172 protein-coding genes, 1 tRNA gene and 11 pseudogenes are annotated in these 230,686 nt (G+C 65.6%); 108 read left to right on the forward strand and 76 right to left on the reverse strand.

The genetic code is table 11. The features are described from left to right. Window positions 1-46: 46 nt before the first annotated feature. The gene (locus tag AC6IW9_RS04460; protein ID WP_497769460.1) at window positions 47-1,102 is read right to left on the reverse strand and encodes a 30S ribosomal protein S2; all 1,056 of its coding nucleotides are present in this window, start codon (window positions 1,100-1,102) and stop codon (window positions 47-49) included. Between the two features lie 295 nt (window positions 1,103-1,397). Here AC6IW9_RS04460 and AC6IW9_RS04465 point away from each other — a divergent pair, with 295 nt between their 5' ends. From AC6IW9_RS04465 to AC6IW9_RS04475, 3 genes are all read left to right on the forward strand, one after another. Continuing rightward, window positions 1,398-1,742, forward strand: coding sequence for a hypothetical protein (locus AC6IW9_RS04465; protein ID WP_497769462.1), 345 nt, complete (start codon window positions 1,398-1,400; stop codon window positions 1,740-1,742). Between the two features lie 108 nt (window positions 1,743-1,850). After that, a complete protein-coding gene (locus AC6IW9_RS04470) occupies window positions 1,851-3,140 on the forward strand; it encodes a glutamate-5-semialdehyde dehydrogenase (RefSeq protein WP_497769465.1) in 1,290 nt (429 codons plus the stop codon). A gap of 211 nt (window positions 3,141-3,351) precedes the next feature. Then, window positions 3,352-3,948 (forward strand): nicotinate-nucleotide adenylyltransferase, encoded by a 597-nt coding sequence (locus AC6IW9_RS04475; protein WP_497769467.1) that lies wholly within the window; start codon window positions 3,352-3,354, stop codon window positions 3,946-3,948. Here the strand turns inward: AC6IW9_RS04475 and AC6IW9_RS04480 are convergent, their stop codons facing one another. Continuing rightward, a complete protein-coding gene (locus tag AC6IW9_RS04480) occupies window positions 3,949-4,212 on the reverse strand; it encodes a hypothetical protein (RefSeq protein WP_497769469.1) in 264 nt (87 codons plus the stop codon). 336 nt (window positions 4,213-4,548) lie between these two features. Here AC6IW9_RS04480 and AC6IW9_RS04485 point away from each other — a divergent pair, with 336 nt between their 5' ends. The 8 genes from AC6IW9_RS04485 to fae (AC6IW9_RS04520) all read left to right on the forward strand — a co-directional run bounded on the left by AC6IW9_RS04485 (window position 4,549) and on the right by fae (AC6IW9_RS04520) (window position 11,441). Further along, window positions 4,549-5,163, forward strand: a complete 615-nt coding sequence (locus AC6IW9_RS04485) for a ribonuclease D (RefSeq protein WP_497769472.1) — start codon at window positions 4,549-4,551, stop codon at window positions 5,161-5,163. A gap of 61 nt (window positions 5,164-5,224) precedes the next feature. Continuing rightward, complete coding sequence (gene lptC / locus AC6IW9_RS04490) at window positions 5,225-5,923, forward strand: LPS export ABC transporter periplasmic protein LptC (RefSeq protein WP_497769475.1); 699 nt, start codon at window positions 5,225-5,227, stop codon at window positions 5,921-5,923. After that, window positions 5,920-6,465 (forward strand): LptA/OstA family protein, encoded by a 546-nt coding sequence (locus AC6IW9_RS04495; RefSeq protein WP_497769479.1) that lies wholly within the window; start codon window positions 5,920-5,922, stop codon window positions 6,463-6,465. Before lptC ends, AC6IW9_RS04495 begins: the two co-directional genes overlap by 4 nt. A gap of 743 nt (window positions 6,466-7,208) precedes the next feature. Beyond that, the gene (gene mch, locus AC6IW9_RS04500; protein WP_497769482.1) at window positions 7,209-8,186 is read left to right on the forward strand and encodes a methenyltetrahydromethanopterin cyclohydrolase; all 978 of its coding nucleotides are present in this window, start codon (window positions 7,209-7,211) and stop codon (window positions 8,184-8,186) included. Continuing rightward, window positions 8,140-9,108 carry a RimK family alpha-L-glutamate ligase gene (locus AC6IW9_RS04505; RefSeq protein ID WP_497769486.1) on the forward strand — a complete coding sequence of 323 codons (969 nt, stop codon included), beginning with the start codon at window positions 8,140-8,142 and terminating at the stop codon, window positions 9,106-9,108. Before mch ends, AC6IW9_RS04505 begins: the two co-directional genes overlap by 47 nt. Next, a complete protein-coding gene (locus AC6IW9_RS04510; RefSeq protein ID WP_497769489.1) occupies window positions 9,101-9,973 on the forward strand; it encodes a triphosphoribosyl-dephospho-CoA synthase in 873 nt (290 codons plus the stop codon). The genes AC6IW9_RS04505 and AC6IW9_RS04510 overlap by 8 nt, the downstream gene beginning before the upstream one ends. Window positions 9,974-10,111: 138 nt before the next feature. Next, on the forward strand, window positions 10,112-10,621 hold the full coding sequence (gene fae / locus AC6IW9_RS04515; protein WP_497769493.1) for a formaldehyde-activating enzyme: 510 nt from the start codon (window positions 10,112-10,114) through the stop codon (window positions 10,619-10,621). Between the two features lie 256 nt (window positions 10,622-10,877). Beyond that, window positions 10,878-11,441, forward strand: a complete 564-nt coding sequence (gene fae / locus AC6IW9_RS04520; RefSeq protein ID WP_497769496.1) for a formaldehyde-activating enzyme — start codon at window positions 10,878-10,880, stop codon at window positions 11,439-11,441. Window positions 11,442-11,506: 65 nt separating this feature from the next. Here the strand turns inward: fae (AC6IW9_RS04520) and AC6IW9_RS04525 are convergent, their stop codons facing one another. Continuing rightward, window positions 11,507-12,199: a HisA/HisF-related TIM barrel protein gene (locus tag AC6IW9_RS04525; RefSeq protein WP_497769498.1), complete on the reverse strand. Its 693-nt coding sequence runs from the start codon at window positions 12,197-12,199 to the stop codon at window positions 11,507-11,509. 301 nt (window positions 12,200-12,500) lie between these two features. Here AC6IW9_RS04525 and AC6IW9_RS04530 point away from each other — a divergent pair, with 301 nt between their 5' ends. Continuing rightward, window positions 12,501-13,364, forward strand: a complete 864-nt coding sequence (locus AC6IW9_RS04530; RefSeq protein ID WP_497769412.1) for a right-handed parallel beta-helix repeat-containing protein — start codon at window positions 12,501-12,503, stop codon at window positions 13,362-13,364. A 65-nt stretch (window positions 13,365-13,429) separates the two neighbouring features. Here AC6IW9_RS04530 and AC6IW9_RS04535 read toward each other — a convergent pair whose 3' ends face one another. Then, window positions 13,430-13,918 (reverse strand): CDP-archaeol synthase, encoded by a 489-nt coding sequence (locus AC6IW9_RS04535; RefSeq protein ID WP_497769501.1) that lies wholly within the window; start codon window positions 13,916-13,918, stop codon window positions 13,430-13,432. Between the two features lie 813 nt (window positions 13,919-14,731). On the opposite strand from AC6IW9_RS04535, the gene AC6IW9_RS04540 reads away from it, so the two are divergent. Next, complete coding sequence (locus AC6IW9_RS04540) at window positions 14,732-15,139, forward strand: Ros/MucR family transcriptional regulator (protein WP_497769503.1); 408 nt, start codon at window positions 14,732-14,734, stop codon at window positions 15,137-15,139. A 199-nt stretch (window positions 15,140-15,338) separates the two neighbouring features. Next, window positions 15,339-15,920 (forward strand): L,D-transpeptidase, encoded by a 582-nt coding sequence (locus AC6IW9_RS04545; RefSeq protein WP_497769506.1) that lies wholly within the window; start codon window positions 15,339-15,341, stop codon window positions 15,918-15,920. A gap of 24 nt (window positions 15,921-15,944) precedes the next feature. Here the strand turns inward: AC6IW9_RS04545 and AC6IW9_RS04550 are convergent, their stop codons facing one another. Then, entirely contained in the window at window positions 15,945-16,322 is a 378-nt protein-coding gene (locus AC6IW9_RS04550) for a gamma-butyrobetaine hydroxylase family protein (RefSeq protein WP_497772443.1), read from the reverse strand. Window positions 16,323-16,459: 137 nt separating this feature from the next. Between AC6IW9_RS04550 and moaA the strand changes: the two genes are divergently transcribed. After that, the gene (moaA, locus tag AC6IW9_RS04555) at window positions 16,460-17,500 is read left to right on the forward strand and encodes a GTP 3',8-cyclase MoaA (RefSeq protein WP_497769509.1); all 1,041 of its coding nucleotides are present in this window, start codon (window positions 16,460-16,462) and stop codon (window positions 17,498-17,500) included. Then, entirely contained in the window at window positions 17,497-18,258 is a 762-nt protein-coding gene (locus tag AC6IW9_RS04560) for an ABC transporter substrate-binding protein (protein ID WP_497769512.1), read from the forward strand. The genes moaA and AC6IW9_RS04560 overlap by 4 nt, the downstream gene beginning before the upstream one ends. Before the next feature lie 48 nt (window positions 18,259-18,306). Here the strand turns inward: AC6IW9_RS04560 and AC6IW9_RS04565 are convergent, their stop codons facing one another. The 4 genes from AC6IW9_RS04565 to AC6IW9_RS04580 form a co-directional block, all read right to left on the reverse strand. Then, complete coding sequence (locus AC6IW9_RS04565; RefSeq protein ID WP_497769514.1) at window positions 18,307-19,083, reverse strand: purine nucleoside phosphorylase YfiH/LACC1 family protein; 777 nt, start codon at window positions 19,081-19,083, stop codon at window positions 18,307-18,309. Then, window positions 19,083-20,162, reverse strand: a complete 1,080-nt coding sequence (locus AC6IW9_RS04570; RefSeq protein WP_497769518.1) for a class I SAM-dependent methyltransferase — start codon at window positions 20,160-20,162, stop codon at window positions 19,083-19,085. The genes AC6IW9_RS04565 and AC6IW9_RS04570 overlap by 1 nt, the downstream gene beginning before the upstream one ends. Then, on the reverse strand, window positions 20,159-20,974 hold the full coding sequence (gene lgt, locus AC6IW9_RS04575) for a prolipoprotein diacylglyceryl transferase (protein WP_497769521.1): 816 nt from the start codon (window positions 20,972-20,974) through the stop codon (window positions 20,159-20,161). Before lgt ends, AC6IW9_RS04570 begins: the two co-directional genes overlap by 4 nt. A gap of 69 nt (window positions 20,975-21,043) precedes the next feature. Continuing rightward, window positions 21,044-22,513 (reverse strand): amino acid permease, encoded by a 1,470-nt coding sequence (locus AC6IW9_RS04580; protein ID WP_497769523.1) that lies wholly within the window; start codon window positions 22,511-22,513, stop codon window positions 21,044-21,046. A 175-nt stretch (window positions 22,514-22,688) separates the two neighbouring features. Here AC6IW9_RS04580 and msrB point away from each other — a divergent pair, with 175 nt between their 5' ends. The 20 genes from msrB (at window position 22,689) to AC6IW9_RS04680 (ending at window position 43,640) form a co-directional block, all read left to right on the forward strand. Then, entirely contained in the window at window positions 22,689-23,090 is a 402-nt protein-coding gene (gene msrB, locus AC6IW9_RS04585; protein ID WP_497769527.1) for a peptide-methionine (R)-S-oxide reductase MsrB, read from the forward strand. A 638-nt stretch (window positions 23,091-23,728) separates the two neighbouring features. Further along, window positions 23,729-25,456, forward strand: coding sequence for a formate--tetrahydrofolate ligase (locus AC6IW9_RS04590; protein ID WP_497769529.1), 1,728 nt, complete (start codon window positions 23,729-23,731; stop codon window positions 25,454-25,456). 146 nt (window positions 25,457-25,602) lie between these two features. After that, window positions 25,603-26,796, forward strand: coding sequence for an aminotransferase class V-fold PLP-dependent enzyme (locus AC6IW9_RS04595; protein ID WP_497769532.1), 1,194 nt, complete (start codon window positions 25,603-25,605; stop codon window positions 26,794-26,796). Between the two features lie 102 nt (window positions 26,797-26,898). Next, window positions 26,899-27,840, forward strand: a complete 942-nt coding sequence (locus AC6IW9_RS04600; RefSeq protein ID WP_497769534.1) for a D-2-hydroxyacid dehydrogenase — start codon at window positions 26,899-26,901, stop codon at window positions 27,838-27,840. Between the two features lie 141 nt (window positions 27,841-27,981). Next, window positions 27,982-28,842, forward strand: a complete 861-nt coding sequence (locus tag AC6IW9_RS04605; RefSeq protein WP_497769536.1) for an NADP-dependent methylenetetrahydromethanopterin/methylenetetrahydrofolate dehydrogenase — start codon at window positions 27,982-27,984, stop codon at window positions 28,840-28,842. A gap of 18 nt (window positions 28,843-28,860) precedes the next feature. Beyond that, the gene (fchA, locus tag AC6IW9_RS04610) at window positions 28,861-29,490 is read left to right on the forward strand and encodes a methenyltetrahydrofolate cyclohydrolase (RefSeq protein WP_497769539.1); all 630 of its coding nucleotides are present in this window, start codon (window positions 28,861-28,863) and stop codon (window positions 29,488-29,490) included. Between the two features lie 48 nt (window positions 29,491-29,538). Beyond that, entirely contained in the window at window positions 29,539-30,708 is a 1,170-nt protein-coding gene (locus AC6IW9_RS04615; RefSeq protein ID WP_497769541.1) for a malate--CoA ligase subunit beta, read from the forward strand. Between the two features lie 22 nt (window positions 30,709-30,730). Continuing rightward, a complete protein-coding gene (sucD, locus tag AC6IW9_RS04620) occupies window positions 30,731-31,618 on the forward strand; it encodes a succinate--CoA ligase subunit alpha (RefSeq protein ID WP_497769544.1) in 888 nt (295 codons plus the stop codon). 67 nt (window positions 31,619-31,685) lie between these two features. Further along, the gene (locus AC6IW9_RS04625; protein WP_497769546.1) at window positions 31,686-34,436 is read left to right on the forward strand and encodes a phosphoenolpyruvate carboxylase; all 2,751 of its coding nucleotides are present in this window, start codon (window positions 31,686-31,688) and stop codon (window positions 34,434-34,436) included. Between the two features lie 28 nt (window positions 34,437-34,464). Continuing rightward, complete coding sequence (locus AC6IW9_RS04630; RefSeq protein ID WP_497769548.1) at window positions 34,465-35,439, forward strand: HpcH/HpaI aldolase/citrate lyase family protein; 975 nt, start codon at window positions 34,465-34,467, stop codon at window positions 35,437-35,439. Between the two features lie 82 nt (window positions 35,440-35,521). Next, window positions 35,522-35,965 carry an endonuclease domain-containing protein gene (locus AC6IW9_RS04635; RefSeq protein WP_497769551.1) on the forward strand — a complete coding sequence of 148 codons (444 nt, stop codon included), beginning with the start codon at window positions 35,522-35,524 and terminating at the stop codon, window positions 35,963-35,965. Between the two features lie 3 nt (window positions 35,966-35,968). Continuing rightward, window positions 35,969-37,246 (forward strand): glycerate kinase type-2 family protein, encoded by a 1,278-nt coding sequence (locus AC6IW9_RS04640; RefSeq protein ID WP_497769555.1) that lies wholly within the window; start codon window positions 35,969-35,971, stop codon window positions 37,244-37,246. Window positions 37,247-37,310: 64 nt separating this feature from the next. Then, the gene (locus AC6IW9_RS04645) at window positions 37,311-37,478 is read left to right on the forward strand and encodes a hypothetical protein (RefSeq protein ID WP_497769557.1); all 168 of its coding nucleotides are present in this window, start codon (window positions 37,311-37,313) and stop codon (window positions 37,476-37,478) included. Next, window positions 37,475-38,233: a metal ABC transporter ATP-binding protein gene (locus AC6IW9_RS04650; RefSeq protein WP_497769559.1), complete on the forward strand. Its 759-nt coding sequence runs from the start codon at window positions 37,475-37,477 to the stop codon at window positions 38,231-38,233. Before AC6IW9_RS04645 ends, AC6IW9_RS04650 begins: the two co-directional genes overlap by 4 nt. Next, window positions 38,223-39,092, forward strand: a complete 870-nt coding sequence (locus AC6IW9_RS04655) for a metal ABC transporter permease (protein WP_497769562.1) — start codon at window positions 38,223-38,225, stop codon at window positions 39,090-39,092. The genes AC6IW9_RS04650 and AC6IW9_RS04655 overlap by 11 nt, the downstream gene beginning before the upstream one ends. A 3-nt stretch (window positions 39,093-39,095) precedes the next feature. After that, window positions 39,096-40,016 (forward strand): metal ABC transporter substrate-binding protein, encoded by a 921-nt coding sequence (locus tag AC6IW9_RS04660; protein ID WP_497769565.1) that lies wholly within the window; start codon window positions 39,096-39,098, stop codon window positions 40,014-40,016. Between the two features lie 71 nt (window positions 40,017-40,087). Beyond that, window positions 40,088-40,642 carry a DUF3617 domain-containing protein gene (locus AC6IW9_RS04665; RefSeq protein WP_497769567.1) on the forward strand — a complete coding sequence of 185 codons (555 nt, stop codon included), beginning with the start codon at window positions 40,088-40,090 and terminating at the stop codon, window positions 40,640-40,642. Between the two features lie 12 nt (window positions 40,643-40,654). After that, entirely contained in the window at window positions 40,655-41,743 is a 1,089-nt protein-coding gene (locus AC6IW9_RS04670; protein ID WP_497769570.1) for a CobW family GTP-binding protein, read from the forward strand. Continuing rightward, complete coding sequence (locus AC6IW9_RS04675; protein WP_497769572.1) at window positions 41,740-42,939, forward strand: acetyltransferase domain-containing protein; 1,200 nt, start codon at window positions 41,740-41,742, stop codon at window positions 42,937-42,939. Before AC6IW9_RS04670 ends, AC6IW9_RS04675 begins: the two co-directional genes overlap by 4 nt. Window positions 42,940-42,947: 8 nt before the next feature. Then, window positions 42,948-43,640, forward strand: a complete 693-nt coding sequence (locus tag AC6IW9_RS04680) for a fumarylacetoacetate hydrolase family protein (RefSeq protein ID WP_497769575.1) — start codon at window positions 42,948-42,950, stop codon at window positions 43,638-43,640. Between the two features lie 163 nt (window positions 43,641-43,803). Here AC6IW9_RS04680 and ispG read toward each other — a convergent pair whose 3' ends face one another. The 5 genes from ispG to AC6IW9_RS04705 form a co-directional block, all read right to left on the reverse strand. After that, window positions 43,804-45,099, reverse strand: coding sequence for a flavodoxin-dependent (E)-4-hydroxy-3-methylbut-2-enyl-diphosphate synthase (gene ispG, locus AC6IW9_RS04685; protein ID WP_497769577.1), 1,296 nt, complete (start codon window positions 45,097-45,099; stop codon window positions 43,804-43,806). Window positions 45,100-45,321: 222 nt separating this feature from the next. Continuing rightward, a complete protein-coding gene (locus AC6IW9_RS04690; RefSeq protein ID WP_497769580.1) occupies window positions 45,322-46,944 on the reverse strand; it encodes an ABC-F family ATP-binding cassette domain-containing protein in 1,623 nt (540 codons plus the stop codon). A gap of 297 nt (window positions 46,945-47,241) precedes the next feature. Next, window positions 47,242-49,086 carry a cation:proton antiporter domain-containing protein gene (locus AC6IW9_RS04695; RefSeq protein WP_497769582.1) on the reverse strand — a complete coding sequence of 615 codons (1,845 nt, stop codon included), beginning with the start codon at window positions 49,084-49,086 and terminating at the stop codon, window positions 47,242-47,244. Between the two features lie 142 nt (window positions 49,087-49,228). After that, complete coding sequence (locus tag AC6IW9_RS04700; protein ID WP_497769584.1) at window positions 49,229-49,630, reverse strand: DUF3775 domain-containing protein; 402 nt, start codon at window positions 49,628-49,630, stop codon at window positions 49,229-49,231. A 55-nt stretch (window positions 49,631-49,685) separates the two neighbouring features. Continuing rightward, window positions 49,686-50,258: an isochorismatase family protein gene (locus AC6IW9_RS04705; protein WP_497769587.1), complete on the reverse strand. Its 573-nt coding sequence runs from the start codon at window positions 50,256-50,258 to the stop codon at window positions 49,686-49,688. A gap of 25 nt (window positions 50,259-50,283) precedes the next feature. Here AC6IW9_RS04705 and AC6IW9_RS04710 point away from each other — a divergent pair, with 25 nt between their 5' ends. Further along, on the forward strand, window positions 50,284-51,369 hold the full coding sequence (locus AC6IW9_RS04710; RefSeq protein ID WP_497769589.1) for a hypothetical protein: 1,086 nt from the start codon (window positions 50,284-50,286) through the stop codon (window positions 51,367-51,369). Here the strand turns inward: AC6IW9_RS04710 and AC6IW9_RS04715 are convergent. Genes AC6IW9_RS04715 through AC6IW9_RS04725 form a run of 3 tightly spaced genes read right to left on the reverse strand, consistent with a single transcriptional unit; the run spans window position 51,288 to window position 54,808 of the window. Beyond that, on the reverse strand, window positions 51,288-52,661 hold the full coding sequence (locus AC6IW9_RS04715; protein WP_497769594.1) for a nicotinate phosphoribosyltransferase: 1,374 nt from the start codon (window positions 52,659-52,661) through the stop codon (window positions 51,288-51,290). The genes AC6IW9_RS04710 and AC6IW9_RS04715 overlap by 82 nt on opposite strands. Further along, window positions 52,658-54,154 (reverse strand): ribose-phosphate diphosphokinase, encoded by a 1,497-nt coding sequence (locus AC6IW9_RS04720; RefSeq protein WP_497769597.1) that lies wholly within the window; start codon window positions 54,152-54,154, stop codon window positions 52,658-52,660. The genes AC6IW9_RS04715 and AC6IW9_RS04720 overlap by 4 nt, the downstream gene beginning before the upstream one ends. A 3-nt stretch (window positions 54,155-54,157) precedes the next feature. Beyond that, the gene (locus tag AC6IW9_RS04725) at window positions 54,158-54,808 is read right to left on the reverse strand and encodes a dienelactone hydrolase family protein (RefSeq protein ID WP_497769600.1); all 651 of its coding nucleotides are present in this window, start codon (window positions 54,806-54,808) and stop codon (window positions 54,158-54,160) included. Between the two features lie 136 nt (window positions 54,809-54,944). Between AC6IW9_RS04725 and AC6IW9_RS04730 the strand changes: the two genes are divergently transcribed. The 3 genes from AC6IW9_RS04730 to ald all read left to right on the forward strand — a co-directional run bounded on the left by AC6IW9_RS04730 (window position 54,945) and on the right by ald (window position 57,353). After that, complete coding sequence (locus AC6IW9_RS04730) at window positions 54,945-55,511, forward strand: cold shock domain-containing protein (protein ID WP_497769603.1); 567 nt, start codon at window positions 54,945-54,947, stop codon at window positions 55,509-55,511. A gap of 66 nt (window positions 55,512-55,577) precedes the next feature. After that, window positions 55,578-56,225 (forward strand): phosphoribosyltransferase, encoded by a 648-nt coding sequence (locus AC6IW9_RS04735; protein WP_497769605.1) that lies wholly within the window; start codon window positions 55,578-55,580, stop codon window positions 56,223-56,225. A gap of 12 nt (window positions 56,226-56,237) precedes the next feature. Further along, window positions 56,238-57,353 (forward strand): alanine dehydrogenase, encoded by a 1,116-nt coding sequence (gene ald, locus AC6IW9_RS04740; protein ID WP_497769609.1) that lies wholly within the window; start codon window positions 56,238-56,240, stop codon window positions 57,351-57,353. A gap of 283 nt (window positions 57,354-57,636) precedes the next feature. Here ald and AC6IW9_RS04745 read toward each other — a convergent pair whose 3' ends face one another. From AC6IW9_RS04745 to AC6IW9_RS04760, 4 genes are all read right to left on the reverse strand, one after another. Beyond that, on the reverse strand, window positions 57,637-59,034 hold the full coding sequence (locus AC6IW9_RS04745) for an NAD(P)(+) transhydrogenase (Re/Si-specific) subunit beta (RefSeq protein ID WP_497769612.1): 1,398 nt from the start codon (window positions 59,032-59,034) through the stop codon (window positions 57,637-57,639). Window positions 59,035-59,039: 5 nt separating this feature from the next. Then, complete coding sequence (locus AC6IW9_RS04750) at window positions 59,040-59,489, reverse strand: NAD(P) transhydrogenase subunit alpha part 2 (RefSeq protein WP_497769615.1); 450 nt, start codon at window positions 59,487-59,489, stop codon at window positions 59,040-59,042. A gap of 153 nt (window positions 59,490-59,642) precedes the next feature. Continuing rightward, complete coding sequence (locus tag AC6IW9_RS04755) at window positions 59,643-60,779, reverse strand: Re/Si-specific NAD(P)(+) transhydrogenase subunit alpha (protein WP_497769617.1); 1,137 nt, start codon at window positions 60,777-60,779, stop codon at window positions 59,643-59,645. Window positions 60,780-60,885: 106 nt separating this feature from the next. Next, window positions 60,886-61,029 carry an aa3-type cytochrome c oxidase subunit IV gene (locus tag AC6IW9_RS04760; RefSeq protein WP_497769619.1) on the reverse strand — a complete coding sequence of 48 codons (144 nt, stop codon included), beginning with the start codon at window positions 61,027-61,029 and terminating at the stop codon, window positions 60,886-60,888. Between the two features lie 264 nt (window positions 61,030-61,293). Here AC6IW9_RS04760 and AC6IW9_RS04765 point away from each other — a divergent pair, with 264 nt between their 5' ends. Next, entirely contained in the window at window positions 61,294-62,313 is a 1,020-nt protein-coding gene (locus tag AC6IW9_RS04765) for a patatin-like phospholipase family protein (protein WP_497769622.1), read from the forward strand. A gap of 3 nt (window positions 62,314-62,316) precedes the next feature. Here the strand turns inward: AC6IW9_RS04765 and gorA are convergent, their stop codons facing one another. From gorA to rpiA, 3 genes are all read right to left on the reverse strand, one after another. Next, window positions 62,317-63,687, reverse strand: a complete 1,371-nt coding sequence (gene gorA, locus AC6IW9_RS04770; protein WP_497769625.1) for a glutathione-disulfide reductase — start codon at window positions 63,685-63,687, stop codon at window positions 62,317-62,319. A gap of 61 nt (window positions 63,688-63,748) precedes the next feature. After that, the gene (locus AC6IW9_RS04775) at window positions 63,749-64,303 is read right to left on the reverse strand and encodes a DUF2059 domain-containing protein (protein WP_497769627.1); all 555 of its coding nucleotides are present in this window, start codon (window positions 64,301-64,303) and stop codon (window positions 63,749-63,751) included. A 48-nt stretch (window positions 64,304-64,351) separates the two neighbouring features. Then, window positions 64,352-65,062, reverse strand: coding sequence for a ribose-5-phosphate isomerase RpiA (gene rpiA / locus AC6IW9_RS04780; protein ID WP_497769630.1), 711 nt, complete (start codon window positions 65,060-65,062; stop codon window positions 64,352-64,354). A gap of 641 nt (window positions 65,063-65,703) precedes the next feature. Between rpiA and AC6IW9_RS04785 the strand changes: the two genes are divergently transcribed. The 6 genes from AC6IW9_RS04785 (at window position 65,704) to AC6IW9_RS04810 (ending at window position 71,637) form a co-directional block, all read left to right on the forward strand. Further along, window positions 65,704-66,753, forward strand: coding sequence for an NADP(H)-dependent aldo-keto reductase (locus AC6IW9_RS04785; RefSeq protein ID WP_497772444.1), 1,050 nt, complete (start codon window positions 65,704-65,706; stop codon window positions 66,751-66,753). A 12-nt stretch (window positions 66,754-66,765) separates the two neighbouring features. Beyond that, window positions 66,766-67,236: a GNAT family N-acetyltransferase gene (locus tag AC6IW9_RS04790; RefSeq protein WP_497769633.1), complete on the forward strand. Its 471-nt coding sequence runs from the start codon at window positions 66,766-66,768 to the stop codon at window positions 67,234-67,236. 161 nt (window positions 67,237-67,397) lie between these two features. Next, complete coding sequence (locus AC6IW9_RS04795; protein WP_497769636.1) at window positions 67,398-67,994, forward strand: LemA family protein; 597 nt, start codon at window positions 67,398-67,400, stop codon at window positions 67,992-67,994. A gap of 43 nt (window positions 67,995-68,037) precedes the next feature. Then, window positions 68,038-68,826: a TPM domain-containing protein gene (locus tag AC6IW9_RS04800; RefSeq protein WP_497769639.1), complete on the forward strand. Its 789-nt coding sequence runs from the start codon at window positions 68,038-68,040 to the stop codon at window positions 68,824-68,826. After that, window positions 68,826-69,431: a TPM domain-containing protein gene (locus AC6IW9_RS04805; protein ID WP_497769642.1), complete on the forward strand. Its 606-nt coding sequence runs from the start codon at window positions 68,826-68,828 to the stop codon at window positions 69,429-69,431. The genes AC6IW9_RS04800 and AC6IW9_RS04805 overlap by 1 nt, the downstream gene beginning before the upstream one ends. A gap of 616 nt (window positions 69,432-70,047) precedes the next feature. Continuing rightward, a complete protein-coding gene (locus AC6IW9_RS04810) occupies window positions 70,048-71,637 on the forward strand; it encodes a L,D-transpeptidase family protein (protein ID WP_497769645.1) in 1,590 nt (529 codons plus the stop codon). A gap of 104 nt (window positions 71,638-71,741) precedes the next feature. Here AC6IW9_RS04810 and AC6IW9_RS04815 read toward each other — a convergent pair whose 3' ends face one another. The 8 genes from AC6IW9_RS04815 to AC6IW9_RS04850 form a co-directional block, all read right to left on the reverse strand. After that, entirely contained in the window at window positions 71,742-72,281 is a 540-nt protein-coding gene (locus tag AC6IW9_RS04815; protein WP_497769647.1) for a hypothetical protein, read from the reverse strand. 328 nt (window positions 72,282-72,609) lie between these two features. Then, window positions 72,610-73,752, reverse strand: a complete 1,143-nt coding sequence (locus AC6IW9_RS04820; RefSeq protein ID WP_497769650.1) for a DNA cytosine methyltransferase — start codon at window positions 73,750-73,752, stop codon at window positions 72,610-72,612. Window positions 73,753-73,892: 140 nt separating this feature from the next. After that, window positions 73,893-74,306 carry a 50S ribosomal protein L17 gene (gene rplQ / locus AC6IW9_RS04825; protein WP_497769653.1) on the reverse strand — a complete coding sequence of 138 codons (414 nt, stop codon included), beginning with the start codon at window positions 74,304-74,306 and terminating at the stop codon, window positions 73,893-73,895. 174 nt (window positions 74,307-74,480) lie between these two features. Next, window positions 74,481-75,500 (reverse strand): DNA-directed RNA polymerase subunit alpha, encoded by a 1,020-nt coding sequence (locus tag AC6IW9_RS04830; RefSeq protein ID WP_497769656.1) that lies wholly within the window; start codon window positions 75,498-75,500, stop codon window positions 74,481-74,483. Between the two features lie 99 nt (window positions 75,501-75,599). Further along, window positions 75,600-75,989, reverse strand: a complete 390-nt coding sequence (gene rpsK, locus AC6IW9_RS04835; RefSeq protein WP_497769659.1) for a 30S ribosomal protein S11 — start codon at window positions 75,987-75,989, stop codon at window positions 75,600-75,602. A gap of 120 nt (window positions 75,990-76,109) precedes the next feature. Continuing rightward, window positions 76,110-76,478 carry a 30S ribosomal protein S13 gene (rpsM, locus tag AC6IW9_RS04840; protein ID WP_497769662.1) on the reverse strand — a complete coding sequence of 123 codons (369 nt, stop codon included), beginning with the start codon at window positions 76,476-76,478 and terminating at the stop codon, window positions 76,110-76,112. Between the two features lie 392 nt (window positions 76,479-76,870). Continuing rightward, window positions 76,871-79,054 (reverse strand): methylmalonyl-CoA mutase, encoded by a 2,184-nt coding sequence (gene scpA / locus AC6IW9_RS04845; RefSeq protein ID WP_497769665.1) that lies wholly within the window; start codon window positions 79,052-79,054, stop codon window positions 76,871-76,873. Window positions 79,055-79,202: 148 nt separating this feature from the next. After that, entirely contained in the window at window positions 79,203-79,676 is a 474-nt protein-coding gene (locus AC6IW9_RS04850) for a hypothetical protein (RefSeq protein WP_497769667.1), read from the reverse strand. A gap of 174 nt (window positions 79,677-79,850) precedes the next feature. Between AC6IW9_RS04850 and AC6IW9_RS04855 the strand changes: the two genes are divergently transcribed. Further along, window positions 79,851-80,438 carry a LysE family translocator gene (locus tag AC6IW9_RS04855; RefSeq protein WP_497769670.1) on the forward strand — a complete coding sequence of 196 codons (588 nt, stop codon included), beginning with the start codon at window positions 79,851-79,853 and terminating at the stop codon, window positions 80,436-80,438. A 13-nt stretch (window positions 80,439-80,451) separates the two neighbouring features. Here AC6IW9_RS04855 and AC6IW9_RS04860 read toward each other — a convergent pair whose 3' ends face one another. Beyond that, on the reverse strand, window positions 80,452-81,657 hold the full coding sequence (locus tag AC6IW9_RS04860; RefSeq protein ID WP_497769672.1) for a DUF2336 domain-containing protein: 1,206 nt from the start codon (window positions 81,655-81,657) through the stop codon (window positions 80,452-80,454). Window positions 81,658-81,769: 112 nt separating this feature from the next. Here AC6IW9_RS04860 and AC6IW9_RS04865 point away from each other — a divergent pair, with 112 nt between their 5' ends. The 3 genes from AC6IW9_RS04865 (at window position 81,770) to AC6IW9_RS04875 (ending at window position 86,249) form a co-directional block, all read left to right on the forward strand. After that, the gene (locus AC6IW9_RS04865) at window positions 81,770-82,480 is read left to right on the forward strand and encodes an aldolase/citrate lyase family protein (RefSeq protein WP_497769675.1); all 711 of its coding nucleotides are present in this window, start codon (window positions 81,770-81,772) and stop codon (window positions 82,478-82,480) included. A gap of 214 nt (window positions 82,481-82,694) precedes the next feature. Then, entirely contained in the window at window positions 82,695-85,157 is a 2,463-nt protein-coding gene (locus tag AC6IW9_RS04870; protein ID WP_497769677.1) for a YfhO family protein, read from the forward strand. A 135-nt stretch (window positions 85,158-85,292) separates the two neighbouring features. Beyond that, window positions 85,293-86,249, forward strand: coding sequence for an RgsD C-terminal domain-containing protein (locus tag AC6IW9_RS04875; protein ID WP_497769680.1), 957 nt, complete (start codon window positions 85,293-85,295; stop codon window positions 86,247-86,249). A 102-nt stretch (window positions 86,250-86,351) separates the two neighbouring features. Here AC6IW9_RS04875 and AC6IW9_RS04880 read toward each other — a convergent pair whose 3' ends face one another. Together AC6IW9_RS04880 and AC6IW9_RS04885 are read right to left on the reverse strand one after the other, a co-directional pair. Further along, complete coding sequence (locus AC6IW9_RS04880) at window positions 86,352-87,683, reverse strand: porin (protein WP_497769682.1); 1,332 nt, start codon at window positions 87,681-87,683, stop codon at window positions 86,352-86,354. A 256-nt stretch (window positions 87,684-87,939) separates the two neighbouring features. Beyond that, a complete protein-coding gene (locus tag AC6IW9_RS04885; RefSeq protein WP_497769685.1) occupies window positions 87,940-95,499 on the reverse strand; it encodes an apolipoprotein A-IV repeat region-like domain-containing protein in 7,560 nt (2,519 codons plus the stop codon). Between the two features lie 375 nt (window positions 95,500-95,874). On the opposite strand from AC6IW9_RS04885, the gene AC6IW9_RS04890 reads away from it, so the two are divergent. From AC6IW9_RS04890 to AC6IW9_RS04900, 3 genes are all read left to right on the forward strand, one after another. Then, entirely contained in the window at window positions 95,875-96,243 is a 369-nt protein-coding gene (locus AC6IW9_RS04890; RefSeq protein WP_497769688.1) for an Hpt domain-containing protein, read from the forward strand. 109 nt (window positions 96,244-96,352) lie between these two features. Then, window positions 96,353-96,427: transfer RNA gene (locus tag AC6IW9_RS04895), tRNA-Thr, on the forward strand. Between the two features lie 759 nt (window positions 96,428-97,186). Then, window positions 97,187-97,474, forward strand: coding sequence for a hypothetical protein (locus AC6IW9_RS04900; RefSeq protein WP_497769691.1), 288 nt, complete (start codon window positions 97,187-97,189; stop codon window positions 97,472-97,474). Between the two features lie 6 nt (window positions 97,475-97,480). Here the strand turns inward: AC6IW9_RS04900 and AC6IW9_RS04905 are convergent, their stop codons facing one another. From AC6IW9_RS04905 to AC6IW9_RS04925, 5 genes are all read right to left on the reverse strand, one after another. Then, complete coding sequence (locus AC6IW9_RS04905; protein ID WP_497769694.1) at window positions 97,481-98,458, reverse strand: bifunctional riboflavin kinase/FAD synthetase; 978 nt, start codon at window positions 98,456-98,458, stop codon at window positions 97,481-97,483. Between the two features lie 153 nt (window positions 98,459-98,611). After that, window positions 98,612-99,508 carry a transglutaminase family protein gene (locus AC6IW9_RS04910; RefSeq protein WP_497769696.1) on the reverse strand — a complete coding sequence of 299 codons (897 nt, stop codon included), beginning with the start codon at window positions 99,506-99,508 and terminating at the stop codon, window positions 98,612-98,614. Continuing rightward, window positions 99,505-102,021: a circularly permuted type 2 ATP-grasp protein gene (locus tag AC6IW9_RS04915; protein ID WP_497769699.1), complete on the reverse strand. Its 2,517-nt coding sequence runs from the start codon at window positions 102,019-102,021 to the stop codon at window positions 99,505-99,507. Before AC6IW9_RS04915 ends, AC6IW9_RS04910 begins: the two co-directional genes overlap by 4 nt. Next, the gene (locus AC6IW9_RS04920) at window positions 102,011-105,307 is read right to left on the reverse strand and encodes a transglutaminase family protein (protein WP_497769701.1); all 3,297 of its coding nucleotides are present in this window, start codon (window positions 105,305-105,307) and stop codon (window positions 102,011-102,013) included. Before AC6IW9_RS04920 ends, AC6IW9_RS04915 begins: the two co-directional genes overlap by 11 nt. 196 nt (window positions 105,308-105,503) lie before the next feature. Continuing rightward, the gene (locus tag AC6IW9_RS04925; RefSeq protein ID WP_497769703.1) at window positions 105,504-106,253 is read right to left on the reverse strand and encodes a glucose 1-dehydrogenase; all 750 of its coding nucleotides are present in this window, start codon (window positions 106,251-106,253) and stop codon (window positions 105,504-105,506) included. A gap of 81 nt (window positions 106,254-106,334) precedes the next feature. On the opposite strand from AC6IW9_RS04925, the gene AC6IW9_RS04930 reads away from it, so the two are divergent. Continuing rightward, window positions 106,335-106,718, forward strand: a complete 384-nt coding sequence (locus AC6IW9_RS04930; RefSeq protein WP_497769706.1) for an ArsR/SmtB family transcription factor — start codon at window positions 106,335-106,337, stop codon at window positions 106,716-106,718. Between the two features lie 32 nt (window positions 106,719-106,750). Here AC6IW9_RS04930 and AC6IW9_RS04935 read toward each other — a convergent pair whose 3' ends face one another. From AC6IW9_RS04935 to AC6IW9_RS04950, 4 genes are all read right to left on the reverse strand, one after another. Next, window positions 106,751-107,947 carry a diguanylate cyclase domain-containing protein gene (locus tag AC6IW9_RS04935; RefSeq protein WP_497769709.1) on the reverse strand — a complete coding sequence of 399 codons (1,197 nt, stop codon included), beginning with the start codon at window positions 107,945-107,947 and terminating at the stop codon, window positions 106,751-106,753. A 123-nt stretch (window positions 107,948-108,070) separates the two neighbouring features. Then, the gene (hmuQ, locus tag AC6IW9_RS04940; protein WP_497769711.1) at window positions 108,071-108,409 is read right to left on the reverse strand and encodes a heme-degrading protein HmuQ; all 339 of its coding nucleotides are present in this window, start codon (window positions 108,407-108,409) and stop codon (window positions 108,071-108,073) included. A gap of 45 nt (window positions 108,410-108,454) precedes the next feature. Then, window positions 108,455-109,255, reverse strand: a complete 801-nt coding sequence (locus AC6IW9_RS04945) for an energy transducer TonB (protein WP_497769714.1) — start codon at window positions 109,253-109,255, stop codon at window positions 108,455-108,457. Window positions 109,256-109,349: 94 nt separating this feature from the next. Beyond that, a complete protein-coding gene (locus AC6IW9_RS04950; RefSeq protein ID WP_497769716.1) occupies window positions 109,350-111,344 on the reverse strand; it encodes a TonB-dependent hemoglobin/transferrin/lactoferrin family receptor in 1,995 nt (664 codons plus the stop codon). Between the two features lie 371 nt (window positions 111,345-111,715). Here AC6IW9_RS04950 and hemP point away from each other — a divergent pair, with 371 nt between their 5' ends. Genes hemP through AC6IW9_RS04970 form a run of 4 tightly spaced genes read left to right on the forward strand, consistent with a single transcriptional unit; the run spans window position 111,716 to window position 114,753 of the window. Next, window positions 111,716-111,892, forward strand: a complete 177-nt coding sequence (hemP, locus tag AC6IW9_RS04955; RefSeq protein WP_497769718.1) for a hemin uptake protein HemP — start codon at window positions 111,716-111,718, stop codon at window positions 111,890-111,892. Between the two features lie 7 nt (window positions 111,893-111,899). Then, window positions 111,900-112,814 (forward strand): heme/hemin ABC transporter substrate-binding protein, encoded by a 915-nt coding sequence (locus AC6IW9_RS04960; RefSeq protein WP_497769720.1) that lies wholly within the window; start codon window positions 111,900-111,902, stop codon window positions 112,812-112,814. After that, window positions 112,811-113,908, forward strand: a complete 1,098-nt coding sequence (locus AC6IW9_RS04965) for a FecCD family ABC transporter permease (RefSeq protein ID WP_497769723.1) — start codon at window positions 112,811-112,813, stop codon at window positions 113,906-113,908. The genes AC6IW9_RS04960 and AC6IW9_RS04965 overlap by 4 nt, the downstream gene beginning before the upstream one ends. Continuing rightward, on the forward strand, window positions 113,905-114,753 hold the full coding sequence (locus AC6IW9_RS04970) for a heme ABC transporter ATP-binding protein (protein ID WP_497769726.1): 849 nt from the start codon (window positions 113,905-113,907) through the stop codon (window positions 114,751-114,753). Before AC6IW9_RS04965 ends, AC6IW9_RS04970 begins: the two co-directional genes overlap by 4 nt. 160 nt (window positions 114,754-114,913) lie before the next feature. Here AC6IW9_RS04970 and AC6IW9_RS04975 read toward each other — a convergent pair whose 3' ends face one another. The 6 genes from AC6IW9_RS04975 to AC6IW9_RS05000 all read right to left on the reverse strand — a co-directional run bounded on the left by AC6IW9_RS04975 (window position 114,914) and on the right by AC6IW9_RS05000 (window position 120,952). After that, a complete protein-coding gene (locus tag AC6IW9_RS04975; protein WP_497769729.1) occupies window positions 114,914-117,022 on the reverse strand; it encodes a heavy metal translocating P-type ATPase in 2,109 nt (702 codons plus the stop codon). Then, entirely contained in the window at window positions 117,019-117,417 is a 399-nt protein-coding gene (locus AC6IW9_RS04980) for a hypothetical protein (RefSeq protein ID WP_497769731.1), read from the reverse strand. The genes AC6IW9_RS04975 and AC6IW9_RS04980 overlap by 4 nt, the downstream gene beginning before the upstream one ends. Window positions 117,418-117,453: 36 nt before the next feature. Beyond that, window positions 117,454-117,741, reverse strand: coding sequence for a hypothetical protein (locus AC6IW9_RS04985; RefSeq protein WP_497769734.1), 288 nt, complete (start codon window positions 117,739-117,741; stop codon window positions 117,454-117,456). 87 nt (window positions 117,742-117,828) lie between these two features. Beyond that, window positions 117,829-118,098 carry a FeoC-like transcriptional regulator gene (locus AC6IW9_RS04990; RefSeq protein ID WP_497769737.1) on the reverse strand — a complete coding sequence of 90 codons (270 nt, stop codon included), beginning with the start codon at window positions 118,096-118,098 and terminating at the stop codon, window positions 117,829-117,831. 11 nt (window positions 118,099-118,109) lie between these two features. Beyond that, window positions 118,110-120,482, reverse strand: coding sequence for a Fe(2+) transporter permease subunit FeoB (gene feoB / locus AC6IW9_RS04995; RefSeq protein WP_497769740.1), 2,373 nt, complete (start codon window positions 120,480-120,482; stop codon window positions 118,110-118,112). Next, window positions 120,479-120,952, reverse strand: a complete 474-nt coding sequence (locus AC6IW9_RS05000) for a FeoA family protein (RefSeq protein WP_497769742.1) — start codon at window positions 120,950-120,952, stop codon at window positions 120,479-120,481. The genes feoB and AC6IW9_RS05000 overlap by 4 nt, the downstream gene beginning before the upstream one ends. Window positions 120,953-121,364: 412 nt before the next feature. Here AC6IW9_RS05000 and AC6IW9_RS05005 point away from each other — a divergent pair, with 412 nt between their 5' ends. The 4 genes and pseudogenes from AC6IW9_RS05005 to AC6IW9_RS05020 form a co-directional block, all read left to right on the forward strand. Further along, window positions 121,365-121,523: a hypothetical protein gene (locus tag AC6IW9_RS05005; RefSeq protein WP_497769744.1), complete on the forward strand. Its 159-nt coding sequence runs from the start codon at window positions 121,365-121,367 to the stop codon at window positions 121,521-121,523. Between the two features lie 41 nt (window positions 121,524-121,564). Next, complete coding sequence (locus tag AC6IW9_RS05010) at window positions 121,565-121,900, forward strand: hypothetical protein (protein WP_497769747.1); 336 nt, start codon at window positions 121,565-121,567, stop codon at window positions 121,898-121,900. After that, window positions 121,897-122,159 (forward strand): annotated as a pseudogene (locus AC6IW9_RS05015) (DUF7676 family protein); the annotation flags it as partial. The gene AC6IW9_RS05010 and the pseudogene AC6IW9_RS05015, both read left to right, overlap by 4 nt. Window positions 122,160-122,281: 122 nt before the next feature. Further along, a pseudogene (locus tag AC6IW9_RS05020) lies at window positions 122,282-122,458 on the forward strand (integrase); the annotation flags it as partial. Window positions 122,459-122,464: 6 nt separating this feature from the next. Here AC6IW9_RS05020 and AC6IW9_RS05025 read toward each other — a convergent pair. Both AC6IW9_RS05025 and AC6IW9_RS05030 read right to left on the reverse strand, forming a co-directional pair. Continuing rightward, on the reverse strand, window positions 122,465-122,863 hold the full coding sequence (locus AC6IW9_RS05025; RefSeq protein WP_497769750.1) for a type II toxin-antitoxin system VapC family toxin: 399 nt from the start codon (window positions 122,861-122,863) through the stop codon (window positions 122,465-122,467). Continuing rightward, window positions 122,860-123,096, reverse strand: a complete 237-nt coding sequence (locus AC6IW9_RS05030; RefSeq protein ID WP_497769753.1) for a type II toxin-antitoxin system VapB family antitoxin — start codon at window positions 123,094-123,096, stop codon at window positions 122,860-122,862. Before AC6IW9_RS05030 ends, AC6IW9_RS05025 begins: the two co-directional genes overlap by 4 nt. Before the next feature lie 599 nt (window positions 123,097-123,695). Between AC6IW9_RS05030 and AC6IW9_RS05035 the strand changes: the two genes are divergently transcribed. The 15 genes and pseudogenes from AC6IW9_RS05035 to istA form a co-directional block, all read left to right on the forward strand. Further along, window positions 123,696-125,105, forward strand: a complete 1,410-nt coding sequence (locus tag AC6IW9_RS05035) for a nitrogenase component 1 (protein ID WP_497769755.1) — start codon at window positions 123,696-123,698, stop codon at window positions 125,103-125,105. Between the two features lie 144 nt (window positions 125,106-125,249). After that, window positions 125,250-127,604, forward strand: coding sequence for a TonB-dependent receptor (locus tag AC6IW9_RS05040; RefSeq protein ID WP_497769758.1), 2,355 nt, complete (start codon window positions 125,250-125,252; stop codon window positions 127,602-127,604). Continuing rightward, the gene (locus tag AC6IW9_RS05045; protein WP_497769761.1) at window positions 127,598-128,779 is read left to right on the forward strand and encodes an ABC transporter substrate-binding protein; all 1,182 of its coding nucleotides are present in this window, start codon (window positions 127,598-127,600) and stop codon (window positions 128,777-128,779) included. The genes AC6IW9_RS05040 and AC6IW9_RS05045 overlap by 7 nt, the downstream gene beginning before the upstream one ends. Window positions 128,780-128,937: 158 nt before the next feature. Next, the gene (locus AC6IW9_RS05050; protein WP_497769764.1) at window positions 128,938-129,948 is read left to right on the forward strand and encodes an ABC transporter substrate-binding protein; all 1,011 of its coding nucleotides are present in this window, start codon (window positions 128,938-128,940) and stop codon (window positions 129,946-129,948) included. A gap of 235 nt (window positions 129,949-130,183) precedes the next feature. Then, on the forward strand, window positions 130,184-131,272 hold the full coding sequence (locus AC6IW9_RS05055; protein WP_497769767.1) for a FecCD family ABC transporter permease: 1,089 nt from the start codon (window positions 130,184-130,186) through the stop codon (window positions 131,270-131,272). Beyond that, window positions 131,265-132,344 (forward strand): FecCD family ABC transporter permease, encoded by a 1,080-nt coding sequence (locus AC6IW9_RS05060; RefSeq protein WP_497769770.1) that lies wholly within the window; start codon window positions 131,265-131,267, stop codon window positions 132,342-132,344. The genes AC6IW9_RS05055 and AC6IW9_RS05060 overlap by 8 nt, the downstream gene beginning before the upstream one ends. Window positions 132,345-132,419: 75 nt before the next feature. Next, complete coding sequence (locus tag AC6IW9_RS05065) at window positions 132,420-133,169, forward strand: outer membrane protein (protein WP_497769772.1); 750 nt, start codon at window positions 132,420-132,422, stop codon at window positions 133,167-133,169. 90 nt (window positions 133,170-133,259) lie between these two features. Next, on the forward strand, window positions 133,260-135,131 hold the full coding sequence (locus AC6IW9_RS05070) for an ABC transporter ATP-binding protein (protein WP_497769775.1): 1,872 nt from the start codon (window positions 133,260-133,262) through the stop codon (window positions 135,129-135,131). Between the two features lie 22 nt (window positions 135,132-135,153). Further along, on the forward strand, window positions 135,154-135,645 hold the full coding sequence (locus AC6IW9_RS05075) for a DUF3016 domain-containing protein (protein ID WP_497769778.1): 492 nt from the start codon (window positions 135,154-135,156) through the stop codon (window positions 135,643-135,645). A gap of 163 nt (window positions 135,646-135,808) precedes the next feature. After that, the gene (locus AC6IW9_RS05080; protein ID WP_497769781.1) at window positions 135,809-136,636 is read left to right on the forward strand and encodes an ABC transporter ATP-binding protein; all 828 of its coding nucleotides are present in this window, start codon (window positions 135,809-135,811) and stop codon (window positions 136,634-136,636) included. Beyond that, window positions 136,636-137,610 carry an energy transducer TonB gene (locus tag AC6IW9_RS05085; protein WP_497769784.1) on the forward strand — a complete coding sequence of 325 codons (975 nt, stop codon included), beginning with the start codon at window positions 136,636-136,638 and terminating at the stop codon, window positions 137,608-137,610. Before AC6IW9_RS05080 ends, AC6IW9_RS05085 begins: the two co-directional genes overlap by 1 nt. Before the next feature lie 739 nt (window positions 137,611-138,349). Continuing rightward, window positions 138,350-139,723: a PepSY-associated TM helix domain-containing protein gene (locus AC6IW9_RS05090; protein WP_497769786.1), complete on the forward strand. Its 1,374-nt coding sequence runs from the start codon at window positions 138,350-138,352 to the stop codon at window positions 139,721-139,723. Between the two features lie 715 nt (window positions 139,724-140,438). Further along, a pseudogene (locus tag AC6IW9_RS05095) lies at window positions 140,439-142,313 on the forward strand (RHS repeat protein); the annotation flags it as partial. A 257-nt stretch (window positions 142,314-142,570) separates the two neighbouring features. Next, window positions 142,571-142,720 (forward strand): annotated as a pseudogene (locus AC6IW9_RS05100) (ATP-binding protein); the annotation flags it as partial. Further along, a pseudogene (gene istA, locus AC6IW9_RS05105) lies at window positions 142,721-143,254 on the forward strand (IS21 family transposase); the annotation flags it as partial. It abuts the pseudogene before it with no gap. Window positions 143,255-143,403: 149 nt separating this feature from the next. Here istA and istB read toward each other — a convergent pair. Next, window positions 143,404-144,132 (reverse strand): annotated as a pseudogene (gene istB / locus AC6IW9_RS05110) (IS21-like element helper ATPase IstB). A gap of 161 nt (window positions 144,133-144,293) precedes the next feature. On the opposite strand from istB, the pseudogene AC6IW9_RS05115 reads away from it, so the two are divergent. Beyond that, a pseudogene (locus AC6IW9_RS05115) lies at window positions 144,294-144,521 on the forward strand (IS1 family transposase); the annotation flags it as partial. A 204-nt stretch (window positions 144,522-144,725) separates the two neighbouring features. On the opposite strand, the gene AC6IW9_RS05120 reads toward AC6IW9_RS05115, so the two are convergent. From AC6IW9_RS05120 to AC6IW9_RS05135, 4 genes are read right to left on the reverse strand one after another with little or no spacing between them, the layout of a single operon-like run. Continuing rightward, a complete protein-coding gene (locus AC6IW9_RS05120) occupies window positions 144,726-147,056 on the reverse strand; it encodes a penicillin acylase family protein (protein WP_497769789.1) in 2,331 nt (776 codons plus the stop codon). Window positions 147,057-147,079: 23 nt separating this feature from the next. After that, window positions 147,080-159,046 carry an amino acid adenylation domain-containing protein gene (locus AC6IW9_RS05125; RefSeq protein WP_497769792.1) on the reverse strand — a complete coding sequence of 3,989 codons (11,967 nt, stop codon included), beginning with the start codon at window positions 159,044-159,046 and terminating at the stop codon, window positions 147,080-147,082. Window positions 159,047-159,054: 8 nt separating this feature from the next. Continuing rightward, window positions 159,055-179,910 carry a non-ribosomal peptide synthase/polyketide synthase gene (locus AC6IW9_RS05130; protein WP_497769795.1) on the reverse strand — a complete coding sequence of 6,952 codons (20,856 nt, stop codon included), beginning with the start codon at window positions 179,908-179,910 and terminating at the stop codon, window positions 159,055-159,057. Window positions 179,911-179,946: 36 nt separating this feature from the next. Further along, the gene (locus AC6IW9_RS05135; RefSeq protein WP_497769798.1) at window positions 179,947-180,918 is read right to left on the reverse strand and encodes a TauD/TfdA family dioxygenase; all 972 of its coding nucleotides are present in this window, start codon (window positions 180,916-180,918) and stop codon (window positions 179,947-179,949) included. Between the two features lie 207 nt (window positions 180,919-181,125). Between AC6IW9_RS05135 and AC6IW9_RS05140 the strand changes: the two genes are divergently transcribed. Together AC6IW9_RS05140 and AC6IW9_RS05145 are read left to right on the forward strand one after the other, a co-directional pair. Continuing rightward, the gene (locus AC6IW9_RS05140; protein ID WP_497769800.1) at window positions 181,126-181,953 is read left to right on the forward strand and encodes a phytanoyl-CoA dioxygenase family protein; all 828 of its coding nucleotides are present in this window, start codon (window positions 181,126-181,128) and stop codon (window positions 181,951-181,953) included. A gap of 95 nt (window positions 181,954-182,048) precedes the next feature. Then, complete coding sequence (locus AC6IW9_RS05145) at window positions 182,049-182,276, forward strand: MbtH family protein (RefSeq protein ID WP_497769803.1); 228 nt, start codon at window positions 182,049-182,051, stop codon at window positions 182,274-182,276. A gap of 112 nt (window positions 182,277-182,388) precedes the next feature. On the opposite strand, the gene AC6IW9_RS05150 is transcribed toward AC6IW9_RS05145, so the two are convergent. After that, the gene (locus AC6IW9_RS05150) at window positions 182,389-183,003 is read right to left on the reverse strand and encodes an SET domain-containing protein-lysine N-methyltransferase (RefSeq protein ID WP_497769806.1); all 615 of its coding nucleotides are present in this window, start codon (window positions 183,001-183,003) and stop codon (window positions 182,389-182,391) included. Window positions 183,004-183,818: 815 nt separating this feature from the next. Here AC6IW9_RS05150 and AC6IW9_RS05155 point away from each other — a divergent pair. From AC6IW9_RS05155 to AC6IW9_RS05165, 3 genes are all read left to right on the forward strand, one after another. Beyond that, the gene (locus AC6IW9_RS05155; protein ID WP_497769809.1) at window positions 183,819-185,774 is read left to right on the forward strand and encodes a TonB-dependent receptor; all 1,956 of its coding nucleotides are present in this window, start codon (window positions 183,819-183,821) and stop codon (window positions 185,772-185,774) included. 203 nt (window positions 185,775-185,977) lie between these two features. Beyond that, a complete protein-coding gene (locus tag AC6IW9_RS05160) occupies window positions 185,978-186,907 on the forward strand; it encodes a hypothetical protein (RefSeq protein ID WP_497769812.1) in 930 nt (309 codons plus the stop codon). Between the two features lie 59 nt (window positions 186,908-186,966). Next, entirely contained in the window at window positions 186,967-188,046 is a 1,080-nt protein-coding gene (locus AC6IW9_RS05165; RefSeq protein ID WP_497769815.1) for an ABC transporter substrate-binding protein, read from the forward strand. A gap of 416 nt (window positions 188,047-188,462) precedes the next feature. On the opposite strand, the gene tnpC (AC6IW9_RS05170) is transcribed toward AC6IW9_RS05165, so the two are convergent. Genes tnpC (AC6IW9_RS05170) through AC6IW9_RS05180 form a run of 3 tightly spaced genes read right to left on the reverse strand, consistent with a single transcriptional unit; the run spans window position 188,463 to window position 190,673 of the window. After that, window positions 188,463-190,100 carry an IS66 family transposase gene (gene tnpC, locus AC6IW9_RS05170; protein ID WP_497763766.1) on the reverse strand — a complete coding sequence of 546 codons (1,638 nt, stop codon included), beginning with the start codon at window positions 190,098-190,100 and terminating at the stop codon, window positions 188,463-188,465. Between the two features lie 49 nt (window positions 190,101-190,149). Then, window positions 190,150-190,503, reverse strand: coding sequence for an IS66 family insertion sequence element accessory protein TnpB (tnpB, locus tag AC6IW9_RS05175; protein ID WP_497763765.1), 354 nt, complete (start codon window positions 190,501-190,503; stop codon window positions 190,150-190,152). Next, the gene (locus AC6IW9_RS05180; protein ID WP_497769819.1) at window positions 190,500-190,673 is read right to left on the reverse strand and encodes a hypothetical protein; all 174 of its coding nucleotides are present in this window, start codon (window positions 190,671-190,673) and stop codon (window positions 190,500-190,502) included. Before AC6IW9_RS05180 ends, tnpB (AC6IW9_RS05175) begins: the two co-directional genes overlap by 4 nt. Before the next feature lie 16 nt (window positions 190,674-190,689). On the opposite strand from AC6IW9_RS05180, the gene AC6IW9_RS05185 reads away from it, so the two are divergent. Then, the gene (locus tag AC6IW9_RS05185; protein ID WP_497769822.1) at window positions 190,690-190,965 is read left to right on the forward strand and encodes a hypothetical protein; all 276 of its coding nucleotides are present in this window, start codon (window positions 190,690-190,692) and stop codon (window positions 190,963-190,965) included. Between the two features lie 40 nt (window positions 190,966-191,005). Further along, window positions 191,006-191,542 (forward strand): hypothetical protein, encoded by a 537-nt coding sequence (locus tag AC6IW9_RS05190; RefSeq protein ID WP_497769824.1) that lies wholly within the window; start codon window positions 191,006-191,008, stop codon window positions 191,540-191,542. Between the two features lie 39 nt (window positions 191,543-191,581). On the opposite strand, the gene AC6IW9_RS05195 is transcribed toward AC6IW9_RS05190, so the two are convergent. Next, window positions 191,582-191,905, reverse strand: coding sequence for a helix-turn-helix domain-containing protein (locus AC6IW9_RS05195; protein ID WP_497769827.1), 324 nt, complete (start codon window positions 191,903-191,905; stop codon window positions 191,582-191,584). After that, window positions 191,889-192,269: a type II toxin-antitoxin system RelE/ParE family toxin gene (locus tag AC6IW9_RS05200; RefSeq protein ID WP_497769830.1), complete on the reverse strand. Its 381-nt coding sequence runs from the start codon at window positions 192,267-192,269 to the stop codon at window positions 191,889-191,891. The genes AC6IW9_RS05195 and AC6IW9_RS05200 overlap by 17 nt, the downstream gene beginning before the upstream one ends. 193 nt (window positions 192,270-192,462) lie before the next feature. Here AC6IW9_RS05200 and AC6IW9_RS05205 point away from each other — a divergent pair, with 193 nt between their 5' ends. From AC6IW9_RS05205 to tnpC (AC6IW9_RS05255), 11 genes and pseudogenes are all read left to right on the forward strand, one after another. Next, the gene (locus tag AC6IW9_RS05205; protein WP_497769833.1) at window positions 192,463-192,867 is read left to right on the forward strand and encodes a hypothetical protein; all 405 of its coding nucleotides are present in this window, start codon (window positions 192,463-192,465) and stop codon (window positions 192,865-192,867) included. Between the two features lie 140 nt (window positions 192,868-193,007). Beyond that, window positions 193,008-193,391, forward strand: coding sequence for a hypothetical protein (locus AC6IW9_RS05210; RefSeq protein WP_497769835.1), 384 nt, complete (start codon window positions 193,008-193,010; stop codon window positions 193,389-193,391). Window positions 193,392-193,743: 352 nt separating this feature from the next. Further along, entirely contained in the window at window positions 193,744-194,025 is a 282-nt protein-coding gene (locus AC6IW9_RS05215) for a hypothetical protein (protein ID WP_497769838.1), read from the forward strand. Window positions 194,026-194,448: 423 nt separating this feature from the next. Continuing rightward, window positions 194,449-194,724: a transposase gene (locus tag AC6IW9_RS05220; RefSeq protein ID WP_497769841.1), complete on the forward strand. Its 276-nt coding sequence runs from the start codon at window positions 194,449-194,451 to the stop codon at window positions 194,722-194,724. After that, window positions 194,708-195,316, forward strand: a complete 609-nt coding sequence (locus AC6IW9_RS05225) for a transposase (RefSeq protein ID WP_497772445.1) — start codon at window positions 194,708-194,710, stop codon at window positions 195,314-195,316. Before AC6IW9_RS05220 ends, AC6IW9_RS05225 begins: the two co-directional genes overlap by 17 nt. Continuing rightward, window positions 195,253-197,016 (forward strand): arginine--tRNA ligase, encoded by a 1,764-nt coding sequence (gene argS, locus AC6IW9_RS05230; protein WP_497769843.1) that lies wholly within the window; start codon window positions 195,253-195,255, stop codon window positions 197,014-197,016. Before AC6IW9_RS05225 ends, argS begins: the two co-directional genes overlap by 64 nt. A 3-nt stretch (window positions 197,017-197,019) precedes the next feature. Continuing rightward, the gene (locus tag AC6IW9_RS05235) at window positions 197,020-198,858 is read left to right on the forward strand and encodes a BUD32 family EKC/KEOPS complex subunit (RefSeq protein WP_497769846.1); all 1,839 of its coding nucleotides are present in this window, start codon (window positions 197,020-197,022) and stop codon (window positions 198,856-198,858) included. A gap of 38 nt (window positions 198,859-198,896) precedes the next feature. Beyond that, window positions 198,897-199,133, forward strand: a pseudogene (locus tag AC6IW9_RS05240) (transposase); the annotation flags it as partial. Window positions 199,134-199,233: 100 nt separating this feature from the next. Beyond that, entirely contained in the window at window positions 199,234-199,641 is a 408-nt protein-coding gene (tnpA, locus tag AC6IW9_RS05245; RefSeq protein ID WP_497763764.1) for an IS66-like element accessory protein TnpA, read from the forward strand. Then, complete coding sequence (gene tnpB, locus AC6IW9_RS05250) at window positions 199,638-199,991, forward strand: IS66 family insertion sequence element accessory protein TnpB (protein WP_497763765.1); 354 nt, start codon at window positions 199,638-199,640, stop codon at window positions 199,989-199,991. Before tnpA ends, tnpB (AC6IW9_RS05250) begins: the two co-directional genes overlap by 4 nt. Window positions 199,992-200,040: 49 nt before the next feature. Further along, entirely contained in the window at window positions 200,041-201,678 is a 1,638-nt protein-coding gene (tnpC, locus tag AC6IW9_RS05255) for an IS66 family transposase (protein WP_497763766.1), read from the forward strand. A 128-nt stretch (window positions 201,679-201,806) separates the two neighbouring features. Here tnpC (AC6IW9_RS05255) and AC6IW9_RS05260 read toward each other — a convergent pair. Next, window positions 201,807-204,470 (reverse strand): annotated as a pseudogene (locus AC6IW9_RS05260) (Tn3 family transposase); the annotation flags it as partial. A gap of 131 nt (window positions 204,471-204,601) precedes the next feature. On the opposite strand from AC6IW9_RS05260, the gene AC6IW9_RS05265 reads away from it, so the two are divergent. From AC6IW9_RS05265 to AC6IW9_RS05275, 3 genes are all read left to right on the forward strand, one after another. Then, complete coding sequence (locus tag AC6IW9_RS05265; protein WP_497769849.1) at window positions 204,602-205,162, forward strand: recombinase family protein; 561 nt, start codon at window positions 204,602-204,604, stop codon at window positions 205,160-205,162. Window positions 205,163-205,496: 334 nt separating this feature from the next. Next, the gene (locus AC6IW9_RS05270; RefSeq protein WP_497769851.1) at window positions 205,497-208,967 is read left to right on the forward strand and encodes a CHAT domain-containing protein; all 3,471 of its coding nucleotides are present in this window, start codon (window positions 205,497-205,499) and stop codon (window positions 208,965-208,967) included. A 42-nt stretch (window positions 208,968-209,009) separates the two neighbouring features. After that, window positions 209,010-209,642 (forward strand): S8 family serine peptidase, encoded by a 633-nt coding sequence (locus tag AC6IW9_RS05275; protein WP_497769853.1) that lies wholly within the window; start codon window positions 209,010-209,012, stop codon window positions 209,640-209,642. A 96-nt stretch (window positions 209,643-209,738) separates the two neighbouring features. Here AC6IW9_RS05275 and AC6IW9_RS05280 read toward each other — a convergent pair whose 3' ends face one another. The 5 genes and pseudogenes from AC6IW9_RS05280 to AC6IW9_RS05300 all read right to left on the reverse strand — a co-directional run bounded on the left by AC6IW9_RS05280 (window position 209,739) and on the right by AC6IW9_RS05300 (window position 216,967). Further along, complete coding sequence (locus tag AC6IW9_RS05280) at window positions 209,739-210,128, reverse strand: hypothetical protein (protein ID WP_497769855.1); 390 nt, start codon at window positions 210,126-210,128, stop codon at window positions 209,739-209,741. After that, a complete protein-coding gene (locus AC6IW9_RS05285) occupies window positions 210,128-214,618 on the reverse strand; it encodes an RHS repeat domain-containing protein (RefSeq protein ID WP_497769858.1) in 4,491 nt (1,496 codons plus the stop codon). Before AC6IW9_RS05285 ends, AC6IW9_RS05280 begins: the two co-directional genes overlap by 1 nt. A gap of 731 nt (window positions 214,619-215,349) precedes the next feature. Next, window positions 215,350-215,553: pseudogene (locus AC6IW9_RS05290) on the reverse strand (transposase); the annotation flags it as partial. Window positions 215,554-215,615: 62 nt separating this feature from the next. Continuing rightward, window positions 215,616-216,266, reverse strand: coding sequence for a group II intron maturase-specific domain-containing protein (locus tag AC6IW9_RS05295; RefSeq protein ID WP_497769861.1), 651 nt, complete (start codon window positions 216,264-216,266; stop codon window positions 215,616-215,618). A 17-nt stretch (window positions 216,267-216,283) separates the two neighbouring features. Beyond that, window positions 216,284-216,967: a response regulator transcription factor gene (locus tag AC6IW9_RS05300; RefSeq protein ID WP_497769863.1), complete on the reverse strand. Its 684-nt coding sequence runs from the start codon at window positions 216,965-216,967 to the stop codon at window positions 216,284-216,286. Between the two features lie 277 nt (window positions 216,968-217,244). Between AC6IW9_RS05300 and AC6IW9_RS05305 the strand changes: the two are divergent. The 4 genes and pseudogenes from AC6IW9_RS05305 to AC6IW9_RS05320 form a co-directional block, all read left to right on the forward strand. After that, window positions 217,245-217,526 (forward strand): annotated as a pseudogene (locus AC6IW9_RS05305) (DinB/UmuC family translesion DNA polymerase); the annotation flags it as partial. Between the two features lie 39 nt (window positions 217,527-217,565). Beyond that, window positions 217,566-218,000, forward strand: coding sequence for an RES family NAD+ phosphorylase (locus AC6IW9_RS05310; protein ID WP_497772446.1), 435 nt, complete (start codon window positions 217,566-217,568; stop codon window positions 217,998-218,000). A gap of 297 nt (window positions 218,001-218,297) precedes the next feature. Then, window positions 218,298-218,525 (forward strand): hypothetical protein, encoded by a 228-nt coding sequence (locus AC6IW9_RS05315; protein WP_497769866.1) that lies wholly within the window; start codon window positions 218,298-218,300, stop codon window positions 218,523-218,525. Further along, on the forward strand, window positions 218,525-218,758 hold the full coding sequence (locus tag AC6IW9_RS05320; protein ID WP_497769868.1) for a hypothetical protein: 234 nt from the start codon (window positions 218,525-218,527) through the stop codon (window positions 218,756-218,758). The genes AC6IW9_RS05315 and AC6IW9_RS05320 overlap by 1 nt, the downstream gene beginning before the upstream one ends. A 96-nt stretch (window positions 218,759-218,854) precedes the next feature. On the opposite strand, the gene AC6IW9_RS05325 is transcribed toward AC6IW9_RS05320, so the two are convergent. The 4 genes from AC6IW9_RS05325 to AC6IW9_RS05340 are packed head-to-tail and all read right to left on the reverse strand — an operon-like array spanning window position 218,855 to window position 224,538. Continuing rightward, window positions 218,855-221,308, reverse strand: coding sequence for a PIN domain-containing protein (locus AC6IW9_RS05325; RefSeq protein ID WP_497769871.1), 2,454 nt, complete (start codon window positions 221,306-221,308; stop codon window positions 218,855-218,857). After that, complete coding sequence (locus tag AC6IW9_RS05330; protein WP_497769874.1) at window positions 221,191-222,945, reverse strand: hypothetical protein; 1,755 nt, start codon at window positions 222,943-222,945, stop codon at window positions 221,191-221,193. The genes AC6IW9_RS05325 and AC6IW9_RS05330 overlap by 118 nt, the downstream gene beginning before the upstream one ends. Window positions 222,946-222,953: 8 nt before the next feature. Then, window positions 222,954-223,616, reverse strand: a complete 663-nt coding sequence (gene scpB / locus AC6IW9_RS05335) for an SMC-Scp complex subunit ScpB (protein ID WP_497769877.1) — start codon at window positions 223,614-223,616, stop codon at window positions 222,954-222,956. Window position 223,617: 1 nt separating this feature from the next. Beyond that, window positions 223,618-224,538 (reverse strand): DUF1403 family protein, encoded by a 921-nt coding sequence (locus AC6IW9_RS05340; protein WP_497769881.1) that lies wholly within the window; start codon window positions 224,536-224,538, stop codon window positions 223,618-223,620. Between the two features lie 141 nt (window positions 224,539-224,679). Between AC6IW9_RS05340 and AC6IW9_RS05345 the strand changes: the two genes are divergently transcribed. After that, window positions 224,680-225,780, forward strand: coding sequence for a tyrosine-type recombinase/integrase (locus AC6IW9_RS05345; RefSeq protein ID WP_497769884.1), 1,101 nt, complete (start codon window positions 224,680-224,682; stop codon window positions 225,778-225,780). Window positions 225,781-225,789: 9 nt separating this feature from the next. Here AC6IW9_RS05345 and AC6IW9_RS05350 read toward each other — a convergent pair whose 3' ends face one another. Both AC6IW9_RS05350 and AC6IW9_RS05355 read right to left on the reverse strand, forming a co-directional pair. Further along, on the reverse strand, window positions 225,790-226,209 hold the full coding sequence (locus AC6IW9_RS05350) for a type II toxin-antitoxin system MqsA family antitoxin (protein ID WP_497769886.1): 420 nt from the start codon (window positions 226,207-226,209) through the stop codon (window positions 225,790-225,792). 3 nt (window positions 226,210-226,212) lie between these two features. Beyond that, window positions 226,213-226,518 (reverse strand): type II toxin-antitoxin system MqsR family toxin, encoded by a 306-nt coding sequence (locus AC6IW9_RS05355; RefSeq protein ID WP_497769888.1) that lies wholly within the window; start codon window positions 226,516-226,518, stop codon window positions 226,213-226,215. 170 nt (window positions 226,519-226,688) lie between these two features. Between AC6IW9_RS05355 and AC6IW9_RS05360 the strand changes: the two genes are divergently transcribed. From AC6IW9_RS05360 to AC6IW9_RS05370, 3 genes are read left to right on the forward strand one after another with little or no spacing between them, the layout of a single operon-like run. Further along, complete coding sequence (locus AC6IW9_RS05360; RefSeq protein WP_497769889.1) at window positions 226,689-227,312, forward strand: type IV toxin-antitoxin system AbiEi family antitoxin domain-containing protein; 624 nt, start codon at window positions 226,689-226,691, stop codon at window positions 227,310-227,312. Then, window positions 227,309-228,241, forward strand: a complete 933-nt coding sequence (locus AC6IW9_RS05365) for a nucleotidyl transferase AbiEii/AbiGii toxin family protein (RefSeq protein ID WP_497769891.1) — start codon at window positions 227,309-227,311, stop codon at window positions 228,239-228,241. The genes AC6IW9_RS05360 and AC6IW9_RS05365 overlap by 4 nt, the downstream gene beginning before the upstream one ends. After that, window positions 228,232-229,146 carry a recombinase family protein gene (locus AC6IW9_RS05370; RefSeq protein ID WP_497769892.1) on the forward strand — a complete coding sequence of 305 codons (915 nt, stop codon included), beginning with the start codon at window positions 228,232-228,234 and terminating at the stop codon, window positions 229,144-229,146. Before AC6IW9_RS05365 ends, AC6IW9_RS05370 begins: the two co-directional genes overlap by 10 nt. A gap of 42 nt (window positions 229,147-229,188) precedes the next feature. Here the strand turns inward: AC6IW9_RS05370 and repC are convergent, their stop codons facing one another. Then, complete coding sequence (gene repC / locus AC6IW9_RS05375) at window positions 229,189-230,523, reverse strand: plasmid replication protein RepC (protein WP_497769894.1); 1,335 nt, start codon at window positions 230,521-230,523, stop codon at window positions 229,189-229,191. Window positions 230,524-230,686 lie beyond the last annotated feature (163 nt).

Consider the following 230,686-nt stretch of genomic DNA (forward strand, 5'->3'; position numbering starts at 1 on the left):
CGACGGCGCGCGGATCATTGGACCAGAATGTGACGTCCGCGCGAAATCAGGCCGTCGCCAGGGCGCGCGCCTGATCGATCCAGCCGTCGCGGGTGATGCGCCCGTTGAGCTTCAGATCATGGTCGAGCTTCTCGATGTCGCCCGGCTGCAGCGAGGCGATCTGCCAATAATGGAAGATGCCGCCGTCGTTGAGCTTCTTGACGAGCTGCGGGCCGACGCCATGCAGCTTGGCGAGATCGTCCGGGGCGCCGCGCGGCGCCGCGAGCAGCTCGAAGGGCTCGAGGACGATGTCGGTCTCGGCCGCCGCATCGGCCGCGACCTCCTCCGCCGAACGCAGATCCTCGTGGACGGTTCCGAGCGCCGGCTCGGCGAGCGGAGCCTCCATCGCGCCGAGATCGACGCCCGAAAGGCCCTGGCTGCGCGAGATGCCGTCGATCGCCGCGCGCGCGATGAGATCGCAATAGAGCGCGATGGCGCGACCGGCGTCGTCGTTGCCGGGGATCGGATAGGTGACGCCGTCCGGATCGCAGTTCGTGTCGAGAATGGCGACGACCGGAATCTTGAGGCGGCTCGCCTCCTTGATGGCGAGCTGCTCCTTGTTCGTGTCGATCACGAACAGCAGGTCGGGCGTGCCGCCCATGTCCTTGATGCCGCCGAGCGCCTTCTCCAGCTTGTCCTTTTCGCGCGTCAGCAGCAGGCGCTCTTTCTTGGTGATGCCGGAGGCGCCCGCCGAGAGCTGCTCGTCGAGCTTGCGCAGGCGCTGGATGGAGCCGGAGATGGTCTTCCAATTGGTGAGCGTGCCGCCCAGCCAGCGGGAGTTGATGTAATATTGCGCGCTGCGCCGGGCGGCGTCGGCGATCTGGTCCTGCGCCTGGCGCTTGGTGCCGACGAACAGCACGCGCCCGCCGCGCGCCACCGTGTCGGAGATGGTTTTCAGCGCCTGATGCAGGAGCGGCACCGTCTGGGCGAGATCGATGATATGAATGTTATTGCGCGCGCCGAAGATGAACGGCGCCATCTTCGGGTTCCAGCGATGCGACTGATGGCCGAAATGCGCGCCGGCCTCGAGCAGGCCGCGCATGGTGAAATCGGGAAGCGCCATTTTCGTTTCTCCGGTTGAGCCGCGGCGAAAGCGCGAATTTAAAGAGGCCGGGCGCGCCGGCCACCGGAACGGGTCCTTAGAGCAGGATCCGCTTTTGGACTTTCGCCTGTGGGATGGGCGGGCTTATAGGCGAGAACGCCGCGGCCGGCAAGTGGGGCCCACGGAAGGCGATGCGTCGGAGCGCCGCTTTCCGGAGGCCGCAAATTGGCCGATTTGTTCGGCGCAGATCGCTGCCGTTCGGCCTCTTCACGGTCCGTATTCCTGTTCACCAGATCTCATAGGGGAGTCTCTCGTCATGACACGCAGCCTCGTCACCGCTTCGCTCGGCCTGTTCCTCGCCTTCGCCCTCGCCCCCGGGCTGTCGCACGCAAAAAGCCGCGCCGCGACTCCCGCTCCGCAGTCGCAGGAGGCCGTCGATCCTGCGGCGGGCCAGGACGACGCCGCCGCCGCGGAGCAGGAGGCGGCCGCCCAGCAGCAGGCGGCGGAATCCTCGCAGGGGAAGCCCGGCAAGCAGGCCCGCCGTTCGAAGAAGGGCGGCTCCAGATCGAAGTCCCGCGGGGATGGCTCGGACGCCGCGGCGGCCGCGGCCGCCGCCGGTCAGGCCGGAGAGGCGGCGAAGGCGCTCGATAACGACGACTGAGCGCCGCCGCGAAAATCCGAAGGCTCCGGCGCGAGGGGCGCCCCCCTTTCGCGCCGGGCCGCTCTCGTGCTAGCGCACCGACTTTCGACGAAGATCGAGACGAAGGTCATGGCGCAAGCGAAGACGATCGATGCGGCGACGGACGCCGGCGCGCTGATGGCGGGCCTCGGGCGCGCCGCCCGGCGGGCGGCGCGGGCCGTCGCTCTCGCATCGAGCGAGGCCAAGGACGCGGCGCTGCGCGCGGCGGCGGCCGAGCTTCGGCGCCGGGCGCCGGAAATTCTCGCCGCCAACGCCCTCGACGTCGCCGACGCGCGGGCGCGAGGAACGGCCGCCTCCTTCCTCGACCGGCTGACGCTCGATCCCTCACGCGTCGAGGCGATCGCGCGCGGGCTCGAGGAGATCGCCGGGCTTCCCGATCCGGTCGGCCGCGTGCTCGCCTCTTTCGAGCGGCCCAACGGCCTCGTCATCGAACGTGTCGCGACGCCGCTCGGCGTCATCGGCGTCATTTACGAGAGCCGGCCGAACGTCACCGCCGACGCCGGCGCGCTGTGCCTCAAAGCCGGCAACGCCGCGATCCTGCGCGGCGGCTCGGACAGCCTGCGCTCGTCGCGCGCCATTCACGCCTGCCTCGTCGCCGGCCTCGCCGCCGCTGGCCTGCCGGAGGCGGCGATCTCGCTGGTCCCGGTCGCCGATCGCGCCGCCGTCGGCGCCATGCTGGCCGGGCTCGACGGCAATATCGACGTGATCGTGCCGCGCGGCGGCAAGGGCCTCGTCGCCCGCGTGCAGCACGAGGCGCGCGTGCCGGTCTTCGCCCATCTCGAAGGGATCGTGCATGTCTATGTGCACGCCGACGCCGATCTCGACATGGCGAAGCGCATTCTTCTCGACGCCAAGATGCGCCGCACCGGCATTTGCGGCGCGGCCGAGACCCTGCTCGTCGACCGCGCCTGCGCCGCGACGCATCTCGCGCCGCTGGTGAAGTCGCTGCTCGACGCCGGCTGCGAGGTGCGCGGCGACGACGCGACGCAGGCGACGGACATGCGCGTCGCGCCGGCGAGCGACGCCGATTGGCGCGCCGAATATCTCGACGCCATCATCGCCGCACGGGTCGTCGACGGGCTCGACGAAGCGATCGCGCATATCGAGACCTATGGATCGCATCACACCGACTGCATCGTCACGCGCAACGAGGACGCCGCGCGGCGTTTCATGGCCGAAGTCGATTCGGCGATCGTGCTGCACAACGCCTCGACGCAATTCGCCGACGGCGGCGAATTCGGCTTCGGCGCCGAGATCGGCATCGCGACCGGCCGGATGCATGCGCGCGGGCCGGTGGGCGTGGAGCAGCTGACCTCGTTCAAATACCGCGTGCGCGGCGCCGGGCAGGTGCGGGGGTGATGGTGCGGAATCTCGGCGCGCCTCTCCTTCTCCCGCTCGCGGGAGAAGGCAGCCCGGCGAAGCCGGGTCGGATGAGGGTCGCTGCGGTTCGTGGCGCGTCGGAAAGCGTTCGAGATCACTGTCGCGGCGCCCGCCCTCATCCGGCCCCGCTGCGCGGCGCCGCCTTCTCCCGCGAGTGGGAGAAGGGGCGCGAACCGTCGAAGACCGCGCCATGATCCGCCTCCCGCCCCATGCGCTGGGCATGCGCATCGGCCTCTTCGGCGGCTCCTTCGATCCGCCGCACGAGGGGCATTTCCACGTCTCGCGCGTCGCGCTGCGGCGGCTGCGGCTCGATCGCCTGTGGTGGCTCGCGACGCCCGGCAATCCGCTGAAGGAGACCGCCGGGCTGCAGCCGCTGAAGGAACGCATCGCCGCGGCGCAGAAGATCGCCTGCGATCCGCGCATCGTCGTCACCGGCGTCGAGGCCGAGATCGGCGCGCGCTACACGGCCGACACGCTGCGCTATCTCCGCCGACATTGCCCGGGCGTGCGCTTCGTCTGGATCATGGGCGCGGATAATCTCCTGCAATTCCACCGCTGGCGCGATTGGGAGGAGATCGTCCGCACGACGCCGATTGCCGTCATCGATCGGCCGGGCGCGACCCTCGAAGCGATGTCCGCCAAGGCGGCGCGCCGTTTCGCGTCCGCGCGCCTTCCCGAAGAGGACGCGGCTCTGCTCGCCGACGCGCGGCCGCCGGCCTTCGTCTATCTGCATGGTCCGCGCGTGGCGCAATCCTCGACGGCGCTGCGCAGAGAACGCCGCGGCTGATCATTTGCGCAGTCCGCGTCGCCGCCACCAGAGCAGGGCGGCGCCGAGGCCGATCATCGGCACGACGATCAGCACATAGGTCCACACCATCCCCTCGTCGTAAGGGTGCTTGTCGTAATAATCGAACTGCACCGCCTGCTGATAGGGATTGCGGAAGAAGAAGGTGACGAACACCCACAAAGCGAGGATGATCGCCGTGAAGAAGACGAGCTGACGGCTGACCAGAAAGCGCGGAATGGGGTCCTTCGGCGGTTCGTCGGTCATGGGTGGCTCCTCTCCTCGTAATTTTTCGTGGAACCGCTCGGCCGCGCCCTTCCGCCGCTCATGGGTGAAGGCGGTCCCGCGACAGGGAGTCGGACGAGCCGCTGCGGTTTTCCGCCTCTCGCCGCCGAGGCGACGCCAATCGCCGTGGCGGAACCCTCCTTCGACCCGGCCATTTGTACAGCGAAGCCTGCAATCAGTCGATTCGTTCCGTCGAGCTCGGCGGCGGCGATCGGCGTGCGGGGACTTCGCCCGAGCCGCCGCGCGAGGCTTGCTTCCCCTAGCCGCCCTCGAATAATTAGGCGCCATGATTCGAACCACGGGCGACCGGCCGAAGCGATGACCATCCGCGTGCACCAGGGCGATCTGCCGGACGGCGCCGATCTCGGCCCCGTCGTCGCCATCGACACCGAGACGCTCGGGCTCAATCCGCATCGAGACCGGCTCTGCCTCGTCCAGCTGTCGGGCGGCGGCGGCGACGCCGATCTGGTGCGCATCGCCCCGGGCCAGACGCGCGCGCCCAATCTCGAGCGGCTGCTCGCCGATCGCAACGTGCTGAAGCTGTTCCATTTCGCCCGCTTCGACATCGCCGTCATGGCCAAGACCTTCGGCGTCATGGCCGAGCCGGTCTATTGCACCAAGATCGCCTCCAGGCTCACCCGCACCTATACCGACCGCCACGGGCTGAAGGACCTCGCGCGCGAGCTGATCGGCGTCGATATCTCCAAGCAGCAGCAATCCTCCGACTGGGGCGCGGACACGCTCACCGACGCGCAGCTCGCCTACGCCGCTTCGGACGTGCTCTATCTCCATGCGCTGCGCGAGCGACTCGACGCCATGCTGGCGCGCGAGCATCGCAGCGAGCTCGCCGCCGCCTGCTTCTCTTTCCTGCCGACCCGGGCGCGGCTCGATCTCGCCGGCTGGCCGGAGACCGACATCTTCTCGCATGAATGAGGCCTCGAATACGCCACGAGGCGGCCCCTCTATCGACGTTTCGATTCGCCCGAGGCCTCCCATGAGCGACGACGCCTTCTCTCCATCCGGTCGTGACCGGCTCGCAGGCTTTGTGGCGCAGCGTCCGGACGCCATTCCGGAGGCGCGGCGCCATACGCAGCGCGTGGTCCGGCTGCGTCGCTTTCTCGTCTGGGGCAGCGCCGGCATCGTCTTCGCGGCGCTCGTCGGCGGCCTCGCGCGCTCGTTCAGTTTCCTGCCGGCGGACCTGAGCTTCTCCCGCATCGTCACTCAGGGGACGCGCATTTCCATCGACAGCCCCAAACTCGTGGCCTATCGCAAGGACGGGCGTCCCTATGAGCTGCGCGCGCGCACGGCGGTGCAGGATCTGGCGCAGCCCGACGTCTACGAGCTGAATCAGCTCGAGGTCCGGATCGCGAGCGACGCCGAAGGCGTAATCATCCTCAGTTCGGAAAAGGGCGTCTATGACGGAGGCAAGGATCAGGCGGAGCTCACCGGCGGCGCCCATCTCTACGACGGCAAGCGCTTCGACATGAAGACCGCCTCGGCGACGATCGATTTTCGCGGCGGCCTCGTGACGTCGGCCTTCCCCACCACTCTGACGCTCGACGATTCCGTGGTCACGGCGCGATCGTCCGAATTTTCGCAGATCGAGAAACGCGCCACCTTCATGGGCGCCGTCCATTCGACCTTTCCCGGCGACGAGTCGTCACCGGAAGCAATCGAAGGGACTTCCCCATGAGAGCCGCCGCTCGCCCGATCGCGACGGCGCTGGCGCTGTTCGCAGCCTCCGTTTCGCCCGCGCTCGCCAAGGGTCGCTCCAGCGGCATCTTGCCGGGCGCGACCGCCAAGGATCCGGTCGACATAGACGCCGGCAAGCTCGATTATTTCGACAAGGAGCAGCGCCTCGTCTATTCGGGCGGCGTGATCGTCACCAACGGCCCCTCGACGCTCAAGGCCTCGCGGCTGACCATATTGCTCGACAAGGCTCAGGACGGCTCGCAGACCTCGGGAAGCGACCGCGTCCGCCATATCGACGCCGAAGGGCCGGTCACGCTCGTCTCCAAGGATCAGGTCGGCGTCGGCGACCACGGCTCTTACGACCGCGCCGAGAACAAGATCTATCTCACCGGCAATGTCACGCTCACCCAGGGCGACAATGTCGCGAAAGGCGACAAGCTCGTCTATGACGTCGGCGCCGGCCAGGCGACCATGATGGGCCAGCGCGTGCGCAGCATGTTCACGCCCGGCGAGGCCAAGGACGGCAAGTCGAATCGGAATTGAATCCTATCACCGATGGGCCCCGATCAGCAGCGCCTCGGCGAGCGCGACCGGCTTCGCCACCTGCTCCACGGCGCGGCGGCGGGCAGGGAGCGCCATAGCCGGAGCGGTCGAAATCTGGAAGGTTTGGCGATCGCGTAGAAGTCTCGACTTATGCAAATCGGGCTGCGGGAATTAGAGAGCGATGGCGAGCTTTCCGAGCGGCGCTATTTCAAAACCCGGGAGGCGGCCCTTGACAGATACAGATTAAATTCCTATTCTCCTCCCCGCTTCCGCCGCATGGGGCGGCGCCCGAGGGTCGGGCGGCGTCGGCGGGGCACGGTTCGTGAGGACGGGCGGAGACCCTCGCTCGACCCCTTGCGACGCCACGCCGCCGGTTCCGGCCTTCCTTCGTGCGGAAGCCTCGCGAAAGCGAGGCAAGGGCCGGCCGAATGTCCGAGGGTGGCGCGGGGATAGACTACCCGAAAGGGGAAAACAACCCTGGCCCCGGAGGCGGCGAACAGAAAAGGCCGCCGTGGTCCGGAACGCTTCCGGCTCCGACGCTCTCTTCTTTCCCGCGGCCGAAAACGGCGCCGCGGCGTTCCGGACCTCCCATATCCCGCGCCGGAAACGGCGGCGGGGCGCCGATGCGTGAGCGCGTCACCCCGCGCTTTCGCCCGACCCGAAACCTTAGTAATGTCGCCGCCGACAAACTCGGCCGCCGGCGCGGCGGCCCCGAAGGAAACGGGAATAGAGGAACGGGACAAGTGACGGGAACTCTCGACAAGACCGGCCGGGCCACGGCCAGCGTCAACCTGCTGGCGGGCGAGATCGTCGATAAGCTCGCCGCCGGGCCTGAGCGCTATCGGGTCGCCGTCTCGCGCGGAAGCCTCGGCGAGCTGCTGATCGACGCCGGCGCCGAGGTCGCAGGCGGGCTCGACGCCGGCCTTCTGCTCACCGAGATCTGCCTCGGCGGCCTCGGAAAGGTCTCGCTGGCGCCGGCCCCGGGCCAGAAGAACTGGCCCTTCTGGCTCACCGTCACCAGCAATGATCCGGTCGTCGCCTGCCTCGCCAGCCAATATGCCGGCTGGAGCCTCTCCCACGAGAAATTCTTCGCGCTCGGCTCCGGCCCCGGCCGCTCGCTCGCCCGCAAGGAGCCGCTGTTCCAGGAGCTGCCATACGCAGACTCCGCGGATCGTGCGACGATCGTGCTCGAGGCCGGCGCGCCGCCGCCCGAGCCCGTCGTCGCCAAGGTCGCAGAGGGCTGCGGGGTGTCCCCCGAAAGACTCGCCTTCATTTATGCGCCGACACAGAGTCTCGCCGGCAGCGTGCAGGTGGTCGGCCGCGTGCTCGAGGTGGCGCTGCACAAGGCGCATGAGCTGAAGTTTCCGCTCGAGCATATCGTCGACGGCGTTGCGACGGCGCCGCTGTCGCCGCCGCATCCCGATTTCGTCACGGCCATGGGCCGCACCAATGACGCGATCATCTATTCCGGCCGCGCCCATCTCTTCGTGCGCGGCCCGGCGGCGGCGGCGAAGGAGCTCGCGGAAAAACTGCCGAGCTCCAACTCGCGCGACTATGGTCGGCCTTTCGCGGAAATTTTCAAAGCGTATAAGGGCGACTTCTACAAGATCGACCCGAGCCTGTTCTCGCCCGCCGAGGCGATCGTGACGGCGGTCGAGACCGGCGAGACATTCCGTGGCGGAGCCATCGACGAAAAACTTCTCGACGCCTCGTTCGGCTGAGCCGGCGCGCCCGCGCCAGGGCGCGCTTCATGTCGCGATCTTCACCGACGAGCTCGACTGGCATGTCGAGCGATTGAGGCGAGGCTTCGCGCGCTGCGGCGCGCGGGCCACGCCCGTGCGTCTCGCCGCCTGCAAGGTCGACACGACGCGCGCGCACGGCCTCGCCATTCCGGGTTTTCACGGCGCGCTGCCGGCCGCGGCCGTCGTGCGCGCGATCGGCGACGGCTCGCTGGAGACGATCACTTTGAGGCTCGGCGTGCTGCATGCGCTCGACGCGCTCGGCGTGCCGCTCGTCAACAGCGCGCGCGCGATCGAGCGCTGCACCGACAAATCCGCGGCGAGCTTCCTGCTCGCGCAGGCGCGCATTCCCACTCCCGCGAGCTTCGTCACCGGCTCGCGCGCCGAGGCGTTGCGCATCATCCGCAGCGAAGCGCCGCGCGGTCCACTGGTTCTGAAGCCTCTGTTCGGCGCGCAGGGCTGGGGGCTGAAGCTCATCCGCCGCGAGGAGGATCTGCCGGCCGAGGAGGAGGCGCGCGGCGTCTTCTATCTGCAGCGCTTCGTTCCTCCGCGCGATGTGTGGTACGAGGACATGCGCATTCTCGTCTCGCATGGGAATGTCGTCGGCGCGATGCGCCGGCGCTCGCGGCGCTGGATCACCAATGTGCGCCAGGGCGCGAAGCCTTTCGCCTGCGAGCCGACGCCGCGCGAGCGCGAGCTCGCTCTGCGCGCCGCGGCGGCGCTCGGCGCGGATTTCGCCGGCGTCGACATCATCTGCGGCGCAGATGGTCTTCCGATGGTGCTCGAGGTCAACAGCATGGCGGGCTGGAGCGGGCTGCAGAGCGTGACGCCTTTCTCCATCGCCGAGCGCGTCGCCGGCGACATTTTGGGGGCGATCGCCGCATCGCGCCGCGCGCATGGCTGAGGCCGCGCTCGAACAGCGCGTCGCGCGCGCCTTCATCGCCGCTTGCGAAGACGAACTCGCCGCGCCCAAGCCCGGCAATGTCCATATTTATGCGGCCGGCCACGGCATGGAGGCGAAACACTTCGTCGAAAGCGCTCATGCGGCGGCGCCGTTCCTCTGCGCGCCGCGCGCGAGCGTCGGGCGACGCGTCTTCGACGCGATCGAGGCGACCTGGGCGCGCGTCGGCTGCAACACCAATCTCGGCATTATACTCTTATGCGCGCCGCTCGCACATGCGGCGCTCGCGGGCGGAGCCGGGACATTGCGTGAAAGGCTCGCTTCGACGCTCGACGCGCTCGATCGCGACGACGCGGACCTCGCCTTTCGCGCCATCGCGCGCGCTTCCCCCGCAGGGCTCGGCTCGGCGGGGGAACACGACGTCGCGGCGCCGGCGACGATCGGATTGAGGGAGGCGATGGCGCTCGCCGCCGGGCGCGACCGGATCGCGCTGCAATATGCGACCGCCTATACGGATATTTTCGGCCTCGGCCAGGAAACGATCGCGCGCTCCAGAGCGCGAGGCGACGACGGGCCGATCACGACGCTGCGATTGTTCATGGCTTTCGCGAGCCGTTTGCCCGACAGTCACATCGCCCGCAAATACGGCATGGCGGCCGCGCTCTCGGTCATGGAGCGGATGGCGGAAGCCTTCTCTCGCCTGGAGACGATCGACGATCGAGAAACCGCGTTTTCGCTCGCTTTGGAATTAGATCGTTCTTTGAAAAAAAATGCGTATAATCCGGGAACAAGCGCCGACCTCACCGTCGCGGCGCTTTTTGTCGATTCTCTTCTCTCCATCTTGCCGAACGTTCACAAAAATGGTTGAGTTCGCGCCGCGCGAGATGGTCTCGCGACCGGCTCGGCCGGCTCGGCCTCGTTCTGGCCTGACGCCCGCCGAGAAGTGGGGAGGCGTCCGCGCCGGCAGCCGCGCGGGCGAAAATCGAGTTTATCGAAAGGAAGAAACATGGCCCTGATCAACAAGCTCCTGGTCGGCGAGTCGCTCGTCGGCGAAGGCAATGAAGTCGCCCACATCGACCTGCTGATCGGACCGCGCGGCAGCGCCGCCGAGACCGCTTTCGCCAACGCCCTGGTCAACAACAAGGACGGCTTCACCACCCTGCTCGCGGTCGTGGCCCCGAACCTGCTCGCCAAGCCGAATACGATCCTGTTCAACAAGGTCACCATCAAGAACGCCAAGCAGGCCGTTCAGATGTTCGGCCCGGCGCAGGCCGGCGTCGCCAAGGCGGTCGCCGATTCGGTCGCCGAGGGCGTGATCCCGGTCACCGAGGCCGACGACCTGTTCATCTCGGTCGGCGTGTTCATCCACTGGGAAGCCAACGACGACAAGAAGATTCAGGAATACAACTATCAGGCGACGAAGGAAGCCATCGCCCGCGCGATCAAGGGCGAGCCGAAGGCCGCCGAGGTCGTCGCCAAGCGCAACGACGTCAAGCATCCTTTCGGCGCCAACTGAGCCGGCTGTCGTCGCGGCGAGACGCCGGGCGCAGCCCGCGCCGGCGCGTCGCGGCGTGAGAGCGGCGCCGCCGCGTCATTCGGGAAGCCGCTCGCCGGCTTCCCGTCGTCGACCAGAATGCGGGCGGATCGAAACCGGGGTCGGCGTCATCCAATCGGCTTCCTGACGGGGAAGTTGCAGCGAGACAGGGGAGGCCTCGCGCAGGCTGCGAGAAGCGCCGCGAAGGCGTCAACAAGAGACCGAAAGGAAAGCGAATATGGCCTCGATACTGGACAAGATTCTCGGCGCCTTGTTTCCGAAGGCGGCCGGCGCGTCCCAGCCGAAGCTGCTGGTCGGCGAGTCGCTGGTCGGCGACGGCAATGAGGTGGCGCATATCGATCTGCTGATCGGCCCGCGCGGCAGCTCGGCCGAGACCGCATTCGCCAATGCGCTCGTCAACAACAAGGACGGTTTCACCACTCTGCTCGCCGTCGTCGCCCCCAACCTGCTCGTCAAGCCCTACACGATCCTGTTCAACAAGGTGACGATCAAGAACGCCAAGCAGGCCGTTCAGATGTTCGGCCCGGCGCAATATGGCGTCGCCAAGGCCGTCGCCGACAGCGTCGCGGAAGGGATCATCCCGATCGAGCAGGCCGACGATCTCTTCATCTCGGTCGGCGTGTTCATCCATTGGGAAGCCAACGACGACCAGAAGATTCAGGAATTCAACTACCGTGCGACGAAGGAAGCGATCGCCCGCGCGCTGAAGGGCGACCCGAGCGCCTCCAAGGTTCTGTCCGAGCGAGTGACCGCAAAGCATCCCTTCGCCGCCGCCGATTGAGGCGTCCCGCGATTCGCTTCGACAAAGAGGAGCCGCCCACTGCGCGGCTCCTTTTTTGTTGTGCGTCATTGCACGGCAAATCGATTCACATCCGCGCGCGACAAGCGCCCGTCGTGCAGCGCCGAGGCGACGAGGGCGCCCGAGACGCCGGCCCGCGCCAGCGTGTCGAGATCGCGCGCGTCCCGTACGCCGCCTGCTGCAAAGAGGCTGCGTCCCGCGGCCTTGCGCAACAGGCGTGACGTCAGGTCGACATCCGGCCCTTCGAACGAGCCGACGCGCGCCAGCGTCATGACGATGACCCGCTGTGGCCAGAGACGCGCGTCCTCCAGCAGCGCGGGCGGCCCCAGAAGCCGGCCGCCGCGAAAGTCGAGCGAGAGGATCGCGCTCGCATCTCCGGCGAGCGTCGCTTCGCGCGCCGCGAGGCTCTCGCTGCCGATCACCGGCTCGACGCCCATTGCGCGTTGAGCCGCGATCCTGTCCGGAGTCGCCGAGCCGTCGTCGACCCAAAAGGAGAGCTGCGGGAAGGCGCGCGCGAGCGCGAGGAGCGCCGCGCCATGGCCCGGCCGTCCCTCTATGGCGTCGAGATCGGCGACATAGAGGGTCGAGAAATCGGCGAGACTCAGAAATCCCGCGATCACATCGTGCGGCGCGCTCGATGCGACGAGCGGGGATACGATGGGCGCATAGGCGTCGCGCTCGCCTCCCCAGGCGCGCACCACCTGTCCGCCTTTCAGATCGATGACGGGAATGATCTGCATGACGCGGCATATAGCGGCGCCCGCGGGGGGAGGGGAAGCCCGAGCCGCGATGGTATGGCGCCGAGCGAGCTTCGCATTCGTGCGATGTGGCTCTCGCTCGCTTCGAGACAGCCGCTTCGAGCCCTCCCAGTCGACGCGACTTCATTCAAGAGGCCGGCAGTTCGCCTGATATCTCAGCGTGCTCGGCCGCCGGTCGGCGCGTGCTGGGCCGCACATTGTCCTTTTCGAACAAGACTTAGAACGGGGTCATCGACGAGAGCGGCGCTGGGCCGCTCCGAAACCAGAGAAACGGGAGGACCCCATGTTCGCTTCCAAGACCCTTCGCTCCGCTCTGCTCGCGATCCTGCCCTGCGCGTTCGCCGCTCCGGCCTTCGCGGCCTCGCCCGTCACCTATGTCTCGGCGACCGGAGCCGACGCCGGCGCCTGCGCCACCGCCGCCACCGCCTGCCGCACCTTCGCCTACGCCATCGGCCAGACCTCGCCGGGCGGCGACATGAAGGCCATCGACGCCGGAGAGTTCGGACCCTTCCTCGTCAACAAGGCGATCTCCGTCACCGGCGTGCCGGGCGCCAGCGCCGGCCAGAGCGGTCCCTTCGACGTGATCACCGTCACCGCCGCCGTCACCGACGCCGTCAACATCAGCGGCCTCACCATCCAGGGCCTCAACAACACCGGCTTCGTCGGCGTGAAGGTCAATTCCGCAGGCTTCGTGACGATCAAGAACTGCCATCTGCGCAATCTCAAGGGCACGGGCGTCCTCTTCTCCGCCGCCGGCGCCGCCGGCGGCAAGTCGCGCTATCTCATCGAGGACACGACCATCGCCAAGGTCGGCGGCCACGGCATTTTCCTCAGCGCCAACACCAATGTCGCCGACGGCATTATCAGCCGGGTCTCGATCAACGGCGCCACGAGCGCCGGCGTCGCCTCGGAAAAGTTCAGCTATGCCGATGTGACCGACACGGTCGTCGTCAACAGCGGGATGGGCTTCAAGGCCGGCTCCAACGGCTGGATCCAGCTCGCCCGCTCCACCGCCATGGCCAACACGACCGGCCTCCTCATCGATCCCAACGCCTATGCGGTGTTCAGCACCGGCAATAATCTCATCTACCACAATAGCAGCGCCAACATCTCCGGCGGAGCCCCCTCCCTGCTGCCGCTCAAATGACGACGACATCATAGACTAGCGAGGAGGCCTCGGCGCCCGCGCCGAAGGCCTCCTTCGCCGTCGCCCTAGAACGGCTGCTCACGCACGCGCAGATCGAACATCAGCCGCGACAGCGCCAGGGATCCGACGAGGAAGCCCGCCGTCGTCACGAGAATTTCGATCGGTCCCAGCGGGATCAGACGCGCGGCGGCGAGCAGCGGCGCCAGCGCTTCTGGAATCTGATCGAGGCCGATCGCGCGGCTGCTCACGGCGCGTCCGAGACGGCGTTTGACGAAGCTCGAGAAGAGATCGCCCGCCATCGCGCCCGCGCCGACGACGGCGCCGACCGCGCCGGAGAGGCCGATGGCGAGCGCGCAGAGCGTCGTCGCCGCGATCGACAAAAACACGCCGCGCCAAGTCTTCGCCGCTCCGAACAGCGGCCGCCCGTCGAAGAAAAGGACGCCGCCGTCGACCGGGCCCGCGCCCGCCGCGCCGAGCAGGCGCTTGGCGAGAACGGGCGCGCCATTGGCGACGACGAGCAGAAGCGAGAGTTTCACGACAAGGACCGCGTCCATGGCGGCACGCCTCCGGTCAGAGTGAAGGCCACGGCTGTCCGGCTCTCATATAGGGGAGGCGACGCCGACGACATCGCCTGCCGTGGGCGCATCCTTCATCTCGGCGTGGCCGTCGCCTCGCGAGCGGTTTTCGCGGGCCGGACGACGACCGCCGCCGATCTCGTCGGCGGCGGTCGTCGGCGCCGGCGCTCGACGAATAGGGCCCCACGATCGATCGCGGCGTGCTCGTCGACGAATACTTCACACGGGGCGCGATTGCCGCAGGAGCGCGATTGCGCCGTAAACTGTTTCTGCGGCGATCGCGAGCCGGCAGGCGCGATGATCGGCCGTAACTTCGCAAGTCTGCGCGCGAAAGTCGAATGCGAAGAGGAGGCCAGTGTGTGAGCTCCCCGGGAGGCGCGCGAATCGCCGGCGCGGGCGCGTTCGTCTCTCTTCTTCCGATGTGCTCGAGCGGCGTCCGCGAATCGGCGACGCCCGCGCGTTTGCTGCGATTTTCCGGGCGAATGCGCGCGATTCGTCGGATGGGCGGGCGGCGAGGGCGGGCAAGAACAACGGGGCCAGTGTTCTGCCGGGCCGATCCGCCCCGTAGTACTACTTAGCAGTCGGCCCAAATAATTATACCCAGATTTAGTCCATGATCGTTAGGAAATAGTTGCGGCGTCCAATGCACCGATGTATACAGTCCGTGTCTTTGCGGACCGAACGGCGCTGATCTGCCCTCGCGAGTCTTGTTCGGGACGCCGTCCTGTCGGCTGCTCGGTCGCGCCAGGGTAAACCGGCTTACCGAAACGAAAGAAAGTGAAGAGTGAAGCAATGACCTCGACCAACAACATAGAGCTCGCCGCCGATATCGTCTCCGCCTATGTGAGCAACAATTCCGTTCCCGCGGCTGATCTTCCCGGTCTCATCAACGAAGTCTATGGAGCGCTGATGCGCGTCGGCACGGGCGCCGTCGCCGAGCCGGTCGAGGCGCCCAAGCCCGCCGTATCGGTTCGCAAGTCGGTCACCAACGACTACATCGTCTGCCTCGAAGATGGCAAGAAGTTCAAGTCGCTGAAGCGCCATCTGCGCACTCAATACGGCCTCTCGCCCGAAGAATATCGCGAAAAATGGGGCCTTGCGCCCGACTATCCGATGGTCGCCCCCAATTACGCCAAGGCGCGCTCCAATCTCGCCAAGCAGATGGGTCTCGGCCAGCAGCGCCGCCGCCGCGCGCGCTGAACGCGTCCGGCTCAGGCCGAGCCGCGCGACGCGCCGCGGCGACCTTTTATCGCCGCGCAGCCGCGACGCGCCGCCTCCAACTCGGACGCTCTACGCGCTCTTGTCTCTCATGCGCACGAGCGGGAACATAGCGGACGGCGCAACGCGGCGCGCGCGGCTCACTGAATTTTTTTCAACGTGCCGAACGGGGGGTAGAAACATGCGGCGTTTCGCAGTCGCTCTGATTGCTTTCGGTTCTCTGTGCTCGGCCGCGCCGGCCTATGATGGAGGGCCGCTCGGCGGATTGTTCGAGCTCGGGCCCGCCAGCGGCCAGTCATCCGACGGACGGCCGCAGGCGACGGCTATTCCTCGCGAGATCGTGTCCTACACGAGCCGCTATTCGCCGGGCACGGTGGTCGTCTCGACCAATGAGCGCAGGCTCTATTATGTGCTCGGCAACAGCCAGGCGATCCGCTATGGCGTCGGCGTCGGTCGTCCCGGCTTCGAATGGTCCGGCACGCGCTACATTTCCAACAAGCGCGAATGGCCCGACTGGACGCCGCCGCCCCAGATGCTGCGCCGCCGCCCCGACCTGCCTCGCCACATGGCCGGCGGCGCCGACAACCCGCTCGGAGCGCGCGCGATGTATCTCGGCGGCTCGCTCTATCGCATCCACGGCTCCAACGAGCCGGAGACGATCGGACAGGCGGTGTCCTCCGGCTGCATCCGCATGAGCAATGACGATGTGGTCGACCTCTACCAGCGCGTGCGCGTGGGCACGCGCGTGGTGGTCCTGCGCTGACGGGACCTCCCGGATGGAGCGCGCTCAGCGCTCCCCGGGCCTGTCGCGATCCAGGCCCTTCTCGGCGAGCTCGCCGAGATACGCCGAGAAATCCGCTTCGGCTCCCGCCCCCAGCTCGTGCAGATAGGGCCAAGTGTAGATGCCCGTGTCGTGCAGATCGTCGAAGGAGAGCCGCACGGCGTAATGGCCGACCGGCTCGACCGCCGTGATGGCCACATTGCGCTTGCCGCCGACCGTCCTGCGCTCTTCGGGCGTGTGCCCCTGCACCTCGGCCGAGGGGCTCCGCACGCGCAAATGCTCGGCCGAGAGGTCATAGGCCTCCCCGCTCTCGAAACTCACCCGCAGCCGTCGTCCCGCATCGAGCAGGCGTATCTCGCTCGGCCAAATCTCCGCATTGCCCATGTCGCCCTCCGACGCCTTCGATCCGCCCACGCGCGCCCTGGCCTCCGCCGAGGGGCTTCACGCGGCGCGCTTTGCCAAATATATAGGCCGAAGATGCAGGCTGCGCGCCAAGCAGCGCGCCGCGAAACGGTCAGCCGATGAATCCGCGTCCGATAATCGCCTATGATCCGGCTGCGCCGGCCCCGCTCGTCGATCCCTTCGGACGGTCGATCTCCTATCTGCGCGTCTCGGTGACCGACCGCTGCGACTTTCGCTGCGTCTATTGCATGTCCGAGCACATGGAGTTCCTGCCGCGCCGCGACCTGCTGACGCTCGAGGAGCTCGACCGGCTGTGCACGGCCTTCGTCGAGCGCGGGACGCGCAAGCTGCGCATCACCGGCGGCGAGCCGCTGATGCGGCGCGACATATCGAGCCTCTTCCGGCGCCTCTCCCGTCACCTCGCGGACGGCCGGCTCGACGAGCTGACGCTGACGACCAACGGCTCGCAGCTCGAGCGTTATGCGGAGGCGCTCGCCGATTGCGGCGTCGAGCGCGTCAATGTCTCGCTCGATACGCTGGACCCCGACCGCTTCCGTGCGCTGACGCGCACGGGCGACCATGCCCGCGTGCTCGCCGGAATAGCGGCGGCGCGCCGCGCCGGGCTCGCCGTGAAGCTGAACGCCGTCGCGCTGAAGGATACGAACGAGACGGAATTCGTGGCGCTGACGCGCTTTGCCCATGAGCACGGCATGGACATGACCTTCATCGAGGTCATGCCGCTCGGCGAGCTCGACGGAGTCGAGCGGATCGACCAATATATCCCGCTGTCCCATGTGCGCGAGCGCCTCGCCGAATGTTTCACGCTTCAAGAGATCGACTATCGCAGCGGCGGACCGGCGCGCTACATGCGCGTCGCCGAGACCGGCGGGCGGATCGGTTTCATCACGCCGCTCTCGCATAATTTCTGCGAATCCTGCAATCGCGTGCGCGTCACCTGCACCGGGACGCTGTTCATGTGCCTCGGCCAGGAGGACGCCGCCGATCTGCGCGCGCCGCTGCGCGAGGACCCGAGCGACGCGTCTCTCCACGCCGCCATCGACGCGGCGATCGCGCGCAAGCCCAAGGGGCATGATTTCGTCATCGATCGCGCAAAGCGCGCGCCCGCCGTGGTCCGCCATATGAGCACGACCGGCGGATGAGGCGCCTCTTCACGCTCGTTCCGATCCTTATCGCTTTCTCGACCGGCGGCGCGGGAGCCGCGCAACTGCGCGTCGCGAGCGAAGGCGCGCGGCCGCCCTTCAATTATCTCGACGCCGGCAATCAGCTCGCCGGTTTCGAGATCGATCTGATGCGCGAGATCTGCGAGCGCATCGGCGCCGAATGCCTATTCGTGACCCAGGATTGGGAGAGCCTCGTGCCCGGGCTCACGGCCAAGGACTATGATCTGATCGTCGCCGCGATGGAGATCACCGACGAGCGGCGCCAGAAGATCGCCTTCTCCGAACCCTATGCGAGCACGCCTTCCGCGCTGATCGTAGAGCGAGATTCGGAGATCGCCGGAGCCGTTCCCGCAGAGCTGAAGGGCAAGCGCGTCGGAGTGCAGGCGGACAGTCCACAACAGGCTTTTTTCGAGGACAAATTTCCCGCCGTCGAGCTGCGCCCCTATGCGACGCTCGAGGAGGCGATGCTCGATCTCGCCGAAGGCCGCATCGACGCCGTGGCCGCGGACAAGCTCGCCGCCGTCGAGTTTCTGAAGATTCGCAAGGAAGGGCGCTGCTGCCGCCTCGGCGCCGATCTGCCGCACGACCCGAATTATTTCGGCGCAGGACTCGGCGTCGGCCTGCGCAAAGAGGACGCCGCGCTGAAGAGCGCGATCGACGCGGCGCTCGCGGCGCTCATCGCCGACGGGACCTATCGGGCGATCCGGGCGAAATATTTCGATTTTGAAATTCGCTGACCGCGCATATCGTCGGCCGTTTCACGAACGATCGACATCGGCGCCGGCTCAGGCGAGCGCGATCGCCGAGACCAGCCGGCCGTAATCCGGCTCGGCGCGATGCACGCTGCGGCGATAGCTGAAGCAGCGCGTCTCATCGGCGTAGGTGTCGATGCGAAGATCCACGAAGGACGCGACCTCCGCCCGCGCGACGCGCGCCGCGATGAAGCCCGGCAGGTCGAACAGCGAACGCCCCTCACGCGGCGAAGGCGCGAAGAAACGCGCATGCGCCGGATCCTCGGCGAGGAAGCGCTCGAGAAATTCCGGCCCCACTTCATAGCTCTCGCGCGCGATCGCCGGGCCGAGCGCGACGTGAATGTCGCCGCGCCGCGCGCCGCGGCCCTCCATGGCGGCGAGCGTCGCCTCGATCGTGCCGCCGAAGGCGCCCTTCCACCCCGCATGGCAGGCGCCGATGACGCCGGCGCGCGCGTCGGCGAACATCAGCATGCCGCAATCGGCGCCGGTCACGCCGAGCGCGAGGCCGGCGATGTCGGTGACGAGCCCATCGCAGCGCGGCCGCTCGTCGGCGGCCCAGGGCGCATCCACGCAGAGCGCCTCGCTCGAGTGAATCTGATAGGGCACGAGCAGGCGATCCGCCGCAACGCCGACGCGGCGCGCCATGCGCGCGCGATTCTCGCCGACGCGCGCCGGATCGTCGCGCGAGCCGACCCCGCCGTTGAGCGAGGCGTAGACGCCGTCCGACACGCCCCCCGCGCGGGTGAAGAAGGCATGGCGGACGCCCGGAAGCGAGAGATTCTCGGCCGTCAGCGCGGCGGGCCCGTCCATCAGGCGAATCCCGGAAGATCCGGCATCGCCGGATGCGTGACCGCCATCACCTTGAACAATTCGCCCATATCGCGCTCGGGATCGTCGGTCCCGGCGAGCCGCGTCAGCGCCGCGGCGATGTCGGCGGCCTGCTCGGGCGTCGCGCGCTTCGACAGGGCTTCGGCGCGTTCGGCGATGCCGAGGCGCGTGAGAAAGACGCCCTGCGTCACCGGCCCCTGCACGCGCGCGCCGGCGGCCTGCGCCGCGCGGGCGAGCGCGGCGAAATCGACATGGGTGGTGAGATCCGCCTCGCCCGGCGCCTCCAGCGGATCGACATAGGCGTGGCGCGCCACCGCCTGCAGCGTCTCGCCGAGCGCGGTCTGCGTGTAGCCGTAATCGACGACGAGCAGAGCGCCGCCCTGCGCGACGAGCCGCGCCGCGATCTCGCCCATCAGCCGTGCGCCGATGGCGCCGATTTCTATGATCGAGCCCTCGGGCGCGTCGACCGTCAGATCCGGCTCGATCGCCTCGCCGACGCCGAGCGCGAGCGCGCCGGTCTCGTCGAGCCCGAGCAGGCGCTCGCTCCAGCCGCGCGCCGTCTTCACATAATGGCGCACGGGCAGAGCGTCGAAGAACTCATTGGCGAGAATGATCGCCGGCTCGTGCGGGATCGAGGCGATGTCCGCGCTCCAGGAGATGTCCGTCGTCGCGTCGGCGAGCGTGCGGCGCTGGGCCGCCTCCAGGACCGGGCTCGTCTCGACCAGATGAACCCGCATCGCGTGAAGGAAGCTCGGCGCGATGCGCGCGACGCGCAGCACGTCGGACATCAGAGTTCCACGCCCGGGGCCGAGCTCGATCAGCCGCGCCGGCGACGGCGCGCCGCCGCCGCGCCATGCCTCCTGCGCCCAGAGGCCGAGCAATTCGCCGAACATCTGGCTGATCTCCGGCGCGGTGATGAAATCGCCGCCCGCGCCGAAAGGATCGCGCGTCGTGTAATAGCCGAGCGTCGGATGGGAGAGCGCGATCGACATATAGCGCTCGAGCGTGATCGGTCCTTCCTGCGCGATCATTGCGATGATCTCGTCGCGAAGCCGGCTCATGCCGTGACTCGCTGCGGACGGAGCGCGAAGGCGATCAACGCCGCGCCGACGAGAACCATCGGCGCCGACAGCGCCATGCCCATGGTGAGCCCGTCGCCGAGCGCTTCCGATATGGGATCGGGCTCGCGGAAGAATTCGCAAGAGATGCGCGCGAGGCCATAGCCGACGCCGAACAGGCCCGTCGCGAGGCCCGGGCGCTTCAACGCGCCGCGCCGCGCCGCGAAGCCGAGCAGAAGCAGGAGCCCGAGCCCTTCGAGCCCCGCCTCATAGAGCTGGCTCGGGTGGCGCGCGGCCTCCCCCGCGCCGGGAAAGACCATCGCCCAGGGGACGTCGCTCGGCCGGCCCCACATCTCCGGCTTGATGAAATTGGCGAGGCGGCCGAAGAAAATGCCGATCGGCGTGACGGTCGCGCAAATATCGCTCACCGTGAGCCCGAAAATCTTCTCGCGCAGAGCGAACAAGGTCATTCCGAGGATCGCGCCGATGAGGCCGCCGTGGAAGGCCATGCCGCCCTTCCAGGTTTTCACGATCTCCTCCGGATGAGCGAAATAGAAGGCGCGCTCGTAGAACAGCACATGGCCGAGCCGCCCGCCGATGATGACGCCGAGCGCGACATAGACCAGCAGATCGTCGAGGCTCGCAGGCGAGGGCCGCGGCGTCTCGCCCCACAGAGCGTCGGCCGCGACGAGCCGCCGTGCATAGAGCCAGCCGAGCGCGAGCCCGGCGATATAGGCGAGCGCATACCAGCGAATCGGAACCGGACCGATCTCGACGAGCGCCGGATCGATCATCGGAAAGGGGAGAACGAGCATTGGTCCTATCCGAAGGCGACGAAGCCGGCTCGCTCCGCCATTCCACGAGGAAGAGCGGCGCTGCGAGCGTCAGCCGCGCCGCGTGCGAAGGCTCCCGTAAAAATAATAGAAAGCGAGGCCGGCGGCCATCCAGACGAAGAGACGAATCCACGTCTCGATCGGCAGAGCGGCCATCAGCGCGAGGCAGGAGAAAATGCCGAGGATCGGCACCACCGGAATGCCCGGCGCGCGGAACGGGCGATGCAGATTTGGGCTCTTGCGGCGCAGATAGAGCACCGCGCCGCAAACGAGAGCGAAGGCGGACAGAGTGCCGATCGAGACCATCTCGCCGAGAATATCGATCGGAAACAGGCCCGCGGCGATGGCGACGAGGACGCCGACGACGATCTGGCTCACCGCCGGCGTGCCCCAGCGCTCGTGCAGGCTGGCGAAGACCGGCGGCAGCATTCCGTCATGCGCCATGGAGTAGAAGACGCGCGTCTGGCCGAACAGCAGCGCCAGAATGACGGTGGTGAGGCCGGCGAGCGCGCCGATCTTGACGACCCAGGCCATCCAGGCGGCGCCGGTCGCATCCATCGCCACGGCGATCGGATCCGGCACATTCAGCGCGGTGTAGGAGACGACGCCGGTCGCGACGGCGGCGACGCCGATGAACAGGATCGTGCAGATGGCGAGCGAGGCGATGATGCCGACCGGCACGTCGCGCTGCGGGAGCTTCGCCTCCTGCGCCGCGGTCGAGACGGCGTCGAAGCCGATATAGGAGAAGAAGACGATGGAGGCGCCGCGCAGCACGCCGCTCCAGCCGAAATGACCGAACTCTCCGGTATTCTCCGGCACGAAAGGCGTCCAATGCGCCGTGTCGACATAGGATGCGCCGAACAGGATCACGATCAGCACAACCGTCACTTTGACGAGCACGATCAAATTATTGAACACGGACGATTCGCGCGTGCCGCGCGCCAGCAGCACGGAGAGCGCCAGCACGACGAGCGCGGCCGGGATGTTGAAATAGCCTCCGCCTCCGCCGGCATGGCCCGGATCGGCGAACATGGCCGTGGTCCATTGCTGGGGGAGAACGATGCCCAATCCGTTCAGCACGCGGTTGAAGTAGCCGGCCCAGCCGACGGCGACCGTCGCGGCGCCGAGCCCATATTCGAGCACGAGATCCCAGCCGATGATCCAGGCGAAGAGCTCGCCGAGCGTGGCGTAAGTGTAGGTATAGGCGCTGCCCGCGACCGGAATGAGCGCTGCGAGCTCCGCATAGCACAAAGCGACGAAGGCGCAGGCGAGGCCGGCGAGCGCGAAGGAGAGGACGACGCCCGGGCCCGCGGAATTCGCCGCCACTGTGCCGGTCAGCACGAAAATGCCAGCGCCGATGATCCCGCCGATGCCGAGCGCGGTGAGCGAGACGGGGCCGAGCGCCCGCGCGAATTTGGCGCCGTCGCCACGGCCGTGCTCGGCGAGAATCTGCTCGACCGACTTGCGGGCGAAGAAATGGCGCGTCGGCGTCTTGGCGCCGGTCGTCGTGTCTTGAACCACGAAGAGACCCTTTCCCTGCGAGAGACGCTCCCGGACGGGAGCTCAGCCCGAGAATGGCGCGCGATTATGGTTGCGCTGCGGGACGGAAACAAGAGGCGCGGTCGCGCCCCCGCGAGACGACTGTGCTAGACTGCTCGCCAGACACAGTTCCGCGACCCGGTCGAGGAGACGAGAGATGACGGACGATCGCTTCCCAGTGACGCGCACCGAGGCGGAATGGCGCGCGCGACTGACGCCGGATCAATATGCCGTAATGCGAAAGCACGGAACCGAGCCCCCCGGCAGCTGCGCGCTCAACGACGAGAAGCGCCTCGGCGTCTTCACTTGCGCCGGATGCGATCAGCCGCTGTTCACCTCGCGCCAGAAATTCGACAGCGGAACGGGCTGGCCGAGCTTCTTCGATCCGATCGAGGGCTCGATCGCGACGACCATCGACCGCAGTTACGGCATGGTCCGCACCGAGGCGCATTGCAGCCGCTGCGGTTCGCATCTCGGCCATGTGTTCCCCGATGGTCCGCCGCCGACGGGCCTGCGCTATTGCATCAACGGCGTCGCGCTGAATTTTTTTCCGGAGTGACGTTCGGGCGGGCTCTGTCCCATTCGTCGAGCGACCCGGCCTTCCCCCGCTCGTAGAGGCGAGGGTGGGCGGCGGGAGCCGCGAATCCGAGACAGAGCCCGTGCAATATCATAGGAACGGCGATTTCGACGCTCGGAGCGACTCCCTTATTTCCTATCGAAGCGCCCTTGGAGACGCCTTATCGTCGTATCGCATCGACGCCGTTCGAACAGGCAGGCCGAGGGTAGGTTCGGCGGCCCGGCTGATCGAATGTGCCGCCCGCCCCGCGCGTGTCTCCGAGCGAAGAGGGACCGCGCCATTTTCCCTATTTTCGGGGCGATAGACGCGTGCGCCGCGACAATAATTTCGCTTGACGAGGAAATTCTTTGTCCGTCATAGGGGCGGCGCGGGCGAGTTTTCGACCGGATGCCGCGAGGGGCGAGGACGCGCCGAAGGCGCGGGACCGCATCCGGGGACAACTTGATGAAGCAATCGGAAGGTTCTAACTTCGCCGGTCAATGACGGCGAAGACCGGGCGACCCATGGTGGTCTTCGCCCCGCGGCCGCTTGCGCGCCTCCGGGGGCGTCCCGCGCGGCGCGGACGAAAAGATTTCGAAGGGCCGAGCGAAACGCTTCGAGCGAGGGGAGAAAACATTCAAATGTCCGAAACGTCCACCCCCGCAGCGAGCGGGAAAGGCAACCAGCATCTTTCTCCCAAGTCCGACATCGAAATCTCGCAGGCCGCCGATATGCGGCCGATCGTCGATGTCGCGCGCGAGAAGCTCGGCATCCCCGCCGAACATGTGTTGCCTTACGGACATTACAAGGCGAAAATCTCCCTCGATTATCTCTCCTCCCTGAAGGACCGGCCGGACGGCAAGCTGGTCCTCGTCACCGCCATCACGCCGACGCCCGCGGGCGAAGGCAAGACGACGACGACGGTCGGCCTCGGCGACGCGCTCAACCACATCGGCAAGAAGGCCATCATGTGCCTTCGCGAGCCCAGTCTCGGTCCCTGCTTCGGCGTCAAGGGCGGCGCCGCCGGCGGCGGCTATGCACAAGTCGTGCCGATGGAGGACATCAACCTCCATTTCACCGGCGACTTCCACGCCATCGGCGCGGCGAACAATCTGCTCGCCGCCCTGATCGACAACCACGTCTATTGGGGCAATTCGCTCGGCGTCGATCCGCGCCGCATCTCCTGGCGCCGCGCGGTGGACATGAACGACCGCGCCTTGCGCTCGATCGTCTCCTCGCTCGGCGGCGTCGCCAACGGTTTTCCACGCGAAGACGGGTTCGACATCACGGTCGCCTCGGAGGTGATGGCGATCTTCTGCCTCGCCACCGATTTCGCCGATCTCCAGCGCCGGCTCGGCGACATCATCGTCGCCCAGACCCGCGACAAGAAGAACATCCGCGCCTCCGAGCTGAAGGCTCAAGGCTCCATGGCCGCGCTCTTGAAGGACGCGATCGCGCCCAATCTGGTGCAGACGCTCGAGAATAATCCGGCCTTCATCCATGGCGGGCCCTTCGCCAATATCGCCCATGGCTGCAATTCGGTCATCGCCACCAAGGCGGCGCTGAAGCTCGCCGATTATGTGGTGACGGAGGCGGGCTTCGGCGCCGATCTCGGGGCCGAGAAATTCTTCGACATCAAATGCCGCAAGGCGGGGCTGAAGCCCGACGTGACGGTGATCGTCGCGACCATTCGCGCGCTGAAGATGCATGGCGGCGTCGCCAAGGACGATCTGAAGAGCGAGAATGTCGCGGCGCTGGAGAAGGGCTTCGCCAATCTGAAGCGCCACATCGCCAATGTGCAGAAGTTCGGGGTGCCGGTGATCGTCTCGGTCAACCGCTTCAGCACCGATACGCCGGCGGAGATCGAGCTCCTGCAGAAGCTCACCCGGGCCGAGGGCGTCGATTGCGTGCTCGCCGATCATTGGGGCTCGGGCGGTCCGGGCGCGGCGGAGCTCGCGCATAAGGTCGTCTCGACCATCGAGGCCGAGCCTTCGCAGTTCAAGCCGCTCTATGCGGACGATCTACCGCTCGTCGAGAAGGTGCGCACGATCGCGCGCGAGCTCTATGGCGCGTCCGACATCGCCGTCGATTCATCCGCGAAGGCGCGCTTCGCCGAGCTGGAGAAGGAAGGCTTCGGCCATCTGCCGGTGTGCATCGCCAAGACGCAATACAGCTTCTCGACCGACGCCAATGCGAAGGGCGCGCCGTCCGGCCACGTGATCCCGGTTCGCGAGCTGCGCCTGTCGGCCGGCGCCGAATTCGTCGTCGTGATCTGCGGCGACATCATGACCATGCCCGGCCTGCCGAAGGTCCCCGCCGCCAACAACATCGAGGTCGGCGCGGACGGCCGGATCGCCGGCCTGTTCTAGAGCGCTTTCCGCTCGAACGGAATCGTTCGAGCGGTCAGAATTCGCTCCAAACGAAAAGCTGGAGCGGCCGCCGCGGAAAGAAGCTTCGGACGCGTCTCGCGTCCGGCGGACAACTCGAACCGATGAGCTCGAAGGGAGCCCAAGACATGTCGAATTCCAGAATTCCGGGCCGCAATTTCCTGTTCGTTCCCGGCCCGACCAATATTCCGGACCGCATTCTGCGCGCGATGAACGTGGTTTCCGAGGACCATCGCTCGCCGAAGTTCCCCGAGCTGACGCTGCCGCTGTTCACGCAGCTCAAGAAGGTGTTCAAGACCGAGACCGGCCAGGCCTTCATCTTCCCGGCGTCGGGCACCGGCGGCTGGGAGGCGGCGATCACCAACACGCTGTCGCCCGGCGACAAGGTCATCGCGCAGCGCTTCGGCCAGTTCTCGCACCTCTGGATCGATCTCGCCCAGCGCATCGGCCTGAACGTGATCGAGCAGGACGAGGAGTGGGGCACGGGCAACAACCCGGACCGCATCGAAGAGACGCTGAAGGCCGACAAGAATCACGAGATCAAGGCCGTCTTCGCGACGCATAACGAGACCGCGACGGGCGTGACCTCCGACATCGGCGCCGTGCGCAAGGCGATCGACAACGCCGAGCATCCGGCGCTGCTGTTCGTCGACGGCGTGAGCTCGGTCGGCTCGCTCGACTTCAAGCAGGACGAGTGGGGCGTCGACGTCGCCGTGTCCGGCTCGCAGAAGGGCTTCATGCTGCCGGCCGGCCTCGCCATCATGAGCGTCAGCCAGAAGGCGCTGAAGGCCGGCGAGACCGCCGAGCTCCGCCGCGCCTATTTCGACTTCGCCGACCACATCAAGGCCAACGCCGCCGGCTATTTCCCTTATACGCCGGCGCTGCCGCTGCTCTACGGCCTGCGCGAGTCGCTCGCCGTGCTGTTCGAGGAAGGCCTCGATCAGGTCTATGCGCGCCATCACCATCTCGCCGAGGGCGTGCGCGCCGCGGTCGCGGCCTGGGGCCTGAAGCCCTGCGCCAAGGAGCCCAAGTGGAATTCCGACACGGTGACCGCCATCGTGGTGCCGGAAGGCTTCGACGCCGCCAAGGTGATCGACATCGCCTATCGCCGCTACAATCTCGCGCTCGGCGCCGGCCTCTCCAAGGTCGCGGGCAAGGTGTTCCGCATCGGCCATCTCGGCGACCTCAACGAGCTGATGCTGCTCGGCGCCATCGCCGGCGCGGAGATGGCGATGCTCGACGTCGGCATTCCGGTCACGGCGGGCAGCGGCGTGGCGGCGGCCCAGGCCGTCTATCGCGCCAACCCGCTGCTGCAGGTCTGATGTTTTGCGGCCTCGCCCTCGCGGGGGCGAGGCCGTCTTTTCCGAAAACTTCGCAAGCTGCCCAAGCCGAATTGGCGGAGCGACTCCGGGGGTCGAACAATCATGTCGCACAAAATCGTCTTTCTCGATCGCGAGACGCTCGACGCCGATCTGCGCAAGCCGAATTTCCCACATGATTATGTCGAATACGCCCAGAGCTCCCCGGCCGATGTCGCCCTGCGCCTGAAGGGCGCGACCATCGCCATCACCAACAAGGTGCCGCTGCGCGAGGACACGCTGAAGCAGCTTCCCGATCTGAAGCTGATCGCCGTCGCCGCCACGGGCACCGACGTGATCGACAAGGCCTATACGACGGCCAAGGGAATCACCGTCTCCAACATCCGCAATTATGCCTACAACACGCTACCCGAGCATGTGATCGCACTGATCTTCGCGTTGCGCCGCAATCTCGTGAACTATGTGGATTCGGTGCGCCGCGGCCGTTGGCAGGAAGCGAACCAGTTCTGCTATTTCGACTATCCGATCTACGACATCGCCGGCTCGACGCTCGGCATCATCGGCTATGGCGCGCTCGGCAAGTCGATCGCGACGCGCGCCGAGGCGCTCGGCATGAAGCTCTTGATCAACGATGTCGTGCCGGGGCCGGATATCGTCGACATTCCGACCATCCTGCGCGAGGCCGACGTCGTCACGCTCAACCTGCCGCTGACGCCGCAGACGAAGCATCTCATCGGCGCGAAGGAACTCGCCTCGATGAAGAAGACGGCGATCATCATCAACACCGCGCGCGGCGGCATCGTCGACGAGCAGGCGCTCGCGGACGCTCTGCGTCACGGAGTCATCGCCGGCGCCGGTTTCGACGTGCTGACCGTCGAGCCGCCGAAGCAGGGCAATATCCTGCTCGATCCGACCATTCCCAATCTCATCGTGACGCCGCATGTCGCCTGGGCCTCGAAGGAGGCGATGCAGGTGCTCGCCGACCAGCTCATCGACAATATCGACGCTTTCGTCGCCGGCGCGCCGCGTAATGTCGTGACCGCGTGACGGCGTCTCGCCGGAATCGCACAATGCGGAGCCGTCATTGCGAGCGAAGCGAAGCAATCCTTCAGCCCTGGGGCGACTCCTGGGTTGCTTCGTCGCTCCGCTCCTCGCAATGACGCTCGCGCCGTCAATGGATGACATCGAATGACTCAAAAGCTCCTCTTCCTTCTCGACACCGATCCGGTCCCGAGCGTGTTCGACACGGTCGTCGCCTATGACGGCGGCGCGGATCACGTCATCGGCTACGCCAATGTGACGCCGGAGAACGTCGGCGCGCTGGTCGACGGCGCGATCTATACGCGCGGACCGAAGGAGAAGCAGTTCACGGCGCTCTTCGTCGGCGGCGGCGATATGGTTGCCGGGGAGACGTTGTTCAAAGCGGTGCGCAAGCGCTTCTTCAGCAATTTCCGCGTCTCGGCGATGCTCGACTCCAACGGCTCCAACACGACGGCCGCCGCGGGCGTCGCTCTGCTCGCCAAGGCCAAGCCGCTCGCCGGCAAGAAGGCGATCGTTCTCGCCGGCACCGGCCCGGTGGGTTTGCGCGCCGCGGCCTTCCTGCATTCGGAGGGCGCCGAAGTCGCCATCACATCGCGCGTGAAAGCGCGCGCCGACGCCGCGGCCAAGTCGATCCAGGATCGCTTCGGCTTCACGCCGACGGCGATCGAGGCCTTCGACAACGCCGCCCGCGCTTCGGCGATCAAGGGAGCCCATATCGTCTTCGCGGCCGGGGCCATCGGCGTGCAGCTGCTCGAGGAAAAGGATTGGCAGAGTGATCCGACGATCGAGCTCATCGCCGATGTGAACGCGCAGCCGCCGCTCGGCGTCGGCGGCGTCGAGGCGACCGACAAGGCCAAGGAGCGTCACGGCAAGATCGTCATCGGCGCGCTCGGCGTCGGCGGTCTGAAGCTGAAGCTCCATCGCGCCTGCATCGGCCAGCTGTTCGAAGCCGCCGACAAGGTGCTCGACGCCGAAGAGATCTACGCGCAGGCCAAGGCGAACGCTTGATTCGAGGAATTGACGAGAATGACCAAGGACGAATCGATCGATAAATTTCTCGACGATCTCGCGAGCGAGCGTCCGACCCCCGGCGGCGGCGGCGCCGCGGCGGTGATGGGCGCGATCGGCGCGGCGCTCGTGTCGATGGTCGCCAATCTGACCATCGGCAAGAAGAATTACGAGGCTGTCGAAGAGGATTTGAAGGCTGCGCGCGCCGAGGCCGAGCGCCTGCGCGCCGAACTCACGGCGGCGATCGAGGAAGATGTCGTCGCCTTCAATTCGGTGATGGGGGCCTATGGCCTGCCGCGCGCGACCGACGAGGAGAAGGCAGCGCGCGCCGCCGCGATCCAGGCCGCGCTGAAGGACGCCACGCTCGCGCCGCTTCGCGCCGTGAAGGCCTGCTTCGAGGTGATCCTCCTGTCGGAGGCCGCGGCGGACAAGGGCAATCTCAACGTCATCAGCGACGCCGGCGTCGCCGTCCTCGCGGCCAACGCTGGACTGCGGAGCGCCGCGCTCAACGTCTACATCAACGCCAAGTCGATCAAGGATCGCGACTTCGCCGAAAAGCAGATCGCCGAGGTCGAGGCGCTGCTGGCGCAGGCCGCCGAGAAGACCGAGGCCGTCTATGCGACCGTGAGAGGCAAGATCGGCTCGTGAAGACCACGCCGGCGACCGGCGACAACGAACGCAAGCGGGAGAGGGAACATGGACGTCCATGAGTATCAAGCCAAGGAATTATTGGCGAGCTGCGGCGTCGCCGTGCCCCCCGGCACCGTCGCCTTCAGCCCCGACCAGGCCGTCTATGCGGCGACCGAGCTCGGCGGCTCGCATTGGGTGGTGAAGGCGCAGATTCACGCCGGCGCGCGCGGCAAGGCGGGCGGCATCAAGCTGTGCCGCACCTATCACGAAGTGCAGCAGGCGGCGCGCGAGCTGCTCGGCAAGCGCCTCGTCACCAAGCAGACCGGCCCGGAAGGCAAGCCGGTGCAGCGCGTCTATGTCGAGCTCGCCGACCCCTACGAGCGTGAACTGTATTTGGGATTCGTCCTCGACCGCAAGCTCGAGCGCGTGCGCGTGATCGCATCGAAACACGGCGGAATGGAGATCGAAGAGATCGCCAAGACCGATCCGGACGCGATTCTCCAGGTCATCGTCGAGCCGGCCGTCGGCCTCCTGCCCTTCCAGGCGCGCGAACTCGCCTTCCAGCTGGGCTTGAACCTCAAGCAGGTGTCGCGCGCGGTGCAGTCGATCCTCGGCGCCTATCGCGCCTTCCGCGACAATGACGCGACCATGCTGGAGATCAATCCGCTGGTCGTCACCAAGGACGACAAGGTTCTCGCGCTCGACGCCAAGATGTCGTTCGACGACAATGCGCTGTTTCGCCGCCGCAACATCGTCGACATGAACGATCCCTCGCAGTCCGACCCGCGCGAGGCGCAGGCGGCCGAGCATTCGCTGAACTATATCGGTCTCGACGGCGAGATCGGCTGCATCGTCAACGGCGCGGGACTCGCCATGGCGACGATGGACATGATCAAGCACGCCGGCGGCAATCCGGCGAACTTCCTCGATGTCGGCGGCGGCGCCTCGGCCGAGCGCGTCGCGACGGCGTTCCGCCTCGTGCTGTCCGACAACAACGTGAAGGCGGTGCTCGTCAACATCTTCGCCGGCATCAACCGCTGCGACTGGGTCGCGCAGGGCGTCATCGACGCTGTGAAGGCGACCAACATCACCGCGCCGCTCGTCGTGCGCCTCGCCGGCACCAATGTCGAGGCCGGCCGCAAGCTGCTCGACGAGAGCGGCATCAACGTCATCACCGCCGATTCGCTGGCCGACGCCGCCCAGAAGGCCGTCGCCGCCTGGCGCACCGTGAAGTGAGCGGCGAGGCCGGGAGGAAACAATGAGCATTCTGATCGACGAAAAAACACCCATCCTCGTCCAGGGCATCACCGGCGACAAGGGTAGTTTCCACGCCAAGGAGATGATCGACTACGGCAGCAATGTCGTCGCCGGCGTCACTCCGGGCAAGGGCGGCAAGACCATCCATGGCGTGCCGATCTTCGACACCGTCCGCGAGGCGGTGAAGGAGACGGGCGCGACGACCAGCATCACCTTCGTGGCGCCGCCCTTCGCGGCCGACGCCATCATGGAGGCCGCGGACGCCGGCATCCGCCTCATCTGCTCCATCACCGACGGCATTCCGGCGCAGGACATGATGCGCGTGAAGCGCTATTTCCTGCGCTATCCGCGCGAGCGCCGGCCCACGATGGTGGGGCCGAACTGCGCCGGCATCATCAGCCCCGGCAAGGCCATGCTCGGCATCATGCCCGGCCACATCTACCGCCAAGGCAATGTCGGCCTGATCTCGCGTTCGGGCACGCTCGGCTATGAGGCGGCGTCGCAGTTGAAGGAGCTCGGCCTCGGCATCTCGACCTCGGTCGGCATCGGCGGCGATCCGATCAACGGCTCGTCCTTCCTCGACCACCTCGTGCTGTTCGATCAGGATCCGGAGACGGAAGCCGTGCTGATCATCGGCGAAATCGGCGGACCCCAGGAGGCCGAGGCCGCGGCCTGGATCAAGGAGAATTTTTCGAAGCCGGTGGTCGGCTTCGTCGCCGGCCTCACGGCGCCGAAGGGCCGCCGCATGGGCCATGCGGGCGCGATCATCTCGGCGACCGGCGACAGCGCCGCGGAGAAGACCGAGATCATGAAGTCCTACGGGCTCACCGTCGCTCCGAGCCCGGCGGAGTTCGGTTCGGCCGTCGCCTCCGTGCTGAAGCGTGCGTGACGAGACGCCTCTCCCCGCTCGCGGGGAGAGGAGACGAGACGCCAGCCATGAGAATCAGGAACTCCGCATGACCGCCGACCAGAAGGTCTTCTTATCCGGATCGACTTCGCCCGCCGCTCCTTCGGCGCTCGCGACGCGATCGGTGAAGGAAGCGGCGGCCTTCCTGTTCGATCAGCTCGTCGACGTGGTGAAGCGCCATCAGCCGGAGATCGCTCCGGTGCTGCGCGGCTTCGGCTCCTCCGCCGGCCTGCCGCCGGCGCTCCTCGGCCGCGCGTTGCAGGCGCAGGGCATATGGTTCCAGCTGCTCTCGATCGCCGAGCAGGCGTCGGCCATGCGCCGGCGCCGCACGATCGAGCGCGCCAAGGGTCGTGAGGAGCTGCTCGGCTCCTTCGCCCATGTGCTGGCCGACGCCGCCGAGACCGGCGTAACGGCGGATGAAATCCGCTCGCAGCTGAAGTCGTTGCGCATAAGGCCGGTGATCACCGCTCATCCGACCGAGGCCAAGCGCGTCACCGTCCTCGAGAAGAACCGGAAAATCTATCTCCTCCTGAAGGAGCTCGAATCCTCGCGCTGGACCGATCGCGAGCGCGCCGCCCGCATGGCCGCCGTGCGCGACCAGATCGAGCTCTTGTGGCTCACCGGCGAATTGCATCTCGAGAAGCCGACCGTCGAGCACGAGGTCGCCTGGGGCCTGCATTTCTTCGCCGAGAACATCTTCGATCTCGCGCCGGAAATGCTCGCCGCCTTCGAGAGCGCGCTCGCGAGCCATTATCCGAACGAGCGTTTCGACATCACGCCCTTCTTCCAATTCGGCTCCTGGATCGGCGGGGACCGCGACGGCAATCCTTTCGTCACCAACGCCGTGACGCGCGAGACGATGATCGTCAACGCGCTCGCGAGCCTCGGCTATTACCGCCAGCGCGTTCTCGATCTCGTGCGCGTGCTGTCGATCAGCGAGGGCTCGGTCACGATTCCGGCGTCGTTCCGCGAGGCGCTCGAGGCGCAGCTCGCGCAGCTCGAGGACGCCGACAAGATCAAAACCCGCAATCACGGCGAAGCCTTCCGCCAATATCTCACTTGCGTGCTGCGCAAGCTCGACGAGACGATCGCCGCGACCAAGGGCGAGCCGCAGGGCAAGCCGCGCTATGCGAATGCGGATGAGCTGATTCATGACCTGCGCGTGCTCGAGCAGGGACTGATCGACAGCCGCAGTCCGACGCTCGCCGGCGATCTGGTGCGGCCCGTGCGCCGCGCCGTGGAGATTTTTCGTTTCAGCACCGTGCGTCTCGATCTGCGCGAGAACACGACGCGCACCAACAATGCGCTGCGCGACATTCATCGCGCGAAGACCGGCGAGGACGCCCCCGCCGAGGAATCGGCGGAATGGCAGGCCTGGCTTCTCGCCGAGCTGGCGCAGCCGCGCACCGGCGTCCCTCTTTCGGGGCTCGCGCCCGAGTCGCAGGACACGCTCGACATGTTCGCGCTCGTCGCGGACATGCGCTCGCGGCTCGATCGCGAAGCCTTCGGCAGCTTCATCCTCTCGATGACGCATTCGGTCGCCGACGTGCTCGGCGCCTATGTGCTCGCCAAGGAGGGCGGTCTCTTCCTCGACGAAGCCGGCCTCGAGCTCTGCACATTGCCGATCGTTCCCCTATTCGAGACGATCGGCGATCTGCGCGCCGCGCCCGTCATCATGCGCGAGCTCCTGCGCGTGCCGGTCGTGCGCCGCAGCACGCGCTGGCAGGGCAATGTGCAAGAGGTGATGATCGGCTATTCCGACTCCAACAAGGACGGCGGCTTCATGTCGTCGAACTGGGAGCTCGCGAAAGCGCAATCGAAGCTGACGCGCCTCGGCGAGGAATTGGGCGTCGCCATCGCCTTCTTCCACGGCCGCGGCGGCTCGGTGAGCCGCGGCGGCGCGCCGACCGGCCACGCCATCGCCGCGCAGCCGGCGGGCTCGATTCGCGGGCGCTTTCGCGTGACGGAGCAGGGCGAGGTCGTCTCCTTCAAATACGCCAATCGCGGCACGGCGGCCTATCAGATGGAGCTGCTCGCGAGCAGCGTCTTCGCCCATGCGCTGAAGTCCGAGCGCGAGGACGCCCTCGTCCCTCGCGCGGAATTCGACGACGCGCTCGAGGCTTTGTCTGGCGCCTCGCTCGCGGCTTACGGCAAGCTCGTCGCCGATCCCGATCTCGTCGCCTATTTCCAGGCGGCGAGCCCGCTCGAGGAAATCTCGCTGCTCAATATCGGCTCGCGTCCGGCGCGCCGCTTCGGCGCGCGCAGCCTCGCGGATCTGCGCGCCATTCCCTGGGTCTTCGCCTGGGCGCAGAACCGTCATGCGATCACCGGCTGGTACGGCGTCGGCTCGGGGCTCGCGAGCTTCGTCGAGGTGCGCGGCGAGCGGGGATTGCAGCTTCTGCATCGCATGTTCGAGGATTCGCGCCTCTTCCGCCTCATCCTCGACGAGGTGGAGAAGACGCTGGCGCTCGTCGATCTCTCCATCGCGCGGCAATATGCCGGGCTCGTCGCGGACGAAGCCGTGCGCAAGAAGATCTTCTCGGCGATCGAGGCGGAATATCACCTCACTTGCGAGAGCGTGCTGCGCGTCACCGGCGGCGGCGAGATCGGCGAGCGCTTCGCCGATTATCAGACGCGGCTCGCTCACCGGCTCGCCACGATCAATGAAGTCAACCGCGAGCAGGTCGAATTGCTGCGCCTGTTCCGCACCACGGAAGAAGAAGCGCTGAAGGAGGAATACAAATCGGCGCTGCTGCTGTCGATCAGCTGCGTCGCCGCCGGCCTCGGCGCGACCGGCTAGTCACTTACAGAGGGAAAGGAAAGAGATCATGAGCTTCACTTTGATCGAGCAGGCCACGCCGCGCCTCCATCGCTCCGAGCTGGCCGTTCCGGGCTCTGCTCCGGGCATGTTCGAGAAGGCCGCCGCCTCCAAGGCCGACCAGGTCTTCCTCGACCTCGAGGACGCCGTGGCTCCGGACGATAAGGAGCAGGCGCGCAAGAACATCATCCAGGGCCTCAACGAGATCGATTGGGGCAGCAAGACCCTGACGCTGCGCATCAACGGCCTCGACACGCATTACGCCTATCGCGACGTGGTGGACGTGGTCGAGAACTGCCCGCGTCTCGACGTCATCCTCATTCCGAAGGTCGGCGTGCCGCAGGACGTCTACGCGATCGACATGCTGGTCACGCAGATCGAGCAGTATAAGAAGCGCACCAAGCGCATCGGCTTCGAGCTCCTGATCGAGACCGCGCTCGGCATGGCCAATGTCGAGGCGATCGCCCAGGCGTCGAAGCGCAACGAGGCGCTCTCCTTCGGCGTCGCCGATTATGCGGCCTCGACCCGCGCCCGCACCACCGTCATCGGCGGCGTGAACCCCGATTACGGCGTGCTGACCGACAAGGACGCCGAGGGCAATCGCCAATATTACTGGGCCGACCAGTGGCATGCGGCGCAGACGCGCTTCCTCGTCGCGGCGCGCGCCTATGGCCTGCGTCCGATCGACGGCCCCTTCGGCGATTTCGGCGATCCGGACGGCTATATCGCCGCGGCGAAGCGCGCGGCGGTGCTGGGCTTCGAGGGCAAATGGGCGATCCACCCTTCTCAGATCGAACTGGCGAACCAGGTGTTCACGCCGTCCGAGGCGGAAGTGAAGAAGGCCCGCCGCATTCTCGAGGCGATGGAGCAGGCGGCGAAAGAAGGCCGCGGCGCCGTGTCTCTCGACGGCCGCCTGATCGACATCGCCAGCATCCGCATGGCGCAGGCGCTGATCGACAAGGCGAACCAGATCGCGGCGTCGTAAGGCGGGATCGTCGGGCGCGTTTCCTTCTCCCGCTCTGCGGGAGAAGGTGGCCCGGCGAAGCCGGGTCGGATGAGGGCGCTTCGTGCCGGCGCGAGTCTCGAAGTCGAAGACCGCCTTCGCGAAAAGGCTCCGGCGCGAGATGACGAATGCGGAGGAAATCCTCCGGCGCTCTCTGCGCGGCTCGGCGCTCGACGGGCTGAAGTTCCGGCGGCAAGTCCCGATCGGGAACTATATCGCGGATTTCCTCTGTGTCGAACACAGGCTGATCGTCGAGCTCGACGGCCGACTGCACGAAGATGAAAACCAACGCCGCCACGACGCGATCCGCGACCGCTGGCTGCGTGAACAGGGCTACCATGTCCTCCGTCTCGACAATGATCTCGTCATCGGCGGCGGGAATATTCCACTGGAACGGATTCGGGAGGCGATCAGGACGATCGCAAATCATCGAGAACGCTCATCCGACCCGGCTTCGCCGGGCCACCTTCTCCCGCAGGCGGGAGAAGGGAGAACACCGAAGGCGTAGATAATGTCCGACGACCACCGCACGCTTCTCCGCGCCATGTTCGACGCCGCCGTCGGCGCGGCGCATCCGTCCGTCTGCCTGCCGGCCTATATCGAGAAGATCGCGCCGCCCAAGGGGCGCACCATCGTCGTCGGCGCGGGCAAGGCGGCGGCCGCTATGGCCGCGGCGGTCGAACAGCATTGGCCGCATCCGCTCGAGGGACTCGTCGTCACGCGCTATGAGCATGGCGCGCCGACGTCGCGCATAGAGGCGATCGAGGCCTCGCATCCCGTGCCGGACGCCGCGGGCCGCGCCGCCGCGGGCCGCATCCTCGAGAAGGTGCAGGGTCTCACGGAGAACGACCTCGTCCTCGCGCTCATCTCCGGCGGCGGCTCGGCGCTGATGGCGCTGCCGGCCGAGGGCGTGACGCTCGAAGAAAAGCAGGCGGTCAACAAGGCGCTGCTGAAGAGCGGCGCCACCATCTCCGAGATGAATTGCGTGCGCAAGCATCTCTCGGCGATCAAGGGCGGCCGCCTCGCGCGCGCCGCGGCGCCCGCCAGGGTCGTCGCGCTGCTGATCTCCGACGTGCCGAACGACGATCTCTCAGTCATCGCCTCCGGACCCACCGCGCCGGACCCGACGACGCGCGAGGACGCGCTCGCCGTCATCGCCAAATATGAGATCGACGCGCCGGCCGCCGTGCTCGCGCATCTGGCGAAGCCCGATTGCGAGACGCCCAAGCCCGGCGATACGATCTTCGATCGTGTCGAGAACATCCTCGTCGCGACGCCGCAAGGCTCGCTGGACACGGCCGCCGAAGTGGCGCGCAAGGCCGGTTTCGCGCCGCTGATCCTCGGCGATCTCGAGGGCGAATCGCGCGACGTCGCGCTGGTCCACGCCGGCATTGCGCGGCAGATCGCCCGCCATGCGCAGCCGATCGCGCCGCCCGCCGCCATCATCTCCGGCGGCGAGACCACGGTCACCGTGCGCGGCAAGGGCAAGGGCGGGCGCGACGCCGAATTCCTGCTCGCGCTGACGCTCGCGCTCGAGGGCTTCGGCGGAATCTCCGCCATCGCCTGCGACACCGACGGCATAGACGGCAGCGAGGACAACGCCGGCGCGATCATGACCGCCGATTCCTTCGCCCGCGCGGCGGCGCAGGGCGTCGACCTCAAGGCGCTGTTCGCCAATAACGACGCCTATACGGCTTTCGAAAAGCTCGGCGATCTCGTCGTCACCGGCCCGACGCGCACCAATGTGAACGACTTCCGGGTGATCCTGGTGCCGAAGGCGGCGCGCTGACGCCGATCGGCGCTTGCCGTCACCGAGCGTAATATTATAACGTGGCGATATGACACGCTCGCCAATGGCGCTTCTCGGAAAGACCGCCCGGGCCGAGGCCCATGCGCATCGGCGCCTGGAGCGTATCTCGATTCTGCGCCTGTCGTCCGGCGAGCGGCTGGCCGGCGCGGCGGTCGTCGTCGCCCTGCTCTGGGCGGGCGTCTTTTGGGCCTTGTCCCGGGGCGGCGCATGAGCGCGGGCGTGATCCGCCTCGACAATGTGACGCTCGGCTATGAGCGCCGGCCGGCGGCGCATCATCTGACCGGCGTCATCGGGCCGGCGGCGGCGCTCGCCGTCTGCGGGCCCAACGGCGCCGGCAAATCCACTCTTCTCAAAGGCCTCGCCGGACTGCTGAAGCCGATCGGCGGCCGCATCCTGCACGAAGGCCTGTCGCTGCGCGACATCGCCTTTCTGCCGCAGGCGGCGGAGATCGACCTCGCCTTCCCGATCGATGTTTTCGATTTCGTCGCCACCGGCGCCACGCGGCGCATCGGCTTCTTCGGCGGCATGGACCGCCGCGAGCATGAGCGCGTCGAGGCGGCCATCGCCGCGGTGGGCCTCGTAGGCTTCGAGGACCGCCAGCTCGGCGCCCTCTCGGGCGGCCAGACGCAGCGGGCGCTGTTCGCGCGGCTCATCGTCGAGGATCGTCCCGTCATCCTGCTCGACGAGCCCTTTGGCGCGATCGACGCGCGGACCATCGACGATCTCGTGAAGATCATCGCCCGCTGGCGCGAGGAGCGCCGCACGGTCGTGGCCGTGCTGCACGAGCTCGAGCTCGCGCGCCGCGTCTTTCCTCAGACATTGCTGCTCGCGCGCGAGCTTGTCTTCTGGGGACCGACGCGAGAGGCTCTGTCCGACAGCCGCCTCGCCGAGGCGAGCCGCATGGTCGAGGCCTTCGACCGCGAGGCGCAGGAGTGCCGGCGCGACGAGGCCGTTCATGCTGTATGAGCTGTTCATCGCGCCTTTCGCGGATTACGAGTTCATGCGCCGGGCGCTGGTCGGCGGCGTCGCTCTGGCGATCTCGGGCAGCCCGCTCGGCGTCTTCCTGATCCTGCGGCGCATGTCGCTCGCCGGCGACGCGCTCTCGCACGCCATTCTGCCGGGCGCGGCGCTCGGCTATCTCGTCTGCGGCCTCTCTCTGCCGGCCATGACGCTCGGCGGCCTCGCGGCCGGACTGGCCGTCGCCGTCGTCTCCAGCGCCGCCGCACGATTCACGGCTCTGCGCGAGGACGCCTCGCTCGCCGCTTTTTATCTCGTCTCCCTGGCGCTCGGCGTCGCCCTCGTCTCGCTCAAGGGCTCCAATATCGACCTGCTGCATGTGCTGTTCGGCTCGGCGCTGGCGCTCGACGATCAGACGCTGATTTTCCTCGCCGCGATCGCGAGCTTCACACTGCTCGCCCTCGCCGTCTTCTATCGGGCGCTCGCGCTCGACACGCTCGATCCCGTCTTCGCGCGGCGCGTCGGCCCGCTGGGCGAGGCTATTCCCTTCGCCTTTCTGGCGCTGGTCGTGCTCAATCTCGTCGCCGGCTTCCATGCGCTCGGCACGCTGATGGCGGTCGGCGTCATCATGCTGCCGGCGGCCTCGGCGCGGCTTTGGACGCAGGATCTCACCCGGACGCTGCCGCTCGCGGGCGCGATCGGCGCCGCCGCCTCTTATTTCGGACTCGTATTGTCGTTTCGCACCGGCCTGCCGGCCGGGCCGGTCATCATTCTCATGGCCGGAGGCGCCTATTTTCTGTCGCTGATTTTCGGCCGGACCGGCGGCGTCATGCGTCTTCGCCGGCCGCGCCGCCATTTGGAGGGGTGACCTATGTCGAAGCATTGCGATGCGCCCCGCCTCCCGCGCAGCGGGCCGAGCCGCCGCGAGTTGCTCGCCGCCGGCGCGCTGGCCCTCGCCGCTCCGCCCGCGCGGGCGCAGACGCCGCCGCATCTGCCCGTGGTCGCGAGCTTCTCCATTCTCGGCGATCTCGTCGCCGAGGTCGGCGGCCATCGCCTGGATCTCGCGACGATCGTCGGACCCAATGGCGACGCCCATGTCTATCAGCCGACGCCGAAGGACGGCCGCCGCATCGCCGGCGCCAAGCTCGTCTTCGTCAACGGGCTCGGCTTCGAGGGCTGGATCGACCGGCTCATCGCCGCGTCCAAGACGAAAGCCAAGATCGTCACCGCGAGCCGCGGCGTCACGCCGCGCAAGGACATAGAGGGGCTCGACCCGCACGCCTGGCAGAATGTGGCCGCCGCCAAGATCTACGTCGCCAACATCCGCGATGCGCTGGTCGAGGCCGATCCGGAGGCGGCCGACGTCTTCCGGGCCAATGCGGAGCAATATCTCGAGCGGCTCGGCGCGCTCGACGCCGAGATCAAGGCCGCGATCGAAGCGGTTCCGAAGAGCCGCCGCCGCGTCGTCTCGACCCATGACGCCTTCGGCTATTTCGCAGCGCGCTATGGCGTGGAGTTCATCGCCCCGGAAGGCGTCTCGACCGAGGCGGAGCCGAGCGCGCGCGACATCGCCCGCATCATCGACGCCGCGCGCGCGCGCAAGGTGGCGGCGATCTTCCTCGAAAACATCGTGGACCCGCGCCTCGTCCAGCGCATCGCCGCAGAGACGGGCGCCAAGATCGGCGGCGCGCTCTATTCCGACGCCCTCTCCGACATGGCGGGGCCCGCCCCCACCTATGTCCAGATGATGCGGCACAATGTGAAGCAGCTGACCGCCGCGCTCGCCCCGTGAGGCGACGGCCTTTTTTGGCGAAATTTCGATTATAGTGACGAGGGCGCGATGAGCGCCTTCGGAGCTTCGCCATGCAAAATCGCTTCGCCCTTTCCCTCTGCTGCCTGTCCTGCGTCGTTTCGGCCGCGCATGCGGCGGACGAGCCCCCGCGGCGAAAATCCGGACTCTGGCGGATCGAGCAGACGATGGGGGGCAAGCCGTCGCCGCTCGGGGCGATCGAGACCTGCGTCGACGAGAAGAGCGACGATCTGATGCGCCAGCGTCTCGCCGGGCAGGAGCAGAAATGCGACAGCATGAGCTTCACACGCGACGGCGACGCTTTTCGCGTCCACTCCGTCTGCAAGTTCGAGCGGACCGTGGCGACGACGGACGGGACGTTCACGGGCAGCTTCGATTCGGCCTATCGCGCCGAGCTGCATGTCGCCTATGCGCCGCCGCTCCATAATCTCGCCTCCGCCGACATGGCGATGGAGGCCAAATGGCTCGGCCCGTGCAAGCCGGGACAAAAGGCCGGCGACATCGTCATGCCGGGGCGCCCGGGCGGGTTCGGCGGCGGCCATATGAATATGCAGGAGCTGATGAAGATGCGCGACGCGCTGAAGAAGGGCGCGGCGCCGGCGCAATAGGAGATATTCGCCTTGACCGACAAGATTCCCGTCACCGTCCTCACCGGTTATCTCGGCGCCGGCAAGACGACGCTTCTCAACCGCATCCTCACCGAGCCGCACGGGCGCCGCTACGCCGTCATCGTCAACGAATTCGGCGAGATCGGCATCGACAACGACCTCGTCGTCGGCGCGGACGAGGAAATCTTCGAGATGAACAACGGCTGCATCTGCTGCACCGTGCGCGGCGATCTCATCCGCATCATCGAGGGGCTGATGAAGCGGCGCGGCAAGTTCGACGCGATCATCGTCGAGACGACAGGCGTCGCCGATCCGGCGCCGGTGGCGCAGACCTTCTTCGTCGACGCCGATGTGAAGGAGGCGGCGCGGCTCGACGCCGTGGTCACGCTCGCGGACGCCAAATTCCTGGCCCGGCGCCTCGCCGACGCGCCCGAGGCGAAGAATCAGATCGCCTTCGCCGATGTGATCGTGCTGAACAAGACCGATCTCGTCACGGGGCAAGAACTCGCCGAGGTCGAGGGGCGCATTCGCGCCATCAATCCTTACGCGACGCTGCATCGCACGGTGAAGGCCGCGGTGCCGCTGGATGCGGTGCTCGAGCGCAAGGCGTTCGATCTCGAACGCATCCTCGAGATCGAGCCGCATTTCCTCGCGGCGGAGGATCGCGATCGCCACGATCATGATCATCATCACGAGCATGATCACGAGTGCGGGCCCGGCTGCGGACACGATCATCATCATGACCATGCCCATCATCACGAGCACGAGCATGGCCTGAAGCATTATCACGACGAGGAGATGCGTTCGGTGTCGATCCGTCACGAGGGCGAGGTCGACCCCGAGCTCTTCGTGCCCTGGCTCAACGAATTCGTGCAGACGGAAGGCGCCGATATTCTGCGCTGCAAGGGCATCGTCGCTTTCGAGAACGAGCCGCGCCGCTTCGTCTTCCAGGGCGTGCACATGATCCTCGACGGCGATCTGCAGCGCGAATGGCGCGAGGACGAGCCGCGCTCCTCGCGGCTCGTCTTCATCGGCCGCAAGCTGAACGAGGAGGCGATTCGTGAAGCTTTCGCGAAGAATGTGCTGCGGGCGCCTGCATGAGAGACGTAGCGGAAACGCGCCCCTGCGTCGCGGCGCAGCCGGTCGCCGCGCTCGCGGCGGGCGCGCGACTTCCGTCCATCGACCGGCTGCGCGGCCTCGTCATCGTGATCATGGCGCTCGACCATGTGCGCGACTTCTTCGACGGCGACGCGCTGCGCTTCGATCCGACCGATCTCGACCGCACCTATCCGGCGCTGTTCCTCACCCGCTTCGTCACCCATTTCTGCGCGCCGATCTTCACCTTTCTCGCCGGCGTCTCGGCCTATCTGCACGGCCGCGCGCCCGATGATCCGCGCGCATCGTCGCGCTTCCTGTGGACGCGCGGCCTCTGGCTGATCGTCGTCGACGCCTTCGTCGTCAGCCCGGTGTGGACGCTCGGCTCCGGCGCGATCGAGCTCGGCACGCTATGGGCGATCGGCTGCGGCATGATCGCCCTCTCCGCCTTCGTATTCTTGCCGAGCTCCGCGGCTCTGGCGATCGGCGCCGCGATCCTCGCGGCGCATAATCTGCTCGACGGCGTGCATGCCCGGCAACTCGGCGAGTTTGCGCCGCTGTGGAACATCCTGCACGAGCAGGGGCCGCTGCCCTTCGGCCTGCGCGGCCAAATCTATTATCCGATCCTGCCGTGGATCGGCGTCATCTTCGTCGGCTATGGGCTCGGCCCGGTGTTGCTGTGGCCCGCGGAGCGCCGCGCCCGTGCGCTGACCGCGCTCGGCCTCGCCGCGCTCGCCCTTTTCGTTTCATTGCGCGCGGCGAATATCTACGGCGACGCGCGGCTCTGGACGAGCTATCCCGATTCCATACGGACGGCGCTCTCCTTTCTGAACGTCACCAAATATCCTCCGTCCCTGCTCTATGCGCTGGTCACGCTCGGCGTCGGCCTGCTGCTCCTGCCGGCGCTGGAGCGGCTCGACGGCGCCGCCGGACGCGTGCTCTCGACCTTCGGCCGCACGCCGTTCTTCGCTTATGTTCTGCATCTCTATGTGATCCTGGTCGCCGCCTTCATCGTCGAGACATTGAAGGGCGTCGATCTGAAGGGGCTCGAACCCGGCTCCGGGCCGCCGGAAAATTTCGGCGTCGGCCTCGCCGGCGCCTATGTCGCCTGGATCGTCGTCATGGCGGCGATCTATCCGGCCTGCGCCTGGTTCGCCGGCGTGAAGCGGCGCCGGCGCGACTGGTGGCTCGGCTATTTGTGAGGCGCGCGATGAGCGAATTTCTGTTTCCGCCGCAAACTCCGCCGTCGGTCGCGATCGCGGGAGAGACGCGGCGCTTTCCGGTGCGACGCATCTTCTGCGTCGGCCAGAACTACGCCGCCCATGCGCGCGAGATGGGCGGGGATCCGGCCCGCGAGGCGCCCTGCTTCTTCACGAAGCCCGCCGACGCCGTCGTCGCCGGCGGAGCGACCATTCCCTATCCGCCGCGCACCGGCGATCTGCATCATGAGATCGAGCTGGTCGCAGCGCTCGCGCGCGGCGGCGCCGACATCGCCGGAGAGGCGGCGCTCGAGCATGTGTTCGGCTATGCGGTGGGGATCGACCTCACCCGCCGCGATCTGCAATCGGAGGCGCGCAAGGCCGGACGGCCCTGGGATCTCTCGAAAGGCTTCGACAATTCGGCGCCGCTCGGCGCCATCGCGCCCGCCGCGCGCATCGGCCATCCACGCGCCGGCCGCATCGAGCTGGCGGTGAATGGCGCGACGCGTCAGGACGCCGATCTTTCCGAGATGATCTGGAGCGTCGCCGAGATCATCGCCATTCTCTCGCAATTCGTGCGGCTCGAGCCCGGCGATCTGATCTTCACCGGCACGCCCGCCGGCGTCGGGCCGATCGTTCGCGGCGATCGCCTCGCCGGCGAGATCGAGGGCGTGGGGACGGTGGAGATCGCTATCGATCGGTAATGAAGTCGCGTTCGCCGCAACTTCGGCTCCCTCCATCTGAGGCGCTTTTTGCGGAACGCAAGAAGCCTCGAAGGATGCCCATGAGGCGGGGTGGGGCGGCCCACCCTTCGAGACGGCCCCTTCGGGGCCTCCTCGGGGTGAAGGGACTGTTTTCGGCGCAGCGTCACTCCGCGGCTTCGCCCTCCGCCGCGCCGCCGAAGCGGCGGAGCACGTAATCATCGACGATGCGGGTGAATTCTTCCGCGATGCCCTCGCCGCGCAAGGTCATCGCCTTCTTGCCGTCGATGAACACGGGCGCCGTCGGAGCCTCGCCGGTGCCGGGCAGGGAGATGCCGATGTCGGCGTGCTTCGATTCGCCCGGCCCGTTCACGATGCAGCCCATCACCGCGACATTCAGGGTCTCGACGCCCGGATATTGCCGCCGCCACACGGCCATGCGCTCGCGAATATGGGACTGAATGTCGCGCGCGAGCTCCTGGAACACGGTCGAGGTGGTGCGCCCGCAGCCGGGGCAGGCGGCGACCAGCGGCACGAAAGTGCGGAAGCCCATGGTCTGCAGGATTTCCTGCGCGACGCGCACCTCGTTGGCGCGGTCGCCGCCGGGCTCGGGCGTCAGCGAGACGCGGATCGTGTCGCCTATGCCGTCCTGCAGCAGCACGCCGAGCGCCGCCGCCGAGGCGACGACGCCCTTCGAGCCCATGCCGGCCTCGGTGAGGCCGAGATGCAGCGCGTAATCGCTGCGCTCGGCCAGCATGCGATAGACGGCGATGAGGTCCTGAACCGCCGAAACCTTGGCCGAAATGACGATCTTGTCGCGCGAGAGGCCGATCTCCTCGGCGCGCTCGGCCGAGAGCAGCGCGGAGCGGGCGAGCGCCTCTCGCGTCACCGCGCGCATGTCGAGCGGCGCCGCCGCCTTGGCGTTGATGTCCATCAGATGGGTCAGCAGCTCCTGGTCGAGCGAGCCCCAATTGGCGCCGATGCGCACCGCCTTGCCGTGCTTTATCGCCAGCTCGACGATGGAGGCGAATTGCCGGTCCTTCTTCTCCTTGAAGCCGACATTGCCGGGATTGATCCGATATTTGGCGAGCGCCTCGCCGCAGGCGGGATGATCGGCGAGGAGCTTGTGGCCGATGTAATGGAAGTCGCCGACCAGCGGGACCTCGATCCCCTTCTGCGCCAGCCGGTCGCGGATATGCGGGACCGCGGCGGCGGCCTCGTCGCGGTCGACGGTCACGCGCACCAGCTCCGAGCCGGCGCGGACCAGCGCCTCCACCTGAGCCACGGTCGATTCGACATCGGCCGTGTCGGTATTGGTCATGGATTGCACGACGATGGGCGCGCCGCCGCCGACAGTGACGGCAGCGGCGCCGCGGCCGATCACGACCGCGTAAGTCCTGTGGCGCGGCGCCGGCTCGGCGGCGACAGGTTCGGGAAGTGCGGTTTCGCTCGCGTCGGTCATCCTCGGGCTCCCCCTTGGGCTGCGCCCTTGGTGGGGCGGAACGAGGCCTCCGTCAAGCCGGGCGTTCGGCAAAGCGACGGGACGGGACTCCCGACGAACCATAACCATAAAGCCGGCTCGACATCGGGTCCACGCCCCCGGCATCGGCGTATTCGCGATCGAGAAGGCGCGAGGTATCTACGACGCCCGAGGTCCTCGAGCAATATCTGGGCTTTCCCACCCTCACCCATGCACCCCCGGCGCCTCTCTTCCAGTGCGCGTCACATATTCCACATACCCCCCGCCATACCGATGCACCCCTTCCGGCGTCAGCTCCAGCACGCGGTTCGACAGCGCCGCCAGGAAGCGCCGGTCGTGGGAGACGAACAGCATCGCGCCCTCATAGGAGGCCAGCGCCGCGACCAGCATTTCCTTGGTGCCGAGGTCCAGATGGTTCGTCGGCTCGTCCAGCACCAGAAAATTCGGCGGGTCGTAGAGCATCTTGGCCATCACCAGACGCGCCTTTTCGCCGCCCGAGAGAACGCGGCACTTCTTCTCCACATCGTCGCCGGAAAAGCCGAAGCAGCCGGCGAGCGTCCGCAGCGAGCCCTGGCCCGCTTGCGGAAAGGAGTCCTCCAGACATTCGAACACGCTGCGATCGCCGTCGAGCAGCTCCATCGCGTGCTGGGCGAAATAGCCCATCTTCACATTGGCGCCGAGCGTCGCCGAGCCCGCATCCGGCGCCACCGCGCCCGCGACCAGCTTCAGCAATGTCGATTTGCCGGCGCCGTTGACGCCCATCACGCACCAGCGCTCCTTGCGCCGCACCTGGAAATCCAGCCCTTCGTAGATGCTGCGCGAGCCATAGCGCTTGTGCACATCGGCGAGTGTCGCCACCTCCTCGCCCGAGCGGGGCGCCGGCGCGAATTCGAAGGCGACCTGCTTGCGCCGCCGCGGCGGCTCGACGCGGTCGATCTTCTCGAGCTTCTTCACCCGGCTCTGCACTTGCGCCGCGTGCGAGGCGCGCGCCTTGAAGCGCTCGATGAATTTGATCTCCTTCGCCAGCATCGCCTGCTGGCGCTCGAACTGCGCCTGCTGCTGCTCCTCGTTCTGCGCGCGCTGGCGCTCGTAGAATTCGTAATCGCCGGAGTATGTGGTGAGCTGGCCGCCGTCGATCTCGATGATCTTGCCGACGATGCGGTTCATGAATTCGCGGTCGTGCGAGGTCATCAGCAGCGCGCCGCCATAGCCTCTCAAAAATCCCTCGAGCCAGATGAGACTCTCGATATCGAGATGGTTGCTCGGCTCGTCGAGCAGCATGACGTCCGGCCGCATCAACAATATGCGCGCCAGAGCGACGCGCGTCTTCCAGCCGCCCGAGAGGGCGCCGACGTCGCCGTCCATCATCTCCTCGGAGAAGCCGAGCCCGGCCAGCGCCTCCCTTGCGCGTCCCTCCAGCGCATAGCCGTCCAGCTCCTCGAAACGCGCCTGCGCCTCGCCATAGCGCTCGAGGATCTCGTCGAAATTTTCGGCTTGATCCAGGTCGGCCATTGCGGCCTCGAGCCGCGCCAGCTCGGCAGCGACCGCGCTCGCCGGGCCGGCGCCGTCCATCGTCTCGGCGACGGCGCTGCGGCCGGCCATCTCGCCGACATTCTGGTCGAAATAGCCGATGGTGACGCCGCGATCGACCGACACTTGTCCTTCGTCCGGCCGCTCCTCTCCCGCTATCATGCGGAACAAGGTCGTCTTGCCGGCGCCATTGGGGCCGACGAGCCCGACCTTCTCGCCGGGAAGGAGCGCCGCCGAGGCTTCGACGAAGAGGAGCTGCTGGCCGTTCTGCTTGCTGATGGTCTCGAGGCGTATCATCGGGGGCTTTCGGGTCGTTGCGCGCGGCCCTTATGCCATGCGCAGCGGCTTTCCCGAAACCGTCGTCGGCGACGCGCTATTCCACCCCCAGCGACATCAGAAACTCGATTTTGGCGACGATGTTCGCGACCGCGAGCGACAGGCCGACGAAGATCGCCGCCGTCAACAGAGCGAGCTTGGCGCGATAGGACATGTCCGCCTCCCGCGAGATGGGGAGACGATAGCATGGAAAGGCGCGGAGATCACGCCGAGGCCTCGATGAGGCCCCCCCCCCGGCGCCGGTCCTCGGGCCCCTGGTCAGCCTTCCTCCTGCTCCCGCGGCGCCGGAGACGCGCGGCGCTTCTTCAGCTCCTTCAGCTTGATCGACGCGCGGTCGGCGTGCTTGCGGCGCACCTCCTCGCCGGTCGGCTGCAGCAGCTTGCGGAATTCGTCGCGCTTTTCGTGAATCGAGGCGATCACATAGCCCATGGGCACGCCGACATCGACCAGCACCGTCTCGGCGAGCTGGAGGCTCGCCTCGATCGTCTCCGGTATCGCATCGGTGGCGCCGAGCTCGTAGAGATGCGTCGCATGGGAGGCGTCGCGCGCCCGCGCGACGATCGGCATGTCGGCGCGCGCCTCATGGGCGACGCGCACGATCTCCTCCGCCGCCTGCGCATTCTCCACCGTGACCACCAGCGCGCGCGCCTGCGCCACGCCGCAGCGCAGCAGGAACTCGCGCCGCGCGCAATTGCCCCAGAAGATCTTTTCGCCGGCGTCCCGCCGCGCGGCGACGAGCCCCACGGAATTGTCGATGGCGACGAAGGGAATATCGTGGCGGCGCAGCATCTCGCCGATCAGCGTCCCCACCCGTCCATAGCCGACGATGACGACGCGGCCCGCCGCAATGTCGGCCTCCGGCGCGAGATGAGCGTATTCCGTCTCGACGTCCTGCTTGCGCTTGCCGGGGTTCAGCCACTCGCCGATGCGGCCGAGCGTCGGCACGATGAACATGCCGAGCGTCACCGCGAGCATGGCGTCGCCGCCGAGCCGCTGCGGCACGAGACCGCCGGTGATCGCCGCCGTCACCAGAATGAAGGCGAACTCGCCGCCCGGCGCGAGCAGCAGCGCCGTCTCCGCCGCCACCGGCGCCTCGAGGCGGAAGGCGCGGCCGAGGCCGAACACGATCGCCGCCTTGACCGCAATGAGTCCGCCGGCGATGGCGAGGATCGGGATCGGATCGCCGAGCAGGCGGCCGAGGTCGAGGCCGGCGCCCACAGAGACGAAGAACAATCCGAGCAGCAGGCCCTTGAACGGCTCGATCGTCACCTCGATCTCGCGGCGGAATTCGGTCTCCGCCAGCAGCAGGCCGGCGATGAAGGCGCCGAGCCCCATCGAAAAGCCGTCCGCCGCGCTGGCGACGCCGGAGCCGATGACGACCAGCAGGCAGGCGGCCATGAACAATTCGGTCGATTCCGCCGTCGCCACCAGGCGGAACAATGGCCGCAGCAGCAGCCGGCCGGCCACGATCAGCCCGCCCATGGCGGCGAGCGCCGGCAGAAAGGCCAGCAGGGACTGCAGCCCGTGCGCGCTCGCCTCGGAATCGGCGAGAAAGGACACGAGGAACAGGAGCGGCGCGACCATCAGGTCCTGCATCAGCAGCACCGCGAAAGAGGCGCGGCCCGCAGCGCGGTTGAGCCGCCGCCGCTCGGCGAGGACGGGAATGACGATCGCAGTGGAGGACATGGCGAGCGCCGCGCCGAGCAATATGGCCGGCGCCGTCCCGAGGCCGCCCGCATAGACGGCGATCGCCGACAGCGCCGCGCCGCAGGCGACGACCTGCGCCAGCCCCAGGCCGAACACCAGCAGCCGCATGCGGGCGAGACGCTCCCAGGACAGCTCGAGCCCGATCATGAAGAGCAGGAAGACGAGGCCGAATTCGGCGATCTTGGCGACGCCCTCCACATCGCTCAGCGTGAACGAAGCGAGAAATTCGTGCTCATGCGCGAAACGGCCGAGACCGAACGGCCCGAGCGCGGCGCCGGCGGCCAGAAAGCCGAGGATCGGGCTGATGTGCAGCCTGTGAAACAGCGGCGCGATGATCCCGCCCGTTGCAAGGAACAGAAGCGCCTCGCGATACCCCTCCCAGTGGAACGATTCCATTACACCTCCCGCCTTCGCCGAGTTCTTCGATTCGAGGCCCAGCATAAGGCAGAGACAGGTGAAATTTCCAACATGAATCGCGCCGCCGTCATCCCTGCCCGACGATCGGCCCTCCCCGAGCGGAAGAACGGGGAAATCGGCGCTATAGCCGATCCTCCTCGAAGCCCTCGCAACCTTCGTCGAAGGCGTCGAGGCCGGCTTCGAGATAGCTCGCGAGCAGAGGAATGCCGATGAGATAGCTCGAGGTCGGCCCCTTGCGCCGCTCCTTCGCCTGCGCGACGGCGGCGTCCCACTCCTCGGCCGTGAAATCGCCGCGGCCGACCCAGGCCAGCGCGACCAGATCCGCCTGCTCGTCGTCGTCCATCGCCTCGATGAATTCGGCGAGTTCGCGCCGATTGGGCGAATAGCCCTCCTCGGTCAGCACGCTCACGAATTTGTCGTCCGACGGGTTGGAGGCGTCCGGCTGCACGCCCTCGTCCTCGGCCTCGATCTCCCGCGCCTTGACGATGACGAAACAAACCTTGTCCGTATTGATGTCCGGCATGGCTCACATCCTCGCGACTGGGCGCCGGGGCCGGCGCCCTCTACGATATGGGGCGTCACGTCGCCTCGATCACGCTCACCCCGGCGGCGCGCATTTCGGCGCGCGCCGTCTCGCCGCCTTCGGGCGTGACCGGCCGCGTCGCGGCGCGCAGCACATGGACCTCGAAGCCGAGCCGCGCGGCCTCGATCGCGCTCGCCTTCACGCAGACGTCCTCGGCGACGCCGACGACGAAGATCCGCTCGATGGCGCGCCGGCGCAGCTCCTCGGCGAGGCCCGTGGCGTCGAAGACGGAGGCCTGCTCGCGCTCGGCGCGCCGCGCCTTGGCGACGAACAGCGCGCCGGGCGGCAGCCGCAAGCCCGGGTGCAGCTCCGCCCCTGGCGTGCCGCGCACGCAATGCTGCGGCCATTCTCCGCCGAAAGCCCGGAAGCTCTGGTGATCGGGCGGATGCAGATCGCGCGAGGCGACGACCAGCGCGCCGGCCGCCCGCGCCTCGTCGGAGAGCCCGTTGATGATCGGCACGATCTCGTCGGCATACGGAACCTCGAGCTTGCCGCCCGTGCAGAAGTCGCGCTGCAGATCGACGATCAGCAGCGCGTCGCTCATGCGCAGCCCTATCTTCGGTTTCATCGTCACTGCGTGTTCTTGCGACATCATGGCCTCGAACCAGAACAGAGCGGAGCCTGCCGACCTCGCGACCGCCGCGAAGGTCCGGCGGCTCGCGGAGCCTTCCGCCTATGCGCCGGCGCCCGCGCGCGTGGACGTCGTGGAGACACATATGTCCTATGTGTTCCTCGCGGGAGACCGCGTCTACAAACTCAAGAAGCCCGTGCGCTTCGCCTTCCTCGATTTCTCCACTGTCGCCGCGCGCGAGGCCGATTGCCGCGAGGAGCTGCGCCTCGACCGCCGCTTGGCGCCGAGCGTCTATCTCGACGTCGTTCCGCTGACGCTCTCGCCTGCGGGAGAATTGTCGCTGCGCGGCGGCGGCGCCGTCGCCGACTGGCTCGTCGAGATGCGGCGGCTGCCGGCGGAGCTCATGCTCGACCGGCTCATCGCCGACGGGAAGCTCGACGCGCAAAAAATCGACGCGCTCGCGCAGACGCTGGCGAGATTTTACGCTCGCGCCGAACGCACGACGATGACGCCCGCGGATTATGTCGCGCGCTTCTTCCGCGAGCACGAGGAAACGCGGCGTCTGCTGGCGCGGCGATGCGAGCCTTCGGGCGCGCTCGCGGACGCGAGCGTGGTCGCTCTTCTCGACCGCCTCGAATCGCTGCTCGCATCGTTCACGCCCGCGCTCGAAGAGCGCGTGCGCGCGGGATGCGTCGTCGACGGGCATGGCGATCTGCGTCCGGAGCACATCTGCTTCAGCGATCCCATCGCCATATTCGACTGTCTCGAGTTCAACTACGACTTGCGCCAGGTCGATCCCTTCGACGAGCTCGCCTTTCTCGACATGGAATGCGCGCTGCTCGGCGCGCCGGATTTCGGCCCGCGCCTCATAGCGGCGACTGCGGCGCTGCTCGGCGACGCGCCGCCGCCGGCGCTCGTCTCGCTCTATGGCGCCTGCCGCGCGGCGCTGCGCGCGCGGCTCGCGCTCGCGCATCTCTCCGATCCGCATCCGCGCCAGCCAGAGAAATGGGAGCCGCTCGCCGCCCGCTATCTGCGGCTCGCCGAAGAACACATCGCGGCGATCGGCCGAGACATCGCGGCGAGTTGCGACATCACCTCCCGCTCGTAGCGCGCGAGCCCTGCGCCGATCATCACCGGATAGGGCGAAGACGGCGCGAGCGCGCGGCAGCAGGCGGGGAGAGAGGCGATCGCCTCGCGCGCATGGGCGCGGATCTGCTCGAGGCCGGGCGCCGGCTCCAGCGGCTCGCCGGCGCGCATCACGTCGCGCAGCAGAGCGACGCCGCTCGACGCTTCGCCGTCGCGGGCGATCACGTCGAAAGCGGCGACGCCATCGCGAAAGCCGCGGAACACCTGCTTGCGTCCGGGCAGGCTGCGCTTGCCCGGCGACAGCTTCATGCGTCCCTGTCCTTCGAACTCCACGAGCTTATAGGCGATGTCGAGCGAGGGCGCGTCGCCCGACACGGACATTTCCGTGCCGACGCCGAACATGTCGATCGGCGCACCGGTCGCCGTCAGCCGCTCGATGCGCGCTTCGTCCAGGCCGCCGCTCGCGACGATGCGCACATGTGCGAGGCCGGCCGCGTCGAGCAGCCGGCGCGCCTCACGCGACAGGGAATCGAGATCGCCCGAATCGAGCCGGACCGCGCGCACGTCGAAATCTTCGCCCATCTCGCGCGAAAGGGCGATCACGTCGCGCACGCCGGAGAGCGTGTCGTACGTATCCACGAGTAGAGTCGTCGCGGGAAACAATCGGGCGTAGGCGGCGAAAGCCTCCTGCTGGGACGCGCAGGCTTCGACGAAACTATGCGCCATCGTGCCGGCGACGGGAATGTCGTGCGCGCGGCCGGCGGCGAGCAGCGAGGTCGCCGCGACGCCGGCGATATAGAAGGCGCGCGCGCCGTCGATCGCCGCGTCGAAACCCTGCGCGCGCCTGGCGCCGAAATCGACGACCGCCCGGCCGCGCGCCGCCGCGACCATGCGCGCCGCCTTGGAGGCGAGCAGAGTCTGCAGGCCGATGCGATTGATGATCAAAGTCTCCAGCGCCTGCGCCTGCGCGATCGGCGCCGTCACCTCGACGATCGGCTCCTCGGCGAAAACCGGCGTGCCCTCGGGCACGGCGCGAATGTCGCCGGCAAAACGCAGTCGCGCGAGGAAATTGAGAAAATCATGCGGGAAGCCGATCGAGGCGAGATAGCGAAGCTGCGCGTCCTCGTAGCGGAAGGCGGCGATGTCGCGCAGGAGATCGGCGAGGCCGCAGGCGAGCAGGAAATTGCGCGACGGCGGCAGTCGGCGCACGAACAGGCTGAAACTCGCCGGCCGCTCCGCCATGCCGAGCTCGAAATAGGCGCGCAGCATGGCGATCTCGTAGAGATCGATGAAAAGCGCGTCGGCGCGGGTCATGGGCCTTGCTCCAGAAGATCATCGATCGAGCCGCCGCCGTGCAGCCGCTCGATCGCCCGCGCCAGAAGCGGGGCGACGCCGAGAACGACGAGCCGCGCGCCGAGAGCGGCGGCGGCGTCCGCTCGCGGCGGAACGGAATCGGTGACGGCGATCTCGTCGAAATCCGCGTCGCGGAGCATTTCGCCGCCGCGCGCGAAGAGGCCGTGCGTCGCGGCGAGAAAGACGCGCACGGCGCCATTGGCGCGACAGGCGGCGGCGGTGCGCGCCATGGTGCCGCCGCTGCTGACGAGATCGTCGAGAATGACGACCGTTCGCCCCGCGACGTCGCCGGCGAAAATCTCGCCCGTCACCGCGCCCATGCTGCGATGCTTGTCCATGAAGCCTTTGGCGACGGGCCGCCCGAGCATGGCCTCGAGACGCTGTCGAAACAGCTCCGCGCGCTTCTCGCCGCCGAGATCGGGCGAGACGACGGCGGCCGGCGCATCGCCGATGCGCTGAACGAAATGCCGCGCGAACAAGGCTCGAGCGTCGAGCGCCACGGCCTCGATGCGGAAAGCGTTCTCGAAAGCCGCGACATTATGCGCGTCCATGGCGACGATCGCGTCGGTTCCGACGGCCTCGAACAATTGCGCGACCGTGCGCGTCGCCACCGGATCGAGCGGTTTTGTCCTGCGGTCCTTGCGCGCATAGCAGAGATAGGGCGTGACGCCCGTGACCTTCGCCGCGCCGGCGTCGCGCAAGGCGCCGATGAAGAAGAGGAGGCGCAGCAGCTTGTCGGCGCCGCTCTCGCTCGGCTCGCCGTGAAGGCTCGAAAGGACATAGACGCTGCGGCCGCGCACGGAGGCGAGCGGCCGGATCTTGCGCTCGCCGTCCTCGAAGATCCGCTCTTCATGCGGCGCGAGCTCGATGCCCATTTCGCGCGCGAGAGTCTCGCCGAGCCCGGCGCTCGAGCCGAGCGCGAACAGCGCGAGACCCTGTTCCGCGCGAACGCGCGCCGGCCGCGCCGGCGCCGGCGTGTCGAAACGGTCGACGGAGAGCGCGCCGGCGACCGCGCCGAGCGCGCCGTCGGCGAGCGCCAAGGGCGCGGCGAGCAGTTCGACGCCGGCGACGTCATGACCATTCTCGACGAGCGTGAACTCGACGAGCGCCGGCTCGCCGACGCGCAAGACTTCATCGAAGAGGCGGCGCAGACGCACGGCCGCGCGCCTCTGCGCGCTCGCGCCGAGACGCGCGCCCTTCTGCAGCGGAAGGAGCGGCGCCAGGGCCTCTTCGTCGCGCAGCAGCTCATAGTCGCGCTCGCCCTCCAATCTGCGGAACGCGAAGCCGCCGCGCAGCGCCGAAATCATCTCGGCGAGCGGCGGCGCGACGCCGCGCCGCATCGCGCGCCATTGCGCGAGCATGCGCTTCGACTCGGCGCCGGCCGGCTGCGGCGCGAAATCCAGACGCTCGAACAATCGGCGCAGGAACGGCTGCGTCACGGCCAGCGTCGTCATGCTTCAGCCCTCGCCGCGTCGCGGCAGTTTCGCCGCGAACCAATCGGCCGCCAGCTCGACGACGCGCTCCAGCGTCCCGGGCTCCTCGAACAAATGCGTCGCCCCCGGCACGACGTCGAGCCGGGAGTCCGGCAAGAGCCCCTGCGATTGTCGATTCAGCTCTAACACTTCGTAATCGAGAGCGCCGACGATCAGCAGCGTCGGCGCGCCGACGCGCGCGAGTTCCTCGCCGGCGAGATCGGGGCGCCCGCCCCGGGAGACGACGGCGCCGATCGCGTCCTGGCGCCGCGCGGCCGCGACGAGCGCCGCGGCCGCGCCCGTGCTGGCGCCGAAGAGGCCGATCGGCAGCTTCGCGAGCGCAGGCTCGGCCGCGACCCAATCGATCGCCTCGACGACGCGCCCTGCGAGCAGTGGAATATCGAACACATTGCGCCGGTCGCGCGCCTCGTTGCGCGTGAGCAGATCCATCAGCAGCGTCGCGAAGCCGCGCGCCAGCAACGCTTCGGCCACATAGGCGTTGCGCGGGCTGTAGCGCGACGAGCCGCTGCCGTGCGCGAACAGCACGAGGCCGATCGGGTTGTCGGGAATTTCCAAGGCGCCGCCCAGCCGGCGCGAGCCGACGGCGACCTCCGATCTGCGAACCAGCGTCGTCATGGCGGACCCTTTCGCTCGCGGTGTCGCAGCGGCGGCGCGCCGCTGCGAGGCGCCCCTCGCCCGCCCTATCTATCTATTGCGCCGTTCCCGGAACGACGCCGGTTTTTTGCCGAACCTCGATCGCGGAGGCTTCGCTATGCAGACGACGCCGGAAATCGACTTTCAGGGGATGGAGGCGACGCCGCGCGCGCGCTCGCGCATCGGACGCCACATCGACCAGCTGGAGACGCGCTTCGGCCGCGTCACCGCTTGCCGCGTGGTGGTGAAGGCGCCGGGCGGGCGCCATCGCACCGGCGGACTCTATGAAGTGAACATCCGCCTCGCTCTGCCCGACGGACGCGAGGCGGTGGTCGAGCGCACGCCGCCGGAGGACGAGCGCTTCCAGGATTTCGACTTCGCGCTCGACGACGCGTTCAAGCGCGCGCGGCGGCGCCTGCAGGATCAGGTCCGGCGCATGGAGGGACGGGTCAAGCCGCATGCCGAACCCGCCGCGGGCGTGGTGCGGCGGCTGATGCGCGAGGACGGCTATGGCTTCCTCGAAGGCGCGGATGGGCGCGAGCTCTACTTCCATCGCAACAGCGTGGAAGGCGAGGGCTTCGACCGTCTCGATCTCGGCGATCGCGTCGCCTATCGCGAGGAGGAGGCCGACGACGGACCGCAGGCGAGCGCCGTGAGGCCGCTCGGCGAGCGCGCGCCGTCATGAGCTCCCGCGCCTCGCAAAGGCGCGCACAGCGCTTATATCGAGGGCGTCGCGGGAGGACTTGCCGCCATGCCGTTTCGTGACCGAGCCGACGCCGGACGCCGCCTTGCGGATGCGCTCTCCAGCCATCGGGGCGAGGAGGCGGTGGCGTTCGCTCTGCCGCGCGGCGGCGCGCCGGTCGCCGCCGAAATCGCCGAGCGATTGAACGCGCCGCTCGATCTCGTCCTGGTGCGCAAGATCGGCGTGCCCTATCAACCCGAGCTCGCCATGGGCGCGGTCGCCGACGGCGGCGCGCCCATCGTCGTGCGCAACGAGGATGTGATCGCGCTCGCGGACGTGAGCCCATCCGTCTTCGATTCGATCTGCGCGCGCGAGCGGGCCGAGATCGAGCGCCGCCGCAAGCTCTATCTCGGCGGCCGCACGCGTCCCGCCGTCATGGGAAAACTGGCGATCGTCGTCGACGACGGCGTCGCCACCGGCGCCACCACGCGCGCCGCGCTACGCGCCGTGCGGGCGCTGCGGCCGAAACAGCTGATCCTCGCCGTGCCGGTCGCGCCGACCGAGGCGCTCGAGGCGTTGCGCGAGGAGGCCGACGAGATCGTCTGCCTCGAACATTATCGCGATTTCGGCGCAATCGGATTCTTCTATGCCGATTTTCGTCAGATCGACGACGAAGAGGTGATCGCCATTCTCGATCGCTTCACGCCGCGGCAATGATCGGAGCTCACGATGCGCGTCGGCGCGCCCAAGGAAATCAAGGACAATGAATTCCGCGTCGCGCTGACGCCCGCCGGCGTCTCCGAGCTGAGACGGCATGGCCATGTCGTTCTCGTCGAGCGCGGCTCCGGCGAAGGCGCGGGGCTTCCCGATGCGGCCTATGAGGCGGCGGGCGCGCGACTGGCCGAAAGCGCGGCCGAGATTTTCGAAACGGCCGATCTCATCGTCAAAGTGAAGGAGCCGCAGCCGCAGGAACGCGCGCGGCTGCGCCCCGGTCGAATTCTCTTCACCTATCTGCATCTCGCCGCCGATCGGGAACTGACGCTCGACCTCCTGCGCTCTGGCGCGGTCTGCGTCGCTTACGAGACGGTGACCTCGCCCTTCGGCGGCCTGCCGCTGCTCGCGCCCATGTCGGAGATCGCCGGGCGGCTCGCGCCGCAGGCGGGCGCCCGTTGCCTGGAGAAACCCATGGGCGGACGCGGCGTGCTGCTCGCCGGCGCGCCGGGCGTGCCGCCGGCCGAAGTTCTCGTGCTCGGCGCCGGGATCGTCGGGACGCAGGCGGCGATGATCGCGCTCGGAATGGGCGCGAGCGTCACCGTCGCCGACCGCTCGGGCGAACCGCTGCGCCGCCTCCAGGCGCGCTTCGGCGCCGCCGCGAAAACGATCTTCTCGACGCCGATGGCGATCGGCGAGCTCGCAAGGCGCGCCGATCTCGTCGTCGGCGCGGCGCTGCTGCCGGGCGCGGCGGCGCCGAAGCTGCTGACGCGCGACATGCTCGCCGGCATGAAGCCGGGCGCGGTCATCGTCGATGTGGCGATCGACCAGGGCGGCTGCTGCGAGACCTCGCATCCGACTACGCATTCCGATCCGACCTTCGTCGTCGACGGCATTATGCATTACTGCGTCGCCAATATGCCGGGCGCCGTGCCGCGCACCGCGACCTTCGCGCTCGCCAGCGCGACGCTGCCGCATGTGCTGGCCTTGGCGGACCAAGGGCTCGGCGCATTGCGCAAAGACCCATGTCTGCGCGCCGGGCTCAATCTATTTCAGGGCGAGGTCGTCAACGCCGCGGTCGCCGCGGCGCACGGCCTGCCTTTCGTCCCCTCCGAGCGGGCGCTCGGGCTCTGAGACTGAGAAACGGGAGAACCGCCGTGCGGCTGAGAGCCCCGGACTGCGCCGAGCAGGGAGACCCTTCGAAAATTCACCTGCGACGGCCCACTTCCCGCGCCCTGACGATGAGCCCGGCTGGCGTCCAAAGGCTCGACAAAAAAGGATAAGCGTCGGCCGACCCGACTGGGCGAGCCCGGGTCGGCGGCTCTATCATGGGCCGAGCCGCTCCACAGCCATCGAACACGGCGGCTCGCCGTCCGAGTCGCGAGAGGGCGGAATGCCCCGACCCGATCGCCCCGATCTAATGCGCCAACGCCTTGACGATCGATTCGACAGTCTTCTTGGCGTCGCCGAACAGCATCATCGTGTTCGGGCGGAAGAACAGCTCGTTCTCCACCCCGGCGTATCCCGAGCCCATGCCGCGCTTCAGGAACAGCACCGTCTTCGCCTTCTCGACATCGAGGATCGGCATTCCATAGATCGGCGATTGCGGATCGGTCTTGGCGGCGGGATTGGTCACGTCATTGGCGCCGATGACGAAGGCGACGTCGGCCTGGCCGAATTCCGAATTGATGTCCTCGAGCTCGAAGACCTCATCATAGGGAACATTGGCTTCGGCGAGCAGAACATTCATATGGCCGGGCATGCGTCCCGCGACCGGATGAATGGCGTATTTGATCTCGACGCCTTCCTTCTTCAGGAGATCGGCCATCTCGCGCAGAGCGTGCTGCGCCTGCGCCACCGCCATGCCGTAGCCCGGCACGACGATCACTTTTCCGGCGTTCTGCATGATATAGGCCGCGTCCTCCGCCGAGCCCTGCTTCACGGGGCGTTTTTCCACCGCGCCCGCGGCCGCCGCCGTCTCGCCGCCGAAGCCGCCGAGAATGACCGAGACGAAGGAGCGATTCATCCCCTTGCACATGATGTAGGAGAGGATCGCGCCGGACGAGCCGACCAGCGCGCCGGTGATGATCAGCGCGAGATTGCCCAGAGTGAAGCCGATGCCGGCCGCCGCCCATCCCGAATAGGAGTTCAGCATCGACACCACCACCGGCATGTCGGCGCCGCCGATCGGAATGATCAGCGTCACGCCGAGCGCCAGCGAGACGAGGATGATGAGGAACAGCCAGAAGCCGCTCTCCGTCGTCGCGAACAGGACGATGAAGCCGATCAGCGCGACGCCGAGCAATATGTTGATCGTGTGACGCTCGGGCAGCAGGATCGGCTTGCCGGTCATGCGCTCGTCGAGCTTCAAAAAAGCGATCACCGAGCCGGTGAAGGTGATGGCGCCGATCGCCGCGCCGAGCGACATTTCGAACAGGCTCCCGCCCTCGATATGTCCCGGAAGGCCGATGCCGAAGGCCTGCGGCGCATAGAAGGCGCTGCCGGCGACGAGAACGGCGGCGAGGCCGACGAGCGAATGGAAGAAGGCCACGAGCTGCGGCATCTTCGTCATTTCGACATGCTTCGCCACATAGGCGCCGACGCCGCCGCCCGCCCCGGCGCCGATCACGATGAGGATCAGCGCTCCGAACGTCGGCAGGCGCAACAGCAGAGTGGTCGCCACGGCGACGCCCATGCCGATCATGCCGTAGAGATTGCCCTGGCGAGACGTCGCCGGCGAGGAGAGGCCCCGCAACGCCAGAATGAACAATATTCCGGCGGCGAGATAGAGAAGGACAGCGAGATTGGCGCTCATCTCTCTCAGCCTTTCTTCTTGTACATCGCCAGCATTCGCTCGGTGACGAGGAAGCCGCCGAAGATGTTGACGCTGACGAGGGCGAGCGCGATGAAGCCGAACCAGCGCGCGACCGAGGAGCCGCCCGTGGCGTCGGCCGCCGTGTCGACGCCAACCGAGAGCAGCGCGCCGACGACGATCACCGAGGAGATGGCGTTGGTCACCGACATCAGCGGCGTATGCAGCGCCGGCGTCACCGACCAGACGACATAATAGCCGACGAACACCGCGAGAGCGAAGATCGCCAGCCGGAACACCACCGGATCGATGGCGCCGGCGAGACCGTGCGACGAAGCCGCCGCGGCCACTTGCGCGAGCTGATCGGAATAGGTCTGCGCCTGCTCGGCCAGATGGCGCGTCGCCTCCGCCGCCTGACGGGCCGAATCGAGCAATTGCTGCGTCGTGTCGCTTGCCATGTCAAAACGCCCTTTCTTCTCGCTGAACCGGAGCCGTTTCCGATCGGATCGAAAACGGCTCCAGCCTCTTTCGTCTGGAGCGAATTCTGATCGCTCGAACGATTCCGTTCGAGCGGAAAGCGCTCTAGAGCGCCGTCTGTCGAACGGCGGCGCTCACGCCTCGGGCGCGAAGCGCGGATCGATGACGGCGCCGTCGCGGGTGAGCGCCGTCGCCTTCACCAGCTCGTCCTGCCAGTCGATCGCGAGCGTCCCGGTCTCCTTGGAGATCAGCGTCTCGACGAAGGCGAGCAGGTTCTTGGCGTAGAGGCTCGAGGCCGTGGCGGGCAGACGTCCCGCCAGATTGACGGCGCCGACGATCTTGACCCCGGAGTCGATCACGGTTTCGCCGGGCCTGGTCAATTCGCAATTGCCGCCGCGCTCGGCCGCGAGATCGATGACGACCGAGCCCGCCCGCATGGAGCGCGCCATCGCCGCCGATATGAGCCGCGGCGCCGGCCGGCCGGGAATGAGCGCGGTGGTGACGACGATGTCCTGCTTGGCGATATGCGCCGCGACCAGCTCGGCCTGCGCCGCCTGATATTCGGGCGACATCTCCTTGGCGTAGCCGCCCGCGGTCTCGGCCTGGCGGAACTCGTCGTTCTCGACGGCGATGAATTTCGCGCCGAGCGACTCGACCTGCTCCTTCGTCGCCGGACGCACGTCGGTCGCCGAGACGATGGCGCCGAGCCGCTTTGCGGTGGCGATCGCCTGCAGTCCGGCGACGCCGACGCCCATCACAAAAATTTTGGCGGCGGGAACGGTTCCCGCCGCCGTCATCATCATCGGAATGGCCCGGCCATATTCGGCCGCCGCGTCTATGACCGCGCGGTAGCCGGCGATATTGGCCTGGGAGGACAGGACGTCCATCGCCTGGGCCCGGGTGATGCGCGGCATGAACTCCATCGCGAAGGCGGCGACCCCCGACGCCGCGAGCCCCTGGAGCTCTTTTTCATGTCCGAAGGGATCGGCGATGGAGATGACGGCGGCGCCTCTGGCGGCGCCGGCGATCTCCGCGGCGGAGGGCCGGCGCACGCGCAGCACGATCTCCGCATTGTCGACGGCGCCGGCGGCGCTCTCGGCGATGGCCGCGCCGGCTGCGGCGTAATCGGCGTCGGCGAAGCCGGAAGCGGCGCCGGCTCCGGACTGGACCACGACCTCGGCGCCCAGGCTCTTGTATTTCTTTACGGTCTCCGGCGTCGCAGCGACGCGCGTCTCATTCGTGTCGGACTCGGCGGGAACAGCAATGCGCATGACGAAACTCCTTGTTCGCAGGCGCATGCCCTCGTCCGATCACATTCGGGCGAGCGCGCCTTGCGGGTCGGCGTTTGTCTCGAGGCTGTCGAAGAGTTCCGAGCGCTCAGCGCGCCAGGAAGAAATAGAGGAGCGCCAGAGCGGCGACGGTGGCGCCGGTGGAAATTTTCAACAGTTTCAGAAAGCCCTTGTAGGTGGCCTCGTGCTCGGCGAATTCGTCGCCGGACGCGGCCTTGTGATGGTCGGCCATTCCTCTCCCCCCTTCGATTTCGTCGTCGTCCGTCGAGGGTCGACGCGATGTTCATGCTAAACGAGCTCGGCCGATCCTGCAACCGCATGCGCGTCGCGCCGCGACCGAAGCGCGCTTCGAGCGGAGGATGGCGCGCGAGCAGGCTCTTCGCCGGAACCACGAGGCCGGCTCGAGCGGAAGCTTCATCCTCGTCCCGGCCGGTCGCCCTCGGGCTTCGGCGCTCTATCTGTCTCGATCGATCGCCATTCGAATCGGTTTGCAGGAATGACTCGCGAAACGCTTCTCGTCGATCTGGCGCTGCAGGGCGGCGGCGCGCATGGGGCTTTCACCTGGGGCGCGCTCGAGCGCCTCATCGAGGAGCCCTGGCTCGGGATCGACGGCGTCTCCGGCACGTCGGCCGGAGCGATGAACGCCGCCGCCCTCATCGACGGCTATTGCGCGGGCGGCGTCGAGGGCGCGCGCGCCGCAATGGAGCGCTTCTGGCGCCGCGTCGCCGAGGCGGCGCGCTTCAGCCCCTTGCAGCGCAGCCCGCTCGACGTTCTGCTCGGCCGCTGGACGCTCGACAATTCTCCGGCTTTTCTCGCGATGGACGTCGCCTCGCGCTTTTTCTCGCCCTATGATCTCGGCCCGGGCGACGCCAATCCGCTGCGCGACATATTGCGCGAGACGATCGATTTCGAGCGCCTCGCGCGAGCGCCGATAAAGCTCTTCGTCACGGCCACCAATGTGGCGACCGGTCATGCGCGGGTCTTCCGCAACGCCGATCTCACCGCCGAAGCGCTGCTCGCCTCCGCCTGCCTGCCGACTTTGTTCCAGGCGGTGGAGATCGACGGCGAAGCCTATTGGGATGGCGGCTACGCCGGCAATCCGACCATCACGCCGCTCGTGCGCGAATGCGTCTCGAAGGACACGATCCTCATTCAGATCAATCCGATCGAGCGCCGGGGCGCGCCGCGCTCGGCGATCGACATCTCCAATCGCCTCAACGAGATCGCCTTCAATTCGCCGCTGCTGAAGGAATTGCGCATGATCGCGCTGCTGCGACGGGTCGCCGATCCCGGCCATAGCGAAGGCGCGCTGTGGGCCGAGATGCGCATCCACGCCATCGCGACCGACATGGCGGCGGAACTCAGCGCCTCCTCCAAGCTGATCGCCGAATGGGAGTTTCTGTCGATGCTGCGCGAGGAGGGCCGGCGCCGGGCCGAGCTCTTTCTCGAGCGAAGCGCCGACGATCTCGGCCGGCGCTCGAGCTTCGATCTCGACGCGCTGCTGCAATATGTCTGAGGGTCAGCGCTCGACGATGCGCGAGGGCGAGCGCATCGTCACCAGTTCCTCGGCGAGAGTCGGGTGCAGCGCCATGGTCCGGTCGAAGTCGGCCTTGCGCGCGCCGAGCCGCAGCGAGATCGCGAGGAGCTGCGCCATCTCGCCGGCCTCGGGCCCGAGAATATGCACGCCCAGCACGCTGTCGCTCTCGCCGTCGACCAGAATTTTCATGAACGCTTTCTCGGCGCGCTTCGACAGCGTCGCGCGCATCGGCCGAAAGCTCGTCTCGAAGACGAGCAGGTGCTTCGCCTGCGCGCTCGCCTGCGCCTCGGTGAGGCCGACCGCGCCGATCTCCGGCGTCGTGAAGACAGCCGTCGGCACGAGGGCATGGTCGACCGCGACATCGAGCCCGCCGAATACGGTGTCGGCGAAAGCGTGACCCTCGCGAATGGCCACCGGCGTCAGATTGAGCCGGTCGGTGACGTCGCCGACCGCATAGATGGAGGGAACGCTGCTGCGGGAATGAGCGTCGACGATGATCGCGCCATTCTCCTTCAGCGCGACGCCGGCCGGCTCGAGGCCCAGTCCTCGCGCCAGCGGCGCCCGGCCGGTCGCGACCAGCACGGCGTCGACCTCGAGCCGGCTGTCGTCCTGCAAGGCGACGGCGAGGCCGCCGGTCGTCTTCTCTATGCGGGTCGGCAGCGCGCCGGCGCGAATGTCGACTCCGGCCGCCGCGAGCGCGTCGCGAAGAAGACGGCGCAAATCCTCGTCGAAGCCGCGCAGCGGCAGATCGGCGCGCAGCGAAAGATGCGTCCTCGCGCCGAGCCGCACGAACACGCTCGCGAATTCGACGCCGATATAGCCGCCGCCGACGACGAGCAGGCGCTCGGGAAATTCGGCGAGATCGAAAATCTCGTTGGAGGAGATCGCAAGCTCGATCCCCGGAATCTGCGGACGCAGTGTCGGCGCGCCGCCCGTCGCGACCAGAATGTAGCGCGTCGAGACGCGGCGTCCGTCGGCGAAGGCGACCGCGTTCGGACCCGCGACGACGCCCCTCTGGCGGATGATCTCGACGCCGGATTTTTCGAGATTTTGCGCATAGAGCCCGGAGAGACGCGTAATCTCCGCCTCCTTGGCGGAAACGAGCGCCTTCCAGTCGAATGTCGCCGCGCCGACCGTCCAGCCGAAGCCCGCCGCATCCTCGAAATCATCGTGGAAGCGGCTCGCCATCACATAGAGCTTCTTCGGCACGCAGCCGCGGATCACGCAAGTCCCGCCGATGCGGAACTCCTCGGCGATCGCGACCTTGGCGCCGTGGCCGGCGGCGATGCGCGCCGCGCGCACGCCCCCGGAGCCTGCCCCCAGCACGACGAGATCATAATCATGTTGCGTCATGTCGAATCCCGCTCGGCCCCGGCCGAGTCTTTCCCGAAAGGGCGAGCCCGGCCTCGGACGCCTAGAGCTCGTGGCCCTTCTTGCGCATCTCTTCGCGCAGGCGCGACATCATGTCGACGGAAATCTTCTGCGACCACGCCTGCATGGCGACGAACATGTCGTTCATCAGAAAGGGCTGCATGCCCACGTATCTGCGGCCCGACGGGCTCTTGAAGAAGGCCGAGACGTCCTCGAGCTCCTTCAGCGTCAGCCTCTGCGCATAGAGCTGCGCGGCGCTGTCGATCATCTCGTCGACCTTCTTGTCGAACTCCGGCCGGATCGTGGCGAGCGCGATATTGAGGTCGGCGACGAGCTCCGGCCTCGTGCGCGTCACCGACAAGGCGATCTGCTCGAGATATTGCGGAATGATGAGCTGAAAAGACGAGGCGATGCCGGAATCGATCACGACCGCGCGCGCGAGCGCGATCTGCGCCGGGCCAGCGGCCGGCGGCGAAGCGGAGGAGGCGACGGGCGGCGCGGCCGCGGCGGCGGGGGCGGCGCCCGGGCGCCGCTCGGCGGAATGCGCGAAAGGCGCCGCGAGGAGAACGATTCCGAGAAAAGCCGCGCGCCAAATCACGTCTGCCGTCTCCCTGTCGATGAAAAAACGAAAAAGTCCGCGCCGGCGTCAGTCGAGCCGGCCCAGCGTCTCCACGCCGTCGCGGCCGGCGACGATCACGGCCGTCGCGAGCCCGATGAACAGCCCGTGCTCGACGACGCCGGGAATAGCGGCGAGGCGGTCGGCCAGAGCCTCGGGATCGGGAATGGCGCCGAAAGCGCAGTCGAGCACGAGATGCCCCCCGTCGGTGACGAAAACATGGCCGTCGGGGCGCGATCTGACACGGACCTCGCCCGAGAGCCCGAGCGCGGCGGCGGCGCGCTCGACATGGCCGCGCGTGGCGCGCGCGCCGAAGGCGTCGATCTCGACCGGCAGAGGAAAGGCGCCGAGCCTTTGCACGCGCTTCGATTCGTCGGCGACGACGATGAAGCGGCGCGAGGCCGCCGCGACGATTTTTTCTCGCAGCAGCGCGCCGCCGGCGCCCTTGATCAGGCGGAGAGCGGCGTCGAATTCATCGGCGCCGTCGACGGCGAGGTCGAGCTCGGGCGCCTCGTCGAGCGTGGCGAGCGGAATGGCGAGCGCCTCCGCCTGCGCGCGCGTACGCTCGGACGTGGGCACGCAGAGGACGTCGAGCCCCTCGCGCACGCGCTCGCCGAGCAGGGCGACGAAATGGGCGGCGGTGGAGCCCGTGCCGAGTCCGAGGCGCATTCGCGGCGCGACGGCGCAAAGCGCCGCGGCGGCCGCGCGTCTCTTCATGTCATCGGCGGCGTCGATCGGCATGAGCGGGGGCTCCCTTCGCTTGGCGGCGCCCGGCGATAGTCGATTGCGACAGGGAAGGCAATGGCGGGTCTGGGCGCCGTTATAAGGACGCAGGGACGAAACAAGTCGGGGATCGCGCAGGACACTCTTATCCTTTTTCGTCGAGCCTTTTGGCGACAGCCGGGCTCGTCGTCAGGGCGGACGAAGTGGGCTGTTGCACGGCCGGAGCGGCCGGCTTGGGGGCTGCACGGGAGACATCGGGACGTCGACATGCGAAGTCTCGGCAGCACATGCCGTGTGGTTGCGGTGGGGTCGCGCGGCAGTTCGCTCACGGCTCAGCCTCCATTGAAGTAAGTTTGGACATAAAGTTTAGTGTCTGCGTCGGCTCGCGCAAGCAGGCGCTTGTCGAGGGGAAGGGACAAGTCGGGGAAGGATTTTGCGATCGCCTGCAGCTTCTTGCGCTTTACGGGCAGGATCGGACACGTAGCGATTGATGAAACCGGCGCCGATCTCGCGGCCGCGAGAGAACGAGCAACGCGCAATGGCGGTCGTCGAATGTCATCGGGGCGGGCGGCAATCGTCCCAGCTTCAAAATCGCCCTTGCCAAAAAGCGCCCGCGGAAATCGTATAGGCGGCTCGGAGCGGGCGGAGTTGGGAGAATGATGGAATATCGACGTTTGGGCCGGACCGATCTTCGCGTCTCGGCGATCATGCTCGGCACGATGACCTTCGGCGAGCAGAATACCGAAGCCGACGGCCATGCGCAGCTCGATTACGCGCTCGACCACGGCGTCAATTTCATCGACACGGCGGAAATCTATTCGATCCCGCCGCGCGCGGAGACGCAAGGGTCGACCGAGCGCATCATCGGAACCTGGCTCGCGGCGCGCAGGAACCGCGACAAAGTGATTCTCGCCACCAAGGTGTCGGGGCGCAGCCAGAGCTCCTATTTGCGGCCGAACGGCGAGGGCGCGCGGCTCGACCGCGCCAATATCCGCTATGCGATCGACCAATCCTTGACGCGGCTGCAGACCGATCATGTCGATCTCTATCAGCTGCACTGGCCGGACCGCCCGCTGCCTTTGTTCGGCGCCGGCGGCACGATCTACAAGGAGCCGCCGGCGTTGCCGGAAATCCCGATCGAGGAGACGCTGGAGGCGCTGGACGAGCTGGTGAAGGCGGGAAAGGTCCGCCATGTCGCGCTCTCCAACGAGACCGCCTGGGGCGTCGCGCGCTTTCTGCGCGCGAGCGAGCTCGGGGCCGGGCCGCGCGTGGTTTCGATCCAGAACGCCTACAATCTGCTCAACCGCACTTTCGAGATCGACCTCGCCGAATTCGCGCAGCGCGAGCAGGTGGGCCTGCTCGCCTATTCGCCGCTGGCGCAGGGCTATCTCACCGGCAAATATCAGAACGGCGCGCGGCCGCCCGGCGCGCGCACGACGCTCTTCGAGCGCGGCCAGCGCTACGAGAAGCCGGGCGCCGCGCAGGCGATCGACGCCTATCTCGCCTTGGCGAAGGAGGTCGGCGTCTCGCCCGCCGGGCTCGCGCTCGCCTTCGTCACCTCGCGGCCTTTCGTCACCTCCAACATCATCGGGGCGACGACGCTCGCGCAGCTCGCGGAGGATCTCGATTCGCTCGATGTGACGATCACGCCGGAAATCGAAGCGCGCATTGACGAGATTCATCAGCTCCACAGCAATCCGGCGCCGTGACGGGCGAAGACGATGGACATGGACGTGACGCTGCGGGTCGCGCCGCTCGAGGAGAAGCCGAAGCTCGCCGCGCTGCTGCGGGACTATCTCGAGGAGCTCGGCCCCTGGGGCTATGGCGAGCCGGACTATCCCTTCCTCGATTCCTATTGGCGCGAGGAGCGGCGCAGCCCCTATCTAATCGAAGCCTGCGGCGCGCTCGCGGGCTTCGCTCTGGTGAACGCCGTGTCGATCTCCGGCTATGCGGTCGATTCCTCGGTCGCCGAATTCTATGTGCTGCCCGCGTTCCGCCGCCGCGGCTGCGGCGCCTGCGCCGCCGCGCTCGCCTTTCGCGCGCGGCCCGGCTGGTGGGAATTGTCGTTTCATCGCGACAATCCGGCGGCGCGCGTCTTCTGGCCGGCGGCGGCCGAGCGCGCCGGCGTCAGACGCCTGCAATTCTACGACGTCGGCGAGAACCGCATCCTGCGCTTCCGCATGATGCGATGACGGCGGGCCTTCGTCGTCGGCGCGCCCTCGTGCGGCGCCGCGCGATCCGGACACCGCAGAAAGCGTTCGCCGCCCTTCCCATCGTCGCAGCGCGCGCCTAAGTTTCGTCAGGCGTCCCGCCGGACGAGGCGGCCACGGCGCCGGACCGGAGAATTTCGACGATGCGCATTCCCTCCCGCTGGCTGTTCCTCTTCGCCGTTCTCTCGCTCGCGGTCCCGCTGTCGGGCTGCGGCTACAACACGATCCCGACGCTGGAGGAGGAGGCCAAGGCCAAATGGGCCGCGGTCGAGGCGCAATATCAGCGCCGCGCCGACCTCATTCCCAATCTCGTCGCCACCGTCAAAGGCTACGCCAAGCAGGAGAAGGATGTGCTGACCTCGGTCACCGAGGCGCGCGCCAAGGCGACGCAGGTCACGCTGGACCCGTCCCAGCTCACCGATCCCGAAAAGGTCAAACAGTTCCAGGAGGCGCAGGCGCAGCTCTCCGGCGCGCTCGGACGGCTGCTCGCCGTCAGCGAGGCCTATCCGGACCTGAAGTCCAACGCCAATTTCCTCGCCCTGCAGTCGCAGCTCGAAGGCACCGAAAACCGCATCAATGTGGCGCGTCGCGACTACATCGAGTCCGCGCGGGAATTCAACACGTCGCTGCGCACCTTCCCGACCCTGCTCTGGGCCAAGACCTTCTTCGCCGGAACCAAGCCGCTGCCGGAGTTCACCGCCGCCGCCGGCGCCGAGAAAGCGCCAGAGGTGACGTTCTGAACGCACGCCTCCGCGGGGAGCGAATTTGCCGGCGAAACCGCTCATGATCAGACTGGCGCCGCGCGGCTCGGCCGCGCTGGCTCTCGTCTTGCTGCTGCCCGTCCTCGCCTTCGCCGCTCTGTCCTTCCCCGCGCTCACCGGGCGCGTCGTCGACGACGCGCATATTCTGCCGCAGCAGGCGAAGCTCGCAGTCGAGACGAAATCGCGCGAGCTCGAGGACAAGTCCGGCATTCAGCTCGTCGTCGCCACCGCGCCGTCGCTGCAGGGGACGGATATCGAGAGCTACGCCAACGGGCTGTTTCGCTTCTGGAAGCTCGGCGAGGCGAAGAAGAACAACGGCGTGCTGTTCCTGATCGCGCCCACCGAGCGCAAGATGCGCATAGAGGTCGGCTATGGGCTCGAGGGCACGCTGACGGACGCGCTCTCCAAGGTGATCATCGCGACGGCGGTGACGCCGAAGTTCAAGGCGGGAGATTACGGCGCCGGCGTCGAGCGCGGCGTCGACGCGATCATCGAAGTTCTGAGCGGCGACGCCGCCGAATGGCAGAAACGCGTGAAGCTGCGCGCCGAAGGCGAGGACGCTTTCGACGACATCGTCCCGCTCATCATGGTCGCGCTGTTCCTGTTCGTGTTCCTGTCCATGCTCTCCAACGCCCGCGGCGGCCGGCGCGCCTATCGCGGCGGGCGAGGGCCGATCGTCTATCTGCCGCCCTCGAACGACTCCTGGTCCGGCGGCTCGTCCTGGGGCTCGGGAAGCTCTTGGGGCGGCGATGGCGGCTTCTCGGGCGGGGGCGGATCGTCCGGCGGCGGCGGCGCATCGGGGGATTGGTGATGCCGATTTCAGACGAGGATCGGGCGCGCATATCGGCGGCGATTCACGCGGCCGAGCAGAAGACGGCCGGAGAGATCGTCTGCGTGCTGGCGCGGCGTTCCTCCGACTATCTCTATGTGCCGCCGCTCTGGGCCGCGCTGCTCGCTCTCGTCGCGCCCTGGCCGCTGGTGATCTTCACCGCGCTCGACATCCGCACCATTCTCGTCATCCAGGCGCTGATTTTCGTGCTGGTCGCCATGGCGCTCTCCTATCCGCCCGTGCGGCTCGCGGCGACGCCGCGCGTCGTCAAACGGGCGCGCGCCCATCGCGCTGCGATCGAGCAGTTCTTCACCCGCGGCGTCGCGGGCACGAAGGGCAGAACCGGCGTGCTGATTTTCGTCTCGCTCGGCGAACGCTATGCGCGGGTCGTCGCCGACGAAGGGATCGCCGCGCTCATCTCCGACGAGCAATGGCGCTGCGCGCTCGACCTCCTGCTCGCCGAAGTCCGCAGGGGGCGCGTCGCCGACGGCTTCGTCGCCGCGATCGGGGAATGCGCGCGACTGCTCGCGCGGCATGTGCCGCCCGGCGGGGAGGAGGAGCTGCCGGACCGCATTTATGTGATCTGACCCCGCGCAAAAAGTCCCGGCCGCGCGCTCGGCGCGCCGGGACCCCTCGCATGAGGTCGAGCGGACGTTTCAGCCGAGCAATCTCGTGATTTGATGGATCACGACAATGAAGAAGGCGAAGGCGGCGATGATGCCGGCAATAGCTTTGGCGAGTTCGGCGGAGCTGTGCATGACGTTTCCCCTCTCTGTCTCAGAATTTATTGTTAAACGCGCCGTCTCTTCTTTAGATACGTACGCGTCGAGCAATAGATTGTGCGTTTATTATTTCGCAGACAATCGAGCCGGCGCGCGTCACAATGGCGCACCGCCGCGCAGATGCTTGAATTATCGACCTGATTTCTCCCCGTTCGACCGTGCTACAAAAAGTCGCGGGTTGGGCGGCGCGTCATCCCGAGTCGCCGACCGCTTAAGGTCTCGTACGCGTCGACATCGCCGCGGCGCGGCCGATAATGAGCGCGGCTTCGCCGAGAGGCGAAATACACTGTTCGTTCCCCTGGTTCTGCGTTAACCCTATTCTATTCCGTAACCTCGATTGCCGTATCGCGGGCGCCGTTCTCTTTCGAGAACGACGAGAAGCCGCCGGTGGGTCGTCGTTCAGTAGGCGTGAGGCAAGACCATGGTGACCCGCGACGTCATCGCGGGAGCGTCCGCAAAGGCGTTCCTCGTCGTAATCGCTTGCTCGTTCGCGTCGATCTCGTCCGCGGCGTCGCGCGCGCCGTTTCGCGTTTGGCTCGCCGAGCCGCCGCTCGTCCGGCAGATCGTCATCGAGCGCCGCCCCGCGCCGGCGCAGCCGGGACCGTTCGCAATCGATCTCGCCGACTCGCCGCTTCTGGCCGTCCTGGCTGCAGGCGCCGCCGCGTTCCCGGATGATTCGCAATTCGACGTCGCCGCCGCTCTGCTGACCGACGAAGCGCGCGCCTTCGCCGAAGCGCTCGACGCATGGGCGGGTCGCGCCGGCGGCGAGCGGGCCGCGCGACGCCGGGCCATCGCCGCGTTCTATGCGGCGCGCCGCTATCGGCCGCTGTGGCGCGAGGGCGCGCAGTGGCGGGCGGAGGCCTCGGCGGCCGTCGAGCGCCTGCGCCGCGCCGGCGAGGACGGCCTCGATCTGCGCGCCTTTCCGATTCCCGATCTCGGCGCGGCGCCGTCCGATGCGGCCGATCTCTCGCTATCGGAAGCCGTCGTCGCCTATGCGACCCAGGCCGCCGGCGGACGCATCGATCCGCGACGTCTCTCCCGTCTCATCGGGGCGCGTCCGTCCCTGCCTGAGCCCGGCGCCGTTCTCGCCGCGGCGTCCGTCGCCGGCGCGCGCGCCGGCGACGCGCTCGAAGATTATAATCCGCCGCACGCCGGTTATCGGGCGCTGAAGGAGAAGCTCGCCGAGCTGCGTAGCGCACGCGCGCCCGAGGCGCCGACGCGCTATGCCGAATCGCGCTCGGTGGCGCGCGACGACACGCCGCGCAAGCGGCGCGACGCGCCGGCGGCTGCGCGCGGAGCCCGTGTGCGCGCGGAGATCATCGCCAATATGGAGCGCTGGCGCTGGCTGCCGCGCGATCTGGGCGATGATCGCATCGAGGTCAATATCCCGGATTTCGAGCTCTCGGTGATCCGCGACGGCGAGGTGACGCATCGCGCCCGCGTCATCGTCGGCAAGGAGGATACGCCGACGCCGGTGTTCTCCGACGCGATGCAGTTCATCATCGTCAATCCCTATTGGAACGTGCCGCCGTCGATCCTCGCGAAGGAGATGCTGCCGAAATTCGGCGGCGATCTGCAGGCGATCGCCGCGCGCGGCTATGAGGTGGTCTATCGCAACGGTCAGGCGCGCGTGCGCCAGCGGCCGGGCGAGGGCAATGCGCTCGGGCGCATCAAATTCATGTTCCCGAACGATTTCTCCGTCTATCTGCACGACACGCCGAGCCGCGGCCTGTTCGCCGCCGCGCATCGCGCCTTCAGTCATGGCTGCGTGCGCGTCGACCAGCCCTTCCGCCTCGCGGAGGCGGTGCTGGGCCCGGCGAGCGGCTGGCGCGAGGAGCGCGTCAAGAAGCTCGTCGGCGAATCGGAGCGCTATATCAATCTCGCGCGTCCGCTGCCGATCCATATCGAATATTTCACCGCTTACGTGGATGCGGGCGGGCGCCTGCATTTGCGCGGCGACCTCTACGGCCATTCCGCCAAAGTGCGCGCGGCGTTGGGTCTCGAGGGATAGGCGGCGCCGAGCAAAAGCCGCCCGAGCGGGACTGGGTGAGACGAAAGCGGGCGCGTCCAAAGGCGCCTGCGTCGCATCACTCGAATGTTGCGGCCATCGCGGCATCACCCCCGCCTGCACGGCCCCCGCGGCGAGGGCGACGATCGCCGCAGCGCCGCGCTCCCGCGTCGCCGCGACACATCCGTCGTCCCGCGCGTCCGGCCGTTGATCGTGCGCACCTCGACGGTTGCGCCTTCGCCGCGCAACGCGGCGATCAAGCTCTCGATGATGCTGTCGCGCTCGCTCGGCGTGGCGTGGCCGGCGATCTGCACGATGCGGTCGGCGCCGACGAGATCGACGCGCGCGCATTGCCCGGCCATGTCGACATGGCGATCGACGCTGAGGCCCTCGGCTCTGATCCTGCGCCGATCCACGAGCCTTTCGGCGACATAGCGCGAGACGCAGACGACGCCGTCCTCGACCTCGACGCGTTCGACCATCGGCGGCCTCGTAAAGAACGTCGAGAGCCGCCCGAACCCGGCCACGGCGAACCGGAAGATCGCGCCGCGCATCTCGCGCGCTTCGCTCGCGGCGATCGCCTGCTCCTCGCGGGGAGCCGAGGCTTCCGGGTTTTCGATCGAGCGAGGGGCGCGCGAAAAGGGCACGTGCATTCCTTGCGGACGAGAAAGCATTTCGGTTTTCACGGAGAGGCGCATTCGGGCGCGCCGTTGCGAGTCCGGCCGCCGAGCTGCGCGCACCATGTCGGCTATAGGATAGGAACGGGGGTGAGACGTCGTCAATGAAAGCGAAGCGCTTTCGCATGCGACTGGACGTCGCGCGCAATAGCCGAGCGAGACCCGGGGATGTCTCCTCGTCGAGGTCACGGCCGTGTCGGCGCCATTCGTTCTGCGAGGCGATCGAAGCCGCTCTGCCGTTCGAGCGCGCCGGCGAGCGGCATGTCGCGTTTCGAGTGCAACGACAGAAGCGCCGACGTCACGCCGCGCGCCGCGGGCGAATCGCCGCGAGCGCCGGCTCGAAGAGATGCGCAGCGAGATGGCGCACCACGCCGACGACAACGCCGTCGCCGGTGAGATGATAGGCGTCGGCATAGCTGGACGGCAGCGCATAATGCTCCGGCAGCCCCATCAGCCGCGCCGTTTCGCGCGCAGAGATCAGCCGCGAGCGCAACCGTCCGCGCTCGACCACGAGAATGATCTGCCGGCTGGAGCCGCCGGCCGGCGTGCGCAGGCAGCCGGCGACATCGTCGAAGCGCGCCTCGGCCCGCTGGATCTTCTCCCCGCCGGCGCCGTAGCGTGTGCGCCGATAGGCCGTTCCCACGATTCTGCGGCCGGAGGCTTTCGCCGCCTCGACCTTGGCGCGATTGACGACGCTCATCATATCGAGGAGCGCGCGCGTTTCGCCGGCGTCGCGCCAGGCGACGCCATCGGGTTCGTCGTCGAGAAGGTCGGCGAGCGCGACATTGCGCGCGGGCGGCGGCGGCAGCCGCCACCACAGCCATTGTGAACGCAGGCTGTCGGGCAGGCGGTCGAAAGCCGTGTCGAGCGCGCGCGTTCGCCAGAGTGGCGAAGGCTCGTCCGCGAGCAGCGAGGGCGCGAGCGGCAGATCGGCGCGTGCGGCCACGATGAACAGCCGCGGCCGCGACTGCGGCACGAACAGCGCCGCGTCGACGACCAGCGCGCCGAAGCGATAGCCCTGCTCGGCCAGAGCGGCGCCAATGGCGGCGAAGTCGCGCCCGCCATGCGAGGTGAGCGCGCCGCAGACATTTTCCAACGTGAGCAGCGGCGGATGGCGCCCTTCGGCGCGCAGCGCCGAAACGAGGCGCCAGAACGGCCAGAAGGCGCCTGAGCGGGCGCCCCCGAGGCCCGCGCCGACGCCGGCGAGCGAGAGATCCTGGCAAGGAAAGGAAGCCCAGACGAGATCAGCCCGTCCGGGGAGCTGCGACGCCTCCACCGTGCGCACATCGCCCTCGACGAGCTCGCCCGCGCCCCAATTGGCGCGATAGCTCGCGCATTTGCGCGCGTCGAAATCATTGGCGAAGAGGCATCGCCAGCCCGATCCCAATCCGGCGCGGACCATGCCGCCGCCGGCGAAGAATTCGTAATAGCTCGGCGTCATTTCCCGCTCTCGCCCCTCGCTGCGACTATCGACGATTCGGCGCGGGAAGGCCATGTCGCAGGAAGCGCGACGAGCGCGAATGAAAAAGGGGCGGCCTCCCTCGGGCCGCCCCTGAAATCCTCGTCGCGGAGGAAACGGCCTCAGGCCGCCTCTTCCTGCGTCTGCACAGGTCCGGAATCCTGGCCCTTGGCGTCGACATCGCGGTCGACGAATTCGATGACGGCGAGGGGGGCGTTGTCGCCATAACGGAAGCCCGCCTTCAGGACGCGTGTGTAGCCGCCGTTGCGCTCCTTGTAGCGCGGGCCCAGCACGTCGAAGAGCTTCTTGACGAGGTCGGGATCGCGCAGGCGGGCGACGGCCTGGCGGCGCGCATGCAGATCGCCACGCTTGCCGAGCGTCACCAGCTTCTCGACCACGGGCCGCAGATCCTTGGCCTTGGGCAGGGTAGTGACGATCTGCTCATGCTTGATGAGCGCCTGAGCGAGATTGATGAACATCGCCTTGCGATGCTCGTGCGTGCGGTTGAACCTGCGCTTCGCGCGACGGTGATACATTGTGGCGGTCTCCGTTTCTTTTAGCGGCCGCCGTGCCAAGGAACGGCCGTCTCTGTTTCCCTCTCCCGCTCGCGGGAGAGGGTGGCCCCGCGAAGCGGGGGTCGGGGAGAGCCCTCATCCGTCGCGCATGCGCGCGACACCTTCTCCCGCAAGCGGGAGAAGGGGGGTGCGGGATCAATAGTGCTCCTCGAACCTCTTCGCGAGATCGTCGATATTCTCCGGCGGCCAGCCGGGGACTTCCATGCCGAGATGCAGGCCCATCTGAGCGAGCACCTCCTTGATCTCGTTCAGCGACTTGCGGCCGAAGTTCGGCGTGCGCAGCATTTCGGCCTCGGACTTCTGGATGAGGTCGCCGATATAGACGATATTGTCGTTCTTCAGGCAGTTGGCCGAGCGCACCGAGAGCTCGAGCTCGTCGACCTTCTTGAGCAGCGCCGGATTGAAGGCGAGCTGCGGGATCGACGGCGCGGCCTCCTCGCGGCGCGGCTCCTCGAAATTGACGAAGACGCCGAGCTGGTCCTGCAGAATGCGCGCCGCATAGGCGAGCGCATCCTCCGGCGAGACGGCGCCGTTTGTCTCGATCGTCAGCGTCAGCTTGTCATAATCGAGCACCTGGCCGGCGCGCGTGTTCTCGACGCGATAGCTCACCTTCTTGACCGGCGAATAGAGGCTGTCGATCGGGATGAGGCCGATCGGCGCGTCCTCGGCGCGGTTGCGGTCCGCCGGCACATATCCCTTGCCGGTCGCCACGGTGAACTCGACGCGTATTTCCGCGCCCTCGTCCAGCGTGCAGATGACGAGGTCGGGGTTCAGGATCTGCACGTCGCCGGGCGTCTGGATGTCGCCGGCCGTGACCGGGCCGGGGCCGGTCTTCTTGAGCGTCATGCGCTTGACGCCCTCGGCGTGGTTCTTGATCGCAATATCCTTGATATTGAGGACGATGTCGGTCACGTCCTCGCGCACGCCGGGAATGGAGGAGAACTCGTGCAGAACGCCGTCGACATGGATCGAGGTGATGGCCGAGCCCTGCAGCGAAGAGAGCAGAACGCGGCGCAGCGCATTGCCGAGCGTCAGGCCGAAGCCGCGCTCGAGCGGCTCGGCGACCGCGACGGCGATACGGCGCGGATCGACGCCGGCCGTCACCTCGAGCTTGCTGGGCTTGATGAGTTCCTGCCAGTTCTTCTGGATGCTCACTGTGGCGCCTTTCCTTCAGCTCGGCCGGGCTCCGCACGCTGCGCGCGACGCCCTGTCGCAAATCGTCCCGATGAAATTGCTCGGGCAAGACACCCGGGGTCAGACGCGGCGGCGCTTGCGCGGACGGCAGCCATTGTGCGGAATGGGCGTCACGTCGCGGATCGAGGTGACGGTGAAGCCCGCGGCCTGCAGCGCGCGCAGCGCCGATTCGCGGCCCGAGCCCGGGCCGGAGACCTCGACCTCTAGCGTGCGCACGCCATGCTCGCCGGCCTTGCGGGCCGCGTCCTCGGCGGCCATCTGCGCGGCATAGGGCGTCGACTTGCGCGAGCCCTTGAAGCCCATCGCGCCAGCCGACGACCAGGACACGGTGTTGCCCTGCGCGTCGGTGATGGTGATCATGGTGTTGTTGAACGTCGAATTCACATGCGCGACGCCGGAAACGATGTTCTTGCGCTCCCTGCGGCGAACGCGCGTGGTCTCTTTTGCCATTTGTTTCTCGTCCTTCGAACGCGTCCGTAATGCCGGGCGCTAGGGCTCGATGAGGGCGGCGCGCGGCGCGCCCCGCCCAGGTGATCGTCGCGGGCCGAGCCCACGACACGGAAAACCGTCTTATTTCTTCTTGCCGGCGATCGGCTTCGCCTTGCCCTTGCGCGTACGGGCGTTGGTGTGGGTGCGCTGGCCGCGCACCGGCAGCTGGCGGCGATGGCGCAGGCCGCGATAGCAGCCGAGGTCCATCAGCCGCTTGATATTGATCGCCACCTCGCGGCGAAGGTCGCCCTCGACCAGATAGTCGCGGTCGATCGCCTCGCGGATCTGCAGCACTTCGGCGTCGGTCAGCTGGGCGACGCGGCGCTCCGGCGGGATGTTCACCTTCTCGATGATCTCCTGCGCCTTTTTCGGCCCGATTCCGTGGATATATTGGAGCGCGATGACGACGCGCTTGTTGGTCGGTATGTTGACGCCGGCGATACGGGCCATTGGTCTCGTCTCTCCATGTCGGGGGCGGGCGGGGAGCTCGCCGCATTAGGTACGCCCGCGTCCGGTGGAGGCCGGCCCTTGCGGGTCGTGATACGACAACGGCTCCGTTCCCGCTGGCGCGTAACGGAGCTCCCTGCCGTGATCGTGAAGTGGCGCTTCTTAGGCGAAAGAGGCCGCTGCGTCAAGTCGCATACGCCACGAATTCACTGAGCGGAAGGCGACCCGCTCCACCCTCTCACCTCGCCGGACGTGTCGCGGATGGTCTCGAAGACTCGGTCTCTTTATCCCGAGGAGGCCCGAAGGGCCGTCTCGAAGGATGGGCCGCCGCGCCTTCTGGACCATCCTTCGAGGCTTTTTGCCTTCGAGGCTTTTTGCGTTCCGCAAAAAGCGCCTCAGGACGCGGGTGCGGAGGTTGCCTCGGCGGCGCGTTCCCTCTGCGCATAGCCGAGGCGCAGGTTCAGCTCGTCCAGCACTTTCGCCGCGGCCTCGGGAATATTGGTGCCGGGTGGAAAGATCGCCGCGGCGCCGGCGTCGTAGAGCGCCTGGAAATCCTGCTCCGGAATCACGCCGCCGACCACCATCATGATGTCCTCGCGCCCTTCCGCCTTCAACGCGTCGCGCAGCTCCGGCGTCAGCGCGAGATGGCCGGCGGTCATTGTGTTGACGCCGACGATATGCACCTTCTCCTGCGCCGCGCGCTTGGCCACTTCCTCCGGCGTCGCGAACAGGTCGCCGATCACCACCTCGAAGCCGAGATCGGCGAAGGCCGAGGCGATGACCTTCTGTCCGCGGTCATGGCCGTCCTGGCCGAGCTTGGCGACCAGAATCTTCGGCTTGCGGCCCTCGTTCTCGGCGAAGGCCGCGGTCATGCCGCGCACGCGCGCCACCTTGTCGAAACTCTCGCCCGCCTCGCGCGCATAGACGCCCGAGATCACATTGGCCTTGGGCTTGTGGCGGCCGAACACTTTTTCGAGCGCGAAGGAGATCTCGCCGACGCTCGCTTTCGCACGCGCCGCCGCGACCGCCAGCTCGAGCAGGTTGGCGCCGCTCGTCGCGCCTTCGGTCAGGGCGTCGAGCGCCGCTTGCGTCTTCGCCTCGTCGCGCTCGGCGCGCAGGCGCTTCAGCTTCTCGATCTGCGCGGCGCGCACGGCGGAATTGTCGACCTTCAGCACATCGGGCGCGACGTCGTTGGCGGGCCGGTATTTGTTGACGCCGACCACGACCTGCTGGCCGGTGTCGATACGCGCCTGCGTCTTGGCGGCGACCTCCTCGATGCGTTGCTTGGGCAGGCCCGCGGCGATCGCTTCGGCCATGCCGCCCAGTTTCTCGATCTCCTGGATATGCGCCCAGGCCGCCGTCGCGAGCTCGGCGGTCAGCCGCTCGACATAATAGGAGCCGCCCCAGGGATCGATGATGCGCGTCGTGCCGCTCTCCTGCTGCAGCACGATCTGCGTGTTGCGGGCGATGCGCGCCGAAAAGTCGGTGGGCAGCGCCAGCGCCTCGTCGAGCGCATTGGTGTGCAGCGATTGCGTATGGCCCTGCGTCGCCGCCATCGCCTCGACGCTGGTGCGGATGGCGTTGACATAGACGTCCTGCGCGGTGAGCGACCAGCCGGAGGTCTGGCAATGCGTGCGCAGCGTGAGGCTCTTCTCGGATTTCGCGCCGAGATCCTTCATCAGCGGCGCCCACAGAAGGCGCGCGGCGCGGAGCTTCGCCACCTCCATGAAGAAATTCATTCCGATCGCGAAGAAGAAGGAGAGCCGCGGCGCGAAAGCGTCGATGTCGAGCCCGGCGGCGACGCCGGCGCGCACATATTCGACGCCGTCGGCGAGCGTGTAGCCCAATTCGAGATCGGCCGAGGCGCCGGCCTCCTGCATGTGATAGCCGGAGATCGAGATCGAGTTGAACTTCGGCATATGCCTGCTGGTGTAGGCGAAAATGTCGGAGACGATGCGCATCGAGGGGAGCGGCGGATAGATATAGGTGTTGCGCACCATGAATTCTTTGAGGATGTCGTTCTGGATCGTGCCGGTGAGCTTCTCGGGTGGGCAGCCCTGCTCCTCGCCGGCGACGATGAAGAGAGCCAGCACCGGCAGCACGGCGCCGTTCATCGTCATCGACACGCTCATCTGCTCGAGCGGAATGCCGTCGAACAGAGTGCGCATATCGTAGATCGAATCGATCGCGACGCCCGCCATGCCGACGTCGCCCGCGACGCGCGGATGATCGCTGTCATAGCCGCGATGGGTGGCGAGATCGAAGGCGACGGAGAGGCCCTTCTGCCCGGCGGCGAGGTTGCGGCGGTAGAAGGCGTTGGAATCCTCGGCCGTGGAGAAGCCGGCATATTGGCGGATGGTCCAGGGCTGGGCGACATACATGGTCGGATAGGGCCCGCGCACATAGGGCGCGACGCCGGGGAAGCCGTCGATGAAGGAGAGGCCCTCTATGTCCTGCGGACCATAGGAATTCTTGACCTCGATCCCCTCCGGGGTCAGCCAGCGGCGTTCGGCCGCGTCCGGCGCGGAAACCCGGGTCGGGGCGAAGGGGATCGACGCAAAATCGGGAATTCTGGACATTTCCGGCTCTCTGATGGCTCTGGGCGACTATTAGCCAAAAGGAGCGGAGGGAGCAAAGGGGGCGGATCGGGAGACGCTGCTCGAAATTCCGCCGTCTGAAAGCCGGACGCCGAGCCCACGCCTTCGTGGGCATCGACATCGACACCGACTAAGCCGGAACTCCCCACCAGGCCGGGTCGGCGTCATCGTCCGCTTTCTTCGACATGTCGGTCGAGCGCTTGCGGCGCTGTATGCGAATTGCAGCATGCCGACAGTGTGAAATGGATTTTTGCGCGGCGGCCACGAACAGCTTGGTTGCGGCGCGCGCCCAATCTTCGCCCAGTCGACGAATGAGACGCCAAGTCTCCCGTATACGCCCCTGCGCGGCGAATACGGATACCGCGGTGAACACTTCGAAATAGATCAAGACATCCCCAGCATAAAGAATAGCAAGATCGAGAGGAAGCGTATTAATGAATGCGACGGTCAACAATACGATGGCAAGAATACGAAGCACTTTCCAAAGCGTAGCTCGACTGAGGAAAGCCGCAGGAGCCATCCCCGGCTCATCGCGAAAACTCTTGCTCGCCACTATGATGAACACGAAAACGATGCCAACGCCGATCGGCGCCAGTATGTGCATAGCTGCCTCCTCGAGCTTCTGGAAACGTTCAACATTCCTTCCAAACCGACCCATTGCTGAAGGTTCGCGCAGCAGAGGCGGCGTGCAAAATCACCGTGGCATGTGATACGAACTATGGCCGCCTACGACCCGTAGACGATCTTCGATATCACGGGAGTGGAGTCAATTCGAGAAATGGATGTAGCGGGGTTCGTCGCGGCGATTTTGCCAATCGCTTTATCCCCCGGAGCCAGTTTTACGATGGCCGCGAGCAATGTGGCGCGCAGTGGCTTCCGCGGCGTCACGCCCGTGATCTCCGGGACGGCGGCAGGCATCTACATTCATGCGACGATGGCCGGCTTGGGCGTCTCGCGTCTGTTGGTTCAGTCGCCGACGGCAATGAACGTGCTCGAAGTCGCCGGGACAATCTATTTGTTTTGGTTGGCGTTCCGCATGATCGGAGACGGGGCTCGGAGGACGACTCGCATCGATATGGAGAGCGCCGACTCTGTCGCTATGACGGGAGCCGTCGCCGCCAATCTGCTGAATATAAAGCCGATCCTTCTCTACTTGACGGTCGTCCCTCTTTTCGTCGGCGTCGACCCGAGTTCCTATTTCATCGCCGCTTCGATCCATGTATCGATCATGGCGGCATTCCTGACGCTTTGCGGCGCGATTTTCGCGAAAGCTGTGAGAAACGACAGAAGCGGCGATGCTATTGCTGTTTTCAATGTCATTGCCGGCGCCTTCCTGCTGGCGGTCGCCGTGCATGCAGCCTGGTGACCGAAGCAAACCCTCACGCCGCCTCCAGCACATCCGCTTCCAGCGCCGCCATGTCGATCGCCGGCGCGAAGTCTCTCTCCAGCGCGGCGGCCGCGTCGCGCGCGTCCTCGCGCAAGGCCTCGGCCTCGAAGCGGCGCAGCAGCGCCAGCAGACGGTCGAGCTCGCCGCCGTTCAGCTCCTCGCAGGCGGTGAGCGCCCGCTGCACCATCAGCAGCGACAGGCGCGCGCCGCCGCCGGCGCCGCCGCGATAGCCGAAGGCCTGCTGCGCGTCGAGCGCGGCGCGATAGGCCGGCAGCAGATTGGCGGGCATCTCGGCCCGCGCATAGAGGGCGGCGAAGCCCGGGCCGCGGAAGTCGCGCACCAGCCCCGAGACCCGCTGCGGATCGACGCCCGACAATTCGCCGAGCGCCGCCTCCAGCAGCGCGCAATTGCCCGAGAACAGCGCCCGCAGCACGAGACTCGGCGTCAGCCGCCCGCGCCGACGCAGATGCGCGACGAGCGCGCGCACGCCATTGCGGCCGGACGATTGGTCCGCCTCGGCGACGATGACGACATTGGCCTTCTCGCGCGCCTCGCCGACGACGCGCTCGGCGCGCTCGCGCGTGAGCCATTCGCGGTCGATGACGAAAGAGGCGAGGCTCGCCGCCGTGGCGTCGACGAGATCGCTGCGCACCGCGGCGGGAAGGAAGGGCCGCGACAGCAGCGCCTCGCGCAGTTGCGCGTCGTCGCCGAAACGCTCGATCATGCGGCGCATGGAGAAGGCCGGCACATCGGCCCCGGGATTGACGGCGAGGGCGATCGAAGCCTCGCAGGCGCCGACCTCGGCGAGCGCCGCGGCGAGCCCGCTCGGCACATGGGCGCGCAGAGCGATCGCCGTCTGCGCGAAGACGTCGCCGATCGCTGCGCAGTCGATGAGCTCGACCTCGCTGAGCAGCGGCGAGCGCGACAGCACCAGCGAGGCGATGTCCGACTGGTCGTTGGCCAGCGCCGAGACGATCGCATGCGGCGCGTCGCGGGAGTTGGCGAAGATCTCGGCGAGCCTGCGCCGCACCAGCGGCGAGGGATCGTCGAGCAGGGAGGCGAGCGCCGTCTCCGTCTCGCGCCGCATGGCGGGATCGAGATCGGAATGGAGATAGGCCCTCGCCAGGGCGTCGGCGCCGTCGATGCGGCGCGCGGTCGGCGCGCTCTGCGCCCAGTGCAGGAAATCTCTGGCGATCATCTTACGCTTCGACGCCCTATGTTCTCGAACGGATCGGACCGGCGTCTACAATCTCCATTCATGGTAAATGCCCGCTTAAGATCACGATCGGGCGGCGAGGAAGGCGGTTCTCATGCGATCCTGGCTGCTCGTCGAACCCCGGGCGCGAGACCTCGACGCGGCCCTCGCGTCCGAGGCCGACGCGCTCGTCCTCGACCTCGGCGATCTCGACGGCGGCGCGCGCGAAGAAGCCCGCGCCGCCGTGACCTCCTTCCTCGACCGTGCGCGGAACCGTGGACCGGCCCTATGGGCGAAGGTCGCGCCGCTCGACAGCCCGTCGATCGACGACGACCTGGCCGCGGTCGTCGCCGGCGGCGCGCGGGGCGTCGTCTTGCCGCGGGCCTGCGGCGGGGCGAGCGTGCAGCATCTCGCCGCCAAGCTCGCCGTCGCCGAGGCCGAGGCGGGCCGCGAGGACGGCGCGACGCGCATCCTGGCTCTCGCCACACAGACTCCGGCGGCGATCTTCGCCTTGGGAGGTTATGTCGGCGCTTCGCAAAGGCTCGGGGCGCTCGCTTTCGACACGGAGCCGCTCCGCCTCGCGCTCGGCGCCGCGCCCGACGAGGAGGCTTTGCGCGCACCGTCCTCCCCCTTTGCTCTGGCGCGCGCGGGTCTGCGTCTGGCGGCGGCGGCGGCGGGAGTCGCGGCGATCGACCGGCCCTTCCCTGCATGGGGCGACGCGGCGGGCCTCGCCGCCGAATGCAGCGCCGCGCGCCGCGACGGATTCTCGGGGAAGCTCGCCGCCTCTTCCCGGCAGCTGCGGGAAATAAATGCCGCTTTCGCGTGATCCGGGCTCTCGCTAGAGCTCTTTCCGCTCGAACGGAATCGTTCGAGCGATCAGAATTCGCTCCAAATAAAAAGCTGGACCGGGCGCCCGATCGTTCATCATGAGTTCATCAGAACGACCTCAATTTGGGCGCCCCGCGTGAAGCCCATCAGGCCGACGGCGCGACGATTCGCTCGCGCTCGACGCCGCGCGCGCAAAGGAAGAGACAGTCGAGATGACGATCAGCGACCGCCCGCTCGGCGTACCGGCGACCGGCGCCGCGCCGGGCGCGCTCGAGGAGACGCGCCGGGCCCTGGCCGGGCCCTCGGGACCGAACGCGCATTGCTGGACGCCAGGGGAGAGCCTCCTCGCCTTCGCGGCGCTCGCCGGATTCATGGCGCTCGCGGCCCTCTGCTGGGCGGCGAGCGGGGCGGTCGTGCCCTGGGATTCGAAGAATCATTTCTATCCCATGTTCCGCTTTCTGGGACAGGCTTTGCAAAGAGGCGAGCTGCCGCTCTGGAACCCCTATCATTTCGCCGGACATCCGGCTGTCGCCGATCCGCAGTCGCTGATCTTCACGCCGACTTTCTTCGTCTTGGCGCTGCTGTTCCCTTCGGCCTCGATGCAGAGCTTCGACCTGTTCGTGTTCCTGCATCTGCTGATGGGGGGCGCCGGCGTGCTGGCGATCTGCCGGCGCTTCGGCTTCGCGCCGGTCGCGGCGGTGCTCGCGGGAGCGATCTTCATGTTCGGCGGCGTCGCCGCCTCGCGCCTTCAGCACACGGGGATGATCATCTCCTACAGCTTTTTCCCGCTCGCTCTGTGGCGGCTGGAGATCATGCTGGAGCGTCCGCTCGTGCGCAACGGCGTGCTGTTCGGCCTCGCCGCGAGCCTCATGGCGCTGGGGCGCGATCAGGTCGCCTATCTCTTCTGCGTCACGCTGATCGGGCGCGTTCTCCACGCGGCGGGGGCCTCGCGCCGTCCGCTCGCCTTTCTCGCCGAACGCTGGCCGTCGCTGCTCGCGGCCGGGGTCGCAGGCGGAGCCATCCTGGCGGCGCCCGTGCTGCTCACGCTGCAATTTCTGGCGAGCTCCAACCGGCCGGCCATCGCTTTCGGCGTCGCCGCCGCCGGCTCTCTGGCTCCGGTGAATTTCGCCACCATGCTCGCGCCCGATATTTTCGGCTCTCTGGCCAAGAGCTACGCCTATTGGGGTCCCGGCTATGACACGATGAGCGAGCCCGACTGGACGGACCGGGCCATCGACTATCTCTTTATCGGCACGGCGCCCATGGCGCTCGGGCTCTGGCACGGCCTCGCCGGCGGCCGCGTCTTCGCGCGGGAGACGCGCTTCGTCCATTACATGCTGACCGGCGCGCTGATCTACACGCTCGGCCGCTGGACGCCTCTGTTCGAGCCGATCTACGACTTCTTTCCCGGCGTCTCGCTCTATCGTCGGCCGGCCGACGCCGCCTTCGTGCTCAACGCCGGCTTTGCGCTCTCCAGCGGCTATCTGCTGCACCGCTACATCGTCCATGGCTCGCCGCGGCCTTTCCAGAAAATGCCGCGACCGCTGGCCTACGCCCTGCAGGCCTGCGCCTTCGGGGTCGCGCTCGCCCTGCTGTTCGGCGGGCTGGCCTTCTCGCTGGAGCGAGGCCATGGGCGCGACGCGCTCGTCGCCATCGCCTTCGCGCTCGCGGCGGGCGGCGGCGCGGCGCTCGTCCTCGTCTTCGGCGAGCGGCTGGACAAGAGGGGCCTCGCCGCCGCGCTGCTCGTCGCCGCCACCTGCGGCGAATTATTGTGGCGCAACGCCGCCGATCCGCTGAACGCCGAGCCGGCGGCGCGCTATTCGATCCTCGGCGAACCCTCCCCCGCCGAGCGCCAGGCGATCGCCGCCCTCGGCCGGGAGATTTCCGAACGCGAGGCCAAGGGCGAACACCCGCGCGTAGAGATATTGGGGCTGCCGGGCGGGTGGCAGAACGCCTCGATGATGCTCCGCCTCGAGGACACGATCGGCTATAATCCGCTGCGCATCTCCGATTACGAGCGCGCGATCGGCCCCGGCGACAACGCCGTCGATCCCGATCTGCGCCACTATCCGGCGACCTTCCGCGGCTATCGCTGCAAGCTCGCGCGATTGCTCGGCCTCGATTATCTCGTCCTCGGACGACCGCTCGCGCGCATGCCGCGGCACATGCCGCGCCCGAACGCCACGCCGATCTTCGTCTCCGACCAGATCTACGTCTACAGGCTCGGCCGCCCGGCCGCGCCGCGCGCCTATTTCGCCTCGCATGTCGTCGAAGTGGATTCGGACGAGGCGATCGCCGACGACGAGATTCCCGAATTCGACAGCTCGCGCGAGGCGCTCGTCGACCTCGCCGACAAGGCGCGCCTCGATCCGGCGCTCACGGCGACGGAGACGGCGGCGCGATCGAAGGTCGCGATCGTCTCCTACGAGGGCGAGCGGATCCTGATCGAAGTCGACGCCGATCGAGACGGGCTGCTCGTGCTGCACGATCTCTATTATCCCGGCTGGGAGGCGCGCGTCGACGGGCTTCCGGCGCCGATCGTCAAGGCGAATATTCTCTTTCGCGGCGTGCCGACGCCGAAGGGGCGCCATCGCGTCGAATTCCTATTTCGGCCGTTTTCCCCGACCAATCTGGCCTCGGCCGCCGCGTCGCTGGTCGAGCGCGGAACGGAGTAGCGGTTTGCGCCAGGTCGACCGAGGCGTTCCGCGGCGCGCGCCTTCGGGCTCACGCTCCGAAGCGCGCCGATTGGACGACACGCCGCCACAGGCCTTTGATCGGCCCGGCCTTTCCTCGAACGAGCCCCGCAGCGCATGAAGACATGGTTGCTCGCCGGTTTCGCTCTGCTTCTCGGCGGCGCCGGCTGTGCGCTGGCCGAGACGCCGGCGCAGGCCTCGACGCCCAAGGTCGGCGGACAGGCGGCCAAGCCGGCCGCTGCGCCGGCGGAGGCGTCTCGGTCCTCGGCGACCTTGCGGCTCAGCGCCGTGCTGACGCCGGCCGACGTCACTCCCGTGCGGGGCGGGATCGTCTGGCGGATATTCGAAGAGACGCCGAGCGACGACGGCGCCCGCAAGCTCGTCGCCGAGTCGAAGGACGCGACGCCGGCGCAGGAGCTGCAAGACGGCGTCTACATCGTCCATGCGGCGTTCGGCCTCGCCGGCGCGACGCGACGGGTGGTGATCGAAGGCGGCAATGTCGACGAACGACTGGTGCTGAACGCCGGCGGGCTCAGGCTCGTCGACATGCTGGGCGACACGCCGATCCCCGCCCCGCGCCTCGCGATCTCGATCTATCTTCCGGAGCGGGGCAATTCCGAAGCGAAGCTGGTGCTGGCCAATGCGAAGGCAGGCGAGATCCTGTGTCTCCCGGAGGGCTCCTATCATATCGTCTCGACGCTGCTCGACACCACGCAGGGCGCGCAGGGCGACAATAATTCGACCAATTCCGTGGTCACCACCGACCTGCGCGTCGCCGCCGGCAAGCTCATCGAAGCGACGTTGCGCCATCGCGCGGCGACCATGACGTTGAAGCTCGTCAATCAGCGCGGAGGCGAGGCGCTCGCCAACACCTCCTTTTCGGTGCTGACGCCGGGCGGAGACGTGATTCGCGAGTTGATCGGCGCCTTTCCCTCCCTCGTGCTCGCGGAGGGCGAATATGTCGTCATCGCCCGCCATGACGGGAAGACATATCAGGAGACCTTTCGGGTTCAGAGCACGCAGGATCGCGAAGTGGAGATCGCGACCAGCGCTCCGGCCTCGGAAACGCCCTGACCGAAACAAAAAAGCCTCGCGCCGCGGAAAGGCGCGAGGCCCGATTCGGGCTTCGGAAGCGAAGAGAGCCGCCCACGCAGGGTCGCGGGCGGCGGGTCCGGCTCACCTCAGCGAGAACGGAATGATCACATCCATGGCGAACATGCCGCTGGTCTTCTTCCGTCCGCCGTCGAAGGGCGCGTTTCCGGTCAAGGAGGTGTCCCAACGGAACTCGGGCCGGAAGATCAAGCCTTGCATGATGGGAGTGTCCGGGAAGGGCGGGGTGATGGTCGCGCCGATGGTCAGCTCCAGAAAGGAGGTCGGGCTCGGGGCGAACATCGCCGTGTAGGCCGGGAAGCCGTGGGCCCCGTTGACGGCGTCGAAATAGCCGGGGAACGCCGCGACGAAGAAATTATTGTTGTCGCGGAAATATTCGGCGCGGCCATTGATGGTGAAGATGTCGTTTATCTTGTAGGAGGCGTATCCCGCGACGCCGTAAGCGTCGACGCCCTGCGCCTGTCCCCAGAAATTCGGGTTCCATCCGTCGTCATGGAAATAAGCGCTGTCGATGGCCAGGGTCAGGTCGTCGGTGGCTTTCCAGGTCGCGGTGAGATTGTTGTAGTAGCGCCACGTCGTATTGGGATTGCAGGCGCAGGCCGTCGGCGTGTCCGGCCAGCCGACGCCGAGCGGATCGAGCTGCTTCGGCGTCTCGGGGCCCGAATGGGTGATGAGATTGATCGTCAGCGTTTCGTTCAGCAGCTTCAAGCTGAAGCCGCCATGGAAGGCGGCGGCGTTGTTGTTGTCGCCCGGCCAGCCGATGCTCGTGTTCGTGCCCGTCGTCACGCCCGCGAGGACGTCGAGCCATTCCGTGACGTGGGTGGTCGTCATCACGCCCGTGTGCATGAACGGGCCGAAATTGAAGATATAGGAGTGCGTGTAGAAGAGATTGTCCTTGGCCGTGATCACCTCGAAGCCGTTGTAGGTGACGAACTGGCCGAACTTCACGTCGACGCCGCCCTGGGTGAGAATCGGCAGATGGACGAGTCCGTGCGCCTCGACGAGCGCGAGCTGGGCGCGGTCCCAGATCAGATAGTCGAGCTCGCCGAGATAATGCGTGTAGCGTCCATCCGTGCCGTAGAGCCATTGCACCTTGAAGCCGAAATCGAGCTCGTCGGTCGCCTTCGGATCGAGCGGACGCTGGAAGGTCAGCACGGCCTGGTTCAACGTCGGCTGGTTACGGTCGGTGAACAGATGACCGAAGTTTATCCCAGTGACCGGGTTGGCGAAATTGGCCACGATGCCGCCGTCCACGAAACCGTCGATCGTCAGAGTGTCGAACCAGTCCGGCGGGGGCGGGGGCGTGATAGCCGCCTTCTTCGAGGCGAGATCGGCGGCGAATGCGGCGTTGGCGAGGAGCGCTGTCGCGGCGACTCCCGTCAAAAGTGTCAACTTCATGATTCGGCTCCCGAAGTGGAATCATTCTTCACAGGAACCTTTGCAGAGTGAAGCTGAGCAGTTCAAGCCGAACAGGGGAGCAAATGCCTACCGGATGTGCAAATGCGGCCGCCGGAAGTTTTTTCTTCCTAAGAGTGACCAAAATGTCACAATTCTGAATGTATTTGGACAAAGCCGACAGTGTGAAAACCGACAAAATGGCCGGCGGGCGCCGAAAATGCGGCGCGCCTCGGACTCCTCCCCTCGGGAGGAGGGCTCACTCGAAGCGACCCGAGGCATGGCCGAGCATGGTGTAGACTTTGCCGGCGTCGGAAATGAGATAGCCGCGGGTCAGCGCGCCGTCCCGGTCGTTGCGGCCCGTCTCCATCAGAAGCCGCTCGAACTCTTGAATATAATGGTCGACAGTGGCGCGGAACTCCGCGTCCACGCGGCAGCGGCGGCGGATCTCTTCGAAGGTCTGCTGGCCCTGTGGCGTATAGAGCCGGCGTCCGAAAGGCGCCTTCTCGCCGCGCTGGAACCGCTCCCACAGATCTGTCACTGCCGCCTGATCGACCATTCGGGCGATGTCGAGCGTGAGACTGTCGAGCGCGCCGCTCGGCTTGTGCCGGGCGGGGACTCCATGGGAGCGCGGCGCGGGCGGCTCGTCGCGCGAGGCGCGCGCCAGCAGGTCCGAGAGCCAGCCTCCTTCCGCGGGCTCCGCGCGAGAGGCGGGGGCCGGCTGCTGCGGCATGGCGCGCGCGCGGACCTGATGATCCTCACGCGGACGCGGCGGGGCGGACCAGGCGGGCTCGACCGGACGCGGCGGCGGAGGCGCCGGAGCGGCGGCGACCGCCGGGGCCGCTTCGTAGGTCCGGCGCGGGGCGGCGGCCGGCGGCGGGGCGGCGGGCCCCGGCTCGGCGATGTCATAGACGCGGCCGGAGCGCGCGACGATGTCGGTCAGCTCGTTGAGCGCCTTCACCTGTTCGCCCACGACGCGCCGCAGCGCGGCCGCCTGCTCCGCGGTTTCGCGCGGCAGGTCCTGGGCGCCGCGCCGCACCTCGTTGCGCGTCGCATCCAGCTCGCGCTGAATCTCCAGCGACATGCCGCGCATCTCGGCGGCGGCGGCGTTGAACTTCTCCGTCGCATCGCCGAAAATCCGAGTGAGCTCCCCGTTGGCCTGATCATAGGCGGCGCGCAGGGCCGCCGAGGTCTGTTCGCTCTCGCGCGCGGCGGTCTCGCGCACGGCGGCGAAGCGCTCGTCCACGAGATCGGCCGTCTCGCGTGTCGATTGAGCGAGAAGGCCGCCCACGGCGCGCGCGCGCTCCTCGACCCGCCGGAAGCTCTCCTCGACGAGGCCAGTGAAGGCCGCGATCGCCCCTTCGAAATCCTTGCGCTTGTCCTCGACGAGGCCAACGAGCCCCTCGAGCGAGCGCCGGCGCGCATCCAGCGCCTGATCGAGCTGCGTCTGAGTCTCGGCGAGCTTGTCGACGCTCTGCGTCAACGTCTGCCGATGGCTGTCCATCGCGCCGACGATCTCCTGGGCCTCGCTGATCGTCCCGCCCGACAATTCGCCGAGTCGTGCGACTTGCGACGACACCTCGCCGATCGCGCCCTGGAACTCGTGCAGCCGGCCGGAGAGCTCCGACTCGAGCCCCTCGAGGTTCGATCCCGCCTGATCGATGATGGTCTGCAGAGAGGCGTTGGTCGCGCCGAGCCGATCGAGCACGTCGGGCAGCTCCTTGCGCAGCTTGTCGTTGACCGAGAGCAGCGCGCGCACCGACCCCTCCGCGCCCGTCTCCAGCGCCGTCCTCAGCTCCGTCGTCGACTGCTCGATGGATGCGGTGATCTCGGCGCGCTTCTCGCCGAGGTGCTGGACGATGGTCGAGCCGCGGCTCTCGATCGCATGGGCGACCAGCTCGCCGACATTGGCGAGCTCGCGCGTCACCTCGCCGCCGCGCTCGCCGAGCGTCGTCTGGATCTGCGTCATCCGCTCGTCGAGCGTCGCGCTGATCTCGCCGACGCGCTTGGTCAGCGCCTCGCCCAGATCGCCGGTGCGCGCGTGCAGCGTCGCGTCGAGGTCGCGCTTGGCGCCCGCCAGAGTGGCGTTGATCTCGGAGATGCGCGCGCCGATCATCTCGACGACGAGGCGCGAACGCTCGCCGATTTCTGTCGAGACAGCGTCGAGCCGGCCGACCACATTGTTCTCGAACACGCCGATGCGATTGTCGAGGGTGCCGGCGATTTCCTCGGCGCGGCCGCCGAGCGTGGCGTTGATCTCCTCGGCCTTGGTCGACAGCGTGTCGGCGAGCTGCGTCGAACGCTCGAGCAGCACCGCGTCGATCTCCTTGACCTTCTCGTCGAGCGAGCGGATCACCTCGCGGCCGCCGTCGCCCATCGAGCGGGCGACCTCGACGGCGTGGCGCGAGAGCGTATCCTGGAAGCTCTTGCTGGCCGAGGTCAGCCCCGCGTCGATGCGCTCCACGAGCCCGTCCATGCGGTCGACCGCCTCGCGGGTGCGCTCGTTGGACACCGCTTCGAAGGATTCGATCTTGGAGGCCATGGCGCCGGCGATCTCCTCCGCCCGCGCGCCGAGCCGCTCGACGAGCGCCGCGCCGTCCTTCGCGATCGATTTGTCGATCGCGGCGAACTGCCGCCGGACCCCGTCGGACAAGGTCTTCGACTGCTCGGCGAGACGCCCGGAGAGCGCGTCGGACTGTTCGGAAAGACGCGCCACCAGCTCTCCGCCGCCCTCGCCGACGGCCCGCTCCACCGCGGCGAACCGCTGCCCCACATCCTCGGAGAGACGCTGCGATTGCTCGCCGAGCCGCGCGGAGAGCGCGTCGGACTGTTCGGAAAGGCGCGCGATAAGCTCTCCGCCGCCTTCGCCGATGGCCCGCTCCACCGCGGCGAGCCGCTGCTCCACGTCGTCGGAGAGACGCTGCGATTGCTCGCCGAGCCGCGCGACGAGCGCGTCGGACTGTTCGGAAAGGCGCGCGACCAGCTCCCCGCCGCCCTCGCCGATGGCGCGATCCACCTCGGCGAGCTGCCGCTCCACATCCTCCGAGAGGCGTTGAGACTGCTCGCCGAGCCGCGCAGCGAGCGCGTCCGAACGCTCGGCGAGGCGCGTCACCAGCGCCCCGCCGCCTTCGACGATCGTGCGATCGACGGCGACGAGGCGGCTGCCCAGTTGCTCCGCCAGCCGCTGCGACTGCTCGCCGATGCGGGCGGCGATCTGCTCCCCCTCCTGCTGCAGCGTGGTCTCGAAAGCGGCGATCTGTTCGGAAACTCCGCGCGCGATCCGCTCGCCGCCGGCGGCGAGCGTCGCGGCGACCTCGCCGCCATGGCCGAGCACCGTCGTCTCGAAGGCGGCGATGCGCTCGGCGATCGCCTCTTCGATGCGCTCGCCCTGCGTCGATATGGCGAGCACCGCCTCGCCCGCCGTCGTCGAGAAGCGCTCCTGCAGAGAGGCCGACTGCTCCGCGAGCGCGCCCGCCACATCGGCGACGCCCTGCCCGAGGCCGGCGCGCAGCTCCGCGCCGCCCGTCGCGAAGACCGCCTCGGCCCGTCTCTGCGCTTCGGCCAGAGAATGCGACGCTTCTCGCGTGGCCCGCTCGATCGCGTCGAGCCGCACGGTCAGCGCGCCGTCGACCTTCTGCGTCTGCTCGGCCACGGCCGCGGCCGCCTCGCCGGTCTGGCGCGACACCTGCTCCTCGAACGCCGTCAGCCGCTCCGACAGCACGGAGGCGATCTTCTCGGAGTGCTCGGCGACGCGGGTCGCCACCTCGTCGCCATGGCGCACCACCGTCTCCTCGAAAGCGGCGAGGCCCTGCGAAAGATAGGCGCCGATCTCGTCGCCGCGCTCGACGAGACGCGAGACGGTCTCGTCGCCGCGCGCCGCGACGCGCTCCTCGAAAGCCGCGAGGCCTTCGGACATCGCGGCGCCGATGCGGTCGCCGCCCTCCGCGAGGCGCTGGGCCGTCTCCTCGCTCTGGCGGGAAATCTGCTCGCCGAGCGCCGCGAACTCGCCGGCCACGGAGACCGTGAGGCGCGCGCCATGCTCGGCGAGCCGAGCGACGGCGGCCTCGCTCTGCTGGGCGACGCGCCGCTCGAAAGTGGCGACGCCATCGGACACCGCGGCGCCGATGCGCTCGCCCTCCACGACGAGACGCGCCGCGAGATCGTCGCCCCGGCACAGAACCTGATCCTCGAAGGCGGCGAGCCCGTCCGACACGGTCGCCCCCAGCTTGTCGCCATGGGTGACGAGCCGACCGACCACATGTTCGCTGTGGTCGATGACGCGCGCCTCGAAGGCGGCGAGGCCTTCGGAGACGGCGGAGCCGATCGTGTCGCCCTGGGCGACGAGGCGCCGGGTCGCCTCCTCGCTGCGGTCGAGGACGCGCGCCTCGAACGCCGCGAGCCCGTCCGACACGAGCGAGCCGATCGCGTCGCCATGCTCGACGAGCCGCGCCGCCGCCTCGTCGCTGTGGCCGACGACCCGCTCCTCGAAGGCGGCGAGGCCCTCCGCGACGACGGAGCCGATCGCCTCGCCCTGCGCCGCGAGCCGAGCCGCCGCTTCGGAGCTGCTCTCGGAGACGCGCGCCTCGAATTTGGCGAAGCCTTCGGAGACGACCGCGCCGAGCGTCTCGCCATGGGCCGCGAGCTTCTCGGCGATATCCTCGCTGTGGCCGGCGACGCGGCTCTGAAAGACGGCGAGGCCTTCCGCGACGGCCGTCCCGATCGCCTCGCCCTGGGCGGAGAGACGCGCCGTCGCCTCTTCGCTGCGGCCGGCGACGCGCTCCTCGAATTTGGCGAAGCCTTCCTCGACGATGGAGCCGATCGATTCGGCGTGGGCGGCGATCCGGCTCGCAATGTCCTCGCTGTGACCGACCACCCGCTCCTCGAAGGTCGAGATCCCGTCCGTGACCATGGCGCCGATCGCGTCGCCATGGGCGACGAGGCGGTTCGCCGCCTCCTCGCTGTGGCCGACGACCCGCTCCTCGAAGGCGGCGAGCCCCTCCGACACGGTCGCGCCGATCGTCTCGCCATGGGCGGAGAGACGCGCGACGGCCTGCTCGCTCTGCGAGACGACGCGCCGCTCGAAGGCGGCGAGCCCCTCGGCCACCGAGGAGCCGATCGTCTGGCCGTGCTTGAGCAACCGCGAGGTCGCCTCCTCGCTCTGTCCGAGTACGCGCTCCTCGAAACCGGAGAGTCCCTCGGCGACCATCGCGCCGATGGCGTCGCCATGGGCGACGAGACGGTTCGCCGCCTCCTCGCTGTGGCCGACGACCCGCTCCTCGAAAGCGGCGAGCCCGTCCGACACCGCCGCGCCGACCGATTCGCCCTGCGCGGCGAGACGCGCGGCCAACTCATCGCCCTGCGCGGCGACGCGCCGCTCGAAGCTCTCGAGCCCTTTCGACACCGCCGCGCCGATCGTCTCGCCCTGGGCGACGAGGCGGGCGACCGCCTGCTCGCCCCGGTCGACGACATTTTTCTCGAAGGCCCCAAAGCCCTCCGACAGACCGGCGCCGATGGCGTCGCCATGGGCGACGAGACGGCTCGCCACATCTTCGCTGTGGCCGACGACCCGCTCCTCGAAAGCCGCCATCCCATCCGACAGCGCGGAGCCGATCGCCTCCCCCTGCGCGGAGAGACGCGTCGCCGCGGCGTCGCTCTGCTCGGCGACGCGCTTTTCGAAGGAGGCGAGACTCTTCGAGACCGCCGCGCCGATGGCGTCGCCATGGACGAGGAGGCGGCTCGCCGCCTCCTCGCTGGGAAGGACGACGCGCTCTTCGAAGGCGGCGACGCCTTCGGAGACGACCGAGCCAATGCGCTCACCCTGCTCGAGCAGGCGGGCCGCCGCCTCTTCGCCGAGACGCAGGACGATATCCTCGAATTGCTGGACGCCCTGCGCCATGATCGCGCCGATCTGCTCGCCATGCGCGCCGAGGCGCTGCTCGGTCTCCTCGCCCTGCGCGGCGACGCGGGCGTCGAATTCGGCGAGGCTCCGCGTCACCGTGGATTCGAGGCGCTCGCTCTGCTCGGCGACGCGCGCAGCCGCGGCGCCGCCGTGGCGTGCGACGCTCTCCTCGAAAGCCGCGAGGCGTTCGGCGAGCGTCTCGCCGATGCGGTCGCCATGCGTGGCGATGGCGGCGACCGCCTCGCCGGCGACCGTCGCGAAACGCTCCTGCAGCGAAGAGGTCTGCTCGGCCATGGCCCCGGCGCTCTCTGCGAGATTTTGCGCGAAGCGGGCGTGCAGTTCCTCGCCATGCGCCTCGAAATCGCTCGCGGCGCGCTTGCGCGTCTCCTCGAGCAGAGCCGCGATGCGATCGCCCGCGGCGCCGAACGCCTCCTCCGTCGCCTTCGTCTTGGCGGACATCTCGACCGCGAGACTCTCGGTCGCCTCGGCCAGCGCGCGCTCCAGCGCGCCGCCGTGGGTCACGATCGCGTCGTCGACGCGCGCGCCGGTCTCGGCGAGCCGCTCGACCAGGCTGTCGCCGCGCTCGCCGACGTTCTTGGCGAGCGCCGATCCGAGCTCGTCGAGCCGTTCGACGATCGAGGAGCTGCGCTGCGCGAGATCGGCGGCGAGCGTTTCACCGCGCTCCTTCAGCTTGCGATCGGCCTCCGACACGCCATCCGAGAAACGGCGGGTCACATCCTCCGTCGCTTCGCCGAGGCCACTGGTGATGGCCTCGCCTGCGGCCGCGAGACGCTTCACCATATCGTCGCCGCGGCTCGTCAGCGTCGCATTGAAGCCGTCGCCGACGCGCTCCAGGGCGAGGCGGATCTCTTCGCCCTTGGAGCCGAGCGCCGCGGTCACGCGGCCGCCGGCGTCGCTGACCGTCTCGGCGAGATGGCTCGAGGTCGACTGCAGCTCCTGCGAAAGGGATTCGCGTGCGCCGAGCAGGGCGGTGCGGGCGTTGTCGGCGTTGACGAGGATCGCCTCGCGCTCGCGCGTCAGCTCGTCGATGAGCAGGCGGATGCGGCGCTCGTTCTCCGAATAGGAGCGCTCGAGATTGGAGACCTCGGTTCGCACGATGATCTCGAGCTCGCTGGCCCGGGCGAGCGCGCGCTCGATGCCGTCGCCCATCGACGCGGCCTCGCGGCGGATCGCCTGCGAGAGCGTCACCACCTGCTCCGTGGCGATGGTCTCCGGCTCTATGAGCCTTATCGCCACCTCGGCCATGGAATTGGCGACCTGCTTCATTTCATGGGCGCGGCGCGCCATGACGCCGGTCACGAAAATGAAGACGACGGGCCCGGCGAGCGCGAGCAGCGTGAGCACCGGCTTGGGCGCGAGGAAGGAGCCGTCGCGGTCGAGAATGTCGCCCTGGTTGAAATAGACGAACAAGGTCCACAGCAGCGCCCAGGCGACGATCGACGCGAAAGTGTAGGCGAGAATGGCGTTGTTGGGACGCGCCTGCAGCGCCTGCCGGAGCCGGCCGACCGTCTGGCGGTCGTCATTGGCGGGCGCGGCGGCCGGCGCGACGGGGGCGGGCTTTTGCGGAGGCGTATTGCGCGGCGGCGCGGGCGGCGGCGGCGCGGGCTCGGTCCGGCGCGGGAGGGCGGGCCCGCGCGGCGTCTCCGGCGTGCGGCGCGCCTGCAGGCCGAGGCCGAGCGTGCGCGGCCGGTCCTTGACGGCGGCCTTGCCGGCCTCCGCGATCGTCTCGACCTTTTCCGCGGCCTCGACCGTCTCGGCCGGTTCGGCCTCTTCGGACCCCTTCGGCTCGACGGGCGCGGCGACGACTTTGGCCGCCGCCTCGGGCTCGACGCCCAAATTCAACGCCTCCTCGATCGCCGACAGCGCAGCGGTCGCCGCGTCTTGGGTCTTGCCCGACATCGCCATTTTCCGTTTCTCCGAGCGGACTTGTTCGTCGCAATTACGCCGCCCACCCTCGATCCCGCCCACATCGAGCGGAAAAGATTAACCAAATATTACAGCTGTCGGCGCGCAAATGAAACCAGCGCCGAGACACCGATCCGAATCGTCGTTAACGCGGGCGCGAAGGGGCCGGCGCCGCTCCAGCCGCGCCGCCGCCGTGACGAGAGCCCCTCCGGCTACGCTCGAGCCGCATGAGGACTTTGCACACGAAATTGATTCGAATAAGGATACGACGCGCCTGCGCGGGCGGCGAGACAGGGAGGCGACGCGGGCCGCGCGCTCACGGCGAATCCACAAAAAAATGCGCGCCGACGCAGGCGATGGGAGACGGTCATGAGCGAATCGAGCCTGCGCGAGAGCGCGCCGCCAGCCTCGGGAAGCGTGGACTTCGCGCATCTCGCGGAGGCGGCGGCGGGAGACGAGGAGCTCGCTCGGGAGCTGCTGATCCTGTTTGACGGGCAGGCCCGGGAGATCGCCGGCCGGCTGGAAGGCGACGTCGCCGACCCCGAGCGGCGCGAGCTCGTCCACAAGCTGAAGGGCTCGGCCTCCGCTATCGGCGCCTTCGCCGTGGCGCGGGCGGCGGATGCCTGCGAGGCGGCGCTGGCGAGCGGGACCGGTCGGGGCGCGTCCCAGGATGCGCTTCGGCGCGCCCTCGCCGAGACGCTGGCGGCGATCGCGCGTCTCGAGCAGAGGCGCGCATAGGGCGTCTTGCCTATGCGATGGCCCTGTGGCACAAGGCCGAGGAGGCGCGACAGCCATCCCCCATTGATCCGCGCGCCCGTCCCCGCCGGCTCCCGGCGCGGAAAGAGATGCTGCAGTAGCTCAGTGGTAGAGCACTCCCTTGGTAAGGGAGAGGTCGAGAGTTCAATCCTCTCTTGCAGCACCATTAAATCAAATGCTTACGACGAAGGCCCTTCCGCCGGCTTGTGCCCGTCCCGGGTGACCGCGCCTGCGCCTCTTTCTAACATGCGCCTGCGGATATCTATCGGCTAACCGCAGCCGTTGCCGAAGCTCGACATTCGCCGCGAGCCGTTTAAAAGTGGCAACTATCACGGCGACGCTCGAGGAGAGCGTATCCCGGGGGTCACATATGAAAAAAGACACTTTCGAGGAGGCCGGCGCCTATTTCGAGTCTGTTCACGAAATGGAAAAGACGAAGAAAGGAGAGTCGTTGACATATTATATGGACGCAATGGATACAAAAACAGCGTCTCTTTTGGCTCATGTTTCAATTATGATGGCGGTTCTAGCAATATTCTATTCATCGACAGACAAAACCTCCCTCGTTGGTGTCTCATTCGTCTTCGAACTCGCCATATATCTTGTCGTTACGCTTGGATGTCTAAGAAGTATATTTATATATAGTCCAGACGGAAAATCGCGCACGACCGAAGAAATGATCGAGTTACGAACGCATGAGGCTATAGCCAGATTAAATGCATACAAGGTGAGCTTGGGAGCGACGATATTCGCAACGCTGGCTTTTATAGCATCGCTGGTAACTAGCATGTTGCAATCATACTTCCGATAGAGTTCGTTCGTTGTCAGCTCACGGATGAAATGACACTCTCCCTCAAACGTAAGCTTCTTCTAAAACGGGGGCGGGAGCTTCGGCCCGCCCGAGGACGGAAAACGGAGTCGGCGCATGACCAGGGAAGAGTTCGAGGCCTCGCTTTCCGCCGCGGCGGCGCCGGCCCTGGAACCGCCGCTGCTCGCGCTCTGGCGCGACGCCCGCGGCGAGTGGGACCTCGCGCATAGATGCGTCGACACGCGCGACGACGCGCTCTCCATGTGGGCGCACGCCTATCTGCATCGCAAGGAGGGCGATCTCGGCAACGCCCGCTATTGGTATTCCCGCGCCGGCCGCGCGCCTGCGCAGGGACCGCTCGCGGACGAATTCGCCGAAATCCTCGGCGTCCTGCTCGGGCGGTGACCACCGTCAGCGCGCGCGGCGGGCGAGAATCTCGCGCGCCTTTTGCGCGTCGTCGCGCATCTGCGCCGTGAGCGCGTCGAGGGAGGAAAATTTCGCCTCGCCGCGGATGAAGCCGATGAAGGCGACCTCCACTGTCTTGCCGTAGAGATCGCCGTCGAAATCGAAGACGAACACCTCGAGCAGCGGCGCGCCCTGCTCCTCCACGGTCGGCCGCCGGCCGAAATTGGCGACGCCGTCATGCACAACGCCGTCCGCCTCGAGCGTGACCGCATAAATGCCGTGACGCAGCCGGCTCGACGGATCGAGCGCGATATTGGCGGTGGGAAAGCCGAGCGTGCGGCCGAGCCTGCGGCCTTCCCGCACCACGCCCTCGACGAAATAGGGATGGCCGAGCAGGCGCGCGGCGAGCTCGACATCGCCCGCCTGCAACGCTTCGCGCGTCGCCGTCGAGGAGACCGCCTCGAGGCTCCCGGCCTCGTCCTGCGTGATGCGCGGCACGATCTCCACCGCAAAGCCCAGCCGCGCGCCCTCCGCGCGCAAAAAATCCGGATTGCCGGCGCGCTTCGCGCCGAAGCAGAAATCATAGCCCGCGACGGCCGCCGACACGCCGAGCCGGCGCGCGAGGATTTCCTCGGTGAATTCCTGCGGCGGTCGCGCCGCGAAATCTCTGTCGAAGGTCAGGATGATCAGTCCGTCGAGGCGAAGGCGCGCGAGCAGCGCCGCCTTGGCGTCGGGCGGCGTCAGGCGGAAGATCACCGAGCGGCCCGCGAAGACATCGGCCGGATGCGGCTCGAAGGTGAGCAGAGCGCAGGGCTTGGCGAGGCGCCCGGCGAGCGCCTGCGCATGGGCGATGACGCCCCGGTGGCCGCGGTGCAACCCGTCGAAATTGCCGATCGCCACCACGGCGCCCTCGAGCCCGGGAGGCGGAGCTTCGGGATCGCGGGCGACGATGAAGGGATGCGCGAGCGGCAAGGAAGCGTCCAATCGGGTCGGAAGGCGCGGAATCGCACGCCGCGCGCAGTTTGGGTAAAGAGCCGGATCAAGTCCAGAGACGAATTCTCGGGAGACGACCGCAGGCTGCAGACGAGAATGGCCTTCCTCGGCGGCGGTCGATCACGAAAGACGCCGCTTTTTCCGCTATCGAGCGGCGGTCGCGGCGTCGAGCGGCGTGACGCTGACGCTGACGTCGAGTTTCTGGCGGCCGGCGCTGAAGATGACGCCGTCGATCGGCGAGACGTCGGCATAGTCGCGGCCGATGGCGATGACGACATGGTCGTTCTCGACCAGAACGGCGTTGGTCGGGTCGAGATCGATCCAGCCATGGGTCGCGCCGCACCAGAGCGACATCCAGGCGTGAGAGGCGTCCGCGCCTTCGAGCGGCGCGCAGCCCGGCGGCGGGATGGTGCGGATATAGCCGCTGACATAGGCCGCCGGCAGGCCGAGCCCGCGCAGGCCCGCGATCATGATGTGGGTGAAGTCCTGGCAGACGCCGCTGCGCATCTGAAAGGCGCGGGCGAGCGGCAGGGCGACATGGGTCGCGCCAGGATCATAGACGAAATCGGTCTTGATGCGGCGCATCAGCTCCGCCGCGCCTTCGAGGATCGGCCGGCCGGGCGGAAAGCTCTCGCGCGCATAGGCGGTCGCCGGCTCGTAGAGCGGCGCCAGCCGGCTCGGATAGAGCCAATGGGCCGGCGCATGCGGCTCGAGCGAGGCCGCGCCGACCGCTTCGCTTCGCACCGCCTCCCAGGCCGGCGTCGCCGCCGCGGCGGGCGGCGCGGGGCGTTCGACGCGCACCCTGGCCTTCATGGCGATGCCGAGCTTCACATGCGGCGCGTCGATGCGCGCCTCGGCGACGCGATTGCCGTAGAAGTCCACGCGCTCGCGCCAGCCGCGCGGGGCGGGCGTGACGTCGATGCGGCCGGACAGCACGCTCTGGCCGCCGTCGCCGCGCGGCAGCAGGCGCAACGCGCAGCGCGCCGAAGCGACCGGCGCCTCGTAGCTGTAGGTGGTCACATGGGCGATGTCGTAGATCACGCGAGGCGTAGGGACTCTTCGAAATGCGCGGCGTCCGAGCCCTGCAGGAAGTAACGACCGGCGAGAGCGTCCGCAAGATTCATGAGGCGCTGCTCGACGGCGAAGATCCGCGCCGCGTCGAGCATGGCGGCGTCCTCGACCTCGATCTCGGCGCGCAATTTGACCGCGAGCCGCCGCGGCCTCTCCATGAGCCCGTCGTGGCGCAACGTCGGAAGCGCAGCGAGATGCTCGTCGATGCGCGTCACCTGAAAGCAGACGGAGCGCGGGTTGTAGGGATCGAGCATCGCCATGTCGAGCGCCGGCGCCAGCGCCGCGCCGGCGAGATAGCGCGAACGATAGGTGATCTGCGAATCGATCAGCTCGAGCAGCGTGTCGAGGCTGTCGATCGTCGCGCCCTCGTCGGCGAACGCCCTGGCGAAGCGGCAGGCGTTGATGGCGCGCTCGACGCGCTTGCCGAGGTCGAGGAAGGACCAGCCGGCGACGCGATTGACGTTCTCGTCGATGAGGCCGGAAAGGGCAGCGAGGATATGCAGGGACTGCTCGGCCGATTCGAGCAGCTCGGGCTCCGAGCAGAGGCCCGCGCCGAGCTCCTGCAGGCGGGTCTCCAGTCGATTGACCAGCTGCCAGATGTCCTGCGACAGGCGCTCGCGGATGATGGAGGCGGCCTGGCGCGCGGAGCGCGCGACGCAGAGCGCCGAGCCGGGCGATTCCGAACCGCCCGCCGCCGCCTGCGCCAGCTCCGCCGCCGCGAGGCGCGGCGTCTCGGCGGGCGCGGCGCCCCAGGCGAGCAACAGGCGCTCCAGCCGCTCGATCGGCTGACGTCCGCTGTAATTCGGCGCATCCGCCTCGGTCAGCCGATTGCACAGGGAGCGCACGAGACGCACCGTCGCCTCGGCCCGCTCCAGATAACGGCCCATCCAGAACAGATTGTCGGCGGCCCGGCTCGGGAGGTCGCCGACCATGCGCACGATTTCTATGTCGTCGCTGGTCGGCAGCAGCGAGGCGTTGTCGATCGGCCGGTCGGCGAGCACCCAGACATCGGCCGATTGCGCGCCGGAGCCCATGGAGACGGCGCGCACGTCGAGCCGGTCCGACACCCGGCAGAAGCCGCCCGGCATCACCCGCCAGCCCTCCGCCGTCGCGGCGGCGAAGACGCGCAGAGCGAAGGGGCGCGGCGCGAGGCCGTCCTCGCTCCACACCGGCGTCGTCGACAATTGCACGACCTCCTGGCCGACATAATCCATGCCGCGCGCGCGCATGAGCTCGACGAGCCGGACGCGCTCCGCCGGATCGAACTCGCTCCCCAGTGCGACGCGCTTGCCGGGAAATCCGGGAATCGTCTCGCCGAAGGCGGGGGCGACGGCGCGTTCGTCCAGCGATTCGATCACGGCGTCGCGCGCCGGGTCCTGCCCGCACCACCAGGTGGCGATATTGGCGAGCCGCAGATCCTCGCCGAGCAGCCGGCGCGCCAGCGCCGGCAGAAAGCCGAGCAGCGCGCGCGATTCGACGAGACCGGCGCCGGGCATGTTGGCGAGCGTCACATTGCCCTCGCGGATCGCGTCGATGAGGCCCGGCACGCCGAGCTGCGAGGCGGCGTTCAATTCCAGCGGGTCGCACCAGTCTGCGTCGACGCGCCGCCACACCACGTCGACGCGCTTCAAGCCTGCGATGGTGCGCACATGGAGCTTGCGCTCGCTGGTGACGAGATCGGCGCCCTCGACCAGCAGCAGGCCGAGATAGCGGGCGAGATTGACCTGCTCCGAATAGGTTTCGCTGAAAGGCCCCGGCGTCAGCAGGCAGATGCGCGGGTCCTTCTGCTGCGCCGCCTCGGCGAGGCCGGCGCGGAAATCGCGGAAGAAGGGCGCGAGCCGCTGCACCTTCATGTCGCGATAGAGGCGCGGGAAGGTGCGGGCGAGGACGAGACGATTTTCGAGGGCGTAGCCGGCTCCCGAAGGCGCCTGGGCGCGGTCGCCGAGCACCCACCAGCGGCCGTCCGGCCCACGGCCGATGTCGGCGGCGTAGAAGCGCAGCCAGCGTCCGCCGGGCGGCGAGACGCCGGCCATGGCGCGAATATATTCGGGCGAGCCGGCCACCGCCGCCGCCGGCAGCGCGCCCTCCTTCACGAGCCGCCCCTCTCCATAGATATCGCGCAGCACGAGATCGAGCAGCTCGGCGCGCTGGGCGACGCCGGCCTCGATCTCGCGCCATTCGGATTGCGGCAGCAACAGCGGCAGACGGCTCAGCGGCCAGCTGCGCTCTTTGCTCTCGCCGAGCACGCGATAGGAGACGCCCATGTCGCGGATGCGCCGGCCGGCGGCGGCGAAACGATCGTCGAGATCGTCGCGACCGAGGCCCGCGAGAGTGTCGAGCAGTCTTTTCCAATGCGGGCGGACGCGCCCGTCCGGCCCCACCAGCTCGTCCGGCACGCCGGCGGGCGGCGCATAGCGCCCGAGCCAGGAGGCGACGCGCCGCGACGCCTCCTGGCTCGGGCCGGTCGGACGTTCAGCCGGCACTCTTCCTCCGCAGATCCAGGGTCAGCGGGAATTCGCCCGCCGGCTCCTCGCGCGGCGGCTTCACCCTGCCGGGCGTATGCCCGTGATCCTGGAACCGCGCCAGCCTGCGGGCCTCCGCCTCGTGGGCGTTTACCGGAAACGTATCATAGTTGCGACCGCCCGGATGCGCCGTGTGATAGACGCAGCCGCCGAGCGACCGCTCGCTCCACGAATCGACGATGTCGAAGGTGAGCGGCGAATGCGCTGGAATATTCGGGTGCAGGCCCGAGGGGAGCTGCCACGCCTTGAAGCGCACGCCGCCGACGGCGACGCCCGAAGCGCCGGCGCTCGTCATCGGCACGCGGCGGCCGTTGCAGGCGACGACATGGCGTCCCGCCACGAAGCCCTCGGTCTTCACCTCCACGCGTTCGACCGAGGAATCGACGAAGCGCACCGTGCCGCCCGCCGCGCCCTCCTCGCCGAGCACATGCCAGGGCTCCAGCGCCTGACGCACCTCGAGCTGCACCCCTCCGTGCTCGACCCGGCCGGCGAGCGGGAAGCGGAACTCGCGCTGCGCCTCGAACCATTCCGGCTCGAAAGCATAGCCGGCGCGCTCGAGATCGCCGAGCGCGTCGAGGAAATCGCGCCAGACGAAATGCGGCAGCATGAAGCGGTCGTGCAGCGCCGTTCCCCAACGCACGAACGAGCCCTGCTGCGGCTCGCGCCAGAACCAGGCGACGAGGGCGCGCAGCAGCAATTGCTGAGCGAGGCTCATGCGCGCGTCGGGCGGCATCTCGAAGCTGCGGAACTCGACGAGGCCGAGCCGTCCCGTCGGCCCGTCCGGCGAATAGAGCTTGTCGATGCAGATTTCCGCGCGATGGGTGTTGCCGGTCACATCGACGAGCAGATTGCGGAACAGGCGATCGACGAGCCAGGGCGGGAAGCCCGTCGTTCCGGCCTCCGGCACATTGGAGAGGGCGATCTCCAGCTCATAGAGCGAATCGTGGCGCGCCTCGTCGACACGCGGCGACTGGCTGGTCGGGCCGATGAAGAGGCCGGAGAAGAGATAAGAGAGCGAAGGATGCCTCTGCCAATAGAGGATGAGGCTCTTCAACAGATCCGGCCGGCGCAGGAAGGGCGAGTCGAAAGGCGTGCGTCCGCCGAGCACGACGTGATTGCCGCCGCCGGAGCCCGTCTGGCGGCCGTCGACCAGGAATTTATCGGCGGTGAGCCGCGCGGCGCGCGCGTCCTCGTAGAGGCCGGTCGTCGTCGTGACCGCGTCGCGCCAGCTATCGGCCGGATGGACATTCACCTCGATCACGCCGGGGTCCGGCGTCACCTTGATCATCTCGAGACGCGGATCGACCGGCGGCGGATAGCCTTCGATATGGACCGGCAACCCTTGCGCCTTGGCGGTCGTCTCCACCGCGGTCAGGAGCTCGAGATAATCTTCGAGCGTCGGAACCGGCGGCATGAACACGCAGAGCACGCCGTCGCGCGGCTCGACGGCGAGCGCAGTGCGCACGGCGCCTTCGACCTCGAATTGCGGGTTCACGTCCTGCCGGTCGTAGAGCGCGTGCGTCTCGTAGATTTGTTGCAGACGACCGGGATCCGGCAGCGGGCGGCGCGGCTCGGTCGGGTCCTGCCGCCAGGAATAGGGATAGGCGCTCGCTGGAATCCAGGGCAGCGAATTTATCGGCAGGCGCAGGCCGATCGGCGAATCGCCGGGCATGAGGAACAGCCGACCGCGCCGCAGCGGCCAGCGCTCCGACACCCAGCGCCGCTCGGCGCGCGCATTCCAGCGCTGCACCGGCAGCACGAAGCCGGTCGGCCGCGAGAGGCCGCGCTCGAAGGCGCGCAGCATGCGCGCGCGCTCCTCGGCGTCGTCTATTTTCGAATCGAGCGGATCGACATTGATCGGGAGCGAGCCCTCCTTCAGCAGCCAATGCGCCGGATCTTCATAAGCGGGGATCACATAGCGCGGCCCGAGGCCCAGCCGCTCCGACAGATCGGCGATGAAACGCTCGCCCTCGTCTGTGGTCGGCGCGCTCGGCGCGCCGATGCGGGTGACGAGATCGGGATCGCGCCAGATCGGCTGTCCGTCCTTGCGCCAATAGAGCGCGAAGGCCCAGCGCGGCAGGCTCTCGCCCGGATACCACTTGCCCTGGCCGTAATGCAGGAATCCGCCGCGGGCGAAGCGCGCCTGCAGACGGCGCACGAGATCGTCGGCGCGCTGGCGCTTCGTCGGCCCGACGGCGGCGGTCGTCCATTCCGGCGATTGAAAATCGTCGATCGACACGAAGGTCGGCTCGCCGCCCATGGTGAGCCGCACGTCCTGCGCGACGAGATCCACGTCCACCTTCTCGCCGAGCGCGTCGAGCCGCGCCCAGGAGTCGTCCGAGAAAGGCGAGGTGATGCGCGGCGCCTCGCGAATGCGCTGGACGCGCATCTCGAAACCGAACTCGACCTCCGCCGGCTCGACGACGCCGGTGATGGGCGCCGCGGAGCGATAATGCGGCGCGCTGCACAAAGGCAGATGCCCCTCGCCGCAGAAGAGGCCGGAGGTCGCGTCGAGCCCGATCCAGCCGGCGCCGGGAATATAGACCTCGGCCCAGGCGTGCAGATCGGTGAAATCGTGATCGGTCCCCTTCGGCCCCTCGATCGGATCGACGTCGGCCTTCAACTGGATGAGATAGCCGGAGACGAAGCGCGCCGCGAGGCCGAGGCTGCGCAGGATCTGCACGAGGAGCCAGGCCGAATCGCGGCAGGAGCCCGTGCCGAGCGCCAAAGTTTCGTCCGGCGTCTGAACGCCGGGCTCCATGCGGATCACATAGCGAATGTCGTTCTGCAAGCGGGCGTTGAGGCCGACGAGGAAGGAGATCGTTCTCGCCGGCTCGCTCGGCCGCACGCTCTCGATGAAGGCGGTCGTGAGCGGTCCCGGCTCTTCGACCTCGCGGCAGGAGGCGAGCTCGGCCTCGAGCTCCTCGGGATAGGCGAAGGGGAATTGCTCGGCATAGGGCTCGATGAAGAAGTCGAATGGATTATAGACGGCGATCTCGGCATGGAGATCGACCTCGATGCGGAACTCCTCCGCCTTCTCTGGGAAGACGAGGCGCGCCAGCCAATTGCCGTGCGGGTCCTGCTGCCAATTGATGAAATGGCCGGCGGGCGCGATCTTCAGCGAATAGCTCGGCACGCGCGTGCGGCAATGCGGCGCCGGCCGCAGGCGCACGACCTGCGGCCCGAGCGCGACCGGCCGATCATATTTGTAATGGGTGACGTGATGGAGCGCGACCTTGATCGACACGGGAGCTGCTTCGCCTCATGAGGACGCCGTAAAGGCGGATGGCGATTAGCTTATGGCCGGCGCGGCCTGTCAATCGCGACGGCCGATACGCGTCGCGCTTTGCCGGAAATTGCCGCAGGGCGCATGTAGCCGTGGCGGGCGGCGCCGACGAATGCGGCGCCCGGCGGCCGGGCGCCGCGGCAGGATCATCCCGCCGTCACACGGCGACCATTCCACCATCGGCGTAGAGATCGACGCCGGCGATGTAGCTCGCCGCGTCCGAGGCCAGGAACAGCACGGCCGCGGCGATCTCCTCGGGCCGGCCGAAGCGGCCGAGCGGCACGGACTTGGAAATATCGGCGCCGAACTCGGCGGCCTTCTCGGGGGGCAGCCCGAGCGTATCGAAGATCGGCGTCTCGATCGGGCCGGGGCTGATCGCGTTGACCCTTATGCCGCGATCCTTCAGCTCCGCGGTCCAAGTGCGGGCGAAGGAGCGCACCGCGGCCTTGGTGGCCGAATAGACGCCGAAGGCCGGCATGCCTCTCGTATTGGCGATGGACGAATTGAGGACGATCGCTCCGCCCGGCGAGAACAGGGGCAACGCTTTCTGCACCGTGAACAGCAGGCCTTTGACGTTGACGCCGAAGAGCAGGTCGAAATGCGCCTCGTCCACCTCCTCGAGCGGCGCGAGCCGGGCGACGCCGGCATTGGCGAACAGAACGTCGATGCGCCCGAAGCGCGTCTTCACCTCGGCGTAGAGACGGTCGAGGTCGTCGAGCTTGGCGACGTCGCCTTGCACGCCGAAGGCATTCGGGCCGATCGAGGCGGTCGCCGCGTCGAGCTCCGCCTTGCGCCGTCCGGTCACGACCACTTGCGCGCCTTCGGCGGCGAAGAGCCTGGCGGTCGCCAGGCCGATGCCCGTGCTGCCGCCGGTCACGACGGCGATCTTCTCTGCGAGCTTTCCCATGTTTTGGGCCTTTCTCAAAATTCAATAGTTCAGAAATTACGAACTAAAGCGCAATCTGTCAAATCGTGCTAATCGCGGGTCATGAGGACGCTCCATCATCCGCGCCTCGACGAGATCACGGTCGAGGGCATTCTCTTTGCCTTGGCCGAGCCCGTGCGCCTGGAGATTTTCGCCCGGCTCGCTGCGTCCGAATGCGGGCGCAATTGCTCGACATTCCTCGAGGTGCAGGACTGCCGGCTGCCGAAATCCACCTTGTCCCAGCATTTTCGCGTGCTGCGGGAGGCCGGCCTCGTCCGCAGCGAGCGCCGCGGCGTCGAAATGATCAATTCGACACGCTGCGCGGAGCTCGCCGGGCGCTTCGGCCCGATGCTGCGCGCGATCGTCGAGGCCTATGAGGGACAGAAAGCGAGCGCGACCGAAAACGATGGAACGGGCGACCCGACCGACGCGTCTCCGCTCGGATAGAAGGCGGAGCCGGCCCCACGCGCCGAGGAGCCTCATGGGAGCATGAGCGACGAAGGCGGCGACGGCGGGTCGCTCCAAAAGGCGACGCCGCCGCGATCGGCGCGCTTGGCGCGATAGAGCGCGGCGTCGGCGCGCTCGCTCAGCGTTTCCAAGGAAAGGCCGTCGCGCGGCGCCAGGGCGACGCCGACGCTCGCGCCGATGCGAATCTCCCGCCCATCGATGTCGTAAGGCGCGGAGAGCGCGCGGACGATGCGATGCGCGAGCAGCCGCGCTTCGTCCTCGTGGCGAATGCCCGTCTGGACGACGACGAATTCGTCGCCGCCGAGGCGCGCCGCCGTATCTTCCCCCCGCAGCGTTCCCAGCAGGCGCGCCGTCGCGGCGCGCAGCAGCGCGTCGCCGACGAGATGGCCATGCGCGTCATTGACCGCCTTGAACCGATCGAGGTCGAGACAATGGATCGCCAGCGCGTCCCCGTGCGATCGGAGGCCCGCGACGGCGTCCTCGAAGCGCTCTCCCAAACGCACGCGGTTGGCGAGGCCGGTCAGCGCATCGCGGTGCGCCATCGCCGCATGGTCGAGCTTCGACACGAGCTGACGCCGGGTGGTCTCGTAATTTCTCGACGCCCATTGAACGACGGCGAAGGCGAAGCCGGTCATCAGCGCGGCTTCCAGGACGAAGGCGGCGAAGACCTGGGGGTCCGCGGCTGCGGTCGCGCGCTGGAGGAACCCGAAGACGGTCGGCCCCGTCGCCAAAGCCAGGGCGATCTTGCAGAGCATGGGCCGGAAGGCGACATTCGCGCTCGCGCCGGCGCCGAAGACGAAAGCGAGGCTGGACGTCAGCATCGGCACGAGCGTGGAATCGGGCGGATGGCCCATGGAGAGCGCACGCAGGTTGATCATCCCGAGCAGCGCCGCGAAGGCGTAGACGGCGGCGTCATAGACGCGTTCCCATCGCCGCGCCGCCTCCGCCGTGATCGGCCCGGCCGCCGCTCGACGGCGATAGGCGAAGATGAAGCCGATGCAGGCCGCGCAAACGAGAGCGGCGGCCACGGTCAGCACGAGAATGACCGCATCCCGCTCTCGCGCCGCGAGCAGCAGCCCGACTCCGCTCAGCGCCGCGCCCATGAAGGCGGGCGGCATGATCGGCCGCATCACCGTGTCGACGAGCTCGACATAGGCCGCGTCGGGGAGCCGGCTCGCCGCCGCCGGAGCTTCGAAGCGCCGCGACATTACTTCATCCTATCGTCTGAACCTATGGTCAGAAAGATAGGGACGCGGCCCGGGCGGCGCCCGAAATTTCAGCGCCTCGCCCGCAGCGGCGACGAACAGCGATCCAGGCGGCCGCAGACTTTCCTATTCGGCGGCCTGCACGAACAGCGGATTCGTCTGCTCGATGACGCTGTCGAAACCCTCGAACTCCGGATGGCCGAGATAGAGCGGCTTGTTCTTCCCGGCGTCCTTGTGCGCGTCGCGGAACTGCTCGGATGTCGTCCAGGCGAGGAAGCTCTCTCTCGTTCGCCACATCGTGTGCGACGAATAGAGAGTGTGATCTTCGCGCTCCGGTCCCTTGAGGAGGTGGAAGGCGATGAAGCCGTCCATTTCGTCGAGCCGCGAGCGGCGCGACGCCCAGATCTGCTCGAAGGCCTTTTCTTCGCCCTTGACGACCTTGAAGCGATTCATGGCGATGAACATGTCGTTTCCCTTTTTTCGATGATCGCAGCCGAGCGATCCATTCCATCATCTCAGATTGTAATTGATGCCGAGCGTTATACTCAAGCTCGACGCGCCGTTGGGCATCGGCGGGAAGGGCGCTGCGCGTCGCACCATTGCGAGAGCCGCCTCGTCCAGCGTCGCCGCGCCGGACGATCGCGCCAATGACACGGCGAGAACGTCTCCATGCGGCGACACGGTGAAGCGCACGACGGGGACGCCGGTGATGTTGCGGTCGCGCGCATCGCTCGGATAGCGCTGGAATCGCGCGAGATGCGCCTTCGCCTGCGCGCGATAGTTCGCACTCTGCGCCGCCCCCGCGAATGTCGACGCGCCGGACGCGCCGCCGCGCGTGGAAGCGGCGCTGCGATGCCGGTCTTCGCCGTCGCCGTCCGCGGTCGCTCGCTCACGACGACGTTCGCGCGGCGAATGTTCGGAGATCGCGCGCGCGTGCTCCGGTCGCGGGCGACGTTCGACTTTTCGCGGCGACTCGGGCGCCCGCCGCGGCATGACGATCGCCTCGGGAGCCGCTTCGACCAGAGGCGCCGGCGGCGCGAAGGGCGTCTCGTCCGGTTCCTCGATGCGCGGCTCCGCTTCCAGCAGAGCGTCGTCTGCGGCATTCCGAGCCGATTGCGAAGCCGCGCTCTCCTGCACGCCGGCGAGGATCTGCACCTCGAGCGGCCGCTCGCCGCCGCGAGGGATATCGAGCTTCTGACTAGCCGTCGCCGCGAATAGCGCAAAGACGAGCGCGTGCCCCGCGACCGACAGGCCCGTCGAAAGGACATGGCCCCCGTCATAGCCGCCGTCCGGCGCGAGGAGAAACGACATCCGGCCCGATCTCGAGGGGTTCGGCCTCGCGCTTTCGCTCGCCTCGCCGCCTGCGCAAGCCATCGTCATCACGGCGCCTCCATGAGGTCGCGCCTCAATTCGACGAGAATTTCACGGCGACGGCGAATTTCACGGCGAAGCCGGCGCTCGGAAGCGAATTGAGATATTGCGTGTATTTGCGGTTCGCCACATTGGACAGCAGCAGATTGGCCGAGACCGCGTCGCTATAGGCGTAATTGGCGAAGAGATCGACATAGTCGTAGGACTTCGTCGGCGTGGAAACGGTCGTCGGGCTGCGGTCCACCGCCGTGTAGCGGCCGCCGACGGTCAGAGCCGAGTCGAGCAGACGAACGGCCAGCGTGGTCGTGATCCGCCCGGGCGCGACGCTGTAGAGCGGGGCGTTGGTCGAGAGATCCTTGCCGCCATTGATGAATCCGGCGACGGAGAGAAAGCCCCCGCCCCAATCATAGGCGCCTTCGCCTTCGAAGCCGCGGATCTCCGCCTTCGCCACATTGAGATATTGGAAGGAAGTGATCGGGAAGCAGAGAAAGGGAGCGAAGGCGCAGACGGAGGTCGGCATGCCGGGAATGAACGGCACGAGATAGGGATTTCCCACCGTCTGGAAATCGATGTAATTGTCGATCCTGTTCTGAAAGGCGTTGAGCTTCCCCCGGATCTTGTCGCCCGGCGTGAACACATCGTCGTATTTGACATTGACGCCTGCCTCCACGTCATGCGCCACTTCCGGCCTCAGAGAGGGATTGGGCAGGATATTGAAGGCGGGGAACGGATGCACGCCCGAGATCAGCGTCTCGGTGATCGACGGCGCGCGATAGCCTTCCGCGTAGGTTCCGTAAATCTCGACGCCCGGAAGCGGCGACACGCCGACGGTGATTTTCGGCGAAACGCGGCTGCCGCTCGAGGAATACGCGCCGCCGGACAGAGCGTAGTCGTCGAAGCGCAAGGCGCCGAGCACGCGCAGCCATGAGGCGTAGCGCGCCTCGTCCTGAACAAAAGCGCCGGAGAGCCGCCGGTCGCCGGACGGCGTGAGCGCGGAGACGAATTTGCCGGCGTTGTCGACCGTCGTGACATGGTCCTCCGCATTGTCGCCGCCGAAGGTCAAAGCGTGGTCGATGACCGATGTCGAGAAGCGCGCCGTATTGTGGACGTCGACGCCCCAGGTGCCGATGTGATCCTCGAGCCCCGCGCCCGGCGCGACGCCGAGGGCGCGATAGGTGGCGGTCGGCGAGAGGACGGTCTGCCGATTGCGCGTCTCCGTGTAATAGGTCTTGACGTCGAGATCGAGGAGCGGAACATCGGGTTTGACGAAATGATAGCCGAGCGTGAAGGTGTTCGCGTCGACGTCGTCGTCGAAGCGCGTGCCCGAGCCGCTCGTGCCATTGTTGGCGAAACGATAGTTCTGCATCAAAGCCGTCGCGGTGATCACGTGGCCTTCGTCGGGCCGAACCGCGAGCTTCATCAGCCCGCCGATCAATTCGCTGCCGGTGTCGGAGGCCGTCTGCCCCTCGCCGTCCCGATAGGGCGTGCGCTTGCGATAGACGAACTGGCCGAATGTGTCGGCCCAATCGGTCGGCCGCGCGGCGAGAGACGTGCTCTCCAGCAGGCCCTGGCCGTTGGTTCCCGCTCCGAGCTTCTGGACGATCCCATATCTCTCGCCCGGCGCGAGAACATCGTCGGCGCCGCGCGTGCGAAACGAGACGACGCCGCCGATCGCGCCGGAGCCGTATATGTTGGAGACAGGGCCGCGCACGACATCCGCCTGCGAGAGGAATTCGGGCTCGAGATAGAACGTCCCGTTCGCATTGTGGCCGGAAATCTGAAAATTCTGCCGCGCGCCGTCAATGAGGACATTCACGCGGCCGAAGTCCTGAAGGCCGCGGATGTTGATCGATTGCGCGGGATCGTTCTGGCTCTCCTGCGTCGCGACGCCGGGAACATTGCGCAGAATGTCGGAAACCGTGGAGGGCTGAAAGCGCTCGATGTCCTTGCGGGTGACGACGCTCGACCCGCTCATCGATTCGACGGGCGTCTCCTGCGTCTTCGTCGCGGTGACATTGATCGTGTCCAACCCATCGACATCCTCCTTCGCGGCGCGAGGGGATTGCGCGTGCGCGACAGCGGCGAGCGCGAAATTCGAACAGAAGATCAAAGCCGCGCCTCTCCGGGCGCGGTGAAACGAACGATGCATGAGCCCTCCGGACGCGTCTTTTTTCGTCTGGCTGGCTCGCTCGGCGCGGCGGCTTCGCTGGCTGGCTGATCGGCGCCCTTCGCAGGCGCTTACGTACTGTCGCGCAGGAGACGGCTGTGATCAAGGTCGATCGGGCCTTTCCGTCTTTACAAGACTTCCAAATGCTTTGTCTGAAAGCCTTCCAATAAATGCCGGGCGCGATTGACGAGCTCGCCGTGCTTATCGATGCTTCGATGTCGCGAGAGGCGAATATGGACAAAAGCGATATCGAGCCCGCTCCCGATCGGCCATCCGACGCGCCGCGGCAGCCGCGCGAGATACACATCAGAGACCTCCTGGGCGAGGCCAAAGAGGCGATGATCATTCATGCGGGCGAGCGCTACCGCCTGCGCATCACCGCCAACAACAAGCTGATCTTGACCAAGTGAGAGAGTCGTGACCACGCAACCTCCCGCAATCCGATTCCTGCGCACGGTCCTGGCCGCCGCCGTGCTTCTCGCGACGCGCGCCCATGGCGCGGAGGTCGATCGCATCGTCGCCGTCGGCGGTTCGGTGACGGAGATTTTCTATGCGCTCGAGCGGCAGGATCGCCTCGTCGCAGTCGACACCACGAGCCTCCATCCGCCGCACGCGTTGAAGGATAAGGCCAATGTCGGCTACTTCCGCTCCCTCTCGGCGGAAGGCGTTCTCTCCATGCAGCCGTCGCTCGTCGTCGCCTTGCAGGGCGCCGGCCCGCCGCCGGCGATCAAATCCTTGACCGAGGCGGGCGTGCGCGTCGTGACGATTCCCGACGCTCCCTCTCCGGAAGGGCTCGTCGCCAAGATCGAAACGATCGGACGCCTCGCCGATGCGAGCGACGCCGCCGCGCGGCTCGCGGCCGATGTGCGCGCGCGCTTCGAGGAACTCGCGGTTCTCCGCTCCAAAATCACGACGAAGCGCCGCGCGCTCTTCGTGCTCGCCTTGCAGAACGGACGTCCGCTGGTCGGCGGCCGCGGCACGGCGGCCGACGCGCTCATAACGCTCGCGGGCGGCGAGAATGTCGCCGCCGAGATCGAAGGCTATAAGCCGATGACCCTCGAAGCGGTCGCCGCGGCGGCGCCGGAAACCATCGTCATGATGGGCGCGGACACGGGCGCCGCGCCGGATGTCTTCTCGCAGCCCGGCTTCTCCGGCATCCCCGCGGCGCGCTCGCGCTCTCTCTTCCTGCGCGACGGGCTCTATCTCATCGGCTTCGGCCCGCGCGCGCCGGAGGCCATATGCGAGCTGATGGCTGCCTTCTATCCCGACGCGCATATTCCGTCATTGCGTGCGGCGACGAGCGGCGCGCCGCCGCGGAACGGCCGCGAATGACCGCCGCCGCCGAACCGGACACGACGGCGATCGCGCGCTTCGTAGAGCGACGACATCGACGCTTTCTCGTCATCGGCTCGGGCCTCGCCGTGCTGTGCCTCGGCTCGGTCGTCTTCGCGCTCGCGACGGGCGCCGTCGCCATCGCGCCTCAGAAGGCGCTCGAAATACTGGTCACGGCGCTTTTCGATCGCGGCGCGCTCGCGCACGATCGCGACGCGCTCATTCTTCTCGACCTTCGCCTGCCGCGCGTCCTTCTCGGCCTCGAGGTGGGCGCCGCGCTCGCCCTCTCGGGCGCGCTGATGCAGGGACTGTTCCGCAATCCGCTCGCCGACCCCGGCCTCATCGGCGTGTCGAGCGGCGCGGCGCTCGCCGCAGCCGCGACGATCGTGCTCGGCGACAGGCTGTTCGTCGGCGCAGGCGACGCGCTTCCCTTTGTGGCGCTTCCCATCGGCGCCTTCTGCGGCGGGCTGGTCACGACGCTGCTCATCTATGCGATCGCCACGCGCGAGGGCCAGACCTCCATGGCGACCATGCTGCTCGCCGGGGTCGCGCTCAGCGCTTTCGCCAGCGCGGCGACGAGCCTGCTCGCCTATATTTCGGATGATCGGCAGCTGCGCGATCTGACCTTCTGGTCGCTCGGCAGCCTCAATGGCGCGAGCTGGAACAAGGCCGCGATCGTCGCGGCGATCGTCGCGCCCCTGCTGCTCGCCGCGCCGCTGCTCGGCCGCGGCCTCAATGCGCTGGCGCTCGGCGAGGCCGAAGCCTTTCACCTCGGGATCAGAGTTCAGCACGTCAAGACGGCGACGATCATTCTCGTGGCGCTCGCCGTCGGCGCCAGCGTCGCGGCGGCCGGCGTCGTCGGCTTCGTCGGCGTCGTGGCGCCGCACATCGTGCGGCTCGCGACGGGCCCCGATCATCGCCGTCTGCTGCCGCTCGCCATTCTGCTCGGCGGCGCGCTGCTCGTTTCCGCCGATGCGTTCGCGCGCGTGCTGGCGGCGCCGGCGGAGCTGCCGCTCGGCGTGCTCACGGCGGCGATCGGCTCGCCCTTCTTCTTGTGGCTGCTGTTGCGGCGCGACAGGACGATCTGGTCATGAGCGCGATCATCGAAGCGCGCGGCGTGTCGTTCCGTATCGGCGAGAAGCGGCTCGTCGACTCGGCGGATCTGCGGCTCGAGGGCGGCCGGCTCGTGATCGTGATCGGCCCGAACGGAGCGGGCAAGTCGACCTTGCTCTCCCTGCTCGCCGGCGCGTCGGCGGCGCAGGCGGGCGACGTTCTCTATTGCGGCGAAAGGCTCGACCGCCTGCCGGCGTGGCGCGTCGCGAGCCGCCGCGCGGTGATGACGCAGAGCGCCCGCCTCGCCTTTCCTTTCACCGTCTATGAAGTGGCGAGTCTCGGGCTCGATGTCGTCGGCCGCGCCTTGTCGCGGGAGCAGCGGCATTCGATCATTGCGCGCAGCCTCGCCGCCGCCGACGCGCTGCATCTTTGCGAGCGCGACTATTCCGGCCTTTCCGGCGGCGAGCAGCAGCGCGTGCAATTCGCTCGCGCGCTCGGCCAGCTGTTCGCAGGCCGAAGCGTCGACGAGCGCCAGGCGCTGCTGCTCGACGAGCCGATCGCGAGCCTGGACTTGCGCCATCAATTGGCGCTGATGGACGCCGCGCGCGACATCGCCGACGCAGGCTCCGCGGTCTTCGTCGTGCTGCATGATCTCAATATTGCGGCGGCCTATGCGGACGAACTCGTCGTGATGTCGCAGGGGCGCATCGTGGCCCATGGCCGGCCGGCGCAGGTGCTGTCCGATACCCTCGTCGCTGCGGTGTTCGGCGTCGACCTGCAATTGAACGCCGTTCCGCCCACCAGCCTGCCTTTTCTTCTGCCGCACGGCTATGCGCGCAGACGGGACTGGTCGCGGACGCGGTTTCGCGAGCCGACGGCGAATTGATCTTCGCGGCGATGGAGGGGACAGGTAATTGAAAGCCTCACCGGAGGCTTACTGATTTCCATCGCGCGAATTATCCTCGACCCAGACCGTCAGGGAACAGGTTATCGTCTCCTCAGAAGGACAAATCGAGAAGCAGGGCGCTGATCGCGCCCTGCGAAATTCAGTGTCCGGCCGTTTTTTCATATTCTGGCCGCCTGCTCTTCCACTCCGATCGCCCCTCCAACAGCGCACGAAGCAGCACGGCGATGGTCGCGCCATTGTGCAGCACGGCCGAGGTGACCGGGGCGAGGTTGCCGGTTGCGGCGCCCGCTAGAATCGCCGTATTGACGCCGACCGCCACGGCGAAATTGGAATGGATGAGCCGCATCGCGTTCTGCGCGAGGGAGAGGATCGTCACGAGCGAATCGAGCCGGTCCTCCAACAGGACGATGTCGGCGGTCGCACGTGCGATATCCGCCGCCCGCGGCATCGAAACGCCGACGTCCGCCTCCATCAGCGCCGGTCCGTCGTTCACGCCGTCGCCGACATAGGCGATGCGGCGGCCTTCCCCTTTCAGCGAAGCGATCACGCGCGCCTTGTCCTCGGGGCGCTGCTCGTAATGCACCGCGTCCAGCCCGAGCCTTTTTGCGAAGGCCATCGCCGGGGCGCGATGATCGCCCGTGATCATGATCAGGCGTTCGACGCCGAGCGCCCGCAATCGCGCGACCGTCTCGGCGCTCTCCGGCCGCAGCCGGTCGCGCAGGGCGAAAACGGCGAGCGGGCGGTCGTCGGCCGCGACATAGAGAAGCGATTTGCCCTCCGCCGCGAACGCTTTCACCATGTCGCGCGCGCCGATGAACGAGACATGCTCGTCGTCCTCGAGGAAATGCCGGCTGCCGAACCGGATGCAGCGTCCCCCGACCTTCGCTTCGACGCCATGGCCGATGATGAAGTTCACCTCCTCGTGCGGAATATGCGCGAGCCGCCGTTTCTCGGCGAGCTCCACCACGGCGCGCGCGATGGGGTGGCTCGTGTGCTCGCCGAGCGAGGCGACCATGGCCGCCGCGTGCTCCTCGTCGAAATCGCGGTCGAGCGGACGGATGTCGGTGACCTCGAGCGTGTTGTGCGTCAGCGTGCCCGTCTTGTCGAAAACCACGGTATCGACGCCGGCGAGCGCCTCTATGGCCGATCCGCTCTTGACGAGGCATCCCTCGCGCGCCGCCCGATACATCGCCGACTTGATCGCGATCGGCGTGCCGAGCTTCACGGCGCAGGAATAGTCGACCATGAAGACGGACTCGATCCGGCGCAGGTCGCCGGTAAGGGCGAACACCGCCGCGGCCGAGGCCAGCGTGATTCCGACGCGCCGGTCGGCGAGCGCGTCGGACGTCGTCTGAATGGCGGCGGGACGGTCGAGCGCCTCCTGGATATAGCGGGTGATGCGCCCGGTCGTGGTCGCCGCTCCCACTCGCTCGGCGCGGATCACGAGCCGTCCCGCGGTGACGACGCCGCCGGCGAGCGCATGGTCTCCGGCTGCGCGCGGCATCGGAAGGCTTTCGCCCGTCACCGTCGATTGGTCCACATAGGCGTCGCCGGCCAGCACCTGTCCGTCGACAGGAATCGACTCCCCTGCGCCGACGACGACACGCTCACCGCCCTCGAGCTCGGCGAAACGAACGCGCGCGAGCTCGCCTCCGTCGCGCTCGACCCAGACGTCGTCCGGCGGCCGCAGTAGCAGCGAGCGCAGCAGCTCGTCCGAACGGTCGACGGTTGTCGCCTCGATATAGGCCGCGAGCTCGATCAGGAAACGCGTGACGTTCGCCGTCGCATATTCGCCGCGCGCGGTGGGCAGGCCGATCGCGAGCGCGTCGAGGACCTCGGTCTTCACCGCGCCTCGCAGCGTTTCGGCGACGCCGCGAAAGAGGACGCCGGCGACATTGGCCCAAGTGACCGCCCGGACGACAGGAGCAGGCAAGAGAAACGATGCGACGACGACGGCGGCGGCGAGCGTCAGGCGGGTCGGCTCGGCGGTCGCCAGGGACCGCCACGCTTCGCTCGCCGTGGACGGCGGCGGACGGTGGGCGAGCGCGAGGATCGATTCGCGCGTTTCGGGCCGGCCGTCGTAGCTGACCGCCAGCGATGCGCAGGCCCTGTTGATGCGTGTCCCGCTGACGCCGGGAAGATCGCGCAGGCCGGCGGCGGCGCGCGCCAGAATTCTTTGATCGCCCGGCAGCCGCAACCGCAGTCGCTTCGGCAGTTCGTGAACGATCTCCACAGGCGCCGTGGTCAACCAGGGGGGTTCCCTTTCTCCTCGGGAGCGGCCCCAGTGGCGGCCGCGACTTCCGCTTCCGCGTCACGGAAGCGCTCCTTCCATTCCTCGACGCTGTTCTGCGCCGCTGTCCACAATTGCACGCCGGTTTTCAGCAAGGCGCGTTGCGCGCGCTCGTTGGTGAGCAGATAGGCGACGCCGGCGCCGATCAAGAAGCCCTTGATGAGAGAATCCGCGCCCGGATGCCGATGGAGATCGGCGGGGCCGATCGGGCCTGCGTCGCCCGCCGGAGCCGAACGGCCGTAGCGCCTTCCTGCGGCCTCTCCGTAATAGTGGTAGTGGTGATGAACGCCCTGCCCTTCATAAGGATAGGGCCCCTGGGCCTCCGGGGATCGGCCATAGTCGATGCGCGCCACGATTTGATCTCCTCGAAACGGCGTCGTGAACGAAATCTACGCTTTCGGCGGCGGCGCATTCTCTTTGGCGTCGGCCGACGGCGGCTCGGCCGACGCGTCCTTGCGGAAGAGCCCCGCCACTGCGGCGCGCGCTTCCGGCTTGCTGATCAGCACCACGGCTGCGGCGCCGATCGCCGCCCCGATCCAGAAATTCGGCCCTCTCGCCTGCGCGATTCTGCCGACGCTGGACAGGCTGAATCCATGTTTCAGCACGCCCTCGATCAGGTCCATGGCGTCGAAGCGCGGATCGCCCCGATCTCCACCATAGTCATCATAGTTCGACATCTGCAACTCCTCGATTCTCTTTCGACAAAAGGCCGAGCGCCCGGGCCGCCGCCGCGTCGCGGACCGCGCGCGCCGGAATGCATGAGGTCAGAAGATGTCAGGATTTTCTCGCCGCCCTTCGACCCATTCATATACGTCGCCGAGATCCACTCCGCCAGCGCAAACGCATCCGAGGGTTCCAGCCTTGCCGCAAGCCGCGCAAATGCCGACCACGCGGCGAACCTTCTTTTTCGCTCGCCACATTTCGAGAAGACTTCGCGCCACCTCCGGCGTCGTGCCGAGGCCGACGGCGAGTTCGCGCACAGAGGCGCGACGGTATCTCTCCATGAAGTCTTTCACAGCCGACAGCGTAGCCATGGCCGCTTCCTTCAGCTTTGCTTCAGTCCGCCCGCGACGGTCGAAGAAACGTCGTCCCGACCGCGGGTTCGCGCCGCCGCCCGGCCCACGAGACGCAAGGCCGTCATGGCCGCGAGCAGCCCAGCAAGACAGGCGCCGATCCAGAAGATTGCGGTCGCCGGCGCACGCTCGAACCGCGCCGCCTGATAGAAAACGACGGCGGCGCACCAGCCGAGTCCCGTGTTCCAGACGGCGCTGAAGACGGTCCAGCGCCAGCCGATCTCCTGATAGATCGCGCCCATCGCCGCGACGCAGGGAATGTAGAGGAGGATCATGAGCAGATAAGCGAAAGCCCCGGCCGGTCCGTCGAAGCGCGTCGCCATCGCGGCGAAGGCGCTCTGCCGAACCTCGAGCTTCGTCGCCGCCGCCGCACTATCTCGGACAAACGAGATGTCGAGTCCCACCGGGTCGGTCAGGGCCGCCAAGACCTTCCCCAAATTCTGAGGAATGGTCTCGAGGGCTCTGATCAACTTCTCAGCGACACCGGCGTTTTCCGATGTGCCCTCGGCCGCCTCGCCCGCCTCCTTCGCGCCGAACTGAGCATAGAGCGCATTGAGCGTGCCGATCACGGTCTCCTTGGCCAGAATGCCCGTGAACACACCGACGGCGGCAGGCCAATTGTCCTTCGTCATTCCCATCGGCTCGAAGGCCGGAACCATCGTCCGGCCGATGGCGGACAGCATGGATTTCTCACTGTTGCGATTGCCGAAGCTGCCGTCCGTGCCGATCGTGTTGAGAAAGCTCAGCAGCACGACGATCGGAATGATCACGCGGCTGCAGCGGAAGACGAAGGCCTTCAGCCGGTCCCAGGTTCTGAGCAGGACCGTGCCGGCGGTCGGAGCGTGATAGGGCGGCAACTCCATGATGAACGGAGAAGCTTCTCCTTTCAGCACGGTATTCTTCAGAAGGTAGCCCGTTCCGACGGCAACCAGAATGCCGATCAGATAGAGGGAGAAGACGATGTTCTGGCCGCTCGTCGGAAAGAAAACGGCCGCGAACAACGCATAGACCGGCAGGCGCGCGCCGCATGACATGAACGGCGCCATCATGATCGTCAGGATTCGGTCGTGGCGGCTTTCCAGCGTGCGCGTCGCCATGATCGCGGGCACGTTGCATCCAAATCCCACGATCAGCGGCACGAAGGACTTCCCCGGAAGGCCGATCGCCCGCATCGCCCGGTCCATCACGAAGGCGGCCCGCGCCATATAGCCGGAATCCTCCAGGACGGACAGAAAGAGATACAGAAAACCGATGATCGGAATGAATGTCGCGACCGTCTGAACGCCGCCGCCGATCCCCTCCGCCGATAAGACCACGAGCCATTGCGGCAAGCGCAAGCGCTCCAGCGCCAGCCGCCCGCCGTCCACGAGCAGCGCGCCGGTCGCCTGCTCGAAGAAATCGATGAAGGCTCCGCCGATCCTGATCGTGAAGACGAACATCATATACATCATCATCAGAAAGATCGGGATGCCGAGAAAGCGATTGAGCACGACATGGTCGATACGGTCCGACAATGTGCGTGACGCTTCGCGCGGACGCGTCACCGTCCGCTCCACGATCCCCGTCACGAAGCCGAAACGCGCGTCCGCGATGACGATGTCCGGATCGTCGCCGAAGGCTTGCGCCACCCTCTCGCGGGCGGCGGCGATCTCTTTTTCCAGTCGTCCGCCCAGCTCGCCCGCCAGCACGGGATCGCCCTCGATCAGCTTCAGCGCGCGCCAGCGCGGCTGCGGGGAGCCGTTCTCGGCGAGGAGCGGCGCGAGCCTCGCGATCGCCGCCTCGACGGTCTCGCCGTAACGAGGCTCGACCTGCGGCGGACGCGGACGCTCGGCCAGATCAGCGATATGCGCCCGGAGATCGGAGACGCCGACGCCGCGCGTGGCGATGACCGGGAGCGCCGGACAGCCGAGCTCACGCGACAGTTTTTCCGTGTCGAGAACGATGCCGCGCCGCGCGGCGATGTCGACCATATTGACGGCGACGATCATCGGCGCGCGCATCTCCAGCAATTGCGCGGTGAGATAGAGATTGCGCTCGAGATTGGAGGCGTCGACGATATTCACGATCAGGCTGGCGTCGCCGGACAGAACGAAGTCGCGCGCGATGCGCTCGTCTTCCGACATGTCGATCGTCGCGCCGAGCGAATAGACGCCGGGCAGATCGATCATCTCATATGCGTCTCCGTCGTAGCGATAGCGGCCGCTCTTCTTTTCCACCGTGACGCCCGGCCAGTTTCCGACCTCCTGGTGCGCTCCGGTCAGGGCGTTGAACAGCGTGCTCTTGCCGCAGTTCGGATTGCCGACGACGCCGACGACGATCGGCTTCGGATCGCCTTTGCCGATCATGGCAGCTTCTCTATGGCCAGCAGCTCCGCCTCGGCCTTGCGGACGCTCATCGAAAATCCGCGAACCGTGATCTCGACGGGATCGCCGAGCGGCGCAACGCGGGTCAGCACGAATTCGACGCCGGGGGTGAGGCCCATCGCCATGAGTCGCTGCCGGTAGCCGGGCATGCCCTTGCCCATGCCGACGATGCGGGCGCGCTCGCCCGGTTTCAAGTCGCCGATCGTCATCGTGTCGAATGTTTCCTCGAGACGGATGACGCATATCCGGCGCGCCGTCGCGGGATCGACGGCGACGCGGCCGTCGCCCGAACCGACGACCACGCCCGAGGCGCTATCGTGCTCGAGGACGGAAAGCGTCGAGCCGACATGAAGGCCGAGATCGACCAATCGCCGCTCGGAACCGGCGTCTGCGTCAAAAGCGATGATGCGAACAGCGCCGTGACGCACGTCGCTCAAGCGAAGAACCGGCATCCGCGGTTGCGCCGAAACACTCGCCCTCACGATGCGCCACGCCCTCGCGACGCCGGGAAGCGATAGAAATATCATAAGCCGATCGCCTGAGCATTGGCGCTGTTTTCTCTGGAATACTTCCAAAGACAGTTTTTCAGAAATATTCCATCATTTATAAGTTGTGATCCGAGTAGAATTGATTTTACGATAGAAAATCGCGGCGGACCGACGAGGGTCGGCCATATGATACTTGATGGCGACGGACGGAGCGAGACCAATACTTTTCTAGGCGTTGCCGCGGGAGCCGTGATAGGCGTCGCAGCGTTTTTCACCGCGTAGCCCGTCTTCGCCCATTGTGAGGTCGGCGACCGGTTTTTTCCCGCGACGCTCGCGATCGATGACGCCTGCGTCATGGACGAGCCGGCGGCGCCCAATGTGGCGGTGGGCCCGGCCTTTCGCGATCACCGGCCAGATCGTCTACGAATTCCCCACCTGGTCGCGAATTATCGCGGCGTCGGTCTATCCCTTCAGCGTCGGCGCCACGCGCAATCCGCAGTTCCTGGCTTATGGGCCACGCTGCAATACAGCCTGAGTTACTTGCAATCCAAAGTCGCCAATATCGGGCTCCCGGAAATGATCGAGCGCCTCGTCCCCACGATCGAGACGCAATTCCGCACTCCTGTCGCCAATAATTTTCAGACGGGAATCAAGACCACCGGGACGATCAATCCAGGCGTCTTCTGGATCGGAGAATATTTCCAAATAGGAGCGGAGGCGATCGTTCCGATCAACCGCGCAAGCGGAAAAAGCGCGGGCTGGGTGGTCGGGATCGACATATTTCTCCATGAGATCTTTCCGGACTCGGCGATCGGACGGCCCATTTTTACCGTCTCGACCGAAACCGAAAGGGGGAATTCGCCCGGCAAGGAGAGCAAGAGCGACACTCATGACCACGATCATAATCATTGAGCTCGTCGCAGCGCCGTCATCGGAGGCGCTATCGTCGATCCCGGAGCCGGCATACGAATTTAAAAATCTTCTGGAATAGCCGCTCGTCGTGGAGTCTGACCGTCGCCTTCGGGCGCACGCATTTCCACGTCTGCATCGGCGAAACGAAGGGACCGCGTAGTCGTCCGACGCCGCCCGATCTCGCGCGCCACAGGCGAACGGCGCGGGCGAGCAACAGCTCGCCGTGCTCTTGCCGAATCCTTTCCTCGACCATGAGACGGGGAGATTTCTGAAAGAGCCCGACTGGTCGCGCCTTGCTTTGTGGGATGCGTTGCGCGCGCTGGCTCGGCCTGCAGGAAGCCGATCCCGTCGATCGGTCCGCGACCCGCGGCCGCTAGAAGCGAACGATTCGGCGCGCGCGCCGGCCACTCGCTGCGCGCCGGCCTCGCTTCCTCGGCGCAAATCGAGGAGGCGCATGTGCAAGAGCAGCTCGGCCACGCCAGCGCGGAGATGACCCGTCGCTATCGGCGCAAACGCGACAGGCTCAAGGTCAATCTCACCAAGGCCGCAGGATTGTGAGCGGCGTCACGCCGTCGCGATGTCGGTCTGCGAAAAGTCGTCGCCTTTGAAGAGAAGCGGCGAACGATAGGCCTTTGCGCAAGCATAGGAGAGACAATCCCCGAGATTGAGCCGCGCCGCATGCCGACCTTTGCCGAAACTCTCGAAACAGGCGACGGCGAGCGCGCCGATTTTGTCGCTGATCGGAACGACCGACAGATCCGCCTCTTCCAGGAATTCGTCGAACAGAGCATTCGCTCGGGCCGACGAGATATCGAGCCTCGAGGCGAGGACCCTGCTCGCTTCCAGCCGGACGATCGGCGAGGTGAATCGACGCGTCGCGCCCGAAAGCCGTTCCGCGAGCTCGGCGGCGTCGGGCTCGCCGCAGACGATGGCGACGATGGCGGAAGTGTCGACGAACATCATTGCCCCCAGAATTCGTCGATCTCGTCCTTCGTCACGTCACGACGATCGGCTCCGGCGAGCCCCTGCGCCTTCTCGGCGAGACGCGCGAGCCTTTCTCGCAGCGGAAGCTTCTCACGCTCGCGTTTCAGCTCGTTCTCGAGCGCCACGATGATGGCCTCGGTCATTGTGGTTTTGCGCTCGGCGGCGAGCTTTTTGGCGAGCTCGGCGGCGCGCGGGTCTCTGATGCTGAGCATCGTTGTCCTTACTGTTTGTCATTACAAATATACATCGCTGTCCTTACGATACAAGGAGCGAGGATGAATATCGCGCCCGCGTTGCAGCTCGTTCTCGAGTGCTACCCCTCATAGAGCGTCGTGGCCGGGCGGGATCTCTTCGAAAATCGGCGTTTCCGAGCGCAGAGCCATGTCGTTCTATCCACAATGCTTTTTCAGAACAATTTATTGGCCTGTGATATTTTTGCAACGCCTCCGGGGAAGCCGAGCCTGCAGAGCTGTGGAGACCGGCTGTCAGACGGCGTTCTCATTGCCATAAAATCAGTTTATTTCATATATTTATGCAAATATCGGCTTCTGCGCGTCAGCCTTTCGATTTGTCTGTTTATGTACGTTGATTGTCGTAAATAGTACGAAAAACTTACTCGTTAACGACATTTGACACCCTGCTCCGCCGAGGCTTACGCTCCGTTATGTAAACAAGTTGCAGGTCAAACTCGAAAGCCGTGCGAGTGCGTAATCCTCTTCTCCCGAAGAATCCAACGCGCTGGAAGTCTGGTCCTTCGAAAGGGATGATCGGAGTTCCATCTATACGTGAGGAGTTGCTTCGGCCGATCCTCATGGTAGAATCCAATGGCTATATGAAGAGCAGCAGCGGCCGCAAGCCGAAGAATAGCGTTCAACAAATTCCGCCGCTGCGGCCGAAGCCTGTGGACCCCAAGCGCTCAGCCATGTGGGCGCGCAGGAACGGCGACGCAGGAGCTCTGTCCCTCTGGTGGGATCATTTTCACTCCGACTTCTTCTATTACTTCGGCGCGGAATGGGGCGGCAGCCTCGACATGCTCGCTCTTGCGCACGGAGCCGTCGGTTGCGGCGCCTTCGCGCTCGCCGAAAGGCTGGATGTCCCCGGCTTCACCCAGGGAATCGACAGTTTCACCGCGTTGCACGCTTGCACCGATCTCAGCGGCGCCGATCTCGAGAACCGCGGCAATGCGCGGCTCGAGCGCGCCATTGCCGAGGCGCAGGAGCTTTTTCCGCTGGCGCGCGCCGTCGCCGTCATCAATGAGGAGCCGATCGGCCTCATCGGCACGGATATCCAATTCATCGTCAAGACGAGGACGCGAGAGAGCGGCCGTCCTGTCATCGCGCGCACATTCGGGCTTTCATCGACAGGCTCCGTCGCGGCGCGCGCTGCGCTCAAGACCCTCGCCGGCGACGGCCCGGAGTCGTCCGGCGATCATCGCTATGATGTGATGGTGATTCACGAGACGAAGGCGGCCGGACTCGTGTGGCTCGTGAGCAAGCTGCTCGAGGACATCGGCCTCACTCCCGTTCACGCCTATTCGGGCTCGTCCGCGCGGGATCTGACGTCACTGGCGCAATGCAAGCTCGCCGTCAAATTTACCCATGCCGATCCGACGCAGCAGGGCTGGGCCGGGTCGACGATGGCGCAGTGGCACGGCCTGCCCGTGGTGCTGACCTGCTTCGTCAGCCCCTCGCAGACGGACGCGTCGCTGCGCCTGATCGCGTCGCATTTCGACAGGCATATCCAACGCCGCGCGGAAAAAGTCATCGCGGACAACCGTGAGAAGGTCGAGGCGGTCGTCGCGCGGCTTCGCCCGCGTCTCCAGGGCAAGCTCTTCACCCATCTCACCCCGCTGAAGCTCAGCGAGCCGCAGCTCGAACCTTTTCGCCTGCTCGGCATGCGCATCGGAACCGAGACCGAATGGCCGAGCAGGACCGGCGTGCCACGCAAAGCCAGGAGCCGTCTGAGATGGCGGGACGAGGAGAGCCTCGTCTCTTACCTGTCGGAGGCTCGACCCGATCTCGCCTATCTGAATTATTGGGAGGGCCATGATTGGCGCAAGCGCGGTCTCGCCGGTCTGTCCTGTTCGCCGCTCTTCCATCACTACTACGATGGTTTCTGGGGCTATGACGGCTTCGCCCTTCTCGCCGAGACGCTGGACCGTCAGATCAACGCGCCCTGGCGCAAGCTCTTGAAACCGCCCTGGGCGACCGACGGCGGATAGCGAACGAGCCGCTCCACAACTCCTTCGATTATCGAACCGACCGCAGGCCGCAGCACGCGCTGTGCGCTCACAGGAACGCTCGCGCCGCCACTCGATCGAAACAACGAGTTTAGCGCCGCGCATAGAACGATGGACGGTACGGACATGAAATGGAACACCAAGCCGAGCAGCCGCTTTCGTCGCGCCGATCTCGCTGTCGGCGTCTCTCTCCTCACTCTCCTCCTCGGCACGGCCTCCGCGCCTGCACAAGACGCGGCGCCGGAAGAAAAAAGGGAGTCGGCGCGCAAGCCGAAGACGCCCGCAAAACCTATCCCGGTGCCGGATATTTCTGTCGCGGCGCCGCGTCTTTCGGAGACAGATGGGACCGCCGGAAAGGTTCGCATGGACGGCAGCGCGGCTGCCGGCTATCGAGTGGAAAACACGACGGGCGCCGGAAATTTTTGGGGCGACCTGCCTTTGCAGGACACGCCGTACTCGGTCGACGTCATCCCCTCTGCGCTGATACAAAACCTTCAAGTCTATAATCTTCAGGATGTCGTAAAATATTCACCGGGCGTTCAGTGGGGCAACAACGACAATAACGGAGGGACTGCGAACTCTCCGCGCATTCGGGGATTCTCGACTGGCGGAGGCTATGGCCAAGGCTATTTCCTGAACGGTCTGCAATCGTCACTCGGCGTGAATCCGTCGCTCGAGGACAAGGAGCGCGTCGAGATCCTCCAAGGCGTGAACGGGTTTCTCTACGGAATCCAGAGTGTCGGCGGCATGTTGAACTTCGTGCTGAAGCGGCCGACTCCCGAACCCTATTTCGCGGTCAATCTCGGCAACAATGCGGGAAGCAACGGCTTCCTTCATGTGGATGTGGGCGGCCCTCTCCAGCTTCAGGGGCTCTCCGATGGGCTCATCGGATATCGGATCAATCTCGTCGGCCAGACCGGCGGCACGACATGGGACGGCCAGGTCGTCAGGCGCCACCTGACGAGCGGGGCGATCGACATCCATCCGACCGAAGACCTGCTCGTTCAATTCAACGCCTCTCACAGCAACTACCATCTCTGGGGAAAGACGCCGTTCTTCATCGGAACCAACGACGCCGGCCGGAACCATCTCGACGTCGCGCCCGTCGATCCGTCGACCATTCGCGCGCTGCCTCAGTTCCAGTGGGCCGAGGACAATGTCGGCGCGGGGACGAAGGTCACCTGGAAGCTCAACGAAATTTTCACGGTGAGATCCGAGTACCAATTCGGGCTCGATGTCATCGATGGGGGCAATGGCGGTGTCGCCGGGAACATCATCGATCATCAGGTCGGCACGATGAGCACGCTCAATCTGAGCGGTCCGCAGCAGACGAACATCTACACGCATGCGGGATATGCGTTCCTCGACTCGACGTTCGAGATCTTCGGCATCCACAACAAGGTGACGGCCGGCTTCAACGGCTCGACCACGAAGAGCACCACGGGGCCTTATCCCGGAACGCTGGGTCCGACAGGCAACCCCGGTCAGTTCTGCAACTTCTATCACCAGGATCTCTGCGACTTCAGCGCGCTCAGGCCGGGAGGCCGGGCCAACTTCGATGTCAAGGGCCCGTGGTATTGGAGCTATCGCAAGAACTATATGATCGGCGACGAGATCACGGCGTTCGACGACAAGGTCATCGTTCTCGCAGGCGCGAACTACGCCGCCATGGGCACCGACAATCCCACGGGCTATAACGCGGCCGCGCTGACGCCGGCCGTCGCGGTCGTCTACAAGCCCCTGCCCTGGCTCTCGGTCTATGGGAGCTATCAGCAATCCCTGCAGGGAGGAGGGATCGTCGCGGTGTCCGACTTCCAGGGCCGCAGATATACGAACGCGGGCGAAATCATCCCCCCTTACGACGGAACGCAATGGGAAGGGGGAATCAAGGCGACGATCGGAACCAACCTCCTGGCGAGCGTGTCCCTGTTCCAGATCGATCAGCCATACAATTTCACGCAGGACAATCAGAACGGCACGGTGACGCAGGTCATCGGCGGAAGCCAGATCCACAAGGGAGTCGAATTCAATCTCAGCGGCAAGCTCTGGGACGATCTCACGCTCTTCGGCGGCGCCACGCTGATGAACCCCCGGGTCCGCAGCCTGCCGAACGCGCGCTACCAGGAAGGCGAGCTGCCGACCTATGTTTCACCGATCGTCACATCCCTCTATGCCGAATACGCGCTTCCCCGCATCGACGCGGCGTATTGGCTCGAAGGCCTGATCTTGACCGGAGGGCTCTCTTACAGGAGCGCGTTTCACGCGCAAGCGCCGAACAGCTGGTCGACGCTCGGCCAGGTCGTGAAGGTCGAAGGATATGTCGTCGGCGACATGGGACTTCGCTATTCGACGAAGCTCTCCGAGCACGATCTGACGATACGATTCAACTGCACGAATTGCGTGAACCACGCCTATTGGCGAGCCTGGGGCTGGCCGGGCGCGCCTCGCACCTTCATGGCCACCGCCGAGATCAAATGGTGAAGCCCGCAAATCTCGGGGACAGAAAAGCGATGCGCCTCGGCACAAGCGACATTCTCTGGCTCGCGCCCTTCACTTTCCTGGGCCTCGCCGCCTTCGCCCTGCTTCGCCCCGATCCCGTCTTTCCGCCGCCCGCGGACAGCCGGATCGCATTCGATGCGGAGGGTACGAAAGTGTTGGTCCCTCAGCCGGTCCGGGTGATCATCGGGAGCGGCGGCTCCGATTTCCTGGAGACGACGCATGCGCGCGACGCACTATCGAAGGCCGGCGGCGCGAAGGAGCGCGCTCGCTTCGCCACCGGTCTCATGAGCCACATCTATCCGGACGTGATGGAAGACGACAGTCGCTGGAATTGTCCCTTCGACCCGGAAACGCTGCTCGCCCGAGACGAAGGCGCCACCTATTTCACCTGGTACGGCGCTTTCGATCTGCAGCGCCTCGGTCTTCCGGTTCTGGGCCGAAGCTGGAAGCCCGAGAACAGGGACGAGCTGATATTCAAGGCGGTCCGGGTCGAGGCCTCGGTGCTCGGAGAAGAGGAGCGCGGCGAAGCGTTCATCCGCGTCTATAAGAACGCCTATGCCGATCTGCAGCAAGAACTGCAGCCGGAGACCCTGACGGAGAAGCCGCGTCTGCTGACGATGGTGAGCCGCTGGAACGATTGGAGCTTCCTCGCGGCTTTCGGCGGCGAGGACAGTCACTTCGACGATCGGCGCATCGGCGTGGAAACTGCCTCCGACGGCCTCAGAAATGTCGGCCGGCAGCAGGACACCGAGCGTCTCCTGGCGATGAATCCAGACATCGTCTTCGTGCTCGTCGATACTGTGGAGGAGTTCTCGCGCGATCCGCGCTGGCGAGGGCTGAAAGCGGTGCGCGACAATCGCGTCTACAATGGCCTGCGGAGTCTGCGAGGCAGCCTCGAGTCCTTGTATGGACTCGATTTCAGGCCTCTCTGGGCGCGCTGGGCCGCCGAGATCGCTCATCCCGACCGCATGCAGCCGAAGCTGCGTCTATTGCTCCATGACCATTTCACGCAGGCCTATGGCTATCGGCTGAACGAGGACGAAATCGATAATCTCTTGCGGGTCGAAGAAAACAGGAACTCCGTCGGCTACGCGCGCTTCATCCGAGATGCGGGCGAGACCGGCGCCCGAGAGGCGCCTCCAGGAGCCATACGATGAGCGACGGGAAAGAAGACGCGCGAGCTTCGAGCGCCGAAATGCGTACATATCTCGCGATGAAAGACTTCGCCTGGCTCGCGCCCTTCGTCTTTCTCGGCTTTGCGGCGCTGCCGCTCTCGCGTCCTTGGCCGATTTTTCCGCCGCCCGCGCAGAGCCGAATGGTGAAGGACGCCAGCGGGAACGAGGTTACCATCCCGGTTCCTCTTCGAGGGGTCGTTTCTGCCTGGGCTACGGATCAGTTTCTCCAATACACTCATGCTCCGGATGCGTTATTCAGAGTGGACGGTCCCGAAAAAAGGGCAGGTTACTCGAGATCGCTTTATGGCCGGATCTATTCTCGGATCGTGGCGAAAGACAGTCTCTGGAATGTCCGGCCGGACATCGAGTCCCAACTCGCGCAGCATGACGACCTCAGCGTTTACCTCGTGGGCGGAGACGAACGGTTCGGCATGATCGGCTTCGGCTGGTTGGCGCATCCTCAGGATGATGGAAAGCTCTTCGAGGCGGTGCGCTCCGTCAACAGACTCCTCGGACATGAGGAGCGCGCGGAGCCGGTGATCGCGGCCTATCAACAGCGCAACGCCGAGCTGGAAAGCGAATTGCAGCCGCAGAGCCTGGCCTATTTTCCAGCGGCGGTGGCTATGGGCAGTCTGTCGAACGACTGGTCGCGGTTGTTCGCGCGCGACAGCTCCGAACGGGAAGCCGGCCTGGGCGGCTCCGAACGGAGCGCCGGCCTGAGCAGATGGCAGGCCTTGGGCCGGGAGGACGACGCCGAGCGCATTCTGGCGATGGACCCGGACATCATCTACCTGTGGGTCGGGAATTCGACCGCCTTGCTGCGCGATCCGCGCTGGAAAGGCTTGAAGGCGGTCAAGACCGGAAGGGTTTATGGCGTCGCCGATTTTACGAGGGCGATTTATTTTCAACCCGATCTTCTTCCGTTCGCCAGGCGCTGGAGAGCGGAGGTCGCTCATCCCGACCGCCTCGAGCCGAGGCTGCGCGCCGTCATGCGCGATTATTTCCTGAAGACCTACGGCTATCGGCTGAGCGACGCCGAATTGGACGACATGCTGAGCATCGGCGCCAATCCGGATTCGGCCGGCTACGAGCGCTTTTCACGGAATGCGGCCGCGAAGGATGATGTTCGGCCCGCAAGGACGTTCGAATGACGCCGTCGGATATACGATTCGACACGGGAGACTTGATAATGCCGCGGCTCCGGTCCTCACCCGTCGTGCTCCGCACGACACACTCTCTCGCAAGCGGGAGAGGGATGTACGCCCCTTCTTCCGCTTGCGGGAGCATGTGGCATAGGGCGTCTGGCGAGACGCGTTGCGCAAACGACGGGCTATGGGAAGCCGGCTCGGATGAGGATGAGGCCGAGCGTCGACCGGGAGTCTCTCGATGACCCATATCACCATTCCGTCTTCATCGAAGCCTCGGAGGCCGGAACCGAACGCCAAACCTGATTTCGGCCGTCTGGTTTCGCTTCTGCTGGCGCCGGCCTTTTTCGCGGCCGTCGTCGGCTCGCTCTGCATCGGCGCCTTCCCGATGTCCTTCGAGCAGGCGGGGCGCATCCTGTCGTACCTCGCCTGGCCGTTTCCCTTGCCCGACAGCCCGCCTTGGACGCTGAAGGAGCAGGCCGTCGTCGAGATCATCCGCCTGCCGCGCGTGCTGCTCGCGACCTTCGCGGGGCTGGCGCTCGGGATGTCCGGCACGGCGCTGCAAGGCATGATGCGCAATCCGCTCGTCGGGCCCGACCTCGTCGGCGTATCGTCGGGCGCGGCGTGCGGCTGCATGCTGGCGATCCTGTCCGACTTGCCGCCCGCCGGAGTCGTCGGCGTCGCCTTTCTCGGCGGCCTATTCGCGATGGTCTGCACCTTCGGGCTGACGAAGGCCGCCGGCGGCCGCACGGACGGCGTCGCGCTCATCATGGCCGGCATCTTCATCGGCGCCTTCTTCATGGCCTGTGTCGGCCTCGCGCTCTTTCTGGCAAATGACGACCAGCTCGGAAACATGACGTTCTGGCTCTACGGCAATTTTGCCCGCGCCGAGCCCAAGACCGTGTGGATGATCGCCATCCCCACGCTGGCCGGCGGCGCGATGCTGATGCTGCTGCGGTGGCGGATCAACCTTCTTTCGCTCGGCGACCTCGACGCCCGCTCGCTCGGCGTCGACGGCCATGCGCTGCGCTGGTTCATCATCGCCATCGTCTCCCTGATCGTGGCGGCGCAGGTCTCCGTTTCGGGCATGATCGGCTGGGTCGGCCTCGTCATTCCGCATTGCGCTCGCATGATCGTCGGGCCGGATCACCGCAAGCTGCTGCCCGCGTCGGCTCTGCTCGGAGCCCTCTTCACCTTGGGCGTCGACGATTTCACGAGAGTCGTCATCCGCGCCGACGTCCCGGTCGGCGTCATGACGGCGCTCGTCGGCACTCCGATCATGTGCTTCCTCTTCTGGAGGATACAGACGAAAGGCTGGATCGATGACTGAAGCCGTCAAATCCATGGAGAGCAGGCCGAATCGCCGAGCGTTCGGCTCCGACTTCCGTGAAGCGGCGTCGCTCTTGCTCGCGCTCATTCTCTTCGCGGCGATCCTCGCCTCGCTCCTGATCGGCGCCTATCCCATGTCGATCGGCCGCGCCTCCGAAATTTTGTTTCATCTCGTCTGGCCGTTCTCCTGGCCCTCCCATCCCGAGTGGGATCTCCGCGAGGTCACCGTCATTGAGGTCATCCGGCCGCCGCGGGTGCTCGTCGCGACGCTCGCCGGCGTGACGCTGGGGATGTCCGGAACCGCGCTGCAAGGCATGATGCGCAATCCGCTCGTAGGCCCCGATCTCGTCGGCGTGTCGTCCGGCGCCGCTTTCGGCGGCGCGCTGGCCATTTTCCTCGGCTGGCCGTCCGCTGGCCTGATCGGGCTCGCCTTTGTCTTCGGGCTCGCCGCGGCTGTCTGCGCATTCGGATTGGCCAGGGCCGTTCAGGTCAGAACCGATGGCGTCGCCTTGATCCTGGCAGGATTCTTCGTCGGATCCTTCTTTCTGGCCGGGGTCGGCTTTCTCCAATACGTCAACAACGGCCGCACGCCGCTCATCGTCTACTGGCTCCTCGGCATGTTTCGCGGGGCCGATCCCACCAAGGTCTGGATGCTCGCCATTCCGACGCTCGTCGGCGGCGGCGTGCTCATGGGCCTGCGCTGGCGGCTCAATCTGCTGTCGCTCGGCGATCTCGACGCCGCCTCGCTCGGTATCGATGTCCGCTTCCTGCGCTGGGCGATCATCGCGACCGTAACGCTGATGGTCGCGGCGCAAGTCGCTGTCTCGGGGGTCGTCGGTTGGGTCGGGCTCATCGTTCCGCATTGCGCCAGGATGCTCGTCGGGCCCGATCACCGCCGCCTGCTGCCGGCCTCCGCGCTGCTCGGCGGGCTTTTCACGCTCGGCCTCGACGATGTCACGCGCACGGTCGTGTGGGCCGAAATCCCCGTCGGCATTCTGACGGCCTTCGTCGGCACGCCGCTGCTCTGTTTCCTGTTCTGGAAGACGCAATCGAGAGGGTGGACCGATCGCTGAAGACGGCATGAAACCGGACATCGCTCGTGGTCCGTTCGGAAGACACGAAGTTCACAGTACAGTCATGGAGACGCGATGATGAAAAAGACGCTGCTCGCGACGATGGCGATCCTGCCCTTGGCGTCGTGCGCATGGGCTGCGGATGTGCCGGCCAAGCTCGCTCCGAACGCCCCGCCGCCGCCGCCCTTCGCCTGGACCGGCTTCTATGTCGGCGGTCAGGTCGGCTATCAGTGGAGCTCTGACTCCTCCGGCGCGGTCTATGCTCTCGCGCCCGGCGCCGTTGCAGGCGCCCAGCCGGACTTCAATCAGGCGGGAGCCGTCGGGGGCGGCCATCTCGGCTATAATTATCAGTTCAGCCAGGTGGTGCTCGGTTTCGAGGGCGATGTCGAAGGCTCGACTTTCACGGGCCAGGGTCCGTATGCCGGCGGCGCCTTCCGGTTCAAGACCGAGAGCGACATCCAGGGCTCGGTGAGGGCCCGTTTGGGCTTCGCCTGGGACCGGTTGTTGATCTACGGCACTGGGGGTGTGGCGTTCGCGTCGATCGACAATTCCTATACGGCCAATGCGGCGGGTTACGACAGGCTGACGTCGGAGCGCACGGGTTGGACGGCCGGCGGCGGGTTCGAATACGTCTTCCGGCCCGACTGGTCCGTCCGGCTGGAGTATCGCTATAGCGATTTCGGCGCAAAGAACGATGTCCTCGCCGCCTCCTCCTCGGGGACGCTCGGCGCGCGCCGCCCCGTGACATGGAGCGCGGTGCGGGCCGGGGTGAGCTATCATCTCGACCTGTTCGCGCCGCGCGCGCCGTTCGTCGGGAAATATTGAGCGACGGAAACGTAAGAGCCGGGGCCCTCCTTTCGGGTCTTCGCCGAGAATCGGCAGTCGTCGCGGCCGGCGCGCCAGGCACTTTCGCGGATGAGCAGGCTTAGACGATCACGCCACAGCAGGACGCCCTCGCCGGGCCTGCGGGAGCGCCTCGGCGCCTTGCGCTATCTGCTCCGGCTCTTTCGCGAGGTCTGGACGACGAGTCCCGCGCTCGTGTCGGCGGCTCTGGGGCTGCGGCTGGTCTCGGCGTTTCAGGCGGTCGTGACCTTCTATGTGGGAAAGCTGATCGTCGATGAGATCGTGTCCCTCACCCAAACGCCGGGCGCCGGTCAGGGCTTCGCCGAATGGCTGTCGTCCGGACGGCTGGACCGGCTCTTGCTCTATGTCGGATCGGAGCTCGCCCTCACGCTCGGCTTCGACGCCATCGGCCGTGTCGTCGCCATTGCCGACGGGCTGCTGTCCCAGAAGCATGCCAATCGAATGAGCGTTGCGCTGATGGTTCACGCTTCGAGCCTCGATCTGCGGCATCTCGAAAGCAGCGATCACCAGGATCGGCTGGAAAGAGCGCGTGGCCAGGCCGGCTGGAGCAGCAATCTGCTGTCGAATGTCTTCGGGCAGTTCCAGAACCTCGCGACGCTCGTGACCTTGGTCGCCGGATTGATGGCCTATGCGCCGATCCTGATGCTGCTCCTCCTCGTCGCCTTGCTGCCTGTCCTGTGGATCGAAGCGCGCTTCAACGCGATCTCCTATCAAATAGAGTTCGACCGCGCCGAGGAGCGCCGCCAGCTCGACTATCTCCGTCATATCGGGATCAATGCGGAGACGGCGAAGGAGATCAAGCTGTTCGGGCTCGCCGATTTCCTGATCGGGCGCTTCGCGAAGCTCTCCGGCGCATTCTACGCCGTCGATCAGAGGCTCACGATCGAGCGCAGCCTCTGGACCACGCTCTTCTTCGCCGTGAGCACGATCGCCTATTATGTGGCCTACGCCGTCATCATCTGGCGGACGGTGTCGGGCGCCCTGTCGCTGGGCGACCTGACCTTCCTCACGGGATCGTTCATGCGGCTGCGCCAGCTCGTGCAGACCGTGCTGGTGAGCGCCGCGTGGATATCGGCGCGCGCCGTCGAGCTGAAGGACCTGTTCGGATTCTTCGATGTCGAGCCGAGCATCACATCGCCGGAACATTCCGTTCCCTTTCCGAAGATCGAACGGCTGGGCGTCGAATTTCGAAATGTCGGATTCCGCTATCCCGGGTCCGATCGCTGGGCCGTCCGCAATCTGAGCTTCACGTTGCGCCCTTCCGAGGTGATCGCGCTCGTCGGCGAGAACGGAGCCGGTAAGACGACGATCGTCAAATTGCTGACCCGGCTCTACGACCCCGACGAGGGCTGCATCCTGGTCGAAGGCGTCGACCTCGAATCTTTCGATCTCGCAGAGCTTCGCCGGCACATCGGCGTCGTCTTCCAGGATTTCATCCGCTATGAGATGACGGCGCGCGAGAACATCGCGGTGGGCCGGATCGATCACGCCGGCGACATATCGCAGATCGAGACGGCCGCAAGCCGTAGCTTGGCTTCGGAAGTCATCGAGACGCTGCCCTTGGGCTATGAGCAGCCGCTCGGCAAGAGGTTCAGCCGCGGGCGCGATCTGTCGGGGGGCGAGTGGCAGAAGATCGCTCTTGCCCGCGCCTATCTGCGCGACGCAGACTGCCTGATCCTCGACGAGCCCACCGCGGCGATCGATGCGCGGGCGGAGGCTCAGGTTTTCGAGCGGTTCAGGCAGATCTGCGAGGGCCGCTCCGCGCTCCTGATCTTGCATCGCTTCTCGACGGTCCGCATGGCCGACCGCATCCTCGTCCTCGAGCAGGGCCGCGTCATCGAGCAGGGTCGCCATGACGAGTTGCTCCGACAGCGGGGACGCTATGCCGAGCTCTTCGAGATGCAGGCGAGAGGCTACAGATAGGCGACGCCGAAAGGGAAAGGCCATGAGACCATTCGCCACGATATCGATCGCGACTCTGGCGGTTCTGGCGCCGCCGGCGGCCCGTGCCGATGTGACGGTCCGCTTCATCCATCCCGAAACCTACAGGGACTTTCAATCCGAGCCTGTCTCACAACGCGACGAGATGTTGGGCGAGCTCCGGAAGACGCTCGAGACAGTGGGCGCTCGATATCTCGAGCCCGGACAGAGCTTGAGCATAGAGGTGCTCGACGTGCAGCGCGCAGGGATTTTCAGGGACGCCACGCCTTCGCACACCGCGATTCTGACGCCGAACACGCCGCCGCGATTCGAAGTTCGCTACGCGCTGCGTGAAAAAGGCAAGACCCTTTCGCAGGCTCGCGAGACCGTGACGGATATCGATTATTTCATCGATCCGACCTCGCATCTCTCGAGCGGTCGCCTCGTCTACGAGAAGCAGGTCCTGACGGATTGGCTCCGGAAGCGGTTTCGCGACAAGGCGCCGCCTGGTCAATGATCTTGCATGCGCATCGTCTTCCGTTTTGGTTCGAGCCTGTTCGTAGATCGAACAGAATCGCCACGGGCGCCGACTGAAGAAGCATCAATTTACGACGTTGCGTTCGAGGGCCGTTTCTTTTCGAGCGCCCTCGAGACGACCACACGGACCTGAGAGAAACGCAATGCTCGATCAACCAATGAACGGAACCGTCATCTCCCTCGCGGGGGTCGGCCATGCCTACCGGCCGGGAGTCTGGATTTTCCGCGACTATTCGGCGTCCATCAAGAAGGGCCGCGTCTTTGCGCTTCTCGGACCGAATGGACGGGGAAAGACCACGCTGCTCAAAATTCTGCTCGGCGCGCTGAAGCCGACGGAAGGGGAACTTTCGGTCGAGGGACAGACCTCCTTCGTGCCGCAGCTCTTTCAGGTGAGCTTCGACTATTCGGCGCTCGACATGGTGCTGATGGGCAGAGCCAAGAAGGTCGGGCTCTTCTCACAGCCCTCGCCCCAGGACGAAGAAGCGGCGCTCGCCGCGCTCGATCGATTCGGCATGGCCGATCTGGCGCATCGGCCCTTTCACGAGATGTCCGGCGGACAGCGCCAGCTCGTGATCTTCGCCCGCGCGCTCGTGGCCGAGGCGGACATTCTCATCCTCGACGAGCCGACCTCCGCGCTCGACCTGAAAAACCAGGCGCAGGTGCTCGGCTGGATCGAAGCGCTCTCGCGCAAGGACGGGCTCACGGTGATCTTGACCACACACCATCCGCATCATGCGCTGGCGGTCGCCGACGACGCGCTCTTGATGCTGGGCGAGCGCGACTACGTCGCCGGACGGGCCGAAGACGTGCTGACGGAAGAGAATCTCTCCTTGCTCTATGGCGTGCCGTTGAAGCGCATCGCCTATGAGCATGACGGCTCGCAACACGAGACGATTGCGCCCGTGATGATCGCGCGAGGGCCGCGCGAAGCCTCCCACGACCTCGGGACAAAAATCAGCGGAGCCGGCTGATGGATGCAGCCGCGACGAAGGAGACGGAGCCCGATCCTCTGTCCGGTTCGGCGCAACTCCCGGCGCTCGATGTCTCGGAGCCGCCGGGAGAGCCTCCAGACGCGCGCGCCGAACGCTGCAGCGAAGCGCGGCCTCCATGGCTGCGGCCGGCGGCGACGACTCTCGTGACCAGCGCGCATGTGGCGGCGATCGCCGCATTCCTGATCACCGCTCAGGCGGTGACGCCGCTCGACGAGATACGTGTCGAGATCATTCCGCAAGGCGAAACGGTGACGGAGACCAGCGTCACGCCGACGCCGGAAGCGGCCCCGACCGTCAGCGACGATCCGGCGCTCGCCGCGTCGCCCGACCCGACGATCCACGAAGACCCCGATGTGTCCAAGCCGATGGAGCAAGTGGCGCGGGCCGCGACGGCGAGCGAGCTCGCGGCGCCGCTGCCCAAAGTGCAGTCGCCCGACGCCCCGCCGCTCGCGGTGGAGCGGCCAAAGCAGGAGACATTGGAAAAAAGCCTGCGCCAGGAGGAGGAGGAGCGCAAGAAGAAGAAGCGCCAGCTCCGAGAGGCGCGGCGCATGGCGGCGCAGCGTGTGGCGAAGAAATGGGAGAAGGCGCGGGCGCGCCAGCAGGCGGCGTATAGCCAGATCGGCGCCGCCGCGGTTCGAGCGGGCGTGCGCGAGGGCTCGGGCGAAGCCAAGCGCATGTCCAAGGCCGCCTATGCAGCGCTCGTTTCGGCGGAGATCAACCGCCACAACCATTATCCGCTGAGCGCTCGGCGGTCGGGGGCGACAGGCTCGGTCAGCGTCTTTTTTTCGGTGGGCCCATCTGGGTCAATCGTCAGCCATTCCATTACACGCTCTTCGGGCGACGGTGCGATCGACGCAGCCGTCCATCAAATGTTCGCCGCTTCGCATCCGCCGCCGCCGCCGGGCGGATATTTCGACGGGAGCATCGTCATTTCGTTCGATCTGACGAAGTGATGCGTGACGCGCCATTCGGATGTGCTCGATCTGGCGATTTTCGGCCGAGAACTTTGCAAGGCTGCCCGGAAACGCAAGAAGGCTCGCAGCGCCGCTCATACAAGTCGGCAGCGGCGCGCCTGGCAATATATTGTCGAAAGGTGGCGCGTGCGGCGCGGGGATGGCGAGCAATGGCAAGGAGCGACGGGGCGGATTCGTATAAAGTCACATTCTTGCCTGTTGAAAGAACGCCTCCTGCGCCACGCACAGATGCGGATCGCCCGACGATCGTTCGGCGTCCGAACGAAGCAGAGCATCGGAGCAGCGCTCGACGCGCTCGAGCGTCGGGGCGGGCTCGTCTCGATGCAGGGCGAATGCGGCTTCGATCGGCGACGAGCGTATCTTCGAGATCCGGCTCGTCTATGTTTAGATGTGGCGTCGGTCCTTCCTCGGAGAAGCGAGGCCGCCTCGCTCCATCGCCTTCGACGTCCGTCGAGCGGCGGCCGGAGCGATAGCGTTCGGTATGTTGGAATAATTCCTATTTGACGGGCGAATGCTGGAGCTGTTCATGGACGTCGATTAATGACAGCATGATGGATCATCGTCGGCTCGGCGATGCGTATTTTCGAGTCCGTGGATCGCACGGCTCCGGAGGGCGCAGGACGGAGACAAGGCGCGCGGGGCCTCGACGCATTTGCCGCGCTCTCTGAGCGCCGACCGTCCTCGGCGTCGGAAATGACGCGATCGAGCGAGGTTGATTGTGCTGAGCGCGAGAACGATCCGCGTCTGGTCCCGCATTCATACCTGGACCAGCCTCGTCTGCACGGCCTTCCTGCTCCTTTTGTGCGTGACCGGCCTGCCGCTCATCTTTCATCACGAGCTCGACCGCCTCCTCGGCAATGCCGTCGAGCCGCCTGCGATGTCGGCGGCCGCGCCCGCAGCCGACATCGACCGCGTGATCGAAGCCGGCCTCCGGCGACGGCCGAACGATGTGGCGCAATTTATCGTCTGGGACCGCGACGAGCCGGAACTCATCGAGATGTTCGTGGCGAAGACGGTCGACGCTCCCGCCGAGGACCTGCGCATGATCGTGCTCGACGCCCGCACGGCGGAAGTGCTGGGCGAGCCGAAGGCGCAGGAAGGGATCATGCATGTGCTGCTCGAGCTGCATGTCGAGATGTTCGCCGGGCTGCCGGGAAAGCTCTTCCTCGGATTCATGGGAGCGTTGTTCATCGTCGCGATCGTGTCCGGCGTCGTTCTCTATGCGCCGTTCATGCGCCGGCTCGACTTCGGCGTCGTGCGGGCGGACCGTTCCGCGCGGCTGAAATGGCTCGACCTGCATAATCTCATCGGCGTCGTGACGGTGCTCTGGGCGCTGGTCGTCGGCGTCACCGGCGCCGTCAACACCTTGTCGGACGTGATGGTGAAGGTCTGGCAGGCCAATGAGCTCGCGGAAATGGTCGCTCCCTACAAGGACAAGCCGGCGACGGCGCGGCGCGGACCCGTGAAGGACATCGTCGACGCCGCGCGCGCCGCGGCGCCGGGCATGCTTCCGTCCATGCTGGCGTTTCCGGGCACGCAGTTCTCGACCTCCCATCATTACGCGGTGTTCATGCGCGGCGCCGAGCCGCTGACGTCGCGCCTGCTCGAGCCGGCGCTCGTCGACGCCGACACCGGCGCGGTGGCCGACATGCGCGAGCTGCCGTGGTACCTCGAGACCCTTCTGATCTCACAGCCGCTGCATTTTGGAGATTATGGCGGCATGCCCCTGAAAATCCTCTGGGCGCTGCTCGACCTGATGACCATCGTGGTGCTCGCGAGCGGGCTTTATTTATGGATCGCGCGTCACCGGGCGCCGGGCGAGCGCATCGCGAAGCTCGAAGGAGCGCAGGTCGATACGGACGCTGTCGCCGCAGAAGGCCCCGTGGCGCGGAGCGATCGAGCGCGGCGGCGCCGGCCGTTGCTTCGCGTCTTCGGCGTTCCCCTGCTGCTCGCCGGCGTCAGCGCGATCGGCCTCGTCGCGGCCTTGGTCGGCGACGGCGTCTGGGATGCGCTCTCATGGCTCGCTTTGGCGGGTCCGGTCGGGGTGGCGGCATGGTTCGTGATACGGCCTCGCTCCATGTGTCGGAGCTGACGGCCACGCAACTGCGCCGACGTCGCGCATAATCCTGGTTTGCGTTCGTCGCCGAGCAGGCGACGCAGTCGCGCGCGCATGAAGTCCATCGGTAGACGATCGGACCGTTAGTCTTGCCAAGGTCACTCGTGACGACGGGCAGGTGCTGACATTCAGTCGAATCATAGCGCCCGGATACGTCGGCCCGTGGACCCCGCCGGCCTATTCGAGCCATCGGCTTTACGGCGGGGGCTGGGGCAGTAATTTCACGCTGATTACCGATCAGGATGAGACTGAAACCTATAGCGCCGATGGTAGGCTCTTGTCCATCTCCAACCACGCAGGCCTCACACTCACCATCGGATATGACGGGTCGAATCGCATCTCGTCGGTTAGTGATCCCTTCGGCCGCACGCTGACCTTCAATTACAGCAGCTACGGGTCTCCAATCTCGGAAGCGCGAGCTCCCGACGGCGGCGTCTATACTTACGAATACGATTATTTCTCTCGCTTGACGGCGGTGACATATCCCAGCGGGTCGAAACGGCAATATCTCTACGAAGACTGGACCTACACACGAGCGCTCACCGGCGTCGTCGACGAGAACGGTTCTCGCTATACGAGCTATTCCTATGACTTCTACACAGGGCGCGCCGTCTCTACGGAACATGCCGGCGGGGCGGATCGACACACCGTGGCCTACCCCTATTATTCCTGGGACCCCGTGTCGGTCACGATGCCGCTCGGGGCTGTGAAAAAGTTCACGCTGACGGCAATCGAGGGCCTGGCGAAGCCGATCAGGGAGCAGCGCATCTGCACCACCTGCTCCGCGGGCGGCTCCGGCGAGAACGCCAATGAATACGACGGCCACGGCAATCTGACGAGCCATAAGGATTTCAACGGCAATAAGACGGTCGCCGCCTACGATCAGGCGCGCAATCTTCCGACGTCGCAGACTGTGGCCTCCGGAACATCGATCGCACGCACGGTCACCACGACTTGGAGCCCGGATTTTCGCCTGCCGACGAAGATCGTCGACGGCGGACGCAGCTTCACCTTCACCTATGACGCGAAGGGCAATCTGACGAGCGAGACGGTCGCCTCGTCATCGTCGACGAGCACGCGATCCTACACCTATAACAACCGCGGGCAGGTGCTGAAAGCGACGGATCCTCGCGGCAATGCGACGAACTACGCCTATGACGCTGCGGGCAATCTCGTGACCGTGACCAATGCTCTCGGGCAGGTCACCGTATTCACGAGCTATGACGTCAACGGAAGGCCGCTGACGATCAAGGACCCGAACGGCGTCGTCACGACGCTGACTTATAATTTCCGCGGCCAGGTCACCTCGCGCGTCACTCTTGGGCAGACGACGGCCGACAATTACGACAATGTCGGCCAGCTGCTGAAGATTCGGGAGCCCACGGGCGCCGGGCTGGACTTCGGCTACGACGGCGCCCATCGGCTCACGAGCATTCGCGACCGGGCCGGCAATCGCATCGTCTATACGCTCGACGCCGCGGGAAACCGGATCAAGGAAGAGGTCTTCGATCCGAACGATGTGCGGGTGCGCACGCACAGCCGCGTCTATGACGGTCTCGACCGTCTCGCCAAGGATCTCGGCGCGGCGAGCCAGACATCGATCTTCACCTATGACGCCAACGGCAACATCGTCGGCATGACGGACCCGAACGGCAATGCGACGGCTTTCGCCTATGATGCGCAGAACCGGCTGTCGCGGACGACGGCGCCGGACGCCGCGCAGATCCGCAACGCCTATGACGCCAACGGCCGGCTCGCCAGCGTGACCGACCCGCGCGGGCTCGTCACGAGCTATGTCAATAATTTGCTCGACTTGCCGGAGAGGATCACGAGCCCCGACACGCGCGTGACCACCAAGACCTATGACGCCGCCGGCAATGTGCTGACCTCGACCGACGCGCTCGGCCAGACGACGACCTATGTCTATGACAAGCCGAACAGGCTGACGAAGGCGACCTATGCCGACGGCTCCATCGCGACCTATGCCTATGATCAGGGGGCTTACGGGATCGGCCGTCTCGGCTCCGTCACCGATTCGACCGGCGTGACCAGCTTCGTCTATGACGGCTTCGGCCATGTGGTGCAGAAGACGCAGACCGCCGGCGCCGTCACGCTCACGACGAAATGGTTCTATCACGCCACGAACGGGCGCCTCACCGGCCACATCTATCCGTCCGGATTGAAGCTCCTCTATTCCTACGACGGCGCCGGGCGCGTCAGCGCGATCACCCTCCAGCGGCCGGACGGGGCGCAGTCGACGCTGATCGGCGCGATCTCCTACGCGCCCTTGGGGCCGGTCAAGTCCTGGAGCCCGAATGTCTCCAGCGGGGGCTCCTATGTCCGCAGCTTCAATGCCGACGGCCGCATCACGAAAATCACTTCCTCGACCAACAATAATCTGATCTACGCCTATGATAACGGCGGGCGGATCAAATCGATCTCGGAGAGCAATCTCGCGGTCAAATCCTTCTCCTATGACGTCGACGACCGCCTGACGAACTATGTCGGCGGCTCGAGCCCGATCCCCTACGGATATGACGCGACGGGCAATCGGACCTCGGTCGGCGGCGCCGTCTATACGATCGTGCCGAGCAGCAATCTGAGCGAGGTGACTTACAGCTCGGGCTCGACCCAATCCTTCGTCTGGGATCAGGTCGGCGGGCTGAAGAACCAGGCCGGCGACTTCTCCTTGACCTATGACAAGCGCAATCGCCTCGTGCAGGCGAAGGTCGGCGCGCTGACGACGAGCTATGGCGTCAACGATCTCGGCCAGCGCGTGACGAAGAATGGGGCGAGCGGACAGGTCGAATATGTCTACGACCTCTCTCGAACGGCGGCTTCCTCGACCAACAACGTAATTGCGTTCTCGTCGGCGGAACCGGCACGGGGAAGACTCATCTTTCGATAGCGATCGCCAGAAATTGCATTCGCGCTGGAAAACGCGGCCGATTCTTCAACACCGTCGAGCTCGTCACGACGGCCGTGAAGGTGGCGCACATGCGTCTGTGCCACAGCCGCATGCTTTTCGTTCGCGCCTATCTGCGCGAGACGCAGGAGATGGTTTTCGACGCGCATGAGCGCGCCTTTTCCTTCTTCAGGGGCGCCTGCACGCGCGGGATCTACGACAATATGAAGACGGCGGTGGAGACGATCTTCGTCGGCAAGGAGCGCAAGTTCAATCGTCGCTTCGCGCAAATGTGCAGCCATCATCTCGTCGAGCCGGTCGCCTGCACGCCAGCGTCCGACTGGGAGAAAGGCCAGGTCGAAAATCAAGTCGGCCTGGCGCGCGAGCAGTTCTTCACACCGCGCCTGCGGTTCAAGACCTATGACGATATGAATGCGTGGCTTCTCGATAAATGCGTCGGCTACGCCAAGGCGCATCCGCATCCGGAAATTGCGGACAAGACGATCTGGGAGGCGTTCGAAGAAGAACGCCCGAAGCTCGTTCCGCTGCGCGGGCGGTTCGATAGATTCCACGAGCTGCCCGCGTCGGTGTTGAAGACCTGTCAAACGGCATTGAAACGGGATCCCATATTTGCATCCAAAAGGGACCCCTTTCGAGCGCGCGGTTTCCGCCGTTGTCGGCGTGACGGAGGGCGGGCGTAGCCCGACCGCAGTTACGCCGACAACCGCGGCGGCTCGACCGGATGACCGTCTCAGGCCCGGTTCTTGAAACGCCAGCTTTCGTTGCCGGTCTCGACGATGTCACAGTGATGAGTGAGGCGATCGAGCAGCGCCGTGGTCATTTTGGCGTCGCCGAACACGCTCGGCCATTCGCCGAAAGCGAGATTGGTCGTGACGATCACCGAGCTGCGCTCATAGAGCCGGCTGACGAGATGGAACAGCAATTGTCCGCCCGCCTGCGCGAAGGGCAGATAGCCGAGCTCGTCGAGAATGACGAAGTCCATTCTCGTGAGATAGTCGGTCATGCGACCTTGACGTCCGCCGCGCGTTTCCGCCTCCAGCCGATTGACGAGGTCGACCGTGTTGAAGAAAGCGGCCACGCAAGCCGACGCGGATGCAGCATCGCGCGATGGCTATGGCGAGATGAGTCTTGCCGGTGCCGGTTCCGCCGACGAGCACGATGTTGCGCTGATGAGCGACGAAGACGCCGCCGGCGAGATCGCGAACCAGCATCTCATTGACGTCGGCGGCTTCGAAGTCGAAGTCGTCGAGGTCCTTGGCCAGAGGAAGCTTGGCGATCGTCATCTGATATTTGATCGAGCGCGCTTGCTTTTCGGCGATTTCCGCCTTCAGCAGGCTCCCGACGATCTGCGGCGGCTCGTGTTGCCGCTCGAGCCGACCCCCGGCGTCTCATCGTAAGCGCTCCTCATGCCGAAGAGCTTCAGCTCTCCCATCATATCGAAGATTTGCGTGCGCTCCATCATCATCCGGACCTCCTCGGTTGGTCGTATCTCGAGCAGTCGGCGAGCGGCGCGCGCCTCAGAGCCCGACCTGAAAAATGGTTGATCGGCCTCATGGCCTTTGATTCCTTGGGTTTGCTAGAACTCCGAGGGATTCGCCGTGCCGTGGAACGAGGCCGATCATCGAGCGCCAGAATTTGACCATGCGTATGTCGATGCGCCGCTTTACCCGTCTCACGAACGCCTTCTCAAAGAAGGTCGAGAACCTGAACGCGGCTGTTGCACTTCACTTCGCGCATTACAACTTCGTGAGGGTCCATAAGACGCTTCGCGTTACCCCTGCCATGGCGGCGGGGGTCGATAGCCGGCTCTGGTCGATGGTGGATTTGGTCGAGGCGATGACGAAGTGAGAACAGAGCGGCCCCGGCAGAACCGGGGCCGAAATTCAAATTAGGACACTACCCATTATTTGCTATCTAATAGGTTGGCTTGCACCGCTCGAGCGGGCGCCGACGTGGCGTCGGTCGGACTCCGCGCCTCGGCGAGCCGTAAGCCCCATAAAAAGACTTCGACAGCCCCGAAACTTTTCATTTTTCTGTCGTTCGAGCCGCGCCCTACATCCTTTCCAAATCCACCAAAGAGCCGCCGAAATTCGACACCTTCAAACATGGGTCCGCCTCTATATCGGCGTCCTCGAAAGGCAGTTTGATCCATTTGTTCTCGGAAAATAACTTCGTCTGGTCGAATGCATGCGGCGACCCCACCTCGGTCGCCTGCGAAAACGGGAGGATTGCTTCCGCGATCACTCGGCCGTTCTCCCAGGTAACGAACTGGGTGTAGCTCGCGCCATGAATGGCTGTCGGCTCGTAACCCTTCTCGGTCAGATGGCCAAAATCGATCAAATTCAGCACGCCCGCGGACCCATGACCGCCGGGAATAGCGATCACGTCGTCTTCCGCGAACACACGCTGAACGTCTCGGAGGGCGACCCCCAGGCCGAAGCCGCTTTCTTCCAATAGCGCAATCGAATCGGCAAGAGCCGACAAGACCAGACCGGCTACGTCCCGATCGTCCCACCTCAAGCCGCATGGCGTGGTCAGAGGTTGGCGAGGATCGAATGGCGTTCTCCAAATTTTTGTCTCGCCCTGAATTTTCCGCCAGAACTCTCGGAAGAGCACGGCTCCTGAACTGGTCAGATCGTCGCATCGGCTCCAGTCTCGCAGAATGAGAAAAGCCGCCGTGAGATCGACCGTGCGTCCATTGGCGGCGGCGGCCACCGAACACGAAGGCTCCAGGCGAAGAAGATCCGGGATGATCAAGCTCGCGGCATAGTTCGCATTGCTGAAGACGATCCTTTTCAGATCGTCGATTCCCGACACTTTCTCCTCGCGTCGAAGCAGAGCTGAAATCTCGCGATAGGCCATTCGGGTTCGCATTCCCTGAGGAGCGCGCTCCAGGCCGACAAATCGAGGATAGCCGATCAATGGCGCGTGCGCATTCGCGAGCCAGTGGGAATCGTTGCAATTCACCACATAGTCCGACCGGATCGACATCGGCATCTTCGCTGACGGCCGCACGCGCAACGGTCTGCTCCGTCTTTCGACGATCGCAGCCAGGCGGCTGGATCCGTTCAGGACGATGACATTGGCGGCGCGCGCGACGCGGCGCGCCTCCCTGCTCGGTCGACGCGCCAACAGGCTGCATGTCGAGGCGTCGGGGACAGCAGTCAAATCGCCATAGAAAACCTTCCCGTGACGATCTGCAGCCACAGTGTTCAGCCATAGAGCGCCACGGTGATCGCGAAGCGCGTCACGAATGTCGTGAACCGATTTCGCCTTGTTGATCGCCAGCCACTGAGAGACGGAGCTCACGCTCTCCATGGCCGCATCGAAAAATGCATAGGCGCGCTTTTTCGTCCATTTGCATCCCATGTCCGGAACGGCAATCAGCGGGCCGTAACGTGTGGAATAGAAGATGCGCCGCCTCTCCTCCAGCCGACCGTCCGCCTCCCTTGCGAGGACCGAGACGCAACGTTCGACCATCGCTTCGCTCGCCATGCCGACACGATACGCAAGGTGGGATCGACGCGTCAGGTCGAGCTCGTAAATGGCGTAGCGGCGACTCGACGAAACCGTGTGGGTCCAGGCGACATCGCGATTGAATCCGATATTCACCACGGGAAAAGGTGGCAGGTTCGCGCCCATGACGTCGAGTTCGCCGGGAATGGTGAGATGCAATTGGTAGAAACGGTGCGTCCCGAACCAGGGAAAATGCGGGTTTCCGACCAGCAGTCCTGCCCCCGAGGCGGTAACGTCGCGACCGAATGCGAAGGCGTTGCTGCCGAAAAGACCTTCTCCAGCGACACCCGCGCTCGCCGAACGAGCTCGGTCGCTCTCCGAGCCCGGCGGTAATGCTTCGAGGATTGCATTGGCGAAAGCGCAGCCGGTGGTCTGGGCCGCTTTTTGCGCGAGCAAGAGGTGGAGATCGGACGCGGATATCGGTTGCGTATCGAAGGCCTCGCGATAGGGAGACGACAGCCCGTCACGAGGCGGCTCACGCAAGGACCGGTTCACGCCGTCCGCATAGGCGCGAAGCATCGACGCCGCGAGAGGAGCATGGGCTTCATATTGCTTTCCGAGCGCGACGTCGTCGAAATAGAACTTGTGGAAGAAGTCGCTGTCCAAATTGGTGATCGATTGATAGGGCGCACTCGCATCGGCGCCGAAATACCGAGAGCGCGCGCCGCGGACAGTCAATATCGCATCCGCCAACAGATGAGCGTTGTCGCGCACATAGGCATAGCCCACGCCGAAGGCGAGGCTTTCATGGTCTTTCGCTCTGATATGCGGGATGCCGAACGACGTCCACCGAATTTCGACATCATACGCCCCGCATTCCTCATGCGGCTTCGACAGGGGTGCGGAGGATGAGGAATTGTTCGACATTCGAGCGCTCGTTCGGCATCGGGCTAGGGACGGCTTCGAATGGCCGCCGGGAGATCAACGTCGATCAGTCGCGCGAGGCGATCGTCGAGGCTTTCGCACAACCGCTTCGAGCCGATGATCGACGTGTGCGTCTCTCCGGCGATCGTGGTCGTGATATGTCCCGACCGTGTCGAGCCGCTCCAGTCGATCGGCCGCCTGCCGGTCGGAACGGATCGTTCGGCGACCCATGAGCAGATCGGGGCGCCGATCGGCGACAATTTGCGCCCGCGCATCATCCGGGCCCTGTTGAATATGGTGTAAGCGAGATATTCCATCGAATCGGCAGTCGACTTCGCATCCGCCCAACTATGCCCGTTGAGCGCGAAATATTTGACGAGCGTATCGAACTCATAGGCGTCGAGATCGGCGATCAGCCTGCGCCAATGTCGTTCGAGCGCCGACCCGGCGATGCGCGCGTCGAACCTCTCGGCCGCGTCGCCGACATTCGTCACCGACATGCGTGCAGCGTTTTCATCGAATTGTTCCCGATAATCATAGACGTCGATCATCGCCACCAACTTCACGACGCCTGTCGCATCGAGCTGCTCGGCGACGGCGTGCGCAAGCAAGCCTCCCCAAGACCAGCCGAGCAGAACGCAAGCCGCTTCCGGACGGCGAAGAATGTGAGCGGCGTAGGTCGAGGCGATGCTCTCGAGCGACTCTTCATGATTGTCGATGTCGTAGGCGCCGGGAGACTCCAATCCTACGATCGGGTAACGCGGATCGAGACGCCGAGCGAGCTCGATGTAGCAATTCACCAAGCCCGAAAACGGAGCCAGACAAATGAGAGAGACGGGCCCCCCGCCGTCGCGCAGCAGAACCGAAAAGCCATCGCCTTCGGCGAGCTGTCCCTGCATCGAACGCGCGACGATCTCCTCGATGGTTCCGTAACGAAGCAGAGTCTCGAGCGTGAGATAGGAGGCGCCTCGCCGCTTGGCCGTGAGCACGAGCTTCATGGCCGAGATCGAATCTCCGCCGAGATCGAAGAAATTGTCGGTCACGCCGATATCGCCGACGCCCAATGCCTCCTCCCAGATCGCGACGAGACGCCGTTCGGCGGGCGTTCGCGCCGTGACCGCCTGTCTCGACGCCGAGGCCGGCGACTGCAGCGCGCCTCGATCGAGCTTTCCGCTCGGAAGGAGCGGAAGCCCGGACAGAAGCACGAAATGGGCCGGGACCATGAAGTCGGGAAGGATCGTCGAGAGGCGCTCGCGTAACGACCGTGCGATCTCGGTTTCCCCATCGATCGCCTTCACGACGACATGAGCGACGATCTGCCGCCCCGATGGTCCGTCCGTCGCCACGGCGACCGCTTCGACGACGTGATCGAGCGCCCGCAGCGCGATTTCGACCTCGGCGAGCTCGACGCGAAATCCGCGTATCTTGACCTGATGATCGCCGCGGCCGAGAAACTCGAGCTCGCCGTCGCTTCGCCAGCGAACGATATCGCCCGTTCGGTACAATCGTCCGCCCGGGCGGCGAGCGAAAGGATCAGGCACAAATCGCTCGGCCGTCAAATCCGGCCGTCCCTGATATCCGCGACCGACGCTTTTCCCGGCGACATAGAGCTCGCCGGGAATTCCGGCGGGAACCGGAGTCATCTCGGCGTCGAGAACATAGAGGTCGGTGTTCCAGATCGCCTGCCCCATCGGCGGGCGAGCGTTCTTCGCATAGCTCCGGACAGAATGAGCGGTGACCACATGAGTTTCCGACGGGCCGTAGAGATTGACGAGACGGCAGTCGGGATGGCTCTCGAGGAAGGCGAGCAGATGTTCGGTGAGCTGCGGCTGTTCGCCGGCCGTGAATATCTGCCGCAGCGCGGGCAAGGATACACCATGCGAAACGGCGGAGAACGCAATCATCTCGAGCGCGCGAAACGGGATGAACAAGCGTTCGATGGCGTTGTCGCCGATGAACGCCGTCAATCGCTCCACATCCTTGATCATGTCCTGCGACGGAATGTCGACGCAGCCTCCCGTCAGCCACGTGCTCATGATCTCCTGGAAGCTCGCGTCGAAGCTGAAGGACGAGAACTGCACCGTGCGATAGACGCCGGGATAGACGTCCACGTGCCACAGCAGCAAGTTGCAGAGAGCGGCGTGCGGCATGGCGACGGCCTTGGGCCGGCCGGTCGATCCAGACGTATATATGCAATAGGCGAGACTGTCCGGATGAGCGACATCGTCCAGATCCGCGTCCGGGTGAGCTTCGACGTCGCGCCAGTCGCGATCGATGCGCCACAAAGGCGCGCGATCGGCGATCGACGTCAACCGGGGGATGAGGCGCTCTTGCGTCAGAACGAGCATGAGCCGCGCATCGGAAACCATGAAGGCCAACCGTTCGTCCGGATAGCTCGGATCGAGCGGGACATAGGCGCCGCCGGCCTTCAACACGGCGAGCATGGCGACCGCCAAGTCCGCCGATCGCTCCATGGCGACGCCTACCGACGAATCGCAGACGACGCCCACGCCACGAAGATGACGCGCCAGCCTGTTCGCGCGGGAATTGAGCTCCGCATAGCTCATCTCCGTCTCCAGATAGCGGACGGCGATATCCGCCGGCGTTCTGGAGACCTGGGCCTCGAACAACGAATGCACGATCGATGTCGTGAGCGGCGCTCGCGTCCCCGATGCGGATGCGTCGAGCATTCGTGGAATCGGCTCGGGAGACGTCGACAATATTCCGACAGGTCGATCGGAATCCTTCGATATCTCGGACAGAAGACGAATCCATGCGTCGCGCAGCCGCTCGACGCTCTCTCGGTCGATCCGCTCGGCGGAAAAGAGAAAGCGGCCGTCGAGCGCATCGTCGCCGTGGACGACGAGCGTGATCGCGTAATGCGTCGAATCCGAGCGCTCGATGGAGTGGAACGACAGGTCCGAGCGCGCTTGCCAGGCGGCGTCCGAAGGATAGTTCTCGAATGCGATGATCGTGTCGAACAGGGGCTGTCCCGATCGGCCCGCCCAGCGCTGAATGTCGTTCAATGGGACGTAAGAATGCGCCCGCAACTCGACGTTTTCTCGCTGCAGGGACCGCAGCCATTCTCCGACCTTCGTCGCCGGATGCACGCTCTGGATGACGGGAACGGTGTTGATGAAGAGACCGACGATCTCCTCGCTGCCGGGCAGGTCTTCCGGCCGTCCGGCGACGGTCGCGCCGAACGCCACGGTCTCGTTGCCGGTGAAGCGCTGCAGCAGCAAAATCCATGCGGCCTGCGCCAACGTGTTGATGGTGACGCGCTCGAGCCGAGCGAACTCCGCGAGCCTCCGGCTCTGTTCCGCGCCGAGACGAAAAGCGAGCTCGCCGCCGGCTTCTTTCCGGCTCGCCGGGAGAGCGGACGGCTGGTCGAGATATTGCGCCAGAATGGTCGGCTGCTCCAGGCGCGCCGTCCTCTCCGCCCAAAAGCGTTCGCCGCGCTCTTCGTCCTGCCGCGCCAGCCATTCGATATAGTCTCGATACAGCCCCGGGACAGGAGGTAGCCGCTCGCCTCTATACAAAGCGAAGACGTCTTCGATTTGTCGCGTGGAGCTCCAGCCGTCCGTGACGAGGTGATGGTGGGTCCAGATCAGATAGTCGCGATCGGCGGCGATGCGCACGACGACCAGGTTCTGGAGCGGAGGACGGGCGAGATCGAATCCTGTCGCTTGTTGTGTCTCGGCCAGCTCTCGCAGGTCATTCTCGGACCATGGCCGTTCGCGCCAGTCTATCACGACGAAACTCGGCTGCGCCGTCCGGCGCACGATCTGCAACGGGGCGGGAATGTCGCCCTCCCAGACGAAGCCGGTCCGCAAGGCGGGATGACGTGCGATGACGGTCGACCACGCCCGCGCGAAGCGATCGACGTCCAACCCGTCTACGACGACGCGGATCTGATTGACATAGTGCCGTGCCTCTCGATCGTTCACGGCGTGGAAGAGCAGTCCGCGCTGCATCGGCGACAAAGGATAGACATCCTCCACGTCGCGCGCGTCGATGGGAAGGGCGTCGATCTGATCCTGGCTCAGACCGGAGATCGGAATGTCCGAGGGCGTAACGCCACAGGCTCCGCCGGACGCGCAATGCGCGATTATTCTTTCGAGATCGGTCTTGTAGGCGGCGGCGATACGCTCGATCGTCGAAGCGTCGTACATCGAGCGAGAATAGCCGAAAGTGAGACGCAGTTCGCCATCGTGGACATATCCGTCCACCGTGAGCCAATTGCCGAGCGGCGCGCGAGGATCTCGGTCCGATCCGCCCTTTTCGTCGGCGGGCGTGAACGGCGCGTCCTTCTCGAACATCCCCTCGAAGCGGCCGAGATAATTGAATGTGACGCGTGGGATCGCCGAATTCGCGAACCGAGCCTTGATTTCGGGCGCCGCCAAATATCGCAAGACGCCGTACCCGACGCCCTTATTGGGCGTCGCTCGCAATTGCTCCTTCACAGTCTTGATCGATCGGCCGATCGTCTCGATCGGCTCGCCGTCGAGGCTGAAGTCGAACGGCAATGTCAAGCGAACGGGAAACAGGGAGGTGAACCATCCGACCGTGCGCGTGACGTCGAGATCGTCGAACAAATCCTCCCGGCCATGCCCCTCGAGCATGATCAACAGGGACGAGCCGCCGGCCCATCGTGTGAGGGTCAGCGCCAGGGCTGTCAGAAGCAGATCGTTGATCTGCGTGCGATAGGCGTCCGGAGCCGCCTTGAGCAGCGCCTCCGTCGTCGACGCATCGAATCGGATGTCGATCTGCCTGCCGTCCGCGACGACGCCGAGAGGCGTCTCCCGATCGCGCGGCAAGTCGACGAGCCCCGACGGAGCGAGAGCGTCGAGCCAATATCGAAGCTCCTGCCGGAGACCCGCTTCGGCGGAAAGCTTCCGGAGACGTTCGGTCCACATCCAATACGGCGCGGTCGCCGGCGCGAGCGCTATGGCCTCGCCCGACAGGCGCTGCGAATAGGCGCTCCACAGATCTTCGAGAAGCACGCGCCAGGACACGCCGTCGACGACGAGATGGTGGATCACGATCAGCAGACGATCCGGCCGATTTTCGCTCCGGATGCAGAGGGCGCGGATCAAAGGCCCGTCGCCGATGGACAACGCCGTCTGAATCTCGTCGCAGAGCCGATCGATCGACTCGGACGCGGCCACGCGCTCGACGACGAGCAGAGGCGCGGGCGTCGATGCGCCGCTCTCTTTCGGCACATGCGTCGCGCGGTATCGCCCGTCCCTATCCCGGCAAAAACGCAGCTGCAAGGCGCCGTGATGCGCGACCACCGCTCGCAGCGCCTCTTCCAGCAGATCGGGATCGAGCGGCCGCGAGGCGACGAGAAGCGCCGATTGGTTCCAGTGATCCCGATTGGGAACGGATTGCTCGAAAAACCAGGCTTGGATCGGTCCGAGAGCGACCTCGCCCGGATCGCCGTCGGCCGAGCCGGTTTTTCGAGGCGGCTCGATCGGCTCGGCGAGAGGAGCGATCGCCTCGATCGTCTGGCGCTCGAAGATCTGCCTCGGCGATATCCTCAGCCCCTCGCGCCGAGCCCGCGCCACGATCTGAAGGCTCAGGATCGAATCGCCGCCGAGCGAGAAGAAATTGTCCGTGATCCCCACCCGATCGACGCCCAGAATGTCCCGCCAGATCGACGCCAGCCTCGCCTCCGTCGCCGTGCGCGGCTCGACATGCTCCAAACCCTCCGCCTCCGGCTCCGGAAGCGCCCGCCGGTCCAGCTTCCCGTTCGGCGTCAGCGGCAACGCGTCGACCACCACCAGATGCGACGGCCGCATGTGATCCGGCAGCGTCGCCTCGAGGCGCCGGCGAAGACGCTCGACCAGCGCCCCCGGCGCCGTCCCCTCGTGGCGCGCCGCCACATAGCCGACGAGCCGCTTGCCCGACGGCCCTTCCAGCGCCACCACCGCCGCCTCGCCGACATCCGCCTCCGCCAGAAGCTGCGCCTCGATCTCGCCGAGCTCGACGCGGAACCCCCTGATCTTCACTTGATCGTCGGCGCGGCCCACATAGTCGATCGCTCCGTCCGGCCGCCAGCGCGCCAGATCGCCCGTGCGATAGAGCCGCCCGCCGCCCTCCACTCCGAACGGATCGGGCGTGAAGCGCTCCGCCGTCAGGCCCGGCCGGCCGTGATAGCCGCGCGCGAGACCTGCTCCGCCGATATAGAGCTCCCCCACCACGCCGAGCGGAACGGGGCGGAGGAAGGAGTCCAGCACATAGACTTGCGTATTGGGGAGAGGTCTGCCGAGCGGCGGCGGGCGCTCGTCATCCGCGTCGACCACGGCGGTGAGCGCGCCGACGGTCGTTTCTGTCGGACCATAATGGTTGAGAATGCGACACTGCGCTCCGCTCGAGAGCAATTGCCGCAAGAAAGACGGGTCGCAGGCCTCTCCGCCGAGAACCAGGAGGCGTCGCGGAAGCAGCTCAGCCACACGACCGGACGATTCGAGCGACCGCAAATGGGTCGGCACGATCTTCAGGACGTCCACTCTTTCGCTCGCCATGTAGGAAGCGAAACGATCCGCGTCCATGGCGTGGTCGGGGCCGATCAGATGCAAGGTCGCGCCCGAGCAGAGCGCGCCGAACAGCGTCGTGTGGCCGAGGTCGGCGGCCGGCGTCGAAACCATCGCCATGCTCGAGACGCCGTCCTGCCCGAAACATTCCAGGACGCCGAGGATATAGTTCACGATCGCCGCATGTGGGACGACGACGCCTTTCGGCTCGCCGGTCGATCCGGAGGTGAACACCATATAGGCGGCGCCATCCGGTCTTCCGAGCGAAACGCTCGGCTCTTCGCTCGCGTCCGCATCGGATGCGTCGATCGATACGAGCGGCGCGCCCAGATCGGCCGCCCAGGAGTCCAATTCGACGCCGCCGACGATCGCGCATATCCCATTGCCGCGCACGAGCCGCTCGATTCTCGCCCGGGGCTGGCCCGGATCGAGCGGCGCATAGGCCGCGCCGGCTCTGAGGACACCGATCACGGCGATGACGAATTCGAGGGACCGTTCGAGAAGCACGCCGACGAACATGTCCTCTCCGACGCCGAGCCGGAGAAGCCGGCCCGCGAGCGCGCCCGCCTTGCGGGCGAGCTCCGCGTAGGTCAGCGACTTTCCTTCGCAGCAGACGGCGAGACGATCGGGATGCGTCTCCACCCGAGCCGCGAAGAGATCGTGCAGGAGGGCGCGGTCGCGCTCGCGTCTCGGACCGCGCGCGAACTCTTCGATCACTTTCCTGTGATCGTCCGGCGCGAGCATCGAGAGCGAGCCGAGCGCGCGCGTCGGGTCGACGACGAGCTCGAAGAGCAGAGCGCGCCAATGGGCGGCGATTTCCTCCACCACCCGGCGATCGAACAGATCCGCGGCGTAGACGAACGAAAAAACGAGCGCGTCGTCGGCGCGCCGCACATTGAGAGTGAGCGGATAGGTGTTCGGACTCGCTGTGTGAATGTCGCTGAAATGCAATTCGTCAGCGGACCGATTCGCGAGCGCGCGATCGACGGGAAAATTCTCGAAGACGACGATCGTGTCGAACAGGGCCTCGCCGGGACGTCCGGCCCAGCGTTGCAGATCATAGAGCGGCGCATGTTCGTGCTCGCGTATCGCGAGATTTTCGGCCTGCAGAGATCGTAGCCAATCGCCGACCGGCTGCTCTCGACGCGGACTCTGAGCCACCGGCAATGTGTTTATGAACAACCCCAGCATATCGTCCGAGCCGGCCAGATCGGAGGGCCGGCCTGCGACCGTCGCTCCGAACACGACCGTCTCCTGCCGGCAGTAGCGCTGGAGCAGCAGTATCCAGGCTCCTTGCACGATCGAGTTGACGGTGATGCGCTCGCGCTGGGCAAATTCCTGCAGTCGAGCCGTGTCGGCCGCACTCGATGTGATAACGACCGAGCCTTGGTCGTCGGAGCGGCTGTCGAGCGGCTCGCTGCGGCGCGTCGCGCCGTCCAGCGCCGCCGCCAGCAATGTGGGCTCCTCCAGGCTTGCGAGCCGCGCGCTCCAGAACCGCCGGCTGGCCGTCTGATCGCGGCGCGCCAGCCATGCGATGTAATCACGGTAGCGGCCGACCGCCGGATCCGATGCTTCGCCCAGATAACAGCGAAGGACCTCGTCGATCTGACGCGCGGCGCTCCATCCGTCGACGAGCAGATGATGATGCGTCCAGATCACGTGGTGACGCCCGTCGTCCAGCACGACGATCGTCACGCGCTGGAGCGGAGGCCGAGAGAGAGAGAAGCCTCGCCGACGGTCCGCCGCCGCCAGAGCCGAGAGCGCCGCCTCGCTCGACGGCCTCGGTCGCTCGTCCATTATCCGTATGGCCGAAGGGACGGTCTCGTGCACGATCTGGAGCGGAGAGGGAATGTCGCCCTCCCACAGGAAGCTGGTGCGTAGAACCGCATGGCGCGCCGTCACCGCGTCCCACGCCGCCACAAAGCGCTCGACGTCGAGACCCTCGACCGACACCGTCACCTGATTGACGTAATGGCCCGCCGCCGGATCGCGCAGCGCATGATACAGCATCCCCTGCTGCATCGGCGACAGCGGATAGACATCCTCGATCCCGCTCGCCGCGAGGCCGAGCGACTCGATCTGCGCCCGCGTCCACGCGCCGCCCGGCGCCGTTCCCAAAGACGCCGCTTGCTCCTCCGATCCCTTCGCCGTCTCGACCGCCGCTGCCAGGCGCTCGATCGTCTGGCGCTCGAAGATCTGCCTCGGCGATATCCTCAGCCCCTCTCGCCGCGCCCGCGCCACGATCTGAAGGCTCAGGATCGAGTCGCCGCCGAGCGAGAAGAAATTGTCCGTGATCCCCACCCGATCGACGCCCAGAATGTCCCGCCAGATCGACGCCAGCCTCGCCTCCGTCGCTGTGCGCGGCTCGACATGCTCCAAACCCTCCGCCTCCGGCTCCGGAAGCGCCCGCCGGTCCAGCTTCCCGTTCGGCGTCAGCGGCAACGCGTCGACCACCACCAGATGCGACGGCCGCATGTGATCCGGCAGCGTCGCCTCGAGGCGCCGGCGAAGACGCTCGACCAGCGCCCCCGGCGCCGTCCCCTCGTGGCGCGCCGCCACATAGCCGACGAGCCGCTTGCCCGACGGCCCTTCCAGCGCCACCACCGCCGCCTCGCCGACATCCGCCTCCGCCAGAAGCTGCGCCTCGATCTCGCCGAGCTCGACGCGGAACCCCCTGATCTTCACTTGATCGTCGGCGCGGCCCACATAGTCGATCGCTCCGTCCGGCCGCCAGCGCGCCAGATCGCCCGTGCGATAGAGCCGCCCGCCGCCCTCCACTCCGAACGGATCGGGCGTGAAGCGCTCCGCCGTCAGGCCCGGCCGGCCGTGATAGCCGCGCGCGAGCCCTGCTCCGCCGATATAGAGCTCCCCCACCACGCCGATCGGAACCGGCTGAAGATCACCATCCAGAATCCGAAGCTGCGTGTTCCAGATCGGACGGCCGATCGGAACGATCCCTCGCGTTTCGTTCTCCAGGCACTCCCAGGCGCTCACATCGATCGCCGCTTCGGTCGGCCCGTAGAGATTGTGCAGTCGGGCTCGACGGCCTCGCCGGAACTCCCGTTGAAGGCTCGCCGGAAGCGCCTCTCCACTGCACACCGCCAAGCGCACTGACGGAAGCTCGTCATCCTCCACGGCGCCCAGAAAGGCGCGCAGCATCGATGGAACGAAATGAAGAATCGTAACGCCTTGCTCTCTGATGACGCGCGCCAACCGGTCGGCGTCGCGATGGCTCTCCGGCGGGGCGACGATCAATCGAGCGCCGAACATGAGCGGCCAGAACAACTCCCAAACCGACACGTCGAAACTGAAGGAGCTCTTGTGGAGCACGCGGTCCCCGGGCGAAAGCCCGAATGCCTGCTGCATCCACCGGAGACGGTTGACGACCGCGGCATGCGTATTGGCGGCTCCTTTCGGCCGCCCGGTCGAGCCCGAGGTGTAGATGCAATAAGCGACCCCCAGACCATCGGACGTGACCTCGAGATCCGTCGCAGGATAATCGACGACCTGCCCCCAATCGCGATCCAGTCGCCAGACCGCGAGAGCTCGCGCGCCGCCGCCGCCGCGCCGCCCTTCCAGCGCCGCCGACAGCAGCGGCCGCGCACGGAGCGCCCGATCCTGCGTCAAGACGAGCTTCAGCCCCGCGTCGTCGATCATGAACGCGAGCCTGTCGACCGGATAGTCTGGATCGAGCGGAACGTAGGCGCCGCCGGCTTTCAATACCGCCAGCAACCCGACCACCATCTCCGTCGACCGCTCGACCGCGACACCGACCAGGACCTCGGGACCGACGCCCAGCCGACGCAGATGGCGGGCAAGCCGATTCGACCTCGAATTGAGCTCGCCATATGTCAATGACTCGGTCTCGTCGATCAAGGCGACGACGTCTGGTTGTTCTCTCGCCTGCTCCTCGATGAATTCGTTCAGACGACGGCCATCCCGGTCCACTGTTTCGCCGCATCCCCAACGCTCCAACACGAGAGCTTGTTCCTCCGGCGACAGCAACGGCAGTTCGCTCACCGCACCGAAGGGATCGGATGCCGCTCCGCGCAGTAATGCCGCCCAATGTTCCGCGAGCCGATCGAAGGCGCCGCTCGCGTATAGAGGCGCGGCGACGACGAACGAGCACGCCAAGTGGTCGTGATATTCGGAAATATCCAGGAAGAAATCGAATCTGGCGACCCGATCCCGAAGAAAGAGGGGCGTCGCCTCCAGCTCTCCGACGACGCGCCCCTGCTGTCCCTCGCCCACGAGCTGGTAGTTCAACATCGCCTGAAACAAGGGCGAGCGATCGAGATCTCGCGTCGACTGAAGCGCGCTCACGATCTGCTCGAAGGGAATATCCTGATTGTCCTGAGCGCTCAGCGTCGCCTCCCGCGCCGCCTTCAACAGCGCGGAAAAACTATCCCCGCGCTCGACGGTCCCGCGCAAGACCTCTGTATTCACGAACAGTCCGATCAGCCTCTCCGTTTCCGGCCAGTTGCGATTGGTCGTCGGAACGCCGATGCGAATGTCTCCTTGCCCCGTGTAGCGATAAAGAAGCGCCTGGTGTGCCGCGAGCATCACCATGAACAAGGTCGCGCCGTGCGCCCGACCGACCGCGCGCAAATCATCCGCGAGCTTCTTGTCGATCGTCACGAGGACCGACTCGCCGCGAAATCGGTCCGCATCCGCTGCGACCCTCCCGCGCGGAAGGTTCAACGTCGGCTGATCGTCGCCGAGCGTCTCGACCCAATATGCGAGCTGCCGATCATATTCGCCCGCCTCCAGCAGAGAACGTTGCCAGGACGCGTAATCCGTGTAACGAATTTCCAGCGGCGGAACTTCCAATGTCGTCGCTTCGCGCTCATAGGCGTAGAATGCGAGAAGCTCTTCGATGAGGAGCTGCATCGACCATCCGTCGGAGATGATGTGATGCATCGAAAGAAAGAGGACGCGATCGTCATCGCCAAACGTCAGGAGCTCCAACCGAAACAGCGGGCCCCGCGCGAGATCGAATGGAAAGGACCCGGCGTGAACGGCGGCGCGCTCGATCTCCGCATCGACCGCCTCCGCGCCGTGATCGCAGGCTGTCGTCCGCAGGATCGTCACATCGACCGCATCATGAATTCGTTGCAGGCACAACCCATCGGGCCCCTCCTCGAATGTGGTGCGAAGCGACTGATGACGCCTCGCCAGCGAGCGAATCGCACCGTGCAAGGCATCGACATCGAGCGGACCGCGCAACCGGAGCGCGCCGGTGATGTTGTAGATCGGACTCGTCGGCTCGAGCAGCCACAAGAACCAGAGCCTCTCTTGAGCCGGCGACGCGCGGCTCGGAGATCGATCGCCGAAGCTCGGAACAGGAAGCCCTCGAACGGACACTCCGCCGTCCCTGAGCTTCTGCAGGGCAGAACGCCGCTTATCGACGGGAAGATTTGCGATGCGCGCCGCTATGTCGTGTCGTGAAATCTTCATGGCCGGCGTCACTCGAACTCCGAGAGAATGGCGTCGGCCTGCGCGGCCGCCTCGTCCAGAGGCGCCGACGACCCGCAAAGTCGGTCAGCGAGATCGCGGATCGTCGGGGCTTCGAACAGGTCCCTCGTCGTCAGCGAAAAGCCCATCCGCCGGGCGCGAGCGACCGCCCGAAGGCCGAGGAGCGAATCGCCGCCGAGCGCAAAAAACGAAGCGTTCACACTGACTCTCTCGAGCTTCAGCACATCCGCCAATATATCGACGAGCGCACGCTCGATTTCATTGCCCGGCCCGACATGATCGAGATGCGCCCCGTCCGGTGACGGCAGCGCGCGACGATCGAGCTTTCCGTTGGACGTGACCGGCATAGAGTCGAGCCGCACGAACAGCCCCGGCGTCATGTGCTCCGGCAGCCGTGTGCGCAGGCGCCGCGTCAAATCCGCGATCATGTGGTCCGGGTCTCCCGGCGCCACGCCGTTCGCGCTCTTCTGGAGGACGACATAGCCGACGAGTTGCTTCGCGCCGCCGACATCCCGAGCCGAAACGACGGCTTCGGCGACACGCTCATCGGCGAGAAGCGCCGCTTCGATTTCGCCGAGTTCGACGCGAAACCCGCGCACCTTGACCTGATTGTCGGTTCTCCCGATGAATTCGATGACGCCATCCGACCGCCATCGCACAAGATCCCCGGTTCGGTACAGCCGCTCTCCGGCACGTCGTGCGAAGGGATTCGGCACGAATCGTTCGGCCGTGATCGCCGCGCGATCATGATAATTCCGCGCGAGCCCGACGCCCCCGATATAGAGCTCGCCGGCGACGCCTTCGCCTACGGGCTTCAGGAAACTGTCGAGAATATAGAGCTGCGTATTCCAGATCGGACGACCGATCGGCGCCCAGGCGGAGCCGGAACCGGTCAGGCATTCCCACGAAGACACGTCGATCGACGCTTCGGTCGGACCGTAGAGATTGTGCAATTTTCCGTCGAACATCGCCGACAATGCCGCCCTCGTTTCCTCCGCCAGCGCTTCGCCGCTGCACACGACATGCCTCAAGCCCGGAAACCGCGCGCCGACGCCCGCCGCGAGAAAAGCATTGAGCATCGACGGAACGAAGTGAACGACGGAAATCCGCTCGGCCTGCAGCAACTCGCCGATTTCGGCCGGATCTCGATGAGACAGTGGAGGCGTCAGGATCAGACAGCCGCCGCACAGCAACGGCAGGAACAGTTCCCACACCGACACGTCGAAGCTGAACGGAGTCTTTTGCATGATGCGATCCGACGGACCGACGTCCAACGCGCTCCGCATCCATCGCAATCGATTCATGACGCCTTCATGCGTGTTGCCGACCGCCTTCGGCCGCCCCGTCGAACCGGACGTGTAAATGCAATATGCGAGATTTTTCGGCGTGACGGCGATCTCGAAGTCCGCTGCTTCTGCGCTTTCGATCGAGCCCCAGTCGCGATCGAGGCAGATGACAGCCGACGGATCGACTGATTTGAAAGGACTCTGCGTCCGACGATCGCCTTTCTCTGTTTGGATGTTCGACATTTGTCGCAGCACCGAATCCTGCGTCAAAATCGTCGAGAGTCGCGAGTCCTCGACGATGAATTGGATGCGCTCGAGCGGGTAGTCCGGATCGATAGGCACGTAGGCCCCGCCTGCCTTGAGAACGCCCAGCAGACCAACGATCATCTCGAATGAACGATCGACGGCGACGCCGACGAGCCCGTCCGGCCCGAGGCCGCGCGCCAGCAAGAACCGGGCGAGCCGGTCCGCGCGCGCATTCAATTCGCCGTAGCTCAGCGCATCTCGACCGAAACGCGCCGCAATCGCATCCGGCTTCGATCGCGCGCGCGCCTCGATCGCCTCATGCAGGCAGATCCGATCGATCGACTGTTCGACGCCGCGGCTCCAGATATCGAGGATCAAGGCCTCCTTCTCGCCCGAAGTCGGAGACAAGTCGCCGACCCATATCGTCGCCTGGCTCGTCATCCGCTCCAACAGGATGACGAGACTCTCGGCGATCGCATCAATTCGCATCTCGTCGAAAGCAGCGCGATCATAAGCGAAGGCCATCGAGAGCCCGCCTCCCTCGGGCGTGACCACGATAGCGAGAGGATAACTCGTCAACTCGATATTGGCGGCGTCTCCGAATCGGAGGACGTCGGAAGAACGCGCGCGCAGGCCGTGATCGACAGGATAATTCTCGAACACGAGGATGGTGTCGAAGAGCGCTCGGCCCGGCCGGCCTGTCCAGCGCTGGATGTCGTATAACGCGACATGGTCGTGTTCGCGCGCCGCCAAGGCGACGCTCTGAAGCTCCCTCAACCAGACATCCAGCCTCTGTTCCGGTCGTGGCCTCGAAACGAACGGGATCGTGTTGATGAAGAGGCCTATGGCATTCGTCGTATCCCCGAGATCAGCCGGACGCCCAGCGACAGTCACGCCGAACGCGACCGCGTCCTCGCCACACGCGTGCCGCAAGAACAAGGACCAGGCCGCTTGCACGAGCGTGTTCAACGTGACGCGCGCCGACTGCCCGAACGACTCCAACCGCTTCGTCAATTCCATCGGCAGAACGCTCTGTCTCGAAGCGCGTCTCGACTGTCCGTCGATCGAATTCGACCATCCGACGCGGGCGCAGGCGAATCGATCGGCCAGCAAGGTCGGAGCGTCGAGGTCTCGAAGCTGCTCCAGCCAGAATCGCCGGTCGCTTTCGGCGTCCCGCGAAGAGAGCCATGCGATATAGTCCCGATAGGAGATGCTCTCGCGCCTGACAGGCTCGCCCAGATAGTCCCCGACAACCTCGTCGAGCAGACGCGACGCGCTCCAGCCGTCCATCAGCAAATGATGATATGTCCAGATCAATCGATGGCGCGCGTCATCGAGCCGCACCAAAGTCACGCGTTGCAACGGCGGCCGGGATAGATCGAATCCCCGCAAGCGGTCCCTCTCGGCCAGATCGGAAAGGTCTCGGGCGTCGAACGACCTGCTCCGCCAATCGATTTCGTCTATTTCGACAGGAACGCTTCGGTGGACGAGCTGCAACGGGTCCGGAATGTCATTCGTCCACACGAATGCAGTCCGCAACGCGGCGTGTCGCGCAACCGCCGCCCTCCAAGCCCGCGCCAGTCGTTCCGCTTCGAGGCCGATGACCGAAATACCGAGCTGATTGACATAGAGCGCATCGCCTGGCTCGTGAACCGCGTGAAAAAGCATTCCACGCTGCATCGGCGACAGCGGGTAGACATCCTCGATCTCCCGCGCCGGCGCAGGAAGCCGCGCGAGCTGTTCGCGCGTAAGGCCCGAAATCGGCGCGTCCGATTCGGTGAGCGCGCCGGACGCCGGATTCAGGCAATGCGTGATGATCTCTTCGAGTTCTTTCTCGAATCGCTGCGCGAGGCCGTCGATCGTCGAGCGCTCGTACATCTGCCGGCTGTAGAGGAACGTAACCCGCAGCCGGCCCTCGTAGACCTGCCCGTCCACGCTCAGCCAACAGTCCAACGGCGCGTTTCGATCCCGGGTCGCTCCCACGCCCTCCATCGAGGCGACGAAGAGATCGCCCTCCGCCGACCCGTCCAGCTGACCGAGGTAGTTGAAGGTTACGCACGGCTCGTCATGCGGCTCCATAGCCTGGGGACGTAGATATTCGAGCAGTCCATAGCCAATTCCGCGTCGGGGAACGGCCCGCAATTGCTCCTTCACCGCTCTGATCGAAGCAGAGATATCCGTCGCGCCGGTCGTCGAGAAGGGCGCCAGACGAACCGGATAGAGGCTCGTGAACCATCCGACCGTTCGTGTTACATCGATGTCGTCGAACAGGTCCTCGCGTCCATGCCCTTCGAAGCCGATCACGATCGAATCGCTTCGGCACCATTCACAGAGGACGCGCGCCAGGGCCGTCAACAACAGATCGTTGATCTGCGTGCGATAGGCGGTCGGCGCGTGCTTCAATAGGTCGACGGTCGTCGACCGGTCGAACTCGACGTCGACGGTCTCGGCATCGCCTGCGACGACGTTCTCTATCGCGTGGTCGCGCGGCGGCTTTGCGCCGGGACCCGTGATCTGTTCCGACCAGAACGGAATCTCTTCGGCGAGGGTTCGGCTTCCAGCAAATTCGACGAGACGCTGGGCCCATGCGCGGAAAGGCGTCGTTCTGGACGGCAAGTCGATCGGCTCGCCACGCAAGGAGCTGGCATAGGCCATGCGCAAATCTTCCAACAATATGCGCCAGGATACGCCATCGACGACCAGATGATGGATCACGATGAGCAGTTGCTCGCTTCCGTTCGGCAAGCGGATATGCCGCGCCCGGACGAGAGGCCCCTCCGTCAAGGACAAGCTCTGTTGCGCAAGGTCGAACACGGCCGCCGCTTCCGCCTGGGACGCGACATCCGAAGACGAGAAAACGCCTTCGAAGTCGTCTCCAATGTCGTTCGGCAAAGACGAGCGCCATGCGCCTCGAGGGTCGCGTTCGAAGCGGGAACGGAGAATGTCATGATGGCGAATCGTCGCGGCGAGCGCCCGCGCGAGCGCATCGACGTCGAAGCCGGGGCGAGCGCTCAAGACGATGGATTGATTCCAATGATGTCTATTCGGAATGGATCGGGAGAAAAACCATTGCTGAATCGGGGTCAGCGGCGTCTCTCCCGAACCGGGCGCGGAGTCCGGCGCGACGGGACGGGCGACCGTCGCGCCGCCGGCGATCGCCTCGATCGTCTGCTTTTCGAACAGGTCCGTCAGCGTCAGACGCAGCCCCTTTCGGCGGGCGCGGGCAATGATCTGCAGGCTCAGGATGGAGTCGCCGCCGAGCTCGAAGAAATTGTCTCGGACGCCGAGCTGCGCAACGCCGAGAACGTCGCGCCAAATCTCGACGAGCGCGGCCTCGATTTCATTGCCCGGCGCCGTCGGCTCGTCGCTCGCGGCCTCGGGCGCCGGCAGCGCCTTCCTATCGATTTTGCCGTTCGGCGTCAGCGGCATGGCGTCGAGCGCGATCAGATGCGCCGGCGTCATGTGATCGGGCAGAGTCCTTCTCATGTGCTGACGAAGCGATTCGAGCAGGGCCGCTTTCCCGGCCTCGTCCTCCGCTTCATGGGCTCCCCGAAGAACGACAAAAGCGACGAGCTGTTTCGCGGAGCCGACCTCGCGTATGAGGACGACCGCCTCGCTCACCGCCTCATGCGAGAGCAGCCGCTGTTCGATTTCGCCGAGCTCGATTCGAAAGCCGCGTATCTTGACTTGATGATCGGCTCGGCCGACATATTCGATCACGCCGTCTGGGCGCCATCGCGCCAGATCGCCGGTGCGGTAGAGCCGCTCTCCCGACGTTCGCGCGAATGGATGAGGAATGAAACGTTCGGCGGTGAGGCCGGGTCGTCCGCGATATCCGCGCGCGAGCCCCGCGCCTCCGAGATAGAGCTCGCCGACGACGCCGGCCGGAACGGCCTTGAGATTGCGATCGAAAATGCAAAGCTGCGTGTTCCATATGGGCCGCCCGATCGGGGTAACGCCTTCGACGGCGCCGTCATATGTCCACGCGCTGACTTCGATCGCCGCTTCGGTAGGGCCATAAAGATTGTGCAGCTCGGCCGCGTGCCGCAGCCTCGCGGCGCGACATGTTTCGATCGGCAGAGCCTCTCCGCTGCAGACGATATGCGCCAGCGACCGACAGCTTTCGAGAGCGCCGGATTCGATGAACGCCTGCAGCATCGACGGAACGAAATGGACGATCGATATCCGATGAGAAAGGATGAGCGCCTGCAAGGCGAGCGGATCCTGGTGAGCTCCGGGCGGCGCGACGACGAGAGTTCCGCCGTCGATCAGCGGCCAGAACAGCTCCCAGACCGATACGTCGAAGCCGAGCGGGGTCTTTTGAAGGAAAACATGTCCGGTTCCCATGAGGCGACTTGTCCATGTCAATCGATTGACGACCGCCGCATGGGTGATTTCGACGCCTTTGGGGGCGCCCGTAGAGCCGGACGTATAGATGCAATAGGCGAGAGTCCGTGGGTCGGCGGCGACGCCGACATCCGATGTCGGACAAGCGGCGGCCTCCGCCCAATCGCGATCCAGAAACCAGAATTCGACATCCGCGCCAAAGCCGGAAAGCCGAGAAAGAAGGCGCTCTTGCGCGATGATGAGCGAGATGCCGGCGTCCGCCGCCATGAACGCGAGACGTTCGGCAGGATAGCCGGGGTCGAGCGGCGCATAGGCGCCTCCCGCCTTGAGAATAGCGAGCAGCGCGATCATCATCTGCGCGGAGCGTTCGACCGCGAGGCCGACCACCACATCCGCCCCGACGCCTTTCCGACGCAGCAGGTGAGCGAGCTGATTAGCCTTCGCGTCGAGATCGCCATAGGTCAGCGAGACGCCGCCAGCGAGGACGGCGACGGCCTGGGGCCTCTCTCGCACACGGTCCGCGATGAGCATATGCAGACAGCGGTCATCGCTTCGGTGATCGGATCCTCGGCCCCAGAGTTCGATGATGCGATCCCGGTCGGAGGAGTCGATCATCGAGATCGACCCCAGCGCCCTGTCCGGATCGATGGCCAAGCGCATCAGCAGGCCGACAAACTGCGAGCCGATCTCCGTCGCCCGTTCTTTGTCGATGATCGCTTCGTCATAGAGAATCCGGAAACGCAAGCCGTCCGACTGGTCGATGACGATCGCGACCGCGTAGCTCGTCGTTTCCACGCTGTCTCTGATTTCGGCCCGAAGCGTTCGCGCGACATCGGACTGCAGCGCGCGGTCGACCGGAAAATTCTCGAACACGATTATCGTGTCGAACAGCGGTCGGGCGGCTTCCGCCGCCCATCGTTGAATTTGGAACAGGGGGACATGCTCATGCTCCCGCAAAGCGACGTTTTCGGCCTGCAACTCCCTGAGCCAGTCGCCGACGCGCTGCTCGGCGAGCGGAGACTGGATCACCGGCAAAGTATTGATGAAAAGACCGACGAGGCGATCGGCTCCGGGAAGCTCGGCTGGACGCCCTGCGACGGTGACGCCGAAGGCGACGCTCGCTTCGCCGCAATATCGCTGCAGCAGCAATATCCACGCCGCCTGCGCCAGCGTATTCAGCGTGACGCGCTGCTCCCGCGCGAAGCGGGCGAGACTGTTCGCCGTCTCGGGGGCGAGGGCCGCGAACGACGCCGCGTGCCGGGGCTCGAACGGCGGTTCGGTCGCCGATCGTTCGCGCCGTCCGATGGCTCGCGCGAGCAGCGACGGCTGATCGAGCGAGCGCAACCGCGACCTCCAGAACGCCTCGCCGCTCCGGGGATTCTGTTCCGCCAGCCAGAGGATGTAATCGCGATAGCGTCCTTCGGCGGCGCCGGGCGGCGTCCCTCGATAGAAGGCGAACGCCTCTTCGAGCTGCAGCGCGGCGCTCCACCCATCGAGCATGAGATGATGATGCGTCCAGATCAGGTCGTGCCGGTCGTCGCGACGCGCGACGACAATGAGCCGCTGCAGACCTGGACGGCCCAGCTCGAAGCTCGCTTTGCGCTCGTTCTCCGCCAGCGCGCGCACGGCCGCATCGGTCAAATAGCGGCCGTCTTCGACTTGCACGGCCGAAGGGACGGTCTCGTGCACGATCTGGAGCGGAGAGGGAATGTCGCCCTCCCACAGGAAGCTGGTGCGTAGAACCGCATGGCGCGCCGTCACCGCGTCCCACGCCGCCACAAAGCGCTCGACGTCGAGACCCTCGACCGACACCGTCACCTGATTGACGTAATGGCCCGCCGCCGGATCGCGCAGCGCATGATACAGCATCCCCTGCTGCATCGGCGACAGCGGATAGACATCCTCGATCCCGCTCGCCGCGAGGCCGAGCGACTCGATCTGCGCCCGCGTCCACGCGCCGCCCGGCGCCGTTCCCAAAGACGCCGCTTGCTCCTCCGATCCCTTCGCCGTCTCGACCGCCGCTGCCAGGCGCTCGATCGTCTGGCGCTCGAAGATCTGCCTCGGCGATATCCTCAGCCCCTCTCGCCGCGCCCGCGCCACGATCTGAAGGCTCAGGATCGAGTCGCCGCCGAGCGAGAAGAAATTGTCCGTGATCCCCACCCGATCGACGCCCAGAATGTCCCGCCAGATCGACGCCAGCCTCGCCTCCGTCGCCGTGCGCGGCTCGACATGCTCCAAACCCTCCGCCTCCGGCTCCGGAAGCGCCCGCCGGTCCAGCTTCCCGTTCGGCGTCAGCGGCAACGCGTCGACCACCACCAGATGCGACGGCCGCATGTGATCCGGCAGCGTCGCCTCGAGGCGCCGGCGAAGACGCTCGACCAGCGCCCCCGGCGCCGTCCCCTCGTGGCGCGCCGCCACATAGCCGACGAGCCGCTTGCCCGACGGCCCTTCCAGCGCCACCACCGCCGCCTCGCCGACATCCGCCTCCGCCAGAAGCTGCGCCTCGATCTCGCCGAGCTCGACGCGGAACCCCCTGATCTTCACTTGATCGTCGGCGCGGCCCACATAGTCGATCGCTCCGTCCGGCCGCCAGCGCGCCAGATCGCCCGTGCGATAGAGCCGCCCGCCGCCCTCCACTCCGAACGGATCGGGCGTGAAGCGCTCCGCCGTCAGGCCCGGCCGGCCGTGATAGCCTCGAGCCAGACCTGCTCCGCCGATATAGAGCTCTCCCACCACGCCGAGCGGAACCGGCTGAAGATCCCCATCCAGAATCCGAAGCTGCGTGTTCCAGATCGGACGACCGATCGGAACGATCCCTCGCGTTTCGTTCTCCCCGCATTCCCAGACGGAAACGTCCTCCGCCGCCTCCGTCGGCCCGTAAGTGTTCAAAAGCCGGGACGAGTAGCGCGCGAAAAAGCGCTTCTGAAGCTCGGCCGGAAGAGCTTCTCCCCCGAGACAAACACAATGAAGATGCGCCAACCGACCCTCGTCGTCCGACGACATCAACGCCCCGAGGAGAGATGGAACGCATTGGAGCGTCGTGACGCCATGCCGGGCGATGTCATCGAGAAGACGGGACAAGTCGTCGCCATATCCTCCCGTCCGCATCACACATCGGCCGCCCGCAACGAGCGGGCTCAGCAATTCGAAAAGCGAAGCGTCGAACGAGAAAGACGCCTGATGCAATACTCGCTCGTCGTCGTTCCGGCGAAAGATCTCGCTCCCGAGCCAGTGCTCGTGATTGACGATCGCTTCATGCGTATTGAGGATCGCTTTCGGCAAGCCGGTCGATCCGGAAGTATACATGCAATAAGCGACGTTCTTTCCTTCGACGAGACGAGGAAGGTCCTCCGTCGAATAGCGTTCGAGCTCGGCCAGATCCGCGTCGAAAAGCCAGTAACGGATCGTCGGCCGAGGATCCCGCCCATCCGACTTGTGAGCCCGACCAGATTCGAAGCGCTGCTTCAGTTCGCCGGTCGTCAGGATCAACGTCAGTCCTGCGTCCGCGATCATGTAGGAGAGCCGTCCCGGCGGATAGCGGGGATCCAATGGCACATAAGCTCCGCCGGCCTTCAAGATGGCCAGGATGCCGACGAGCATCTCCGAACAATCGTCGATCGCGAGACCGACGAGCATGTCCGGCCCGACGCCGAGCGCTCGCAGCCGCCACGCCAGTCGATTCGCATCGGCGTTGAGCTGCGCATAGGTCACGCTGCAGATATCGGAAACGACGGCGAGCGCGTCCGGCCGCTCCTTCACGCGCGCTTCGATCAGTTCGTGCAGACAGCGCCCGTCGGGAGCGTGACGCTCGCCGCTCCCCCAGACATCGATCGAGGAACGCTCGCTTTCGGCGAGGATATCGATCTCGCCGATCGCCGCATCGGGCGAGGCTATCAGATTTTGAAGTGCTCGCGACAGATGGTCGCGGATCCTCTCGACGCTCTCCTCTCGCAGATGGCTTCGACGAAAGCCGAAGACGATCTCGATCTCGTCATCCGCCGAGACTCCGACCGCGAGTGGAAAGCTCGTCTCCTCGACGACGACGGGAGCGCCGAATTTCAGTTCGCTCGACATTCGCCGCCGCAGAATTTCGTCGACCGGATAATTTTCGAAGACGAGGATCGTGTCGAAGAGCGCCTCACCGGCGCGACCCGCCCATTTCTGAATATCGTACAGGGCGACATGTTCATGCTCGCGCGAGGCGAGGCTCTCGTTCAGCAGCTCCCGGAGCCAGGCGCCGAGCCGGCGTTCCGGCCGTAGCCTCACGACCATCGGTATCGTGTTGATGAACGAACCCAGCATCGCCTCCGAGCCGGGAAGGTCAGGAGGCCGGCCGGCGACGGTGACGCCGAAGGTCACGGTCTCCTGTCCGCAATAGCGATACAGCATCAGCGACCACGCGCCCTGGATCACCGTGTTCAGCGTCACGCGTTCCCGCTGCGCAAAAAGCTTCAGCCGTGTCGACAATTCCGGATCGAGACGCGTCGCGACGACGGCGAATTCGCCGCGTCCGGACGAGCCCGACGCGTCCGGCTCGCGCGAGAGCGAGTCGGCCAGCAGCGTCGGCTCGTCGAACAGGCGCAGGCGCTCTCGCCAGAACACTTCGCTCCGCGCGTCGTCCCGGTTCTGCAGCCAAGCGAGATAATCTCGATAGCGCGCGCCGAGCGGAGCCGGCGCCTCGCCGAGGTAATGAGCGAACGCCTCGTCGAGCTGCCGGGCGGAGCTCCATCCATCCGTCGAAAGATGGTGATAGGTCCAGACCAGATGAGTTCGATCATCGTCGAGACGCAGGATCGTCAAGCGTTGAAGCGGCGCTTCGTCGAGATCGAATCCACGCGCACGTTCACACTCGGCGTGATCGGCGAGCTGTCGCTCGCTCACGTCGCGTCCGCGCCAGTCGATTTCCACGATTCGCGCCTCGACGCTCCGGTGAACGATCTGCACCGGATGCGGCGTTCCCTCCCACACGAAGCTCGTGCGCAAGGCCGCATGCCGAGCCGTGACGAAACGCCATGCCGCCTCGAAACGTCGGATGTCGAGATGCTCGACCGTGACGCTCAGCTGATTGATATAAGGGTCCGCTCCGGATGCGTCGATCGAATGGAACAGCATTCCTTTCTGCATCGGCGACAATGCATAGACATCTTCGATGTCTCGCGCCGCGACAGGCAGCGCGTCGATGTCTCGCTGCCCGAGCACCGCCAGCGGCGCGTCGGAGGGCGTGAGCCCCGCCGCGCCGGAGTCCGTGCAATGCGCCACGATCGTCTCGAGTTCGATTCGGAAGTCCCTCGTGATTCGATCGATCGTGGCGGCGTCATAGAGCCGGGGGCTGTATCCGCAAGCGATCCTCAGCTCCTGCCCGAACACCCAGGCCTCGATGGTCAAGCCGCTGGTCAAGGTAGCGTCCGGGTCGCGGTTCGCGATGCGGCCCGCATCGATCGCCGAGAAAGCGCCGCCGTCGACGAAGCCAGCGTCCAACTGGCCCAGATAGTTGAATGTCACATCCGGCTCGACCCGGTCCCCGCTCGGCGCCGAACCTAGAGCGCGGGTCAGATATTTGAGAACGCCATATCCGAGCCCGCGACGAGGAACGCTCCTCAGCTGCTCCTTGATCGCCTTTACGGAAGCGCCGATCGCATCCGATTCGGACAGGATGGCGGCCATCTCCGGAAATGGGCTCAAGCGCACCGGAAAGAGAGTGGTGAACCAGCCGACGGTGCGACCGACGTCGAGATCGTCGAACACGTCCTCGCGTCCATGACCCTCGACCATCACGGCGACCGACTCGGCCATTCGCCAGCGGCACAACGCACGAGCGAGCGCGCTCGACAGGAGATCGACGACTTGCGTGCGATAGGCGTCCTGCGACTGCCTCAGCAGTCGCGTCGTGAACGCCCGGTCGAAGCGCAGCTCTATTCGCCCCGCTTCGCTCTCGAGGCCGAGATCCACGCCGTGACCGCGCGGCGAGGCGCCGCCGGCAGGCTCGAGCTGCGCCCGCCAATATTCGAGCTCTTCGGCGAGCTCCGGGCTGTGCGCATAGCTCTGCAATCGCGCGCCCCACGCCTGGAACGCGCTCGTCTTCGCGGGAAGAGCGACGGCCTCGCCTCGCGAGCACTGCAGATAGGCTGTCTGGAGGTCTTCCAGCAGCACGCGCCAGGAGACAGCGTCCACGACCAGATGGTGAATGATGAGCAGCAGACGGCCGCGTCCATCCGGGAACCGCGCATAGACGAGGCGCAGCAAGGGGCCGTTCTCCAAGGACAGGCTTCGCTGCGCCTCGCGACAGAGGAGGTCGAACTCGTCGAACGTCGTCAGCTCGCGAAACCAGACGATATCCCATCCGTCGACGTCCTCCAGCTCCGCGTGGATCGCCGACCAGACGCCCGAAGCGTCGCGGCGATATCGAAGCCGCAAGGCGTCATGATGTCGAATGACCGCTTCGAGTGAAGCCGTCAGCGCCTCCGAGTCGAGCGATTCTCGCGACTCGAGCGACACCGACTGATTCCAATGATCCCGCCGCGGAATGGAAAGATCGAAGAACCAGCGCTGAATCGGCGTCAACGGCGAGGAGCCGCCGACCGGGCCTCCCCTGTCGACCGACGCGATCGTCTCGACTGTGACCACGGCAGCGAGCGTCGCGATCGTCGGGCGCTCGAATATCTGTTTCGGCGTGATCGAGAGACCGTGGCGTCGCGCGCCTGCGCACAGCCGCAGGCTCGAGATCGAGTCGCCGCCGAGCGCGAAGAAATCGTCGTTCACTCCGACGTGATCGACGCCGAGGGTCTCCCGCCAGATCGTCACGAGGATCTCTTCGAGAGCGTCGTGCGGCGGCCGCTCGTCGTCCGTCGTGCGCGCGGGCTTCGGCAGGGCCTTGCGGTCCACCTTGCCATTCGACGTCAGCGGCAAGGCGTCCAGGACGACCACACGCGCGGGTATCATATAATCCGGAAGCGCAGATGCGAGATGGGCCTTCACACGCTCCGCGAGATCGGCCGAAGACGGCCCGCGCGGGACCACATAGCCCGTCAGAACCTTGCCCGAGGCGCCGTCATGCGCGACCGCCGCCGCCTCGCGAACCGCTTCGTGACGCGCCAGTTGAGCCTCGATCTCTCCGAGCTCGATGCGGCGGCCGCGAATCTTCACCTGCTGGTCGGCGCGCCCGATATATTCGATCGTCGCGTCCGCGCGCCATCGCGCCAGATCTCCCGTCCGATACAATCGTTCGCCGGGCGCTCCCGCGAATGGATTGGGCGTGAAGCGTTCGGCGGTCAGGCCGGCGCGTCCCAGATATCCTCGCGCGAGACCTGGTCCGCCGATATAGAGGTCGCCGTCGACGCCCACCGGGGCCGGATCGAGCGACTCGCTCAATATATAGAGCCGCATGTTCGGGATCGGGCGCCCGATCGGCATCATGCCGTTCGCCTGAATCGCCGTATCGCGCGTCAACGACTGGATGCAGCATCCGACGACGGTTTCCGTCGGACCATATTCATTCACGATGAAAGAGGTTCCGAGCCAGCGCTCGATGACCGCGGCGGGAAGCGCCTCGCCGCCGACGATGATGGCGCAGGGACTCGCCGACGGCCCTCCGTCGAACAACGCCTCGAGCGCCGACAGGTGAGCCGGCGTGACCTTGATCAGGCCGAGCGGAACGCCGGATCGCATGAGCCCGGCGAGCAGCTCGATCTCCTTCTCCTCCGGAGCGAGTAGGATCGGCCGCCCGGCGATCAGCGGCAGGAACAGGCTGGTGATGGTCGCGTCGAAGCTGATCGGCGATTGAACCACCGCGCCCCTTTCGTCGAGCGGATAGGTCGCGAGACCGGCCTGCAGATAGTTCGCCAGGGCGGCGTGCGAGATCGCGACCCCTTTGGGCCAGCCCGTCGAGCCGGAGGTGTAGATGCAATAGGCGAGGTTCTGCGGCTCGCCGATCATTTCGAGCCCGCTCGCGTCGAGACGCTCCGCCTCCCGCCAATCGCGGTCGAACCTCCAGACCAGCGGCTCCGCCGCCGCCTGCGCTCTCCCAGCGCCGACTCTCGAAAAGAGGTTCTCCAGCCTCTCGCCGCGAGCGAGGACGACGCCGACGCCCGCGTCCTCGATCATGAACAGGAGGCGCTCGGCGGGATAGCTCGGCTCCAGCGGCACGAAGGCGCCGCCCGCCTTGAGAATGGCGAGCAATCCGACGACCATATCCAGAGATCGCTCGACCGCGAGGCCGACCAGGACATCCGGCCCGACGCCCTTCCCGCGCAGAAGTCGCGCGAGGCGATTCACGCGCGCGTCGAGCTCTCCGAAGGTCGTGGAGACGCCTTCGTGGACAACGGCGACGGCGTCGGGAGTCCGCGCGGCTCGTTCCTCGATGAGCTCGTGCGGACGCCGAAAGTCGAACGGTCGCTCTTCGCCGCGGGGCCAGACGTCGACGAGCAGGGTTCGCTCGGCCGCGCGAAGAAATGATGCGTCGCCGAGCGGTCTCGAACCGGACCGCGCGAGCGCCTCCAGCATGGCGGTCAGATGATCCGCCGCAGCCTCGATTCTGGCGCGGTCGCATCGTCGGCTCGCGTAAGTGAAGGAGATCTCGATCGTCTCTTCGCCAGTCACCGCCACGGTCAAAGGAAAGCTGGTCGTCTCGACGTCGCTCGCCGCATCGAAGGTGAGCGATCGTCCGAAACGGGTCCGCAATCCTTTGTCGACAGGGTAGTTCTCGAAGACGAGGATCGTGTCGAACAGAGGCCGGCCGGGCCGGCCGGCCCAGCGCTGAATGTCGTAGAGCGGCGTATGTTCATGTTCGCGGAGCGCGGCGTTGTCGGCCTGCAGCGCTCGCAGCCAGTCGCCGACCGACTCCTCGGGGCGCGGGCTCTGGATCACGGGCAAGGTGTTGATGAACAAGCCGAGCATCGTCTCGGCGCCGCGCAATTCGGCGGGGCGGCCGGCGACCGTCACGCCGAAAGCCACTTGCCGGCGGCCGCAATAGCGCTGCAGCAAAAGGACGAAGGCGCCTTGCGTCAGCGAGTTGAGCGTCACCTTCTCCTGCTGCGCGAAACGCCGCAGGCGCCTCGTCGTCTCGCCGTCCAGACGGCGAATGACCGTCTCGCGATCGCCGATCGCATCGGCCGAGGAAGAACCATGCGCGGATGCGCCGGCGAGCGCGTCCATGAGGAAGGTCGGCTCGTCGAAGCTCCCCAGCCTGTCGGTCCAGAACCGCTCGTCCGCCGCCTCGTCTCGACGGTCGAGCCAGGCGATATAGTCGCGATAGCGGCCCGTTCTCGGCTCCGGCGCCTCGCCCAGGCAGCGGGCGAACAGCTCCTCGATCTGCAGCGCGGCGCTCCAGCCGTCCGTCAGAAGATGATGGTGGGTCCACATCAGACGATCGCGGCCGTCGTCGAGCCGCAGCACCGTCATGCGTTGCAACGGCGGACGCCGGAGATCGAAGCCCTTCGTCCGGTCCTCGGCGGCGAGCGCCGCGATCGCGCTTTCCGTGGCCGCCCGGCCTCGCCAATCGACGACCTCGATCGCCGAGGGCGCGCGCTTGCGCACGATCTGCAGCGGGCAGCGCAGATCCCCCTCCCACTCGAAGCCGCTGCGCAAGGTCGCATGCCGCGCCACGACCGCATCCCAGGCCGCCCGGAATCGCTCGACGTCGAGCCCCTCGACCGTCACGCTGAACTGGTTGACATAGAGCCCGGCCGCCGGATCGCGCAGCGCATGGAACAACATGCCTTGCTGCATCGGCGACAAGGGATAGACGTCCTCGATCTCATCGGCCGCGACGGATAGTCCGGCAAGCCGCGCCTCGTCCACGAGCGACGCATCCGACGAGCCGGTCCGCCCGCCGATGCGGGCCTCCTCCTCGGCGCTCTCGGCCGTCGAAGGGAGAGTCGCCGCCACGAGCGCGAGCCGCGCGATCGTCTGGCGTTCGAACATTTGCTTCGGCGTGATGTCCAGGCCTCGCCGACGCGCGCGGGAGACGATCTGCAGAGCGAGGATCGAATCGCCTCCGAGCGAGAAGAAATTGTCGGCGACGCCCACCGTCTCGAGGCCCAGCGTCTCCCGCCAGATAGCGGCGAGAATCGTCTCCGTCGCGCTGCGCGGCGCGACGAAATCCGCGAAAGTCGCATCGGGCTCGGGCAGCGCCGCGCGATCGAGCTTGCCGCTCGTCGTCAGCGGCAGCGCCGCCAGCGTCACCACATGGGCCGGCGCCATATAGTCCGGCAGCGCGGCGAGGAGATGCTCGCGCAACCGACCGGCGAGATCGCCGGCGGCCGCCCCTTCGCGCGGCGCCACATAGGCCGCCAATTGCTTGCCGGACGCTCCGTCGCGCGCCACGACAACTGCGTCGCGCACGTCCCCGTGCTCCCGCAGCCGCGCCTCGATCTCACCGAGCTCCACGCGAAATCCACGCACCTTCACCTGATGATCGGCGCGGCCGACATAGTCGATCGCCCCGTCGGATCGCCAGCGCGCCAGATCGCCGGTGCGGTACATCCTCTCCCCCGGCCACCGGGCGAAGGGATCCGGCGCGAAACGTTCCGCAGTGAGCGCGGCGCGGCCATGATATCCGCGCGCGAGAGCGAGCCCGGCGATGTAGAGCTCGCCGGTCACGCCTTCCGGCGCGGGCGCGAGATCGGAATCGAGAATGTAGAGCTGCGTGTTCCAGATCGGGCGGCCGATCGGAACGCTCGACGAGCCGCGATCCGGCCGGCAGGGCCAATAGCTCACATCGACGGCCGCTTCGGTCGGACCATACAGATTGTCGAGCCGGGCGCGACGGCTCATGGCGAAGCGCCGCGCGAGATCGGGGCGCAGCGCCTCGCCGCTGCACACGACCTGCCGCAAGCTCACGAGCGACTGGGCTTCCGTCGCCTCGACGAACGCGTCCAGCATCGATGGAACGAAATGCAGGATCGTGACCTGGTGCGCGTCGACGAGCCTCCCGATCGCTCGCGCGTCGCGATGGGCTCCCGGCGGCGCGACGACGATTTGCGCTCCGGACATGAGTGGGAGGAACAGCTCCCACACGGAGACGTCGAAGGTGAACGGCGTCTTGTGCAGGATGCGGTCGGACGGGCCGATATCATAGGCCTCGCGCATCCAGATCAAGCGATTGACGATCGCTTCATGCGTGTTCGCGACGGCCTTCGGTCGCCCCGTCGAGCCGGATGTGTAGATGCAATAGGCGAGATTTCGCGGCGTGACACGGCAGTCGAGATCGGCGTCGCCGAACGCTCGGACATCGTCCGTTTCGCGATCGAGGAGCCACAGACGCGCCGCCGCGGCCCGGTCGTCGGCGGTCGCCGAAAGAACCGTCGCGATGCGCTCCTGCGTCAGCACGACGCGCAGCCCGGCGTCGGCGATCATGAATGCGAGACGCTGCGCGGGAAGATCCGGATCGAGCGGAACATAAGCGCCGCCCGCTTTCATGACGGCGAGGAGTCCGACGATCATCTCGATCGAACGCTCGAGCGCGATCCCGACCAGAACGTCTGGTCCGACGCCGATCGCGCGCAGGCCCCGGGCCAGACGATTGGCGCGCGCGTTGAGCTCGCGATAGCTCGATGAAGCCGCGCCGGAGACGACGGCGACCGCTTCGGGACAGGCCGCGACGCGCGCTTCGATGATCTGGTGCAGACATAGGCTCGAGCGCGCCCGGCTCTCGCCGCGTCCCCAACCCCCGAGAATGAGCGAGCGCTCCTCGGGCCGCAAAATGGGAATGTCCGCGATCCTCGTATCGGGATCGGCGGCCGCCGCCCCGAGGAGACGCTCGAAATCTCGGAGCAGCCGGTCGATCGTCGCCGGCTCGAAACGATCTTCCGAATAGACGCAAACGAAGTCGACCTCGCTGTCGCGTTCTTCTATGTCCAGGGCGAGATCGAACTGCGCCGCATCGGGCCGATGTCGAAAAACCTCGATCTCGACGCCGCCGGCGCGACGCGACTTCGGTCGCAGCCGGGCGTCCAGATGATTGACGATGATCTGGAACAATGGATTGCGATCGGCGCTGCGCTCGGGACGCAAGGCCTCGACGAGCCGATCGAAGGGCAGGTCGCGATTGCGCTCGGCGTCCACGACGGTCCGACGAACCTGCTCGACGAGCTCGCGAAAGCGAAGCTCGCCTTCGACGATCACGCGGAGGACGAGCGTATTCGCGAAAAGACCGATCACCCCCTCCGACGCCGTCTGCGCGCGACCGGCCGTCGGCGCGCCGAGGCGCAGGTCCGACTGGCCCGTGCGTCGGCGCAGCAACGCTGCGAACGCCGCCACCGATACAATGAACAGGGTCGCTCGCTGCGCCTCGGCGATCGCCCGCAGACGCGCCGTCAGCTCGACGTTGATCGTGATCCGACGCGTCCGCCCGCGACGAGGGCCGTCCGACGAGCGCGGATGGTCCGGCGGCAGCTCGAGGACGGGATGTTCGGAGCCGAGCGCCGCCGTCCAATAGGCGAGCTGCCGCTCGCCTTCGCCAGCGCCGAGAAAAGCCCGCTGCCAGATGGAATAGTCGATGTATTGAATCGGGAGATCCGCAAGATCGGGCTCGAGGCCCTCGACGAGGGCGTCGTAGAGCGCGACGAGCTCGTCCGTGAGCGCCTGCATGGACCAGGCGTCGCAAATGATATGATGCATCGTCACGATCAGGAGATGACGCCGCGGCTCGCATCGAATCAGCCTGACCCTCGTCAGCGGACCATTCTCGAGATCGAACGGAGCCGCGGCTTCATCGCCCAGCAGACGCTCGATTTCCCGCTCGCGCTCGCTTTCTTCCAATCCGCCGAGATCGGACCGGGAGACGACGACGCCGCTCGCCGGCTCGACACGCTGCATCGCTCCCTCGGGCCCCTCGAAAAAACGCGTTCGAAGCGCCTCGTGGCGTTCGATCAGCCGCATGAAGGCGGCTTCGAGCGCCACATCGTTCAATACGCCGGACAGGCGCGCCACGCCGGAGATATTATAGGCCGCGCTGGAGGGATCGAGCCGCCAGAGGATCCATAGCCGCTCTTGAGCGTGCGACGCGCGCGCTTGCGTCAAGCCCAGGCGCGAGAGGCTCGGAACGCCGTCTCTCTCTTCCTTCGGCGCGTCGCGCAGCGCCTCGGCGAGACCGGCGGGCGTGGGATTCTCGAAGAGATCGCGAAGATCGACGTCGAGCTGCAATCGGTCCCGCAACCGCGCGACGATCTGCGCCGCGGCGATCGAATTTCCGCCGATGAGGAAAAAACTGGCGTCGGCCCGGATGGGCTCGACGCCCAGAACCTCCTTCCAGACCCCGATCACATCCTCGAGGTATGGCGCGCCGGCGCCGCCGCGATCGTCCAGGACCACGGAGCGAGACGAGTCCCCGCCGGGGCCGCGCGCCGCGAAGACGTCCAACGCGTCGGCCTTCCAGAGATCATGACAGCGGCTCCGCTGCAACTTGCCGCTCGTCGTCATCGGAAGCGAACCCGGCTGCAGCAGCAGGACGAGCCCGGCCGGCTCCTGGACGGCGCGCGCGACCGCCTCGCAGATCGCATCCGCCAATGCCTCCGCGGAGACGACGCGTTGCATGGAGCGGCTGATTTCCGCCGCCACGCCGATGGCTTCCCGCCCGTCGAGCGAGACCGCGAATACGGCGACGCGCCCACGGCGGACCGCGTCGACTTCCGCCTCGATCGCCGCCTCGACATCTTGCGGATAGATGTTCTGACCGCGAATGATCACGAGATCCTTGCGACGGCCGGTGACGAAGAGCCGCCCCTCGCGCAGGAAGCCGAGATCGCCCGTCCGCAAGAAGCGCGCGCCGCCCAATTCGCGAAACGTCGCATCGGAGGCTTCTCGATCGTTCCAATAGCCCGTCGAGACGCTCGCGCCCCCGAACCAGATTTCGCCGACGCCGTCCTCTCGTGTGTCGACGACTCGGATCTCGTGCCCCGCCGGCGCCCGGCCGCAGCAGACCGCCTCGCTTTCCCCGAAGGGCTCGGCGCGGAGGCCGGCGCCTTTCGCTCCGCCAGCGACGAAGAGCGTCGCTTCGGCCAAGCCGTAGCAGGGGTAGATCGAGCGTCGGTCGAATCCCACCGAAGCGAACCGCTCCGCGAATGCGGCGAGAGTGCGCGCCCGAATCGGCTCGGACCCGCAAAATGCGAGCTTCCAGCTCGAAAGATCCAGTCCGCGCAGGTTCGCCGTGGATATTCGCTCGGCGCAAAGCCGGAATGCGAAGTCCGGGCCGCCGCTGATCGTTCCGCGATAGCGTGAAATCGCCTCGAGCCACCGCCGGGGCCGCTCGAGAAACTGCCGCGGCGACATCAAGACGAGCGAGGCGCCGCTGAAGAGTGGCTGAATAAGGCCGCCGATGAGGCCCATGTCGTGAAACAGCGGCAGCCAGCTCACGACGACGTCGTGCGGCTCGATCTCGAACGCTTCCTTGATCGCGGCTTCGTTCGCGAGAAGATTGCCGTGAGTGATCTTCACTCCCCTCGGATCGGCCGTCGACCCGGACGTATATTGGAGAAAGGCGACGGTCTCCATGCCGACGGCCGGCGGCCGGCGGACGTCGGCATGGAGACCGTGTCGCGTGACGATCTGCGCCGCATGGCCGCTTTCTTCGAGCAATTCCCGCATCGGATCGTCGTGGGTCTCCACGATCACGATCTTCGGGCGGCAGTCCCGCAGAATCCCGCTGAGACGCTCCAGCGTCCCGCGCGCCGCCCTATCCCGCGGATGGGCCGGAACCGCGATCATGCCCGCATAGACGCAGCCCAGAAACGCGACGGCATAGTCGATCCCGCTCGCGAGGCACAGCAGGACGCGATCTCCCGGCGCGGCCGATTCCGAGAGGCGGCTCGCAGCCGAGCGCGCCCGCGCGTCCAACTCCGCATAGGTGACGACCGCGGGCCGGTCCCATGCTTCGGCGAGGCTGGTGATCGCGATCTTCTGGGGATGGCGCGCGACATGCCGGCCGAACGCGTCGACCAGACTGCTCGGAATATTGCTGGAATCCAGCGTCATGGGCTTCGAAACCGCCGATCGGAAAAATGTGCGCGCCTAGTGAGGAAGCGCTCCATGAGCCCGCGCCATGGCAACGAGAATTTTTCGCTCGCCGCGAAACGCTGTTCGGCCATGCGCGACGAGCATGTTGTCGAGCATCAGTACGTCGTCCCGCCGCCACTCGAACGTCACTGTGGCGGCGGCGATGACCGACCGGACGCAGTCGAGACTCTCGTCGTCGAGCGGCGTTCCGTCTCCATAATAAGCGTTTCTGGGCAGATCCTCCTCGGCGACAGCGTCGAGAAGCGCTTCGCGCACCGGCGCCGAGAGGCTCGACACATGGAAGAGATGAGCCTGGTTGAACCAGACGGTCTCGCCCGTCTCGGGGTGCCGGGCGACCGCTTGCGCGATCTGACGCGTCCGCAGCGTTCCGTCCTCCCTCCATTCGCACGAGATTTCATGCTCGCGGCAATATCGTTCGGCGTCGCTTCTGTCGGCCGTGTGAAAGACGGTCTGCCAAGGGAGATCAAGTCCGGCTCCGTAGTTTCGAACATACATCACCTTCTTGGTTTCGAAGCGCTCTTTGATTCGCGATGGCATCTCCCGATAGATCCGGCGGCTGTCGGCGACGGGCGTCTCTCCACCCGACGCAGCCGGCGTCACGCAATGGAACCAGATGCGCATCGGCCATGATCGCGTGTAGGATTGCTCGTTATGCAGCGGAATGTTCTGCGACGCAGGATATTCCGTCGACGTGTAGACGCGCTTGCCGATATGGGAGCGCGGCGTCGATGCGAAATCATACGAAAGCAGCGAGTCCCCGAAGGACTCCGCGATCTCGTGAAACGAATTGGAAGCGGAAAGCGAAAAGCCTCGAAACAATATGCCTCCACAGCGTCGGAGCGCCGCTTCGATCTCCCCACGCCGGCCGTCGATCGTCGATCGAAGTGTCTGTCGCGAGGCCTCCGCGAGCCAAATGTGAGGCAGACTTTCGCCTGTCCCGAATCCTGCAAAATCGCTTTCAGGCATCGCCCCCTCGTCGGATGAACTCCTGCCTCCAAAATCGCGGTGCGCCTGCATTCTGACGCGCATCGCTATATACAAAAGATACAGATGTGCGATTATCTTGTCATCAGAAAATCGGCCCGCGGCGCAGCGATCGGCTCCGTCGGCGCATATTTGCGAGCTCGGCGTTCTTTTCTCGATATCCCCAAACGTTCGGAGGAGTCGATGCGATTGACGGACGACAGCCTCGAATCGTTCCGCAAGGACGGATATTTGGTCTTGCAGAGCGCGTTTTCGCCGCGGGAGCTCGACGTCATGCGCTCGCGAGTTGAAGCCCTCGCCGGAATCGACGCGGACAGCCGCGTGTTCGAGCGCGACGGCCGCACGCTGCGCGCTCTGCACGGGTGCCATCTTCAGGATGCGTTCTTCGAGCGGCTCCTTCGCTTGCCCGCCCTGCTCGAGCCTGCCCGGCAGATCCTCGAAGGGGAGGTTTACGCATATCAATTCAAAGTGAATATGAAGGCCGCATTTCGCGGCGACGTCTGGCCATGGCATCAGGACTACATCTTCTGGCGCAACGAGGACGGGATGCCGGCGGCTCGCGCGGTGAGCGCGATGGTGTTTCTCGACGACGTGACCGAATTCAACGGTCCGCTCTATTTCATGCCCGGGTCGCAGCGCGAAGGCTGCATCGAGCCGTCCGAACGGTCGAACGACACGGCGGGCTGGCGCGACGACGTGAGCGCCGACCTCAAATTTCAGATTTCAGAGGATCGCCTCACGGCGTTCGCAGACCGTTACGGCCTGGTCGCTCCGAAAGGACCGGCGGGATCGCTCGTGTTTTTCGACTGCAACATCGTGCACGGTTCGCCCTCGAATATTTCGCCCGCGACGCGGCGCATGCTGATCATCACCTACAACTCGATCGGCAATGCGCCCACGATGCGCGCCCGACCGCGCCCGGCCTTCCTGGTCGGCGCATCAACGACCCCGCTCGTTCCGCTGACCGAAGCCCTATGCGCGCGTCTCGATCGCGTCCCGGCGTCCGATGATCCGTGATTCGGACATCGGCGCGTCCCGAGGCGCGCCGAACCGGAATCTTCACGCCTTGCGCGCGTTGCATCCGCTCATCTGCGAAAAGAGGAGAAACGCACATGACATTCGACCGCGAAGACCTTGTTTTCAACGTCGTCGTGAACGATGAAGAGCAATATTCGATCTGGCCAGAATACAAGGAGCTCCCGCTTGGATGGCGAAAGGCCGGGTTCTCCGGATTCAAAAAGGAGTGCCTCGAATATATCGAGAAAGTGTGGACGGACATGCGGCCGAAGAGCCTGCGTGACAGCATGGCGGCCGCCGCTTCGAAGCGGCCGGACCCGTGAACCGCGCGGGGTCCTCGAGAATGCGGCGGCGGCTCGGAATTCGCGTCCAGACGCCGGCAAGTCGAGCTGTGGCGTGTGGCCGCGCCGCGGCCATCGGCGCGTCGGGCCCCGACTACGACTCTGGTCGTCGCTTCTGTTCCGATCGCAACAAGTGATCGGGAATTATTCCTTCCGCCTCGTATCGTTCGACGACGTCACGCGGCAGATCCCTGAATCCGTAGATCGAGCCACGACAGTTCGAAGAGCGGCAACGGCATCTCATTCCGCTGATGGTCACTTCATATTCCAGTGACGCATAATCGAATGTCACCTCTTGGCCCGGCTCCATCGGCTTGCGCGCCACGATTTCGATGAACGGCGGCCTCCCATCGGAACGGTGAACACGCATGAAAGCGGTCGGATCACACGAGTGATTCATGAACCGACCGAAATCCGGCGCGCTTCCATTGATCATAGGCTCGATATGTTCCTCCTCGCCAATCGCGAACGAGTATTTGCTCGCCCTCTCGCCGACAGGGCCCTCGACGAGACAGAGAGTTTCGCCGCGTTCGTAGCGACGCTTCGTGAGCACACCGAGTTCACCCTCCACCGAAGGGCTGTCACCGACCCTCAATCCTTCTGTTTCCGGCGAATGGTTGTTGCTCGAGGGATCCGCCGCCTCACGACTCGGCCTCGTCTCTTCGACCAACGTCAGCGGTATACGAGGTTCGTCTTGCCGGACCTTCAAAAATCACTCTCCGCAATCGGGTCGAAGATCGCTGCGCCGCAAGAGCGCTCTATAATCCATGCGATATAGTTACATATGCGAACCGCCATGGTCAAAGGCAATCGAACGGCTTTGTTGCCTCCCGCGGCCGCCGCGTTGCGCCTCCCGACGCGGAGCGCATTGTCGAGCATCTCGCGTGCCGCCGAGTTAGGCGCCAGAAGACCTCCGAAATTTCCATTATATGTTTGTATTATATATTAAATATCGATCGACCGGGGGCGTTGCCGGGCCGTCTCGTCGAGAATGCCGGCAATGTGCCTTCTTTATCTACTTGCACTATATAACGATATCCTTATCCTGAAACTCAGTTTGGCTTCTTTCACGATCGTTCCGAGGAATTCCACGTCCTACATGTGACGCGATCACGCCGAGCCGGATTTCCGGGGCGGCGGTTGCGGGACCCGGGTCGAACGGGAACTCGTTTCGGCATCGAACAATTGCTCCACAGTCATCAGCGTCCACCACAGAGCCGGCATTGTCGGTGCAACGGATAGGCTGTAACTAGAATGTGCACAAGAACCGGGTCTCTCTGGGTCGGACGCTCTCGCTACCTGTCGAGTTCCGCCGTTTCTCTGGCCGCGTTGGTGTGCGGCGCCCAATTCTCATGGGCGCAAAACGCCGAGCCGGTTCCCGACATCACTGTGACGGCGCCTGCGGCAGAGTCGGACAGCGCGATCGAGCGGCTTTTCCCGCCGCCGTCGAAACAGTCCGGCGATGGTAGCACGGCTGCCGGATATAGGGTCGACTCCGTCAAGGACGTCGGTCCTTTCAAGGATATGAAACTTCAGGACACGCCTTATACGGTGAACGTCCTCTCCAGCGATTTCATCGAGAACACCCAGTCCTATGCGACTCCGGGCTCGTTCCTCGAGAAAATGCCGGGCGGCATTCAATACAGCTACACGGACCAGCGCCCGGTCACGGGCACGCCGCTGTTTCGCGGATTGGGGAACACCGGCCAGCAACGTGTGGACGGCCTGCCTGTGCCGACCACGTCGGGGCTGCTTTTTCTCGAGCCGTTCGATCGCGTCGAGGCGCTCAGCAGCGTCTCCGGCTTCATGTATGGCGTCGGAAACACGACGGGACAGCTCAATTATGTGCTGAAGCGCCCAACTCGCGCGCCCTTTTTCGCCAATGTGACGACAGGCGTGCTGATCGGAACCAGTCCCTATGGTCATGTCGACGTCGGCGGACGCCTCGCCGATGGGAGCGTCGGCTATCGATTCAATCTCGTCGCCCAGGGTGGAGACACGCTCGTCAGCGGACAAAATCTGACGAAATATGCGTTTAGCGGCGCCGTGGATTATCAGCCATCGGAGAGCGTGTTGCTGCAAGTCGACGGATTCGTCGGCCGGTGGAAGGGCATCTTGCCGGCCATATGGATACCGGGAACCGACAACGTCAAATATTCATCGACTCCGGTTCCGGACCCGTCGAAGCTGTGGAGCCAGCCATGGTCCTACGCCGACACGCGAACGACCATGCTCGGGACCAAGCTCACGCTCGACATCACCGATTGGATGACGACGCGCACGGCGTTTCGCTACACGGATACCTTGTACGCCAGCGATTATATGAATAATTTCATCAATGAGGATTGGACCTACGACCAGATGATCTTCTCGCTGCGGAATTACGATCGCTGGAATGTGACCGGCTATCAATATGTCGATTTCAAATTCGACACATTGGGCGTCGAGCACACCTTCACCGCCGGCATCGTGGCCAATCATTACGAAGAAAACAGCGCGCAGGACAATATCGCGGTCACCTACGACACGCCTTGGATCGGACTGCCGATGTTCGCTCCGTCCTTCCGGCCGAATCCCAGCCCGGTCATCGGCAAGCTCCCGCGCTACACGCCGACCGAGGTCACGACGACGAACTGGTCGATCGGAGATAGGATCGAGATCTCGAAATATTGGAGCGCGCTGCTCGGCGTGTCCTTCTCGCACATCGAGCAGGTGAACCGTCGAATCGACAGTACCGTCACGAGCGATTACACAGCCGACAAGGCCACGCCGACTTTCGCGCTGCTCTTCAGGCCCGTGAGCTTCGTGACGTTGTACGGCTCCTATGTGCAGGGATTGCAACAGGGGCTCGTCGTGAACGGCGCTCAATATACCAACAATGGCACGACTCTGCCTCCCTATCTGCGCGAGCAATACGAGGTCGGCGTCAAGGCGACGATCGGCAATGTGCTCTATTCGCTCGCCTTCTATCAGATCGAGAGCGCGCTGCAGTATCGGCTCAACAATGGCGACGGCACTTTGACCTATGTGCAGAACGGGCTGCAAAGGAACAAAGGAATAGACTTCAGCGCCACGGGAGAGGTCTTGCCGGGATTTCGGTTCCTCGGCGGCGTCTCCTTTGTCGACCCACGCGTCGTCAAGAACGATTCGGACACTCAGACGATCGGCAAGCGCGCGTCGACGGCGGCGAACTGGCTGCTCAAGGCGACGCTGGAATATGATCTGCCGTTCGTCCAAGGGCTGACGCTCACAGGCGGGGCGTATTACACGAGCGCTTTCTACGACGACATCTACAACACCGACCGAATTCCGGGGCGCGCGACCTACGACGCCGGCTTCCGCTACACCACGTCGTTCGAAGGAACGCCGGTCATCGCCCGCTTCAACGTCAGCAATCTCGCCAATTCGGCATATTGGGTCGCGGGCGGCGTGGTGAGCGATCCACGTCGCTTCGCCGGCTCGATCCAAGTCAAATTCTGATCTCGGGAAGTGGCTGGGGAGGACGCGCGTCCTCTGGCCCGGGCAGCAAAGAAGGAAGCGGTCCGCCGCACATTCGAAATCCCATGTCGAGAGCAGTCAATATCATCGGAGCAGCGATCTATGTGGACATGTCGGCATGCGCGCATCAATGCCGATATTGTTCGACGGGCCGAAAGCGTGTCGACGACGTTTCCATCGAGCGAGTGGCCGCGCTGACGCAGCGGCTCAAGCAATGGTGCGACGACGCCAGCTTGCTTGACTTCTCGTTCGACATCGGCGTCGGCCACTCCCATAATTTCGATGTCGAGACCCTGCTCGCCGTAGAGGCGCTGCGCAGAGAAGTCGGCGCCGCCCCCCACGCTCCACAAGCGATCTATTTGGGCGGGCTGAAGCAACGATCCGCGAAAGAGTTAGAGCGATGGCTCGCGGAGCGGCGCGACAGAGCCGGAGTGCGCGAGGTTCACGCGTCGATCGCCGGTTACGGCTCCACGCATGACTATTGGAACCGGCGGGCGGGAGACTTCGATTATCTGATGCAGAGTATGCGGATCGCAATGCGCCTCGGGCTTCACGTCCGGCAAAGGTTGTTTGTCGTCAAGAGTACGCTTCCGCAGATGACGATGCTGACCCAGGCTCTCGATTCTCTCCCCGAGCCGGCGTCACGCTATTTCAATCAATTCTATTATAGGGGTCACGCCGCCGCATTGGAGGAGGAGCGGATCGACGAGCAGCGCCACAGGTCTTTGGCCCACGAGTTCGGTGAGGTTGATCCCAGCATCAACGATTGGAGGTCTGAACGCCAGTGGTGCTCCGTACTTCGATCTGTCGACGACAAGCCTTATGAATGCCGCGTGAAGATCCACCTCACGTCGCAGCGTCTGGCGGAGCTCGAGCGCCGATCGCCGGCGTCGATCTTCGAAGAGCTCATCGCACGGACGCGCGCAGCTTATGCGGCGCTGCCGAGTCGAGAGGAGCTGAAAAGCCGGCATGGCGACGCCGAATCGCCACGAATCTATGCAAATCTCACCGATCTCGAAAGCAAATGGCTCGACGACCACGAAAGGCGCGTTCCTCGTTTCGAACGTCATCGCACGCATCTCTGGCGGGAATTCTTCGACTATGATCAGCCCTGAAAAATCGAGGATGAAAGCTGTAGGCCGAAAGCGTACGAGCCGGAGATGGGGAAGGTTTCATGACGCCGCGCGATGGCCGTTTATCATGGTTTCAGAAGGCTGACGCGTCGCGACTGCTTTTCGCGCTTATCTGCATGATCGCGGCGGCTATTGGAAGCGTTCCGCGGCGTGGCGGACAAGATGGCCGGGTTCTCGATAATCCCACCGCGACGCGCGTCATCTCGGAACCACCGATCTTGACCGTTTATAGGTCGATCGATCCTATCTCCGAACACATCGTCGGGGGATCGGGCGTCGCGGTCTCGGAATATTCCATCCTCTCGTGGCTCTGGACGAAGGGAGGCGCGGCGCCCCTCGTAGACATAGGCGGTTTTGGACAGGCGAGTGTGGAGACCGTTCTCCGAGAGCATCCAGATGTGTTCATCGTCTATCGAGGTCAAGGCGAATTCTGGCGCGGAATAGGCCTTCAGCGCGTCGTCGAGGTGGATTTCGATCCACAGGACTATGTTTGGAGCGTTCGGAAACTGCGGTCGACGCTCACAGAGATCGCGAGAAACGACAGGTTGGGGGGCATACCGTCTCGATGTGGGCATGCGCACTCCATACCGCCTATCACCGCCGCGGTTTTTCAAACGGCTCTCGGAACGTCCATGCGTCAAATCGGATTGCGTAGCGGCATCGGTGTCCGCTTGAAGGCTATCGGCGGCATTCGGATCGTCGGTGGCCGCTTCTCCGGTCCGTTGGATGTCGAACGGCTTCTGAACGACGATCCGGAAGTCATCCTTGTTCACGCCGAAGACGATGTGAGCGACTTGCTCGCTGTTCGGAACTTTTTTGCGGATATCAAATATCGTCCTTTGTCCGCCGTTCGCAAACGGCGCATCTATGCGATTCCGACAATGACGTTTGCGAATGGTTTGGTGGAAGATCCGCTCCTCGCCGAATGGATGGCCGAGCTTTTCGATACATCGAGAATGTGTGGTCTCAGAGAGCGCTATCGCGATACATACGCCTTTTTCTACGGTCAGAGCCCCACAGATGACCAGATCGACCGGTTGATACGCTGGAGAGCGAACATGCTTTCTGCCTATTATGCTAAGTTCGGGCGAGATTTTCCAAATATAGAAGAATATCCATAAACACAGCGCTTCAGGCGGGCGATGGTGTCGCGGCCGATCGGCCGGCCGCCGAGCCGCGCGACGTCCGCCCGCGTGGCGGCTGCAGGACTCGGCGAGCCGCGGCCATCGCGAAAACGCCCGGCAGGCGTATCTTCGCCCTGACGCTCGAGGGCGTCGATCCCAGGCGGATCGCGCTGATACTGGGCGCCGCGCGCGGTCGCCTTCGAAAAGAGGATCGCCGCCGTCATCGCCGACCTCGGGTGGTCGGCGTGTCGACCTCGTGGACCGCGGCCTTGCCGCCGCCGATGATCCGTAAGCGCCGTTGTCGTCCCATTGCCGCTGGAATGGAAGAATAGCTTGCAATTCGTTGCGACAAGGCATTGCAAGCCTTTGGCGCAAAGCTTTGTCAGCGATTGGTTCAGCGCAATGGTGAGCGATCAGGCGGCTGGCGTCGGCGACGAGGATTTGAAGGCCCAGGGCATCAGCTCGTCGATGCGCGACTGCGGATGGCCATCGGCGATCGCCTCGAGCGTCGCCTTCATCCAGGCATAGGGATCGACGCTGTTCAACTTGCATGTCGCAATGAGCGAAGCGAGACGTGACCAGGAACGTCCACCTTCATCGTGCCCCGCGAATAACGCATTCTTGCGCGTGAGAGTCAGCGGCCGAATCTGATTTTCGACGAGGTTGGTGTCCATCTCGACGCGTCCATCGTCGAGGAACAGGGTCAGCCCGGCCCAATGATTCAGAAGATAGGCGACCGCCTTGCCCATGTCGCTGCGGCCGGAGAGGCGAGCGGCCTGGGCGCGCAAAAACTCTTCGAGCTCGACGACAAGAGGCCGCGACCGCTCGGCGCGAACGCTCTGCCGGATCGGCGCCTCTTTGCCCCGGATGTCCGCCTCGATCGCATAGAGCGCGGCGATGCGCGCCAGGATCGCCTCGGCGATGGGCGAGCCCGCTTTCGGCGTGGCGGCGATGATCTCGCGCCTGCCATGGCTCCAACACCAGGCGAGCCGCAGTGGGGCGCCACCTTTGCGCTCGGCGCGCGCCAGACGATGATAGCCGCCATAGCCGTCGACCTGGAGAACGCCGTCGAATCCTTCGAGCATCCGCTCGGCGTGCTCGCCGCTGCGACCCGGCGCGTAATGATAGACCACGATCGGCGGATCGGCGCCGCCGTGCCCGCGGTCGTCGCGCAGAACCGCCCAGAGATAGCCAGTTTTCGTCCGGCCGCGGCCGGGATCGAGAACCGGCGCCCGAGTCTCGTCCATGAATAGACGGCCGGACAGCTTCATCAGCGCGCTCATGCGCTCGACGATCGGCGCGAGGTGGAAGGCCGTCGTTCCCATCCAATCGGCCAGAACGGCGCGGTCGAGCATGATCCTGTGGCGCGCGAAGACCTGCGATTGACGGTAGAGCGGCATGTGCTCGCTGAACTTGGCGACCGCCACTTGCGCCAGCAGCGCCTCGGTGGGAACGCCGCCCTCGATCAGATGCGCAGGAGCCGGCGCCTGGGCGACGCCCGCGCATCCTGTCGGACAGGCGTAGCGGGGCCGCACGGTCTCGATGACGCGATATTGCGCCGGCGTCACGTCGAGGCGGCTGGAGCGGTCCTCGCCGATCCGAACCATCAGGCCGCAGCCGCAGGGACAGGCGAGGCTTTCTGGCTCGATCACGCGCTCGACGCGCGGCAGATGAGCAGGAAAGGCGCGCGCGGCGCGGGCGGCGCGCTCCCTGGTCGCCGGGCGCCCCGAGCGGCGCGCGCGATCGTCTTCCCGCTCCTGGACTTCGGCAATGGCGATCTCGATATCTTCCAGAACGAGCTGTAACTGATCGGGATCGAGTTTCTCCGAACGCTTGCCGAAACGCGCGCGTTCATATTCCTTGACGAGCAATTGCAGACGTTCGACCGTCTCCTTCGACGCTGCGAGCTCGCTCTCGGTGTGAAGGCGCGCGGCGAGCTCATGATCGGCGCGGATGCGTTCGGCTTCGAGCATGGCGCGCTGAGCTTCGAACAATGCGCGTAGTTCGGCAGGCAGCTCTGCGAGTCTGGAGGGATCGAAGCTCGGCGTCACGTCGGCGAATCTATCGCAAGCGAGGCGCCGAATGAAGCCGAAGTTGCGATCAGTTCGCCGCGGTCGGCGTCGCCACGATCCGCTCGCCGACGCGCTTCCAGTTGAGCCCGTCGAATAGAGCTTCGAATTGCACCCGGCTCAATTGCAGGACGCCGTCGCTGATCTGCGGCCAAGAAAAGCGGCTATCGCCGAGACGCTTGTAGACGAGCACGAGTCCGGTTCCGTCCCACAGCAAAATCTTCAAGCGATCCATTCGCTTCGAGCGGAACACGACGATGAGCCCGGAATGCGGATCGAGTCCGAGCTTGTTTTGCACGAGAGCGGCCAGCGCGTCATGCCCGCAGCGGAAATCGACGGGACGCACGGCGAGCACGATCCGCAACCCTTGCGACGGAATGATCACGCGCCGCGCTCCAGCGCCGTCATGATCTCGGCGATGCGCGTCGACGCGGTGTCCTGATCCAGCCGTAACACGACCTTGCCGACGACGATCTCGATCTTCGCATCGCTCTCGTTACGAACGGAGGGCTGCTCGAGCTCGATCTCCACGAACTCCGCGGGACCGTCGGTCACCAGCGCGAGCCGCCCGGTGCGCGCCTGGCGGCGCCACTGCGTCAATTGCTGCGCGCATACGTCCCTGTCGACGCAGAGTGGAGCCGACTCCATCTCGCCGACCACCCGCTATCGGGTGCAGGCGGCCTCGCCGGGTCTCGCCATGTTGGCGGAGCTCGATCGCAGCGGCGATGAGATCGCGCCTCTGCAAATCGCGGTCGGAGCGCATGTGCCGGGCTATGGGCGCGTCACTAAGATCAGCCAGCGCGGGACCGAATGGGTGGTGCAAACGGAGAAGGGGCCGATCCGCTGAGCGGGTCGGCTTCGAGGCTTGGGCAATAGGGGAGCTGAATGTGCAAGGACTGGTAAATTTCGCAGGAGCGATCGGCAACGCGATCGCAATTCTGTTGCCGACCTTTTGTTATCTCTCGGCGCTCGGACTGTTCATGTCCGCAGGATGGGGATTCTGGTCGCAGGCGCAGAGCCACAATCCCTATCGAGGACGCCCTTGGGTTCCGTTCGTGGCGCTCGTCCTGTCGGGCGCCTTCGCCTCGTTCCCGTCCATTCTGACAATGGCGAACAACACGGCGGGAACCAATCTGCAAGTGTCGGTGTCGGCGCTGACGAGCTATACGCCGCCCGCGGTCAGCGGGAGCCTATTGGGGCAGACCCCGGGAGACGCCGTCGTCAACATCGTGAAGCTGTTCCAAGGGTTCTTCCAAGCTTTCGGCGCGATGTGCTGCTTTTTCGCCATGCTGACCTGGAACGCAGTGATCGCCGGCCGAAGCAGTCAAAGCGCAGGCGGTTGCGGAGTGCAGTTCGTGTTCGGGATCATGCTGATCAACGTCGTGACGATTTCCACATGGCTCGTCTCCGTTTTTCGGACGTGATCGCCATGCACTGACGATACTCCGGCGGACCACGCGTGCTTACGAGAGAATCTGTAGTCCGTGCTTCTGGACAATGGTGAGCAGCTTGAGCGCCATACCGCTCGGCCGCTTGGCGCCCGTTTCCCATTTCTCGACCGTGCTTTCGCTCGTGTTGAGATACCGGGCGAACACCGGCTGACTGACATTGTTGGCCTCGCGGAGCTGCTTGATCTGCGTAGGCTCGATCTGGGTCGGAACAACCAAGTGACGCGCGTCGAAATCGCGCATCGTCGCCTTATCGAGCGCACCGACCTTGTGGAGCATGGCTGCAGACGAGTGGAGCGCTTCCGAAGCATCGCTCTTGAATCTACTTTTCCTTGCCATGGCAAATCTCCGTCAGGTCTTTGTCTTCCAGGAGCCGCGAGACCTGCTTCTCCGTCAGCGTGGCGTAGCTCTTTGCAAGGATGCGGAAGTCCTCTAGCTCATCATCCTCGACGTTTGCCCGATCCTTCTTTGCGAACAGATATTCGTAAATCCAGTATCGACCGCCCTTCGCAAGAATGATGCTCCTATGCCTGTTTTTGTTCAGGCGCTTCTTGAAGACCCCTCCGCCCAAATCATCGGCTTGGCCCTTCATCACCTCTCGAAGCGCCTCACAAAGTTCACCATCCTCGATACGAGCCTTGCGTGCCGCCTTGGAGAACCAGGCGGTTTTGAAGGCCCGCGCAGTTTCCTCATCGTCGACCATGCCGATATGTAGCACTGAGTGCTATTGCATTCAAGTGGCGATGCCGACCGTCGATCTGTAGCTCGGTTGAGAAAGCACAACCGCTGCGAAAAAAATAGCGCGCCCCGAAAAACAACGCCGTCAACATTCGCGCGCGCTTATCCGAACCTCTGGTCGAGGGCGTCACGGCTCTCGCAATCAGAGGAGATGAACGTTGCATTTCACGCCTTCCAAACTCAAATCCATAACTCTCCCATGTTGCACGATCGCGGCGACGGTCGCGCTCGGAATATCGGAAGCTTGCGCGCAGGCCGCCGGCCAGACGCTCGGCTCGCAGGTGCAGAGCATTGCGAAGGAGTTTTCGACCGCGGGCGGTTTCGCGGGCTCGACCGCCATGTATGTCGCCGCTCTGGTCACGTTCGTCGCCGGCGTCTGGTTCCTGTGGCAGTCGCGTCAACCGGAAAACCGCGAGAGCGGAAAAGTCGCCGCCGGTCTCACGGGTCTCGTGCTGACCGGCCTGTTCGTCGCTGGCGGCTCGTGGATCCAGAAGGCCTCCTACACGACCACTGGCGCGGGCGCGAAAGTGACCGACCAGGCCGGCGTCATCACCTTCCAGTGACGTCCAACGCTCTCCTGTCCTTCGCTGGCGTAACGCAAGGAGGCGCAGGATAAAGATGGCCCTCGCCGGTTGTTCGGTCGCAGAACCGAAGGCCGGCGAGGGCGCATCACCACGTCTCGGAAGCGCACCTTCACCGCTACATGGTCGAGTTCGATTATCGCTACAACACGCGCACGATGAAGGATTTCGACCGCATGTCAGCGAGCATTAGCGGCATTGTCGAGAAGCGCCTCACTTATCGGCGACCTTCTGAGGAACGGCTCACGGCCATCGCTAGAGGCGAATTTACAAAGGACGAAACGATGATGCGAGAGACGAATAGATTCGAAGCCAAAAGCGAAGGCGGCAAATCTTTCACCGTGATTGAGCGCCGTGAGGAACTGTCCGCAACTCCGCTACACGGCCGCAAAATGGAAGTTCTAGGCCCGCGCGACTATAGTCTGTCAGACGGGAGGCACGTGAATTGGATCGACGACGAAACGTTCCAAATCCTCGATACCGATGAGATCATTCGGAAGGTCTGACTCCGCGATCTTCACCCAATGTCGATGGCCGCGATTGTCATAAATCCCGGCCGCTACGAAGCCCCCAGGGATTCGCTCTAGACGCCACCGATCTTTTGGCAGGAGCGGCATTCCCTCAGCTTCGTGATGAGCGTTCTCAAGCGGCTTCTGCGCCACCTTGCGCTTCGGCCCGCTCTTGACCGCAGCATCAACGGCGCGCTCGAACCGAGCCCACGCCTCGTTCCTATCGTTTGAGGACGCACTCATGCGGATACCTCTTTCTTCCAGGCTTCCACCCGATGACGAGATAACGCGCAAATTTAAATGCGCCATTGGAAGATTCATATACGCATTCGCAGAAATCGAGCGCGTCATGTTTCTCGGTCTAGTTACGACATCACAAATGCCTTTAGCTACAGCAAAGTCCGTGTTTACCGACGCAAAAATTGACAAAGCAAAGCAGCAAATAAAGCGAATCCGCAAGGCTAGGGAGTTGCCAGATGACAGCTTTCTTGACGCGGCATTCAATCAGCTTGCGGATATTACAAGGCTCAGGAATGACATAGCCCATTATGGGGCAATATACGATTCTAATAATAAATTCAAAATAAGTGATGAGCTTTTGAAGCTAGAAGGCGCGTGTGTATTTAATTGATGAAGCAGACATAGATAATGCGATCGGCGATCTTGGAACAATTAGGCTAGCGATAACATTTTTCATGCTATCCGATTGGGATGCAGAGCCGAGCAGCTATGATTTTTCTCGTTTTCCATGGCGATATAAACCCTCTCAACCAATTCGTCAGCCGAGCAGCACTCAATCCACGTCTGCAAAGCGACGGAGCCAGCGTCCTTCATCTGGCGAGTAACTGTCGCCTCAGACGGAGGCGACACGCTCTCCTCTCGCACCTCACTAGGCACCATATCTAGCCTTCTACTATGTCAAGGTGATAATTGCCCGTCGCGCCCGTAGACAAAATTTGCGACAAAACCGTTTCCGCCTTTCACCACGGTCTAGAACAGGTTCTACGCATGGCGCGACAGCGGCCTATGGGCGCAGATCGTCTGCCTTCTGGTCATGGAGGCGCGCGAGGCCGAGGGGCGCGAGGCGGCGCCGACGGCGGTCGTGGTGGACAGCCAGTCGGTCAAGACCACGGAGGCCGGCGGGCCGCGCGGTTTCGACGCCGCCAAGAAGATCAAAGGCCGCAAGCGTCAGATCGCCGTCGACACGCTCGGCCTGCCGATCGAATGTCAGATCATCCCCGCCGACGTTCAAGACCGCGACGCCCTCGCCCCCTTTGCTGCGCGACGTGCGTCGCAAGAGCCCGTTCGTGACGATGTGCTTCGCCGATAGCGGCTACAACGGCGACGAAGCGCTGAGAGCCGCCTTCGAGGCGAGCCGGATCGCCGTCACCGTCGTCAAAAGAACAGACAAGCAAGTCAAAGGCTTCGTCGTGCTCCCAAAGCGATGTGTCGTCGAAAGGACGTTCGGTTGGATCAACCGCGCGCGCCGCCTCGCCAAGGACTTCGAGGCGACCACCAAGTCGTCGCTGGCGTGGCTGCTTCTCGCCCTCGCCTTCCTGCTCATGCGTAGGCTCGCGAGGCTCGATCATTCAGATCGCTTGAATTTCGAGTCGGGCTCTTATTCATGGCGTTGCTTTCCTTCGTGGATTCGACACTGGGCTCAAGGCGAGCAACGCCTACCTCACATTTTCAACAACGGCCGGGATATCCCCCTCGCGAGAGGCACCTCAAAAACTCGAGGCTATTCACATTACCCTATTTATGTTATTATAATATCGATAGGCTGTTCAGCCTCAGCTTGGCGGCAAGGCCTTGCCGCAGTGTGCCGATTGGGGCTAAGTTCTGGATTTGCTCTCTCATGCTGTATAGCAAGCTGTCAAATGATATCGCTGATCAATGTCGATTGGCTGGTCTGCGGGTAGAATCGGTCGATGTAGTACCGTCGCAACGGGATGATCTTGGACACTTCCAAATCAACAGTGCGATGACGCTGGCGAAGACGCTCCGACGTCCGCCACGCGAGATTGCCGCGCAGATCGTCACCGCCCTCGCCAACATCAGCTATCTGACAAACCTACGGGTCGATGGTCCGGGCTTTGTGAATTTGTCCCTGACGCCTGAATATCTCGCTCGCACTCTCGACGCCCTGGCCACAGATCCTCGGCAAGGGGTGTCGGACCCGGGCCGGTTACATGGCACAATTCTGCTCGACTATGGCGGCCCGAACGTGGCTAAGGCAATGCATGTAGGTCATCTACGTTCGGCGATAATCGGCGACACTCTTAGGCGTCTGGCGCTCTTTTTGGGATATTCGGCCCTTGCGGATGTCCATCTAGGGGACTGGGGTTTGCCGATGGGTATCGTCCTCGGCGAGTTGTTGGACCGCGACCCCCGGCTTTCTTCCATGGGTCCACAGGAAATTGTTGCCGATTGGGAGACGCCGACGATTGACGACCTGAACAAGCTTTATCCGTTGGGATCGGAGAAGTGCCGGTCGGATGCCAGCCTCATGGCTCGCGCCCGCACGCTCACGGCCCGTCTGCAGGCGGGCGACGCGAGCCTGCAGGCGATGTGGCGACGAATCGTCGCCGTATCTGTGGCTGCTTCCGAGCAGGACTTTGCGCGGCTAAACGTGCACTTCGATTTCTGGCATGGCGAGAGCTGCGCCCACGACCGACTCACCGGCCTGATCGACTCGGCCCGACAGCAAGGCATTGCCGAGATGAGCGACGGTGCCCTGATAATCCGGCTGCCGAAATCGGACGGGACGGAGGACCTGCCGCCGTTGATCCTTGAAAAGTCCCAAGGAGGCGTGATGTACGCCGGTACCGACCTTGCCACAATCGTCGACCGGGTGGAGACACTGGCGCCCGAGTCCATCCTTTACGTTGTAGACCAGCGGCAGCACCTCCATTTCGAGCAGGTGTTCCGGGCCGCCCAACGCCTCGGTCTAGTCAGCGAGCAGCGCCCCCGCCTTGAACATGTCGGGTTCGGGACGATCAATGGCCTTGATGGCAAGCCCTTGAAGACGCGTGCCGGCGGCGTGCTGCGGCTGACCGATCTCCTGGACCAAGTTGTCGCTGTTTGCCGACAGCGGTTTGCCGACATGGACCTAACCGCCATGCTTTCTCCGCAGGAGTTAGAGCAGGCCGCTGAGAGTATCGCAGTCGCTGTAATCCGATTTGCCGACCTGTCGAATAATCGACGGTCGGACTATGTCTTCAACGTCGAGCGTTTCTCGTCCCTTGAGGGCCGCACCGGGCCGTATCTGTGCTACGTGTTGTCACGGGCGACGGCGATCCTACGTAAGGCCGCCGAGGCGGGACGCCAGCCCGGGAACATCTCCGTGCTCAGGACGCAGATCGAACAAGCTGTAGCGCTTCGTCTGCTCGCATTCCCAGACGCTGTCTTGAGCGCGTACGAGAAGCGACTGCCAAACATCCTGTGCGACCACTTGTTTGACCTCGGGCAAAGCTTCAACTCGTTCTATCACCAGATGCACGTGCTAACGGAAACGGACAGGGACCGACAACGCGCGATGTTGGGGCTCGTCGACGCGGTCGCGACACAGATGCGGTTGGGCTTCGGCTTGCTCGGGATCACCCCCCCGGAGCGCATGTAGGTCGTGGCCGCAACGCTGGGTTCATGGCGTGGCCAATTCCCGAGCTTTGCGCTTGCCGACAATCGCGGGTGGATCGACGCCGTCCGAGCCGCCATCGAGGATCCTCAGCGCTATGGATTCCGCTGCAATCGGGAGGTCGTGGACGTAGAAGGCCGGTTCCGTTCGTTCACTTGGCGAAGCGGCAGCTATGTCCTGAAGCGGGCAGCCTCGCGGCTGGTGGGCGAGCGCGAGCACGCCCTTGCCGCCCATGCTGCCGAACGGCTAGCGGCGGCGGGCATGACCTTGCGCGCAATAGTGCCCGAGTTGGTCGTCGTCGACCCACTCGAAACTTGGCTGGTATCGCCGTACCTTGGTCCAAGTCTGCACGAAGGCTTTGTGGAGCAGCGATCACGGTGGGGTCCACCGGATGTGCTGCGGCTCGTCGGTGAGCTCCGACAGGCCGGCCTCGAATGGGCTGGCTTTGCCCCACGCAACCTAATTGCATGCGACAATGGCCTATTCGGCATTGACTGGGAAGATTTGCAGATCCATGCTTCCCAAGCGGAGAGCTGGTCCGACCTCACACTGTTTAAGCTGACGCTCAATTGGGCTGGCGTGTTCGGGTCCACCTGTTGCGCGCATGCCACGTTCGCCGCCCTGCAGCAGATGTGGCGCGTCGTCCCGCTCGACGACTTCGAGCAAAGCTGGCGAGGCCTGCGCGGCCGACGGGACGACGATGCCATAGCCCGCAGTGCCTGCAGCGTCATCTGCTATGAAAGCGAGCAGCCGGTTATGGGCCAACCGCCCGATCTCTTCACGCCGCAAGAGATCGGGCACTTCGTGTCGGATTTGCTGGGATCGCCGTTGGACGTATTCTATGCGGCCGCAGTCGCACGTCGTCGGCGGGACGACCTAGACGATACCTTTTGCTTGGCGTTACTCCGCGACATCACGTGCAGAGTCGATGCCGCGCTGAGGCTAGCCGACCGTCGCCGACACGACCAGGACGGAAGCGTTATCCGTAGGACCATGGGACGCGCGGTAGGTCTGCTTGCGGGCGCATGGCTGACGAAGACTCCTTACAGCTTGGAACGCACGATCCACCGCTATCGGAAGCTGCGTGGACGGCGAGGTCTCGCGGCCGCGCTGCTGCGAGCAAGGCTCGTGGAGGAGGTGGCGACAACACTATGGCACAGCATCCAGGATCTTTTCGACTGGCAGCCCGACTTGCAGCTTCTGCTTCGTGGATCGATCGCGAATGGCATCTGCTCGGTGCATAGTGACCTCGATTTCGAAATTAGTTCTCCGGGGCGGCCGAACGGCTTCCCGGAAGCGGAGGCGCTGCTCGGGGCCTTGCTCGAAGTTTTCGGCATCCGATCAGAGGACAGTTCCGGACGCCCCATCGAATGCGACATAGTTCACGGTGACGGGAGCCGGGATGTGCTCGAATGGTTGGAATTGCGTGACCCCGACCGCCGCGTGCCTTGGCCGCACGTGTGTGGTGGTCGGGCCCGGCCGGAGACCTTACTGCTCGGGCACTTCGAACGCGAGATGCGAATGGTGGACAGCAAGCATCTTTGGCTCGCTGTCCGCGGCATGATAGCTCGCGCCAGCGTATCGCGCGGCTGTGCCGACGCAAGGACGATGGCGCAACTCTCATGGCTGCGACGCACAGCCGGCGGGGACAGCATTCTGCTGCGGTCGCTTCTCCGGCAGGCACTTGCCGCACGTGAACTCGATCTAACCGACGACGCAATTAGGCAACTGCGTCTCGTGGCGGCCTCTCTCGAAGTTCCGACACCTCTGTGGGCGAGAGCCGGCCCCGGAAATTCGGACAGTAGCTCGAGTGGATTTTCTGCCTGACAGCGGCGAGGATTCTCGCTGCTAATCAGGAGCATTCGATGACCAAGCGGAGCCGCCGGACGCATTCTCCGGCATTCAAGGCAAAAGTGGCTTTGGCCGCGATCAAGGGCGAGAAGACGCTGGCCGAGCTGGCGCAGCAGTTCGATGTCCATCCGAACCAGATCACCATGTGGAAGAGCCAGCTGCTGGAAGGCGCGGCCGGGGTTTTCGGGCAGGAGAAGGCGGAGCCGAAAGACGCCGCCGTCGATTTGAAGGGCCTTCACGCGAAGATCGGGGGTAAGCGCCGTTGCGACCCCATTGATTCTTCGGGTTCGGAAGGATTTTCGGATGTGAGATTCTTCTGAGGGACAGCCATGTCTCTGGAAGGATCCGAAGATGAACGAGAATGCGACGATCGAAACGGCTTTTGGCGCAGGATTTGTCGGACGTGTGGATTTTCGTCGTTCACGTTCGGGCAATCGGCTGTGGTCGAAGGAGCTGAAGGGCCGGATCGTACGAGAGAGTCTCGCGCCTGGAGCGCGCGTCGCCGACGTGGCCCGCAAATATCGGATATGCGCGCAGCAATTGACGCAGTGGCGCCGCCAGGCGCGCACCGGGCGGCTCGCGCTGGTGACCGACGGTCCCGCGGAGTTCGTGGAGATCGAGCTCGAGCAGCCCTCCGTTCGTAACGAGAGCGATGCGAAGATCGAGATCGTCGTCGGCAAGGTCGTGTTACGGCTGGATCAGGACACCGCGTCGACGCGCATCGCCGAGATCATGACGGCGCTGGAGCGCGGCGCGTGATCATTCCGTCGCAAGGGTTGCGGATCGTGCTCGCCGTGCGTCCCGTCGATTTCCGCTGCGGGCATGACGCGCTGGCCGCTCTCGTGCAAAACAAGCTCGGACTCGATCCGCATTCCGGGCTCATCGTCGTGTTCCGCTCGAAGCGAATGGATCGCTTGAAGATTTTGCTGTGGGACGGAACCGGACTCGTGCTCGTCTACAAGCGTCTCGGCGATAGCCGCTTTTCTTGGCCGCAGATCAGCGACGGCGTCCTGCAATTGAGCCGGGTGCAATTCGAAGCTCTATTCGACGGGCTCAACTGGAAGCGCGTCGGCGAGCGGATCGTGGCGACGCCGACCGCGGCGAACTGATCGCAACTTCGGCTTCATTCGGCGCCTCGCTTGCGATAGATTCGCCGACGTGACGCCGAGCTTCGATCCCTCCAGACTCGCAGAGCTGCCTGCCGAACTACGCGCATTGTTCGAAGCTCAGCGCGCCATGCTCGAAGCCGAACGCATCCGCGCCGATCATGAGCTCGCCGCGCGCCTTCACACCGAGAGCGAGCTCGCAGCGTCGAAGGAGACGGTCGAACGTCTGCAATTGCTCGTCAAGGAATATGAACGCGCGCGTTTCGGCAAGCGTTCGGAGAAACTCGATCCCGATCAGTTACAGCTCGTTCTGGAAGATATCGAGATCGCCATTGCCGAAGTCCAGGAGCGGGAAGACGATCGCGCGCGCCGCTCGGGGCGCCCGGCGACCAGGGAGCGCGCCGCCCGCGCCGCGCGCGCCTTTCCTGCTCATCTGCCGCGCGTCGAGCGCGTGATCGAGCCAGAAAGCCTCGCCTGTCCCTGCGGCTGCGGCCTGATGGTTCGGATCGGCGAGGACCGCTCCAGCCGCCTCGACGTGACGCCGGCGCAATATCGCGTCATCGAGACCGTGCGGCCCCGCTACGCCTGTCCGACAGGATGCGCGGGCGTCGCCCAGGCGCCGGCTCCTGCGCATCTGATCGAGGGCGGCGTTCCCACCGAGGCGCTGCTGGCGCAAGTGGCGGTCGCCAAGTTCAGCGAGCACATGCCGCTCTACCGTCAATCGCAGGTCTTCGCGCGCCACAGGATCATGCTCGACCGCGCCGTTCTGGCCGATTGGATGGGAACGACGGCCTTCCACCTCGCGCCGATCGTCGAGCGCATGAGCGCGCTGATGAAGCTGTCCGGCCGTCTATTCATGGACGAGACTCGGGCGCCGGTTCTCGATCCCGGCCGCGGCCGGACGAAAACTGGCTATCTCTGGGCGGTTCTGCGCGACGACCGCGGGCACGGCGGCGCCGATCCGCCGATCGTGGTCTATCATTACGCGCCGGGTCGCAGCGGCGAGCACGCCGAGCGGATGCTCGAAGGATTCGACGGCGTTCTCCAGGTCGACGGCTATGGCGGCTATCATCGTCTGGCGCGCGCCGAGCGCAAAGGTGGCGCCCCACTGCGGCTCGCCTGGTGTTGGAGCCATGGCAGGCGCGAGATCATCGCCGCCACGCCGAAAGCGGGCTCGCCCATCGCCGAGGCGATCCTGGCGCGCATCGCCGCGCTCTATGCGATCGAGGCGGACATCCGGGGCAAAGAGGCGCCGATCCGGCAGAGCGTTCGCGCCGAGCGGTCGCGGCCTCTTGTCGTCGAGCTCGAAGAGTTTTTGCGCGCCCAGGCCGCTCGCCTCTCCGGCCGCAGCGACATGGGCAAGGCGGTCGCCTATCTTCTGAATCATTGGGCCGGGCTGACCCTGTTCCTCGACGATGGACGCGTCGAGATGGACACCAACCTCGTCGAAAATCAGATTCGGCCGCTGACTCTCACGCGCAAGAATGCGTTATTCGCGGGGCACGATGAAGGTGGACGTTCCTGGTCACGTCTCGCTTCGCTCATTGCGACATGCAAGTTGAACAGCGTCGATCCCTATGCCTGGATGAAGGCGACGCTCGAGGCGATCGCCGATGGCCATCCGCAGTCGCGCATCGACGAGCTGATGCCCTGGGCCTTCAAATCCTCGTCGCCGACGCCAGCCGCCTGATCGCTCACCATTGCGCTGAACCAATCGCTGACAAAGCTTTGCGCCAAAGGCTTGCAATGCCTTGTCGCAACGAATTGCAAGCTATTCTTCCATTCCAGCGGCAATGGGACGACAACGGCGCTTACTTTGAGAGCGTGGTGCGCCTCGCCCTTGTTGAGGCCGGCGTTGGCGCGGCGGCGCAGGGCGGGGTCGCTGATCCAGTCGAGCGTGAATAGCGTGCGCTCCAGACGACCGATTTCCCGCAGGGCTTTGGCGAGCGCGTTTTGGCGTGGATAGGCGGCGAGCCGGCGCATGAGCACGGACGGCGCTACGGTTCCGGCCCTGATCGACGCGCCCGAGCGAAGGATTTCATCCCAGTTGTTGCCGGGAAGGCGCATATCGATGACGCCGCCGATCATCGTTCCGAGCGCTTTGTAATCCGCGCGGGGATCGATGATATAGAGGCGGCGATCGGCGAGGTCGCGGATGCGCGGCGCGAAGCGGTAGCCCAGCAGGCCGCACAGGGCGAACAGGTGATCGATAGCGCCGGCAGTGTCTGTGTAATGTTCGCGGATATCGAGCGCGGTTTCATGGTGCATCAAGCCGTCGAGCACGTGCGCGGCTTCGCTGGCGTTAGCGGCGATGACCTTGGTGTGGAACGGCGCGTAGCGATCAGAGACGTGTGTGTAGAATTTCACGCCCGGCTCCGAGCCGTATTTTCCGTTGTAGTCGGCGCGCCCTTCGCCATGGCCGCCGGCCCTGAAAAACTGGCCGTCCAAGGACGACGCGTCGCCGTCGCCCCAGATTTTGGTGAAGGGCTGCGCATGAATGGCGTCGACAAGACAGGCGAGCGCCGCCTGATAGGTTTCATCGCGCACATGCCATTCGGCGATCCATAACAGCTTCGAATGGCTGAAGACTTTGGAGCTGCGGGCCATGCGTGCGAGACCGAGATTGGTCGCGTCTGCGAGCAAGGCCGTCATCATGGCTTGCGGATCGTCGGGCGGCGCGCCGGTGCGCAAATGTCCGAAGCGATCGGCGAAGCCCGTCCAGCTGTGGACCTCGGCGAGCAGCTCGGTGACGCGCAGACGCGGCAGCATGGCGTAAAGCCGGCGCGCAATTGCGTCGGCGGCTTCGTTTTCCTGTCTGCGAATGGGGCTGATCGACAGGCCTTCTTCGGTGAGTGTCGCTTCCTGCAGCTCGCCGGCGGCGGCAAGCTCGTCGACCTCCCGGAGGCGTGATTCCAGCAGCTTGGTTTTTTCTGCGCGCCAATCCTCGAAGCGATCGGCGACGGCAAGACCCAATTCGCCGGCGCTTCGGCGCGTGGCGAATGCGTCGGGCGGCAGCAAAAAATCGTCGAAGGCGCGAAAGGCGCGGCTGCCCTCGACCCAGACGTCGCCGGATTGCAGGCGCTCGCGCAACGTCATCATGACCGCGACCTCATAGGATCTGCGATCGACCCCAGTGTCGGTCTTGACGAACTTGCGCCATGCCGGTTTCAGGAAGGTTGTCGGCGGATGCGGCGGAAGCTTTTTGGCGCCGTTGGCATGAAGGCCACGCAGCATGTCGAGGGCGGCGAGCAGGGTATCGCTCTCCTTGCACGCGTGGAACGTGAACGCTCCGAGGATGAGCGACGTCATGCGCCGCACGCTCGCGTATCGTTCGACAATTTCGCCGAGATTGTCCGGTCGCGTCGTCGCAACGGTTTTGTCGGCTTCATCCACAATGGCCTTCAGCCGCTTCCAGCCAAGCGCGCGCTCCACGGTTGTGACCTGATCTTCGCCATGCTCCTTGGCCGCCAACATGGCTCTGGCCATGCCGAGCAGTGCCCGCGTCGACGCGTCGAGCGTCTTGGCACGCGCAACGAGGTTTTCCTTGTGCGTATTGTCGGCGCGACGAAACACGGAGCCGAGCATCTTGTCGAACATCGTGAGCGTGGCGTCGGTAAGGATCGTTTCCCTCTCACGCGCGAATACGATGAGCGTCGCAAGACGGCGCTCCATATCGAAGCGTGAAAGATGTTGTGCGCTGAGAATGGTTGTTTCTCGTGCAATCGCTGCATAGCGGGCCTGATGAATGCGTCGCTCGCGATCTGGCCCGACGTCGAGCTTGCGCACAAATTGCAGCCGTTCGACGAGGGCGGCCAGATTTTTCTGGCGTGGCGCTTCCGGCCATTCCCGTAGCCATGTGAGCGGGGTTCGGCTTTGTTCGTCGTCGATGACGAGCAACGATTCCAGCGCCGCGATCGTGCTTTTCGGTAATCCATCGACAAGATTCTTGTAGGCGCGCTTGCGGGCGAGCGCGCGCGCCGCCAAGGCGATTTTCTCCAGGGCGGCGGACGCTGGCAGAAGAATGCGGCGCTCCCGCAAACGTTCTATCATTGCGGAAACGATCGCATCGCCGCGGTCCGATCCTGTCGCCTGTTCGATCGCCGCGTGAACGACGGCGCGCATGTCTTCACTTTGGAACGGTCGCGCATCGAGATAGGCTTGCAGTTCGCCGAGATGTTCCCAACGGGTTTCGCTGCGCTGACCGTATGAAGAAAAGTCTTCAGCGCTGCATCCCATCTGCAATGCTATGAAAGCCAGCATTTCGGGGGGAGGCGTTTCATTCGCGCCGAGCACGCGGCCGGGAAATCGCAAATAGGCGAGATGTACGGCAAAGCCGAGCCGATTGGCGGCGCGTCGACGTCGACGGATCAGCGCCAGGTCTTCCGGGGAGAACGTGTAATGGCGCACGATCGCTGCCGGTTCTCTCGGCGGGTCGAACAGCGCGGCGCGCGATTGCGGGGAGAGAATGTGACGCGGTGGCATGGACAGGCTCGAGGTCGAAATATGTCCATGAATGGTTCAATAAATTTCTGGACACAAGATAATTTATGGACGTATTTTATGGACGGCCTTCAGCCACTCGCGTGGCCGCCCCGACATAGAAACCTCCGCCCATGTCCCACATCCTCGGCTACGCCCGCGTCTCGACCGACGATCAAGACCTCGCCAGCCAGAAGCAGCGCCTCGAAACGATCGGCGCGTTGCGCATCTTCGAGGATGTGGTCTCGGGAAAGACCTTTGTGCGACCTGGCCTCGCCGAACTCTTCGATTTCATCCGCCCCGGCGACACCCTCGCCGTCGTGCGGCTGGATCGGCTCGGGCGTTCGCTGCGCGAGCTGCTCGATGTCGTCGAGACGCTGAAAAAGCGCGGCGTGGCGCTCATGTCTCTGGAAGAAAAAATCGATACATCGTCCGCCGCTGGCGAACTGGTGTTCCATGTTTTCGGCGCGATTGCGCAGTTCGAGCGGCGTCTCATCGCTGAACGCACACGCGACGGCATGAACGCTGCGCGCGCCAAAGGCCATAAGCCCGGCCGCCCCGCTCTCGATCGGGAAAAGCTGGACGCCGCCCTCCTGCTGGTGAAAAGCGGCATGTCGCCAACACAGGCGGCGCGGCAAACCGGCCTCGGGCGATCAACCGTCTATCGCGAAATCCAAGCCGGCTCCAAAGCCTGAATCCTTAGCGTAGGTTTGGGAACAGATTCTGCGATGACCCCATCTACGGTGAGGAGTACGGCTCCCAGACGCGATCGTACGTACTGGCGGGCGTTGAACCCGCGATGCTCTCATGGCGGAACGTGCCGTGCCGAAGCGGACAGCTGGCCCTCGCCGACGCCGCCGGTGAGCACGTTGGCACCAGCATCGAAAACGTTGGCGAGCAGGCAATCTTTTTCACTCAAGGTAGCGAGCGGTGTGCTTCATCGTCTAGACTGCGACTAGCAAGCACTCCAGCCGAAGGTGCTAGGCGAAGATGACGAGCACTCGCTGCCGCTGTTGGGAACACGGGTTCGTGCGTATTCTGTCGACCTTCGCATGTCTGCTCTTTGCGCTGTCGCCTGCCTCCGTCCGCGCCGATGGCAGCGATTTTCCGGAGGCTCTACCGCCTGCCGCGCCCATTGCCGACCTGACGGGCAACTGGAGCTTCGTCCCGGTTCCGTTGCCATCTCAGAACGTTACCCATCTGCTCGTCTCCCGATCCGGCGAACGGCTGCTGATCGGCACGAGCGAAGGGGTGGCGTCCTATGACGGCGTCGCGCCTCGCGCTCCGTCCTTCCCGTCTCCGGACGCGCAGCAGCCGATCATCGTCAACGCAATGGTCGAGGCATCCGACAATGCGATCATTGTCGGCACGATCAATGACAGCCTATTCCGCTGGAAGGACGATCGGATCGAAGCGATCTACGGCGCCTGTCCACGCAGCCAGAGAGGCTGCGCTCGGGGAGAATGGGCGCTGGCGAGTTCCGGCGAGAACGTTATCTACGCTGTGTCGAGCCGCTTCGGCCCGATGACAAACGAGGCGCTTGCGGCATTGCGCGCGGCGGTCCCGGATCGCGTCGTCGGCGTGCAGACTGCGGCGGCATATCTCGGTTTCGCGGGAAACGAACTCGTAGCGACGAGCCTCTATGGGTTGATCCAGACGATCGACCCGGCGACCGGCAAACCGACGCGCCGGATCGACCTCAAGCTCGCTCCGCAAACCGTTGTCCGAAGCGTATCCTACGCGCCGGGCCGGCTCTTCATCGCGACCGATAGGAAGTGCCTCGGCGTGCGGCTCGCCGAGCCGACCGCGCCGATGGTGCTGGCCGAGGGATATTGCAGGGCCGTCGCCAACCAGAAGAACGGAGCGACGTGGCTCTCGACCACCTATCTGCAACGGTACGACCGCAATGGCTGGAAACGCTGGTCGCCCGGGGGCGGCGGCTCCATCACCGCCAATGTGGTGATGGAGGACAGGGTGTCGAACGTCTGGATCGGCACGCCGAAGGGGTTATGGCGTTATTTCGACATCTCCCGCGATCACAGCTTCGCGGACGCAGGGTCGGCGGTCTCATCGATGGTCGCAGACCGGGACGGCGGCGCGGTCGTGGGTTTGGAGAACGGCGAGGTGTGGCGGCTGGACCGCAGCCTTACCGCAACGCGGATAGACCTCCCGGCCGCGGCCGAGGCGCCTGCGTCGTCCTACTACCGTGGCGCGCTCCTTGCCCTCGATCTGCGGGACAGGCTTTGGGCTCTCAACGCCGCCGGCCTGTTCAGGATCGAGGGCGCGAACGTCGAGCGGATGGCCGCGTATCCGCTTGCTATGGCGACGTCGCCGGCCGCGCCGTCGTCACTTGCGGTTTCGAAAACCGGTGTCGCCTGCGTCGGCGTCGTCTGGAGCGATAAGGCGCTTTGTCTCTCGGACGGGCTTTGGCGGGAAGGCGCGCAGGTGATGTCCGACATGGGCGGCTCCGTCGTGGCGGCGTTGGCGTTCGACGACACAAGCGCCATGCTGGCCGTCGGCGTGGAAAGCATTGCGGTCGCGGCGGCGAAACCGTCCGAACTTGGGCCGTTTGCCCCGTCGCCTTTCGGCAAGAAGACACTGCTCGGCGCAGTCGCCATGACGCTGCTCGTTGAGGGTGCTGACGCAGTCGCTTCGGGCGGATGGGGCGGGACGGTGTTCCTGAAGCGTGCGGACAGCGGATATGTCGATGTCGGCCACGGTCGCCCCGACGTTCAGGACCAGCCCTATGTCATCCGCAGCTTCGCTTCGCATCAGGCTTTAGGGCTGCTCGCCGGGACTGACGAAGGGTTGTTCCGCTGGGAAGGTAGCGCGGTGGCCGGACGCTGGCGCAGCCTGAGGACGATCGATCCGAGGCTCGCGCGCCCGACCATCGCGGTGGTCGCGTCGACCGGCCGCAGCTTCTGGACGGCGTCCGGCTCCGATGTATTCCTGATCGATCTGCCCGCATCGACGCCCGTGACGAACATCGAAAGATCGCCGTCGGGCGACACGATCGACGTCAATGCGGTGACGTACGGTCTTACGATCCTGGGCTTGGTCGGCCCGCCCGAAGCCAAGACAGCGACGATCGATTACGATCCGCCCATTGCCAATGCCGAGCGCAACCTATCCGGATCAAGCAACCGGTTAGATCTCACCAACCTATCCGACCTCGCCCGCTACCGCCTGATTGTAACTGCGTTCGACGGGTTCTTGAACCGGGGCTCGGCCTCCAACTCGGAATTTTCGGTCGCGCTTCCGTTCTACCGCAATCCCTACAAGCTTGCCGCCGCGATCCTCACCGCGATCGGCTTTTTGCTCCTTCTGTTGACGCGGCGCGGCCCGACCGGCTTCGTGCTGCGGCGGCTTGGGGGCCTGCGCTGGACGACGGACACCGCCGCCCCGCGCTTCGCAATCGAGGTCAAAAGCATCGGTGCCGACACTGTGCGCTACGAACTCGAAGCACCGTCCGCACCGACGACAATACGCCTCGCAGTCGACATACCCGCCGCCCAGCTTACGAGCGAGGCCGAGCCCATCGTGCCGTATCTGGTTGGCCTCGCGGAAGGCCGCATGCGCCGGCGCGGCGAACGTTTCGAGACGGTATACGAGCGCGCGGCGAAACTGATGGGCGAAGTGGCTCTGCCGCAAGAGGTGCGTTTCGCCACCGCGCAGGCCGATGGCGGGGCCATCAGTATCGACTTCTCGAAGTCGCTGATCTGGCTGCCTCTGGAGATCACCGATGACGGCGGGGAAACCCGAATGATGCTGCGGCATGCGATCGGCCGCACAATCTCGGGCGATATCCTCGTCGAACGCAAGCCGCTAAGCGCATTTAGGCTCACGGTGACGATCTTCGCCCCGCACGCCGACGACGCCAGTCGGCTGACCCGTGCGGACGGCGAAGCCGAAGCCGTCGCGGCTGCAGCGCAAAGCTGGGGCGCGGAGGTCGTCCGGGTGGGCCCCGACGCAACCAAGCATGAGGTTCTTGCTGCGATCTGCGCCGCCCATCTATTCCACTATGTCGGCCACGCCGAATTCGTCGAGGATGCGGCGGAGCAGAGCTATCTGCCGATCAAGGGCGACCGGATCCTCGCCGGTGATATCGCAGCTGCGCTTAAGACGACGCCGAACGACCTGCTGCTCGCCTTCATCAACGGATGCGGCAGTTCGCGCGAGGCAACATGGGCGCGCGGGGCCGAGATCTACGGCTGCGCATCGGCCTTCCTCAACAACGCCTCCTATTTCGTGGGTGCCCAATGGCCGATCCCGGACGAGCCCGCCGCCGCCTTCGCGACCGAATTCTACTCACGGTTGTTTCCGCATGCATACAGCCTCTGGTGGCGCCTGATCAGGCGCGATACTCTCGGGGGTACCCCGTTTGCGGAGGCGCTGCGCCTCGCAAGGCTCGAAATGAGCGGTGAAGGACCGTCGAACGTCCAGACGTGGTCCTCCTACGTATTTTATGGCGATCCGACGCGGCGGCTCGTTCTGAAATGATTGTTGTGAGACAGGTTCAACTACGATCGTGGGGTCCTCGGCATGAAACGCAGATACGCCATCATCGAGTCCAACCGTGCCCTGCGCTCCGGGGGAGCCTTGCCCGGCGCGTTCAACAAATTGCCAGGCGCACAAATCAATATCCATGAGGCAGAGCTGTCCGTCCGTGAACTGCGTGACATCGAGAAGAACCCGAAAGTGGCCGACTACGGCCTGATCATGCCGATGCGGCTAATCACGCCGGTTTCAAGGAAGCAGGCTGAGGAAGGCACCGTCCCGAAGACCGCCTGGGGCGTTTCCGCCGTGGGCGCGGACAAGACGGATCTCGACGGCTCCGGCGTGGTCGTCGCGGTGCTCGACACCGGCATCAGCCGGGATCATCCGGCCTTTTCCGGCGTCGAGATCGAGGAAAGGGACTTCGGCGGTTCCGGAAACGGCGACTCGGACGGCCACGGGACGCATTGTGCCGGGACGATCTTCGGCAAGGACGTCGACGGCGTTCGCATCGGCATTGCTAGGAACATCCGCAAGGCGCTCATCGCCAAGGTGTTTTCTGACAAGGGCGACGGCGGCTCCTCGGTGATCTTGCAGGCCATGCAATGGGCGGCGAACGAAGGGGCGCATATCGTGTCGATGTCGCTCGGCTTCGACTTTCCCGGCATGGTCCAGCAATGATCGAAGCTGTGCTCATGGCTTGGGCTTGTAGTAGATGACGCGGCCACGCATGCTCACCATGGATCGAACGCGAGAGCGTTATTTCCTTTGCTGCATCTATTGATCGGCAGTCGGTACTGGCCTAACACCAACCGCCACATGAGCAGGATTGCGAAGTTCGTCAGCCCAGATCGAAACTTCAACAGTGTCACTAGGGACATCAATTTCTAGCACGCGTTGGAAGTGCGACGTGACCACAGCGAGCTTTCTCCCCGGCGTCGCGACAACGCCGAAGAAGACCTGCTGCAGATCCGCGGGAGCAACTGCAGCAGCTTCTAGCGAGACTTCGATATCGCCATCGACAGCTGCCTGCGTTCCAACAGAGACGCAAGTGACCGTCGCTGCCGTTAACTCACCATCGACATACGGCGGAACAGCGGCGTCCTTGTTCGTAGGGTCTAGAACAAAAAGGATGGCATTCGGCGGACTTAGTACGGCTCGGCCCATCAGTTGCCCCCTCTCTTGATCAATTGCTGCAGAACTTCGCCGCCTTGACGCCGCATGCAGTCGATGCAATGTGGCAGAAACTGCTTTGTTTCACCGAGAGCTTGCGCCGGCTGATGGTCAACAATTGCATTACCGCTCTTCGTCCCAGGATTGGTAGTGCCGCATGTGTGGCAACCGTTCTTCTCCATCAGCGCATTGACTTGCTTCTGCTCAGCGGCGGTGGGCTTGCCCATGTGGCCAGGAATCGATTCCTTGGCAAAGGGGCCAGGTTTCAGAGTTGATGCCCCCTTTGCGGCATGAGTGGCATGGTCCGCGACACGCGCAACGTCGACCGCCTTGTCGGCGGCGCGCACCGCCTTCAGCGCCTGACCGGCGAACGGCAGCGGGCTCGCGACGCCGACGACGCTCGCGGCGACATTGGCCGCCGCGGCGCCGACGCCGACCCCGGTGTAGATGGCGACGCCAAGCTTGCCTATGTCGTAGATCAGAAACGCGACGTCGATCGGACTGCGCCCGTCCGGGTCGACGTAGCGGTAGGGATTGTTGTTGGCGTAGGCGTAAGCGTTGACGCTGTGGACATTGTCGGGATCGAACCCTACCGGGTCGATCCCGGTGAAGCGACCGACGACCGGGTCATAGTAGCGCGCGCCCTGGTACGACAGCCCGCTCGTGTCGTCGAGCGACTTGCCGTGGAAGCCGATCCGGTTCGAGCTGCTCGCGGCGGCCGCAACGCGCTTCGCGCCATACGGCAGGTAGTTCTCCTTCCACAGCAGCTGCGCGCTCGCGCCGGTCGCGAGCAGCGGCGAGCCGGAGATGTCGTTGTGGTAGTACGCGACGGAGCCCGCCGCGGCGGCGCCGATGTCGGCGACGCGCTTGCCGCCGAGCTGCATGAACTCGACGACGCGGCCCTGCGAGGGCGTGTACTCCACCAGCAGCTGCCCGCGTACGTCGCGAAACTCGTAGCGTGCGACGCCGCCGCGGGTAACGGCGACGCGGGTGTTCAGGCCGTCGTAGCGGTAGTCGACGCGGCTCGACGAGCCGCAGTCGGCGCAGACGAGGTTCGGCGCCGCGTCGTAGGCGAACGACCGGCCCGAATGGCTCGTGACGTTGCCGCGCGCATCGTAACCGTAGCTGCGACTCACTGAACCCGAGACCGCGCCGAGCCGGTTGGAGGCGTCGTAGCTGTAGGCGAGCGCGTGCGAGCCGAAGGTCTGCGACCTCAGGTTGCCGGCGCCGTCGTAGCCGAGCGATCCGCTGCCCCACGGCCCGGCGGCGCTCGCAAGCCGCCCGATGCCGTCGTAGCCGAGGGTGCGGGTGTAGGCGCCGTCGATGCTGTCGGTCAGCGTCAGCAAGTGGCCGGCGCCGTCGTAGCCATAAGTCTGAGACGCGACGTAGCCGCCGCCAGGCGCTCGGGTCGAAAAGCCGGCCGGCCAGAGCCGGCTGTTCTGGCTGTAGCTGCTTACTGTGCCGTTGGCGTACTGGATCTGCGCAATCAGTCCTGAAGGCCAGTAGCTCACGCCCGAGACGGCTCCCGACACCTTCGTCGGCCGACCCAGGACGTCGGGGACGTAGTTCACCGTCCGCCCCGTGACCGGATAGACGAGCGACGCGAGCTGGTCGTTGGCGTTGTAGCCGTAGCTCGCCGCGAGCGTCATGCCGTCGACGACGAGGGATTCGGAGACGAGGTTGTCGTTCTGGTCGTAGCCGTAGCTGCGCACCGCGCTCGCCGACGACACCGACCGCAGCTTGTCGGCGCGGGTCCAGACCTTCGCGACGCTCGGCGTCCCGTTCGGGTAGGTCACGCCGACGAGCCGGTTGCGGCCATCGTAGCCGTAGGTCGTCGCGGCGCCGCCGCCGACGCTCGACGACGTCATGTTGCCGGCGGCGTCGCGGCCGTAGATCGTAGTGCCGGTCTCAGGGTTGACGATGCTCGTCAGGTAGTAGCGGCTGTCGTAGCCGTAGCTCCGCGTGACGCCGCCCTGCGTGACGCTCGTGACGAGGTCGCGCGCGTTGCGCGTGATGGTCAGGTTCGCCGCCGCCACCGGCAGCCGCACCTGCACCAAGAACTGCTGCGCAGGGTCGCCGTAGGAGCGGTGCACCGACGTCGTCGTCAGGCCGCGCTCGTCGGTGACGGCGACGTTGCTGCCGCTGTAGCTATGGGTGCGGTAGCTGCCGTCGGCGTTGGTCACGCGCACGGTGCGGCCGAGCGCGTCGTACTCCCAGCTCGTGCCGATGCCGGCGCCGGGATTTGACTGGTAGGTCGTGCGGCCGTAGCCGTCGTAGGCGTAACTGGTCGTGATGCCGCCGAGCGTGATGCTTGCAGCCCTTCCGAAGCCGTCGAGCTGGGTCGTCTCGACCAAGCTGCCGCGGGTCGCGGTCTTCGTCGTCGCGGTGTAGGCGATCGTCTTCGCGTTGCCGCGCGGATATGTCGTCGACGTAAGCCGGTTCAGCCCGTCATACGTGTAGCTCGTCGTGCGGCCTTCGCCATCGGTCTCGGAGACCACGTTTCCGGCGTTGTTGACGACGCGAACGATGCTCACGCCCTCGGGCTGCAGCTCCGACTGCGGCGTGCCGCGCTTGTAACTGCCGTAGCTGTGGACGAGCCCGCGCGGCAGCGTCTTCGTCGCGACGTTGCCCTGCGCGTCGTAGGTCCAGCTCGTGACGACGCCGTCGCGGTTCAGCGACAGCAGCCGGCCCAGAGCGTCGAAGCTGCGCGTCGTCGACGCGCCGGTCCAGCTCTCGTTCTTGGGCCGGCCGATGATCCACTTCGCGGCGTCGTTCAAATACGTCAGCGTCGTCGTCCGGCTGCCGCCGTTCGGACCCGACTCGACCTTCGTTCCCGGGTTACCGTAGGCGTCGAAGTTCGAATAGGTCGTGACGTAGCTCACTCCGTTGCGCGTGACCGTGCGCTGCTGCAGGTCGGCGGCCCAGACGCGCTGGTCGTGCACCATCCCGAGCTCGGAGATCCGGGTGTACGTGTTGTAGATCTCGCGCGCCTGCCAGACGTAGCTCTCGACGCTGCCGGTCGGGTCGGTCTTCTCCATGAGCTGCCCGACGCGCCAGGCGTTGTTTTGGTATAGCGCCGGCGGGTAGCCGGCCTGCGTCCAGATCGCGTAGCCGGGGCCCATGTGGCGCCAGGTGGTCGTGCCTTCGGGGCCCGTCATCGTCGTCGTGTCGTACTGGCCGGCGCCGCCGCGGGTGTAGGCGTAGCTCCACGACTGGCCGGTCGACAGAACGCGCCGCTTCACGCGCTCGCCGCGCGCGTACATCATTATCCCGCCGATGCTACCCGACATGAAGGGCTGGCTCAGGTTGTAGAAGTCGTACTCGAACGACACCGTGCCGCCGCTCGGATACGTGATGCGGGTGAGCTTGCGGCTCGTGACCGTGGTCGCGTCGAGCGGCCAGATCGTCGACTCGCCCGAACTCGTCTTGTACTCGCCGGGCGCGTAGGCGTACGACCACGAAATCCCGGTCGGCAGCGTCACCGTCGCGAGCGCGCGCGAGTTGTAGGTGTCGGGCGCGAGGTAGCCGTAGCTCCAGCTGCGGCCGGTGTTGTCGCTCATGCTCGTGAGCCGGCCGCTCGTCGCGTCGTACGTGAACGAGACGCTGCGGCCGTCGCTCGCGCTGACGCCCGACAGCAGCAGCGACGGCGACTCGTTGCTCGTCGCACTCATCATCGAGGTGGTGAGCGGGCCGTTGTAGTAGCCCGGCATCGTCCACGGTGCGATCGCGGCGCCGAACATCTGGTACGTGAAGGTCAGTGTGTTGCCGTTCACGTCTGTCGCCGTCTTCGCGACCATGTAGGTCGACGACAGCGACGGCAGTAGCGGCGGCGCCGGCCACGTCTGCATGTTGTTGATCGCGAACTTGCCGATGCGCCGCTCCGACACGTTGCCGAAGTTCCATACGGTGCCGTCGGGCGACGTCGCAGTGACGACGTTCGCGGCGCAGTCGACCTTCCAGTTGCTCTTCGTGGTCGCGCGGTAGCCGCCGGCCAAATAGAGTTCGTGACGGTCGCCGTTCGGCAGCTCGAGCGCCAGCATGTACGGCGCGAAGTTGGCGAACCCCTGTCCGCTGCAGAGCTGGATGAACGGGCTGTCGGTGTAGTAGATGAACTTGGAGAGGACGCCGTAGCTGTTGTCGTGCACGATGCGGGGCGCGGCGCCGAGCGTCCAGCCCGGGCCGAGCGCGGTCCAGCGGAACGACTGGTTGTGCGTCGACGACAGCCCGGCCGAGACCTGGGTCAGATCGTAGGTGCGCCAGACCTCGATGTCGAGTCCGCCGTTGCCGGGCAGCAGCAGGTCGCGGTGGCGGACGACGAGGTTGCCGTTGCGCGGGTCGACCGCGTCGACCTCGCCGGTGTTGACGAGTTCGAGCCGCCGCGGCCGGTAGTCCGAGGTCTCGGTGGTGAACGACTGGGCCCGGGCTGCCGGGAAAAACGACAGCGTTGCCGCCAGCAACGCCGCGGTGCGCAGGAAACGAACCATCAAATCGACCTCCCAATCCTTGCAGCATAGCCGAGCTGACGCTAGGTGTCCACAAGACTCGAGCGGATGAGTCTGAAGGCGATGGCGGAGCCATGACGCAACGGCTGCGACAAACTGCCGCGCCTGGGGTCGTGAGACCGATAGTGTGCCCTTCCGATCGGCCAGATGAATCACCCCGAAGCTGCCCTCTGCGAGAGGCAGGAACTGGCCGACTGCCGGCGCCGGTGAACGACAGGTCTGGAGTTGGTTACCTCGTTGCAAACCTGGCCTGACGGTGTCGGGCGTCGGGAGCAGGTCGCCTGGAAGATGACCGCGGCCAGGCCAGACGGCGCAGGGCGGCCGAATGCGCGCGAAGCATCACGGTTCTGCAGTTCTACCAAGAGCCTCTTGCATAATTATCAGCGACGGGCGAGATGCAGAGGCCGCGTATATAGTATTTAAATCGTGCAGTTCAAGCATATAGATCTGATATTTTACGCTTTCATCTAAACGATGCTTGGGTTATTTTTGCAAATCGATCGACGCTCGCCGAGGTGATGTCGTGACGGACGATTCTCTCGACGCTATGTGGGCGCGCTGGGGCCACATCCAGGCCTCGCTTTTCCCTTGGCTGCGCGAGACCGTCGATCCGATCACGGAGCAGCTCGGCCGGCTCGTCACCATTCTCGACGTGATCGGCCTCCAATCTTTCGTGGTTCCTCACTTCCTCAGGGGAATTGGGTTAAGGATTTTCAGACTGCGACGAGGCTTGCGAGGAATTCGTCGTCCCAGGCGACGGTCATTCGCTTGAGGCGCTGGGAGTCTTTTCCGGGCGCTTTGCGGATCAGATTATTGGCCATGTGCTCGAGCGTGGTGAAATTTGCCGGGGCGTTTTCGGTTCGCACGCGGCATTCGTCGTCGCGGAAGACCATGTCCAGGACCCAGTGCAGGCTGTGGTGAGTAGGCCGGAGGGATTTCACCTCCAGCCTCTCCCAGAACGGTGCGGGAGCCTCTCGACTCACACCGCTCCCATCAAGCAAGCCCCCGTCGCACGCCCTTTGCGCCAGTGCACGAACAGATCGGGCTGCCGCCTCGCGATGTCTTCGATGAAGCGGCAGGCCCGTGTCTTGTGTCCTTTCAGACGTTTGTACTTCCTCATCGCCCAGGCGGCCAATGTCTTATCGAAGTGCCTGAGGACCGGAGAGAGCGCCGAGGGACAGAACCGCCCATAATAGCCAATCCAGCCGCGAAGGACCGGATTGTGCAAACGCGCGATGTCCTTCAGGCTCAGCTCCGTTCGATTGCGGTAGTTCAAGCGTCGCGTGGTTTGCCGCATGGATTGCGCGTCGGCTCTTCGCTCCAGCATGACGTCGGTGGAGAGATCGAGCGTCGGCAGGATCGGCGCATAGGGCTCCGCGGGATCGGACCCGGGCGTCGGAGCCGGCGCGCCCAGTGGAGCATTTTCCGGCAAGCTCGCTTCGATCTCGCGGCGCATGATCGCGCCGATCGCCGCGCTCTGCCCGATCAGCTCGGCTTCCGTCTGGTGTATGAGCTGGTTCTCGTAGATGCGGAAAAAGAACAGGCCGGCGAGCGGCAGCGCCAGCGCGGTCGCCATGACGAGCGACACGATGAGTCCGACGCTCGGACGCCATTTTCGCGGGACCTGCATTTTCGACGGCCCGCTGGTCAAGCGGTGGTCTCGCAGCGGCCGATCCGGAAACCGACGCCATGCACCGTATCGATCACATTGTCGCAATCGAGCGCGGCGAATTTCGCGCGGATGTTGCGAATATGGCTGTCGATCGTGCGATCGGAGACATGGATCGCGCCGCCATAGGCCGCATCCAGAATCTGGTCGCGCGAGAACACCATGCCGGGACGCGCCAGCAGCGTTTTGAGAATTGCGAACTCGATCGACGTCAATGCGACGGGTCGCGTCCGGAAGGTCGCGATATGCGCGTTCGGATCGAGGATCAGGCCGCCGCGCGACATCGGCGTCGCCTCCGGCGGCGGACGCGTCTGCGCGCGCTTCAAAATGGCGTTGACGCGCGCCACCAGCTCGCGCGGGCTGAAGGGCTTGGTGACATAATCGTCGCCGCCGATCACGCGGTCGATCTCTTCATCGCGCGCGGACAGGAACAGGATCGGCGCTTCCGAGGTCTTGCGGATGCGGCGGCACACCTCGAGACCGTCCATCTCCGGCATGCCGATGTCGAGCACGACGAGATCGGGCGCCGCCTCGCCAAACCGGCGCAGAGCCTCCGCGCCGTCGCGGGCGGACACCGTCTTCATGCCGGCCTTTTCCAGCGTGAAGCAGATGATGTCGCGTATGTGGGAATCGTCGTCGGCGACGAGGATGCGGTAGGCCACGGAAGCGCGCCTATGGGTTGCCCGAGACGTCGCCGCTCGTCGGCGTCGCCTCGGGATGTGTATCGAAATATTGCTTCAGGCGCCAATCGAGAAAGGTCCAGCGGCGCCAGCCGAGATCGGCGACGGCGCCCCGGGCGGATGCGCGGGCCCAGCATTCGTTCCTCGGCGCAGGCGGGCGGACGCCCGACCGCTCGGCAACGAGCCGCACATAGCGATCATAGGCGGGGATCGCCTGCGGTCCGAGCGACAGGAGGTAGTCCATGTCGATCGCCCGGCCCGCTCCGCTCGCTTCGGCATCGAGACCGGCGCCGACCTGAAGGCAAAGCCGCTCTCGTTCCTTCAGCAGAACTTCGGCAAGTCGGGCTCGTGGTACTATCGGATCGCGCGTGGGATCGACGAGAGGCCCGTCGAGCCGGATCGGCCGCGCAAATCGGTCGGCGCGGAGGACACGTTCGCGACCGACATCTTCGAGCTCGAGGCCGCGCGCGCCGAGCTCCTCCCCCTGGCCGCAAAGGTCTGGCGCTATTGCGAGGCGCATGGCATTCGCGGCGCTGCAATTCCAACGCTCTATGGCGGCACGACGTTCGATTGCGCGGCCATGGAGACCGTTTTTCACGATGTCCCTTTCACATCGGGCCTCAAGACCTACGACAAGGGCAAGCTCACGGGTCAGACCTATTCGCGGCTGGAGCCGCAGCAAGATCTAGTCCTCGCCGACCTGAGTGCCACGGCGCTTCGCAGATTCGGCATTCGGCGCACCGAGCTCATCGACACCGAGAAGGACCGCTACCCGCAGACCCGACCTTGGGCCGAGGCGTTTTACGCCGCTCGCTCCGATATTCACGGCTTGTGTTGGGTTTCGAGGCAGGATGATCGCGCGCTCGCGATCATCCTGTTCGGCAACCGGCTTCCGGCTGGCGCGCTGGCCATGGTGACCCCGTCGCTCGACGTTCTCGGCACGCCCGGCGTCTATACGGACCTGATCTCCCTCGCGGACCGCATCGGAGTAAAGGTTGTCCCTGGCAAACCCTGATGCGGGTTCGCTCACGAGAGCAACGGCAGGTCGATGTCTACACAACGACTTGCATGCATATACATGGAAGAATCGATCTGTTTGCTCTCTAGTCGGACAGGAATCTAACAGCGGAAACTCCCGCGCATTCGTGTGCGGCCAGGCGGCAAGATAGCCGTGCAGGATGGCGTATCATGATAGGCGACATGGTATCGGCCATCGCGGAGATCGTGGTTTGGCGAGGTCGGGGATCAAATGCTTCATAATTGCGCCCCGCCGATGCCTCTTCTCAATCGCTGGCTTCGTGGAGCCGCACGGGTGAATGGCAGCTACGGGCATCTGCTGTTCGAGCAGATGGCCCCAAATGACAATGCTGTCGTTCAAGAGCTGCGGCCCTATTTCGAATCCGCGCACCTCGACGCACGAGAAGTGTTCCACGTGCCGCCCGTATCGACCTGCATCCCGATGCAGACGGACCGGGTGGCAATGCGCAATATCCCAATTGTCTTCCAGCCACAACGAAGAAAGGGTTGTTCGGAGAAGTAATGGCCGGCCTGATGACGCAGGCCTATCAGTTCGTCGGCGGCCACCAATGGTCGATCCCGATCTTCCTGTTCCGCTATCACGCCGAGGTTGAAGCCTACATTTTCGATCTCGCGCGCGATCCTGCTCGGGTTCGGGAGGTCTCCGGCCGGCACGGCAATGACTTTATCGCGCTTGGAATCGATCCGGTCAGGCGCACCCATAGGCTCAATCGCCTGCCGTTCCAACGTTTCTGAGCGATCAACCGGTGCGCCGGCGAACAGGTCTGCGTATTCCGACGAAGTCGGCTGCAATCCAATATGAAGCCGGCCAGCGTTCCGATTTGATGTCGGCTATCGTCGCCGGCGGACCGCCGAGTTCGGGGAGAATCGAACTCGAACGCCCGAGAACGATGCAAAATCGAAAGCGTCGTCTTCTAGCGCTCCGCATCGCGCTCTCGACCGCGCTACAGGTCCTGAACCTTGGGAATGGTGGTTGGACGATCGCTGCCTCGATACACGAAGAATATGGCCTCGAGCGCGGATCGCGGAGATCTGCGCTTCCGCGCGACGAAGTTGCTCGAGATCGAGGAAATGCCCTCGCGTCCACTTCTCCACATATTCGCGAAGGCGCTGGTCACTCGCATTCGCGACTAACGCCAAGCTCGCCGCCCAGTCCGCCTGCCGAAATCGGATAAGCTTATCGAGGAGAATACCAGTCGCCTTCATGACCCGAACCGAGGGCGCGCTCGGGACCCGCCAGATGCGATCCAAAAACGCAGAGACGACGACGAGATGGGACCGCATCTCGGCGTTGCGCGTTCCAATGAACTCTGCGAGCGCGGCGAAGTTCGCGAAATCGTCCGTCCGGTCGGCCTCCCATGTTTGAAAAAGCGTCGCGGCGTCGAGCGAGACATGGCTGTGCCGGCGCCACGCGAGCCGAACTGCCGACTCGGCATGCCGCTCATCGGAGATGAGCTTCCTTTCGCGCGCGAACGCGAGCGCCGAGTGAAGACAGACGCCCCTGGCGCTCGAACCGACGGCCGCGATCGCGATCTGTCGATAGTAAAGGTCCTCCGACAGAAGGACGTAGCCGGAGGCCGCGAGATCGGCCGCGTCGAGAACATCTGTTCCGAACGTCTCGGTGAGGATCGTAGCCAGCTCGGAGGGTTCGTCCGGCGCCACGGCTGCGACGACCTCGCATGCGCATTCGATCTTTCCAATCTGCTCCCTGACGATTTGATCACGGGCTCGATTTTCTTCGGCCGAGAATTCTTGGCGGATGAACTGTCCCTTGTGCCAAGCGATCGTCATAGAGCGGCCGCCCGCGCCGATGCCGTCCCGTTCGAGCAGGCTCCGTAATTCGTCCATGCTGGATTGCGGTATCACAAGCCTGCCGAACACCGCCTGGACAACGTCGAGCACATCCATGGTCGCCGCGGTCCACGCCGAATAGGCGTCGAGCACGGCGCCGCCGGCCCGATGCTGATCGACGATCGCGCGCTCCGCCTCCCGCTCGGGCACGTTGCCCATGGCAGTGACGATGTCTTGATCGAGAGAGCGGATATATTCCGCGAACCCGATGCTGTCGCGTCCAAGATGGGAAGCGACCATCGCCATCGGTATATTCTGGCGCAGATAAAGATCCGCGAGCTTCTGGTTGCTCTCCGCGAGGCGCCGCACTTCATCCAATGCCGGCTGGATATCATTGTCCTGCATCCGGATCGTGTAGAAGCCCTTCGCATCCGGAAAGCGCGTCTGGAAGTTCGCCATCACGTCGTGCAGGGCGTGAAGAAATTTGTGCTTGATCTCGGCGACCCGCCAGGTGATGTCGGCGCCGAACGCCGGCTTGACGGCAAAGGTGTCGCCGACCTGCAAGCCCATTGCGGCCGCCGCGATCGCGTGGGTCGGACTCAGCATCCCTTCCGCGGGACGATCGGGCCCTTCGGCGACGAGGAAGCTATAGGGTTCGGCGTGCGAGCTCTCGAGGCGAACCCAGACGTCAACGCCGACGGCGCGCATTCGCGGTATGTGATGACCGTTCGGATCGAGCATCATCAGGCCGAAATAGCGTAACGCCGCTTCGGCGTCGTTCTTCGACTCCTGAAGCACCTCATAGGCGAAAGGAAACGCGATCTGCGGCAGGCCGACGACGAGAAGCTGCTGCGCGAGGAACATTTTCTGTCCGGGCGTGCCTCTGGCGGCCGAGAGGTCGAGACCTTCGAGTATCGGCCTGATTTCGGCTGCGCGATCGCTGCGACGCAGGGTCGAGAACAGAGCGAGATAGTTGGTGAGGTCGGGGCTGACCTCGATCGCCTTTCGCAGGCAGGCTTCCGCTTGCTTCAGCGCGCCACGATTGTGATGCAGCAACCCCTCGGCGTGTCGATAGAACGAGAGCTCCTTCACCGCCGCAGGCAACCTTTCGAAGAACCGGATGGCTCGGCGGCGGATCGGAGTGTCGTTGACGAAAGCCCACGTCAGGGCGCGCAGGGCGTTGCTATCGCGGTCCTCGGCGATCTGTCCGTCCAAAAGGTCGGCGACGACGCTGGCGTCCCCACGTTTTCCCGCGTGCATCGCGACCATCAAGCGCGCTGCAATGTGGCTGTCGGCGTCGATGCATGTCAGTGCGGCTTTGTAGGCCGCGTCGGCGATGCCTTCGAGCCCGCCCATATGCGCGAAATCGGCGACGACTATGCAGGCGCGTGGATCGCCGGCGACCTCGCGATCGTCGGCGATCGCTGCGATCTGCTGTTCGATGTCTGCTGGAGGCTCGATCTCGAGCTCGGCGAGTCGCCCCGCGGTGACCATGAGAGATCGTTCCGTCGTGGGGATATGCTCCGACTGTTCCTGATAGATCCGAGCGACTTCTCTCCATTCTCCGCGAGCAGAATAAAGGCGAAAGGCGAGGACAGTGGCGTCGGGGCCGGCGGCAGGCGCGCGAGGACGTCGAAGGCGAGGACGTCGTCGTTCCCATCGATCGCCGCGGCGGCCGCGCGACGCGCGATCTCGATGTCGTTCGGGGCGAGCTCGAGACCTTGTCGCGCGATCCGGACCGCCGATTGCATGTCATCGAGCGCATGGTAGGCGACAATGAGATTGCAGCAGAGGGCGGCGTCCTCCGGCCTGATGACGCCCTCGCTGGCGCGAGCGTCGTCCCACTGCCGCTGCAGCAGGTCCGCCGCGGCCGCGACTTGGTCGCGCCGCTCCGGCGGCAAGCGGTGCGTGCGCAGAAACTCCTCGTCGCACAGAATTTCGTCGAGATCGGCTTCGGCCGCGAACTGGCGAGCGTGGCGATCGTCGGGATGGGCGGCGAGCGCGGCGCGGGCGGCCAACCACCAATCGGGGGTCAGGCCGCGATGGCGCAATGCGTCGATGCGGCCGACGGCGACCGCGGCCGATTCCTTCAGAGCGTCCGGGATGATGTCGAGCGGCTCGGCGATGGCGGGATCGAAGCGGGCGGCCTGGACGAGATAGCCGGCGAGCCCCTCGTTGCCGGGATCGGCAGCGAGCGCGTCCCGGCCCCACTCCAGCAATTCCCGCCAATTGCCTTGAAGCAGGAGCGAGAAGGCCTTGTTGGCGATCGCCTTGGGCTCGCCGGGTGCATGTTCGTAAGCCTCGGCGAGCAGCGCGGCGGCCCGTGGCTGTTCGCCGAGAGCAAGAACGCAGGAGCCGATATTGGCCTTGATGCGGAAGAGTATCCGACCGGAAGCGGTCGACTGCACCCGACGGAGCAGGCCTTCCAACAATGGAAGCGCCGTGCGCGGCTTGCCCGAGTTGGCCATCTCGCGAAACGCGTCGATATCGGCGTCGAGGTGAGCCTCCAACACGTCGACGGCGACGGTCGTGTCGCCGGGCGCCACGCTGACTGTTGTTGTAATCTGCGTCAGCGTCGCCTGGACCTGAGCCAATTGAGATCGAGCGTCGGCCTGCGCGAGAAGAAGCTCCTGCGTGTTTTCGAGGATCCGCTCGGAAAACGGACCGAAGCTCGGATCGAATGCCTTTCGCGCGGCGTCGTCGGCGCTGATTTTTTCTTCCAGCGTTTGCCATCCCCAGATGTAGACCAGCATCTGGTGGCCCTCGGCGCGAAGCTCGCCGGTGATGACCCTCGCCAGCTCGTGCATCGCGGCGTCGTCCGGCGCCGTGGTGACGACGAAGAATTCGCGGAGCGCCGGCTTGAACTTCAACGCTTTTTCGACCTCGATCCGAACTTCCTTCTCCGAGAGCGCTTTGCCGTCACTCTTCAGCTTGCATTGGATGCCGACATATTGGTCGGGATCGCGAGCGCGCATGCCATAAAGATCGACGCCGTCCTGACCCTGACCGCGGCGGCCATTCTTCTGGACGTTCGGGTCATCGAGGAGGCCGCGCCAAAGCGGGACGCAGGCTCGCTCGAACGCCTGTTCGTCGGACGGCTTGGGGATCTGGGTAGCGGACAACGACGACATGATGATGCTCACACCATATCGTCGTCGTCGCTCGCCGTCGCGCCGGCGATGGGCGGCAGGTCGCCTGCCAACAACTTTTCCTTGCTCAGCAGGCCCGCATCCTCGAGCGCTTCCATGTCGGGCAAATCCCGCAAAGTATCGAAGCCGAAATGCGACAGAAACGCCTTCGTCGTCACGTGGGTGTACGGGGCGCCGGGAGTCGGGCTGCGCGGGCCGGCGGCGATGAATCCGAGCGAACGCAAGCGCCCGATCGTGTCGCGGCTCACCTCCTTGCCGAAGAACCGCGAGAGTTCACCGCGGGTGATCGGCTGATAGTAGGCGATGCAGACGAGGATTAGCGTCTCGGATCGCGACAGCGCCTTGGCGTCGTCGAGGCCGATCGCGGCGCGGATCGCCGCGGCGAAGTTTGTCCGAGTGCGATGATGCCAGCCGCCGGCGACCGCAACGAGCTCGTAGGGGCGGCCGCGAAGCTCGTTGCGGATGTCGCCGATAAGAAGATCGATGTTGCAATCCCGGCCGACGACGCGCGCCAGCGTCTCGCGCGTGACCGGCTCGGGCGAGGCGAAAATCACGGCCTCGACCCGGCCCATCCATTCGCGCCAGCGCAAGTCCGGCGGCAGGTCCGCGAGCTCCAGGTCTAGATCGTCTTTCGCTCGCGGCCGCCGCCCCATGTCAGAGCCCGTACAATCGAAAGGTCGAGCGGCCGGTCAGTTCGCGCACCGCGCCGAGCGCCACCAGTCGCTCGAACAGCCGCCGTGTGCTGCGATCGCTCGCCGTCTTGCCGGCGCCGGCCGGCTGAGCGTCTTCCATCAGGAGGATCGCCACCATCACGTCGGCGTCCTTTCCGCGCAGCTTCGGCGCGACCGCCAGCAGCCGATTGGCCCGCCGCGCCAAGTCGGCGTAGAGGTCCGAGGCGGCGGCGGCGGCGCGCGCATAGGCCAGCGCGCAGGCCGCCGACCACGCGTCGTCGGCGCCGCCCGCCTTGCCGGCGGCGCGCAACTCGGCCCGACCGACCCGGCCAGCGATCAGCGGCGCCGCCATCGGCCATCTCAGGCGATGGGCGAGCACCATGTCGGCGAGCCACAGCGCGAGCGGCTCGCTCTGCGGCACGAAGCGGATGCTGGTCGCCGCGATCTCAGCGGCCGCCGCGACCGCATTCCCCTGCCCTGATGCGAGCCTCTCCGCGGAGGCGACGACGTCCTCGAGCGCGTCGTCGAAGCGCAGATCCAATCGCGCGGACAGCGTGAGCATCCAGTCCTTCGGCGCCATGGCGGCGCGCTCGCCGAGATGCCGCCAGGCCTCGAGGATGCGGCCGCCCGGGCCGGGGTCATCGCCGTCGCGGCGCAGATACCAGGCGTCGCGCAGCGCCGCTTCGTCTTCGGCGCGACCGCCCAGGCGGGCGAGGACGGCGGCGTCGGCGAGCGACAGCCGGCACCGCCAGAGCAGGCCGAGCGGGTGCTCGCTGCGGGCGATCGGATGGATCGCAGCGATCGCCGCGCCCGCAAGAAACATCGTGTCGTCAATGGTTTGGCCGGCTACGCCCGGCCGGGCCCAGGCCGGAAAGGGCGGGAAGGTCGGCGGGGGCTCGGGCATGATTCGCGCGCGCGAGGACATGGCTGAGCCTAACGCATGACGGCGCTTTATGCCATCGTATTCGGGTCAAACCGCCGCGCTTGTCGGTGCATATCTATGTCCGATAAGCTGCCTTATCGGACATGATTCGGACCTCCCGCCATGCCGGACGATATTGCCGAAAACGACCCCCTCGGAATCCTCCCGAGGCGTCGGGAAAATGCGAACGAAGACGGAATAAGGGCCGACGACGCCTATCCGCCCTCCCCGCGCGTCGCGCGCAGCGAGCCTCTCGCCGCCCTAGCCGAGACGGCCAAAAGCTACGCGCGCGCCGCCCGGGCCGACAACACGCGGCGCGCCTACGCCGCCGATTGGCGGCACTTCTCCTCCTGGCTGCGCCGCTCTGGGCTGCCGCAATCGCCGCCCGACCCGCAAACGGTTGGGCTCTACCTCGCGGCCTGCGCCGACGGCCCCGGACATGGAGGAAATCGCCCCAGCGTCGCCACGCTGGAGCGCCGTCTCTCCGGAATCTGCTGGCATTACCGCCAGCTCGGCGAACCGCTCGACGCCCGCGACCGCCACATCGCAACAGTGCTCGCCGGCATCCGCCGCCGCCATGCGCGCCCGCCCGTTCAGAAGGAGGCGATCTTCGCCGACGAGCTGCTCGCCATGCTCGGGACGCTCGACATGGATCTGCGCGGGCTGCGCGACCGCGCCATCCTGGCCCTCGGCTTCGCCGGCGGCCTGCGCCGCTCAGAAATCGTCGGGCTCGACTGCGGCCCGGATCAGAGCGACGACGGCGCCGGATGGCTCGAGGTTGAGGAGGGCGGCGTGCTGCTGACGATCAACGGCAAGACCGGTTGGCGCGAGGTCGAGATCGGCCGCGGCTCGCGTCCCGAAACCTGTCCCGTCGCTCTGCTCGAGACCTGGATGCGCCTCGGGCGCGTCACGCACGGCCCCGTGTTCCGGCCCATTGCGCGCAAGAACGGCGGCGTCTCCTCCGAGCGCCTGACCGACAAGCATGTCGCCCGACTCGTCCAAAAGACCGCGATGCGGGCGGGAATTCGAAGCGATCTCTCCGAGGGCGAACGCAAGCGCGCGTTCGGCGGCCATTCGCTGCGCGCGGGCCTCGCCTCCTCGGCGCAAATCGAGGAAGCCCATGTTCAAAAGCATCTCGGCCACGCCAACGCCGAGATGACCCGCCGATACCAGCGCAAACGCGACCGTTTCAAGGTCAATCTCACCAAGGCCGCGGGGCTTTAGCTGGCTAAACTATCGCAGTTCCGCGGCCAGCTCTGGATGCCGATCGAGCAGCGCCATCAGCTGGATCGTCGGTCCGCTCGGCTCCACCAGCCCGCGTTCATACTTGTCGAAGGCGTTCTCGCCGACCTTGAACAGAGCGCCCGCCTCCCGCTGCGACAAACGCAGCTTGGCGCGCAAGCGACGAATCGTCGCCGGCGAGGGAACGCCGTCCACCTTCTCTTTCAGCTCGCGCAACGCCGCGTCGACGACGCTCATGTCCTTGCCGACATGCACGCCATCGCCCTCGCCGTGGGGATAGTAGCCCGCCAGATCGACGACGGCGCTCTCGCCCTTATACGCGACCGTGAATGGCCGTAGCCCGCGCGTCAGGATCTCGCCGGTTTCGGGGGAAATCATGGTCTCGGGAAATGCCTGTTCCTTTGTCGCCATGGCTCATTTTTCCTTGAACGACACAACCGTGAACTCGGTGAGCACGTCAGCCTGGAACTTGACATAGAGCAGCAGTCCCCGCGCCGGCACGTGATAGACGTCCTGCCAGAGACGATGATCGGCGAAGGTCGTCATCGACTTGACGAACATTCGCCGCTCGATCCCGTGGATTGTTTCGACGATTCCACTACGATCGAAACCCAGCGCCGACGCGTCGCGAAGCGCCGAAGTCGTGATGGCCAGCGCGTCGACCGACCCCATCGCCAGCTTGATGGCGTCGAGATCATAAGTCGGTCGCCGCTTTTCCATGAGATTAGATGCCATCATTAAGGTGGCATTTCAAGCCACGTCGCCACAGTCGTGGCAGTGAGCTCGTGGAATTTCTCTCGTCTGCGTAATCAAACAACCGATTTGTAGCGTCTTGTAACTATGGAACAGATGTTGCGAACTCTAGGCGTTTCGTGATATCTACTGGGCATATGCAACAGCCGCCCACGATCCAGGCCAAAAACCTGAAGGAACTCGCCCTCGCCGTCGCTCGCGACCGCGGGATAGCTCGTTCGCGGGATTTCGAAGCGGCAGGAGTTCCGCGCATCTACCTTCAACGCCTGCGGGACGAGGGACTGCTCACGCAACCTGGACGGGGCCTCTACGCGCTCGCCAACAGCCAAATCAGCGCGCATCACAGTCTCGCCGAGGCCGCCAAATCTGTTCCCAGCGGGGTCATTGGACTGCTGTCGGCTCTCCAGTTCCATGAGATGACGACCCAGCTTCCGTCCCAGGTCTGGATGCTCCTGCCCTCGAAGGCATGGGCGCCGAGGCGATCGCGCGTCACACTGAAGATTCTGCGCGCCAGTGGTGAGGCGCTGAAAGCCGGAGTCGAGCAGCAGCTCGTCGATCGGGTGGTCGTCCCCGTCACATCGCCTGCGAAAACAGTGGCCGACTGTTTCAAATATCGCGGGAAAATCGGTCTCGACGTGGCTATCGAGGCGCTTCGGGACTGCCTGACGAAAAAGCGGGCCACGCGCGATGAAATCTGGCGTTACGCCGCCATCGATCGCGTCCAGAATGTCATGCGGCCTTATCTGGAGGCGCTCTCGTGACACGAGAGCCGCTCAAGAATGTCCCCGCCTCCGTGCGAGACCGGCTGACCCAGCGTGCGCGGGCCGCCGGCGAGAATGTTCAGCTGATCCTGACCCGCTATGCGATCGAAAGACTCCTGTACCGGCTGAGCGCTTCACAACATCGAGAACGGTTCGTCCTGAAGGGCGCCATGCTCTTCAGCCTGTGGGGGCCGACGCCTTATCGCGCGACCGGAGACCTCGATCTTCTCGGAACAGGCAACCCCGAGATCGAACAATTGATCTCCGTCTTTCGAGCAATCCTTCAGGTCGAAGTCGTCGAGGACGGCGTCGCCTTCCGACCCGACACTTTGCACGCCGAGCCGACGCGGCCGCAAGACGAAAATGCGGGCGTTCGGATCTTGTTTGATGCCTCGATCGCCAATGTTCGGCTGCCGATTCAGGTAGACATCGGATTCGGTGACGCCATCACCCCTGCCCCGCAGGAGATCGAGTATCCATCGCTGATTGGAATGCCAGCGCCGAAACTCAAGGCCTACCCGCCGGAGACTGTCGTCGCGGAAAAGCTCGAGGCGCTCGTATCGCTCGGCGTGGCCAACAGCAGGATGAAGGATTTCTTCGATCTCTGGGCGATCAGTCGGATCTTCGCGTTCGATGGGCCGGTGCTGACCAAAGCGATACGGGCGACATTCGAGCGCCGCGGAACGACGCTGCCGACCGAAATTCCATTCGGACTTTCAGAGGCGTTCGCTGTGGATTCGATCAAGCAAACACAGTGGCGGGCCTTCCTTCGGCGCACCGAGATCGCGATGGCGCCGGAGCCCCTGACACAAATTATCCCGTCGATCGCCTCGTTTCTGATGCCGGTCCTTCAGTCCGCCGCCGACGAACGGACCACTCCAGGAAAATGGCCGGTCGGCGGGCCTTGGGAGATTGATCGGTGCCCCTGATCGGCTATGCTCGCGTTTCGACCGAGGATCAGGTCACGGACGCCCAGACCGATGTGCTGAAGGCCGCCGGCTGCGCCGAGATTTTTCGCGAGCATATGTCGGGCGCCAAGGCCTCGCGGCCGGAATTGGCCAAGGCGCTGGCGCGGGTGCGCCACGGCGACGTGCTGGTCGTCGCGCGGCTCGACCGGCTGGCCCGCTCACTGTCGCATCTCCTGTCCGTGATCGCCGAGCTCGACGCCAAGGGCGCGCATTTCAAATCGCTCGCCGATCCGATCGATACGACGACCCCACAAGGCCGTTTCGCCCTGCAGGTTCTCGGCGCCGTAGCAGAATTGGAGCGCGCACTCATCCGGGAGCGCACCAAGGACGGCCTGCGCGCCGCCAAAAAGCGCGGTCGCATCGGCGGCAATCCAAAACTGCGCGCCGGCGACCGCGACGCTATCCAGCGCATCGTCGACGCCAAGGCGGCGAGCTATTTCGAGCGCGTCAATCGAACGGCCGAACATTGGCTGCCGGTCGTCCGGCAAATGCGACCGGATCACCGCTGGCAAGATGTCGTGCGCGTGCTCAACGCCAAGCGCGATGGAGCCAGCGGCGCTCCCCTGCCCCAATGGACCGTCGAGCGGCTGAAACGCGCGGTCAAACGCTTCGTTGCCGAGGGTTTGATCGAGCCCCGCCTCCTCCATCAAGCCGCAAGCCGAAAAATCAGCAGTGAGCGCCTCGTCACGCTCGTCGCCGGGATCAAACGGGCCAATCCCGATCTGACGCTCGCGCAAATCGGCGCGCAGCTCGAAGCCATGTATGAGCGCACGCCGCGCGGCGGAACGCGCTGGGCGCCCTCCTCCGTCAAAAGCCTGCTCGACCGCGCCGAAAAGCTCCGATTGCTCGACGCCGAAACGCTGTGATGGAGCGGATCGGCGGGGCTCGTCCGATAATCCATCCCCGCGTCACCCCGTTTTCTTTCGTTCCCGCGCCCCCTTCGCGGCCTTGCCGCGCAACAGCGCCATCAGCACGGGCCCGAGCGAGAACTCCCCTGACCTCGCTTTTTCGGTCAGGACGCGGAGATAACCGCCCGCGCTCTTGATCTCCTCGCCGCGTTGCAGGATCGCGGCGATGACGATCGATGCGTCGTGCTCGCCCAAGACATCCAGGGCTTGCGACCAGGCGTCTGGCGAAACGCCGAGCGCAGAGCGCACTATCGCCGCCGCCGCAGCCAAGTCTCGCCATGAGGAAATTTCGCCGCTCTTGCCGTAATCGACGATGTCTGGACAAGCCTCCAGCACCATTCCGAGCGGGTAGGCTCGCCCCCCCGGCTTGGGATCGACAGTCCGAGAACGATCCGAGAATATTTCCGGCGCTCGATCGATAGGCCCCCTGCCCTGTTCGAGATTTGGCTCGGATGGATCGGCCCTGCCTTCTTGAAGGCAAGGTTCAAGATCGGAAGTGTTTGTGGTTTGATTCTGTATGTGACGCTCAGTTTGAGACTCATTGCCGCTCATATTTTGAGCTTTTACGTGAGCTTCCAATAGCTTGTGGGTTTCGGCAGCCAGCCCAGCGAGCTCGCCTGCCAAAGCCTCCAGATCGCCACGTGAAAGCCCGCGCCCATAGCGGCCGGAGAGCTCCGCGTAGCGTTGGTGCGCGCCATCCCAATCGCCTGAAACATCCTCCTCCAAGCCGGTCTCGATCATTTTGATAATGTCGCGGCGGGTGAGCGTGATCTTTTCGCGCAGCAGCGCGATCGCGCGGTTCTCGGCCCGAACCTCCTCGGCGAGGTTCTCGATTTCGCTCGAGCGCGCCACGAGCGGCGCGAGGTCGAAGCCGAACGCGTCCTCTATGGCTCCCCCCTGCCCTTTTCTGGCGAAACGTTTGCCGTTCGGGGAATCGCGGCGGATGATCAGTCCGGCGTCGACGAGACAGGCGAGATGCCGGCGCAAAGTCGCCGGCGCCATGCCATGGGCGCGGATCGACAGTTCCTTGTTCGAGGGAAACACGACAATGCCGCCGCCGGGGGCACCCGCTTCGACAGTCTTAGACTTGCTCCCCGGCAATGCGAGAGCTGTCTCCTGGTGAAAGCTCAGCAGCGCGTGCAATACGGATAGCGCTCGGTCGGTGACGCCGAGCGGCTCTTTGGCTTCGGTGAGCGCACGAAACAGTCGCCATTTGTGCACGACGGTTTCGGAAGCGCCCGGCCTCGCGGTGAAAGTCTCGGTCGCGGTCTGGCTCGCCACCATGGCAAGCGACAACGGCCGCCGCCCGAAGGGCGTCGTTGGACGTGTCTGCATAATCTTTTGCCTCGTTCAGGCAAAAGAAATCCGCTCACCAAAACGGCGCCGACTCTTGACAGCGATTCGCGGAAGTGTGATTCTCTAAGGTGTCAGACTTTGAGAAGGGCTTCCGGGACGGAGACGTTTCGGGGGCCTTTTTCTTTTGCGATATCTCCGATGT

The sequence above is a fragment of the Methylosinus sp. shoA genome (assembly GCF_059718125.1).

Coding starts and splice junctions, on each gene's coding strand:
- AC6IW9_RS05000 (WP_497769742.1), bottom strand. CDS start 120,952: ATGCCGGTTCTTCGCTTGAGCGACGTGCGTCACGGCGCTGTTCGCATC.
- AC6IW9_RS04885 (WP_497769685.1), bottom strand. CDS start 95,499: ATGTCGGGCAAGACCCAAGACGCGGCGACCGCTGCGCTGTCGGCGATC.
- AC6IW9_RS05005 (WP_497769744.1), top strand. CDS start 121,365: ATGTGGCGGTGGGCCCGGCCTTTCGCGATCACCGGCCAGATCGTCTAC.
- AC6IW9_RS04820 (WP_497769650.1), bottom strand. CDS start 73,752: ATGACGCCGAGCTATTACGAATTCTTCGCCGGCGGCGGCATGGTCCGC.
- AC6IW9_RS04750 (WP_497769615.1), bottom strand. CDS start 59,489: ATGGCAAGCGACACGACGCAGCAATTGCTCGATTCGGCCCGTCAGGCG.
- AC6IW9_RS04725 (WP_497769600.1), bottom strand. CDS start 54,808: ATGACGACGCTGGTTCGCAGATCGGAGGTCGCCGTCGGCTCGCGCCGG.
- AC6IW9_RS05065 (WP_497769772.1), top strand. CDS start 132,420: ATGATGAAAAAGACGCTGCTCGCGACGATGGCGATCCTGCCCTTGGCG.
- scpA (WP_497769665.1), bottom strand. CDS start 79,054: ATGTCCAGAATTCCCGATTTTGCGTCGATCCCCTTCGCCCCGACCCGG.
- AC6IW9_RS04655 (WP_497769562.1), top strand. CDS start 38,223: ATGCTGTATGAGCTGTTCATCGCGCCTTTCGCGGATTACGAGTTCATG.
- AC6IW9_RS04550 (WP_497772443.1), bottom strand. CDS start 16,322: ATGGGCAATGCGGAGATTTGGCCGAGCGAGATACGCCTGCTCGATGCG.
- AC6IW9_RS04850 (WP_497769667.1), bottom strand. CDS start 79,676: ATGCACATACTGGCGCCGATCGGCGTTGGCATCGTTTTCGTGTTCATC.
- AC6IW9_RS05130 (WP_497769795.1), bottom strand. CDS start 179,910: ATGACGCTGGATTCCAGCAATATTCCGAGCAGTCTGGTCGACGCGTTC.
- AC6IW9_RS05070 (WP_497769775.1), top strand. CDS start 133,260: ATGAGCAGGCTTAGACGATCACGCCACAGCAGGACGCCCTCGCCGGGC.
- AC6IW9_RS05080 (WP_497769781.1), top strand. CDS start 135,809: ATGCTCGATCAACCAATGAACGGAACCGTCATCTCCCTCGCGGGGGTC.
- AC6IW9_RS04800 (WP_497769639.1), top strand. CDS start 68,038: ATGATCAGACTGGCGCCGCGCGGCTCGGCCGCGCTGGCTCTCGTCTTG.
- fchA (WP_497769539.1), top strand. CDS start 28,861: ATGACCAAGGACGAATCGATCGATAAATTTCTCGACGATCTCGCGAGC.
- msrB (WP_497769527.1), top strand. CDS start 22,689: ATGACGGACGATCGCTTCCCAGTGACGCGCACCGAGGCGGAATGGCGC.
- AC6IW9_RS04715 (WP_497769594.1), bottom strand. CDS start 52,661: ATGACCCGCGCCGACGCGCTTTTCATCGATCTCTACGAGATCGCCATG.
- AC6IW9_RS04925 (WP_497769703.1), bottom strand. CDS start 106,253: ATGGGAAAGCTCGCAGAGAAGATCGCCGTCGTGACCGGCGGCAGCACG.
- tnpA (WP_497763764.1), top strand. CDS start 199,234: ATGAACGAGAATGCGACGATCGAAACGGCTTTTGGCGCAGGATTTGTC.
- AC6IW9_RS04970 (WP_497769726.1), top strand. CDS start 113,905: ATGAGCGCGATCATCGAAGCGCGCGGCGTGTCGTTCCGTATCGGCGAG.
- AC6IW9_RS05045 (WP_497769761.1), top strand. CDS start 127,598: ATGGTGAAGCCCGCAAATCTCGGGGACAGAAAAGCGATGCGCCTCGGC.
- AC6IW9_RS04600 (WP_497769534.1), top strand. CDS start 26,899: ATGTCGCACAAAATCGTCTTTCTCGATCGCGAGACGCTCGACGCCGAT.
- AC6IW9_RS04965 (WP_497769723.1), top strand. CDS start 112,811: ATGACCGCCGCCGCCGAACCGGACACGACGGCGATCGCGCGCTTCGTA.
- AC6IW9_RS04730 (WP_497769603.1), top strand. CDS start 54,945: ATGCAGACGACGCCGGAAATCGACTTTCAGGGGATGGAGGCGACGCCG.
- AC6IW9_RS04645 (WP_497769557.1), top strand. CDS start 37,311: ATGGCGCTTCTCGGAAAGACCGCCCGGGCCGAGGCCCATGCGCATCGG.
- rpsK (WP_497769659.1), bottom strand. CDS start 75,989: ATGGCAAAAGAGACCACGCGCGTTCGCCGCAGGGAGCGCAAGAACATC.
- AC6IW9_RS04930 (WP_497769706.1), top strand. CDS start 106,335: ATGAGGACGCTCCATCATCCGCGCCTCGACGAGATCACGGTCGAGGGC.
- AC6IW9_RS04690 (WP_497769580.1), bottom strand. CDS start 46,944: ATGATACGCCTCGAGACCATCAGCAAGCAGAACGGCCAGCAGCTCCTC.
- AC6IW9_RS05135 (WP_497769798.1), bottom strand. CDS start 180,918: ATGCCTGAAAGCGATTTTGCAGGATTCGGGACAGGCGAAAGTCTGCCT.
- sucD (WP_497769544.1), top strand. CDS start 30,731: ATGAGCATTCTGATCGACGAAAAAACACCCATCCTCGTCCAGGGCATC.
- ispG (WP_497769577.1), bottom strand. CDS start 45,099: ATGACCGACGCGAGCGAAACCGCACTTCCCGAACCTGTCGCCGCCGAG.
- repC (WP_497769894.1), bottom strand. CDS start 230,523: ATGCAGACACGTCCAACGACGCCCTTCGGGCGGCGGCCGTTGTCGCTT.
- AC6IW9_RS05120 (WP_497769789.1), bottom strand. CDS start 147,056: ATGTCGAACAATTCCTCATCCTCCGCACCCCTGTCGAAGCCGCATGAG.
- AC6IW9_RS05010 (WP_497769747.1), top strand. CDS start 121,565: ATGATCGAGCGCCTCGTCCCCACGATCGAGACGCAATTCCGCACTCCT.
- AC6IW9_RS05275 (WP_497769853.1), top strand. CDS start 209,010: ATGAAACGCAGATACGCCATCATCGAGTCCAACCGTGCCCTGCGCTCC.
- AC6IW9_RS04860 (WP_497769672.1), bottom strand. CDS start 81,657: ATGATCGCCAGAGATTTCCTGCACTGGGCGCAGAGCGCGCCGACCGCG.
- AC6IW9_RS04870 (WP_497769677.1), top strand. CDS start 82,695: ATGACGATCAGCGACCGCCCGCTCGGCGTACCGGCGACCGGCGCCGCG.
- AC6IW9_RS05085 (WP_497769784.1), top strand. CDS start 136,636: ATGGATGCAGCCGCGACGAAGGAGACGGAGCCCGATCCTCTGTCCGGT.
- AC6IW9_RS05035 (WP_497769755.1), top strand. CDS start 123,696: ATGGTAGAATCCAATGGCTATATGAAGAGCAGCAGCGGCCGCAAGCCG.
- ald (WP_497769609.1), top strand. CDS start 56,238: ATGCGCGTCGGCGCGCCCAAGGAAATCAAGGACAATGAATTCCGCGTC.
- AC6IW9_RS05075 (WP_497769778.1), top strand. CDS start 135,154: ATGAGACCATTCGCCACGATATCGATCGCGACTCTGGCGGTTCTGGCG.
- AC6IW9_RS04990 (WP_497769737.1), bottom strand. CDS start 118,098: ATGGCTACGCTGTCGGCTGTGAAAGACTTCATGGAGAGATACCGTCGC.
- AC6IW9_RS04900 (WP_497769691.1), top strand. CDS start 97,187: ATGACCAGGGAAGAGTTCGAGGCCTCGCTTTCCGCCGCGGCGGCGCCG.
- fae (WP_497769493.1), top strand. CDS start 10,112: ATGGCCCTGATCAACAAGCTCCTGGTCGGCGAGTCGCTCGTCGGCGAA.
- AC6IW9_RS04810 (WP_497769645.1), top strand. CDS start 70,048: ATGGTGACCCGCGACGTCATCGCGGGAGCGTCCGCAAAGGCGTTCCTC.
- AC6IW9_RS05225 (WP_497772445.1), top strand. CDS start 194,708: ATGTGCTTCGCCGATAGCGGCTACAACGGCGACGAAGCGCTGAGAGCC.
- rplQ (WP_497769653.1), bottom strand. CDS start 74,306: ATGTATCACCGTCGCGCGAAGCGCAGGTTCAACCGCACGCACGAGCAT.
- lgt (WP_497769521.1), bottom strand. CDS start 20,974: ATGCTCGTTCTCCCCTTTCCGATGATCGATCCGGCGCTCGTCGAGATC.
- AC6IW9_RS04735 (WP_497769605.1), top strand. CDS start 55,578: ATGCCGTTTCGTGACCGAGCCGACGCCGGACGCCGCCTTGCGGATGCG.
- AC6IW9_RS04935 (WP_497769709.1), bottom strand. CDS start 107,947: ATGTCGCGGCGCTTCGAAGCTCCGGCGGCGGCGAGCCGGCTCCCCGAC.
- AC6IW9_RS05220 (WP_497769841.1), top strand. CDS start 194,449: ATGGAGGCGCGCGAGGCCGAGGGGCGCGAGGCGGCGCCGACGGCGGTC.
- AC6IW9_RS04680 (WP_497769575.1), top strand. CDS start 42,948: ATGAGCGAATTTCTGTTTCCGCCGCAAACTCCGCCGTCGGTCGCGATC.
- AC6IW9_RS04710 (WP_497769589.1), top strand. CDS start 50,284: ATGGCCTCGAACCAGAACAGAGCGGAGCCTGCCGACCTCGCGACCGCC.
- AC6IW9_RS04525 (WP_497769498.1), bottom strand. CDS start 12,199: ATGCAGATCATTCCCGTCATCGATCTGAAAGGCGGACAGGTGGTGCGC.
- AC6IW9_RS04660 (WP_497769565.1), top strand. CDS start 39,096: ATGTCGAAGCATTGCGATGCGCCCCGCCTCCCGCGCAGCGGGCCGAGC.
- AC6IW9_RS05040 (WP_497769758.1), top strand. CDS start 125,250: ATGAAATGGAACACCAAGCCGAGCAGCCGCTTTCGTCGCGCCGATCTC.
- AC6IW9_RS04615 (WP_497769541.1), top strand. CDS start 29,539: ATGGACGTCCATGAGTATCAAGCCAAGGAATTATTGGCGAGCTGCGGC.
- AC6IW9_RS04565 (WP_497769514.1), bottom strand. CDS start 19,083: ATGGACGGGCCCGCCGCGCTGACGGCCGAGAATCTCTCGCTTCCGGGC.
- AC6IW9_RS04700 (WP_497769584.1), bottom strand. CDS start 49,630: ATGCCGGACATCAATACGGACAAGGTTTGTTTCGTCATCGTCAAGGCG.
- AC6IW9_RS05340 (WP_497769881.1), bottom strand. CDS start 224,538: ATGCCCGAGCCCCCGCCGACCTTCCCGCCCTTTCCGGCCTGGGCCCGG.
- AC6IW9_RS05145 (WP_497769803.1), top strand. CDS start 182,049: ATGACATTCGACCGCGAAGACCTTGTTTTCAACGTCGTCGTGAACGAT.
- moaA (WP_497769509.1), top strand. CDS start 16,460: ATGAATCCGCGTCCGATAATCGCCTATGATCCGGCTGCGCCGGCCCCG.
- AC6IW9_RS05200 (WP_497769830.1), bottom strand. CDS start 192,269: ATGGTCGACGATGAGGAAACTGCGCGGGCCTTCAAAACCGCCTGGTTC.
- AC6IW9_RS04530 (WP_497769412.1), top strand. CDS start 12,501: ATGTTCGCTTCCAAGACCCTTCGCTCCGCTCTGCTCGCGATCCTGCCC.
- AC6IW9_RS05195 (WP_497769827.1), bottom strand. CDS start 191,905: ATGGCAAGGAAAAGTAGATTCAAGAGCGATGCTTCGGAAGCGCTCCAC.
- AC6IW9_RS04465 (WP_497769462.1), top strand. CDS start 1,398: ATGACACGCAGCCTCGTCACCGCTTCGCTCGGCCTGTTCCTCGCCTTC.
- AC6IW9_RS05030 (WP_497769753.1), bottom strand. CDS start 123,096: ATGCTCAGCATCAGAGACCCGCGCGCCGCCGAGCTCGCCAAAAAGCTC.
- AC6IW9_RS04480 (WP_497769469.1), bottom strand. CDS start 4,212: ATGACCGACGAACCGCCGAAGGACCCCATTCCGCGCTTTCTGGTCAGC.
- AC6IW9_RS04605 (WP_497769536.1), top strand. CDS start 27,982: ATGACTCAAAAGCTCCTCTTCCTTCTCGACACCGATCCGGTCCCGAGC.
- feoB (WP_497769740.1), bottom strand. CDS start 120,482: ATGATCGGCAAAGGCGATCCGAAGCCGATCGTCGTCGGCGTCGTCGGC.
- AC6IW9_RS05125 (WP_497769792.1), bottom strand. CDS start 159,046: ATGAAGATTTCACGACACGACATAGCGGCGCGCATCGCAAATCTTCCC.
- AC6IW9_RS04630 (WP_497769548.1), top strand. CDS start 34,465: ATGAGCTTCACTTTGATCGAGCAGGCCACGCCGCGCCTCCATCGCTCC.
- AC6IW9_RS04745 (WP_497769612.1), bottom strand. CDS start 59,034: ATGAGCGCCAATCTCGCTGTCCTTCTCTATCTCGCCGCCGGAATATTG.
- AC6IW9_RS04675 (WP_497769572.1), top strand. CDS start 41,740: ATGAGAGACGTAGCGGAAACGCGCCCCTGCGTCGCGGCGCAGCCGGTC.
- AC6IW9_RS05280 (WP_497769855.1), bottom strand. CDS start 210,128: ATGGGCCGAGCCGTACTAAGTCCGCCGAATGCCATCCTTTTTGTTCTA.
- AC6IW9_RS05055 (WP_497769767.1), top strand. CDS start 130,184: ATGACCCATATCACCATTCCGTCTTCATCGAAGCCTCGGAGGCCGGAA.
- AC6IW9_RS05360 (WP_497769889.1), top strand. CDS start 226,689: ATGCAACAGCCGCCCACGATCCAGGCCAAAAACCTGAAGGAACTCGCC.
- AC6IW9_RS04510 (WP_497769489.1), top strand. CDS start 9,101: ATGGCTGAGGCCGCGCTCGAACAGCGCGTCGCGCGCGCCTTCATCGCC.
- AC6IW9_RS05025 (WP_497769750.1), bottom strand. CDS start 122,863: ATGATGTTCGTCGACACTTCCGCCATCGTCGCCATCGTCTGCGGCGAG.
- AC6IW9_RS05050 (WP_497769764.1), top strand. CDS start 128,938: ATGGTGAAGGACGCCAGCGGGAACGAGGTTACCATCCCGGTTCCTCTT.
- AC6IW9_RS04475 (WP_497769467.1), top strand. CDS start 3,352: ATGATCCGCCTCCCGCCCCATGCGCTGGGCATGCGCATCGGCCTCTTC.
- AC6IW9_RS04650 (WP_497769559.1), top strand. CDS start 37,475: ATGAGCGCGGGCGTGATCCGCCTCGACAATGTGACGCTCGGCTATGAG.
- AC6IW9_RS04720 (WP_497769597.1), bottom strand. CDS start 54,154: ATGACGACGCTGGCCGTGACGCAGCCGTTCCTGCGCCGATTGTTCGAG.
- AC6IW9_RS04875 (WP_497769680.1), top strand. CDS start 85,293: ATGAAGACATGGTTGCTCGCCGGTTTCGCTCTGCTTCTCGGCGGCGCC.
- AC6IW9_RS05355 (WP_497769888.1), bottom strand. CDS start 226,518: ATGGAAAAGCGGCGACCGACTTATGATCTCGACGCCATCAAGCTGGCG.
- AC6IW9_RS04535 (WP_497769501.1), bottom strand. CDS start 13,918: ATGGACGCGGTCCTTGTCGTGAAACTCTCGCTTCTGCTCGTCGTCGCC.
- AC6IW9_RS04945 (WP_497769714.1), bottom strand. CDS start 109,255: ATGTCGTTTCTCCTCGCGCCGGACGGCGGCTATGACGGGGGCCATGTC.
- AC6IW9_RS05295 (WP_497769861.1), bottom strand. CDS start 216,266: ATGCAGGTCCCGCGAAAATGGCGTCCGAGCGTCGGACTCATCGTGTCG.
- AC6IW9_RS04890 (WP_497769688.1), top strand. CDS start 95,875: ATGAGCGAATCGAGCCTGCGCGAGAGCGCGCCGCCAGCCTCGGGAAGC.
- AC6IW9_RS04865 (WP_497769675.1), top strand. CDS start 81,770: ATGCGATCCTGGCTGCTCGTCGAACCCCGGGCGCGAGACCTCGACGCG.
- AC6IW9_RS04760 (WP_497769619.1), bottom strand. CDS start 61,029: ATGGCCGACCATCACAAGGCCGCGTCCGGCGACGAATTCGCCGAGCAC.
- AC6IW9_RS04570 (WP_497769518.1), bottom strand. CDS start 20,162: ATGAGCCGGCTTCGCGACGAGATCATCGCAATGATCGCGCAGGAAGGA.
- AC6IW9_RS04705 (WP_497769587.1), bottom strand. CDS start 50,258: ATGAAACCGAAGATAGGGCTGCGCATGAGCGACGCGCTGCTGATCGTC.
- AC6IW9_RS05165 (WP_497769815.1), top strand. CDS start 186,967: ATGACGCCGCGCGATGGCCGTTTATCATGGTTTCAGAAGGCTGACGCG.
- rpsM (WP_497769662.1), bottom strand. CDS start 76,478: ATGGCCCGTATCGCCGGCGTCAACATACCGACCAACAAGCGCGTCGTC.
- hmuQ (WP_497769711.1), bottom strand. CDS start 108,409: ATGTTCATCGCCATGAATCGCTTCAAGGTCGTCAAGGGCGAAGAAAAG.
- AC6IW9_RS04485 (WP_497769472.1), top strand. CDS start 4,549: ATGACCATCCGCGTGCACCAGGGCGATCTGCCGGACGGCGCCGATCTC.
- AC6IW9_RS05320 (WP_497769868.1), top strand. CDS start 218,525: ATGGCCGGCCTGATGACGCAGGCCTATCAGTTCGTCGGCGGCCACCAA.
- AC6IW9_RS04695 (WP_497769582.1), bottom strand. CDS start 49,086: ATGGAATCGTTCCACTGGGAGGGGTATCGCGAGGCGCTTCTGTTCCTT.
- AC6IW9_RS04640 (WP_497769555.1), top strand. CDS start 35,969: ATGTCCGACGACCACCGCACGCTTCTCCGCGCCATGTTCGACGCCGCC.
- rpiA (WP_497769630.1), bottom strand. CDS start 65,062: ATGCCGATCGACGCCGCCGATGACATGAAGAGACGCGCGGCCGCCGCG.
- AC6IW9_RS04985 (WP_497769734.1), bottom strand. CDS start 117,741: ATGTCGAACTATGATGACTATGGTGGAGATCGGGGCGATCCGCGCTTC.
- AC6IW9_RS04560 (WP_497769512.1), top strand. CDS start 17,497: ATGAGGCGCCTCTTCACGCTCGTTCCGATCCTTATCGCTTTCTCGACC.
- AC6IW9_RS04805 (WP_497769642.1), top strand. CDS start 68,826: ATGCCGATTTCAGACGAGGATCGGGCGCGCATATCGGCGGCGATTCAC.
- AC6IW9_RS04880 (WP_497769682.1), bottom strand. CDS start 87,683: ATGAAGTTGACACTTTTGACGGGAGTCGCCGCGACAGCGCTCCTCGCC.
- AC6IW9_RS04795 (WP_497769636.1), top strand. CDS start 67,398: ATGCGCATTCCCTCCCGCTGGCTGTTCCTCTTCGCCGTTCTCTCGCTC.
- AC6IW9_RS05155 (WP_497769809.1), top strand. CDS start 183,819: ATGAAACTTCAGGACACGCCTTATACGGTGAACGTCCTCTCCAGCGAT.
- AC6IW9_RS04790 (WP_497769633.1), top strand. CDS start 66,766: ATGGACATGGACGTGACGCTGCGGGTCGCGCCGCTCGAGGAGAAGCCG.
- AC6IW9_RS04785 (WP_497772444.1), top strand. CDS start 65,704: ATGGAATATCGACGTTTGGGCCGGACCGATCTTCGCGTCTCGGCGATC.
- AC6IW9_RS05060 (WP_497769770.1), top strand. CDS start 131,265: ATGACTGAAGCCGTCAAATCCATGGAGAGCAGGCCGAATCGCCGAGCG.
- AC6IW9_RS05345 (WP_497769884.1), top strand. CDS start 224,680: ATGCCGGACGATATTGCCGAAAACGACCCCCTCGGAATCCTCCCGAGG.
- AC6IW9_RS05285 (WP_497769858.1), bottom strand. CDS start 214,618: ATGGTTCGTTTCCTGCGCACCGCGGCGTTGCTGGCGGCAACGCTGTCG.
- AC6IW9_RS04625 (WP_497769546.1), top strand. CDS start 31,686: ATGACCGCCGACCAGAAGGTCTTCTTATCCGGATCGACTTCGCCCGCC.
- AC6IW9_RS04470 (WP_497769465.1), top strand. CDS start 1,851: ATGGCGCAAGCGAAGACGATCGATGCGGCGACGGACGCCGGCGCGCTG.
- AC6IW9_RS05330 (WP_497769874.1), bottom strand. CDS start 222,945: ATGTCGTCGTTGTCCGCTACCCAGATCCCCAAGCCGTCCGACGAACAG.
- AC6IW9_RS05310 (WP_497772446.1), top strand. CDS start 217,566: ATGGAGACCGTTTTTCACGATGTCCCTTTCACATCGGGCCTCAAGACC.
- fae (WP_497769496.1), top strand. CDS start 10,878: ATGGCCTCGATACTGGACAAGATTCTCGGCGCCTTGTTTCCGAAGGCG.
- AC6IW9_RS05210 (WP_497769835.1), top strand. CDS start 193,008: ATGGTCGAGTTCGATTATCGCTACAACACGCGCACGATGAAGGATTTC.
- AC6IW9_RS04665 (WP_497769567.1), top strand. CDS start 40,088: ATGCAAAATCGCTTCGCCCTTTCCCTCTGCTGCCTGTCCTGCGTCGTT.
- scpB (WP_497769877.1), bottom strand. CDS start 223,616: ATGGGGCGGCGGCCGCGAGCGAAAGACGATCTAGACCTGGAGCTCGCG.
- AC6IW9_RS04765 (WP_497769622.1), top strand. CDS start 61,294: ATGACTCGCGAAACGCTTCTCGTCGATCTGGCGCTGCAGGGCGGCGGC.
- AC6IW9_RS04755 (WP_497769617.1), bottom strand. CDS start 60,779: ATGCGCATTGCTGTTCCCGCCGAGTCCGACACGAATGAGACGCGCGTC.
- AC6IW9_RS05350 (WP_497769886.1), bottom strand. CDS start 226,209: ATGGCGACAAAGGAACAGGCATTTCCCGAGACCATGATTTCCCCCGAA.
- AC6IW9_RS04595 (WP_497769532.1), top strand. CDS start 25,603: ATGTCGAATTCCAGAATTCCGGGCCGCAATTTCCTGTTCGTTCCCGGC.
- argS (WP_497769843.1), top strand. CDS start 195,253: ATGCTGTATAGCAAGCTGTCAAATGATATCGCTGATCAATGTCGATTG.
- AC6IW9_RS04460 (WP_497769460.1), bottom strand. CDS start 1,102: ATGGCGCTTCCCGATTTCACCATGCGCGGCCTGCTCGAGGCCGGCGCG.
- AC6IW9_RS04590 (WP_497769529.1), top strand. CDS start 23,729: ATGTCCGAAACGTCCACCCCCGCAGCGAGCGGGAAAGGCAACCAGCAT.
- lptC (WP_497769475.1), top strand. CDS start 5,225: ATGAGCGACGACGCCTTCTCTCCATCCGGTCGTGACCGGCTCGCAGGC.
- AC6IW9_RS04495 (WP_497769479.1), top strand. CDS start 5,920: ATGAGAGCCGCCGCTCGCCCGATCGCGACGGCGCTGGCGCTGTTCGCA.
- AC6IW9_RS04855 (WP_497769670.1), top strand. CDS start 79,851: ATGGATGTAGCGGGGTTCGTCGCGGCGATTTTGCCAATCGCTTTATCC.
- AC6IW9_RS04545 (WP_497769506.1), top strand. CDS start 15,339: ATGCGGCGTTTCGCAGTCGCTCTGATTGCTTTCGGTTCTCTGTGCTCG.
- gorA (WP_497769625.1), bottom strand. CDS start 63,687: ATGACGCAACATGATTATGATCTCGTCGTGCTGGGGGCAGGCTCCGGG.
- AC6IW9_RS05325 (WP_497769871.1), bottom strand. CDS start 221,308: ATGGTCACCGCGGGGCGACTCGCCGAGCTCGAGATCGAGCCTCCAGCA.
- hemP (WP_497769718.1), top strand. CDS start 111,716: ATGGACAAAAGCGATATCGAGCCCGCTCCCGATCGGCCATCCGACGCG.
- AC6IW9_RS04540 (WP_497769503.1), top strand. CDS start 14,732: ATGACCTCGACCAACAACATAGAGCTCGCCGCCGATATCGTCTCCGCC.
- AC6IW9_RS05265 (WP_497769849.1), top strand. CDS start 204,602: ATGTCCCACATCCTCGGCTACGCCCGCGTCTCGACCGACGATCAAGAC.
- AC6IW9_RS05215 (WP_497769838.1), top strand. CDS start 193,744: ATGTTTCTCGGTCTAGTTACGACATCACAAATGCCTTTAGCTACAGCA.